At 69.8% G+C, this 226,552-nt stretch carries 210 protein-coding genes, 3 pseudogenes and 1 riboswitch (2 of these 214 only partly in view); of the genes and pseudogenes, 110 read left to right on the top strand and 103 right to left on the bottom strand.

Annotated features, from left to right (window positions below):
• From ACRSBM_RS23115 to ACRSBM_RS23145, 7 genes are all read right to left on the bottom strand, one after another.
• Positions 1-136, bottom strand: the 5' end (the start) of a protein-coding gene (locus tag ACRSBM_RS23115; RefSeq protein WP_434445892.1) for a hypothetical protein. Its footprint begins 176 nt before the window's first position; 136 of the gene's 312 nt are visible here — the first part of the coding sequence; the start codon lies at positions 134-136; its stop codon lies beyond the left edge, outside the window.
• 3 nt (positions 137-139) lie between these two features.
• On the bottom strand, positions 140-1,387 hold the full coding sequence (locus tag ACRSBM_RS23120; protein WP_434445894.1) for a choice-of-anchor P family protein: 1,248 nt from the start codon (positions 1,385-1,387) through the stop codon (positions 140-142).
• Positions 1,384-2,037: an ABC transporter ATP-binding protein gene (locus ACRSBM_RS23125; RefSeq protein ID WP_434445895.1), complete on the bottom strand. Its 654-nt coding sequence runs from the start codon at positions 2,035-2,037 to the stop codon at positions 1,384-1,386. The genes ACRSBM_RS23120 and ACRSBM_RS23125 overlap by 4 nt, the downstream gene beginning before the upstream one ends.
• Entirely contained in the window at positions 2,034-2,726 is a 693-nt protein-coding gene (locus ACRSBM_RS23130; protein WP_434445897.1) for an ABC transporter ATP-binding protein, read from the bottom strand. Before ACRSBM_RS23130 ends, ACRSBM_RS23125 begins: the two co-directional genes overlap by 4 nt.
• Positions 2,723-4,540, bottom strand: coding sequence for an ABC transporter permease (locus tag ACRSBM_RS23135; RefSeq protein ID WP_434445899.1), 1,818 nt, complete (start codon positions 4,538-4,540; stop codon positions 2,723-2,725). Before ACRSBM_RS23135 ends, ACRSBM_RS23130 begins: the two co-directional genes overlap by 4 nt.
• Before the next feature lie 130 nt (positions 4,541-4,670).
• Positions 4,671-6,068 (bottom strand): ABC transporter substrate-binding protein, encoded by a 1,398-nt coding sequence (locus ACRSBM_RS23140; RefSeq protein ID WP_434445901.1) that lies wholly within the window; start codon positions 6,066-6,068, stop codon positions 4,671-4,673.
• A gap of 175 nt (positions 6,069-6,243) precedes the next feature.
• On the bottom strand, positions 6,244-7,002 hold the full coding sequence (locus ACRSBM_RS23145) for an SGNH/GDSL hydrolase family protein (protein ID WP_434445903.1): 759 nt from the start codon (positions 7,000-7,002) through the stop codon (positions 6,244-6,246).
• 137 nt (positions 7,003-7,139) lie between these two features.
• Here ACRSBM_RS23145 and ACRSBM_RS23150 point away from each other — a divergent pair, with 137 nt between their 5' ends.
• The 6 genes from ACRSBM_RS23150 (at position 7,140) to ACRSBM_RS23175 (ending at position 15,268) form a co-directional block, all read left to right on the top strand.
• Positions 7,140-8,048 (top strand): DUF4142 domain-containing protein, encoded by a 909-nt coding sequence (locus ACRSBM_RS23150; protein ID WP_434445905.1) that lies wholly within the window; start codon positions 7,140-7,142, stop codon positions 8,046-8,048.
• 94 nt (positions 8,049-8,142) lie between these two features.
• Positions 8,143-9,618 (top strand): DUF1996 domain-containing protein, encoded by a 1,476-nt coding sequence (locus ACRSBM_RS23155; protein WP_434445907.1) that lies wholly within the window; start codon positions 8,143-8,145, stop codon positions 9,616-9,618.
• 154 nt (positions 9,619-9,772) lie between these two features.
• Complete coding sequence (locus tag ACRSBM_RS23160) at positions 9,773-10,945, top strand: alginate lyase family protein (RefSeq protein ID WP_434445909.1); 1,173 nt, start codon at positions 9,773-9,775, stop codon at positions 10,943-10,945.
• A gap of 19 nt (positions 10,946-10,964) precedes the next feature.
• Positions 10,965-12,653 carry a dihydroxy-acid dehydratase gene (gene ilvD, locus ACRSBM_RS23165; protein ID WP_434445911.1) on the top strand — a complete coding sequence of 563 codons (1,689 nt, stop codon included), beginning with the start codon at positions 10,965-10,967 and terminating at the stop codon, positions 12,651-12,653.
• 215 nt (positions 12,654-12,868) lie between these two features.
• Positions 12,869-14,275 (top strand): transposase, encoded by a 1,407-nt coding sequence (locus tag ACRSBM_RS23170; protein WP_434445913.1) that lies wholly within the window; start codon positions 12,869-12,871, stop codon positions 14,273-14,275.
• 231 nt (positions 14,276-14,506) lie between these two features.
• Entirely contained in the window at positions 14,507-15,268 is a 762-nt protein-coding gene (locus tag ACRSBM_RS23175) for a DUF2382 domain-containing protein (protein ID WP_434445915.1), read from the top strand.
• A 53-nt stretch (positions 15,269-15,321) separates the two neighbouring features.
• Here ACRSBM_RS23175 and ACRSBM_RS23180 read toward each other — a convergent pair whose 3' ends face one another.
• Complete coding sequence (locus ACRSBM_RS23180; RefSeq protein WP_434445916.1) at positions 15,322-16,920, bottom strand: AMP-dependent synthetase/ligase; 1,599 nt, start codon at positions 16,918-16,920, stop codon at positions 15,322-15,324.
• A 49-nt stretch (positions 16,921-16,969) separates the two neighbouring features.
• Between ACRSBM_RS23180 and ACRSBM_RS23185 the strand changes: the two genes are divergently transcribed.
• Together ACRSBM_RS23185 and ACRSBM_RS23190 are read left to right on the top strand one after the other, a co-directional pair.
• Positions 16,970-17,515, top strand: coding sequence for a TetR/AcrR family transcriptional regulator (locus ACRSBM_RS23185; RefSeq protein WP_434445918.1), 546 nt, complete (start codon positions 16,970-16,972; stop codon positions 17,513-17,515).
• Positions 17,516-17,541: 26 nt separating this feature from the next.
• Positions 17,542-18,153 carry an alpha-ketoglutarate-dependent dioxygenase AlkB gene (locus tag ACRSBM_RS23190; RefSeq protein WP_434445920.1) on the top strand — a complete coding sequence of 204 codons (612 nt, stop codon included), beginning with the start codon at positions 17,542-17,544 and terminating at the stop codon, positions 18,151-18,153.
• Here ACRSBM_RS23190 and ACRSBM_RS23195 read toward each other — a convergent pair.
• On the bottom strand, positions 18,119-18,700 hold the full coding sequence (locus ACRSBM_RS23195) for a hypothetical protein (RefSeq protein WP_434445921.1): 582 nt from the start codon (positions 18,698-18,700) through the stop codon (positions 18,119-18,121). The genes ACRSBM_RS23190 and ACRSBM_RS23195 overlap by 35 nt on opposite strands.
• Between ACRSBM_RS23195 and ACRSBM_RS23200 the strand changes: the two are divergent.
• Positions 18,700-19,500: pseudogene (locus ACRSBM_RS23200) on the top strand (helix-turn-helix transcriptional regulator); the annotation flags it as partial. The gene ACRSBM_RS23195 and the pseudogene ACRSBM_RS23200 overlap by 1 nt on opposite strands.
• Here ACRSBM_RS23200 and ACRSBM_RS23205 read toward each other — a convergent pair.
• Complete coding sequence (locus tag ACRSBM_RS23205) at positions 19,467-21,098, bottom strand: PHP domain-containing protein (RefSeq protein ID WP_434445923.1); 1,632 nt, start codon at positions 21,096-21,098, stop codon at positions 19,467-19,469. The pseudogene ACRSBM_RS23200 and the gene ACRSBM_RS23205 overlap by 34 nt on opposite strands.
• 86 nt (positions 21,099-21,184) lie before the next feature.
• Entirely contained in the window at positions 21,185-22,570 is a 1,386-nt protein-coding gene (locus tag ACRSBM_RS23210; protein WP_434445925.1) for a PP2C family protein-serine/threonine phosphatase, read from the bottom strand.
• 137 nt (positions 22,571-22,707) lie between these two features.
• Between ACRSBM_RS23210 and ACRSBM_RS23215 the strand changes: the two genes are divergently transcribed.
• Positions 22,708-26,853 (top strand): HAMP domain-containing protein, encoded by a 4,146-nt coding sequence (locus ACRSBM_RS23215; RefSeq protein WP_434445927.1) that lies wholly within the window; start codon positions 22,708-22,710, stop codon positions 26,851-26,853.
• A gap of 399 nt (positions 26,854-27,252) precedes the next feature.
• On the opposite strand, the gene ACRSBM_RS23220 is transcribed toward ACRSBM_RS23215, so the two are convergent.
• Positions 27,253-27,600, bottom strand: coding sequence for an STAS domain-containing protein (locus tag ACRSBM_RS23220; RefSeq protein WP_434445928.1), 348 nt, complete (start codon positions 27,598-27,600; stop codon positions 27,253-27,255).
• A gap of 134 nt (positions 27,601-27,734) precedes the next feature.
• On the opposite strand from ACRSBM_RS23220, the gene ACRSBM_RS23225 reads away from it, so the two are divergent.
• From ACRSBM_RS23225 to ACRSBM_RS23235, 3 genes are all read left to right on the top strand, one after another.
• Positions 27,735-28,121: an ATP-binding protein gene (locus ACRSBM_RS23225; protein WP_434445930.1), complete on the top strand. Its 387-nt coding sequence runs from the start codon at positions 27,735-27,737 to the stop codon at positions 28,119-28,121.
• A 21-nt stretch (positions 28,122-28,142) separates the two neighbouring features.
• On the top strand, positions 28,143-28,373 hold the full coding sequence (locus tag ACRSBM_RS23230; RefSeq protein ID WP_434445932.1) for a DUF6480 family protein: 231 nt from the start codon (positions 28,143-28,145) through the stop codon (positions 28,371-28,373).
• Between the two features lie 186 nt (positions 28,374-28,559).
• Positions 28,560-28,910: an STAS domain-containing protein gene (locus ACRSBM_RS23235; RefSeq protein WP_434445934.1), complete on the top strand. Its 351-nt coding sequence runs from the start codon at positions 28,560-28,562 to the stop codon at positions 28,908-28,910.
• Positions 28,911-28,926: 16 nt separating this feature from the next.
• Here the strand turns inward: ACRSBM_RS23235 and ACRSBM_RS23240 are convergent, their stop codons facing one another.
• Positions 28,927-29,808 carry a Ppx/GppA phosphatase family protein gene (locus tag ACRSBM_RS23240; protein ID WP_434445936.1) on the bottom strand — a complete coding sequence of 294 codons (882 nt, stop codon included), beginning with the start codon at positions 29,806-29,808 and terminating at the stop codon, positions 28,927-28,929.
• A 113-nt stretch (positions 29,809-29,921) separates the two neighbouring features.
• Here ACRSBM_RS23240 and ACRSBM_RS23245 point away from each other — a divergent pair, with 113 nt between their 5' ends.
• From ACRSBM_RS23245 to ACRSBM_RS23255, 3 genes are all read left to right on the top strand, one after another.
• On the top strand, positions 29,922-30,905 hold the full coding sequence (locus ACRSBM_RS23245) for an alkaline phosphatase family protein (RefSeq protein WP_434445938.1): 984 nt from the start codon (positions 29,922-29,924) through the stop codon (positions 30,903-30,905).
• 4 nt (positions 30,906-30,909) lie between these two features.
• Positions 30,910-31,896 carry a GNAT family N-acetyltransferase gene (locus tag ACRSBM_RS23250; protein WP_434445939.1) on the top strand — a complete coding sequence of 329 codons (987 nt, stop codon included), beginning with the start codon at positions 30,910-30,912 and terminating at the stop codon, positions 31,894-31,896.
• A gap of 208 nt (positions 31,897-32,104) precedes the next feature.
• Positions 32,105-33,310, top strand: a complete 1,206-nt coding sequence (locus ACRSBM_RS23255; protein WP_434445940.1) for a glycoside hydrolase family 88 protein — start codon at positions 32,105-32,107, stop codon at positions 33,308-33,310.
• Between the two features lie 80 nt (positions 33,311-33,390).
• On the opposite strand, the gene ACRSBM_RS23260 is transcribed toward ACRSBM_RS23255, so the two are convergent.
• Together ACRSBM_RS23260 and ACRSBM_RS23265 are read right to left on the bottom strand one after the other, a co-directional pair.
• Entirely contained in the window at positions 33,391-34,797 is a 1,407-nt protein-coding gene (locus ACRSBM_RS23260; protein WP_434445942.1) for a transposase, read from the bottom strand.
• 236 nt (positions 34,798-35,033) lie between these two features.
• The gene (locus ACRSBM_RS23265; protein WP_434445944.1) at positions 35,034-35,585 is read right to left on the bottom strand and encodes a hypothetical protein; all 552 of its coding nucleotides are present in this window, start codon (positions 35,583-35,585) and stop codon (positions 35,034-35,036) included.
• A gap of 25 nt (positions 35,586-35,610) precedes the next feature.
• Here ACRSBM_RS23265 and ACRSBM_RS23270 point away from each other — a divergent pair, with 25 nt between their 5' ends.
• The 3 genes from ACRSBM_RS23270 to ACRSBM_RS23280 all read left to right on the top strand — a co-directional run bounded on the left by ACRSBM_RS23270 (position 35,611) and on the right by ACRSBM_RS23280 (position 38,815).
• A complete protein-coding gene (locus tag ACRSBM_RS23270) occupies positions 35,611-36,276 on the top strand; it encodes a response regulator transcription factor (RefSeq protein WP_434445946.1) in 666 nt (221 codons plus the stop codon).
• Complete coding sequence (locus tag ACRSBM_RS23275; protein WP_434445948.1) at positions 36,273-37,553, top strand: ATP-binding protein; 1,281 nt, start codon at positions 36,273-36,275, stop codon at positions 37,551-37,553. Before ACRSBM_RS23270 ends, ACRSBM_RS23275 begins: the two co-directional genes overlap by 4 nt.
• A gap of 755 nt (positions 37,554-38,308) precedes the next feature.
• On the top strand, positions 38,309-38,815 hold the full coding sequence (locus ACRSBM_RS23280) for an ATP-binding protein (protein ID WP_434445950.1): 507 nt from the start codon (positions 38,309-38,311) through the stop codon (positions 38,813-38,815).
• A gap of 142 nt (positions 38,816-38,957) precedes the next feature.
• Here the strand turns inward: ACRSBM_RS23280 and ACRSBM_RS23285 are convergent, their stop codons facing one another.
• From ACRSBM_RS23285 to ACRSBM_RS23295, 3 genes are all read right to left on the bottom strand, one after another.
• Positions 38,958-39,782, bottom strand: coding sequence for an extensin family protein (locus ACRSBM_RS23285; RefSeq protein ID WP_434445952.1), 825 nt, complete (start codon positions 39,780-39,782; stop codon positions 38,958-38,960).
• Between the two features lie 129 nt (positions 39,783-39,911).
• Entirely contained in the window at positions 39,912-40,814 is a 903-nt protein-coding gene (locus ACRSBM_RS23290; protein WP_434445954.1) for an SRPBCC family protein, read from the bottom strand.
• Between the two features lie 35 nt (positions 40,815-40,849).
• Positions 40,850-42,112, bottom strand: a complete 1,263-nt coding sequence (locus ACRSBM_RS23295; RefSeq protein WP_434445956.1) for an NAD(P)/FAD-dependent oxidoreductase — start codon at positions 42,110-42,112, stop codon at positions 40,850-40,852.
• Positions 42,113-42,188: 76 nt separating this feature from the next.
• Between ACRSBM_RS23295 and ACRSBM_RS23300 the strand changes: the two genes are divergently transcribed.
• The gene (locus ACRSBM_RS23300; protein ID WP_434445958.1) at positions 42,189-43,661 is read left to right on the top strand and encodes an FAD-dependent oxidoreductase; all 1,473 of its coding nucleotides are present in this window, start codon (positions 42,189-42,191) and stop codon (positions 43,659-43,661) included.
• A 118-nt stretch (positions 43,662-43,779) separates the two neighbouring features.
• Here the strand turns inward: ACRSBM_RS23300 and paaZ are convergent, their stop codons facing one another.
• The gene (paaZ, locus tag ACRSBM_RS23305) at positions 43,780-45,801 is read right to left on the bottom strand and encodes a phenylacetic acid degradation bifunctional protein PaaZ (protein ID WP_434445960.1); all 2,022 of its coding nucleotides are present in this window, start codon (positions 45,799-45,801) and stop codon (positions 43,780-43,782) included.
• 426 nt (positions 45,802-46,227) lie between these two features.
• Between paaZ and ACRSBM_RS23310 the strand changes: the two genes are divergently transcribed.
• Both ACRSBM_RS23310 and ACRSBM_RS23315 read left to right on the top strand, forming a co-directional pair.
• Positions 46,228-46,902 (top strand): TetR/AcrR family transcriptional regulator, encoded by a 675-nt coding sequence (locus ACRSBM_RS23310; RefSeq protein ID WP_434445962.1) that lies wholly within the window; start codon positions 46,228-46,230, stop codon positions 46,900-46,902.
• Positions 46,903-47,138: 236 nt separating this feature from the next.
• Positions 47,139-48,143, top strand: coding sequence for an NADP-dependent oxidoreductase (locus ACRSBM_RS23315; protein WP_434445964.1), 1,005 nt, complete (start codon positions 47,139-47,141; stop codon positions 48,141-48,143).
• 147 nt (positions 48,144-48,290) lie between these two features.
• Here the strand turns inward: ACRSBM_RS23315 and ACRSBM_RS23320 are convergent, their stop codons facing one another.
• From ACRSBM_RS23320 to ACRSBM_RS23340, 5 genes are all read right to left on the bottom strand, one after another.
• Positions 48,291-48,761 carry a CAP domain-containing protein gene (locus ACRSBM_RS23320; RefSeq protein WP_434445965.1) on the bottom strand — a complete coding sequence of 157 codons (471 nt, stop codon included), beginning with the start codon at positions 48,759-48,761 and terminating at the stop codon, positions 48,291-48,293.
• 155 nt (positions 48,762-48,916) lie between these two features.
• Complete coding sequence (locus tag ACRSBM_RS23325) at positions 48,917-49,300, bottom strand: cysteine/serine endopeptidase inhibitor (protein ID WP_434445967.1); 384 nt, start codon at positions 49,298-49,300, stop codon at positions 48,917-48,919.
• A gap of 34 nt (positions 49,301-49,334) precedes the next feature.
• Positions 49,335-50,093, bottom strand: coding sequence for a thaumatin family protein (locus tag ACRSBM_RS23330; RefSeq protein WP_434445969.1), 759 nt, complete (start codon positions 50,091-50,093; stop codon positions 49,335-49,337).
• Between the two features lie 124 nt (positions 50,094-50,217).
• The gene (locus ACRSBM_RS23335; RefSeq protein ID WP_434445971.1) at positions 50,218-51,504 is read right to left on the bottom strand and encodes a response regulator transcription factor; all 1,287 of its coding nucleotides are present in this window, start codon (positions 51,502-51,504) and stop codon (positions 50,218-50,220) included.
• Positions 51,505-51,515: 11 nt separating this feature from the next.
• A complete protein-coding gene (locus ACRSBM_RS23340) occupies positions 51,516-52,790 on the bottom strand; it encodes a LuxR C-terminal-related transcriptional regulator (RefSeq protein WP_434445973.1) in 1,275 nt (424 codons plus the stop codon).
• A gap of 787 nt (positions 52,791-53,577) precedes the next feature.
• Here ACRSBM_RS23340 and ACRSBM_RS23345 point away from each other — a divergent pair.
• A complete protein-coding gene (locus ACRSBM_RS23345) occupies positions 53,578-53,931 on the top strand; it encodes a beta/gamma crystallin domain-containing protein (protein ID WP_434445975.1) in 354 nt (117 codons plus the stop codon).
• Positions 53,932-53,981: 50 nt separating this feature from the next.
• Here ACRSBM_RS23345 and ACRSBM_RS23350 read toward each other — a convergent pair whose 3' ends face one another.
• Positions 53,982-54,542 carry a TetR/AcrR family transcriptional regulator C-terminal ligand-binding domain-containing protein gene (locus ACRSBM_RS23350; RefSeq protein WP_434445977.1) on the bottom strand — a complete coding sequence of 187 codons (561 nt, stop codon included), beginning with the start codon at positions 54,540-54,542 and terminating at the stop codon, positions 53,982-53,984.
• Positions 54,543-54,731: 189 nt separating this feature from the next.
• On the opposite strand from ACRSBM_RS23350, the gene ACRSBM_RS23355 reads away from it, so the two are divergent.
• Entirely contained in the window at positions 54,732-55,214 is a 483-nt protein-coding gene (locus ACRSBM_RS23355) for a DUF3995 domain-containing protein (RefSeq protein WP_434445979.1), read from the top strand.
• A gap of 19 nt (positions 55,215-55,233) precedes the next feature.
• The gene (locus ACRSBM_RS23360; RefSeq protein ID WP_434445981.1) at positions 55,234-55,770 is read left to right on the top strand and encodes a hypothetical protein; all 537 of its coding nucleotides are present in this window, start codon (positions 55,234-55,236) and stop codon (positions 55,768-55,770) included.
• Positions 55,771-55,787: 17 nt separating this feature from the next.
• Here the strand turns inward: ACRSBM_RS23360 and ACRSBM_RS23365 are convergent, their stop codons facing one another.
• On the bottom strand, positions 55,788-56,693 hold the full coding sequence (locus tag ACRSBM_RS23365) for a LysR family transcriptional regulator (RefSeq protein WP_434445983.1): 906 nt from the start codon (positions 56,691-56,693) through the stop codon (positions 55,788-55,790).
• A gap of 70 nt (positions 56,694-56,763) precedes the next feature.
• Here ACRSBM_RS23365 and ACRSBM_RS23370 point away from each other — a divergent pair, with 70 nt between their 5' ends.
• Both ACRSBM_RS23370 and ACRSBM_RS23375 read left to right on the top strand, forming a co-directional pair.
• A complete protein-coding gene (locus ACRSBM_RS23370; protein ID WP_434445985.1) occupies positions 56,764-57,432 on the top strand; it encodes a nitroreductase family protein in 669 nt (222 codons plus the stop codon).
• Between the two features lie 29 nt (positions 57,433-57,461).
• A complete protein-coding gene (locus tag ACRSBM_RS23375) occupies positions 57,462-58,325 on the top strand; it encodes an AraC family transcriptional regulator N-terminal domain-containing protein (protein WP_434445987.1) in 864 nt (287 codons plus the stop codon).
• On the opposite strand, the gene ACRSBM_RS23380 is transcribed toward ACRSBM_RS23375, so the two are convergent.
• The 4 genes from ACRSBM_RS23380 to ACRSBM_RS23395 form a co-directional block, all read right to left on the bottom strand.
• On the bottom strand, positions 58,303-59,466 hold the full coding sequence (locus ACRSBM_RS23380; RefSeq protein WP_434445989.1) for a hypothetical protein: 1,164 nt from the start codon (positions 59,464-59,466) through the stop codon (positions 58,303-58,305). The genes ACRSBM_RS23375 and ACRSBM_RS23380 overlap by 23 nt on opposite strands.
• A gap of 15 nt (positions 59,467-59,481) precedes the next feature.
• Positions 59,482-60,297 carry an SDR family NAD(P)-dependent oxidoreductase gene (locus tag ACRSBM_RS23385; protein ID WP_434445991.1) on the bottom strand — a complete coding sequence of 272 codons (816 nt, stop codon included), beginning with the start codon at positions 60,295-60,297 and terminating at the stop codon, positions 59,482-59,484.
• A gap of 37 nt (positions 60,298-60,334) precedes the next feature.
• The gene (locus tag ACRSBM_RS23390; protein ID WP_434445992.1) at positions 60,335-61,990 is read right to left on the bottom strand and encodes an AMP-binding protein; all 1,656 of its coding nucleotides are present in this window, start codon (positions 61,988-61,990) and stop codon (positions 60,335-60,337) included.
• A gap of 451 nt (positions 61,991-62,441) precedes the next feature.
• Entirely contained in the window at positions 62,442-63,686 is a 1,245-nt protein-coding gene (locus tag ACRSBM_RS23395; RefSeq protein ID WP_434445994.1) for a LuxR C-terminal-related transcriptional regulator, read from the bottom strand.
• A gap of 139 nt (positions 63,687-63,825) precedes the next feature.
• On the opposite strand from ACRSBM_RS23395, the gene ACRSBM_RS23400 reads away from it, so the two are divergent.
• From ACRSBM_RS23400 to ACRSBM_RS23410, 3 genes are all read left to right on the top strand, one after another.
• Positions 63,826-64,731 carry an NADP-dependent oxidoreductase gene (locus ACRSBM_RS23400; RefSeq protein ID WP_434445996.1) on the top strand — a complete coding sequence of 302 codons (906 nt, stop codon included), beginning with the start codon at positions 63,826-63,828 and terminating at the stop codon, positions 64,729-64,731.
• A gap of 210 nt (positions 64,732-64,941) precedes the next feature.
• Positions 64,942-65,715: a helix-turn-helix transcriptional regulator gene (locus ACRSBM_RS23405; RefSeq protein WP_434445998.1), complete on the top strand. Its 774-nt coding sequence runs from the start codon at positions 64,942-64,944 to the stop codon at positions 65,713-65,715.
• Positions 65,716-66,138 (top strand): nitroreductase family deazaflavin-dependent oxidoreductase, encoded by a 423-nt coding sequence (locus tag ACRSBM_RS23410; RefSeq protein ID WP_434446000.1) that lies wholly within the window; start codon positions 65,716-65,718, stop codon positions 66,136-66,138. It begins immediately after the preceding gene.
• On the opposite strand, the gene ACRSBM_RS23415 is transcribed toward ACRSBM_RS23410, so the two are convergent.
• Complete coding sequence (locus ACRSBM_RS23415) at positions 66,094-66,657, bottom strand: hypothetical protein (protein WP_434446002.1); 564 nt, start codon at positions 66,655-66,657, stop codon at positions 66,094-66,096. The genes ACRSBM_RS23410 and ACRSBM_RS23415 overlap by 45 nt on opposite strands.
• Positions 66,654-67,217, bottom strand: a complete 564-nt coding sequence (locus ACRSBM_RS23420) for a TetR/AcrR family transcriptional regulator (protein ID WP_434446004.1) — start codon at positions 67,215-67,217, stop codon at positions 66,654-66,656. Before ACRSBM_RS23420 ends, ACRSBM_RS23415 begins: the two co-directional genes overlap by 4 nt.
• A gap of 278 nt (positions 67,218-67,495) precedes the next feature.
• Between ACRSBM_RS23420 and ACRSBM_RS23425 the strand changes: the two genes are divergently transcribed.
• Positions 67,496-68,716 carry a family 16 glycosylhydrolase gene (locus ACRSBM_RS23425; protein ID WP_434446007.1) on the top strand — a complete coding sequence of 407 codons (1,221 nt, stop codon included), beginning with the start codon at positions 67,496-67,498 and terminating at the stop codon, positions 68,714-68,716.
• A gap of 95 nt (positions 68,717-68,811) precedes the next feature.
• Here the strand turns inward: ACRSBM_RS23425 and ACRSBM_RS23430 are convergent, their stop codons facing one another.
• The 3 genes from ACRSBM_RS23430 to ACRSBM_RS23440 are packed head-to-tail and all read right to left on the bottom strand — an operon-like array spanning position 68,812 to position 70,781.
• Positions 68,812-69,669: an ornithine cyclodeaminase family protein gene (locus ACRSBM_RS23430; protein WP_434446009.1), complete on the bottom strand. Its 858-nt coding sequence runs from the start codon at positions 69,667-69,669 to the stop codon at positions 68,812-68,814.
• 21 nt (positions 69,670-69,690) lie between these two features.
• Positions 69,691-69,852: a DUF397 domain-containing protein gene (locus tag ACRSBM_RS23435; RefSeq protein ID WP_434446011.1), complete on the bottom strand. Its 162-nt coding sequence runs from the start codon at positions 69,850-69,852 to the stop codon at positions 69,691-69,693.
• An 11-nt stretch (positions 69,853-69,863) separates the two neighbouring features.
• Entirely contained in the window at positions 69,864-70,781 is a 918-nt protein-coding gene (locus ACRSBM_RS23440) for a DUF5753 domain-containing protein (RefSeq protein ID WP_434446012.1), read from the bottom strand.
• A gap of 16 nt (positions 70,782-70,797) precedes the next feature.
• Between ACRSBM_RS23440 and ACRSBM_RS23445 the strand changes: the two genes are divergently transcribed.
• Together ACRSBM_RS23445 and ACRSBM_RS23450 are read left to right on the top strand one after the other, a co-directional pair.
• Positions 70,798-71,010: a zinc finger protein gene (locus ACRSBM_RS23445; protein ID WP_434446014.1), complete on the top strand. Its 213-nt coding sequence runs from the start codon at positions 70,798-70,800 to the stop codon at positions 71,008-71,010.
• Complete coding sequence (locus ACRSBM_RS23450; RefSeq protein WP_434446016.1) at positions 70,992-71,240, top strand: hypothetical protein; 249 nt, start codon at positions 70,992-70,994, stop codon at positions 71,238-71,240. Before ACRSBM_RS23445 ends, ACRSBM_RS23450 begins: the two co-directional genes overlap by 19 nt.
• Here ACRSBM_RS23450 and ACRSBM_RS23455 read toward each other — a convergent pair.
• A complete protein-coding gene (locus ACRSBM_RS23455; RefSeq protein WP_434446017.1) occupies positions 71,212-72,087 on the bottom strand; it encodes a hypothetical protein in 876 nt (291 codons plus the stop codon). The two genes, ACRSBM_RS23450 and ACRSBM_RS23455, sit on opposite strands and share 29 nt — an antisense overlap.
• Positions 72,088-72,110: 23 nt before the next feature.
• Here ACRSBM_RS23455 and ACRSBM_RS23460 point away from each other — a divergent pair, with 23 nt between their 5' ends.
• Positions 72,111-75,224: a phosphodiester glycosidase family protein gene (locus tag ACRSBM_RS23460; protein WP_434446019.1), complete on the top strand. Its 3,114-nt coding sequence runs from the start codon at positions 72,111-72,113 to the stop codon at positions 75,222-75,224.
• 48 nt (positions 75,225-75,272) lie between these two features.
• Entirely contained in the window at positions 75,273-76,934 is a 1,662-nt protein-coding gene (locus tag ACRSBM_RS23465) for a DEAD/DEAH box helicase (protein ID WP_434446021.1), read from the top strand.
• Positions 76,935-77,056: 122 nt separating this feature from the next.
• Here the strand turns inward: ACRSBM_RS23465 and ACRSBM_RS23470 are convergent, their stop codons facing one another.
• The 5 genes from ACRSBM_RS23470 to ACRSBM_RS23490 form a co-directional block, all read right to left on the bottom strand.
• A complete protein-coding gene (locus ACRSBM_RS23470) occupies positions 77,057-77,827 on the bottom strand; it encodes a methyltransferase domain-containing protein (protein ID WP_434446023.1) in 771 nt (256 codons plus the stop codon).
• Positions 77,828-77,973: 146 nt separating this feature from the next.
• Positions 77,974-81,366, bottom strand: a complete 3,393-nt coding sequence (locus ACRSBM_RS23475; protein ID WP_434446025.1) for a S8 family serine peptidase — start codon at positions 81,364-81,366, stop codon at positions 77,974-77,976.
• 64 nt (positions 81,367-81,430) lie between these two features.
• Entirely contained in the window at positions 81,431-81,829 is a 399-nt protein-coding gene (locus ACRSBM_RS23480; RefSeq protein ID WP_434446026.1) for a VOC family protein, read from the bottom strand.
• On the bottom strand, positions 81,826-82,626 hold the full coding sequence (locus ACRSBM_RS23485) for a helix-turn-helix domain-containing protein (protein WP_434446028.1): 801 nt from the start codon (positions 82,624-82,626) through the stop codon (positions 81,826-81,828). Before ACRSBM_RS23485 ends, ACRSBM_RS23480 begins: the two co-directional genes overlap by 4 nt.
• Before the next feature lie 10 nt (positions 82,627-82,636).
• Positions 82,637-83,608: an ROK family protein gene (locus tag ACRSBM_RS23490; RefSeq protein ID WP_434446030.1), complete on the bottom strand. Its 972-nt coding sequence runs from the start codon at positions 83,606-83,608 to the stop codon at positions 82,637-82,639.
• Positions 83,609-83,646: 38 nt separating this feature from the next.
• Between ACRSBM_RS23490 and ACRSBM_RS23495 the strand changes: the two genes are divergently transcribed.
• The 9 genes and pseudogenes from ACRSBM_RS23495 to ACRSBM_RS23535 all read left to right on the top strand — a co-directional run bounded on the left by ACRSBM_RS23495 (position 83,647) and on the right by ACRSBM_RS23535 (position 94,184).
• The gene (locus ACRSBM_RS23495; protein WP_434446032.1) at positions 83,647-84,654 is read left to right on the top strand and encodes a Gfo/Idh/MocA family protein; all 1,008 of its coding nucleotides are present in this window, start codon (positions 83,647-83,649) and stop codon (positions 84,652-84,654) included.
• The gene (locus tag ACRSBM_RS23500; protein WP_434446034.1) at positions 84,651-85,124 is read left to right on the top strand and encodes a heme-degrading domain-containing protein; all 474 of its coding nucleotides are present in this window, start codon (positions 84,651-84,653) and stop codon (positions 85,122-85,124) included. The genes ACRSBM_RS23495 and ACRSBM_RS23500 overlap by 4 nt, the downstream gene beginning before the upstream one ends.
• A 502-nt stretch (positions 85,125-85,626) precedes the next feature.
• A complete protein-coding gene (locus ACRSBM_RS23505; protein WP_434446036.1) occupies positions 85,627-86,931 on the top strand; it encodes a family 2B encapsulin nanocompartment shell protein in 1,305 nt (434 codons plus the stop codon).
• Between the two features lie 4 nt (positions 86,932-86,935).
• A pseudogene (locus tag ACRSBM_RS23510) lies at positions 86,936-87,988 on the top strand (terpene synthase family protein); the annotation flags it as partial.
• Positions 87,989-88,019: 31 nt separating this feature from the next.
• Positions 88,020-89,042 carry a terpene synthase family protein gene (locus tag ACRSBM_RS23515; protein WP_434446038.1) on the top strand — a complete coding sequence of 341 codons (1,023 nt, stop codon included), beginning with the start codon at positions 88,020-88,022 and terminating at the stop codon, positions 89,040-89,042.
• 21 nt (positions 89,043-89,063) lie between these two features.
• The gene (locus ACRSBM_RS23520; protein ID WP_434446040.1) at positions 89,064-90,464 is read left to right on the top strand and encodes a family 2B encapsulin nanocompartment shell protein; all 1,401 of its coding nucleotides are present in this window, start codon (positions 89,064-89,066) and stop codon (positions 90,462-90,464) included.
• A gap of 4 nt (positions 90,465-90,468) precedes the next feature.
• Positions 90,469-91,527, top strand: a complete 1,059-nt coding sequence (locus tag ACRSBM_RS23525) for a family 2 encapsulin nanocompartment cargo protein polyprenyl transferase (protein ID WP_434446041.1) — start codon at positions 90,469-90,471, stop codon at positions 91,525-91,527.
• Positions 91,528-91,546: 19 nt separating this feature from the next.
• Positions 91,547-92,488 (top strand): 4-hydroxy-3-methylbut-2-enyl diphosphate reductase, encoded by a 942-nt coding sequence (locus ACRSBM_RS23530; RefSeq protein WP_434446043.1) that lies wholly within the window; start codon positions 91,547-91,549, stop codon positions 92,486-92,488.
• Entirely contained in the window at positions 92,478-94,184 is a 1,707-nt protein-coding gene (locus ACRSBM_RS23535) for a 1-deoxy-D-xylulose-5-phosphate synthase (RefSeq protein WP_434446045.1), read from the top strand. Before ACRSBM_RS23530 ends, ACRSBM_RS23535 begins: the two co-directional genes overlap by 11 nt.
• On the opposite strand, the gene ACRSBM_RS23540 is transcribed toward ACRSBM_RS23535, so the two are convergent.
• Both ACRSBM_RS23540 and ACRSBM_RS23545 read right to left on the bottom strand, forming a co-directional pair.
• Positions 94,147-95,244 (bottom strand): acyltransferase family protein, encoded by a 1,098-nt coding sequence (locus ACRSBM_RS23540; RefSeq protein WP_434446047.1) that lies wholly within the window; start codon positions 95,242-95,244, stop codon positions 94,147-94,149. The genes ACRSBM_RS23535 and ACRSBM_RS23540 overlap by 38 nt on opposite strands.
• A 592-nt stretch (positions 95,245-95,836) precedes the next feature.
• The gene (locus ACRSBM_RS23545) at positions 95,837-96,958 is read right to left on the bottom strand and encodes a citrate synthase (protein WP_434446049.1); all 1,122 of its coding nucleotides are present in this window, start codon (positions 96,956-96,958) and stop codon (positions 95,837-95,839) included.
• Positions 96,959-97,000: 42 nt separating this feature from the next.
• Here ACRSBM_RS23545 and ACRSBM_RS23550 point away from each other — a divergent pair, with 42 nt between their 5' ends.
• Entirely contained in the window at positions 97,001-98,128 is a 1,128-nt protein-coding gene (locus ACRSBM_RS23550) for a citrate/2-methylcitrate synthase (protein WP_434446051.1), read from the top strand.
• Here ACRSBM_RS23550 and ACRSBM_RS23555 read toward each other — a convergent pair.
• On the bottom strand, positions 98,121-98,270 hold the full coding sequence (locus tag ACRSBM_RS23555) for a hypothetical protein (protein WP_434446053.1): 150 nt from the start codon (positions 98,268-98,270) through the stop codon (positions 98,121-98,123). The two genes, ACRSBM_RS23550 and ACRSBM_RS23555, sit on opposite strands and share 8 nt — an antisense overlap.
• A gap of 71 nt (positions 98,271-98,341) precedes the next feature.
• On the opposite strand from ACRSBM_RS23555, the gene ACRSBM_RS23560 reads away from it, so the two are divergent.
• Positions 98,342-99,286 (top strand): GlxA family transcriptional regulator, encoded by a 945-nt coding sequence (locus tag ACRSBM_RS23560; RefSeq protein WP_434446055.1) that lies wholly within the window; start codon positions 98,342-98,344, stop codon positions 99,284-99,286.
• Here ACRSBM_RS23560 and ACRSBM_RS23565 read toward each other — a convergent pair.
• Complete coding sequence (locus ACRSBM_RS23565; RefSeq protein ID WP_434446057.1) at positions 99,191-99,724, bottom strand: MarR family winged helix-turn-helix transcriptional regulator; 534 nt, start codon at positions 99,722-99,724, stop codon at positions 99,191-99,193. The genes ACRSBM_RS23560 and ACRSBM_RS23565 overlap by 96 nt on opposite strands.
• 94 nt (positions 99,725-99,818) lie before the next feature.
• Here ACRSBM_RS23565 and ACRSBM_RS23570 point away from each other — a divergent pair, with 94 nt between their 5' ends.
• Complete coding sequence (locus ACRSBM_RS23570) at positions 99,819-100,376, top strand: YceI family protein (protein WP_434446059.1); 558 nt, start codon at positions 99,819-99,821, stop codon at positions 100,374-100,376.
• On the opposite strand, the gene ACRSBM_RS23575 is transcribed toward ACRSBM_RS23570, so the two are convergent.
• Positions 100,363-101,160, bottom strand: a complete 798-nt coding sequence (locus tag ACRSBM_RS23575; RefSeq protein WP_434446061.1) for a universal stress protein — start codon at positions 101,158-101,160, stop codon at positions 100,363-100,365. The two genes, ACRSBM_RS23570 and ACRSBM_RS23575, sit on opposite strands and share 14 nt — an antisense overlap.
• Positions 101,161-101,243: 83 nt before the next feature.
• Here ACRSBM_RS23575 and ACRSBM_RS23580 point away from each other — a divergent pair, with 83 nt between their 5' ends.
• Entirely contained in the window at positions 101,244-101,894 is a 651-nt protein-coding gene (locus ACRSBM_RS23580; protein ID WP_434446063.1) for a response regulator transcription factor, read from the top strand.
• On the opposite strand, the gene ACRSBM_RS23585 is transcribed toward ACRSBM_RS23580, so the two are convergent.
• Positions 101,891-103,462, bottom strand: coding sequence for a sensor histidine kinase (locus ACRSBM_RS23585; protein ID WP_434453185.1), 1,572 nt, complete (start codon positions 103,460-103,462; stop codon positions 101,891-101,893). The genes ACRSBM_RS23580 and ACRSBM_RS23585 overlap by 4 nt on opposite strands.
• A 158-nt stretch (positions 103,463-103,620) precedes the next feature.
• Between ACRSBM_RS23585 and ACRSBM_RS23590 the strand changes: the two genes are divergently transcribed.
• Entirely contained in the window at positions 103,621-104,271 is a 651-nt protein-coding gene (locus ACRSBM_RS23590; protein WP_434446065.1) for a hypothetical protein, read from the top strand.
• 86 nt (positions 104,272-104,357) lie between these two features.
• Here the strand turns inward: ACRSBM_RS23590 and ACRSBM_RS23595 are convergent, their stop codons facing one another.
• Positions 104,358-105,515 carry a hypothetical protein gene (locus ACRSBM_RS23595; protein WP_434446067.1) on the bottom strand — a complete coding sequence of 386 codons (1,158 nt, stop codon included), beginning with the start codon at positions 105,513-105,515 and terminating at the stop codon, positions 104,358-104,360.
• Between the two features lie 82 nt (positions 105,516-105,597).
• Positions 105,598-106,161, bottom strand: a complete 564-nt coding sequence (locus ACRSBM_RS23600) for a CGNR zinc finger domain-containing protein (protein WP_434446069.1) — start codon at positions 106,159-106,161, stop codon at positions 105,598-105,600.
• Positions 106,162-106,242: 81 nt separating this feature from the next.
• Here ACRSBM_RS23600 and ACRSBM_RS23605 point away from each other — a divergent pair, with 81 nt between their 5' ends.
• Complete coding sequence (locus ACRSBM_RS23605) at positions 106,243-106,677, top strand: nuclear transport factor 2 family protein (protein WP_434446070.1); 435 nt, start codon at positions 106,243-106,245, stop codon at positions 106,675-106,677.
• 5 nt (positions 106,678-106,682) lie between these two features.
• Positions 106,683-107,363, top strand: a complete 681-nt coding sequence (locus ACRSBM_RS23610) for an MOSC domain-containing protein (protein ID WP_434446072.1) — start codon at positions 106,683-106,685, stop codon at positions 107,361-107,363.
• A 63-nt stretch (positions 107,364-107,426) separates the two neighbouring features.
• On the opposite strand, the gene icmF is transcribed toward ACRSBM_RS23610, so the two are convergent.
• Both icmF and ACRSBM_RS23620 read right to left on the bottom strand, forming a co-directional pair.
• A complete protein-coding gene (gene icmF, locus ACRSBM_RS23615) occupies positions 107,427-110,645 on the bottom strand; it encodes a fused isobutyryl-CoA mutase/GTPase IcmF (RefSeq protein WP_434446074.1) in 3,219 nt (1,072 codons plus the stop codon).
• A gap of 256 nt (positions 110,646-110,901) precedes the next feature.
• Positions 110,902-111,870 (bottom strand): polyprenyl synthetase family protein, encoded by a 969-nt coding sequence (locus ACRSBM_RS23620; protein ID WP_434446076.1) that lies wholly within the window; start codon positions 111,868-111,870, stop codon positions 110,902-110,904.
• Between the two features lie 177 nt (positions 111,871-112,047).
• Between ACRSBM_RS23620 and ACRSBM_RS23625 the strand changes: the two genes are divergently transcribed.
• The 5 genes from ACRSBM_RS23625 (at position 112,048) to ACRSBM_RS23645 (ending at position 116,028) form a co-directional block, all read left to right on the top strand.
• Positions 112,048-113,013, top strand: a complete 966-nt coding sequence (locus ACRSBM_RS23625; protein WP_434446077.1) for an aldo/keto reductase — start codon at positions 112,048-112,050, stop codon at positions 113,011-113,013.
• Positions 113,014-113,092: 79 nt separating this feature from the next.
• Positions 113,093-113,491, top strand: coding sequence for a TOBE domain-containing protein (locus ACRSBM_RS23630; RefSeq protein ID WP_434446078.1), 399 nt, complete (start codon positions 113,093-113,095; stop codon positions 113,489-113,491).
• 1 nt (position 113,492) lies between these two features.
• Complete coding sequence (modA, locus tag ACRSBM_RS23635) at positions 113,493-114,224, top strand: molybdate ABC transporter substrate-binding protein (RefSeq protein WP_434446080.1); 732 nt, start codon at positions 113,493-113,495, stop codon at positions 114,222-114,224.
• A complete protein-coding gene (gene modB / locus ACRSBM_RS23640) occupies positions 114,221-115,000 on the top strand; it encodes a molybdate ABC transporter permease subunit (protein WP_434446082.1) in 780 nt (259 codons plus the stop codon). Before modA ends, modB begins: the two co-directional genes overlap by 4 nt.
• Positions 114,997-116,028, top strand: coding sequence for an ABC transporter ATP-binding protein (locus ACRSBM_RS23645; protein WP_434446084.1), 1,032 nt, complete (start codon positions 114,997-114,999; stop codon positions 116,026-116,028). The genes modB and ACRSBM_RS23645 overlap by 4 nt, the downstream gene beginning before the upstream one ends.
• Positions 116,029-116,045: 17 nt before the next feature.
• Here ACRSBM_RS23645 and ACRSBM_RS23650 read toward each other — a convergent pair whose 3' ends face one another.
• Positions 116,046-118,589 carry a BTAD domain-containing putative transcriptional regulator gene (locus tag ACRSBM_RS23650; RefSeq protein ID WP_434446086.1) on the bottom strand — a complete coding sequence of 848 codons (2,544 nt, stop codon included), beginning with the start codon at positions 118,587-118,589 and terminating at the stop codon, positions 116,046-116,048.
• A gap of 149 nt (positions 118,590-118,738) precedes the next feature.
• On the opposite strand from ACRSBM_RS23650, the gene ACRSBM_RS23655 reads away from it, so the two are divergent.
• Together ACRSBM_RS23655 and ACRSBM_RS23660 are read left to right on the top strand one after the other, a co-directional pair.
• Positions 118,739-119,203, top strand: coding sequence for a hypothetical protein (locus ACRSBM_RS23655; RefSeq protein WP_434446088.1), 465 nt, complete (start codon positions 118,739-118,741; stop codon positions 119,201-119,203).
• The gene (locus ACRSBM_RS23660; protein ID WP_434446090.1) at positions 119,200-119,934 is read left to right on the top strand and encodes an alpha/beta fold hydrolase; all 735 of its coding nucleotides are present in this window, start codon (positions 119,200-119,202) and stop codon (positions 119,932-119,934) included. Before ACRSBM_RS23655 ends, ACRSBM_RS23660 begins: the two co-directional genes overlap by 4 nt.
• Here the strand turns inward: ACRSBM_RS23660 and ACRSBM_RS23665 are convergent.
• A complete protein-coding gene (locus tag ACRSBM_RS23665; RefSeq protein WP_434446092.1) occupies positions 119,904-120,503 on the bottom strand; it encodes a TetR/AcrR family transcriptional regulator in 600 nt (199 codons plus the stop codon). The genes ACRSBM_RS23660 and ACRSBM_RS23665 overlap by 31 nt on opposite strands.
• Before the next feature lie 79 nt (positions 120,504-120,582).
• Here ACRSBM_RS23665 and ACRSBM_RS23670 point away from each other — a divergent pair, with 79 nt between their 5' ends.
• A complete protein-coding gene (locus ACRSBM_RS23670) occupies positions 120,583-121,527 on the top strand; it encodes a beta-ketoacyl-ACP synthase III (protein WP_434446094.1) in 945 nt (314 codons plus the stop codon).
• A gap of 117 nt (positions 121,528-121,644) precedes the next feature.
• Here ACRSBM_RS23670 and ACRSBM_RS23675 read toward each other — a convergent pair.
• Positions 121,645-122,043, bottom strand: a pseudogene (locus ACRSBM_RS23675) (transposase); the annotation flags it as partial.
• A 656-nt stretch (positions 122,044-122,699) separates the two neighbouring features.
• Here ACRSBM_RS23675 and ACRSBM_RS23680 point away from each other — a divergent pair.
• The 3 genes from ACRSBM_RS23680 to ACRSBM_RS23690 all read left to right on the top strand — a co-directional run bounded on the left by ACRSBM_RS23680 (position 122,700) and on the right by ACRSBM_RS23690 (position 125,733).
• A complete protein-coding gene (locus ACRSBM_RS23680) occupies positions 122,700-123,518 on the top strand; it encodes a metallophosphoesterase family protein (RefSeq protein ID WP_434446096.1) in 819 nt (272 codons plus the stop codon).
• A complete protein-coding gene (locus ACRSBM_RS23685; RefSeq protein ID WP_434446098.1) occupies positions 123,515-124,162 on the top strand; it encodes a 4'-phosphopantetheinyl transferase family protein in 648 nt (215 codons plus the stop codon). Before ACRSBM_RS23680 ends, ACRSBM_RS23685 begins: the two co-directional genes overlap by 4 nt.
• A 92-nt stretch (positions 124,163-124,254) precedes the next feature.
• The gene (locus ACRSBM_RS23690; protein ID WP_434446100.1) at positions 124,255-125,733 is read left to right on the top strand and encodes a glutamate--cysteine ligase; all 1,479 of its coding nucleotides are present in this window, start codon (positions 124,255-124,257) and stop codon (positions 125,731-125,733) included.
• 42 nt (positions 125,734-125,775) lie between these two features.
• On the opposite strand, the gene ACRSBM_RS23695 is transcribed toward ACRSBM_RS23690, so the two are convergent.
• Entirely contained in the window at positions 125,776-127,476 is a 1,701-nt protein-coding gene (locus ACRSBM_RS23695) for a cellulase family glycosylhydrolase (RefSeq protein WP_434446102.1), read from the bottom strand.
• A 156-nt stretch (positions 127,477-127,632) separates the two neighbouring features.
• Between ACRSBM_RS23695 and ACRSBM_RS23700 the strand changes: the two genes are divergently transcribed.
• The 4 genes from ACRSBM_RS23700 to ACRSBM_RS23715 are packed head-to-tail and all read left to right on the top strand — an operon-like array spanning position 127,633 to position 131,669.
• On the top strand, positions 127,633-128,694 hold the full coding sequence (locus ACRSBM_RS23700) for an AAA family ATPase (protein WP_434446103.1): 1,062 nt from the start codon (positions 127,633-127,635) through the stop codon (positions 128,692-128,694).
• Positions 128,691-130,304 carry a vWA domain-containing protein gene (locus ACRSBM_RS23705; protein WP_434446105.1) on the top strand — a complete coding sequence of 538 codons (1,614 nt, stop codon included), beginning with the start codon at positions 128,691-128,693 and terminating at the stop codon, positions 130,302-130,304. Before ACRSBM_RS23700 ends, ACRSBM_RS23705 begins: the two co-directional genes overlap by 4 nt.
• On the top strand, positions 130,304-130,978 hold the full coding sequence (locus ACRSBM_RS23710; RefSeq protein ID WP_434446107.1) for a DUF3800 domain-containing protein: 675 nt from the start codon (positions 130,304-130,306) through the stop codon (positions 130,976-130,978). Before ACRSBM_RS23705 ends, ACRSBM_RS23710 begins: the two co-directional genes overlap by 1 nt.
• Entirely contained in the window at positions 130,971-131,669 is a 699-nt protein-coding gene (locus tag ACRSBM_RS23715; RefSeq protein WP_434446109.1) for a class I SAM-dependent methyltransferase, read from the top strand. Before ACRSBM_RS23710 ends, ACRSBM_RS23715 begins: the two co-directional genes overlap by 8 nt.
• On the opposite strand, the gene ACRSBM_RS23720 is transcribed toward ACRSBM_RS23715, so the two are convergent.
• The 6 genes from ACRSBM_RS23720 to ACRSBM_RS23745 form a co-directional block, all read right to left on the bottom strand.
• Positions 131,662-132,000 (bottom strand): hypothetical protein, encoded by a 339-nt coding sequence (locus ACRSBM_RS23720; RefSeq protein WP_434446111.1) that lies wholly within the window; start codon positions 131,998-132,000, stop codon positions 131,662-131,664. The genes ACRSBM_RS23715 and ACRSBM_RS23720 overlap by 8 nt on opposite strands.
• A 16-nt stretch (positions 132,001-132,016) precedes the next feature.
• Positions 132,017-132,577 (bottom strand): TIGR03086 family metal-binding protein, encoded by a 561-nt coding sequence (locus tag ACRSBM_RS23725; protein ID WP_434446113.1) that lies wholly within the window; start codon positions 132,575-132,577, stop codon positions 132,017-132,019.
• The gene (locus ACRSBM_RS23730; RefSeq protein ID WP_434446115.1) at positions 132,577-132,987 is read right to left on the bottom strand and encodes a hypothetical protein; all 411 of its coding nucleotides are present in this window, start codon (positions 132,985-132,987) and stop codon (positions 132,577-132,579) included. The genes ACRSBM_RS23725 and ACRSBM_RS23730 overlap by 1 nt, the downstream gene beginning before the upstream one ends.
• A complete protein-coding gene (locus ACRSBM_RS23735; protein ID WP_434446117.1) occupies positions 132,912-133,619 on the bottom strand; it encodes a DUF998 domain-containing protein in 708 nt (235 codons plus the stop codon). The genes ACRSBM_RS23730 and ACRSBM_RS23735 overlap by 76 nt, the downstream gene beginning before the upstream one ends.
• Positions 133,620-133,699: 80 nt before the next feature.
• Positions 133,700-134,440, bottom strand: coding sequence for an SDR family NAD(P)-dependent oxidoreductase (locus ACRSBM_RS23740; protein WP_434446119.1), 741 nt, complete (start codon positions 134,438-134,440; stop codon positions 133,700-133,702).
• A gap of 28 nt (positions 134,441-134,468) precedes the next feature.
• A complete protein-coding gene (locus ACRSBM_RS23745) occupies positions 134,469-135,326 on the bottom strand; it encodes a LysR family transcriptional regulator ArgP (protein WP_434453188.1) in 858 nt (285 codons plus the stop codon).
• A 99-nt stretch (positions 135,327-135,425) separates the two neighbouring features.
• Here ACRSBM_RS23745 and ACRSBM_RS23750 point away from each other — a divergent pair, with 99 nt between their 5' ends.
• From ACRSBM_RS23750 to ACRSBM_RS23760, 3 genes are all read left to right on the top strand, one after another.
• On the top strand, positions 135,426-135,974 hold the full coding sequence (locus ACRSBM_RS23750; protein ID WP_434453190.1) for a LysE/ArgO family amino acid transporter: 549 nt from the start codon (positions 135,426-135,428) through the stop codon (positions 135,972-135,974).
• Between the two features lie 197 nt (positions 135,975-136,171).
• Positions 136,172-136,396, top strand: a riboswitch (cobalamin riboswitch).
• Positions 136,397-136,524: 128 nt separating this feature from the next.
• Positions 136,525-138,876 (top strand): ribonucleoside-diphosphate reductase subunit alpha, encoded by a 2,352-nt coding sequence (locus ACRSBM_RS23755; RefSeq protein WP_434453193.1) that lies wholly within the window; start codon positions 136,525-136,527, stop codon positions 138,874-138,876.
• A 53-nt stretch (positions 138,877-138,929) separates the two neighbouring features.
• A complete protein-coding gene (locus tag ACRSBM_RS23760; RefSeq protein ID WP_434453194.1) occupies positions 138,930-139,916 on the top strand; it encodes a ribonucleotide-diphosphate reductase subunit beta in 987 nt (328 codons plus the stop codon).
• On the opposite strand, the gene idi is transcribed toward ACRSBM_RS23760, so the two are convergent.
• Positions 139,902-140,489: an isopentenyl-diphosphate Delta-isomerase gene (gene idi, locus ACRSBM_RS23765; RefSeq protein WP_434453196.1), complete on the bottom strand. Its 588-nt coding sequence runs from the start codon at positions 140,487-140,489 to the stop codon at positions 139,902-139,904. The genes ACRSBM_RS23760 and idi overlap by 15 nt on opposite strands.
• A 112-nt stretch (positions 140,490-140,601) precedes the next feature.
• Between idi and ACRSBM_RS23770 the strand changes: the two genes are divergently transcribed.
• Positions 140,602-140,790 carry an MbtH family protein gene (locus ACRSBM_RS23770; protein ID WP_434446121.1) on the top strand — a complete coding sequence of 63 codons (189 nt, stop codon included), beginning with the start codon at positions 140,602-140,604 and terminating at the stop codon, positions 140,788-140,790.
• Between the two features lie 145 nt (positions 140,791-140,935).
• Here the strand turns inward: ACRSBM_RS23770 and ACRSBM_RS23775 are convergent, their stop codons facing one another.
• Together ACRSBM_RS23775 and ACRSBM_RS23780 are read right to left on the bottom strand one after the other, a co-directional pair.
• Positions 140,936-142,228, bottom strand: a complete 1,293-nt coding sequence (locus ACRSBM_RS23775; RefSeq protein ID WP_434446123.1) for a YncE family protein — start codon at positions 142,226-142,228, stop codon at positions 140,936-140,938.
• Positions 142,229-142,264: 36 nt separating this feature from the next.
• Positions 142,265-142,759, bottom strand: a complete 495-nt coding sequence (locus tag ACRSBM_RS23780; protein ID WP_434446125.1) for a GNAT family N-acetyltransferase — start codon at positions 142,757-142,759, stop codon at positions 142,265-142,267.
• Positions 142,760-142,838: 79 nt separating this feature from the next.
• Here ACRSBM_RS23780 and ACRSBM_RS23785 point away from each other — a divergent pair, with 79 nt between their 5' ends.
• Together ACRSBM_RS23785 and ACRSBM_RS23790 are read left to right on the top strand one after the other, a co-directional pair.
• Positions 142,839-143,330, top strand: a complete 492-nt coding sequence (locus ACRSBM_RS23785) for an RNA polymerase sigma factor (RefSeq protein ID WP_434453197.1) — start codon at positions 142,839-142,841, stop codon at positions 143,328-143,330.
• A complete protein-coding gene (locus ACRSBM_RS23790) occupies positions 143,323-144,189 on the top strand; it encodes a hypothetical protein (RefSeq protein ID WP_434446127.1) in 867 nt (288 codons plus the stop codon). The genes ACRSBM_RS23785 and ACRSBM_RS23790 overlap by 8 nt, the downstream gene beginning before the upstream one ends.
• Here the strand turns inward: ACRSBM_RS23790 and ACRSBM_RS23795 are convergent.
• Entirely contained in the window at positions 144,174-145,499 is a 1,326-nt protein-coding gene (locus ACRSBM_RS23795) for a serine/threonine-protein kinase (protein WP_434446129.1), read from the bottom strand. The genes ACRSBM_RS23790 and ACRSBM_RS23795 overlap by 16 nt on opposite strands.
• A gap of 69 nt (positions 145,500-145,568) precedes the next feature.
• Between ACRSBM_RS23795 and ACRSBM_RS23800 the strand changes: the two genes are divergently transcribed.
• Both ACRSBM_RS23800 and ACRSBM_RS23805 read left to right on the top strand, forming a co-directional pair.
• Positions 145,569-146,525, top strand: a complete 957-nt coding sequence (locus ACRSBM_RS23800; protein WP_434446130.1) for a magnesium transporter CorA family protein — start codon at positions 145,569-145,571, stop codon at positions 146,523-146,525.
• Between the two features lie 7 nt (positions 146,526-146,532).
• A complete protein-coding gene (locus ACRSBM_RS23805) occupies positions 146,533-147,300 on the top strand; it encodes an enoyl-CoA hydratase/isomerase family protein (protein ID WP_434446132.1) in 768 nt (255 codons plus the stop codon).
• Positions 147,301-147,527: 227 nt separating this feature from the next.
• Here the strand turns inward: ACRSBM_RS23805 and ACRSBM_RS23810 are convergent, their stop codons facing one another.
• The gene (locus tag ACRSBM_RS23810; RefSeq protein WP_434446134.1) at positions 147,528-147,755 is read right to left on the bottom strand and encodes a hypothetical protein; all 228 of its coding nucleotides are present in this window, start codon (positions 147,753-147,755) and stop codon (positions 147,528-147,530) included.
• Positions 147,756-147,765: 10 nt separating this feature from the next.
• Here ACRSBM_RS23810 and ACRSBM_RS23815 point away from each other — a divergent pair, with 10 nt between their 5' ends.
• A complete protein-coding gene (locus tag ACRSBM_RS23815) occupies positions 147,766-148,671 on the top strand; it encodes a hypothetical protein (protein ID WP_434446136.1) in 906 nt (301 codons plus the stop codon).
• Positions 148,672-148,765: 94 nt separating this feature from the next.
• Here ACRSBM_RS23815 and ACRSBM_RS23820 read toward each other — a convergent pair whose 3' ends face one another.
• Positions 148,766-149,221 carry an SLATT domain-containing protein gene (locus tag ACRSBM_RS23820; RefSeq protein ID WP_434446137.1) on the bottom strand — a complete coding sequence of 152 codons (456 nt, stop codon included), beginning with the start codon at positions 149,219-149,221 and terminating at the stop codon, positions 148,766-148,768.
• 35 nt (positions 149,222-149,256) lie between these two features.
• Between ACRSBM_RS23820 and ACRSBM_RS23825 the strand changes: the two genes are divergently transcribed.
• Entirely contained in the window at positions 149,257-149,982 is a 726-nt protein-coding gene (locus ACRSBM_RS23825; RefSeq protein WP_434446139.1) for a PIG-L deacetylase family protein, read from the top strand.
• Positions 149,983-150,015: 33 nt separating this feature from the next.
• Here the strand turns inward: ACRSBM_RS23825 and ACRSBM_RS23830 are convergent, their stop codons facing one another.
• Both ACRSBM_RS23830 and ACRSBM_RS23835 read right to left on the bottom strand, forming a co-directional pair.
• On the bottom strand, positions 150,016-151,311 hold the full coding sequence (locus ACRSBM_RS23830) for a UDP-glucose dehydrogenase family protein (RefSeq protein ID WP_434446140.1): 1,296 nt from the start codon (positions 151,309-151,311) through the stop codon (positions 150,016-150,018).
• Complete coding sequence (locus tag ACRSBM_RS23835) at positions 151,311-152,642, bottom strand: glycosyltransferase family 4 protein (RefSeq protein ID WP_434446142.1); 1,332 nt, start codon at positions 152,640-152,642, stop codon at positions 151,311-151,313. The genes ACRSBM_RS23830 and ACRSBM_RS23835 overlap by 1 nt, the downstream gene beginning before the upstream one ends.
• A 111-nt stretch (positions 152,643-152,753) precedes the next feature.
• Here ACRSBM_RS23835 and ACRSBM_RS23840 point away from each other — a divergent pair, with 111 nt between their 5' ends.
• A complete protein-coding gene (locus tag ACRSBM_RS23840; RefSeq protein WP_434446144.1) occupies positions 152,754-154,754 on the top strand; it encodes a glycosyltransferase in 2,001 nt (666 codons plus the stop codon).
• Positions 154,755-154,759: 5 nt separating this feature from the next.
• Positions 154,760-156,583 carry an asparagine synthase (glutamine-hydrolyzing) gene (gene asnB, locus ACRSBM_RS23845; protein WP_434446146.1) on the top strand — a complete coding sequence of 608 codons (1,824 nt, stop codon included), beginning with the start codon at positions 154,760-154,762 and terminating at the stop codon, positions 156,581-156,583.
• Between the two features lie 76 nt (positions 156,584-156,659).
• Here the strand turns inward: asnB and ACRSBM_RS23850 are convergent, their stop codons facing one another.
• Positions 156,660-158,066: a transposase gene (locus tag ACRSBM_RS23850; protein ID WP_434438575.1), complete on the bottom strand. Its 1,407-nt coding sequence runs from the start codon at positions 158,064-158,066 to the stop codon at positions 156,660-156,662.
• Positions 158,067-158,284: 218 nt separating this feature from the next.
• Between ACRSBM_RS23850 and ACRSBM_RS23855 the strand changes: the two genes are divergently transcribed.
• A complete protein-coding gene (locus ACRSBM_RS23855; protein ID WP_434446148.1) occupies positions 158,285-159,511 on the top strand; it encodes an MFS transporter in 1,227 nt (408 codons plus the stop codon).
• On the opposite strand, the gene ACRSBM_RS23860 is transcribed toward ACRSBM_RS23855, so the two are convergent.
• Positions 159,483-160,328, bottom strand: coding sequence for a glycosyltransferase (locus tag ACRSBM_RS23860; RefSeq protein ID WP_434446150.1), 846 nt, complete (start codon positions 160,326-160,328; stop codon positions 159,483-159,485). The two genes, ACRSBM_RS23855 and ACRSBM_RS23860, sit on opposite strands and share 29 nt — an antisense overlap.
• Positions 160,329-160,447: 119 nt before the next feature.
• Here ACRSBM_RS23860 and ACRSBM_RS23865 point away from each other — a divergent pair, with 119 nt between their 5' ends.
• Genes ACRSBM_RS23865 through ACRSBM_RS23875 form a run of 3 tightly spaced genes read left to right on the top strand, consistent with a single transcriptional unit; the run spans position 160,448 to position 164,096 of the window.
• Complete coding sequence (locus tag ACRSBM_RS23865) at positions 160,448-161,464, top strand: glycosyltransferase (protein WP_434446152.1); 1,017 nt, start codon at positions 160,448-160,450, stop codon at positions 161,462-161,464.
• Positions 161,461-162,906: a lipopolysaccharide biosynthesis protein gene (locus ACRSBM_RS23870; protein ID WP_434446154.1), complete on the top strand. Its 1,446-nt coding sequence runs from the start codon at positions 161,461-161,463 to the stop codon at positions 162,904-162,906. Before ACRSBM_RS23865 ends, ACRSBM_RS23870 begins: the two co-directional genes overlap by 4 nt.
• Complete coding sequence (locus ACRSBM_RS23875; protein WP_434446156.1) at positions 162,903-164,096, top strand: rhamnosyltransferase WsaF family glycosyltransferase; 1,194 nt, start codon at positions 162,903-162,905, stop codon at positions 164,094-164,096. Before ACRSBM_RS23870 ends, ACRSBM_RS23875 begins: the two co-directional genes overlap by 4 nt.
• Here the strand turns inward: ACRSBM_RS23875 and ACRSBM_RS23880 are convergent.
• Positions 164,089-165,054 (bottom strand): hypothetical protein, encoded by a 966-nt coding sequence (locus ACRSBM_RS23880; RefSeq protein ID WP_434446158.1) that lies wholly within the window; start codon positions 165,052-165,054, stop codon positions 164,089-164,091. The genes ACRSBM_RS23875 and ACRSBM_RS23880 overlap by 8 nt on opposite strands.
• A gap of 137 nt (positions 165,055-165,191) precedes the next feature.
• On the opposite strand from ACRSBM_RS23880, the gene ACRSBM_RS23885 reads away from it, so the two are divergent.
• Positions 165,192-166,031 carry a hypothetical protein gene (locus ACRSBM_RS23885; RefSeq protein WP_434446160.1) on the top strand — a complete coding sequence of 280 codons (840 nt, stop codon included), beginning with the start codon at positions 165,192-165,194 and terminating at the stop codon, positions 166,029-166,031.
• On the top strand, positions 166,010-167,338 hold the full coding sequence (locus ACRSBM_RS23890) for an O-antigen ligase family protein (RefSeq protein WP_434446162.1): 1,329 nt from the start codon (positions 166,010-166,012) through the stop codon (positions 167,336-167,338). The genes ACRSBM_RS23885 and ACRSBM_RS23890 overlap by 22 nt, the downstream gene beginning before the upstream one ends.
• Here the strand turns inward: ACRSBM_RS23890 and ACRSBM_RS23895 are convergent.
• The 12 genes from ACRSBM_RS23895 to ACRSBM_RS23950 all read right to left on the bottom strand — a co-directional run bounded on the left by ACRSBM_RS23895 (position 167,322) and on the right by ACRSBM_RS23950 (position 182,076).
• Positions 167,322-167,429 carry a DUF397 domain-containing protein gene (locus ACRSBM_RS23895; protein ID WP_434446164.1) on the bottom strand — a complete coding sequence of 36 codons (108 nt, stop codon included), beginning with the start codon at positions 167,427-167,429 and terminating at the stop codon, positions 167,322-167,324. The genes ACRSBM_RS23890 and ACRSBM_RS23895 overlap by 17 nt on opposite strands.
• 43 nt (positions 167,430-167,472) lie before the next feature.
• Positions 167,473-168,324 (bottom strand): helix-turn-helix domain-containing protein, encoded by an 852-nt coding sequence (locus ACRSBM_RS23900; RefSeq protein WP_434446165.1) that lies wholly within the window; start codon positions 168,322-168,324, stop codon positions 167,473-167,475.
• Between the two features lie 87 nt (positions 168,325-168,411).
• A complete protein-coding gene (locus ACRSBM_RS23905) occupies positions 168,412-169,293 on the bottom strand; it encodes a hypothetical protein (protein WP_434446167.1) in 882 nt (293 codons plus the stop codon).
• Between the two features lie 53 nt (positions 169,294-169,346).
• The gene (locus tag ACRSBM_RS23910) at positions 169,347-169,907 is read right to left on the bottom strand and encodes an acyltransferase (protein ID WP_434446169.1); all 561 of its coding nucleotides are present in this window, start codon (positions 169,905-169,907) and stop codon (positions 169,347-169,349) included.
• Positions 169,904-170,986, bottom strand: a complete 1,083-nt coding sequence (locus ACRSBM_RS23915; protein WP_434446171.1) for a DegT/DnrJ/EryC1/StrS family aminotransferase — start codon at positions 170,984-170,986, stop codon at positions 169,904-169,906. Before ACRSBM_RS23915 ends, ACRSBM_RS23910 begins: the two co-directional genes overlap by 4 nt.
• Positions 170,983-171,630, bottom strand: coding sequence for an acetyltransferase (locus ACRSBM_RS23920; protein WP_434446173.1), 648 nt, complete (start codon positions 171,628-171,630; stop codon positions 170,983-170,985). The genes ACRSBM_RS23915 and ACRSBM_RS23920 overlap by 4 nt, the downstream gene beginning before the upstream one ends.
• 7 nt (positions 171,631-171,637) lie before the next feature.
• Entirely contained in the window at positions 171,638-176,419 is a 4,782-nt protein-coding gene (locus tag ACRSBM_RS23925; protein ID WP_434446175.1) for a DUF4082 domain-containing protein, read from the bottom strand.
• 148 nt (positions 176,420-176,567) lie between these two features.
• Positions 176,568-177,698 carry a DegT/DnrJ/EryC1/StrS family aminotransferase gene (locus tag ACRSBM_RS23930; protein ID WP_434446177.1) on the bottom strand — a complete coding sequence of 377 codons (1,131 nt, stop codon included), beginning with the start codon at positions 177,696-177,698 and terminating at the stop codon, positions 176,568-176,570.
• A gap of 247 nt (positions 177,699-177,945) precedes the next feature.
• Positions 177,946-178,953: an NAD-dependent epimerase/dehydratase family protein gene (locus ACRSBM_RS23935; protein WP_434446179.1), complete on the bottom strand. Its 1,008-nt coding sequence runs from the start codon at positions 178,951-178,953 to the stop codon at positions 177,946-177,948.
• Positions 178,953-179,975: a Gfo/Idh/MocA family protein gene (locus ACRSBM_RS23940; RefSeq protein WP_434446181.1), complete on the bottom strand. Its 1,023-nt coding sequence runs from the start codon at positions 179,973-179,975 to the stop codon at positions 178,953-178,955. Before ACRSBM_RS23940 ends, ACRSBM_RS23935 begins: the two co-directional genes overlap by 1 nt.
• A 14-nt stretch (positions 179,976-179,989) precedes the next feature.
• Positions 179,990-181,483 carry a sugar transferase gene (locus ACRSBM_RS23945; protein ID WP_434446183.1) on the bottom strand — a complete coding sequence of 498 codons (1,494 nt, stop codon included), beginning with the start codon at positions 181,481-181,483 and terminating at the stop codon, positions 179,990-179,992.
• A gap of 377 nt (positions 181,484-181,860) precedes the next feature.
• Positions 181,861-182,076, bottom strand: a complete 216-nt coding sequence (locus tag ACRSBM_RS23950; RefSeq protein ID WP_434446185.1) for an RNA-binding S4 domain-containing protein — start codon at positions 182,074-182,076, stop codon at positions 181,861-181,863.
• A 90-nt stretch (positions 182,077-182,166) separates the two neighbouring features.
• Between ACRSBM_RS23950 and ACRSBM_RS23955 the strand changes: the two genes are divergently transcribed.
• Entirely contained in the window at positions 182,167-182,598 is a 432-nt protein-coding gene (locus ACRSBM_RS23955) for a DUF2306 domain-containing protein (protein ID WP_434446186.1), read from the top strand.
• A 166-nt stretch (positions 182,599-182,764) separates the two neighbouring features.
• Here ACRSBM_RS23955 and ACRSBM_RS23960 read toward each other — a convergent pair whose 3' ends face one another.
• The 5 genes from ACRSBM_RS23960 to ACRSBM_RS23980 form a co-directional block, all read right to left on the bottom strand.
• Positions 182,765-182,965, bottom strand: a complete 201-nt coding sequence (locus ACRSBM_RS23960; RefSeq protein ID WP_434446188.1) for a hypothetical protein — start codon at positions 182,963-182,965, stop codon at positions 182,765-182,767.
• A gap of 161 nt (positions 182,966-183,126) precedes the next feature.
• Complete coding sequence (locus ACRSBM_RS23965; protein WP_434446189.1) at positions 183,127-183,612, bottom strand: SLATT domain-containing protein; 486 nt, start codon at positions 183,610-183,612, stop codon at positions 183,127-183,129.
• On the bottom strand, positions 183,609-184,811 hold the full coding sequence (locus ACRSBM_RS23970) for a hypothetical protein (RefSeq protein ID WP_434446191.1): 1,203 nt from the start codon (positions 184,809-184,811) through the stop codon (positions 183,609-183,611). Before ACRSBM_RS23970 ends, ACRSBM_RS23965 begins: the two co-directional genes overlap by 4 nt.
• Before the next feature lie 43 nt (positions 184,812-184,854).
• A complete protein-coding gene (locus ACRSBM_RS23975) occupies positions 184,855-185,088 on the bottom strand; it encodes a hypothetical protein (protein WP_434446193.1) in 234 nt (77 codons plus the stop codon).
• A complete protein-coding gene (locus ACRSBM_RS23980) occupies positions 185,085-185,804 on the bottom strand; it encodes an HAD family hydrolase (RefSeq protein ID WP_434446195.1) in 720 nt (239 codons plus the stop codon). The genes ACRSBM_RS23975 and ACRSBM_RS23980 overlap by 4 nt, the downstream gene beginning before the upstream one ends.
• 36 nt (positions 185,805-185,840) lie before the next feature.
• On the opposite strand from ACRSBM_RS23980, the gene ACRSBM_RS23985 reads away from it, so the two are divergent.
• The 4 genes from ACRSBM_RS23985 to ACRSBM_RS24000 all read left to right on the top strand — a co-directional run bounded on the left by ACRSBM_RS23985 (position 185,841) and on the right by ACRSBM_RS24000 (position 191,933).
• Positions 185,841-187,226, top strand: coding sequence for an SDR family NAD(P)-dependent oxidoreductase (locus ACRSBM_RS23985; RefSeq protein ID WP_434446197.1), 1,386 nt, complete (start codon positions 185,841-185,843; stop codon positions 187,224-187,226).
• A gap of 115 nt (positions 187,227-187,341) precedes the next feature.
• Positions 187,342-188,004 (top strand): Ku protein, encoded by a 663-nt coding sequence (locus ACRSBM_RS23990; RefSeq protein WP_434446199.1) that lies wholly within the window; start codon positions 187,342-187,344, stop codon positions 188,002-188,004.
• A gap of 307 nt (positions 188,005-188,311) precedes the next feature.
• Complete coding sequence (locus ACRSBM_RS23995) at positions 188,312-191,179, top strand: DEAD/DEAH box helicase (protein ID WP_434446201.1); 2,868 nt, start codon at positions 188,312-188,314, stop codon at positions 191,177-191,179.
• 133 nt (positions 191,180-191,312) lie between these two features.
• Complete coding sequence (locus ACRSBM_RS24000; protein WP_434446203.1) at positions 191,313-191,933, top strand: LPXTG cell wall anchor domain-containing protein; 621 nt, start codon at positions 191,313-191,315, stop codon at positions 191,931-191,933.
• A 51-nt stretch (positions 191,934-191,984) separates the two neighbouring features.
• On the opposite strand, the gene ACRSBM_RS24005 is transcribed toward ACRSBM_RS24000, so the two are convergent.
• Entirely contained in the window at positions 191,985-192,731 is a 747-nt protein-coding gene (locus tag ACRSBM_RS24005) for a PIG-L family deacetylase (protein WP_434446206.1), read from the bottom strand.
• Between the two features lie 105 nt (positions 192,732-192,836).
• Entirely contained in the window at positions 192,837-194,624 is a 1,788-nt protein-coding gene (locus tag ACRSBM_RS24010) for a S8 family serine peptidase (protein ID WP_434446208.1), read from the bottom strand.
• Positions 194,625-194,807: 183 nt separating this feature from the next.
• On the opposite strand from ACRSBM_RS24010, the gene ACRSBM_RS24015 reads away from it, so the two are divergent.
• Positions 194,808-195,734 (top strand): LuxR C-terminal-related transcriptional regulator, encoded by a 927-nt coding sequence (locus ACRSBM_RS24015; protein ID WP_434446210.1) that lies wholly within the window; start codon positions 194,808-194,810, stop codon positions 195,732-195,734.
• A 66-nt stretch (positions 195,735-195,800) separates the two neighbouring features.
• Positions 195,801-196,376, top strand: coding sequence for a hypothetical protein (locus tag ACRSBM_RS24020; RefSeq protein WP_434446212.1), 576 nt, complete (start codon positions 195,801-195,803; stop codon positions 196,374-196,376).
• Between the two features lie 51 nt (positions 196,377-196,427).
• Here the strand turns inward: ACRSBM_RS24020 and ACRSBM_RS24025 are convergent, their stop codons facing one another.
• Positions 196,428-198,302 carry a S41 family peptidase gene (locus tag ACRSBM_RS24025; RefSeq protein ID WP_434446213.1) on the bottom strand — a complete coding sequence of 625 codons (1,875 nt, stop codon included), beginning with the start codon at positions 198,300-198,302 and terminating at the stop codon, positions 196,428-196,430.
• Between the two features lie 122 nt (positions 198,303-198,424).
• Here ACRSBM_RS24025 and ACRSBM_RS24030 point away from each other — a divergent pair, with 122 nt between their 5' ends.
• Positions 198,425-200,773, top strand: a complete 2,349-nt coding sequence (locus tag ACRSBM_RS24030) for a hypothetical protein (protein ID WP_434446215.1) — start codon at positions 198,425-198,427, stop codon at positions 200,771-200,773.
• Positions 200,774-200,834: 61 nt separating this feature from the next.
• A complete protein-coding gene (locus tag ACRSBM_RS24035) occupies positions 200,835-201,449 on the top strand; it encodes a superoxide dismutase family protein (RefSeq protein ID WP_434446217.1) in 615 nt (204 codons plus the stop codon).
• A 12-nt stretch (positions 201,450-201,461) separates the two neighbouring features.
• Here ACRSBM_RS24035 and ACRSBM_RS24040 read toward each other — a convergent pair whose 3' ends face one another.
• Positions 201,462-202,739: a helix-turn-helix domain-containing protein gene (locus ACRSBM_RS24040; protein ID WP_434446219.1), complete on the bottom strand. Its 1,278-nt coding sequence runs from the start codon at positions 202,737-202,739 to the stop codon at positions 201,462-201,464.
• Between the two features lie 144 nt (positions 202,740-202,883).
• On the opposite strand from ACRSBM_RS24040, the gene ACRSBM_RS24045 reads away from it, so the two are divergent.
• The 3 genes from ACRSBM_RS24045 to ACRSBM_RS24055 all read left to right on the top strand — a co-directional run bounded on the left by ACRSBM_RS24045 (position 202,884) and on the right by ACRSBM_RS24055 (position 208,623).
• On the top strand, positions 202,884-205,493 hold the full coding sequence (locus ACRSBM_RS24045) for a type 2 lanthipeptide synthetase LanM family protein (RefSeq protein ID WP_434446221.1): 2,610 nt from the start codon (positions 202,884-202,886) through the stop codon (positions 205,491-205,493).
• Positions 205,490-205,678 (top strand): hypothetical protein, encoded by a 189-nt coding sequence (locus ACRSBM_RS24050; RefSeq protein ID WP_434446222.1) that lies wholly within the window; start codon positions 205,490-205,492, stop codon positions 205,676-205,678. Before ACRSBM_RS24045 ends, ACRSBM_RS24050 begins: the two co-directional genes overlap by 4 nt.
• A gap of 68 nt (positions 205,679-205,746) precedes the next feature.
• Positions 205,747-208,623, top strand: coding sequence for an AAA family ATPase (locus ACRSBM_RS24055; protein WP_434446224.1), 2,877 nt, complete (start codon positions 205,747-205,749; stop codon positions 208,621-208,623).
• Here the strand turns inward: ACRSBM_RS24055 and ACRSBM_RS24060 are convergent.
• The gene (locus ACRSBM_RS24060; RefSeq protein ID WP_434453199.1) at positions 208,572-209,033 is read right to left on the bottom strand and encodes a hypothetical protein; all 462 of its coding nucleotides are present in this window, start codon (positions 209,031-209,033) and stop codon (positions 208,572-208,574) included. The two genes, ACRSBM_RS24055 and ACRSBM_RS24060, sit on opposite strands and share 52 nt — an antisense overlap.
• Before the next feature lie 29 nt (positions 209,034-209,062).
• On the opposite strand from ACRSBM_RS24060, the gene ACRSBM_RS24065 reads away from it, so the two are divergent.
• From ACRSBM_RS24065 to ACRSBM_RS24075, 3 genes are read left to right on the top strand one after another with little or no spacing between them, the layout of a single operon-like run.
• Positions 209,063-209,494 carry a DUF4383 domain-containing protein gene (locus ACRSBM_RS24065; RefSeq protein WP_434446227.1) on the top strand — a complete coding sequence of 144 codons (432 nt, stop codon included), beginning with the start codon at positions 209,063-209,065 and terminating at the stop codon, positions 209,492-209,494.
• Positions 209,469-210,455 (top strand): carboxylate-amine ligase, encoded by a 987-nt coding sequence (locus tag ACRSBM_RS24070; protein ID WP_434446229.1) that lies wholly within the window; start codon positions 209,469-209,471, stop codon positions 210,453-210,455. Before ACRSBM_RS24065 ends, ACRSBM_RS24070 begins: the two co-directional genes overlap by 26 nt.
• Positions 210,430-211,449 (top strand): iron-containing redox enzyme family protein, encoded by a 1,020-nt coding sequence (locus ACRSBM_RS24075; protein ID WP_434446231.1) that lies wholly within the window; start codon positions 210,430-210,432, stop codon positions 211,447-211,449. Before ACRSBM_RS24070 ends, ACRSBM_RS24075 begins: the two co-directional genes overlap by 26 nt.
• On the opposite strand, the gene ACRSBM_RS24080 is transcribed toward ACRSBM_RS24075, so the two are convergent.
• Positions 211,371-211,598, bottom strand: a complete 228-nt coding sequence (locus tag ACRSBM_RS24080; protein WP_434446233.1) for a CDGSH iron-sulfur domain-containing protein — start codon at positions 211,596-211,598, stop codon at positions 211,371-211,373. The genes ACRSBM_RS24075 and ACRSBM_RS24080 overlap by 79 nt on opposite strands.
• Positions 211,540-212,238 carry a HemK2/MTQ2 family protein methyltransferase gene (locus ACRSBM_RS24085; RefSeq protein WP_434453200.1) on the bottom strand — a complete coding sequence of 233 codons (699 nt, stop codon included), beginning with the start codon at positions 212,236-212,238 and terminating at the stop codon, positions 211,540-211,542. Before ACRSBM_RS24085 ends, ACRSBM_RS24080 begins: the two co-directional genes overlap by 59 nt.
• Positions 212,239-212,307: 69 nt before the next feature.
• On the opposite strand from ACRSBM_RS24085, the gene ACRSBM_RS24090 reads away from it, so the two are divergent.
• Positions 212,308-212,895, top strand: a complete 588-nt coding sequence (locus tag ACRSBM_RS24090; protein WP_434446235.1) for a hypothetical protein — start codon at positions 212,308-212,310, stop codon at positions 212,893-212,895.
• On the opposite strand, the gene ACRSBM_RS24095 is transcribed toward ACRSBM_RS24090, so the two are convergent.
• Both ACRSBM_RS24095 and ACRSBM_RS24100 read right to left on the bottom strand, forming a co-directional pair.
• Positions 212,890-213,366, bottom strand: a complete 477-nt coding sequence (locus ACRSBM_RS24095; RefSeq protein ID WP_434446237.1) for a DUF1360 domain-containing protein — start codon at positions 213,364-213,366, stop codon at positions 212,890-212,892. The two genes, ACRSBM_RS24090 and ACRSBM_RS24095, sit on opposite strands and share 6 nt — an antisense overlap.
• Before the next feature lie 91 nt (positions 213,367-213,457).
• Positions 213,458-214,252 (bottom strand): SDR family NAD(P)-dependent oxidoreductase, encoded by a 795-nt coding sequence (locus ACRSBM_RS24100; RefSeq protein ID WP_434446239.1) that lies wholly within the window; start codon positions 214,250-214,252, stop codon positions 213,458-213,460.
• A gap of 141 nt (positions 214,253-214,393) precedes the next feature.
• Here ACRSBM_RS24100 and ACRSBM_RS24105 point away from each other — a divergent pair, with 141 nt between their 5' ends.
• The 3 genes from ACRSBM_RS24105 to ACRSBM_RS24115 are packed head-to-tail and all read left to right on the top strand — an operon-like array spanning position 214,394 to position 217,403.
• Positions 214,394-215,380 carry an efflux RND transporter periplasmic adaptor subunit gene (locus ACRSBM_RS24105; protein WP_434446241.1) on the top strand — a complete coding sequence of 329 codons (987 nt, stop codon included), beginning with the start codon at positions 214,394-214,396 and terminating at the stop codon, positions 215,378-215,380.
• Positions 215,380-216,078 carry an ABC transporter ATP-binding protein gene (locus ACRSBM_RS24110; RefSeq protein ID WP_434446243.1) on the top strand — a complete coding sequence of 233 codons (699 nt, stop codon included), beginning with the start codon at positions 215,380-215,382 and terminating at the stop codon, positions 216,076-216,078. The genes ACRSBM_RS24105 and ACRSBM_RS24110 overlap by 1 nt, the downstream gene beginning before the upstream one ends.
• Positions 216,078-217,403 (top strand): ABC transporter permease, encoded by a 1,326-nt coding sequence (locus ACRSBM_RS24115; protein WP_434446245.1) that lies wholly within the window; start codon positions 216,078-216,080, stop codon positions 217,401-217,403. Before ACRSBM_RS24110 ends, ACRSBM_RS24115 begins: the two co-directional genes overlap by 1 nt.
• Before the next feature lie 133 nt (positions 217,404-217,536).
• On the opposite strand, the gene ACRSBM_RS24120 is transcribed toward ACRSBM_RS24115, so the two are convergent.
• Entirely contained in the window at positions 217,537-218,322 is a 786-nt protein-coding gene (locus ACRSBM_RS24120; protein WP_434453202.1) for an aldo/keto reductase, read from the bottom strand.
• 75 nt (positions 218,323-218,397) lie between these two features.
• Positions 218,398-219,162: an SDR family NAD(P)-dependent oxidoreductase gene (locus ACRSBM_RS24125; RefSeq protein ID WP_434446247.1), complete on the bottom strand. Its 765-nt coding sequence runs from the start codon at positions 219,160-219,162 to the stop codon at positions 218,398-218,400.
• Positions 219,163-219,245: 83 nt separating this feature from the next.
• Here ACRSBM_RS24125 and ACRSBM_RS24130 point away from each other — a divergent pair, with 83 nt between their 5' ends.
• From ACRSBM_RS24130 to ACRSBM_RS24150, 5 genes are all read left to right on the top strand, one after another.
• Complete coding sequence (locus ACRSBM_RS24130; protein ID WP_434446248.1) at positions 219,246-219,683, top strand: MarR family winged helix-turn-helix transcriptional regulator; 438 nt, start codon at positions 219,246-219,248, stop codon at positions 219,681-219,683.
• Positions 219,684-219,704: 21 nt separating this feature from the next.
• Positions 219,705-220,796, top strand: coding sequence for an acyl-CoA dehydrogenase family protein (locus tag ACRSBM_RS24135; RefSeq protein ID WP_434446249.1), 1,092 nt, complete (start codon positions 219,705-219,707; stop codon positions 220,794-220,796).
• Positions 220,797-221,006: 210 nt separating this feature from the next.
• Positions 221,007-221,246 (top strand): nitroreductase family protein, encoded by a 240-nt coding sequence (locus ACRSBM_RS24140; protein ID WP_434446251.1) that lies wholly within the window; start codon positions 221,007-221,009, stop codon positions 221,244-221,246.
• 9 nt (positions 221,247-221,255) lie between these two features.
• Positions 221,256-222,053, top strand: coding sequence for a thymidylate synthase (locus ACRSBM_RS24145; protein WP_434446253.1), 798 nt, complete (start codon positions 221,256-221,258; stop codon positions 222,051-222,053).
• Positions 222,050-222,505 (top strand): dihydrofolate reductase, encoded by a 456-nt coding sequence (locus ACRSBM_RS24150; protein WP_434446255.1) that lies wholly within the window; start codon positions 222,050-222,052, stop codon positions 222,503-222,505. Before ACRSBM_RS24145 ends, ACRSBM_RS24150 begins: the two co-directional genes overlap by 4 nt.
• On the opposite strand, the gene ACRSBM_RS24155 is transcribed toward ACRSBM_RS24150, so the two are convergent.
• Genes ACRSBM_RS24155 through ACRSBM_RS24165 form a run of 3 tightly spaced genes read right to left on the bottom strand, consistent with a single transcriptional unit; the run spans position 222,502 to position 224,276 of the window.
• Entirely contained in the window at positions 222,502-223,023 is a 522-nt protein-coding gene (locus tag ACRSBM_RS24155) for a YciI family protein (protein WP_434446257.1), read from the bottom strand. The two genes, ACRSBM_RS24150 and ACRSBM_RS24155, sit on opposite strands and share 4 nt — an antisense overlap.
• Complete coding sequence (locus ACRSBM_RS24160) at positions 223,020-223,379, bottom strand: MmcQ/YjbR family DNA-binding protein (RefSeq protein WP_434446259.1); 360 nt, start codon at positions 223,377-223,379, stop codon at positions 223,020-223,022. Before ACRSBM_RS24160 ends, ACRSBM_RS24155 begins: the two co-directional genes overlap by 4 nt.
• A gap of 9 nt (positions 223,380-223,388) precedes the next feature.
• Positions 223,389-224,276 (bottom strand): proteasome assembly chaperone family protein, encoded by an 888-nt coding sequence (locus tag ACRSBM_RS24165; RefSeq protein WP_434446262.1) that lies wholly within the window; start codon positions 224,274-224,276, stop codon positions 223,389-223,391.
• A 145-nt stretch (positions 224,277-224,421) separates the two neighbouring features.
• Between ACRSBM_RS24165 and ACRSBM_RS24170 the strand changes: the two genes are divergently transcribed.
• Together ACRSBM_RS24170 and ACRSBM_RS24175 are read left to right on the top strand one after the other, a co-directional pair.
• Positions 224,422-225,018: a DUF4230 domain-containing protein gene (locus ACRSBM_RS24170; RefSeq protein WP_434446264.1), complete on the top strand. Its 597-nt coding sequence runs from the start codon at positions 224,422-224,424 to the stop codon at positions 225,016-225,018.
• Between the two features lie 70 nt (positions 225,019-225,088).
• On the top strand, positions 225,089-226,552 hold the 5' portion of the coding sequence (locus ACRSBM_RS24175) for a serine/threonine-protein kinase (protein ID WP_434446266.1). It continues 144 nt past the right edge of the window; only the first 1,464 of its 1,608 coding nucleotides appear in the window; the start codon lies at positions 225,089-225,091; its stop codon lies beyond the right edge, outside the window.

Consider the following 226,552-nt stretch of genomic DNA (forward strand, 5'->3'; position numbering starts at 1 on the left):
GCTCGAACACGTACCCGGTGTGCGCGACACCCCACCAGCCGAAGAGGATCGCCGCGATGCCCGCGGTCATCAGCATCGTGCCGACGAGGCCGAGCCCGCTGCGCATCCGTGCGCGGCGCCGGTCCTGGATGGTCATGGCTCACCCGTTGCGCAGGTCGGGGACACCGGTCGGGTGTCCGGAGGGACAGGGGGCGCCGCCCAGCAGGAACGTGCCGAACGACTTCATGCCGAACGCTCCCGCGGCGGCGACGCCGAGGCCCGCGAGGACCAGGAGTGCCGGGACGCCGGGGAAGTCGAGCAGGGAACGGGGCTTCGCGCGGGCCGAGGCCACCGGGCTCACGGCCTTCGCCGGCGGGGAGACTCCCGCGACAGGAGGCGCGCCCAGCGCGGGCGGCGGCGCGTCGGCCACGGGCGGCAGGGGTGCGACGGGGGCCGGCACGTCCGGCGGGGACAGAGGTGCGGCGGTGGCGGCGTTGGCGGCCGCTTCGGTGGCGCCGACGATCACCACCATCTTGCGCAGCGGGTTGAGCAGCGGTGCGAGTTCCGCGGGCAGCAAGGGAGCGACGATGCCGTCCAGGATTCCGCCGAGACCGAACTTGGTCCGCAACGCCAGCACATCGATGGTCAGGGTGAGGCCACGGCTCGTGGAGGTCGCCGACGTCCCTTCGAGCGTCGTGGCGGCCGTGGGCCAGGTCAGCGTGATCCCCAGTGGCTCCAACGCCTTCAGCAGGCCGTCCGGCGGCGCGTCCGGTGCCGTCACCGGGAACTTCTGGCCCAGCACGGTGAACTCGGCGACCGAGAACGTGCTCGTGCCAGTGCCCTTGCTGCCGTCGCTCACGGCGACGGACTCGAACTTCACGCCTGACAGCACGACCAGCCCGGCCAGCACCGAGATCGTCTGCGCGGACGTCACCGCGGACGACCGCGCCTCGGTCCCGCTGACCGCGCTGACGCTGCTCGACGACATCCCGTCGGCGGTCAGCAGGAACGGCACCTCCTGCTCGGCGCCCGCGTGCGACTCCGCCCTGGAAGCACCCGCCGCGGCCCGCATCCCGGACTTCGACTCCTCCGCCGGGCCGCCGGGATGTGCCGCGTTGGTCTGCACCGGGTAGGCGAACCCGAGCAGCTGCGGCAGTCCGGTGCCCACGGCGGCGCCCGGCCACAGCGAGCTCGCGACCGAGCGGCCGATCGGGCCGGAACCCAGCTCGGTCTGCGTGTAGGACAGGTGCACCTCGCCCTGCGGTTCGGCGGGCACCGGGATCAGGTCGGTGTGCAGGAGCACGGACACGGGGGCGGCGCGGGCGGACAGCGTGAACCCGCCGATGCCGGCGGCCTGGGCGGGCGCCGGGGACAGCAGGAGGAGCAGCAACACGAGCGCGTACCTCATGACGTCCCTCCGAAGTAGACGGTGGCGAGGTCGTTGCCGGCGGAGATCTCGCCGTGCGTCATCACGACGACCTGGTCGGCGACGGCGGAGGCGGTCTCGGCGAACTGCTCGACGATCAGCATCGTGACGCCGGACCGCGCCAGCTCCCCCACCACCTCGTACAGCTCGGCGACGATCACCGGCGCGAGTCCCATCGACAGCTCGTCGATCACCAGCACCGCCGGGTCGGTGATCAACGCACGGGAGAACGCGAGCATCTGCTGCTCACCGCCGGACATCGAGCCGGCGAGCTGCCGATGCCGCGCCTTCAGCTTCGGGAACCGCCCGTAGACCACGTCGGCGTCGCCACGCATCAGCCGCAGGTTCTCTGCCACGGTGAGGTTCGGGAAGATCGCCCGGCCTTCCGGGATCGTGCACAGGCCCGCGCGGGCCAGCTCGTCGGGCGCGGCGTCGTTGACGTGCACACCGCCCAGGTGGACGTGCCCCGCCGTGGCGCGTAACTGTCCACTCAGGACTTTGACCAGGGTCGACTTGCCCGCGCCGTTGGGACCGAGCAACGCCGTCACGGTACCGCGCGGCACGCTCAGCGACACCCCGCGCAGCACCTCGATCCGGCCGTAGCCGGCGTGCACGTCCGTCAGGTCGATCATCCGAGATACGCCTCCCGGACACCCTCGTGCGCACGGACGACGTCCGGGGCGCCGGACACCAGCAGCCGCCCCAGGTTCAGCACGTGCACGGTGTCGCAGTACCCCATCACGAGGTCCATGTCGTGCTCGACCAGCACGACCGAGCGGCCCTCCGCGCTCAGCTCGCGCAGTAGCTCGCCGAACGCGTCGGTCTCGGCGCGGTCGAGTCCGGACGACGGCTCGTCGAGCAGCAGCAACACCGGATCGGTGGCGAGCGCGCGAGCCAGTTCCAGCAACCGCGCGGCCCCCGTCGGCACCGTGTCGGCCTGGGTGGAGGCGAACTCCGCGATCCCCACCCGTTCCAGCAGCTCGTCCGCGAGCCTCGCGGGCCGCCGCCGGCTTTCCAGCGCCACCACGACGTTCTCCCAGACCGTCAGCGACCCGAAGACCTCGAGGCGCTGGAACGTCCGCGCGACGCCCAGCCTGGACCGCTGGTGCGGCCCCCGTGAGGTGATGTCGTCCTCGTCCAGCAGCACCCGGCCGCCCGACGGCCTGCGCAGCCCGCTGATGACGTCGAACAACGTCGTCTTGCCCGCGCCGTTGGGCCCGATCAGCCCGGTGACGCCGGGCCTGACGACCAGTGACACGTCGTCGACCGCGGTCACCTCGCCGAAGCGGACCGTCACGCCCTCCACCCTCAACGTGCTCATGCGCGCCGCCAGGACCAGGCCCGGAAGCCCCAGCTGACCAGCCCGTTGGGGTCACGCGCGAGCCCGGCCGCCGCGACGCCGAGCAGCACCACCGCCACGCCCGCGAACGCCGGGAACCCGCTCTGCAGCACCGGGAGCAGCATCAGCAGCATCCCGCCGAGCAGGGCACCCGACACCGACGTGACGCCGGCGATCACCGCGAACAACAGCAGCGGCAGGTTGTTGAAGAGCTGGAAGTCGCTCGCCGCGACGGTTTCCCGCAGCTGCGCGAACAGCCCGCCCGCCAGTCCCGCGATCGCCGCCGACAGCGAGAACACCCAGACCCGGATCCAGCGCACGTTCAACCCGAGCGTCGCGCACGCCGCCGAGCTGTCCTTGACCGCGATCATCCGGCGCCCGAGCCGTCCGCGCCTGATCGCCAGCACACCGATGCCGACCAGCACGAACACCCCGGCGGCCAGCAGCAGCTGAGCGGTCGCGGACTCGACCAGCCGCGGCACCTGCAGGCTGCCCCGCACGCCGAACGCGATCGGTGACTGCAGCACGAGCTTGTCCATGAGCTGCGCGAACCCCAGCGTCGCCAGCGCCAGGTACAGGCCGCTCACCCTCAGCGCCGTCAACGCGATCAGCGCGCCGACCGCCGCCGCGACCGCCGCGCCGATGAGCAGGCTGAGAGGCGACGAGGAGCCGAGACGCGCCACCGTCACCGCGCCCACGCCGACGAACGCGAACTGCCCCAGCGACACCACCCCGCCGTACCCGGTGAGCAGCACCATCGACAGCAGCACGATCCCGAACACCAGCCCCAGCGCGAGCTGCCCGGCCACCACCGAGTCCACCAGCAGCGCCAGCACGACGACCACGCCCGCGAACAGTCCCGCGCCCACGCCGGTGGCCACCCCGGTCGGCACCGCCACCCCACGCGACCCCCGCACACCACCGATCCGCAACGGCGACTGCGGCATCGCGAGCAGCACGACGAACAGCAGCAGCGCCGGAATCGCCGCCCGGAACGAGATCCAGAACGGCGACGACGGCAGGTAGGCCACCGCGTAGGACTGCACCAGCCCGAGCCCGAGCGCGCCCGCGAACGTCCACGGCAGACTCCGCAACCGCCCGACCAGCGCCGCCGTGTACGCGGTGATCACCAACAACGTCATCGTCACGTAGTCCAGCTGCACCACGGGCGTCAGCAGGATCCCGCCCAGCGCGGCCAGCGCCGACCCGATCGCCCAGCTCAACGCCGACAGCCGGTGCGGCCGCGTCCCGTACAGCGCCGCCAGCTCCGGCGCGTCCACGCAGGCGCGCATCGCGAGCCCGGTCCGCGTCCGGTTGAGCAGCACGTAGAGCCCGCCCGCGACGAGCACGGCGCACGCCAGCGTCACCAGGTCGTGCCCGCTGACGAACGACTGTCCGATGTGGACGCCCAGGTGGTCGAGGAACGGCCGCACCGGCCGTGCCTGCGGCGGCCAGATCACCTGCGCCACCCCGATGAGCCCGACCAGCACACCGACCCCGGCCACGAGCGTGATGCCGACCGGCGCGCCCGCGAGCCGTCGCATGACGAACCGCTCGACCACCAGCCCGAACAGCGGCGCGCACACCCCGACCACGACCAGCAGCGCGAGCCACTGCGGCAGGCCGCGGTTCTCCGCGAGCTCCCAGTAGAGGAACGCCATGACCATGCCGATCGCGCCGTGGCCGACGTTGAACACCTTGGAGGTGCTGTAGGTCAGCACGAGCCCGCCGGCCACGACCGCGTACGCGCCGCCGGTGACCAGGCCGAAGATCGTGTAGGCGAGGAGGGCGGTCATGCGCCGCTCCGGGTGCCCTGGCCGGAAGTCGATGGAACCGGCGGCGCGGTCACGCACCGCTTCCGGGCACCGGAAGCCGATGAGGCGGCCCCGCCCCACTCCCCGAGATCCGGGCGGGCGAGCACCCCGCTCATCCGCCCACCCCCGTGTCGATCAACGACCCGCACGAGTACCCGGACGCCGGGGCGAGCCGCGACCACGCCCCACCCTTCAACCGCACCAGCGTCATGCACGCCGAAGTCCGTTTGCCACCGACGTCCTGAGGCGCGACCATCCCTTCGGCCGTGAAGTCGTGCACCTGCCGGACGGCGTCGAGCATCGCCTTGCGCGTGAGCTGCGGCCCCACCTTCGCCGCCGTCGTGACGAACAGACGTGCCGCCGCCCAGGCGAACATCCCGAAGTACGAGGGCGCCGCACCGGGAGCCACCCGGCCGAGCCACTGCTTGTACAGCGCCATCTGGGCGTTGGGCTCCTCGAACAGCGCGCCGTTCGTGTAGACGACGGTGCCGTCCACGGCGGCCCCGCCCTGCCGCACGTACTGCGGGTCGTAGGCGGACGGGTCCGTGATGAACGCTTCCGGCGTGTACCCCTGCTGCCGCATGGCCTGCTGCAGCCGCACCGCGTACTGCGCCGACCCGATCCAGTAGACGATCTTGGCGCCGGTCTCCTTGAGCTTCGCCACGTACGGCGCGTAGTTGACGTCCGCGATGTCGATGGCCTGCGAGTAGACGAACTTGATCCCGCGCGCCTCGGCCGCCTTCTGCATGCTGCGGGCGTTCTGCGCGCTCGCGTCGACGTTGAGGTAGAGGTACGCGGCACTGCCGATGGCGCCGGGGAAACTCGACTTCACCAGGTCGGGCCCGGCGGACGACACGAGGTTCACGACGTTCGACGCGGCGCCGAAGGTCACGGGTGTGCGCTGGCGTTGCGCGGTGACGGTGGAGGCCCTCAGGTCCGGGATGCCGCAGCCCGCGGCGGCCGGTCCACCGCCCTGGTCGAACGCCGACATCGAGCCGACCAGCGCGAAGGCCTGTTCGCAGGCCTGGGTGGTGGCCTGCTGGTCGCCGCCGCTGTCGGTGCGGGAGTCGAACGAGACGAGCTTGAGCTTGCGGCCGCAGACCGAGCCCTGGGTGGCGTTGAAGTACTCGACGAACGCCTTGGTCGCCTGCTGCGCCGACTGGAAGATGCCGGGCACCGGGCCGCTGATGTCGGAGATGTTGGCGATCGTGATCTCGCCCGCCGTGACGCCCTTGTCCGTGGCGCCGCCGGTGCCCTGACAGGCGCCCGCGATGCTGCCGGGAGGGTTCGGCTTCTTCTCCGGCTGCTGGGGATTGGTGGCTCCCGGATCGGCCGCGCTGCCATCGGGCACGGCGCCTTCCTCGACCGGCGCCGTGCCGTCCTGGGTTCCCGCTACTCCGCCGCCCTGGGGCACGGCGAGTGCCGCGCGTTGCTCGTCGGTGAGCCTGCTCCCGCAGCCCGCGATCAACGCGCAGATCATCAGTGCGATCAGCGCAGTCCTGCGACGCATGTGGACGGACGCTAGGGTTCTGCATCAATCCAGGCCGAGGCTCCGACCTGCGATTTCACCCGTCCGGACCACGCAGATTCTAGAACGCGTTCTATCTGCAAAGGATCGCGCGCAAAGCCGTCACCAAAGCGGAGTTGACTCGTTAGACGAGGCTGCGCCGAGGAACACGTTCTACCTATGACGGCGGCAGCAGCTCCGGACGACGAGGCCGGATCACGTCCCCGGAGGACTCCCCGCGCACCCGGCGCATCACCCACGGCACGACGTGCTCGCGAGCCCACTTCCAGTCCTCCGCGCGCCGGACGCGGCGGTCGGCCAGCGGGGCGACACCGAGCAGGGCCCGCTCCAGCGCGTGCGGGACACCGAGACCTTCCAGCACCGAGATGGCGACCTCGGTGTGCCCGAGCGAGTTGAGGTGCAGCCGGTCGGCGGACCACATGCGACGATCACGCAGCTGACGCATCCCCCACATGTCGACCAGCACGCACGAGTGGTCGGCGGCGATCGCGCGCACGTGCTCGTTGTAGATGGCCACGCGGCCGCGCATCTTGCGGAACACCGGGTCGTCGGCGCCGTCGACACCCGTGAAGAGGATGACGCGCGCGCCCGCGTTGTCCAGGCGTGCCACCGCCGCGCGGTACCGGCGCATCAACCCGTCGATGTCCACCTTCGGTCGCATGAGGTCGTTTCCGCCCGCGTAGAGCGAGACGAGGTCCGGCTTCATGGCGAGAGCGCGCTCCAGCTGCCCACCCAGTACCTGCGGCAGCAACCGGCCGCGCACGGCCAGGTTGGCGTAGGCGAACTCGGGATCCGCCGCCCCCAGCACGTCGGCGACGCGGTCCGCCCAGCCGCGCACCCCGTTCGGACGGCCGGCGTCGTCATCGCCCACTCCCTCGGTGAACGAGTCTCCCAACGCCACAAAACGCTTGCTCATGCTCACGACCTTATGTCGGGCATTTGACGCGGGTTCCCGCGGGGTTGCGGCCTCGTCGATAACGTTTCGATAACGCCGGGGTCTCGAACTGAGGCGGCTCCGCACCGCGAGCCGTATCCCCGTTCGTGCGACTCCCCATGGACTTGGCAAAGCCGACGCGACTGATGGTCGCGCTGGCCGGCTGTGCGCTGGCCATGCTGCTCACCACCGGGAGCGCGATCGGCCAGCCCGCGACCACCACACCGTCGACCCCCATCTCCACCCCTCCGCCCGGCAGCGGCGGGACGGGCGACGAGGTCGTGCAGACGCAGTGGGGGCCGCTCGGACCCGCCGACCGGGACTTCATGAACCGGGTCAAGCAGGCCGGGCTGTGGGAGAAGCCCGCGGGCGACATGGGCAAGGCCAAACGGCCGGACCAGCCCAAGATCCAGGAAGCCTGCAAGCACCTCATCGAGGGGCACACGCTGCTGGACAACGTGGTGAACCGGGCGGGCGTCCTGCTCGGCCACACGTTGCCCACGGAGGCCTCCGACGAGCAGAAGGGCTGGCTCGCCGAGATGGACGCGGCGACCGGCGACGAGTTCGACGCCGTCTTCGCCAACCGGCTCCGCGCGGCGCACGGCAAGGTCTACGCCTATTCCGCGCAGATCCGGGCGGGCACCAAGAACGAGCTCATCCGCATCCTCTCCACGCAAGCGATGATCACCGTGTTCGACCACATGAAGGTGCTCGAGGACACGGGTCGCGTCGACTTCGCCGGACTGGAGTCACCACAACCACTCGCCCCGCCGACCAACGCCGCCCCCAGCGCCGGAACACCGGACGTGACCGGCGACCAGCAGGCGGACGCGACGGCGAACCCGACCGACGGCGTCATCCCGACCGTGCCGGAGGGCACCAGGTTCACCCGCACCGCCGAGCAAGGCGTGTTCGGTGACAACAACGGTGTCTTCTTCGGCGCGATAGCGGTGCTCGCGCTCGCGCTGGTGGGGATGCGAATGATATCCCGATCGAAGAAAACACGGCGGAAATCTCGTTCGTACTAGGAAAAACCGCACACCCAGGTTCAACCCGAAGATAGCGGCCCATACCGCCGTCAGCTTCACCATGCCGTTTTATCGGACTACCACGAGGTGGCAAATGGCTATTCACCGGAGGAAATCCACGATCTGGCTCACCGCCGCCGCGGCGGCGATGGCCGTGGTCGCTGGCGGCGCCGCGGTGGTGGCCATCAGTTCTTCTGATGGCGCCGCGCTCGCCGACGGTGCGGACAAGAGCTTGTTCGTCGACATCACCAAGGTGAAGCCGAACGTCAGGAAACCAAGGGCCGAGAACGACGCGACCACGGGCACGTTCACCGTCGACTGCGGCCGCAACGAGAACGGGCACTTCAACCCGGACAACTTCATCGCGCAGCCCGGTGTCCGCAACGGTGCCCAGCACCTGCACGACTACGTCGGCAACCTGTCCACGAACGCGGACTCCAACAACAAGTCGCTGCAGCGGGCCGGAACGACCTGCAAGAACGGTGACAAGTCCGCCTACTTCTGGCCCGTCGTGCGCATCATCGACGAGGAGGAGGAAGGGGCGGAGGCCGGCGAGGGCCAGGAAGAGGCGCCGCCGAAGAAGGACGACAAGGCACAGCAGGAGAAGGACAAGGCCGACAAGGCCGCTGCCCGCCTCGAGTGCCCCGACGTCGCCTCCCTGCTCCCCGAGGACGTGCCGGAGGCCGCCCAGCCGGAGATCGACCGCGAGCTCGAGAACATCGAGAAGGTGACCGAGGAAGCCGAGAAGAAGGTCGACTCCACCAGGGCCCAGGACCGCGACAACATCATCGTCGGCCCGACGCGCGAGAAGCGCGCGGCCATCCTGAACCGGATGATGCTGGCGTTCAGCCGCCAGGGCAAGCAGGCTCCCGACCTGAACCCCGCCGCCGCCTGCGCGGTGAAGGACCAGGCGCAGGGCGAGCAGGGCCTCGACAACGGCGGCGAGAACAGCGACGCCGCCCAGGCCGAGGGCACCGAGAACAAGAAGAACCAGAACAACGCCGAGGAGAACGCGGAGAACGAGCTCGAGGGCAACGAGGGCGAGATCCAGCGCCCGGCCGTCGTCGACCTGACGTTCCGCGGCAGCCCGACCGGCAGGGTCGTGGCGATGCCGAAGTTCCTCCGCGTCCTGTACGGCGACGCCAAGGCCGGTCAGAACGGCCCGAAGAACGCCAAGGCCTCGTGGACCTGCACCGGCTTCGAGGACAAGGTCCTGATGGACAAGTACCCGATCTGCCCGCAGGGCTCGAAGGTCAAGCGCATCCACGACTTCCCGAGCTGCTGGGACGGCAAGAACATCGACTCCGCGAACCACCGCGACCACATCCTGTTCCCCGACCAGAACGGCAAGTGCAAGAGGGGCTTCAAGGCCGTTCCCCAGCTGCGCATCTCGCTGACCTACAACATCCCGCTGGACGTCCAGAAGGACGGCCGGTACCTGGTCGACTCCTTCCCGGAGGAGGAGCACAACCCGCTCACCGACCACGACGACTTCGCGAACGTGATGTCGCAGAAGATCATGAACCGCCTGGTCAACTGCGTGAACTCGGGCCGCAAGTGCCGCGAGTGACGCTGACGAGCATGCTGTTCAGATAGGCGAAATCCCCTGGTGCACCTCCCGCGCACCAGGGGATTCTCGTTGTGCGACAGCACATTTGTTCACCAGCGTGAACCTTGTACCGGAATGATTGACCACAAAGGTATAGACCACCAACACTGACCGCATGGTCACCCGTTCCTGCACGGTCCTGATCGCACTGCTGGCATCCCTGCTGGTACCGGTCGCCGGTCAGCCCGCCTCGGCGGCACCGGCGACGTTCGTCCACCCCGGAGTCGGGGTCTCCCGCCCACAGCTGGACTTCGTGCGCGCCAAGGTCCTGGCCGGCGCCCAGCCGTGGAAACTCGCCTACGACCGCATGATGGCGTCGAAGTACGCCGACCTGAACCGCACGCCGAAGCCGCGCGCCGTCGTGGAGTGCGGGTCCTACTCCAACCCGAACCACGGCTGCACCGACGAACGCGAAGACGCCATCGCCGCCTACACCCTCTCCCTCGCCTGGTACGTCACGCGCGACAACAGGTACGCGGCCAAGGCGATCGGGATCATGGACGCCTGGTCGGCCACGATCCGCGACCACACCAACTCCAACGCCCCGCTGCAGACGGCGTGGTCGGCCAGCAGCTGGCCGAAGGCGGCGGAGATCATCAAGCACGTGTACGGCAACTGGCCGAACAGCGCCAGGTTCGGCACCATGCTGCGGAACGTCTACCTGCCCGAGATCCAGAACGGCCGCGCGAACACGAACGGCAACTGGGAACTCAGCATGATGGAGGCGTCGCTCGGCATCGCGGTGTTCCTGGAGGACAGGGCCGCGTACGACAAGGCCGTCGGCATCTTCCGTACCCGCATCCAGGCGTTCATCTACCTGAAGACCGACGGCACGCTGCCGAGGACGCCGCCGGGCAGTGGCATCGACACCAGGGCCGAGATCATCTCCTACTGGCACAACCAGTCCACGTTCGTCGACGGCCTCACCCAGGAGACCTGCCGGGACTTCGCGCACACCGCCTACGGGCTCGCGGCCGCGGCGCACTTCGCCGAGACCGCGCGGCACCAGGGCCAGGACATCTGGGGCGAGATCCGGGAACGGATGCGCCACGCGTGGGGCCTGCACACGAAGTACCAGAACGGCGAACCGGTGCCGTCCTGGCTGTGCGGCGGTTCGTACTCCCGTGAGCTCGGGCCGACCTCCGAGGTCAGCTTCAACGCCCTGCACACCCGGCTGGGCATCGCGATGACGAACACCCAGCGCTACACCGAGAGCCAGCGTCCACAGGGGACCGACAACCTGTTCATCGCCTGGGAGACGCTCACCCACGCGGCCAACCCCGCCTGAGAGGTACTAGCGTGCCTTCATGACCGAGACACCGGACGTGAAGCCACGCAGCCGCGACGTGACCGACGGCCTGGAGCGCACCGCCGCGCGCGGCATGCTCCGGGCCGTCGGCATGGGTGACGAGGACTGGGAGAAGCCGCAGATCGGCGTCGCCTCGTCGTGGAACGAGATCACGCCGTGCAACCTGTCGCTGGACCGCCTCGCGAAGGCGTCGAAGGACGGCGTGCACGCGGCGGGCGGGTATCCGCTCGAGTTCGGCACGATCTCGGTGTCGGACGGCATCTCGATGGGCCACGAGGGCATGCACTTCTCGCTGGTCTCGCGCGAGGTGATCGCCGACAGCGTCGAGACGGTGATGCAGGCCGAGCGGCTGGACGGCTCGGTGCTGCTCGCCGGCTGCGACAAGTCGCTGCCGGGCATGCTGATGGCGGCGGCACGGCTCGACCTCGCCAGCGTGTTCCTCTACGCCGGGTCGATCCTGCCCGGCCGGGTCACGCTGACCGACGGCACCGAGAAGGAAGTCACGATCATCGACGCGTTCGAGGCCGTCGGGGCCTGCGCGCGCGGCCTGATGAGCCGCGAGGACGTCGACCTGATCGAGCGCGCGATCTGCCCCGGCGAGGGCGCGTGCGGTGGCATGTACACCGCGAACACCATGGCCAGCGCGGCCGAGGCGCTCGGCATGTCGCTGCCCGGCAGCGCCGCTCCCCCGGCGACCGACCGCCGCCGCGACGGGTTCGCGCGGCGCTCCGGCCAGGCCGTGGTCGAGATGCTCCGCAAGGGCATCACGGCGCGGCAGATCATGACGCGCGAGGCGTTCGAGAACGCGATCGCGGTCGTGATGGCGTTCGGCGGCTCCACGAACGCGGTGCTACACCTGCTCGCGATCGCGCACGAGGCCGGCGTCGACCTGACGCTGGACGACTTCAGCCGCATCGGCGCGCGCGTGCCGCACCTCGCGGACGTGAAGCCGTTCGGGCGGCACGTGATGACGGACGTCGACCGCATCGGCGGCGTGCCCGTGGTGATGAAGGCGCTGCTGGACGCCGGTCTGCTGCACGGCGACTGCCTCACCGTCACCGGCCGCACGGTCGCCGAGAACCTCGCCGACATCGCGCCGCCGGACCCGGACGGACTCGTCCTGCGGGCGCTCGACAAGCCCATCCACCACACCGGCGGCATCACGATCCTGCGCGGATCCCTGGCCCCCGACGGCGCCGTGGTCAAGTCGGCCGGCTTCGACTCGGACGTCTTCACCGGCACCGCGCGCGTCTTCGACCGCGAGCGCGCCGCGATGGACGCGCTGGAGGACGGCACGATCACCGCCGGCGACGTCGTGGTGATCCGCTACGAGGGTCCGAAGGGCGGGCCGGGCATGCGCGAGATGCTCGCCATCACCGCGGCGATCAAGGGCGCGGGCCTCGGCAAGGACGTCCTGCTGCTCACCGACGGCCGGTTCTCCGGCGGCACCACGGGACTGTGCGTCGGGCACGTGGCACCGGAGGCGGTCGACGGCGGGCCCATCGCGTTCGTGCGGGACGGCGACCGGATCACGCTGAACGTCGCCGCCGGCACGCTCGACGTGGACGCGGACCTGGACGGCCGCCGCGACGGCTGGGCGCCGCTGCCCCCGCGCTACCAACGCGGCGTGCTCGCCAAGTACGCCAAGCTCGTCGGTTCGGCGTCACGTGGGGCGGTCTGCGACTAGGCCGCTCACGCCTGATCCGGCCCGCGGTCCCGCGAGACAACGTTGATGAGGGGAGCTTTCATAAACCTGGTGTTTTAACCAGGAGGCTCCTGATCTTTGACATAGGCACGGCCACCGCTTGATCATCTTCGGGTTCCGTCCAAAGAACTCGATCATGACAAGTGGTGGCCGTGTCTCCTAGTGTGCCTGATCAAGGTCTGAGTGCCCAAGTCCGGGTGCTGCAACGGTTCCGGCGCGAGCTCTATGACTGTTTCGGCGCGTGGCGGGACACGTTGTTCGAGCTGGTGGACGCGTTGCTGGTGAGTCCGCAGCGGCCGTCGTCGGTGCCGTGGCTGACGTTGGAGACGCCGCTGCGACGCGGGCACGGCAGCGTCTACAAGGCGTTGAAGCATGGCCGGGTCGACACCCAGGGGCTCGCGCGGACGTTGACCCGGCTGGTGATCGGCTCCGCGGACGTGGCCGATCCGCTGGTGTTCGCGCTGGACTGTTCGCAGTGGCCCCGTCCAGGCGCGGTCACCAGCCCTGGCCGGACGCTGAACTACGACGCGGCCAAGGACCGGCGTGACCGGCGGGCACCGGTGACCGAGGGCTGGTGGTTTCAGTGGCTGGCCGCCACCAACAGCGAGCACTCGTCGTGGGCGCCGCCGGTCGACCTGGCCCGGATCGGCCCCGATGACAACCATCACGCGGTCGCGGTGACCCAGATCAGGTCCCTGCTCGACCGGTTGCCCGCCGACCGGCCGCACGTGCCGGTGGTGTGTCTGGACGGTGACTACAGTGCGTCCTGGATCGGCCGGCAGCTGGCCGGACTGCCGGTGCAGATGCTGATCCGGGTGCGGTCGGACTCGGTGATGCGCACCGACCCGCCCCCGCGCCGGGCCGGGGCTCGCGGCCGGCCGCCGGTGCACGGACCGGCGATGAAACTGCCGGAGATGGCCAGCTGGCCCGAGCCCGACGAGATCAGGATCGTGCCACCCCGGCCGGACCGGGGCCGCCGGCACGAGCTGTCGGTACTGGCCTGGCACGGCCTGCACCCGCGGCACTCCAAGAAACTCGACGAACCCGGCCGGACCCCGCACCCAGGCAAGGCACGGGAGATCGTGCGCGGCAGCGTGATCCGCATCCACTCCGCGGCACCGGACGAGAAACCGATCTGGCTTTTCTGGACCGGACCGGGCGGCTCGTTCGACCTGGACCGGCTCTGGCGGGCCTACCTGCGCCGCTTCCACATCGAGCACCTGTTCCGGTTCATCAAACAGCACCTCGGCTGGACCGCACCGAGGCTGCGCACCCCCGAACAGGCCGAACGATGGAGCTGGCTGATCGCCGCCTCCTACACCCACCTGCACGCCGCCCGCGACCTCGTCGCAGACCACCGCCTGCCCTGGGAACGCGCGGGCCTGATGTCCCCGCTACGGGTCAAACGCGGATTTCGGATACTTCAGCCCGAGCTGGACACCCCGGCCAAGTCCCGCAAACCCTCCCAGCCCGGCCCCGGCCGCCCACCCGGACGCACCTCCACACCCGCACCCCGCCACCCCGTGACCCGCAAACACCCCAGCTCACCCAAACCCAAGACACACAACAAGAAACGAGCCGCCGCTGACGCGACGGCCCGCTAAAGAGCTCACCTGAGGTTAAAACACCAGATAAACCTGAGGTTTATGAAAGCTCCCCTCATCAACCTCACAGCGGTCTCGCGGGGCGGTCTGTGACTGATCGCCTCGGGCGTCACCCGGTCGGCTGAACCGCGCAGAGCCACGGTCACCCGCTTGGAGGACACCCGCGAGTAACCCCGCAGCGGTGGGTACCTCGCGTTCGCAAGCGACAGCGACCGCGGGAGGGACAGTGCGATGATCGGTCAGACGCACGTTGAGGCCTTGTACGACTGCGACGTGATCGACAACCATGGTGAGAAGATCGGTTCGGTCAAGCAGGTGTGGCTCGAGGACGGCACCGGCGAGCCGATGTGGGCCGAGGTCCACACCGGACTGTTCGGGATGAGGCAGAGTTTCGTCCCGATCCAGCAGGGTCAGGTGGCGGGCGGCGCGATCACCGTCCCCGTCGCGAAGGAGCAGGTGAAGGACGCGCCGGAAGTACAGACCGTCGACGACCACATGTCGGACGCGGACCAGGAAGCGCTCTACCGGCACTACGGGATGATCCCGAAGGCCAAGACCGGTGAGCACGACCGGCTCGGCGGCAGGCGCACCACCGGGCAGCGCGGGCGCGCGAAGGACGACGCGGCCGAGGTGACGCTCTCGGAGGAGAAGCTCGAGGTCGGCACCCGCAACGTCGACGCCGGCCGGGTGCGGCTGGTCAAGCACACGGTCACCGAGCAGCGCAACGTCACCGTACCGGTGACGCACGAGGAGGTCCGGGTGGTCCGCGAGCCCGTGCGGGGCGACGCGGACCGGACGGGCAAGGCGTTCGCCGACGAGCAGGCGGAGGTCACGCTGCACCGCGAGGAACCGGTGGTGCAGAAGCGCACGGAAGCGGTGGAACGGGTCCGGCTGGAGAAGGACGCCGTCACCGAGCAGAGGGACGTCAAGGGCGAGGTCCGCAAGGAACGCGTCGACGTCGACCGCGACGACGACCCGCGCGGCCGCCGCTGAACCAACGCACGGCGCAACCGCCCACCAACCTTCCGCCGGTGGGCGGTTCCGCGTCAGTACAGGCCGTCCAGCACGTCGGAGTACCGCTTCTCGATCTCGCGGCGGCGCGGCTTGAGCGACGCGGTCAGCAACCCGTCCTCGACGCTGAAGTCGTGCTCCAGCACGGCGAAGCGTTTGATCGTCTCGTGCCGGGCGAGCTGCGCGTTGACGGTCTCGATCGCGTTGCCGACCTCTTCCTCCGCGTTCGCGAGACCCTTCGCCGTGTCCGGGTCGAGCGTCACGAGCGCGACGCAGTACTTGCGGCGGTCGCCGTGCACGATCACGTTGCTGATGTACGGCGACGCGGCGTTGATCATGCTCTCGATCCGCGTGGGCGCCACGTACTTGCCGCCCGAGGTCTTGATCAGCTCCTTCTTGCGGTCGGTGATCTTCAACCGGCCCGCGTCGTCGAGCTCGCCGATGTCGCCGGTGTGCAGCCAGCCGTCGGCCAGCGCCTCGGCCGTGGCGTCCGGCCGGTTGTGGTAGCCGCGCATGACGCCGGGCCCGGAGAGCAGCACCTCGCCGTCGTCGGCGATCTTGACCTCCATGCCGGGGATCGGCGGTCCGACGGTGCCGATCCGGATCATGTCCGGCCGGTTGAAGAACGTCGCCGCGGACGACTCGGTGAGCCCGTAGCCCTCCAGGATCGTGATGCCGGCGCGCTGGAAGAACTCCGCGATCTCGGGCGCGAGCGGCGCCGAGCCCGACACGAAGTACCGGATCCGCCCGCCGACCCGGTCGCGCAACTTGCGGTACACCAGGCGATCCGCGAGCCAGCGCGTCGCCGGTCCGTGCTCGCGGTCGGCCCAGCGGAAGATCTTCTCGGTGATCCCGCCCTTCTCCCGCGCCCCCGCGACGATCCGGCCGTGGATCTTCTCGAAGATGCGCGGCGCGGCGGCGACGATCGACGGCCTGAGCTCGCCGAGGTTGTCCACGATCCGGTCGACGCTGCCGTCGACGGCGGTCGGCACGCCCGCGGCGATCATCGCCATCGTGAGCACCTTGCCGAACGCGTGCGAGAGCGGCAGCCAGAGGAAGTGCAAGTCCGTCGGCTGGAGAATGCCCAGCGACGCGATGGCCTCCGCCGTCGTCAGCCAGTTGTCGTGCGTCAGCTCGACGCCCTTGGGCGTGCCGGTCGTGCCCGACGTGTAGATCAACGTCGCGAGGTCGCCGGCCCTGATCTCGTCGATCAGCGCGTCGTAGTCGCCGTCGGCCGCGGGAACCGCGCCGAACCGCAGCACCTCCACGCCGGCGGGCATGATGGCCGCGTGCTCGTCGGTCGCCACGACCACGATCCGGCTGCCGGAGTCGCCGACGATGTGCGCGACCTCGGCCCTGGTGCTGTTCGGGTAGATCGTGGTGGTGGCACCACCGGCGGCGAGCACGGCCAGGTCGGTGATGATCCACTCGATGCTGGTGGGACCCATCAAGGCCACGCGGTCGCCCTTGCGCAGCCCCCGCTCCCGCAGCCCGAACGCCTCGCGCGCCACACGTCGCTGCAGCTCGGCCCACGTGAGCGAGGCCCAGCCGCCGTCACCGCGGTACCGCATCGCCTCGGCGTCGGGCGTGCGTGCCACCCTGTCCCGCAGCAGACCGGGAATCGACAGCGCCATTGCTCTCCCCTTCTCTGGAGCGTCGCTCCAGAGCGCTACTCTAATCCGCATGGCCGACCGACGACAGCCCCTCCTCGACGCGGCACTGAAGCTCGTCGAGGAAGGCGGCCTGGACGCCGTGACGATCGCAGCACTGACCGAGCGATCCGGCATGTCGAACGGCAGCATCTACCACCACTTCGGCAGCCGCGCGGGCGTCTTCGCCCAGCTCTACGCCGACAGCTACGCCCGCTGCGTGGCGGCGATGCTGCCCGCCCTGGACGCACGGCCGGCCCGCGACGCCGTGCGAGCCCTGACGTTGAGCTACCTCGACTGGGTCATGGCGAACCCGAGCCGCGCCCGCTTCCTCTACGCCGCACCCGACCACGCCGACCCGGCGGCCAAGCAGGCGGAGTTCGCGCCGGTGCTGGCGTGGTTCGGAGCGCGCATGGCCTCCGGCGAACTGCGCGCGGTCCCGCCGTGGGCCCTGGAGCCCGTCGCGATGGGGCCGGCCCACGAGTCGGTCCGCCGGTTCCTGCTGGGCGTGTTCGACCTGGCCGAGGCGCGCGAGCTCGTCGCGGACGCCGTCTGGGCCGTGCTGCGGCCTTCACCTTAGAACACACGTTCGATTATGCTGCGGCCATGCGCCAGGGTTCACTGTTCGACCTGGAGACGGAGCCGGAGCTGGCCCCGCTCGCCCCGCGCCGCACCGAACTCGGCGACGGCGCCTGGATCGACGTCCAGCCGGGCTGGCTCGCCGGCGCCGACGCGCTGTTCGACCGGCTCGTCGACGAGGTGCCGTGGCGCGCCGAACGCCGCCAGATGTACGACAGCGTGGTCGACGTGCCGCGTCTGCTCTGCTTCTACGCGGGCGCGCTGCCGTTCGACGTCCTCACCACGGCCCGCGATACCCTCAGCGACCACTACCTGGCCGAGCTGCGGGAACCGTTCACGACCGCGGGGCTCTGCTACTACCGCGACGGCCGGGACAGCGTGGCGTGGCACGGCGACACGATCGGCCGCGGCCAGACCGAGGACACGATGGTCGCGATCCTCAGCGTCGGCACTCCCCGCGCCCTGCTGCTGCGGCCGCGCGGTGGTGGTGGCGAGACGCACAAGTACGCGCTGGGGCACGGCGACCTGCTGGTGATGGGCGGCTCCTGCCAGCGCACCTGGGAGCACGCCGTCCCGAAGACCTCGAAGGTCGTGGGCCCGAGGATCAGCGTCCAGTTCCGCCCGCGCGGAGTCCGGTAGCGACGAGCTCCTCCGGCACCTGCCACACCCGCTGGGCCTCGTCGGCGCCGCGCAGACGGCTGTAGTGGGCGTGCTCGGCGGGCGGGCCGCCCAGGTGGCCGATGCCGCTCGGACCGTAGAGCCTGCCCGGCTCCGTGTCCGGCGACGTCGCGGCGTACAGGGCCGGCAGCTGGGCGGACTCGACGGTGCCGACGACGATGCCCCGGCTGGACAGGGCCCTGATCACGCGCACGCCCACCGTGTCGGTGGCGCGACCGACCTCCGGCCGGGCGGCGAGCAGGTTGGTGGGAGCCACTCCGGGGTGGGCGAGGTTGCTCGTGATGCCCCAGCCGCCCGCCTCGCTGCGCCGGGCGAGCTCGAGCCCGAAGAGACCGAACGCGATCTTCGACTGGCTGTAGGCCTTGCCGCCGTTGTACGAGCGTTCCCAGTTCATCATCCGCGGCGAGTAGTGCGCGCCGCCCTCGGTGTCGCCGATCCGCAGCAACGGCCCGAGCCGCCGCCCCAGCGCCGTCGCGTAGCCCTCGGCGCGATGCAGTACGTCCGCCACCCGAGGACGTCGGTCCCCGGCGTGGACCGCGCCGCAGGACCGGTGGCCTGCGCCGCGAGGAGGTCGCCGCGCTGTGCACCATGTCCGCCGACTACTACGCGCGCCTGGAACAGGAACGCGGGCCGCATCCGTCCCCGCAGATGATCGCCGCGATCGCCCAGGGCCTGCACCTGTCGCTGGACGAGCGCGACCACCTGTTCCGGCTGGCCGGCCACGGCCCGCCGAGCCGCGGCTCGATCAGCGAGCACGTCAGCCCCGGCCTCGCGCGCATCTTCGACCGGCTGGAGGACACCCCTGCCGAGATCGTCACCGAGCTCGGCGAGACACTGCGCCAGACACCACTCGGCGTCGCGCTCACCGGTGACGCGACCCGGAACACCGGACCGGCCAGGAGCCTCGGCTACCGCTGGTTCACCGACCCGGCCTGCCGGGCGCTGTACGACCCCGCCGACCACGAGTTCCTGGGCCGGATGTTCGCCTCCGGCCTGCGCGAGGCCCTCACCCGGCGCGGCCCCGGCTCCCGCGCGGCGCAGCACGCCGACCTGCTCCTCGCCGAGAGCGAGGAGTTCCGGACCGTGTGGGAGGCCCACGAGGTCGGCATCCGCCCGAACGAGGTCAAGCGCTACGTCCACCCCGCCGTCGGCCGGCTGGAGCTGCGCTGCCAGACGCTGCTCGACCCCGTTCAGACCCACCTCCTGCTGGTCTACACCGCGACCCCGGGCAGCGAGAGCCACGAGAAGCTGCGGCTGCTGTCGGTCGTCGGCACTCAGATCACGTCGACGAACACCGGGTTGGCGTAGAACCAGAGGTCGGCCCACGGGTCGGAGTTCGCGATCTCGTCGATCACGGGGTCACCCGCGGACGTCAGCCGCCTGCCGTCGCTACCCCGCAGCCGCAGGTAGAACGACCGCTCGACGTTCTTGAACGTGTACGAGAACGCGATCTTCCCGCGACGCGGCGGCTCGAACGTCTTCACAACCGCGGTCCCCGGTGCCACGAACAGGTCCCGGTCGGCCGACGGACCGGTCACCGGACCGGAGATCAGGTCGACCTTCGCCAGCACGGGCACCGAACCCGACCAGTTGGGCTCCTCCGTCCGGTCGATCTCGATGGTGACCTCGACGTCGCCGCCGCGGCGCACGAACGTCCGCCCGCCCAGCGTCACGCCGCGCAGGTCGTCCCGCGAGCGCACGCGCAGCTCCAGGCCGTCGACCAACCGGCCGTGCACGGTCAGCACCTTGCCCGCCTGCAGCCCGCGCATCACGTCCACATAGGACCGCGACCGGGCACCCACGACGTTCGCGCCGTACTGGCCGGGGAAGAAGTCGCCGTACCCGTTCTGCCGGACGCCCGAGTCGATCGGAGCGCCCTTCGACCCCGTCGTGGCGTGGTCCTGCCTGCCGGGCGTCAGGGTGTCGCCGAAGACCTGGTGCACGTCCGAGTTCGCGGTGATCCACCACGGACGGCCCTCGGCGAGCATCGAGTCCCACAGGCCGCCGACCTGCGCGGTCATCCAGTCGAAGCCGCCGTGGGTGCGGTAGGACTCCGGCGGGTAGGCGGGGAACGACTCCGGCAGCGGGGCGGCCGTGTCGTAGTAGCCGCGCGCACGGCCGGGTCCGCCCGCGGACTTGGGGATGCCGGCGGCCTGGTGACCGGGCGCGCCCTCCATGCCGACCGCGACGCCGGGGGCCGCGTCCCGCCAGCCGCGCAGCTCGTGCGGGCTGTCGACGCCTCGTCGGGACGGGTGGTTCGCGAACATCAGGGCGATCTCGGTCCGTCCGGAAAGGACCTGCGCCTCCAGGTACCGCAACGCGGCCAGCGCGAGCGGCTCGGTGTTGCCGGCGATGCGGCCGTCGTAGGACAGCTCGAAGGCCTTGAGGATGTCGACGGTGTGCTTGCCGGGCGGCAGGAACACGGTGGCGTGCTCCGCGCCGGGGATGTTCCACTCCAGGCCCTGGTAGACCAGCACGTCACGGTGCGCACGACGGGCACGCTCGATGTCGGGCGTGACCTGGTCGATCGAGAACTTCTGGTGCGCGGGGCCGCCGTGGTCGGTGATCACGACCCAGTCGAGCCCGAACTCGCGGGCCTTTTCGACCTGCTGCGAGATCGTGTACTGGCCGTCGTCGGAGTACTGCGTGTGGATGTGGTGGTCGCCCGCGTACCAGCGGTCGCCGCCGCCCCACGGGTTGACGGGGACGTGCGCCTCGGCCTTGCCCGTACCGGCGGCGGCGACGCCGACGGCACCGGCCGCGATGCCCAGGCCCGCGAGGAACCTGCGGCGTTCGACCGACGACGGCCGGTCGTCCTCGGGGTCGAGCCAGCTGCCCTCGACCGGCTCTACCTCGTGGTGGTGGTGCGCGTGATCACCGTGTGGGTGATCGTATGAGTGCGACATGGGCATGATCCCAGCCCGTCAACCTGTCGTGGCAAACGAACGGACGATGAACCCTTGTACCGGGACGTTCATTCACAGCATCTGGGTCATTGGGCCTGAACGGCCAACAGCGCGAGGTCGTCGTGGTCGTCGCTGTCCAGCCACTTGAGCACGGCCTCCTCGCAGTGCCGCGCGATCTCCTCCGCCGACAGCCCTTTGCAGTCCTTGAGCACCGCCCGCAGCCGTTGTTCGCCGAACAGCTCCGTGCGATCGGTGTGCGCGCGAGCCTCGGTGAACCCGTCGGAGTACAGCACCAGCGTGTCCCCCGGTTCGAGCGTCACCTGCTCGCCGGAGAACCGGACGTCGGCCAGAATCCCGACGATCGCACCGGTGGTGCTCACCTCCTGCACGCTGCCGTCGGCGCGCAGGACCAGCGGTACGGGGTGCCCGCCGGAGGCGAGCGACAGCCGCGCTCCCCCGGCCGCCAGCGGCACCAGCTCACCCACGACGAGCGTGGTGAAGAGCTTCGAGCCGGTGGCGCGCAACGAGGTGTTCAGCAGGTGCAGCAGCCGCACCGGGTTCGTCTCGACCAGTGACAGGGCCTGCAGCGACTGCCGGACACGTCCACTGTGGACCGCGGCTTCCAGGCCGTGGCCGCAGACGTCGCCCAGCGCGAACGTCGCCGAGCCGTCCGTGCGCGGGTGCACGTCGTAGAAGTCGCCGCCGACCAGCGCGCGCTGGTGGGCCGGGATGAACACCGACGCCATCGTCACGCCCCGCACCTCGGGCAACGGCAGCGGCAGCAGCGCCGAGCGGAGGATGTCGATCGTCCGTTGCTGCTCGGTCAGCTTCGACGACGATTCCAGCGCCACGGCGGCGTGCTTGCCGAACAGCTTGACGCGCTCGATGTCGTTCGGCGCGAAGTCACCCCGCCGCAGCACGACCAGTGCGCCGCCGACGCCCAGCGGCACCGCCAGGGCGCAGCCGAAGTCATCCGGCACGCCCCAGTTGCCTTCACCCAATGAGGTGATCTTCGTCAAGGTCGACGTGCCGGTCAGGATCTCGGAGATCTCGGAGGCCCGGCGAGGCGTGCGCACCATCGTCGGTTCGCCGCCACCGCAGCGCCACCATTCGAGCCGGTCACGCGTGGCGGGCACCACGGCGACGCAGTGCTCGCCCAGCAGTTCCGCGGCGAGCTGCACGATCGTCCTCAGCGTGACTTCCCGCGACGTGCCGCCGGCGAGCCGCAGATGCGCGTGGTCGAGCGTGGAGTCCGTGAAGTACCAGGCACTCCAGCCGTCGCCGAGGTCGTGCTGACGGCCGGCGACGTGCACGTCGAAGTGCCCGCCGAGGCCCAGGCGGGGGAACCGGGCGGCGGCCGCGGCGTTGCGGACGCGCACCAGCCCGGCCGGGTCCACGACGAAGACGGCTTCGCGCAGCCCGTCCACCAGGCGCTGCCAGCCGTCGAGGTCGATGCCCACGGCGCTGCTCATCCGCTGTTGTCCTGCGCACTCGGCCGAATCATCACGGCCTCCTGCGGGTAGTTGGCGTGCATCGCGGCATCAAGTTACCTCGCTTCCAACCTAACGTGGCAGGCTTGGCTGCGACCACCGAGGCACGGAGGCTTGGAGTGACCACGGCCAACGAAGAGACGGACGCGACCCTCGAACGGGTTCTCTCCGCCATGAGAGACCTGCGTGACGGCAACTTCCGCCGCAGGTTGGTGGTGCCCGGGCACGGGCCCGTCTCCGCGCTCGCGGACGTGTTCAACGAGATCGCGGAGCGCAACCAGTGGCTGGCCGGTGAGCTGGGCCGCGTCCGGCAGGCCGTCGGCCAGGAGGGCCGGCTGACCGAACGGGTGGCGCCCGCGGGCACCGCCGGTGGCTGGTCGCTGATCGCCGACTCGGTGAACGGCCTGGTCGAGGACCTGATGCGGCCGACGAGCGAGCTGAGCCGCGTGCTCGCCGCCGTCGCCGAGGGCGACCTGACCAAGCGCATGTCGGACCAGACGCTGCGCGGTGAGTTCGCGACGCTCGGCTCGACGGTGAACGGCCTGGTGGACCAGCTGTCGAGCTTCGCCGACGAGGTCACCCGCGTCGCCCGCGAGGTCGGCACCGACGGCCGCCTGGGCGGTCAGGCGAAGGTCCCTGGCGTGGCGGGCACCTGGCGCGACCTGACCGACAACGTCAACTCGATGGCGAACAACCTGACCAACCAGGTCCGCAACATCGCCCAGGTCGCGACGGCGGTCGCGAACGGCGACCTGACCCAGAAGATCACGGTCGACGTCTCCGGCGAGATGCTGGAGCTCAAGAACACGCTGAACACGATGGTCGACCAGCTCAGCTCGTTCGCCGACGAGGTCACCCGCGTCGCCCGCGAGGTCGGCACGGACGGCAAGCTCGGCGGCCAGGCGAAGGTGCCCGGCGTCGCGGGCACCTGGCGCGACCTGACCGACAACGTGAACTTCATGGCGGACAACCTGACGACCCAGGTCCGCAACATCGCCCAGGTCACGACCGCCGTGGCGCTCGGCGACCTCACCCAGAAGATCACCGTCGACGCGCGCGGCGAGATCCTGGAGCTCAAGTCGACGATCAACACGATGGTGGACCAGCTCTCCTCGTTCGCCGACGAGGTCACCCGCGTCGCCCGCGAGGTCGGTTCGGACGGCCGCCTGGGCGGTCAGGCGCAGGTGCCCGGCGTCGCCGGTACCTGGCGCGACCTGACCGAGTCGGTGAACGTCATGGCGAACAACCTGACGACCCAGGTCCGCAACATCGCCTCGGTCACCACCGCCATCGCGCGGGGCGACCTGACCCAGAAGATCACCGCCGACGCCCGCGGAGAGATCCTGGAGCTCAAGACCACGATCAACACGATGGTCGACCAGCTCAGCTCGTTCGCCGACGAGGCCACCCGCGTCGCCCGCGAGGTCGGCACCGAGGGCAGGCTCGGCGGTCAGGCGCAGGTCCCCGGTGTCGCCGGCACCTGGCGCGACCTCACCGACAACGTCAACTTCATGGCGAACAACCTGACCAACCAGGTCCGCAACATCGCCCACGTCGCCACGGCCGTCGCGAACGGCGACCTCTCGCAGAAGATCACGGTCGACGCCCGCGGCGAGATCCTCGAACTGAAGTCGACCCTGAACACGATGGTCGACCAGCTCAGCTCGTTCGCCGAGGAGGTCACCCGCGTCGCCCGCGAGGTCGGCACCGACGGCCGGCTGGGCGGCCAGGCCCGCGTGCAGGGCGTCGCCGGCACGTGGAAGGACCTGACCGACAACGTCAACCTGATGGCGGACAACCTGACCAACCAGGTCCGCAACATCGCCGCCGTCGCCACCGCCGTCGCGAACGGTGACCTCTCGAAGAAGATCACCGTCGAGGCGAAGGGCGAGGTCGCGGCCCTCGCCGAGACCCTGAACGGCATGGTCGACACGCTGCGCGCGTTCGGCGACGAGGTCACCCGCGTCGCCCGCGAGGTCGGCACCGAGGGCATCCTGGGCGGCCAGGCGCGCGTGTCCGGCGTCGCCGGCACGTGGAAGGACCTCACCGACTCGGTGAACTTCATGGCGGACAACCTGACCAACCAGGTCCGCAACATCGCCCAGGTCACCACCGCCGTCGCGCAGGGCGACCTGACGAAGAAGATCGACGTCTCGGCCCGCGGCGAGATCCTCGAGCTCAAGACCACGATCAACACGATGGTCGACCAGCTCTCCTCGTTCGCCGACGAGGTCACCCGCGTCGCCCGCGAGGTCGGCACCGAGGGCAAGCTCGGCGGCCAGGCCGAGGTGGACGGCGTGGCGGGCACGTGGTCGAAGCTGACCGACAACGTCAACCAGCTCGCCTCGAACCTGACCACCCAGGTCCGCGCGATCGCCGCGGTCGCCACCGCCGTGACCGCGGGCGACCTGACCAGGCAGATCACCGTCGACGCGTCCGGAGAGCTCGCCGAGCTCAAGGACAACGTCAACCAGATGATCGCGAACCTGAAGGAAACGACCAGGGCCAACCGCGAGCAGTACTGGCTCAAGACGAACCTGGCCCGCCTGTCCGGCCTCATGCAGGGCCACCGCGACCTGCGCGCCCTGGCCTCGTTGATCATGAGCGAGCTGACGCCGCTGGTCAGCGCCCACCACGGCGCGTTCTTCCAGATCGAGGAAGACGACTCCAAGCAGACCCTGGAGCTCACCGCCACCTACGGCTTCCGCCTGGACGCCGCCCGTGCCACCCGAGTCGCCATGGGCGAGACGCTCGTCGGCCAGTCAGCCCTCGAGAAGAAGACCATCCTGGTCACCGACGTCCCCGGCGACTACCTGACCGTGTCCTCCGCCCTCGGCGAGTCGGCCCCGGTCAACCTGGTGATCCTCCCGATCCTGTTCCAGGGCGAGACCCTCGGCGTGATCGAACTGGCTTCGCTCAACGAGTTCACCGACGTCCACCTCGACCTCCTGGACCAGCTCAAGGAGGCCATCGGTGTCAACGTGAACACGATGCTCGCCAACTCCCGCACCGACGCCCTCCTGGTCGAGTCCCAGCGCCTCACCACGGAACTCAGGGCCGGTTCCGAGGAGCTGGAAGACCGCGCCCGCCAGCTCCAGACCGCCTCGAAGTACAAGTCCGAGTTCATGGCGAACATGTCCCACGAGCTCAGGACGCCTCTCAACTCGCTGCTGATCCTGGCCAAGCTGCTGGCCGACAACCTGGACGGCAACCTCAACCCCAAACAGGTCGAGTTCGCCCGCACGATCCACTCGTCCGGCTCCGACCTCCTGCAGCTCATCAACGACATCCTCGACCTCACCAAGGTCGAGGCGGGCCACATGACGGTCCACGAGGACCCGGTACACCTGGACGAACTGGTCCGCTACGTCGAAACCCTCTGCCTCCCGCTGACGGCGGAGAAGAACCTGGAGTTCTCCGTCCGAGTCGACCCCAACGTCCCGGACACCCTCCACACCGACGAGCACCGCCTCCAGCAGATCCTGCGCAACCTGCTCTCCAACGCGGTGAAGTTCACCCACGACGGCGGCATCCGCCTGCACGTACGCATGGACGACCCGTCCACAGTGGCGTTCGACGTGCACGACACCGGCATCGGCATCCCAGCCGAAAAACTCGCGGTCATCTTCGAGGCCTTCCAACAGGCGGACGGCACCACGTCCCGCAAGTACGGCGGCACCGGCCTCGGCCTCTCGATCAGCCGGGAACTGGCCCAACTCCTGAACGGCGTCCTCCGAGTCCGATCCGAGCCGAGCATCGGCTCGACCTTCACCCTCTGCCTCCCCCTGGGCAAGGTCGTCACGGACACGATCGTCCTCCCGGAACCAACCCCGATCGTCACCCCGGCCCCAGTACTGGCAGCCTCAGGCGCAATCCGCTTCCACGGCGAAAAGGTCCTGGTCGTCGACGACGACCTGCGAAACGTCTTCGCCCTGACAAGCGTCCTGGAACTGCACGGCCTGGAAGCCATTTACGCCGACAACGGAATAACGGGCGTACGGGCTCTGGAACAATACGACGACGTGGCCATCGTCCTGATGGACATCATGATGCCCGAACTGGACGGCAACGCGACCATCTCGGCAATCCGGGCAATGGAACGCTACGCCGACCTACCGGTGATCGCGGTAACCGCCAAGGCGATGAAGGGCGACCGCGAAAAGTCCCTGGCATCAGGCGCCACCGACTACGTCACGAAACCAGTGGACACGGAACACCTAATCCGCCTGATCGCCTACTACCTGGGCGTATCCGCCGAGGCCTAACCCAGGCAAAGGCGAAGCCGAGCCACCCATACAGCGCCAATGGCGAAGCCGAGGCGACCGCCAAGTCCCGCTGAGCGGCGGTAATGACGCAACCACCGCGCGATTGGGGCTTGACTTTGGGTGCGAGATGCTACCGTTGAAGGGAACGGCCGGTCTCCTTATTCCCGGCCTTTTTAGGCCGAGAAAGCATCTCGCAAGGGCCCCGAAGTCAAGCCCCAATCGCAATCGTCGCGAAGCGGCGATGAAATGACCCGGCCCGGTAAAGCAACATCAGGCGACCACCAAAGCAAGGCGATATCGCGCACGGCAGGCGACCCCTCCGCTGGAACAGGAACCCGCCCGCGAAAATCGACCCACCGGTGCCCAGCGCAGGCCAGTCCGAAGCCCCAATCAGGGCCATCACCCAGCCGTGTCCACCGACTCCTGGACAGCCAACCCCACCGACTCGTGCAAGCTCAGCACCTCAGCCACATCAGCCAACTCGAACAACCGCCGAACAGGCCCCTGAGCAGCAGCAACGCGCAACTGCCCCCCACCCTCCGCCAACCGCCGATGCCAATCCAGCACCAAAGCCAGCCCGGTCGAGTCCATGAACTGCAGCTCAGAAAGATCGAGCACAGCGTGAGCACCGGTGACGTCCGACTCGAGCCGTGCGGACAGCACGGGGACGGTATCGATGTCCAGCTCACCGGCGACGGCGACCACGCGCCACCCCCGCTGGACCTCGCTGCCGACGTTGAGCTCCATCGTCGCCGTTCCTTCCGCCACGCCCGACTCGTGCGACTCGTGCGACCCAAATCGTGCAGCACGACGTCCGACCATGCGACCACCGGGGGGCTGAAAGATCCGGACGGCGCGCCGGATGTGCGACGATGCGCTGTGTGTTGAACGACCCACTGGCTGAGGTGCGGGTGACCCTGACCGCCGAGGGCGGGTCCTGCGCTCGCGCACGTCAGCTGGTGCGCGACGCGGCTTCGTCGTGGGGGCTGCCGGAGGACCTCACCGACGACGCCCAGCTCGTGGTGACGGAGCTCGTGTCGAACGGCATCGATCACGGTGAGGGGCCGATCACACTCACCGTCAGCAGGAAGACCGGCGGCATGCTCGTCGAGGTGCACGACGAGTCGTCGCGGCTGCCTCAGGTCAGACCGGTGGACCCCAGTTCGGCACGCGGGCGCGGGATGCAACTCGTGCAGGCGCTGAGCGTGCGGTGGGGCACCACGCCGCAGAACGACGGCAAAGTGGTCTGGGCGCAACTAGAAGCCTGAAAACGGGGTACCTGACCCCGTATGACCGCCACACCTCCTGACCCCGACCCGCAACGCACGCCCGGCCTCGAGCCCGGTGGCGGGGTGCGGCCGGGAGACACGCCTCCTGAGTCCGGGCAGACCTCGGGCCTGTCCCACCACGAACCGAAGCCGCCCGGGCGGGCCACCACGGGCATCGTGATCGGGATCATCGTGGTGGTGGCGGTGCTCGTGGCGGCGATGTTCCTCGTGCAGGCGTTCCTCCTCGTCTAAGCCGCGGAAACGCCCGAACTGGCCCGCGACGTGGCGCTTTCGCAGCTGACCGGTCACAGCCACAGCGCTCCCCCTCTACCAGCGGTTTCTCCCGTCCAGCCCACGCCGCTCGTGGCCTGGCGGAAGCCGGCTCAGGTTGTGAACGCCGCCCGCAGGCGCGTACGGTCGGTTCGGACGGGAGCCCTCATGAACCCACTTCGACAGAGAACTACCTACGTCCAGTCCATCCCGATCGTCGCGCTCACCGGCGAGATCGACATGATGTCGTCCGCCCCGGTGACCAGCAGGCTCGCCGAACTGCTCGACCGCAAGCCGCCCGCCCTGGTCGTCGACCTGCGGCAGGTGCGCTTCTTCGGGTCCGAGGGGATCCGCGCTCTGGTGGAGACCCAGCGCCAGGCCGACGAGCTCGGCATCAAGTTCGGCGTCGTCAGCGACAACAGAGTCGTGTTGCGTCCCTTGGAAATGACGGCCGTCGACCAGCTTCTGCTGCTGTTCACCGACGTCGACGACGCGGTGACGGCTCTGAGCGGCTGTTAGTCCCAGTCGCGGCGCGTCAGGCGGCCGAGCGGCGGCCGCGCGCACTCTCGACCAGGTCGAGCAGCAGGCCTTCCTTGGTGGACCAGGGCGAGATGTCCACGACGTCGTGGCCCGAGACCTTCATCAACGCCTCCGCGACCACCGCGCCCGCCAGCGACTGCCGGGCCCGGTGCCGGGAGATGCCCGGCAGCGCCGCGCGTTGGCGGACCGACAGCTTCGACAGCCGCGGGATCCACTTCTCCAGGTCCTTGAGCCGCAACTGACGCGGCTCGTACGTACCGCTGCGCGCGCCGGCGAGGCGGGCGAGCTGCTCGAACACCTTCGAGCACCCGACCGCGCGAGCGGTTTCGTCCCACGGGAACGCGGTGGCGAGCCGGTCCTGGACCTCCGCCCGCATGTCCGCGACGGTCAGCCCGGCACGGGTCAACGTCCTCGCCCCCAGCGGCAGCGACACCGCGCGGTCGGGTTCGGCCTCGGACCCGGCCGCCAGTTCCACCGTGCCGCCGCCGACGTCCAGCACGACCATCGGGCCGGCGCTCCAGCCGAACCAGTGCCGGGCCGCGGTGTACGACAAGCGCGCTTCTTCCTTGCCCGACAACACCTTCAGCTTGACGCCCGTGCGTCTGGCGACCTTGCGCATGACCTCGTCGGCGTTGGAGCTGTCCCGCACGGAGGAGGTGGCGAAGGGCAGGAACTCGACGTCGCCCGCCTCCTCGCGGGCGGCCAGGACGGCCGCGCACAGCGACTCGATGCCGTCGCGGCTGATGGCCCCTTCGGGATCCAGTTCCCGGTCCAGCCGCAGCCGGACCTTGTGGGACACCAGCGGACGCATCAGGTCTCGTTCCACGACCACCAGGTGTGCGCTGAAGCACCCGACGTCCAGAACTCCGACCGACATCCGACACCTTCCTCACTACCGAGCGTCCTCTCTACCGCATCGGCGGCCGATGTGGGAAATCGAGGCCTCCGATCAGGCATTCCCGCCCGGATGAGATGCGTTACAGTCTGCCGATGTCACTGGCGGAGATCCCTTCCCGGCTCGAACACGCCCTCACGACGGCAGACCGCGGCGTGATCGTCCTGGCAGTGGACGGCCTGTCCTCGGACGTGGCCAAACAGGCGTGGTTGTCCGCCTCCGTCACCACGCTCTCCTCGACGGTGCCCTCGACGTCCGCGACGGCGCTGCTGACCGCACTGACCGGTGTTCCCGCCGACGTCCACCGCGTGCCGGGAACGGTGTACCGCAACGGATCCGGCCTCGTGCACGCCATCAACGGCGCTCCGGTGGTCCCGCACCTGCCGACGGTGCTGGAACGGCACGGCGCGACCGTCCTGGCGCGCGAGCTCGACCTCCTCGAAGGGACGTGGGCCCAGGCCCTCCTGCGAGGCTGCACCCGGATACCCTCGCCTCCGCGCCACAAACTCGCCGCACAGGCCGAGGATCCGCCCCTGCTCGTCGCGAACGTGGTGGCAGACCTGGACAAGGCGCTGCCGGACGCCAGGTTCCTCTGGACGTACGTCAACATCGACGACCACGTGCACCGCCACGGTTACGACGAGTCGGTGCACGAGGCCATGCTGCGCCTGGACGCGCACGCTTCCCGTTGGGCCGCACAGGGCTGGACCGTCGTGGCGCACTCCGACCACGGCCAGGTCGCCGTCGACCCCGATCCGGAGCTCGTCGAGGCCTGGGACGCGATCGTGCGCGAGGAGTGCGTGATCCCCTCCGGTGGCGCGGGCCGCACGAGGTGGCTCTACCCGAAGCCGGACCGCCTGGAAGCGGTTTTCGACCGGGTGGCAACGACTCTGGGCGACACAGCTACCGTGCACCACGCCACCGATCTCGGCCTGCCGCAACCGGAGGCGGGCCCGGTCGTCGCGATGGCGGCGTCACCGCGGTTCCCGATCGCCGACCCGTCCGCGAAGTTCGAGCACGGGGGCATGAGCCGCGACGAGATCGACGTGCCCTTCGCGGTCTGGCAGGCCGTACAGTGAGCGGGTGCGCGTCGAGTTCTCGAACTCCATAAGGGAAATCGATGCTGCCGATTGGGATTCGGTGGTCCGCGCGAGCGGGGCGCCGGTGTTCTATCGGCACGCGTACGTCAGCGCCTGCGAACAGGCTCCGCTGACGACCGTGGAGGCGTTCGCGTACTTCGTCGTGCGCGAGGGCGACAGGCCGATCGCGGTCATGCCCGCCTACCTCCAGGCGGCGGCGAACCCGTTGCGCCGCCTGTACGAGGTGTATCCGGAGGCGGCCGGACGACGTGCGCTGCTCAGCCACACCTGGCACTGCTACGACGCGCACGTCCCCGCCACCGCCGAGGTCCTGCCGAGGCTCCTGGACGCCATGATCCGCACCGCGTCGATCTACCGCGCGGACTGGTGCGGGTTCCTGAACGTCCAGCGCGGCAACGAGTTGTCCCAGGCGCTGCGGGCGGCCGGCCTGCCCGCGCGCCACCTCACCGACCGGTGGTCCACCGGTCTCACGAGCTACGAGCACTACCTCGCGGGGCTCGGCCGGCGTGCCAGAGCGAACCTGCGGCGCAACGAACGGCGATCGGCCGAAGCGGGCGTCACGGTCGAGGTGCTGACCGTCGACCACGCCTCGCTCGACGAGATCACGTTGCTGTGCGCGAAGACCGCGAGCCGCTTCGAGAACAACGGCTACTACCCCGGTTCGACCTTCATGAGGTTCGTGACGGCACTCGGCGACCTCGCGCAGGTGATCGAGGTGCGGCAGCACGGCAGGCTCGTCGCGGCCGGCATCTGCCTCGTCGACGCCACCCGCTTCCACACCTGGACGTGCGGGGTCGACTACGCCGTCGACGGCGGCTACAGCCCGTACGGCGTGCTGTTCGCCGAGTCGGTCAAGCTGGCGATCCGGCTCGGGAAGACCACGCTCGAAGGCGGCAGGGGCAACGCCGACTTCCAACGGCGGCACGGCCTGAGCCCACGCCCTCTCGACGCCGTTCTGATCCGCACCTGAACCACGATTCGTTCATCCTTGTGAACAATTCGGTTCACCACGCCGGAATCCAGCGGGTTCATGTATCTGATCAGTCCTTCGCGGCATCTGCGCTGGTCAAGCGCCTAGAAAATGCTCTACAACAAGTCCTGACGCACCTTTACAGACCTTGATCGGATCTGGCAGTGTGTCGCCGGGCGCAAGGACACGAAAGGGACTGGACGGTCTCGTGAATCTGTCTCGACGCACCCTTCTCACCTCTGCCGCGGCCACTCCCCTGCTCACCGGAGCGGGGATCGCCGCCGGCGCCGGAGAGGCTGCCGCCTCCCCGGCCAGACTGCGCGGCGCACTCGACTACGGGCTCGCCAAGCTGCAGGCGGTCGCACCGGGCATCACGTCGTTCCCGGAGATCACCCGGTTCGAGAAGTGGACCTACGTCGCCGACGGCGGCTGGATCGGCGGCTTCTGGCCGGGCACCCTGTGGCTCGCGCACCTCGACAGCGGTGACGCCCGGTTCCGCGCGCTCGCCGAGGCCGCGAACGACAGGCTGGCGCCGCGCCGGCTCGACCCCCGCGACCACGACCTGGGGTTCCTCTTCTCCCCGTCCTGGGTCACGGCGTACCGGCTCACCGGCGACACGAGGTGGCGCGACGGCGCGGTCGACGCGGCGAACACGCTGATCCAGCGCTGGAACGCGGCCGGGAAGTACATCCGCGCCTGGGGCCGCCTCGGCACCCCCGGCAACGCGGGCCGCGTCATCATCGACACGATGATGAACCTGGACCTGCTCGCGTTCGCCACCGAGCAGACCGGCGACCGGAAGTTCATCGACATCGCGATCGCCCACGCCAGGACGACCCGGACGCACTTCCTGCGCCCGGACGGCTCGACCCCGCACGTGTTCGACTTCGACCCGGACACCGGCGCGCCGATCGGCCAGAACACCGTGCAGGGCTACAGCCCGACGTCCTGCTGGTCACGTGGCCAGGCATGGGGCATCTACGGCTTCACGACGATGTACCGCCGCACGGGCCTGCGAGAGTTCCGCGACACCGCGCGCAGGATGGCGGACTACGCCCTGTCGGTGCTCACCCCGGACCACGTCCCGGTGTGGGACTACCGCTCCCCCTTGGGCGCCAACGACATCAAGGACTCGTCGGCCGGCGCCATCCTCGCCTGCGGCCTGCTCGACCTGGCCAGGGCCACCGGCAGCGACCGCTACCGCGACCGGGCGCTGAGGATCCTCGACGGCCTGGTCGGCACCTGCCTGACCACGAGGTCGGCCCGCGCCGAGGCGATCATGGCGCGCGGCACCCGCAACCGGCCGTCCGAGGACGGCGTGGAGGTCTCGCTGCCGTACGGCGACTACTACCTGTTCGAGGCGATCCTGCGCGTCCTCAAGCCCACCCAGATCGCCAAGGCCATCGGCCTCTAGTTCCCCGGCGACTCCCCCACCGCGAAACGTTGATGAGGGGAGCTTTCATCAACCTGGTGTTTTAACCTCAGGTGAGCTCTTTAGCGGGCCGTCGCGTCAGCGGCGGCTCGTTTCTTGTTGTGTGGCTTGGGTTTGGGTGAGCTGGGGTGTTTGCGGGTCACGGGGTGGCGGGGTGCGGGTGTGGAGGTGCGTCCGGGTGGGCGGCCGGGGCCGGGCTGGGAGGGTTTGCGGGACTTGGCCGGGGTGTCCAGCTCGGGCTGAAGTATCCGAAATCCGCGTTTGACCCGTAGCGGGGACATCAGGCCCGCGCGTTCCCAGGGCAGGCGGTGGTCTGCGACGAGGTCGCGGGCGGCGTGCAGGTGGGTGTAGGAGGCGGCGATCAGCCAGCTCCATCGTTCGGCCTGTTCGGGGGTGCGCAGCCTCGGTGCGGTCCAGCCGAGGTGCTGTTTGATGAACCGGAACAGGTGCTCGATGTGGAAGCGGCGCAGGTAGGCCCGCCAGAGCCGGTCCAGGTCGAACGAGCCGCCCGGTCCGGTCCAGAAAAGCCAGATCGGTTTCTCGTCCGGTGCCGCGGAGTGGATGCGGATCACGCTGCCGCGCACGATCTCCCGTGCCTTGCCTGGGTGCGGGGTCCGGCCGGGTTCGTCGAGTTTCTTGGAGTGCCGCGGGTGCAGGCCGTGCCAGGCCAGTACCGACAGCTCGTGCCGGCGGCCCCGGTCCGGCCGGGGTGGCACGATCCTGATCTCGTCGGGCTCGGGCCAGCTGGCCATCTCCGGCAGTTTCATCGCCGGTCCGTGCACCGGCGGCCGGCCGCGAGCCCCGGCCCGGCGCGGGGGCGGGTCGGTGCGCATCACCGAGTCCGACCGCACCCGGATCAGCATCTGCACCGGCAGTCCGGCCAGCTGCCGGCCGATCCAGGACGCACTGTAGTCACCGTCCAGACACACCACCGGCACGTGCGGCCGGTCGGCGGGCAACCGGTCGAGCAGGGACCTGATCTGGGTCACCGCGACCGCGTGATGGTTGTCATCGGGGCCGATCCGGGCCAGGTCGACCGGCGGCGCCCACGACGAGTGCTCGCTGTTGGTGGCGGCCAGCCACTGAAACCACCAGCCCTCGGTCACCGGTGCCCGCCGGTCACGCCGGTCCTTGGCCGCGTCGTAGTTCAGCGTCCGGCCAGGGCTGGTGACCGCGCCTGGACGGGGCCACTGCGAACAGTCCAGCGCGAACACCAGCGGATCGGCCACGTCCGCGGAGCCGATCACCAGCCGGGTCAACGTCCGCGCGAGCCCCTGGGTGTCGACCCGGCCATGCTTCAACGCCTTGTAGACGCTGCCGTGCCCGCGTCGCAGCGGCGTCTCCAACGTCAGCCACGGCACCGACGACGGCCGCTGCGGACTCACCAGCAACGCGTCCACCAGCTCGAACAACGTGTCCCGCCACGCGCCGAAACAGTCATAGAGCTCGCGCCGGAACCGTTGCAGCACCCGGACTTGGGCACTCAGACCTTGATCAGGCACACTAGGAGACACGGCCACCACTTGTCATGATCGAGTTCTTTGGACGGAACCCGAAGATGATCAAGCGGTGGCCGTGCCTATGTCAAAGATCAGGAGCCTCCTGGTTAAAACACCAGATCAACCTGAGGTTGATGAAAGCTCCCCTCATCAACCTCACTGCGGGACGGAGTGGCCCGCGGCGGACAGAGTCCTCGCAGGTGCCGTCACTGCTCGATCACCTTCGCGGTCGGCCCGCCGCTCCACGTCGCCTCCAGCCGCGACAGCCGCCCGGCGGCGTTGCGGAAGTTCACGACCAGCGGCCCGCCCGGCTGTTCCACCGACACCGACCAGCCGTCCGCGGGGGTGGCCGACAGCGCCTGCACCCCCGTCGGGCGGTACCGCACGACCACGTCCCCGCCCCTCAGGTGGAACGCGTGGACGTAGGAGCCGTCCGCCTGCCATTCCCCCTGCGGGAGTTGAGCCGGGGTGGTGCGCGCATCCGTACTACTGGGAGGAACCGGAACAGACGAACTGACCACAGGAGGCCTGGTGGACGAGGGCGGGACGGGCGACGAGCCGATCGAGGGGCCCGGTTCGGGTGCCGCGACGGTGATCGAGGTGATGGTCGGCATCGGCAGCACGGCCGAGCTCGTCGTGGGGTCCACGGCGGCGACCGGGGCGGGTTCCATCGCCGACCGGATGCCGAACCAGGACAGGCCGACGGCGACGGTGGTCACCAACGCCCAGGCGACCAGGTATCCGATCGACCGTCTCACTGCGGCAACCCTCCCGTAGCGGCTCATGGCATCAGTACTGCTGGTCGAGGACGACCCGGTGGTGCGGGCGGCGATCACGCGTGCCCTCACCGGCCAGGGCCACATCGTGCACGGTGTCGCGCTCGCGATCGAGGCTTTGCGCCAAGTCACCGCAACCGGCTACGACGTCGTGGTGCTCGACCTGGGGCTCCCCGACCTCGACGGCGGTGACGCGCTGCGGATGATCCGAGGCGTCACGAACACCCCGGTGGTCATCGCGACCGCCCGCGACGACGAGGCCGAGATCATCCGCCTGCTCAACGCCGGCGCGGACGACTACCTCGTCAAACCCTTCTCGAGCGAGCACCTCGAAGCCCGGCTGCAGGCGGTGCTCAGGAGGGCGCGCGACACCAGGCAGCTCGTCGTCGGCGGCCTCGAGATCGACGTCGACCAGCGCAAGGCCACTGTGGACGGTCAGGGGCTCTCCCTGACGCACAAGGAGTTCGAGCTGCTCTCCTACCTCGCGGCACGGCAGGGGGAAGTGGTGCCGCGGGCCGAGCTGCTCGCCAACCTGTGGCCGTCCAACCGTGACGACCAGACGCTCGACGTCCACCTGTCGTGGCTGCGCCGCAAGCTCGGCGAACGGGCCGCCCAGCCGCGTTACCTGCACACGGTGCGCGGGGTCGGCGTGCGACTGGTCGACCCGAGATGAGGCGTTCACTGGTGCTGGTCGCTCTCGCGGCGACCAGCATGGTGGCGCTGGCCTTCCTGATCCCGCTCGCGATCGTCGTGCGGGACGCCGCGTACGACCGCGCGCTCAGCGAGGCCGAGAAGCAGGCCAACGCGCTGACGCCGGCGTTGCTGATCACCCGCAAGCCCCAGGAGATCCGCCAGGCCATCAGGAGCACCCGATACGGCGGTCAGCAGCGGCTGGCCGTGCACCTCAGCTCCCCGGCCGGCACCTACGGCACGTCGCACATCACGGCGGCCGACCTGCGGGAGGCGCAGAAGCTCGCGACGGCGTCCACGGTCCGGCGGCCCGACGGGCTCGCCTACCTGCAACCGCTGGCCACCAGCGAGAACGGCATCGCGATCGTCGAGGCGTTCGTCCCGCACGAACAGCTCACCCACGGCGTCGTCGGCACGTGGTGGGTGCTGGCGGGCGTGGCCGTCGGGCTGGTCGCCGGGTCGGTGCTCGTCGCCGACCGGCTGGGCGCGCGAGCCGTCAGGGCCACCCGGGCACTGGCGGAAGGCGCGCGGAGGATGGGACAGGGGGACCTCTCCGCGCGCGTTCCGGTCAAGGGGCCGCCCGAGGTCGCGGAGGCCGGGAAGGCGTTCAACGCGATGGCCGAACGCGTCCGGCACCTGCTCGCCGCCGAACGGGAGGTGGTGGCCGATCTCTCGCACCGCCTCAGAACGCCTCTCACGGCCCTTCTCCTGGACGCGGACACCCTCGGGCAGGGTCAGGCGGCGGATCGCGTCCGAGAGGCCGTCCAGGGCCTCGAGAGGGAGGTCGACGAGATCATCAAGGCGGCCCGCTCCGGCCTGCGGCCCGACGACAGCGGCACCGACGCGGCCGGGGTCGTGCGCGACCGCCTGGTGTTCTGGTCCGCGCTCGCCGACGACCAGGAACGGCCGTGGACGGTCCGCGGCGCCGACCAGCCCGCGCACGTGCCCCTCGCCCGCACCGACCTCGCGGCCGCGCTGGACGCGTTGCTGGGCAACGTCTTCCGCTACACGCCGGAGGGCACGCGGTTCGCCGTGACGCTGGTCCACCAGGCCGACCTGGTGGCGCTCGTCGTCGAGGACGCCGGTCCCGGCATCGCGGACACCGAACGGGCGGTGCGCCGCGGCGCCAGCGGCGGGGGCTCCACCGGTCTGGGACTCGACATCGCCCGCCGTGCCGCGGAACGCACGGGAGGTTCTCTCCACGTCGACCGCGGGCCGCTGGGCGGTGCACGCGTGCAATTGAGGCTCCGGAGGCGGTAGGGGTCCGGCGAGGACGTGTCCCGTGAGTCCGTTCGACGAGAGTCACGGGACACGCCCGAGGACCGAAAAGCACCGCCGGCGGCGTGCGGACCGTGGGACGGGTCCGACGCCGCCGGCGGGCACCGGCCGGCCGCGCGGCACCGCTGCCGCACCACCGGGCTCCGAGCAGGAGGGTGGAACCCGATGAGCGGTGCGCGCTCGCCTTCCCACACCGGTGAAACGAGGTGGAACAGCCGGGACTCTCGGCGCCAGGTGTGGGGACCGGCGTATTCAGTGAGGTCTGCGCGATCGTTTCTTCGCGATCTGCCACGAAGTTAGCCGACGGCCCGTCGTCACCAATCCACCGTTCAGACGATTAATTCGATTTAAATATATTTATGGCAGCACCGCAGGCACGCCGCTCGAATCGAAAGGCCGGGCAGCCCCAGGCACGGGCTTCACCTTCAGGATCACCAAGCGGGTCCGCGAACGCGTCGAACCGACCGGCGTCCGCCGCGACGGACTCCACCGACTGCGGCACCACCGCCGCCAGTTCGCCCAGCAGCGACACTGAACCCGAAATGATCACCGCGAGCGCCTGGCGCTACACTCACAGTGAGCATCAGGCCGCTACTTCGTGACCCGCACGTGACTTTTGACGGGCGAGTCAACCAGGCCATTGCTTCCCGCGTATACCCATGTAGATTCCCGCTCACCGCGACGGCCATTCGGGTGACCGCCGCGGGATCGCGCGCCGCACGCGAAACGGAGGCAGCATGCAGGCGAACGCCCAGACCGCCCAGGTCGACGACCTGACACTCATCGCGCTGCCCACCGCGGTGAACTGCGCGGATCTGTTCGTGCGCTTCACCCTCGGTGAGTGGCGCCTGCGCAACATGACCGCGGAGTGCTCGGCCGTCGCCTGCGCGCTGGTCGAGGCAGCCGTCGAGTCCGCCGATCCCAAGACGTCGCGGCTGATCACGCTGCGACTGCGACTGACCGGCGAGTACCTCGTCGTCGAGCTGGAGGCCGCCAGGTTCGTCATGCCGCCGACCTCGCCCGACCTGCGCACCGGCGAGCTCCAGCTCGGTGGTGGCATCAAGCTGATCTGGTGCGAACTGGCGCTGCCCACCGGCGTGAACGCCAACGCCGTGCCGCTGCCCCGGCGGGAGAAGCGCCGCTCCCCCGCCGCCGAGGCGCTGGGCGACGAGCCGGACGTCGATCCCGAGCTCATCCAGCGCATCCTGTTCGGCCTCGGCGGCTCGATGGGCGGCCAGCGGTAGTCAGGTCCACACGCAGCACAAAGGCGCATCCATGAATGGATGCGCCTTTGTCATGTGCAGCGGTCAACGCTTCACGAACTGATTTTCGCGCACATTTCTTCGTACCGCGCCGAGCAATTTTTGCCCGATCGGCGGAACGACGTCAGATGTTCTGGTTCGCGAAGCCCTTGGTCGCGATCTTCGACAACATCCCCTGCCACACCGACGAGCTGGTGTGCGGGTCGCCGGTCACGCCGAGCGCCGACTTGAGGCCGTTGAACGCGCTCGTCGTGGCGGAGCCCCAGACGCCGTCGATCGCGAGGCCCGAGCCGCGGAAGTTGTTGCACACGGCCTGGACGAACTTGGTGTCGGACTCGGAGCTCTTGACCGCGCGAACCGGCATGCCACCGAAGTCGGCGTGGATGTGGTCGGCGTGGTCGGCGTTGTACCAGCCGTCGAGCACGTAGCGGAACCGGCGGCGGCACACGGCCTCCGTCGCGAGGTAGCGCTTGCGGATCGAGGCGGTGCCCGACGCGTGGTGCCGGTCGAGCGGCGAGATGGTGTTGCCGCCGGACCAGCGGACGTGGTCGAGGTCCATCGCGGTGCCGGCACCGTGCTGGCCGGGCTTGTTGACGTAGAAGCCGGCCGAGACGATGTAGCTGATGGAGCCGTAGCTCGACGAGAGCGAGCGCAGGTCCCGGATCCAGGCGACGAGCGCGTTGTAGAACGCGTCGGTGGCCTGCCAGTTGCGCGCGGTCGTGTTGCCGCGGTTGGAGCGCCAGTAGTAGACGGGCGTGCCGTCGATCTTCTGGAACGTCATCATCGCGAGCGCGCCTGCCTCGGGGGCGAACTCGGACTCGCGGTGCTGGTCGTTGGTCTCGGGGGCCGCACTGGCGAGGCCCGGAGCGATGGTGGACAGGCCGGCGAGACCGGCGACCGCCGCCGCGCCCGTGACGAAGCCGCGCCTGGTGACGTTGTTCTCGAACACCCCAGTACTCCCTCTGTGTCCAAGCCGGCGGGGACAGGGGGAGGGCCTGCCTCACCAACCGGCGCGAGGGAGTCTAGGGATCACGTCAGGAACAAGGAATCGTGCCTGACCTGCGGTTTTCCTTTGCCTTTACCGCACGGACCCGAGCACGCGGATCAGGCTCTTCTCGGTGTCGGCGCCGAGCTTCTCGAGTGCCAGCTTCGCCACCGGCGCGCCGAGCTTCGCGAGTCCGTTGAACTCCAGGTGGGCGTGGTAGGCGATCCTGGCCGTGCCGGGCGTGGCACCGGGGGTGATCGAGATGTCGTCGGTGGCCGTGGCGGTGTCGTTGCGGCCGACGAACCGCAGCCCGTCCGGGTCGTCGCGGGTCAGCTCGTAGACCAGCTCGGTCCTGCGGCCGAGGAACGTCGACACGTTGCGCCAGCGGGCGCCGACCTCGACCGGCCCCTCGCCCAGCCGCGTGCAGGACACCGTGCCCGGATCCCACTGCTCGGTGCGGGCGAAGTCGCGCAGGTACTCCACGACGCCCTCCGGCGAGGACGCGACGGTGAAGGTGCGCTCGACGTCCACACCGGACTGGGCCGGCGCGGTGAGCGCCTGCGGCGCGAGGCGCAGCCGGTGCTGCTCGACGAGCTCGGCCTGGCCCTCCGCGCGGCGCGACAACCGCTCCAGCCGGTCCTCGTCGAAGGACTTCAACTGGCGCAACGTCCGCCACATCGCGGACTTGCTCTCGATGCCGACGCGCAACGCCTCCAGTTCGAGGACGTCGCTCAGCGGTGAGCGGCCCAGCACCCTGCCGTTGTACTTGAGCCTGCCCGCCTTCTCGCTCAGCCAGCCGATCGCCGCCTTGTGCGGACGCGACTCGACGCCGGCCTCGCGCATGAAGTCCAGCAGCTCCTTGCGGTCGGAGTCGACGTCGTCGGCGAAGACGCGCAGTTCGGGGTGGGTGCGGCTGACGCGCCGGGCGAGCTCGGTGCCCGCGATCACCCCCGCCAGGTGGTCGTTGAGGTAGATGCTCAGCAGCTCCGTGTTCACGCCGGATGGTTACCCCTCGCGAAACCTCTGGACCGCTACTTCCGCTCGGTCGCCCGCATCGGTTCCAGGATGATCGGCTGGGCGCGGCGGCCGGTCAGGAGGTTCAACGCCCACTGCGCGAGGACCGCGGCCCGGTTGCGCCACCCGACCAGGAACGCGATGTGCACCGCTGCCCAGGCGACCTTGCCGATCACGCCCTTGAGCCGCAGCTTCCTGATGTCGGCGACGGCGTCACCGGGCGAGATCGTGGCCATCGTGCCGAGGTCGAGGTACTTGAACGGCCTGACCCTGCGCCCGTTCAGGCGCGCCTTGATGACGCGGGCGACGTGGTGGCCCTCCTGGATCGCGGGTTCGGCGATGCCCGGCAGGTCCTTGAGGTTGACCATGTCGCCGATCGCGAAGATGTCGTCGGTGACCGAGCAGTCCCTAGGGTTCACCAGGATCCGGCCCTTACGGTCGACCTCGGTCCCGGTCGCTTCGGCGAGCATGCGCGCCAGCGGAGAGGCCTGCACGCCCGCGGCCCAGATGATCGTCCGCGCCTCGACCCGGTCGCCGTCCTTGGTGGTGAGGCCCTCGGGGTCGATGGATGCGACCATCGCGTTCGTCATCACCGTCACGCCGAGCTGCTCCAGCTTCCTCCGCGCGTGCTCCCGCAACGGCGGGGAGAACGGCGGCAGCACGTGCGGCACGGCGTCCATCAGGGTGATCCGGATGTCACGCGGATCGATCTCCCGGAACTGGCCCTTCAACGCCCGCCGAGCCAGGTCGGCGAGCTGCCCGGCCAGCTCGACGCCGGTCGGTCCGGCACCCACGACCGCGAACGACAGCCACTGCTTCGGATCCTCGGCCGCCACCGCCGTCTCGAACGCCCGCAACAGCTTCGACCGCAGGTCCACTGCCTGTTCGAGGGTCTTCATCGGCGGCGCCGACTCGGCCCACTCGTCGTGGCCGAAATAGCTGTCCCGCGATCCCGCCGCCACGACCAGCGTGTCGTACTCGACGGTCGCCGACCGCTCGTCCGGCAGGTCGACGTGAACGCGCTTCGCCGCGGTGTCGAACCCGGTCACCTCGCCGAGCAGGACTCGCGCGTTGGGCTGCTTGCGCAGGATCGCCCGGAACGTCGGTGCGATGTCTCCCGCGGGCAGCAACGCGGTCGCCACCTGGTAGAGCAACGGCTGGAAGAGGTGGTGGTTCGTGCGGTCGATCAACGTGACCTCGACGTCCGCGCGCTTGAGTCCGCGCACGACGCCGAGCCCGCCGAACCCGCCTCCGACGACGACTACCCGATGCTTGCCCATGCGCGTCGCATACCCCCTCGGGACGTGAGGTATCCCGTTCTCGCGTAGACGCCGCCGGATCGGGTATCCGGCTGACATGACGACCACCGCTGACCAGTCGCTCTGGCTCGCCGCGCTCCCAGCGAACCCCCGTCCCCCGCTGACCGGCCGGCACACCTACGAAGTGGCCGTGGTCGGGGGCGGCATCACCGGACTCACCACCGCGTTGCTGCTCAAGCGCCGTGGGTTGAACGTCGTGGTCCTGGAGGCGGACCGGGTGGCCTCGGGCGTGTCCGGCAACAACACCGCCAAGGTCACCGCACTGCAGTCCACGGTGTACTCGCAGATCCGGAGCAAGCACGGCCTCGTCGCCGCCACCGACTACGCCACCGCCTCCCTCGCGGCCGTGGCCCAGGTCGCCGAGCTCGCGAAGGGCATCGACTGCGACCTGCGCCGCGCCCCGGCCGTCACCTACGCGCTCACGGAGCAGGAGGTCAGGGACGTCGACCACGAGCTGATCACCACCCGCCAGGTCGGCCTGCCGGTCCGCAGCACCAAGGACGTCGACCTGCCGTTCGAGGTGCACGCGGCGGTCCGGCTCGACGACCAGATCGCGCTGCACCCGGTGAAGTACCTGCAGGGCCTGGCCGACGCGATCGACGGTGACGGCAGCCGGGTCTGCGAGCACAGCAGGGTCCTCGACGTGAGCGGCAACCGCGTGTCCACGGCGGACGGCGACGTCGACGCCGGGAAGATCGTGATCGCCACGCACTACCCGACGCTGGACCGGGGCCTGTACTTCGCGCGCCTCGAACTCACCCGCGCCTACTGCATCGCGGCCCGCGTGAGCACTCCGCCGCAGGCGCTCGCGATCAGCACCGGCAGCCCGTCGTGGTCGATCTCGGCGCACGGGGACAAGCTGATCCTCGCCGGCCAGAGCCACCCCACCGGCAAGCCCGCCGTGGAGCCGTTCCGCAGGCTGGAGGACTTCGCGCGCGAGCACTGGCAGGTCGAGGAGATCACCCACCGCTGGTCGGCGCAGGACCCGACCGCCTACGACCACCTGCCGATGATCGGCGGCTACACGCCGGGCAACACCACGATCTTCACCGCCACCGGCTACATGAAGTGGGGCCTGACCAGCGGCACGTTCGCCGCCTCGCTGCTCGCCGACCTGGTGACGGACAAGCCGAACGAGTTCGCCGAGCGGTTCAGCCCGCACCGGTTGTCGCTCAAGTCGCTGCCCACGCTGGTGAAGAAGAACGCCGAGGTCGCGGCGGAGATGATCGGCGACCGGATCGTGCCGGCCGACGCCACCTCCAGCGAGAACCTGCCGCCCGGCCAGGCCCACGTCATCCGTGACGGCCTAGGCAAGACCGGCGTCTACCGCGACGACGAGGGCCGGCTGCACGCGGTGTCGATGCGCTGCACGCATCTCGGTTGCCTGGTGCGGTTCAACGCCGCCGAACACAGCTGGGACTGCCCCTGCCACGGCTCCCGGTTCGACGTCGACGGCGAGGTGCTGGAGGGTCCGGCCACCCGGCCCCTCCCCCAACGCGAACCCCGCTAGGCGGCTGCTGATCCCGATCCCGAGCCGCGCTGCCCGTCCCGGTACTGAGGTTGATGAGGGGAGCTTTCCTCAACCTGAGGTTGAGGAAAGCTCCCCTCATCAACGTTGTCTCGCGTGCTCAGCCCTTGGCCACCAGGGTGAGCACGTCGTAGCGCGCGACGGACTCACCCTTCTGGTTCGTCACGTCGGCGTCCCACCGCACCTCGCCGTACTCCTGGTCCTCGCGCGGCGTGATCTGCTTGACGGTCAGCGTCACCGTCAGCCGGTCGCCGGGGAACGTCGGCGTGACGAACCGCAGGTTCTCGAGCCCGTAGTTGGCGAGCACCGGCCCCGGCTCCGGTGAGACGAACAGGCCGGCCGCGAACGACACCACCAGGTAGCCGTGGGCGACCCTGCCACCGAAGAACGGGTTCGCCGCGGCGGCTTCCTGGTCCATGTGCGCGTAGAAAGTGTCGCCGGTGAACGAGGCGAAGTGCTCGATGTCCTCCAGCGTCACCTCGCGAGGCCCGGCCACGACTGTGTCGCCCAGACGCAGCTCGGCCAGCGTCTTGCGGAACGGGTGCACCTCGTCCTCGTTGCGAGGCGCGCCCGTCACCCAGCGGTTCGTGATGGCGGCCAACGCGCGCGGGCTGCCCTGCACGGCCGTGCGCTGCATGTGGTGCAGCACGCCGCGCATGCCGCCCATCTCCTCGCCACCGCCCGCCCGTCCGGGACCGCCGTGTACCAGCATCGGCAGCGGCGAGCCGTGCCCGGTCGACTCGCCGGCGTCCTCGCGGTCGAGCACCAGCAAGCGTCCGTGCCACGGTGCCACGCCGATCACGACGTCACGCACGAAGTCGGTGTCCGCGGAGACGATCGACCCGACCAGCGACCCGGAACCGCGTGCGGCCAGGGCGACGGCGTCGTCGGCCGAGTCGTACGGCATCAGTGTCGACACCGGCCCGAACGCTTCGACCTCGTGCGGCTGCACGGCGTCGGCGGCCGCGCGCAGCAGCATCGGCGACATGAACGCACCGCGTTCGGCATCGGCGTCCACGAGGGACAGCGCGCCGTCGCCGTAGACGACCGAAGCGCTCTCCCGCAACGCCTTCAGCGACCGCCGCACTTCCTCGCGCTGCTCCAGCCCGGCCAGCGCACCCATCTTCACCGACCTGTCGGCGGGGTTGCCGATCACGACCTCGGCCAGCCTCGCCGCGGTCGCCTCGGCCACCACGTCCATCAGCGGGGCGGGCACCAGCGCACGCCGGATCGCGGTGCACTTCTGCCCGGCCTTGGTCGTCATCTCCGTCACCAGCTGCCCGACGAACAGGTCGAACTCGGGTGTGCCGGCGACGGCGTCCGGCCCGAGGATCGAGCAGTTCAGCGAGTCGGCCTCGGAGTTGAACCGCACCGACGACCGGATCACGGCGTGGTGCGTGCGCAGGTGCTGGGCGGTCGACGCGGACCCGGTGAACCCGACGAGGTCCTGCGCGGTCAGGTGGTCCAGCAGGTCGCCGGCCGAACCGCAGACCAGCTGCAGCGAGCCCTCGGGCAGCAGGCCGGAGGCGAGCATCAGCTCGACCAGCTTCTCCGTCACGTACGCCGTCTGCGACGCGGGCTTGATCAGCGACGGCACTCCCGCGATGAACGCGGGCGCGAACTTCTCGAGCGGCCCCCACATGGGGAAGTTGAAGGCGTTGATCTGCACTGCGACACCGCGCAACGGCGTGCAGATGTGCTGACCGACGAACGTGCCACCACGCCCGAGCGGCTCGACGGGACCCTCGACGTAGACCTTGTCGTTCGGCAGCTCGCGCTTGGCCTTGGACGCGTACCCGAGCAGCACGCCGAAGCCACCGTCGACGTCGATCCACGAGTCGGACCTCGTCGCGCCCGTGCGCGCGGACAACGCGTACAGCTCGGCCTTGTGCTCCTTCAGGTAGAGCCCGAGGCCCTTGAGCAGCTGCGCCCGCTGGTGGAAGGTGAGCTCGCGCAACGCGGGCCCGCCGACCTCGCGCCCGTACCGCAGCGCCGCACCCATGTCGATGCCCGCGGACGAGATCCGCGCGATCTCCTCCCCCGTGACGGCGTCGTGCAACGGCGCGCCCTCCGCCGGCGGCGTGTGCCATCCACCGGACACGTAGCTGCGCAGCAAGCTCATCGAGCCACCCCTTCTCAGCCGACGCCGATGGATCGTCATCGACCCGTCAGGCGGGGAAAACCCCCGGTTCAGGGGAGGTTTTCGCCGTGCGCAGCACCGTATCAGCCGACGACGAGGCCCTCAATCGATCTTCATTCGGCAGCCGCGCTCCCGCCTGGAGCGGCCTCCAGGTGCGACATGATCCACGACGCAGAACGCTCCCGCCGGACAGCGCCTGAACACCAAAGGGGCCCATGGCCAGTGAAGTCCACTGTAGACGGCAGTTCCGGTCTACAGTGGACAGCTTGTCCAGCGGCCCGACGCCGCGCCGGCGACCGTCACGCACAGGCGCGAGCCCGCACGTCCACTGATGCCCGAACAGGAGTTCCGCAGCTCGCAGCGGACCGTTCAGGGCGGATCCGCCATCGCGATCGTTAGGCTGGCGCCGTGGCCAACACCGACCCAGCCGTGCCCGACCGGCCGCTGCGGCGTGACGCGCAGGAGAACCGGCAGCGCGTCGTCGAGGCCGCTCGCGACGTGTTCGCCCTGCGTGGGTTGTCCGCGACCTACGACGACGTGGCGCAGCGGGCCGGTGTCGGCGTCGGCACCGTCTACCGACGGTTCCCGACCAAGGAACTGTTGCTGCAGGCAGCCCTCGAGGAGCGCCTGGAACAGCACGCGACAGCGATCGAGGCTGCTCTGCACGCCCCGACCGGCTGGGACGGGTTCGTCCTTTTTCTGCACCGTGCCGCCGAGCTGCACGCCGAAGACCAGGCCGTGCGCGACGTCGAGCTCGGCGCCGACTTCGACGAGCGGTATCTCACCGGGATCCGCGACCGCATCATGCCCGTCGTCGGACAGCTGGTCGATCGCGCGAAGGCCGAGGGATCGCTGCGGCCGGACGTCACCACCGAGGACGTTCCCGTGCTCCTGACGATGATCAGCGAGGTCGCCCTGCACAGCCGCGGGACGAGCCCGGCAGCCTGGACCCGGTACCTGCGGATAGTGGTCGACGGCCTTCGGAACGCGCCGGGAACCGGCGATCTCGGCGCGCCGATGAGCGGCGCCGACGCCGACGCACTCCTGCGGCGCTGGCTTCCCGGCACGTCGCGACGCCGGTAGGCCGGCCGCGGTGCGGCCGGGGCCGGCCTCGTACCGCCGGCCGCGGGCTGCGTCTCGGACCAGGTGGTGGAAACGCTGCTGCGCGGTCCCGCCGGGCGGCCCGCTGCCGCCCTGATCCGGCCGGGCGGCCCACTCCAACCCCGGAGAGGGCCGCCGCCGACCGTGCCGCGCGCCGGGCTATAGTCGCTCGACATTAAGTGGAGGCTAATCCTCCACTTCTATCTCCCGGAGCCGGCATGCGCGCCTACGAACTCACTGCCTTCGGCGGGCCCGAGGTACTCCGCCTCGGCATCCGGAGCGACCCGCTCCCAGGCCCGCGCGAGGTGGTGGTGGACGTCCGCGCCGCCGGACTCAACCCCATCGACATCCTGCAGCGGTCCGGCACCTTCCGGTTCGCCAATCCGACGCGGTTCCCCGTCGTGCCGGGGAACGAGTTCTCCGGCGTGGTCTCGGAGGTCGGTGCGGGGGTGACCGCGCTGTCCGTCGGCGACACCGTCTTCGGGCGCACCGACAAGGCCCGGCTGGGCGCGCTCGCGGAACGGATCTCCATCGAGGAGAGGTTGCTGGCACGCATGCCCCGCGGCCTGGACTTCGTCACCGCCGCCGCCGTTCCGCTCGCCGGCACGACGGCACTGCAAGCGATCAGGGACGCGCTGGACGTCCGAGCGGGAGACCGGCTGCTCATCACCGGCGGTTCCGGCATGGTCGGCATGTTCGCCATCCAGCTCGCCGCGCGCGTCGGCGCACGGGTGACGACGACCGCCTCGGCCCCGAGCGAGGCGTTTCTGCGCGACCTGGGCGCCGACGAGGTCATCGACTACCACACACAGGCGATCGACACCGGTTCCCGCTCCTTCGACAAGGTCCTCGACCTCGTCGGAGAGCCGCTCCGGGACGTGGTCGCGCGAGGTGGCCGCCTGGTCACGGTCGCGGCGACTCCTACTCCGGGCTCGATCCGGCACGACTACCCGATGGCCGCGTGGCGAGCCGCGGCGCTGGACGCCGCTCTCCGGCTCGCCACTTTCACGCCGCGCCGCCGCGCCCGGAAGGGTGGCTACACCTACCGATTCCTTTCCATGCGCCCGAACGGTGACGACCTGCGCGAGCTCGGCTCGTTGATCGATGACGGCGCGGTGCGCGTGAAGGTCGACAGCACCTATGACTTCACCCGCGCGGCCGAAGCCCTCGCCCGCGTCGAGTCGCGGCGGGCGAAGGGCAAGGTCGTTCTCGTGCTGCCCTGACGGCGCCGGCAACGGCACCCCGTCCGCCGCGCTACCACACTCGGTGCAGAACTCGGAGGGGTCAATCCCCCCTGGGAGACCGGGCGGCACTGTCCGGCCGGTCACCCGGCTCACAGGGAGTGAACGGCATGGGATCAGGACCTCGCGTCAGCGCGTTCCGAAGTTCTGCGTCCAGTAGTGGCCGTAGGTGGTGCTCTGCCGGTACTGGTGGCCGACACCGATGTCACGCAGGTTGCAGTTGAGGATGTTGGCGCGGTGTCCCGCGCTGTTCATCCACGAGCGCACGACGTCGGCGGCGCTGCGCTGGCCGGCCGCGACGTTCTCGGCGGCCCTGGTCCAGCGGGTGTAGCCCGCCCGTTCGATCCGGGTGACGAAGTTGCTGCCGTCCGAACCGGTGTGGCTCATGAAGTTGTGTGCGGCCATGTCCTGCGAGTGGCGCTGGGCCGCGGTGCTCAGGGCCGCGTTCTGCCGCAGAGCGGGGCAACCCGCCTTGGCGCGTTCGGCGTTCGTGAGGGCGATGACGTCTTCCTGCACGGTGGCCGCCGTGGCAGGAGGTGTGAGCAGGGCCGCCATCGCGAGGGTCGCCGCGGCGAGCAGGGAAGTGCGTAACGCGAGCATGGTTGTTCTCCTGTGCGTTCGAGATAGCACGAGTTGCAGGGGCACGGTTCCGGACGATCGTCTTGCCAGGAAACGAAAGGAGAGCTGGGTGGCCCCAGCTCTCCTTCAGCGTCGGGAAGATCCGCCTGGGCGCTCTTCCCCGCGCTCCAGCGACGTCAGACGATCTCCCAGCTCACGGAGATGATGCCGAGCGAGGTGTTGGCCAGCCGGGAGAAGGCCGGCTGGCTGAGGTCGATCTTGTTGCTCGCGCAGCTGGGACACTTGTCCTTGATCGGCACGGTGATGGTGCGGCCGTTGTGGGTGACCCGGATCGACTTGCGGCACAACGGGTCGTTGTTCGGGTTGGGCGTCGTCCACAGCGCGGCGGGCGCCGCGACCAGCAGTTCGGTCGCCGCGTTGATCCGGGTGCCGCAGGCGCCGTAGCCGGCGTCGTTGTAGTAGCTGGCGGTTCCGTTGACAGCGGCCGCGGTGCCGGTGAAGGTGAACGAGATGACCGCGGCCGACGCGATGGCGCCGAGCACCTTGGCGATGGACTTCATGGTTTCCCTCCAGGGAGTGTGATCGCGCGCCGGCTCAGGACACGCGGTTGAAGGTGACCGTGAATCCGGTGCAGTTCGCGCACTGGTACATGGTCTGGTTGCCCGGCTCGGTGTCCTGTTTGGACCACGCGTAGGCCTTGGGGCAGCGGGACTTGATGGTGTTGCTGTAGTCGGTGGGCGCGTCGCGGTTGGGGTTGACGCAGTTGATGCGCTGACCGTTGGCGCCGTACTTGACGTACGCGGGGTTGCAGTAGGGCAACAGGTTCTCCGGGCAACCGGCGGTGCCACACGAGCGGGAACCGGGGTCCACGACAGCGTTGACCGGGGTGATGGTCACCGGTACGGAGAAGGCGTTGACGTAGCTGACGTTGTACCAGGGGGCGAGCCGGTCGCGGGAGTCGAAGTTGAACTCGGCGAGGCTGGCCGGCTGCTCACCGAGGGCACATCGGTCGGCGTAGATCCCGCAGTCGCCCACCGCACAACGGAAGTTCGCGCCGGAGGTCCCCGTGCAGCCCTGCCGGGCGAAGAACTTGCCGCGCCAGTGACCGGGTGCGGCCGTCTCGGGAATCCTGATGGTCGCGGACTGGCCGTTCTGCAGCGTGGGCATGTTCGTCAGTGCCCGGGAACCGTCCGCGTTGACGGCGCTGCCGACCCAGATCGTCTGACCTGTGTTGTTGACGAAGGTGACCGTGTGGTCGATCGCCGCGCTGGCCGTGGGCGCGGCGGCCCCGGTGACAGCCAGGGCGAGCGCGAGCAGTGCCATCACCCAGCGGCCGAGTGGTCGTGTGAGCATCTGAGGAGCTCCCTCCTGCGAAAACCGGCGCGGGCGCGCCGGATGTCGTCAGGGCTCCACGATCACCTGGGGCAGGCACCCGAAACTTCACGGTGAGTCCGCAAAGTTTCCGGGCGGACCCCGGTCACGGCCACGGGTCGGCAGAGGTCGCCGGCAGCCGGGCCCACCTGGTGACCTGCAACTCCCGCCGGCCCGACAGCCCGAGCTTGCGGTAGACCCTGGTCAGGTGCAGCTCGACGGTCCGCGTCGCCATCGCGAGCTTCGCCGCGATCTCCCTGTTGTTCAGGCCGGTGCGGACGAGCCGGGCGACCTCCGCCTCGACGGAGGTCAGCACCGGTTCGAGGTCAGGCGACGCGGCGACACCACCCATGGCCTCTTCGACCCGCCGCACGAGGACGGCGTGGCCGACGTCCAGGGCCGTGGCGCGCGCTCGCGCGTAGATCTCGCGTGCTGCCACCTGTTTGCCGTGTGCGGTGAGGCGATCTCCGTAGTCGCAGAACACTTCCGCGAGTTCCATCCTGGCGTGTGCCAGTTCCAGCAAGCGGATCGCACGCTCGTAGGTCAGAAGGTCCTCGCCGTTGGGAGGACTTGCTCCCGCGACCGCCGACAGGCTCCAGCCGAGGGTTCTGGGTTCGCCCCAGCGGGCCGCGGCGGTGTGCTCCTCGATCGCCAGGTGCACGGCCCTGCCGGTGTCGCCGCACGCCAGCGCGGCACGCGCGGCCTGGGAGCGCCAGGGCAGGACAGCGGGGTTGCCGACACCGGCCTCGGCGAGCGCCTGACCACACGCCAGATGATCCGACAGGGCGTCGTGCGGGCGGTCCACGGCCATCGCCACCGCTGCCCTGGCCGCGAGCAGCAGCGGACGGCCGGGGTGGCGGGCATCGATCATCGTGTCCGCCTCGTGGGCGAGCAGCGCCGCTTCGGCACCACACCGGTCCCCGCGGGCGACGAGCAGTTCCACCGTCCAGAGCAGTGCGACCGGGCGGATCTCGTCCACCTTGCCGTTGTCGCGCAACACGTCGAGCAGTGAGGAGAACCTCGCGAGGTCACCGGTGCGGCGAGCGACGCCGGCCCTGGCCAGCAGCACGTGCTCCGCCATCACGTGGTCACCGGGACTCTCTTCGAGCACGGCGAGGCTGTACTCGTCGGCGGCGACGAGCTCGCCCGCGCAGACGAGCGTTCCCAACGCGCGCGACATGCACAGCGCGCTCTCGCGGCAGACGGGACTCGCCAGCGCCTGCTCGGCCGTCTGGACGGCCTCTGTCCAGTTCTTCCCCGCGACGAGCAGACCGGCGGCGGTGGCCGCGGGGCACTCGTGGCCCGGATCAGCCGACCACCAGTAGCGCCGAGTTGAGACGGAAGTGGTTCGGTTCGCGTGACGGCGTGCCGAACCGGGTTCTGGAGCGTTCACGGGCAGCCCGCTCATGCCGTCGGGACGAACGCCCGGCGAAGCCCAGGCCTCCCCGCCACACCCATCTTGCGGTAGACGGCGGTGAGGTGGAACTCGACGGTGCGCAACGTCAGACTCAGCTCGGCGGCGATCTCGCGGTTCGACCTCCCGGCCCTGGCCAGCAAGGCGATCCGGCGTTCCTGTCTGCTCAGGGTCGATTCGCCGTCGTTGCGCAACAGCCGTGACGCCAGCACGTCCACCGCCTGAGTCCACTGTGCACAGGACGCGTCGGCCGCCGCCTCGCGCAGCAACCGGGTGTGCTTGCGGGCGCGCTCGATCTCACCGCGCGCGAGCAGGAGCTGCGCCAGGTCGTGGCGTGCGCGCAAGGCCTCGCCCGCGCTGGAGGCCCGCCCCAGATAGGTGATCGCTTCCTCGAGCAGGACGTCGTCACCGCCGGCGGCCAGGGCGCAGGCGTGCAGGCCGAGTCCGATGCCCCGTGGCCCGCCCCACCGTCTCGCCGCGACCAGGTCCTTGTCGGCGCAGATCCTCGCGAGCAGGAGATCTCCGCTGTCGGCGGCAGCCAGGGCCGCCGACGACCGCCAGGGCAGCACCGCCGGGTTGACGACACCCCACGTACCGAGCCGGCGCCCGCATTCGAGGAACTCGTCCAGTGCCGCGGCGGCCTGCCCCTCGGCCAGCAGGAGCCGGCCCCGCGCGAAGTACACCTCGGCACTGTCCGGATGCTCGGCCAGCGCGCCCGCCATGCGCTCGGCCTCCAGCACGGCGCGTGCCCTGTCGAGTTCGCCGCCCTCGACGAGCGCGGACACCAGCCACGCGACGGCGACGGCCCGCAGCCGCGGCCGGACGCCTCTGCCGAGCGCGCCGTCCAGCAACCGGACCGCCGCGCGAGGATCCCCGCGCCGCAACGTGATCCGGCCGCCGAGGAGGTCGTGGACGTCCCTGTCGCGGCCGGCCGGCCGCCACCGGCCACTACCCGCGGCGGCAGCCCAGTACCGGTATGCCGACGCGACCTCGTCGGCGTGCGTCAGGACCATCACCGCCTGCCAGAACGTGCCGGCGTCCAGCGGCTCCACCGATGTCAGCACGCGCTGCACGGTGTCGACGGCCCCGGCTCGACCGGTACCGCGGTTCGCCGCCTGCACGGCGCGGAACACGAGAGCCCGCGCGGCCGGCAGACCCTGTCCGGTGCCAGGTCGCTGACATGTCTTCGAGCCCCCTGGCAGGTAGGTCAGGGCACCCAGCTCCAGTCCGGAAACCGCGTGGCCCGCGCAGAGCACCCGAGCCACCGCGTCACCGGCGAGCCGGTCCGCCTCATTCCACCGTCCATTCCGGACCAATTTCATTCGCGTGCGGCGAACCTCGTCGAGCGGACCGTTGTTCGTCACTTCGACGGCGTCCTTTCCCTGCTCGGATCGTACTCCGGTTCTCAGCCGACCAATTGATACGCCGCGTCACTTTCGTTCAGCATTGTGTCCGTCCGGCGAACCGTTGACACAGCGGCGCTGAACAGCGAAAACGCTTGATCAAATCACCTGGCGGCCCTTCTTGGGACCGTCTTGAATAGACGGTCACCTGGTCTGGACCATACCGGCAAACACCCCTTGACTGAACCGCCACTTTTCTGTTCTTCGTCACTTGCCGAACCACAATTCGAGGAGTATTTGAAGACACAACGGCCTTCGAGAACCGCCTCCAGGCCGATGCGCCCAGGCCACCCTCGCGTCCGCACCACCGAGGGCAGGAGGCGATGTGGTCACCGACCGCCTGGGGCAGAGATATCAGCAGCCGATCTTGATCTGAGGTGATCCTTCCGGACCGGTGTCGTGGTTCTTGTCCGGCAGATCCGACAGCGGCCGGCTACGAGCGACCTTGCCGGCGGACACGGGCGCATCAGCCAGAACCGCTGCACCACCCGCGCCCTCAGTGGCCGAGATTCTGCCGCCGGCCGGCGACGACCGGCCACCACGTTCCGAATTGAGACTCGATCCGCCCCGGATTTGCCCGCAAGGAATGCCTTCCGTAGCTTCTCCAGCAATTCCCGTGGTGATGGAATCATTTGGAGGGCTGTCCAGAATGCGGAAGACGACCAGGATCGCGGTCTCCGGCGTGGCTGCGCTGGGACTTGTGCTGGGTACCGCCGCGCCTGCGTTCGCGGTCCACGAGATCAACCTCGCGGAGTGCAACTTCGAGTCGCGCCAGTACTTCACGATCTGGGACAACCAGGCCGGCCCGAAGATCAAGCGGTGTTTCGCGGACGCCGGCACGATGGAGGTCCGATCGTCGCACGTCGGCGGGTTCAGTTCGGGTAACAACGCGGGCTGGTTCGAGTACGAGCCCGGCGACGGCTGGCGTTACCGGCACTACTTCAAGAAGTGGGAGACCATCAACAAGAACTACAGCTGGATGGGCACCCTGCACATCGACTAGGTCGTGAAGACGGATCGACGAGCCGGGTTTGTGACCTGCGGCCGAGTCCGTCAGGGCCGCGGAGGGCTGCGATCGGCTGACAGCAGGGCGGCACAGGCGAAGCGCGCCAGCCGTTCGGGCAGGCCGCGCGGGTCGTGGCGGGAGATGAACAGCCAGGACAGGATGGCGCCGCCGAACACGGCGTGGAACAGGTCGACGTCCGGCGTCCTCGTCAGCTCACCGCGGCGTACCGCTCGCTCCAGCAGTTCGGCGTTGCCAGCCCGTTCCGGCTCCACGAAGGCCCGCGCGAACCGTTCGGCCGGCGCCGGATCGGCACCGATCTCGCCGAGCAGGCTGAGCAGTGCGGCGGAGGCGGCCGGGTTGCTCAGATGGCCGACGATCACCCGCGCCAGCGCGGTCAGATCGCCCTCCAGAGACCCGGTGTCGGGCGGGACGTCCAGCGTCGTGCCGTGAACGGCCGCGGCGAACACCATCTCCTGCTTCGTGGCGTACCGCCGGTAGATCGCCGCTTTCCCGACCGCGGCACGGGCGGCGACGGCGTCCATGGTCAGCCCGGCGTAACCGACCTCGGCCAGCAGTTCCCGGGCGGCCGTGGTGATGGCTTCGTCCACCCGGCTGTCGCGAGGCCGCCCGACTGATTGCCCAGATCGTTCCATTGTGTCAGGATACGGCACCGCTAGTTCCGAAACTGCTCGTATCGAAAGGGCGGTGCGGGGCCGACGGCAGTCAAACCAGTGGCACAGGGGGAAATTCGCGTGAGTACCGCAACTCGTCCAACGACGGCGAACGCCACTGAGGACTTGACGAGACAACGCCGCGGCCGGCGGGCGGCATACGTGGCGAGTGCCGGCGCGATCGGGTACGGCCTGCCGCACCTGTGGTGGGGCCTCGGCGTTTCGGCGATGTTCCCCGGTGACTTCGAGGCCGCGACCGCGACGGGCAACGCGGCCATCGGTTACTGGGGATTCGGCCTGTTCTCCATCATCGCCGCCGCCGGGCCGCTCGCCCTGGTTCAGGACTGGGGACGGATCTTCCCCCGCAGGCTGGTGCTCATCCCCAGCTGGCTGGTGTCGGTCGCCTTGACGGCCTGGGGCCTGGGGTACTTCTACCTGCGGTACTTCCTGGCGGTCGGGCGGGTGGAACCCGGCCCCCGTTTCGTGAGCCAGGACGCCCATCCACAGGCCGCGTGGGGCCTTCTCTGGTATGCCGATTTCCTGATCATCGGGGTCGCTCTCGCCATCGCCACCGTGCACTACCAGCGGCGCACGCGGACTCGGCCATGAGCGCATCGGGGTACGGCGCATGACCGCCACTGATCCCGCGGTCGCCCACGCCTCCTTCGCTGCGGTCGCGATCACCGAGGCACCCCGATGGGCACGGATGGCAGCTCACGTCACGGCACTGCTGGCCGTGCCGTCGGGCTTGTGGCGGGTCGGCCTGGCGCTCGGTTTCCCGTTGGGCCACACCGAACAGGGCCTGCGTGACCTCGTCGGCACGACCTGGTGGGGGCCGGCGTCCCTGGTCGCCCTCAGCGTGCTCTGCGAGGCCGCCGCCTTGCTGACGCTCGGCCTGGTGCGGCGCTGGGGCGTGATCACACCTCGGTGGATTCCGTTCGCCGGCGGGCGGATCATCCCGCGCAGAGCTGTTCTCGTGGCGGCGTGGACCGGCGTCGCGATCCTCACCGCCCTGTGGACGCCGTTCCTGTTCTGGTGGGCGATGCCGGGCGACGGCATGACCCCCACCGGGCAGTTGGTCATCGGATTCCTGTACCTGCCACTGGTGGCCTGGGCGCCACTGCTCGCCGCGGTCACTCTGTCCTACCAGCGTCGGCGCCGCTGATGCTGTCGCAGCACTGATCAGGAGCCGAACAGCGCGGTGCAGTGCCCGGCGAACGCGTGGGCGCGGCGCGTCAACGGCCCGCCGCCGGCCCAGCCCAGCACGACCGGCGTAGTCGGCACAGCGTCACGCAACTCCACCGCCACCACCTCCAATCCCTCGTACGAGAAGCTCACGACCGGCTGCTGAACGGTGATCGAGTAGCCGATCCCGCGCGCCACCAGCGACCGGGCGAGCTCGAAGCTGCGGGCCCGGTGCGCCACGACCATCTCGACGCCGGCGGCGGCGAACACCGAACGGAAGTAGCGCTCGCTCGGCGGGACGTCGAGCAGTACGAACGGATCGTCCGCGAGTTCGCGCAGCGAAACAGCGCGGCGGCGGCACAACCGGTGCCCTGCGGGCAGCAGGACCTTGGGCGGCTGGTCGTACAACGTCGTGGTCGCGATCCCGGGCAGCAGGTCCTGGTCGTAGAGGAACGCGATCTCGCAGCGTCCGGCGATCAGGTCAGCACCGATCTCCGGCAGGCTGCCCTCCACGAACCGGACGGACACCTCCGGGTGCGCCCGTTCGAACGTCGCGATCGCCGCGGGCAGGTGGAACGGTGCGATCGGCGCGTAGCAGCCGACGGTCAGCACGCCGCTGATCTGCCGGCTGAGCCCGCGCGCCTCGACACCGAGGTCGCCCATCGCACCGACCACGCGGCGGGCGTCCGCGAGGACCTGGGTGCCCGCCGCCGTCAACGCCGCACCACGGCGTGGTGACCGCACGACCAGATGGAGGTCCAGAGTTCGTTCCAGCTCACTCAATGCCAGCGAGATCGCGCCCTGGGAGACGTGACATCGGGCGGCAGCGGCCGTCACCGAACCGGTCTCGGCCACCGCTATCAGGTATTCGAGCTGCCGCACGGTCACGTTGGGCAGATTCATGAGCAAAGCTTATAGCTGGCTTGAGTAAGTTGACTGGTCAAAAGAGTCGGACCGGAGCACCGTCGGGACCGTGACCCGACCGCACCGCCACCCGTTCATCCCGTACACCCCGCCCCGGCTGCCGATCGAGGATGGACTCGACCGCGGCAGGGCGTTCCACCGGCTGCTCGACGCACGCCGGTCCGTACGCTGGTTCTCGCCCGATCCCGTTCCGGCGGAAGCGATCGAGCTGGCGGTCCGTGCCGCGAACACCGCCCCGAGCGGCGCGCACCAGCAGCCGTGGCGGTTCGCCGCCACCCGGGACACCGAGCTCAAACGGCGCATCCGCGAAGCAGCCGAGGACGAGGAGCGCCGCTTCTACCACGAGCGCGAGCTCCCGGAATGGCATGCGGCGCTGGCACGTCTGGAGACCGACGCCACCAAGGAGTTCCTGGAAGTCGCGCCGTGGCTGGTGGTCGCGTTCGCGCAGAAGCAGCAGGACGGCAGGAAGACCTACTACACCAACGAAAGCGTCGGCATCGCGTGCGGCTTCTTCATCGCGGCACTGCATTCGATGGGGCTCGCGACGCTGACGCATACGCCGAACCCCATGACGTTCCTGAGCGACCTGCTGGGGCGGCCCGGCGAACGGCCGTACATCCTGTTCCCGATCGGCTATCCCGCCGACGACTGCGAGGTGCCGGACCTGCGGCGCAAGCCCCTCGACGAGGCGCTCACCTTCGTCGGCGGACTTGCCTGATCGTCCCGGCGCGGAGGAGCATCGGCCGCGTGGACGAACTACGCGCGCTGATCACCAAGCACGCCACCCCGGACCTGACCACGGCCATCCCGGACGTCCTGGTCTCCCGGACCACCGTCGGCGGCCCGCCCGCCCCGTCGATGACCGGCACGATCCTCGCGTTCGTCGCCCAGGGCCGCAAGCGCATCGCGTTGGGTGAGCGCGTCTACGACTACCGGGCCGGCCAGTACCTGGTGGCCTCGATCGACATGCCGATCACCGGCAACTACGTCGGCATCAGCCCGTCGGCACCCGCTCTCGGCCTCGGCCTGGTCCTGCGCCCGGAGCAGGTGGCCGGACTGCTGCTGGCCGGTGACCTCCCGGCACCGGCCGGCACGCCGGAGGGGCTGGCCGTCAGCGACGCCGGTCCGGAGCTCGTCGACGCCGTGACCAGGCTCGCGCGGCTCCTCGACCGGCCGCGCGACGCGAAGGCGTTGGCACCGTTGGTCAAACAGGAGATCCTCTGGCGGGTGATGACCGGCGAGCAGGGCGCGGTCGTGCGCCAGCTCGGCGCCCAGGACAGCAGCCTCAGCCACATCGCCAGGGCGGTCAGGTGGATCCGCGAGAACTACGCCGAGTCGTTCAAGGTCGCGAACGTCGCGCGGATCGCGGGGATGAGCGAGTCGGCGTTCTACCGCAACTTCCAGGCCGTCACGGCGATGAGCCCGATCCAGTTCCAGAAGCAGATCCGCCTGCAGGAGGCCAGGTTGCTGCTCGCGACGAACCGGGACGTGACGAGCGTGAGCCACCAGGTCGGCTACGACAGCCCGTCGCAGTTCAGCCGCGAGTACCGGCGCCAGTTCGGCACACCGCCCAGCCAGGACGCGCGGCTCACCCTCCTGCCCGCTCTCTGAGGTCCAGGTAGACCGCGCGGACCTCCAGGGTCCGTTCGACCTTCTCCAGCACCGGCGCGAAGAACTGGCGCCGGTGCTCGGCGTCGCTCATCGAGATCACCGAGAAGTACATGCTGCCGAACGCGGCGAACAGCGTGGCGTTGCGCAACATCGCCGACGGCACCCCGAGCAACGAGAGAGCGGGCGGCGCCCCGATCCACTGCTCTGCGATCGCCGGCGTGACGACGATCAGGCCCAGCAGCACGAAGAACGCGAACAGCGCGAGCCCGACCACGGCGGCCTGCACGAGCTGGCGGATCGCGAGCATCACCAGCAGGTTGCGCAGCTGCCGGCCGTTCAACCGCCTCGGCGCCAACGGTTCGGTGATGTCCACACCGGACAGCGGCGTGCCCTTGCACGCCACCGTCAGGATCTCCGGCCGCAGGTCCTGCTCGACCCGGCCGATCTCGTCGCGCAACCGGGCGGCCGCGGCCAGCACGGTGATCGCGGCGAACAGCAGCACGACCAGGCTGACCCTCGGCCAGGGCAGCTGGTTCATCGCCTGCCACAGCTCACCGGTGAAGAACAGGAACAGCGTCACGAACAGCATCGGCGGCAGCGCGCGGCCGAGCAGGTGCACGCTGTTGCGCAGGTCCGCGATCACGTGCCGGATAGCGGCCCTGAGCAGCGCGCCCAGGCCGTAGGTGGTCGCCAGCATCGTCGCCACGAAGGCGAACCCGAAGACGACGACGAACCACACCAGGGCGGCCCACACCGAGTCGGGTTCCTCGTCCCCGTCCGGTGCGGTGAACCTGATGTCGATGGCGAACTGCACCACCGGCGTGATCACCGGTATCACCGCATAGGCGACCAGCACCAGCACCGTCGTGCGCGGCGAAAAGCTCGGCATCCGCCGCACGAACAACGAGAGCAGGACCCACGCCGACACCATCACCGCGACGATCAGGCCGAGCAGGACCCACCGCGACAGCCCGGACGACTGCTGCAGCACCAGCCACGCGAGGCTGCCGACGGCGACGAACGTCAGCGCGGGCAACATCCGCGGCAGCACGTGCGACCGGAAGCCGTAGCCCTCGATCATGGTCGGCGCGCCCTGCCGCACGAACCAGCGCTCGGTTCGCCGCACCAGCTCCGCAGTCACGGCGAGGATCATGCCTCACCGGTCGTACAGCCGCGCCATGACGCTGAAGTAGTGGGTCGGCGCGATGCGGGCGAGCGCGTCGAACACGTAGGCGTCCGGTCCGACCAGCACCCGCGACTTCCCGCGTTCGACACCGCGGTGGATGATCTCGGCCGCCTTGTCCGGCGTGGTCAGTGCCATCTTGTCGAAGTCGGCCGCCATCTGCTCCTGCGACCGGCCGCGCTCGTCGAGCTCGGTGTGGATCCGGGCGTTGCGGATGATGTTCGTCTTGATGCCGCCGGGGTGGACAGTGACCGCCGAGACGCCGGTGCCGCGCAGTTCCTGGCGCAGCGAGTCGGTGAAGCCGCGGACGGCGAACTTCGCGGCGCAGTAGGCACTCTGGTTCGGCATGCCGACGAGCCCGAATACGCTGGAGGTGTTCACGATGACGCCGTAGTTCCGCTCGACCAGCTGCGGCAGGAACGCGCGCGTGCCGTTCACGACACCCCAGTAGTTGATGTCGAACAGCCAGGAGTCGTCCTCTGCCACGGAGTTCAGCACCGAGGTGGAGTTGGCGACGCCCGCGTTGTTGAACACCGCCGCGAGCGGCAGGTCGAGCCAGTCCCGCACCTCCTCCGCGAACCGCCGCACGTCGCCGGCGTCGCGCACGTCGAGCACGCGGCTGAGCACCGGGCCGCTGAGCGAGGCCGCCGTCTTCTCCAGCTCGATCTCGTTGACGTCGGCGATGGCGACGGGACAACCGTGCCGGGACAACCGCTGCGCGAGGCTGCGGCCGATCCCGGAGGCCGCCCCGGTGATCACCGCCGGACGTCCTGAGATCGTGCGAACCATGTCTGCTCCAGTCGTCGACGACGGCGGAGCCCCCACGTTAGCGGCGCAGCTCGGGGAACTGGTCGTCGCGCCACTCCCCCGTCCCCTCGACGCCCTCTTCCTCCCGCGTGCGCAGGTCGACGCGGCGGATCTTGCCGGAGACGGTCTTGGGCAGCTCGAAGAACTCCAGCCGCCGGATCCGCTGGAACGGCGCCAGGTTCTCGCGCGCGTGCCGCAGGATCTGCAGCGCCGTCTCGCGGGTCGGCTCCCAGCCCGCGCTCAGCGCCACGTACGCCTTGGGCACCGCCAGCCGCAGCGGGTCGGGCGCGGGGACCACGGCGGCCTCGGTGACCGCCGGATGCTCGATCAGCACGCTCTCCAGCTCGAACGGCGAGATCTTGTAGTCCGACGCCTTGAACACGTCGTCCGTGCGCCCGATGTAGAAGAGATAGCCGTCCTCGTCGCGGCTCGCGATGTCGCCCGTGTGGTAGTAACCGCCGGCCATCGCCTCGGCGTTGCGTTCCTCGTCACCGTGGTAGCCGACCATCAGCGACATCGGCCGCCGGCCCAGGTCGACGCAGATCTCGCCCTCCTCGGCGCGCTCGCCGGTGATCGGGTCGACGAGCACCACCGGAACGCCCGGCAGCGGCCGTCCCATCGAACCGGGCTTCACCTCGGCGCCGGGCACGTTGCCGACCGACAGCGTGGTCTCGGTCTGGCCGAAGCCGTCGCGGATCGTGAGACCCCACTGCTTCTGAACCTGTTCGACCACCTCGGGGTTGAGCGGCTCCCCGGCGGCGACGACCTCCCGCAGCGTGCCGGGACCACCGCTGAGGTCGGCCTTGATCAGCATCCGCCAGACGGTCGGCGGCGCGCAGAACGTGCTGACCCCCTTGTCCCGGATCTGGCCGAGCAACGCGGCCGCGTCGAACCGGGCGTAGTTGTAGACGAAGATCGTCGCTTCGGCGATCCACGGCGCGAAGAAACAACTCCAGGCGTGCTTGGCCCAGCCGGGCGAGCTGATGTTGAGGTGCACGTCGCCGGGTTTCACACCGATCCAGCGCATGGTCGTGAGGTGCCCGACCGGGTACGAGACCTGGTTGTGCTCGACGAGCTTCGGGCGGCTGGTCGTACCGGAGGTGAAGTACAGCAGCAACCGGTCGTCCGCCGTGGTCTCCGGGTGCGGCAACGGGTCGTCCGGCGCCGCGGCCGTCTCCGCGTAGTCCAGCAGGCCCGGCGCCGCACCGCCGACCGAGATCAGCACGGGTCCGTCGTCGAACTTGTCCGCGTCCTGCGCCCGCGCGACGACGTGCCGGACGTTGCCGCGCTGGAGCCGGTCCGCGAGGTCGGCCGGTCCCAGCGCCGTGGTCGTCGGCATGATCACCGCGCCGAGCTTCATCACGGCGAGCATCGACTCCCAGAGCTCGACCTGGTTGCCGAGCATGATCATCACGCTGTCGCCCTTGCCGACACCGTGACCCGCGAGCCAGTGCGCGACGCGGTTCGACCGGCGGCGCATCTCGTCGAACGAGTAGGCGCGCTCGGAGCCGTCTTCCTCGACGATGTGCAACGCCGTGGCGTCGTTGCCGTCGGCGATGACGTCGAACCAGTCGTGCGCCCAGTTGAAGGTCGTGCCGAAGCTCGGCCAGGCGAACGACTCAGGGTCGCTGAGCATCAAGTCGCGGGCCGCGCGGTAGGTGTCGTGACTGGACATCGATGGCCTCCTTCGCCGGCCCTGGAAAGTTGTCACAGCAGGGTGGAGAGGAGCGTGGGCATCGGTATACCCCCGATCGGGGGTGCACCCCCTTTCGAGGGTGCCGTCGTCAGCGAAACCGCAGGATGTGCCGCCAGACTCGTTGACGAGCAACGGCACCGCGAACACGAGCCACGCGTACGTCAGTCCGCTGTGCCCGCGGCTGTGGCTGTGAGCAGCATCGACGCGCCCAGGATCGTGCGAACGCGAGGCGGGAAACCATCGACGGTGGTGGTTCCCCGCGACCGCGCCCCGATCAGGAGTTCGCTGGCACCAGGCCGGTCAGGCCGACCTCGTCCGCCTGCTCCCAGTTGACGTCGAACCGGTCGAGCCGCATGGTCTCCGCCTCCATGAACCTGGTGGCCTCGGCGAAGTCGATCCGGGTGTTCCGGCAGCGGGCAGGCGAGAGCGGCTAACGGGCGGCACCCCACTCGTGCGCCAGCGCGGCCGCCTCGCCGCGTGATCCGACGCCGAGCTTCTCCAGGATCTTCGCCACGTGGAACTTCACCGTGGACTCGCTGATGTGCAGTTCTCCGGCGATCTCGCGGTTGCGCCTGCCGCGGGCCACCTGAGCCAGCACCTCGAGCTCCCGTGCGCCCAGCACGGTCAGCGGGTCCTCGCGCGGCGTCTCCGGCGGGCCGAGCGGCACCTGGATCGTCACGGTCGCGCCCCAGCCCGGCACGGCGTCGACCTCGACCTCCCCGCCGAGCGGCCCGAGGCGCTCCGGCACCCGGCGCAGGTCCAGGCTGCCGCAGGACAGGGTGCCGGGACCGTCATCCCGCACGGTCGCCCGCAGGACGGCCCCGACGATCTTCCAGCCGATGTGGACCCGGCCGACCCCTCCCTGGTCGTCCAGCATCGCGTGCACGGTCGCCCTGACCACCGCGGCGGCCGTGGAGGAGATCTCGGTCGGCACGATCCGGTCCGCGCCCTCCTCCGCGCCGGGGGTGCCGAGGTCCAGGCGCACGTCCCGGCCGCGCAGCAACCGGCGCAACGACCCGGCGAGCCGTTCGAACGCCTCTCCCGCGCGCTCCTCGGTCTGCGCCCGGTCCAGGTCGGCACGCGACCGCAGCTCGACCAGCGCGGTGACGGCGAGGTCGACCGCCCGCGACCGCGCGGACGCGTCCTCGACGTCGTGGTCGCGCAGCACACCGAGCAACGCGGTGAGCGAGGCCCCGTACGCGTCGCCCAGGTCGGAGATGGCGACGGCCCGCGCCGCCGCGGCCGCCCGGGACACGGCGAGCGTCGCCGGCACGGCCTCGTTGCGGAGGCCTTCCATGTGCGCGGTGACGACGTCCCACAACGCGACCGCGGGCGCCAGGACTTCGTCGGGCACGGGGGTGTCGTCGTCGCGCAGGAGCACGAGCATCGCGCTCGGCACGGACACGTCGCTCACCAGCACGACCACCGGCACCTCGGACCGCCCCACCACCGCCCGCCCCTGCCAGGCTCCCCTGCCCGGCACCAGGGGGCGCAACGCGGCGATGTCGGTGATCGTGACCTGCCCCTCGCCGCGGAACTTGAACGGCGCGAACGAGCAGTTGGACAGTTCTGCCACGGCCCGGTGCGGAATGACGCCGGCGAACGCCGCGGACAACCTGTGCAGCGTCTCGCTCAGCGGTGCCCGGATCACGTCGACAGCGGCCAGCAGGTCCATGAGGACAGCGTAGAGCGCCCGGACGATCACTCGGCTGTTCTTTCGACCAGGTGGGACTAGCCGAAGTACCGGGGCGGGGCGGACACCACCGCGCCTAGGGTTGACACATCAACCAAATGACGAACACCTGGAGCCCACGATGAAGGCGATCACCTACACCACGTTCGGCGGTCCCGAAGTGCTGAGCCTCGGCGAGGTCGAGGAGCCGCACGCCGGTCCGGGACAGGTGCGGTTGAAAGTCGTGGCGGCGGCGGTCAACCCGCTCGACCACAAGATCCGCAACGGCTGGATGCCGCAGATGACGCCGCCGTTCCCGGTCACGCCAGGCTCGGAGGTGGCCGGGATCGTCGACGAGGTCGGCGAGGGGGTCACCGGCGTCACCGTCGGCGACTCGGTCCTCGGCTGGTCCGCCACCGGCGGGTACGCCGAGTACGCGCTGTCCGGCGACTTCGCGCTGAAGCCCGCCGACCTCGACTGGGACACCGCCGCCGCACTGCCCGTGGCCGTCGAGACCTCGGTCCGCGTGCTCGACGAGCTGAAGGCCGGCGAGGGCGACACGCTGCTGGTCCACGGCGCGGCGGGCGTCGTCGGCGCAGTCGGCGTCCAGCTCGCGGTGGCCCGCGGCGCCACGGTCGTCGGTACCGCCTCCCCCGCCAACCACGACTTCCTGCGCTCGCTCGGCGCCATCCCGGTCGCGTACGGCGAGGGGCTCGGCGACCGGGTCCGCGCCGCGGCACCGCAGGGCGTCGACGCCGTGTACGACGCGGCCGGACAGGGTGACCTGCCGCTGTCGATCGAGCTGCGCGGAGGCACCGACCGGATCGTCACCATCGCCGACCCGCAGGCCCGCGAACTCGGCGTCACGTTCTCCGGTGGCGGCGCGCCGTTCGGCTCCCGGCTCGGCGAGTACGCCCGGCTCGTGGTCGACGGCAAGCTCACCGTGCGCGTCGCGCGGAGCCTGCCGCTGGCCGACGCGGCCAGGGCGCAGGAGCTGGTCGCGACCGGGCACGCGGCGGGCAAGGTGGTGCTGCGCCCGTCGGAGTGACGGTTCCGCGGTGGCACCGGCGGCCGGCTCGCGCCCCAGAACACTGACGCCGTGGTGAAAGCGGCTCTGTAGTCTTGCCTCGATGAACTCGCCGAGCGGCAATGGCTGTCGCGCAAGCGCGTTGCGCGTCGCGCGTGGAGTCCGCTCGGACCGCTGGTCCTTCACCACGGGAAGGGGCACTCCGTTGGGCTCTCGACGTCGGGCACGCACGTGCTGACCGGGGAGTTCTCGCCCCGCTTCCAGGCGTTGCTCCCGCAGCGCCTGGACATGCTCCGCCGTGCCACCGGGCTGCCCGTCGTGTTCGGCGGAGCGGTCACACCCGGCCACGACCTGGTGCTCAGCAGCTTCTTCGGCACCCACGGCACGTCGCTGCGGGGCCTGCGCGTCGGCGCCGGCCGGGGCCTCGGCGGCACGGCGATCGCGATGGGCACCGCGGTCCGCGTCAACGACTACGCCACGACCCGCGCGATCACCCACGAGTTCGACCAGATGGTGGTCGTGGACGAACGCCTGACCTCGGTGTTCGCCTATCCGGTGACAGTGCGCGGCACCGTGCAAGGCGTCCTCTACGGGGCCGTGCGCGGGCAGGCGACCGTCGGCGACCGGGCGATCAGGGTGGCCGGCGCCATCGCGCAGAGCTTCGCACGGGACCTGGACATGCCTTCCCTGCACCTGCAGGCCGCCCTCCGCGAGCTCGCCGAGGTCACCAAGCTCGTCGGCGATCCCCTGCTGCGCGACCGACTTCGCAAGGTCCACCAGAACCTCGGCGGCGAGGCTCCCGTCAGCGTCCCCAGCGGACTGACGCCACGCGAGCTCGATACGCTCCGGCTGGTCGCGGTCGGTGCGTCGAACCGGGAGATCGCCGCCGAGCTCGGGCTGAGCACCGAGACCGTCAAGGCCTACCTCCGCGGCGCGATGCGCAAACTGGGGGTGCACAACAGGACCGCCGCGGTCCACGCGGCGCGGTCGACGGGAGCGCTCTGAATGTCGTTGCTCGAGAAGGCCGTGATCGGCACCGATCGCCTGTTGTACAAGCTGACCGGCGGCAAGTTCACCCTCGTCTCGTTCAGCGGGCAGACGGGCCTGACGCTGATCACCGTCGGCGCGAAGTCCGGTGAGCGGCGCGAGAACCAGGTCCAGTACGTGGCCGACGGGTCCTCGATGCTGGTCGTCGGGTCGAACTGGGGCAAGCCGAACCACCCGGCCTGGACCGCGAACGTCCTGAAGAACCCCGACATCCAGGTCAACGTGCGCGGTGACGTTCGTGACGTGCGGGCCACTTTGCTGGAAGGTGCCGAGCGCGAGGCCGCGTGGCGCCGGATGGTGGCGGCCTGGCCGTCGTTCCAGGACTACGTGGAGCGGTCAGGCGGCCGCGAGCTGCGGATCTTCCGCCTGACTACGCGCTGAGTCCCACGCGAGCCAGACGCAGCCCACAACCATGAGGACGCCGTGGGCGATCCGCGCCGCCGGCGGGGTGAAGAACTGCGGCAGGAACAACGCGAACCCGGCCGCGAACACGATCGCCGCCGTGGTGCGGAGCCTGAGGGCGACCATGACCGCCGCGACGCCCATCGTCACGAGCCCGACGCCGAAGGTCGTGACGGCGACCGGGTGGTAGCGCACCGACTCCGCCAGTTCGAGGACGTTGGGCTGCGCCGCGATCGCGTGCAGCCCGAAGTCCTCGGCACCGTAGTACGGCAGCGTGAGCCCGGCGCCGACCCAGAACGTGATCGCGGCCGCGCGGTGGACCTCGAGCAACGCGATCGGCACGAGGATGAAGCCGATCATGGCGAACAGGTGCGACAGGACCCACGCGGCCGACCCCATCGCGGCGGCGGCACCGGCGGCCGTCGTCTCGTCCTCCCACGGCCTCGTCACGGGATACAGCAGGAAGAGCACACCGGCCAGGGCGAGCGGGATTCTCATGATCGTCCCCTGAGATCGTCGAGGTACATCCGGACGAGCTGGTCGTAGGTGTCGTCGAGACCCTCCGGCAGGCCGAACCCGCCGCCGGACTCGATCGACGCGAAGCCGTGCACGATCACCCGCAGCCGTCGCGTGGCGTGGACGGCCTCGGAGCCCTCCAGGCCGTAGCCGCGCAGAGTGGCGAACATGACCTCCAGGAGCTTCGCGCCCGCCGCCTGCTGCAGTTCGTCGTGCAGCGGGTCCATCGGCGCGGCCGCGTAGCGGTTCGGGTGTTCCTGGACGTACGCGCGGTAGGCGTGCATGAGCGCCGTGACGGCATCGTCGCCCGCCCTGCCCAGAACCTTCTCGGTGAACCGGGCCGTCATGTCCTCGATCACCCGCACGCCGACGTGCCCGCGCAGTTCGCCGAGGCTGGCGACGTGCTTGTAGAGCGACGGTGTGGCGACACCGGTGCGGGCGGCGACGGCGGCGAGCGTCAGTCCTTCGACGCCGTGCTCGTCGACCAGCTCCAGCGCAGCGTCGACGACTTTCGCGGTGGTGAGTCGTGCTCGAACTGCCATAGCCGTAAAGCTAATTGCGTTAGCTTCCGCCGTCAAGACCCCTCTCTCCGGTGGGCCAGACAGCGTCTCCCGAACGATGGTCTGAACCTGTAGCACGCCACTTTCGGCCACAACTTAGTTTCTACGGCTCCAAACCCGCAGCTCACGCGCTAGATCAGTTGAGAGCGCTCTCATCTGACAAAATCATGAAAAGGTTTACACGTTGACCGACGGTCACGGCGCGACAACACTTCCGAACCACTGGGCGCAACAACTAAACACCCGGAAAGGTCGGTTCGATGCATCGACGCATCGGGACGGCCCTTGCCGCCGCCTTGATGGTGGCCGCAGGGATCACCGTCGCCACCACCAGCCAAGCTCCCCCTGCCAACGCGGCGGTGACCTGGGCCGACGAGTTCAACGCTCCCGCCGGCACCGGTGTCGACGGCAGCAAGTGGCAAATGGAAGTCGGCAACAACAACGGCAACAACAAGGAACACCAGTGGTACCAGGCGGGTACCTCGAACGCGGCGCACGACGGCCAGGGCAACCTGGTCATCACCGCCAAGCGTGAGAACCCCGGCAACTACAACTGCTGGTACGGACGGTGTCAGTACACCTCCGCCCGCATCAACACCGCGGGCAAGTTCACCCAGACCTACGGCCGCTTCGAAGCACGCATGAAGATGCCGCGGGGCAAGGGCATCTGGCCGGCGTTCTGGATGCTGGGTGCCGACATCAACAGCGGCAACCCGTGGCCGGGTTCCGGTGAGATCGACATCATGGAGTTCCTGGGACACCAGACGAACACCGTGTACGGCACGATCCACGGCCCCGGTTACTCCGGCGCGGGCGGCAAGTCCCACGCCTACAACGGCCCGAACTTCTCCGACGGCTTCCACAACTTCGCGGTTGACTGGAAGCCGGGCGAGATCACGTGGTCGGTGGACGGCAACGTCTACGCCCGCAACACCCCGACCGACGTCAACGGCAACCCGTGGGTGTTCGACAAGCCGTTCTTCATCATCATCAACCTCGCGGTCGGTGGTGAGTGGCCCGGCTACCCGGATGCCAGCACGACGTTCCCGCAGCAGCTCGTGGTCGACTGGGTTCGCGTCTCCAACGACAACGGACCCATCGGCGGCGGCTCGGAGATCCGCGGCATCGGCGGCAAGTGCGTCGACGTGGCGTGGGCGAACACCGCCAACGGCACGCCGGTCCAGATCGTCGGCTGCAACGGCAACAACGCCCAGAAGTGGAGCCGTCCCGGTGACGGCACCATCCGCGCGCTGGGCAAGTGCCTGGACGTGTCCGGCGGAGGTACCGCCAACGGCACGGCCGTACAACTCTGGGACTGCAACGGAACCGGCGCACAACAGTGGGTGGTCACCGGCGCCAGAGACATAGTGAACCCGCAAGCGAACAAGTGCCTGGACACCGTGGGAGGTTCCTCGGCGGACGGCACGAAGCTCCACATCTGGGACTGCCTCGGCGTCGCCAGCCAGAAGTGGCAGGTCTGAGGTTTCTCCCTGACAGGTTGCGCATGGCCTGACAAGGAGAATCGCAGCGCTGGACGTGAGCCCTCACGGCGGATGGGTTCACGTCCAGCGCTTTCTCATGCCAGCAGCCGTGCGACCGCCCAGTCCTGCACCGCCACGCCGACCGACTTGAACACCGTCCGGCCCTCGCGCAACGGCGGATTCCCCAGCGCCGCACCGAGTTCGACGAGCGACTCCAGCCGGAGTACTCCGCTCTGGACCGCCCTGATGACCTCACCGGCCTCGCTCAGCGCCGCCTCGACCTGGTCCACCACGACGACTCCCGCGGTGGCGAGCAGCTCCTGGGGCAGCTCCCGCATCACCGGCCGATACGAGCCGATCGCGTTGACGTGCACCCGTTCCTTGAGCGCGTCGCAACGGAACAACGGCACCGTCGACGCCGTCGCACAACACACGACGTCCGCGCTCTCCACGGCTTCCTCCGCGTTGGCGGCGACGTCCATCACCGTGTCCGGCAGCTCGTCCTTCATGCTCTCCAGCAACGCCTCCGCCTTCTTGGCATCACGGTTGAACACGACGAGCTTCTTCAACGGCCGCACCGCGTGCACGGCCCGCACCTGGTCCGCCGCCTGCGCCCCGGCACCCAGCAGCGCGAGGTGCGACGCGTCCTCGTCGGCGAGCAGATCCGTTGCCACACCGACGACAGCGCCGGTCCGCAGCGTCGTGAGCGGCACCGCGTCCGTGACGAACTGCCCGTCCGGATGCGAGTAGACGACCGTGCCCGTGATCACCGGATCCCGCTCGACCTCGATGCTGACGACCTTGACCGCCGTCGACCTCGTCGGCCGGTGGTGCACCGCCATCACGAGCGACCGGCTCTCGCTGAACGCGTGCCGCGGCGGCAGGTCGAACTCCTCCGCGGCGAGCCCGACGAACGCGGCGCGGACGGCTTCGATCGCAGCGGGCATGGTCATGGTTCGGATGGTAACGACCGGCTAGCGGCCGACCTTGACCGCGCTCAGGAACGCCGTCCACGCGTCCGCGTCCACCTCGACGTGGGCGGCAGGCGCCTTGCTGTCCCGGATCCCGACGCCGGTGGCGATCTCCACACACTCACTTGCGTTCGCGCTGTAGGTGCTCTTGCGCCACTCGGCCATCAGGTTTCTCCTCAACCGGCGATGTCGTTGATCAGACTCCTCGATTGTTCCTCGTCCAACGCCGTCCGACCGAGTGATTCGACCACCGCGTCATAGCTCTTGATGGGCAGTGGCGCCTCGATGATCAGGCTGGCGTTCTCGCTCTCCACGAACACGACCGGCTCGATCTTGTGGAACCTCATCAGGTTGAAACCGCCCGAGTGCCCGGCATGGGCGCCTATGGACGTGGGAACCACCCTGATCACGACGTTCGGCCGCATCGAGACCTTCGACAGGTGCCGCAACTGGGCGCGCATCACCTCCTCACCACCGACCGGCGTCCGCAACACCGATTCGTGGATGAAGAAGGTCGCCTTCAGCCCTGGCCTCAGCGCCTCCTTCCGCGCCACTCGCGCCGCGACGCGCTCCTCGATTTCGTCATCCGGCACGTTGGCGTTCGCCGCTATCACCGCGCGCGCATAGTCCGGAATCTGCAACGTGCCGTGCACCAACAACGGCAACCAGCTGATGAGTGTCTTGGCGATGGCCTCGTGGTGGACGAGGGTGCGGGGCTGGATCGGCTCGGCCGCCCCGTGTTCCTGCAGCCATCCCTTGACGTTCGTCGCCCGGAACAGGGTCATCAGGTGATCGCGTTCGGGCGCCGGCGTCCGGCAGGTGCCCAGCAACAGCGCCAGCTCGAGCTCGGTGGCGCCGCCCTTGCCGTTGACCAGGTCGGAGAGCTTGGCTTCCTGCCAGTCGACGAGATCGGCGACCGCGCGCGAGGTCATGCCCGTGGCAGCGATGGCCGCGCGGAGCCCGTCACCGAACTCCCGACCCCTTGCAGTGGAGAATCTTTTCGGCATGACGAGGACCGTAGTCGCATTCATCGCCATTCCAGAACGTTTGGTCGCAACACAACCCAAAAGGGCGTTAGCTTGGAGCCCCTCCAAACGCAACAATGATTCTGTGAGATTTCGTTGGACGCCCCACGAGGGGCTGCGGCACGCCATCCCCGACGAGCTGGCGAAGGGGCAGCTGGTCGAAACACTGTGCGGGAATCCCTTCGTACCACACCAGATCAGCCTGTGGAACGACAAGAACGTCTGGCCCACGTGCTGGGACTGCGACGGCATCTGGCGCGAGAGCGAGGGGATCCTGCCATGGCCGCGGAAATCCTGACCGAGGATCTGCTCCGCATATCTCTTCAACGCCTCTCGCGTGAGGTGGTGAAGACTTATCCACAGTTCGGTGAGTTGCTCGCACAAAACATGTTGCGCACATGTGGGCTCATTCCCGACCTCGAACGCGCGGAGCACTATCGCGAGTTGGGCACGCTGCTCGTCGACCTCGGCCGCCTGTACCTGGCCGAGGCCGACGAGCTCAGCACGGTGGAGATGCCTCCTGCTTGAAGGCCTCCGACACGACGACGGCGCGGCCGCTGGTGTCGAACTCGTGGGCGAGCGTCGTCAGGGCCTGGCCACCGGCGGCCCAGGCGGCCGTCCAGGTGAGGCACTCGGCGGCGCCGTTGCCTCCGCGCGCGACCAGGTCGGTGCCGATCTCGTCGAGCCACTCCCAGGCCGTGCCACCGATGCCGGCGAGGAACGACTCGTCCCAGGTGCGCACGAGTTCGCGGATGGTGCCCTCACGCCGTGCGCGCTCGTTGACGTCCTTGATCCACGCCTGGCGCTCCTCCTCCGTCAGCACCACGCCCGTCTCGGGCTCGCGGAAGCCCGGCAGGTCGTGCGCGAGCCCGCCCGAGCCGACGTAGAGCACGCGCCTGCCGGCGAAGAACTCCCCGACGTGGCGTCCCAGCGACGCCGCGCGGCGGAAGGTCGCGTGTGGCGGTGAGGCGCAGTTGACGAAGATCGGCAGCACGGGCTTGGCGTCGATCGCGCCCAGCAAGTCGCGAGCCGTGTGCCCGAACGCGTGGTCCAGCGAGGCCCCGAAGGCCGTGGCGATGTCGAACTCGTGCGCGACCAGGTCGGCCACCAGCGCACGCCCGAGGTCCGAGGGCACGTCGTAGGAGCCGGTCGGGCCGGCGACGTCGCCCTGGGCCGTCGCCGAGAGGACCACGGCGAAGGTGGGCACCACGGACCGGAAGGCGCGGCGGTGGTCGGTGCCGAAGAAGACGACCAGTTCGGGGTCGAAAGCCGCCACGGCGTCGCGAGCGGCGGCGATCGCCTCGCGGACCGGGCCGTGGGGTGCGCTCGGCAAGGTGATCAGGTGCGAGGCGCAGACCGTTAGGCGATTCTTCACCGGACCAGTCTAGGTTCCAGGGTGTGACGAGACGTGCACTTGCGGTAATCCTCACCGCTGCCCTCCTTGCGCCCGTTTCCCCTGTTCAGGCCGATGTCGTCAGACGTATCGAGACCGAGCGGACCGAGAGGCCCGTCGCTCCCGGCGTCACGCTGAGCTCCTTCGACTGGTACGCGCCGGACGGGTGGGTCCGCGGGGACGCGCTCGCCGTCGACCTCACGAAAGCGCAGGTCGGGTACGTCGACCCCGGCACCGTTGCGCAGGCCGTTCCCCTGTCGCAGCAGACGCCCCGAGCCGTCGCGGCGGTCAACGGCGACTTCTTCGACATCGACAACTCCAACGCGCCGGAGGGCATCGGCGTCCAGGACGGGCAGCTCAGGAAGTCCGGCCGGGGCAGAGCCGTCGGCATCGACGCGGCAGGCGTCGGCAGCGTCATGGAGACCTTCTTCGAAGGCACGCTCAACGGCACGCACAAGCTGACGCAGCTCAACAGCGCGCGGATCGACGTGGACGGCATCGGTGTCTTCAACCCGCTGTGGGGCACGTACAGCAGAGCGCGCGCTACCCAAGGTGCGACCAACACGGCCGAGGTCATCGTCCGGGACGACGTCGTCCAGACCGTGGGCAGCCCGAGCGCCGAGCCGGTCCAGGGCTATGCGCTGGTGGGCCGGGACAAGGGCGCGGACGTGCTCAAAACACTCAGGCCCGGCGACCGCGTGAGCGTGACCTACCAGAGCCGCACCAGCGACGGCAGCACCCCGAAGACGGCCATCGGCGGGCGGCAGTTGCTGGTCAGGGACGGCAGGAACGTCGCACCGGCAGCTCCGGTGCACCCGCGCACGGCGGTCGGGTTCTCGCAGGACGGCAAGAAGATGGTGCTGCTGACCGTCGACGGGCGGCAGAGCGCCTACCTGCAGGGGCTGGACCTGGCCGACCTCGCCGACGTCATGATCGAGCTCGGCGCGCACAACGCCCTCAACCTCGACGGCGGCGGTTCGTCGACCATGCTCGCCCGCGAACCCGGCACCACGGAGCTCAAGCTGGTCAACACGCCGTCGGACGGCGCCGAACGCCCAGTCCCGAACGGCCTCGCGCTCTACTCGCCGCCGGGAACCGGCAGGCTCACCGGGTTCGACGTCCAGGCCGCGAGCAAGCGCGTCTTCCCGGGCCTGACCCGCAGGATGACCGTCCGCGGCCACGACGAGACGTTCGGGCCGGCCGCCTACGACGAGCACGTCACACGCGCGACCGGTGGCTGGGCGCTGGGCGACGTCTTCCACGCCGCATCGACCCCGGGACCGGCGTCGTTCACCGCCTCCCGCGGTTCCGTGACCAAGACGGCGAACCTCACCGTGCTCGGCAGGCTGGCCCGGCTCGCGCCGGAGAGCCCCCGGATCAGCCTGCGCCAGGGCGAAAGCAAACCGTTGCGGATCAACGGTTTCGACGCCAGGAGCTTCAGCGCGCCGATCGAGCGCGCCGACCTCGACCTCCACTACGACCGCAAGATCATCGAGGTGACCCCGGACCTGCGCGTCAGGGCGCTGGGGACCGGCGCGACCACCGTCAGGGCGCGGGCCCAGGGCAAGGAGACGCTGGTGGCGGTCACCGTCGGTGTGCGGGACGAGCTGGTCGCCGGGTTCGACGACGCTCCACAGTGGACTTTCGGGTCGGCCCGCGCGACCGGGAAGGTCGAACCGGATCCCCGCGGCAGCACCGGTCAGGGCCTGAAGCTGACCTACGACTTCACCCAGTCGACCGGCACCCGCACCGCCTACGCCATCCCGCCGGAACCGTTGGAGATCACCGGACAGCCGCTCTCGCTGGCAGCCCAGGTGTACGGCAGCGGCAAGGGTGAGTGGACGGCGTTCACCGTCAGGGACTCGACGGGACAGTCGAGATCGCTCTACGGCCCGTACATCACCTGGACCGGCTGGCAGCGGATCGAGGTCGCGGTGCCGCCGGAACTCAGGTTCCCCGTCCAGGTCACGAGGTTCTACACCATCGAGACCAAGGCGGACCGCTCGTACCGGGGCGAGGTGGTCGTCGACGACATCGTGGCGAGGGTGCCACCGGCGGTCACCCTGCCGCCCGCACCGGACCTGCGTGAGGACGTGGTCGGCCAGGCGGAGGGCTGGAGGTTCGCCGTCGTGTCGGACGCCCAGTTCGTCGCGCGCGCCCCGGACAGCGACCTGGTCAGGTCCGCCCGCCGCACGCTGAGGGAGGTCAGGGCGTCCGGCGCCGAGTTCGTCGTGGTCAACGGTGACTTCGTCGACGAGGCGTCCCCGGAGGACCTCAGGTTCGCGCGCAGGGTCCTGACCGAGGAGCTCGGCGACTTCCCCTGGTACTACGTACCGGGCAACCACGAGATCATGGGGCCGGGCACGATCGACAACTTCCGCCGCGAGTTCGGCGCCACCCACCGCACGTTCGACCACAGGGGCACGCGGTTCGTGCTGCTCGACTCGTCGACCGAGACGATCAGAGGCGGCGGCTTCGAGCAGATGGAGATGCTGAAGAACGCTCTGGAGACCGCCGAGGGCACCGCCGTCGTGATGATGCACCACCCGCCGCGCGACCCGACGCCCGCGCGCACCAGCCAGCTCGACGACCGGCTGGAAGCCGCCTACCTCGAGCGGCTGCTGTCCGAACGCGACGAACCCACGGCGTTCATCGGCGGCCACGTCGGCGGGTTCTACGCGTCCACAGTGGACGGCGTCCCGTACGTGGTCAACGGCAACTCCGGCAAGGCACCGGCCGAGGCGGGCGGGTTCACCGGCTGGACGCTCGTCGGCGTCACACCCGACGGCGTCAAGGCCGAGATCCGGCCGCACGTGGACGCACTCCAGGTCCAGGCGCCGGCACACCTGCGGTTCGGCACGTCGGAAAAGGTTGTGGCCACGGTGAAACAGGGCACGCGGACGGTTCCGGTGGGATATCCGATATCCGCGGTGTGGGAAGGGTCACGCGGTCTGCACGTGGGCGCGGCGGACGGGATCAGGCCGTGGCACGTGGCTTGGCTCGAACCGGACACCGGTGTCCTCACCGGGATCAGGCCTGGTCAGGTCAAGATCTCGGTCACGGTCAACGGTGTGACGAGCGGCGCGGAAGTGCGCGTCGGCCTGCGGGAGGCCGCCTGAGCTGGTCTGAGTTAGTGCGATGTCGGGCGGTGGGGGAAGATACTCGTCATGACCACCGCCGACAACGGTTTCGCCGACCTGGGGCTGAGGCCCGACATCCTCAACGCGCTCACCACTCTGGGCTACGAGGAGCCGACGCCGATCCAGAGCGAAGCGATCCCGCCCCTGCTCGCGGGCAACGACCTGCTGGGCCAGGCGGCCACGGGCACGGGCAAGACGGCGGCGTTCGCGCTGCCGCTGCTCGAGCGCATCGCCGACCGGATCGGCAAGGGTGAGAAGCCGCTGGCCCTCGTCCTCGCCCCGACCCGTGAGCTGGCGGTGCAGGTCTCTGAGGCCGTGCACCGTTACGGCCGCCACATGGGCACGCGCGTGCTGCCGATCTACGGCGGCCAGCCGATCGGCCGCCAGCTGCGCGAGCTGTCCCGCGGCGTCGACGTGGTGGTCGCGACCCCTGGCCGCGCCATCGACCACCTGCAGCGCGGCACGTTGCAGCTGGGCGACCTGCAGGTCGTCGTGCTCGACGAGGCCGACGAGATGCTCGACATGGGCTTCGCCGAGGACATCGACGCGATCCTCAGCGAGACCCCGGCCGAACGGCAGACCGTCCTGTTCTCGGCCACGATGCCGCCGCGCATCAACCGCATGGCCAAGAGCCACCTGCGCGAGCCGGTGCTGATCCAGATCGAGCGCGAGAAGACGGAGCCGGGCGAGGCCCCGCGCGTCCGGCAGACCGCGTACCTGGTGCGCCGCGAGCACAAGCCCGCCGCTCTCGGCCGCATCCTCGACGTCGAGGCACCGGCCGCCGCCGTCGTCTTCTGCCGCACGCGCGACGAGGTCGACCAGCTCACCGAGACCCTCAACGGCCGCGGCTACCGCGCCGAGTCGCTGCACGGCGGCATCAGCCAGGAGCAGCGCGACCGCGTGATGGGCCGCCTGCGCGGCGGCACCGCCGACCTGCTGGTCGCCACCGACGTAGCCGCCCGCGGCCTGGACATCGAGCAGCTCACGCACGTCGTGAACTACAACGTGCCGTCCGCCCCCGAGGCGTACACGCACCGCATCGGCCGCGTGGGCCGCGCCGGCCGCGAGGGCGTCGCGATCACCCTGGTCGAGCCGCGCGAGAACTCGATGCTCAAGACGATCGAGCGCGTCTCCAAGACCAAGATCCCGATGGAGAAGGTCCCCACGGTCGCCGACCTGCGCGCCCGCCAGCTGGAGCTGACCCGCTCGTCGCTGCAGGAATCGCTCATGGAGGACGACCTCTCGCGGTTCCGCGTGGTAGTCGAGACGCTGGCCGACGAGTTCGACGTCATGGACATCGCCCTGGCGGCGGTGAAGCTGGCCCACGAGGCCTCCGGAGCCGCCGCGGACGAGGAGGAGATCCCGGAGGTCCGCCCCCGCGAGGACCGCCCACGCCGCGACGGCGCCCCCGCGGGCCCCCGCCGCGAACGCCGAGGCCCGTCCGAGGGCATGACCAGGCTGTTCCTGGGCGCCGGTCGCTCGTCGGGCATCCGGCCGCAGGACATCGTCGGCGCCATCACCGGCGAGACGAGCCTGAAGGGCCGCGACATCGGCGCGATCGAGATCGCCGACCGGTTCTCGCTGGTCGAGGTGCCGGGCACGGTGGCGAACGACGTGATCGAGCAGCTGCGTGACGCCACCATCAAGGGCAAGCGCGTCACGATCCGGCGCGAGCGCCAGCCCCGCTGACCCAACGCACAGCGGCCCTTTCCGGTTTCGCCGGAAGGGGCCGCTGTCGTAGTACGGCTTTCACCGCTGATCGGGAAAGACCGCCTTCGGCAGGACGACAGTGCCCGTGAAGGCAGGCGAGATCAAATCTGGTCAACAGCCACGGCAGCGGACCTGGGCTGAGCCTCGATCAAGAACCGCGTCGAGGTGCACACGAACTCCCCGTGCTCCTGGATGTGCGCGTGCATGTCCAGCAGCCGGTCCCGATACCCCTCCACGGTGAACCCCGGCACCGTCCACAGCACCTTCCGCAGGAAGTGCACCACCGCACCGACGTCGAGGAACGTGACCCGTAGCGCCACCTCCTCCAGCCTGGTGACCAGAAGCCCCGCAGCCTCCGCGTCAGCACGGGTCCGCGCGGTCGAGCGGTAGTCCCCGACCGGCTGCGGCCCCATGAAGAACTCCGTGAGCCCGTGGTTCGTCCCGGCACCGATCTGCTGCGAGAAGTACGTGCCGCCGGGCTTGAGCACCCGCGCCACCTCGCCCCACGGCGTGACCACCGGGTGCCGGCTGATCACTAGGTCGAACGCCCCGTCGTGGAACGGCAGCGGCCCCTCGTCCGGTGTGCGCACGATGACCGCGTCCGGCAGGTTCCGGCGCGCGACGAGAGCGTTCGGCGGCCACGACTCGGTCGCCGCCAGCAGCCGGGGCTTGGTCGGCGCGGACGCCGTCACCTCTCCCCCGCCGGTCTGCAGGTCCAGTGCGGACTCCACGGCGGCGAGCTTCGAGGCGATCATCCGCGCGTAACCCCACGGCGGGCGCTCCTCCGTGGCGCGGCCCTCGAACCAGGAGAAGTCCCAGCCCTCCAGCGGTACCGCGGCCCCCTCGGCCACCAGCTCCTCGAAAGTCCCCATGGGCAGAAATGCCACCACACAGGCGTGCACCGAGCCACCGGATAACCGACGGCACCTGCCCGCCGCGAGACGTCCGCGTCCTTCACCGTCTCGCGTACAACAAGGCAGGTGCCGCAGCGTGTTACAACGACCGAACGGCCGTGCGGTTACGCCCGAAGCCGGTACGCGCGCAGGACCGTTTGGTCCACCGTGTTGCCGTCGGTGTCCGTCGCCACCACCCGTAGCGACACAGCGCCGCCGGGTTTCCCGCCAGGGGGAACGATGGACTTCACGGGCACCCAGCTGACCCCGTCGTCGAACGACGCGAACGCGCGAAGCTCACGGATCGTGGCCGGCCCGGCCCCGGACTGCCGCGACGCGGTGAACTTCACCGGCATCGGCGCTCCGGCCTTCCAGCTGTTGCGCAGGTCGACCGGCAGCGCGTAGTCGACCTCCAACAACGGCAGCCTGCCGTCGGCGGCGCCCGCGAACTCCCAGGCCGTGTGGACCGAAGTGGACAGAGCCGACGTGTCGCGGGCCGCGTCCAGGGTCAGCTTGTACCTACCGGTGCGGTCGGGGGCGTGGATTGAGCCCTCGCGCACGTCCGAGTAGCCCACCACCACGTCGTTGTGCCGCAGTTCCACCAAGCCGTAGCCGCTGAGCTGCCAGTTCTCCACCCAGCTGGACCCGCCGAACGGCGAGATCCGCAGGGTGACCACGTCACCTGCCCGCTCGACGCCACCGCCCTGCGACCAGGTCACCAGGGACGGACGGCCGAACCGCGGTGAGCTGACCGCGCGGAGGTCCGAGCGCTCGTACTTCCTGCCCGGCGCGTACGTCACCGGCTTCAGGTCCGCCCACGACGTGGCAGTCGGGTTGTGGAAACCCTCCTGGTGCCAGCCGATACCGTTGCCCGCCGTGTAGAACTCGGTGCGCTGCACGGGAACCATGAGTCGTTCGTCCAACGCGCCCCCGCTCAGGTCGGCCGCGCCGTTCCGCACGGAGTAGTTCCGCTGCGTGACGTAGCCGTCGTCGCCCGACGAGTGGTAGCGCGCCTTGACCTCGGCCAGTTCGGAACGGCGGATGTGCTTCGTGCCGATCGGCAACGCGCCCTTGTCCTGCAGGTACAACGTGTAGGACACCGGAGAACCCGTGATGGCGCGCAACTTCAGCCGCGACGGCGTGGTGGCCACGTGGTGTTCGCCGACCGTGATCACCGGGATCGCCGTCCGTTCGTCGCCTCCGAACGGCACCGGGCCCGCCCACAGCACGGCGACCGCACCGGCCGCCTGCATCGTCCGCGCGGCCTCGTACACGTCCTCGCCCGCGGTGCGCACCAAAGCCAGCTTGCCGCGCACGTCGGCGCCGCGCTCGGCCACGTCGAGCTCGTGGTCACCCGCCGGCAGGTACGGACTGCTTTCGAAGTACTGCACCGGCAATCCGCCCACGACCGTGAGCAACGGCTGTCCGCCCTTGAGACCCGAGTCGTAGGTCAGTTCCGGCAGCGCGGGACCGAAGGACAGCCCGTACAACGGCACCCGGCCGTCGATGACGCTGGCGACACCGTTGACCCTGCCCGGCTTGAACGGCACGCGCAGGTCGGCCTGGCGGTACCAGACCACCGACTCCTGCTCGGGGAGCTTGACGTTGATCGCCTTGCCCTGCCGCGCGTCCAGCGTCACCGAGGTGTCCTTGGTGAGTGAGACGCGACCGGCCACCTCGGTCGCCGACACCGGGTTGAACCAGGCGTAGTTCGGCGTCTTCTCGTCGATCCGGCCGATCACCGCGTAGTCGCCCACGCCGATCCGCACCGAGCCGGCACCGTCGACGATGCTCAGCACCGAGGCTTCCCTCGTGGCCAGGTCGACCAGCACCACGAACTCGTCGGGCACCGGCTTGCCGTCGCGGCCGATCATCGACAACGACAACGTGCGGCGCTCCTCCTGCACGTACGCGCCGGCCGCGGTGGTCAGCGCGATGCCGTCGGCGGAAGCCTTGATGTGGCCGAAGAACGTGCCGATGCCCTTGCGGGGATCCAGCACCACGTCGACCGCCGCCGTGCCACCGGCCGGCACCGTCACCGACGCCGGCACCGCGAAATCGGCCCCGAGATCGTGCTGCAACGCCAGGGTCACCGGCGCCGTCCCGGCGTTCGAGTAGGTGATCGTCTTCGTGAACGTCTTGGTGTGCGGCCATTCCAGCAACCCGAACGACAGGCTGCCGACGTCCGCGCGTACCTGCTGCGACACCGCCCGGCCCACGTCGAGCAGGCCGGTGCCGACGTTCGACGGCGTGTCGGCGACGGGCTTCACCGTCCCCATGAGGTGCGCCTTGAGCTCGGCGGCGGTCCAGGACGGGTTGCGCTGAGCCAGGACCGCCGCCGCGCCGGCCACGTGCGGTGCCGCCATCGACGTCCCGGTCAGCCGGGCGTGCAGATCGTCGACGTAGTGCTCCCACAGCGTGTTCTCGGCCCGTGCGGCCACGATGTCCGTGCCTGGTGCCGCGATGTCCGGCTTGACCGCGAAGTCGTTGTGGCGAGGACCGCGTGACGACCACTCGTTCACCGTGCCGGACTTGGTCAGGTTCGCCACGGCCAGCGCAGCGTCGGCGGCCGCCGGTCCGGAGACCTTGCGGCGGTCGCCCATGTTGCCCGCCGCCGCGACGAACAGCGTGCCGGTCTCGGCGGTGAGCTGGTTCGCCCTGAGCGACAACGGGTCCGTGCCGTCGGACGACATGTCCGTGCCGAGGCTCATGTTGACGACCTTGGCCCGGACCTCGCGCGCGGCCCACTCCATGCCGGCCAGGATCGCGCTGTCCTCGCACCAGGTGGCCTCGCAGACGCGGCCGACCGCGAGCTTCGCGCCCTTCGCCACGCCGGAGTACCTGTCGCCGCGGCCCGCGATGGTCGCGGCGACGTGCGTGCCGTGACCGATGTTGTCCTGGATGCCAGCCGTGGTGAAGTCCTTGGCCACCGACACGACGCCGGCGAGCTCGGGGTGGTTCTGGTCGTAGCCGGTGTCGAGTACCGCGACCGTGACCCCGGTGCCGTCGAACCCGCTCTGCCACGCGGCGGGCGCCCCCACCATCGGCACGCTCTGGTCCAGCGAGATCTTCGCCTTGCCGTTCAGCCACAACTTCCCGGCGCTGCGAGCACGCGGGTTGTTCCAGCGCCCCGCCGCTTCTTTCTTCGGCACGGCAGCAGCCCGCAAACCGTTGTCCAGCACCGGAATCCGGCCGATCTTGTCGTCGGTGTAGCCGAACGAGTGCAGTGCCGTGACGTCGAAGAAGCGCTTGTCGACGCGATCCTGCTCCACCGCGGCGATCGCGTCCGCCGGCACCACGTACTGGTGGTCGTCCCGCACGTACTGGGCGAACTGCATGCCGGGCCGCCCCTCGACCCGGACGAGTCCCCCGCGCTCGTCCACGACGACCTTGTCACCGCTGATCAGCGTGATGGCCGAGGTGTGCTGTGCTCGCGCAGGTTCTGCCTGCGCCGTCGCCGCCGGACTGAGCAGTCCGGCGGCGAGAGCGGTGATCACCAAACAGCGCGCAAGGCGCACGTGTCCTCCCCAAGGTGTGAACCTCTCCACACCTGGAGACTCCGAAGTCCGGTGGGAGGTTGCCTCACGCTCCGCGATAGGTGCCGAAGCTCCAGCGGTTGCCCTCGGGGTCGGCCACCGTGAAGCCGCGTGACCCGTAGTCCTCGTCGCGCAGCCCGCGGATCTCGGTGGCCCCGTGCGCCAGGCTCCGCGCGTGGATCTCGTCCGGCCGGTCGGTCACCACGTAGATGGACCCGGCGCCGGCCCTGGTCGCCTCGACCTCGCCGACCGAGCGGACGACGGACCCCAGCATCACGCCGCCGCCCTCGGGCCAGACCATCTCGCAGTGCACGACCTCGCCGTCGGCCTCCCCCGGCACGACGAGATGTTCCTTGAACCCGAACGCCTCCACGAGGAAGCGGATCGCGGCAGGAGCGTCCTGGTAGGACAGACAGGGCCAACAGGTAGGTGTGAGTGTGCTCATGACGGCAACTCTGCGCCCTGACCGCGCTCGCTGCCTTGTACGAATGGAAGCTCCGCCGCGATCCACTCGGTCGGGGTCGCGCCGCACAACGCGCGCCAGTCCCGGTTGAAGTGCGCCTGGTCGGTGTAACCGCAGGCAGCGGCCACCTCGGTCAGTGTCGGCCGGCGCTCGCCGCGCAGCATCCGGTTCGCCCGCTCGAACCGCATCACCCGGCTCATGACCTTGGGCGTCAGCCCGTACTCCGCGGCGAACCGCGCGCTCAGGTGCTGCCGGCTCCACCCGACCTCGGCGGCGATCTCGGCCACGGGCGCCCCGGCCGCGAGCCGCTGCCACGCCCACGCCACCTCGACCTGCTGCTTCACCGGCCTCACCAGCCTGCCGAGCAGCGAGTCCAGCTGTGCGAACCGGTCCGTCCACGTCGGCGCGCCCCGCAACCGGTCGCGCAGTTCGGCGGCCGGAGCGTCGAGTGAGTCGAGCCCGACCGTCACGCCCGAGAGCTCACCGGCGGGCATACCGAAGAACGCCCGCATGCCCAGTGGCGTGAGGTCGCACTGGACGCCGTGCTGGAACCCGTCGTGCGAGATGAGCACCGCCTCGTCGTGCAGGCCGCCGCACAGCGTGGCGAACCGGCCCTGGTCCAGGTCGACGGTGCCGTCCAGCGTCACGATCAGCGTCAGCGAGCGCGACGGCAGCCCACGGTGGACGCCGGGCTCGGTCACCATCCGATACCCGGAGTACCGCGCGACGAACGGCCGCAGCCGGGGGTGCGGCAGGCCGACGACGTGCTCGACGTCCACGCCCCCGATGCTAGAACAACTCCCCCAGCACGAGCAGCCCAGCGCCGACGGGCACGAGGTCCGAGCCGTAGGACGTGACGCTCACGTCCACGTCCGGCATCGCCGCGAGATACGCCTCCGGCGCCTCCAGCACCGACCGTCCACTCAGGACGATCTGGTCGAGATCCAGCAGCTGCACCAGGTTCGCCACCGCCGCACCGAGCACCCGCGGCGCATCCGATCCGGCTCCGGCATGCACGGCCTCCACACACCCGCGCCGCCCGCACACACAGAGCGGTCCGTCGAGCTGGATCGTGGTGTGCCCGAACTCGCCGGCGCCGGACCGGGCGCCACGGTGCACCTCGCCGCCCAGCAACAGTCCCGCGCCCAGACCGGTACCCGCGAACACCACCGCGGCGTCCCGCATCGGCCGCTGCCACGCCTCGGCGAGCACCGCGGCGTTCGTGTCCTTGTCGACGGTGACGGGCAGGCCCAGCCGTTGTTCGACCAAGGCTCGCAACGGCACGCCCTTCCAGCCGGGCAGGCCGTTCGGATCGACCACGCCGCCGGCGAAGTCCAGCGGCCCGGCGATCCCGATGCCCAGCCCGAGCACCCGCTCCCCCGGTCCGACGAGCGGGAACAACGCCTCCAGCACGTCATCCGGGGTGAACATCACGGGCAGCGGCACGACCGACGACGACACCACCTCACCGGTCAGGTCGAGCCGCACCACGCGCAGCTCGTCACGGTCGATGTACGCGCCATAGGCCTGCGCTCCGCCCGCCCGCAACTGCAGCGACATCCGGGGCTTGCCGCGGCCACCGGCACGGACCGCGCCGGTCTCCTCCAGCAGGCCCTCCTCGATGAGCCGCGCCACGATCTTCGAGACCGCCTGCGGGGTCAGCCCGGCCTCGGCGGCGATGGAAGCCCTGCTCAGAGCCCCTGAACGCACCAGCCTGAGCACGGTCCGGTTGTTGTGCGAACGCAGCGAGGTGAGGTCCACGGTCGCAATTATTCAACAGCGTTGCTTTAATTGGAAGCATGACACGAGTCGGACTGCTGGGTTACGGCATAGCGGGGCGGGTCTTCCACGCCCCGCTCATCTCCTCGACCGGGGGCATGGACCTCGTCGCGATCGTGACGGCGAACCCGGAGCGGCGGGGGCAGGCCCGTGCCGCGTACCCGGACGCGGCGATCGTCACCGCCGACGAGCTGTTCGAGCTGGACCTCGACCTCATCGTCGTCGCCACCCCGAACCGGACGCACGCCGAGTACGCGCGGCGCGCGATCGACAAGGGCGTCGCGGTCGTCGTCGACAAGCCGTTCGCGCCGACCAGTGCCGAGGCCCGGGAGCTCATGACCTCGGCGCAGGCCCGGAACGTGCCCCTCACGGTCTTCCAGAACCGCCGCTGGGACAGCGACTTCCTCACCGTCCGCGGGGTCCTCGGCCAGCTGGGCGAGGTCCGGCGCTTCGAGTCCCGCTTCGAGCGCTGGGTGCCGGAGATCTGGGACAACTGGCGCGAGTTCGGCGCTCCCGAGGAGGCCGGCGGACTGCTGTACGACCTCGGCGCCCACCTCGTCGACCAGGCGCTGCAGCTGTTCGGGCCGGTCGAGAAGGTCTACGCGGAACTGGACCGGCGTCGTCCCGGCGCGCAGGTCGACGACGACGTGTTCGTGGCACTGACGCACGAGAACGGCGTCCGCTCCCACCTGTGGGCCAACGCCCACGCGGCGAACTACGGCCCGCGGTTCCGCGTGCTCGGCAGCGAGGGCGCGTTCGAGATCAGCGGCCTGGACGAGCAGGAGGACGCGCTCGCCGCCGGCCGCCGCCCGACCGACCCGGACTGGGGGCGCGAGGAGCGCACCGGCACGCTCGGCATCCTCGGCAAGACCATCGAGGTCGCCGTCGAACCCGGTGCGTACCAGAGCTTCTACGCCGAGCTGCGGGCCGGCCGGATCCCCGTCGACCCCGCCGGTGCCGTGGACGCGCTGCGGATCATCGAGGCCGCGTTCACGTCCGCGCGCGAGAACCGGGTGGTGGAGCTGTGAACCCCACCTGCGCGGAGCTCCTCGCCCAGGAGCGGCGCCTGCAGTTCACCCGCTTCGGCAACGACGTCGCGATCGAGCTCGGCCTGCACCTGCTCGACGCCGCCCGCGAACAGGGTCTGGCGATCGCGATCTCGGTGCAGCGCAACGGTCATCGGCTCTTCCACGCCGCACTGCCCGGCACCGCGCCGAACAACGACAGGTGGCTCGAGCGCAAGGCCCGCGTCGTCGACCTGTTCGGCCACAGCTCGTTCTACGTCGGCACGGAGTTCCGCGAGAAGGGCACGACGTTCGAGGCGGAGTCGCGCCTGGACCCGGACCTGTACGCGGCGCACGGCGGCGTCTTCCCGGTGATCCTGCGCGGCACCGGCCCGGTCGGCACCGTCGGTGTCTCCGGGCTGCCCCAGGCCGAGGACCACGAGTTCGTCGTCACGCAGCTGGAATCGTTCCTGAACTCCCGCGACACGCAATAGCACGAATAGTTGTCGGCACAAAATCCTAACGTCTGCCCTGACCCACACCCTGAGGTGAACGCCGTATTGCCACACACCACTTCGAGTGGATTGCATCCCACTCGGAGTGGTGTCTCATAGCAGTCGATCACCTCCCCACAATGCGCACGAAAGGGTGATCCTACTGAGCCAAACGAGTGTTTTATTCCTTACTTAGACGAATAGTCAGGTCTCACCCAACTGCCGATCCCAAGCAGTTGCGTAGTACAGCAGTTGCACTCTGCGTAGCACTATCAGGCGCAAACCACCCACCCGAATGTCGCCTTCTTGGCGCCTTCCCAGCCCTCATCCGCGCTGACTAACGTCCATTCAGGCTTATCGGATTGGTCCATTAGCGCATTGAGATAGGTGGGTGTGGGTTGTGACTGTGACGGATTTTGACCTCAATGAGGGCCGTCAGCAGCTGAGTTTGGGTACGGCCGCCGCTCGAAATCTGGCCACGACCACCAAGTCCGTCCCCCAGATGCAGGGAATCACGTCCCGCTGGCTGCTCAGGGTGCTGCCCTGGGTCCAGGCCTCGGGCGGTGCGTACCGCGTCAACCGCCGGCTCACCTACACGCTGGGCGACGGCCGGGTCTCGTTCACCAACACCGGCGCGGAGGTCCGCGTCGTCCCGATGGAGCTCACCGAGCTGTCGCTGCTGAAGGGCTTCGACGACGAGGCCGTGCTCACCGCGCTGGCCGCTCGCTTCACGCAGCACGAGTACGGCGTCGGTGACGTCATCGTCGAGAAGGGCCGGCCGAAGGACCAGGTCGTCCTGATCGCGCACGGCAAGGTCGACAAGGTCGGCACCGGCGAGTACGGCGGCCAGACCGTGCTCGGCAACCTGGCCGACGGCGAGTACTTCGGCGAGACCGTGCTGGCCGGGCCGCAGGGCGAGTGGGAGTACACCGCCAAGGCCGTCACCCCGGTCACCGTGCTCACGTTGTCGTGGCAGGACTTCGAGGCCCTCAACGGCGAAGCGGGCGGCCTGCGCGCCCACATCCAGCAGACGTTCAACTGCCGCAACAAGCCCCAGGACGAGCACGGCGAAGCAGAGATCGACATGGCGTCCGGCCACGACGGCGAGCCCGTCCTGCCCGGCACGTTCGTCGACTACGAGCTCACGCCGCGCGAGTACGAGCTGAGCGTCGCGCAGACCGTGCTGCAGGTCCACACCCGGGTCGCGGACCTCTACAACAACCCGATGGACCAGGTCGAGCAGCAGTTGCGGCTCACGATCGAGGCCCTGCGCGAACGCCAGGAGCACGAGATCGTCAACAACAGGTCGTTCGGCCTGCTGCACAACGCGGACCTCAAGCAGCGCATCCACACCCGTACCGGCCCGCCGACCCCGGACGACTTCGACGAGCTGCTGTCGATCGTGTGGAAGGACCCCGGCTACTTCCTCGCCCACCCGCGCACGATCGCCGCGTTCGGCCGCGAGCTGAACAAGCGCGGCATCTACCCGCAGCACATCGACTTCAACGGCCAGTCCGTCCCGGCCTGGCGCGGCATCCCGGTGCTGCCGTGCAACAAGATCCCGATCTCGGACACGCGCACGTCGTCGGTGATGCTGATCCGCACCGGCGAGCAGAACCAGGGCGTCATCGGCCTGCACCAGACCGGCATCCCGGACGAGTACCAGCCGGGCCTTTCCGTGCGGTTCATGGGCATCAACGACCAGGCGATCATCAACTACCTCGTCAGCGCCTACTACTCGGCCGCCATCATGGTGCCGGACGCGATCGGTGTGCTGGAGCACGTCGAGCTGGGTCGCGAGGGCTAAAGCGTTGGCGTCCTTCACCATGCCGGAGTTCTACGTGCCGCACCCGGCCCGGATGAACCCGCACCTCGAACGTGCCCGCGCCCACTCGACGCAGTGGGCGCGGGACATGGGGATGCTCGACACGGGGGTGTGGACAGAGGAAATCCTCGCGGGCGACGACTACGGGTACATGTGCGCGTGGACCCATCCGGACGCGCCCGCGGAGATCCTCGACCTCATCACGGACTGGTACGTCTGGGTCTTCTACTTCGACGACGAGTTCTTCGCGGAGTTCAAGCAGACCAAGGACGTGCCGGGGGCCAAGGCGTACCTCGACCGGCTGCCGGCGTTCATGCCGATCAACGGCACGGACCCGGCACCCGAGCCGCGGAACCCGACCGAACGCGGGCTCGTCGACCTGTGGCAGCGCACGATCGGGTTGATGTCGCAGGACTGGCGGCGCCGGTTCACCACGAGCACCCACAACCTGCTGCTCGAGTGCATGTGGGAGATCAAGAACATCGAGAGCGGCACGGTCGCCAACCCGATCGAGTACATCGAGATGCGCCGCAAGGTCGGCGGCGCGCCGTGGTCGGCGAACCTGGTGGAGGTCTCCGAAGCGGCCGAGGTGCCCGCGTCCATCGCGGGCACCCGCCCGTTGCGGGTCCTCTCCGACACGTTCTCCGACGCGATCCACCTGCGCAACGACATCTTCTCCTACGAGCGTGAAGTGCTGCGGGAGGGCGAGAACTCCAACGGGGTGCTCGTGTTCGAGAAGTTCTTCGGCCACGACACGCAGACCGCGGTCGAGGCCGTGAACAAGCTCCTCACCTCGCGCCTGCACCAGTTCGAGAACACCGTGTTCACCGAGCTGCCGCAGCTGTTCTCCGAGCACGGCACCGACCCGCTGGAGCAGGCACGCGTGCTCAGGTACGTCAAGGGCCTGCAGGACTGGCAGTCCGGCGGGCACGAGTGGCACCTGCACGCCGGCCGCTACACCAAAGCGGAGCAGTCCGGAGGTGCAGGCGCCGGGAACTCCGCGTTCCTCCGCACGATCCTGCGCGGGCCGACCGGGCTGGGCACGTCCGCGGCGTGGCCGGGGGTGTCCCGTGGTTGAGATCCCCTCGTTCGACATGCCTTTCGCCGCACGGCTTTCCCCGCACGTCGACCGCGTCCGGCAGCACACCAGGACGTGGGTGCGGGACATGGGGATGCTCAACGGCACACCGTGGACCGAGGCGTTCTACGACGCGGCGGACTACGGCGGCTTCGGGCCGCTGACCCACCCCACCGCGTCCCTGGACGACCTGAAGCACCTCAACGACTGGCACGCCTGGGGCTTCTACCTGCACGACGCGTTCCGGGAGGGGTTCCTCCGGCCGCGCAACGTGCCCGGCGGCAGGGCGTTCGTCGCCCGGCTCAAGGAGGTCCTGGGCGGCTCCCCGGTGCCGACGCGGCACCCGGCGGAGAAGGGGCTCGCCGACCTCGTCTCGCGGTCCTCCTTGGACTCCGACGAGCGCGCCAGGCTCGCCGCGCTGTTCGACGGGCTGCTGTGGGAGCTGCACAACTCCGCCCAGGGCCGCGTTCCCGACCCGATCGATCTCGTCGAGATGCGGCGCAGGACCAACGCCGTCGAGCTGTCGGCGGCACTCGCGAGGAAGTCGGTGAACGCCGAGCTCCCCGAGGAGCTGCTGCGGAACTCGACGATGCGCGCGCTGGTCGACTCGTTCGGCGACGTTCCCGGGCTGCGGCAGGAGATCCTCGGGTTCGGCCCGCTGTACGCCACGGGTGCCAGCACCACGAGCGCGGTGCTCGCGGTACAGCAGTTCTTCGAGTGCGAGCTGCAGCAGGCGGTCTCGGTGGTCGCCGACCTGGTGGCCGCCCGGCTGCGGCAGATCGGTTCGATCATCGCCGAGCTGCCGTCGATCGCGGACGAGTACGCCCTCGACGAGGCCGCGCGTGCCGGTCTGCACCGGTACGTCGAAGCCCTGAAGTCGTGGCTGGCCGGTGAGCTGCTCTGGTCGCGGAGATCCGGCAGGTTCACCTTCTCCCCCGACCCCACCCCCACCTCGCGGTCGTTCCACCGGCCGTCCGGACTCGGCACCGCCGCAGTTCTCGTTCCATCCCGATGAAACAGATTGGCAGGACCCGCAGTGACTGTTACCGATCCGGGCCTTGGGGTCGAGGACCAGCAGCTGAGCCTTTCCCGCGCGGCGGCGCGCAACCTCGCGACGACCACCAAGTCCGCACCGCAGATGCAGGGCATCTCGCCCCGCTGGTTGCTGCGCCTGCTGCCGTGGGTCGAGGCGAAGGGTGGCGCGTTCCGGGTCAACCGGCGCCTCACCTACGCGATCGGGGACGGCCGCGTCACGTTCACGAGCGTCGGCTCCGAGGTGCGGATCGTGCCGCAGGAGCTGGCGGAGTTCCGGCTGCTGCGCGGGTTCGAGGACGAAGCGGTGCTCACCGCCGTCGCGAACCGCTTCGAGCAGCGCGAGTTCGAGCCGGGTGAGGTGATCGCGCACCGCGGCGAGTCCGTCGACGAGATCATCGTCATCGCGCACGGCAAGGTCACCAAGACCGGCCGCGGCGAGTACGGCGACGACGTGGCGCTGGGCACGATCGCGGACGGCGAGTACCTCGGCGACGAGCCGGTCCTGTCCGGCGCGGAGAAGAACTGGAGCTTCACCGCGCGTGCGTTGACGCCGACGACGGCAGTCGTGCTGTCGCGGGCGGCGTTCAACCAGCTCAACGGGCAGGTCGAGCCGTTGCGCGAGCACATCCTGCAGCAGCTGGCGCACCCGGTGAACGCGTCGAACAAGCACGGCGAGGCGGAGATCGACATCGCGTCGGGCCACGACGGCGAGCCGATGCTGCCCGGCACGTTCGTCGACTACGAGCTGCGGCCCCGCGAATACGAGCTCTCGGTGGCGCAGACGATCGTGCGCGTCCACACGCGTGTCGCCGACCTCTACAGCCAGCCGATGGACCAGGTCGAGCACCAGTTGCGGCTGACGATCGAGGCGCTGCGCGAGCGGCAGGAGCACGAGCTGATCAACAACAGGGAGTTCGGCCTGCTCGCCAACGCCGACCTCAAGCAGCGGGTCAGCACGAACTCCGGCCCGGTGACGCCGGACGACATGGATGAGCTGATCTCCCGCCGCCGCAACACCAAGCTGATCCTGGCCCACCCCAAGGCGATCGCGGCGCTCGGCCGGCAGATGTCCTCCCGCGGCGTGTACGCGCCGACCGTGGACGTCGAGGGCCAGCAGCTGCAGTCGTGGCGCGGCATCCCGATCGCGCCGTGCGACAAGATCCCGGTCAACAAGAACGGCACCACGTCGATCATCGCGATGCGGCTCGGCGAGGAGAAGCAGGGCGTGATCGGCCTGCGCCAGACCGGCATCCCCGACGAGTACGAGCCCGGCCTGAACGTGCGGTTCATGGGCATCGACGAACACGCGATGCTCAAGTACCTGGTGTCGACGTACTACTCGGCCGCGGTGCTGGTGCCGGATGCCCTGGGCGTGCTCGAGAACGTGGAGATCGGTCTCTAAAGCCATGACAGCCGAGTTTTTCGGGAAGATGACCGAACCCCTGACCGCCGGCAGGCCGGCCGCCGAGGTGCTCGCGTGGAGCCGGAGCCTCGTGCTCCCGGCTCTGCGCAGGGCCGTCGACCAGCTGCCGCCGTCGATGCGCACGATCGCCGAGTACCACCACGGGTGGCGCGACGAGTACGGCAACCCGGTGCTGGAGAACGGCGGCAAGGCGATCCGTCCCGCGTTGGTGCTGCTGGCGGCCGAGGCCGTCGGCGGCACCGCCTCCGCCGCTGTCCCGGCGGCGGTCGCGGTGGAGCTGATCCACAACTTCTCGCTGCTGCACGACGACGTGATGGACCGCGACACCACCCGGCGCCACCGGGCCACGGCGTGGACCGTGTTCGGCGTCAACGCGGCGATCCTGGCGGGGGACGCGCTGCAGGCGCTGGCCGTCGACGTCCTCGCCGGGTCGGGGCACCGGCGCGCGCTGGAGGCGATCCGGACACTGGGTGACGCCACCGTGGCGTTGCTCGACGGGCAGGCGTACGACCTTGACTTCGAGACCCGGACGGACGTCGAGGTGTCCGAGGTGGAACGGATGGCGCGCGGCAAGACGGGCGCTCTTCTGGGCGCCTCGACGGCGTTGGGCGCGTTGTACGGCGACGGCACCGACGAGCAGGTCGAGGCGATGCGTGGCTACGGCACCGAGCTGGGCCTGGCGTTCCAGCACGTGGACGACCTGCTCGGCATCTGGGGCGACCCGGCGGTGACCGGCAAGGCCGCGCACTCGGACCTGGTGAACCGCAAGAAGTCCCTGCCGGTCGTGCGAGCCCTGACCGCCGGTGTGCCCGCGTCCGCCGAGCTGGCGTCGTTGTACTCCGGCTCGCAGGAGATGGACGCGGAAACGCTTGTGCGGGCGGCGTGTCTGGTGGATGCGGCCGGTGGCCGGGCGTGGAGCCAGACGCAGGCCGACGAGCTCCACACGCAGGCGCTGGTGCGTCTCGGCGAGGCGTCCCCGACCGCGCGTGCGGCCGTGGAGCTCGGCACGCTCGCCCAACTGGTCACCCACCGAGACCACTGAACCCTGTGAAAGGCACTCGATGACGGAACACCCGCCGCGTTCGGTGCTGCTCGCCTCACCCCGGTCGTTCTGTGCCGGGGTGGAGCGTGCCATCGAGATCGTGGAACGACTGCTCGACCAGCGTGGCGGCCCCGTCTACGTGCGCAAGCAGATCGTGCACAACGTCCACGTGGTCCGGTCGCTGGAGGCGCGGGGCGCCGTGTTCGTGGAGGAGCTGTCGGAGGTGCCTTTCGGTGCCACGGCGGTCTTCTCGGCGCACGGCGTCTCCCCCGCCGTGCGCGCCGAGGCCCGGGAGCGGTCCCTGGACGTGCTGGACGCGACCTGTCCATTGGTGACGAAGGTGCACTCCGAGGCCCGCCGGTTCGCCGAGCGCGGCGACACCATCGTGCTGATCGGGCACGCCGGCCACGAGGAGGTCGAAGGCACGCTCGGGGAGGCGCCGGAGAAGATGGTGCTGGTGGAGACCGTCGAGGACGTTCTCGCGCTGGACATCACCGGTCCTGTCTCGTACCTGACGCAGACGACGCTGGCCGTGGACGAGACGGCCGAGGTGGTCGCGGCGCTGAAGCGGAAGTTCCCCGGCCTGCGCGGTCCTGGGTCGGACGACATCTGTTACGCCACCACGAATCGCCAGATCGCGATCCGCGAGGTCGCCGAGCAGTCGGACCTGGTGCTGGTCGTGGGCTCGAAGAACTCGTCGAACTCGGTGCGGATGGTCGAACTGGCGGCTCGTACCGGCACTCCCGCGTACCTGATCGACGACGCGTCCGAGATCGACCCCGCCTGGTTGGCGGGTGTCTCGGCCGTCGGGCTGTCCGCCGGCGCCTCGGCGCCTCCCGAACTGGTGGACGAGGTCGTGCAAGCGTTGGCGGCATTGGGTTCGGTCTTCGTCTCGACGCACACGACAGCGACCGAGACGATCGCCTTCACGCTGCCGCTGGCGGTGCGCCGTGCTGGCTGAGATCGCCTCACCCGCGGACGTCCGGGCGCTCTCCTCCTCTTCGCTTGGCGCACTGGCGGCGGAGATCCGGTCGTTCCTGATCTCGAAGGTGCACCGGACCGGTGGCCACCTCGGCCCGAACCTGGGTGCCGTGGAACTGACGATCGCGGTGCACCGGGTGTTCACCTCGCCGGTCGACGTCGTGCTGTTCGACACCGGGCACCAGGCGTACGTGCACAAGATGCTGACCGGCCGTTGCTCCGACTTCGACTCGTTGCGGCAGGCCGGTGGTCTGTCCGGCTACCCGTCGGCGGCCGAGTCCGTGCACGACGTGATCGAGAACTCGCACGCGTCCACCGCACTGTCCTATGCGGACGGTCTGGCGAAGGCCTTCGAGCTGGGCGGTGCCGACCGCCGCGTCGTCGCCATCGTCGGTGACGGCGCGCTGACCGGCGGGATGTGCTGGGAGGCGTTGAACAACATCGGCGGCTCGTCCCGTCCGGTCGTGGTGGTGCTGAACGACAACGGGCGCTCGTACGACCCGACCGCCGGAGGTTTCGCGGCGTCGTTGCTGAACGGCTCGGCGCGCGGGCTCTTCGAGGCGCTGGGGCTCGCGTACATCGGCGAGGTCGACGGCCACGACGTGCACGCCGTCGAGAACGCGTTGTGGGAGGCGAAAACCCTCGGCCGCCCGGTCGTCGTGCACTGCAAGACCGTGAAGGGCAAGGGATACACCGCCGCGGAGACCGACGAGTCCGACCGCATGCACGCGGTCGGCGCGGCCGGTGCCGGTGGCGGGCGGACGTGGACCGACGCGTTCTCCGACGAGATCGTCGCCATCGGCGCGGACCGCCCGGACGTGGTCTGCCTGACCGCGGCGATGATGGAACCGGTGGGCCTGCGGCCCTTCTCCCGGCGCTTCCCGTCCCGCGTCTTCGACGTCGGGATCGCCGAGCAGCACGCCGTGACGTCCGCCGCCGGCATGGCCATGGGCGGGCTGCACCCGGTCGTCGCCGTCTACGCGACCTTCCTGTCGCGCGCCTTCGACCAGCTCCTGATGGACGTGGCGCTGCACCGGCTCCCGGTGACGTTCGTGCTCGACCGCGCGGGCGTGACGGGCCCGGACGGCGCCTCGCACCACGGCATGTGGGACGCCTCCGTGCTGCCCGTCGTGCCCGGTCTGCGCCTGGCCGCCCCGCGCGATCCGTCGTCCCTGGCCGCGTTGGTGCGCGAGGCCGTCGAGGTGTCCGACGGCCCCACCGTCGTCCGCTACCCGAAGGCCGCCGCCGGCCCGGACGTGCCGGCGTTGCGGCGAGTAGGCCGCTTCGACGTGCTGTACGAGGTCCCGGACGCCGAGGTGCTGCTGATCGCGGTCGGCCCGCTGGCCGGCCCTTGTCTGGCAGCCGCCGCGGACCTGGCGTCGCACGACGTCCGGGTCACCGTGGTCGACCCGCGCTGGACCGCTCCCCTGGACCCGCACCTCGTCCGGTACAGCGGCCGGCACCGCCTGGTCCTCGCCGTCGAGGACACGACGTCGACCGGCGCCCTCGGCTCCCGCCTGGGCCAGGCGCTGACCGGTTCGGCCACGTGCGTCGCCACGTTCGCCCTGCCGCCCCGCTTCCTGCCCCACGACTCACGCGCCCGCATCCTGCGCGCGCACGGCCTCGACGCCGCCGGCATCACGACGAGCGTGCTGAAGCACCTCGGCGTGAAGTGACGTACCAGCCGATCGCGAACGACAACGCGATCGCCCCCGCCCCCACCACCGGCGCCTTCACCTCGGCGGGCAGGTCCAGCGGACGCAGGCCGGTCGCGAGGGCGAGCAGAATCGGCCCCTGCACGACGAACGCGACGTAGGCGGACCGCGCCAGCCCCTCGGCGAACCGCCCCTGACCGGCCAGCCTGCGTTGCGCAAGCCCTATGAGCCACAGACTGCCCGCCACCACGAGAACGCCCTCGACAAGGGCGAGTACCGCGGCCTGCCACTTCCAGCCACCGAGGAACGGTTCCGCGCTCTTCGCCAGATCCAGCACACCGAGCATCGCCGCCGCCACGGGAAGGACCGCGATCGTGCCGATGACGACGTTGCGGCACATCCGGTAGATCTCGTCCGGCACCCGTTCCGCGAGCTTGCGACCACCGATCGCACCGAGCACGAACATGCCGAGACACTGCGGCCACCACCACAGGTGCAGGTCACCCACCTGCCCGCTGCGCGCAGGAAAGACCAACCGAGTCACGAACGTCGTGCCGGCCACGATCATCGCCATCCCCACCACGTGCCCGGTGGTGATCGCGCGCTCCCTGATGGGCGGCGCGAACGCGACGGCGATCGAGAAGACCAGCAACACGCCGACGAACCACAGCGACCCGCTGTCCAGCAACGGATCCCGGTGAGTGAACGCGTGCCACCACGTGACGTCCCGCCCGGCCCCGGTGTAGGCGATCCACACGAAGGTCGGCCAGACGACCAGCGCACTGACGACCCACGGCGTCCCGAGCCTGACCAGCCGCTCGGCGACGAACCTGCGGGCACCTTTGCGTTCGACCGAGCTCGGCGTGAAGATGCCGGCCATGAAGTAGAAGGTGCCCATGAAGAACAGCCCGGACGGCCCGACCACCGCCGCCAGCACCGTCTCGACGCCGGGGTGGAACGTGACCTCGTTGACCTCGTCGTACGGCCAGCCACCGATCGCGGCGTAGCCGAGCAGAGCGTGGCCCCCGATGACCCACGCCACCAGGATCACCTTCAAGTTGTCCACTGCGGACAATCTCATGGTTTTCATGGTCCGCTTCCTGGGCCCGGATTACCACCGCCAACGGAGCGGACGGCCCCCGTTCGCTCCGTTCGCGGTGGTGCCGGTCCTTGATCTTCAGCGGCTCGTGATCTCCGGCCCGCCGGATGGTCGCGTTCGTGCGGGGCCACAGCCTCCGAGCACGGGCAAGCCTGACGTCGCGTCCGCGCGCGGCCACAGCCCCCGAGCACCGGCAGCGCCTTGAGCCGCTCACGTTCCGGCCGTACCGGCTCGCTGCGCGAACCACCCACCATCCAGCCGCCGCGAGCCGCTCATCTTCCGGCGCGTACCGGCCCGCCGTACGAGCCCGCCCACCTGCCAGCCGCGCCGACTCGCCGTACGAACCACCCACCGCGTCAGCCGCGCCAACTCGCCGCGCAAGGCGCTCACCTTCCGGCCGCACCGGCCCGCCACGCGAGGTGCCCACCTTCCAGCCGCACCAGCGCACCGAGCGAACCGCCCGCCATCCGGCCGTACCGGTCCGCCGCGCGAGGCGCGCACCTTCCAGCAGCCAGCCCACCGCGCCAGCCGCCCACCGCGCCACCCCGCCACCCCGCCGGCTCGCCAGCGAGCCCTACGGGCGGTCGCCCGTGTAGACGCCCATCGTCCGGAACCGAAGCCCCGGCTCCCGGTACTCCTCCATCGCGTGCGCGATCCACCCCACGATCCGCGCGATCGCGAAGATCGCCTCGCCCGCGTCCGGCGGCATCTTGAACATCAGCGTGAACTGGGCGAGTGCCAGGTCGACGTTCGGGAACGTCTTCGTCTGGGTGGCGATCACCTTGTCCGCCACCAGGTCGCCGTGGCCGCGCAGCAGCGCCAGCAGGTGGTCTGCGCGTGGGTCGCGGGATCGGTAGACGCGGTGGCCGAAGCCCGGGATGGGCTGGCCGGAGCGCAGGTGCTCGGCGACGGCGCCCATCGGGTCGGATTCTGCCTGCAGCAGGAACCGGTACGCGATCGTGGTGGCCGCGCCGTGTTTCTGGCCCTCCATGGCGCCCATGCCCGCGGACACGACGGCGTACGGGTTGGCGTGGGCGGAGGCGGCCACCCTGGCGGCCATGGTCGAGACGGCCAGGTCGTGGTCGGCCAGCAGGATGAGGGCGGCGTTGAGGAGGTCCGGCTGGGGCGGCTCGGGAGAGAGGCGGGCCCAGAGGCGCTCGGCGATGTCGGTGCCCTGGGGTCTTCCCACCATCGGCAGGGACTCGACGACGTCGGCGATGAGGGCCTTGGCCGTGGTGACGGCTCGATCCAGGTCGTAGCGGAGGGGGTCGCCGACGCTGGCCAGGGCGATGGCCACGCGGACCCGGTCGGTCAGGGTGGCGCTGTCGGGCAGGGCCATCCAGATTTCCTGGCCCTCGGGGAACTGCAGGCCCGTCGAGTCGATCTCGGTCCACAGCCAGTGCGCCACGTCCTCGAAGCGCTTGGTGCTCGAGAGCTCGGGGACGGAGCGACCGCGGTAGTGGAGGCGGTCGTTCTCCAGCAGGGAGATGCGGGTGCGGATGCGATCCGTCACAGCGGCCACTGCTCCGCGCGCACCAGTGCGCTGCGCCAGGGCTTCCACCTCGGCGACGCCGAACATGCTGTGCCGGTTCACCTTCTTGCTGGTCAGGAGACCGCGGCTGACGTACGCGTAGACCGTCGCCGGTTTCACGCCCAGGCGGCGGGCAGCTTGATTCGTCGTCAACATTGATTCCATCAACGTTGACTGTACAGGACATGTTGACGGAGCCTGTGGTCCATGTTGATTGATGCACCCAAAGGGCTTAAAGACGTCGTCGTCACCACGACCCTGATCGGGGACGTGAACGGTGCCGCGGGCTACTACCACTACCGCGAGCACGACGCGATCGAACTGGCCAGGACGCGGTCGTTCGAGGACGTGTGGTTCCTCTTCGCCGAGGGCCGGCTGCCGGAACCCGGCGAGGCGGCGGCGTTCGCCGAGGAGACAGCGGCGCTGCGACAGCTGCCGGCGGCGATCAGCGAGGTGCTGCCCGCGATCGCGAGGTCGGGGTGCACGGCGCTGGCCGGGTTGCGAACCGCGTTGTCGATGCTGCCGTCGCAGCCGATGTGGGACGCGCCGATGAGCACCAGGAAGGCCGACGCGCTGAGGGTCAGCGCGGTGACGCCGACGATCCTCGCGGCACTGCACCGGCTCAAGCATGGACTTGATCCCGTCAACCCCAGGGTTGATTTGTCAACGTCGGCGAACTGGTTGTACATGTTGACTGGACTGGAGCCGTCAACATGGACGAGCCGTGCGGTCGAGCAGTACTTGATCGCCACGATCGACCACGGCTTCAACGCGTCGACGTTCACAGCGCGGGTGGTCGCGTCATCCGGCGCGGACGTCGTATCGGCGGTGACGGCGGCGATCGGGACGTTCTCCGGGCCGCTGCACGGTGGCGCGCCGGACCGGGCGCTGGAGGCGCTCGACCTCATCGGGACGCCCGGCAACATCGACGTGTGGGTGCGGGAGCGGATCGAGCGGGGCGACCGGATCATGGGCTTCGGTCACGCCGTCTACCGGACAGAGGACCCGCGGGCGCGCCTGCTCAGGGAGATCGCGCTCGAGCGCCCGACGGCACTGACCGAGTTCGCGGTCACCGTGGAGCGCAGGGTCACGGAGCTGCTGGCCGAGCTCAAGCCCGGCCGGCAGCTGTACGCGAACGTGGAGTTCTACGCCGGCGTGGTGATGGAGCTGTGCGGCATCCCGCGGGAGATGTTCACGCCGACGTTCGCGTGCAGCCGGGTGATCGGGTGGTGCGCCAACGCGCTCGAACAGTCCGAGGACACGAAGATCATCCGCCCGATCGCCCGCTACACGGGACCCGCACCGCACATCACACAGCCACAGATCGTCAGGTGAGGTACCGCAGTTCGTCGCGCACGCGGACGCGGTCGCGGTCGTTGACGTCGGTCGAGCCTGCCAGGCCGGCGTTGCGGTCGCGGTGCCGGTCGAGCCAGACGGAGATGCCTGCCACTACGAGGATGATCGCTGCAAGAGTCATGTCGCTAAGTTTGCGACCAGCAATATCCCGCCAACAGTGGCAGATCTGACATGGCGCGCTAAAATCCCGCCATGCTGCGATCGGTGGCGGTTCCCCTCATCGACGGCGTCGCGCCGTTCGAGTTCGGGCTGCTCTGCGAGGTGTTCGGCGTCGACCGGACCGAGGAGGGCGTGCCGCTGGTCGACTTCCGCGTGTGCGGTGAGCTTCCGAACGAGCCGGTGCCGACGAGCATCCGCGGCGTGAGCATCACCCCGGAGCACGGATTCGACGCGCTGCAGAGCGTCGACCTCGTCGCCCTGCCCGCCGCCCGCATCCGCGACCACTACCCGGAGAAGCTGGTCAAGGCACTGCAAGAGACCCAAGCGACGCTGCTCAGCGTGTGCAGCGGGGCGTTCATCCTCGGCACCGCCGGGTTGCTCGACGACCGGCGCTGCACCACGCACTGGCGTGAGGCGAGGCAGTTCCGCGAGCGGTTCCCGAAAGCCCACCTGGACCCGGACGTGCTGTTCGTGGACGACGGGAACATCATCACCAGCGCCGGCACGGCCGCCGGCATCGACGCCTGCCTGCACCTGGTCCGGCGGGAACTGGGCACCAAGATCGCCAACACCATCGCGCGCCGGATGGTCGTGGCACCGCAACGCGACGGCGGTCAGCGGCAGTTCGTGGAGCTACCGATCCCGGAGTGCAGCTCCGACAGCCTGGAGCCGGTGCTGGAACGGGTGCTCGACACGATCGCGGACAACCACACGGTGGCCACGATGGCGGAGCTCGCCGTCATGTCCGAACGGACGTTCGCGCGCAGGTTCGTCGCGGAGACCGGCACCACCCCGAACAAGTGGCTCTCACTCCAGCGAGTGCTGCACGCGCGCAGGTTGCTCGAAGAAACCGACCTGGACGTCGACGCCGTCGCGGCCAGGTCAGGCTTCGGGACAGCCGCCCTCCTCCGGCACCACTTCCACCGCGTCGTCGGCGTCGCACCGAGCGACTACCGCCGCACATTCTCCTGTCGTTAGGCGCGTGAAGATCTTCTCCGAGATCTCCCGCAGCGCCTCGACCTCGGCATCGGTGAGCAGGTCGAACACCAGCGAGTGCACCGTCTCGGCGTGCGCGGGCGCGGCGGCCTCGATCGCGGACCGGCCCTGGTCCGTCAGCACGACGAACGACCCGCGCCCGTCGCTGCCACAACTCTCCCGGCGCACCAGGCCGCGCTTCTCCATCCGTCCGACGTGATGCGAGATACGGCTCTTCTCCCAGTGCAACGCTCGTGCGAGCTCCAACACGCGCACGCGCTCGTCAGGCGTATCGGTGAGCTTCACCAGCACGGCGAAGTCGGCCATCGAGATCTCCGAGTCGACCGACATCTGCCTGCTCAGATGCGCATTCAGCTCCCCCTGCATGCGGACGTAGGCACGCCACGCCCGCTGCTGCTCAGGTCCCAACCATCGTGTCACCAACTCAGCATACGGGAATAGTTGACACATCACCCACGTTCGGGCAAGGTGGATGACACTTCAACCAAATCGAACTACCGAAGGACTGAACACCATGACCACCGCCACCAACCTCTCCGAACTGACCGGCGACTACGTCATCGACGCGTCGCACTCCCGCATCGGCTTCGTCGCTCGCCACGCGATGGTCACCAAGGTTCGCGGTGCGTTCAACGAGTTCGACGGCAAGATCTCGATCGACGGCGACAAGCCGGAGAACACCACCGCCGAGGTGACCCTGAAGGTCGCGAGCATCGACACGCGCAACGCGCAGCGCGACGGTCACCTGACCACCAACGACTTCCTCGCCGTCGAGGAGTACCCGGAGATCAAGTTCGTCTCGACCGCCGCGAAGCAGGTCGACGAGGACAACTTCGAGATCACCGGTGACCTCACCATCAAGGACGTCACCAAGAGCATCACCATCCCGTTCGCCTTCGAGGGCGTGGCCGTCGACCCGTTCGGCAACACCCGCGTGGGCTTCGAGGGCTCGCACACCATCAACCGCAAGGACTACGGCGTCACCTGGAACGCGGCGCTCGAGACCGGCGGCGTCCTGGTGAGCGAGAAGGTCGTCCTCGAGTTCGAGATCTCGGCGATCAAGCAGGCCTGACCACGGCCACCGGGCACGGGGCGTGGTGGATCAGGGCCTGCGAGGTAGACCCGAGCAGCATCCCGGCGAATCCGCCACGCCCCCGTGAACCCACCACGAGCAGCCCGGCCCGTTGCCCGACCTCCAGCAGCAACGGGATCGGCCGCTCCCCCACCACGACCTGCTCCACCGCGACGTCCGGGTACTTCTCCAGCCACCCGGACAGTCGCGTGTCCGGCAACGACTCGTCGGCGTCCGCCATCGCCGCCACCAGCGGTGACCCGGACGCCGCCGCCTCCTCGAACCCGAAGCCCAGCGCCGGGTCCGACTCGGGCGAGAGGTCGACACCGACCACCACAGGCCCGTCACGCCGAGTCCCCCGGACCACCACCACGGGACACTCACTGTGCTGTGACAGCGCCACGGCCGTCGAGCCCACTAATGCTCCGGTGAACCCACCCAGCCCGTGCGACCCCACCACCACCTCTCGTGCGCGTGCAGACTCCGCGAGCAACACGGGCGTGGGGTGTTCCATGCGCAGGTCGTGCTCCACGGGCACATCAGGCGCTTCCGCCCGTGCGACCGCAACGGCCTGTGAGAGCCACATCCGCCCCTGGTCGTACATAGCGGATCTCAGCTCACGCGCCGAGGAGATGACTTCGGGGTATCCGCGCGTCGGCAACGTGTAGGCGTGCACCAACCGCAACGGCGCGTCGTGGACCACGCACGCCCGCGCTGCCCACGCCACCGCGGCCAGCGCGGACGCGGAACCGTCGACTCCGGCGACAACGGGAAGACCGCTCATGATCCCAAAGTAGGCCCGATCGTCGTAGCGGGCCGCGTGCGTTGGTCCCCTCGTGGCAGGGTCTTTGGACTACCGTGACCTGCATGGCGACGCGTGTGTTCCTCGTCGACGACCACGAGATCGTCCGCCGCGGCATCGCGGACCTGCTCGGCGAGGAGTCCGACCTGGAGGTGGTCGGGGACGCCGCGTCGGTCGCGGAGGCCCTGGCCAAGGTGCCGGGTTCCCGGGCCGACGTGGCGGTGCTCGACATCAGGCTGCCCGACGGCAACGGCATCGAACTGTGCCGCGAGCTGCGCAGCCGGCTGCCCGGCCTGCAGTGCCTGATGCTGACGAGCTTCGCCGACGACGAGGCCCTGTTCGACGCGATCATGGCGGGTGCCTCCGGGTTCGTGCTCAAGCAGATCCTCGGCGCCGACCTGGTCAACGCGGTCCGCACCGTCGCGGCGGGGCAGTCGCTCCTCGACGCCCGCACGACCTCGGCGCTGCTCAACCGCATCCGCCGGGAGCGTGAGGAGGGCGACCCGCTGCGCGTGCTCAGCGAGCAGGAGCGCACGGTCCTCGACCTGATCGGCGAGGGCCTGACGAACCGGCAGATCGCCGAACGGATGTTCCTCGCCGAGAAGACGGTCAAGAACTACGTCTCGCACCTGCTCGCGAAGCTCGGCATGCAGCGCCGCACGCAGGCCGCCGTGTTCGCGTCGCAGTTCCGCAAGGACGGCGAGAAGCGCCGCTAACCCGGCGTCGACGGCACCCGCCACACCACGCGGGCGCCACCGCCCTCCGCCGCGCACACCTCCAGCGACCCGCCGAACTGCGCCGCACGATGGGCGAGGTTGCGCAGGCCGCTGCACGCGGCTTTCTCCGGAATACCGACCCCGTTGTCCTGCACGGTGATCACGACGTCCGCACCGGCGTCGACGAGCACGGTCAGCTCGGTCGCGGACGCGTGCCGGACGCAGTTCGTGACGGCCTCGCGCACGACGGCCTCGACGTGTTCGGCCAGTTCGGGCGGCACCGAGTTGTCGACGGTGCCGGACATGCGCACCGACGGCTTGAGGTGCGTCGACTCGGTCAGGCCCGCGACGAGGTCGAGCAGGCGGCGGCGCAGTGAGGTGTTGTCCGTCGAGTGCAGGTCGAAGATGGACGTGCGGATCTCCCGGACCGTCTCGTCGAGCTGTTCGACGGCGGTCCGCAGGCGGGCGGCGACCTCCGGTTCGCTGATGCGGCGCATGGTCGCCTGCAGGGTCAGGCCGGTGACGAAGAGGCGCTGGATCACGTGGTCGTGCAGGTCGCGGGCGATGCGGTCGCGGTCCTCCAGCACGTCGAGCAGACGCTGGGAGCGTTGCTGCTCGGCGAACTCCAGCGCGACCGCCGCCTGGTCCGCGAACGACGCCAGCATCGGCACCTGGTCGGGCAGGAACCGCGTCTCACCGCCGCGGCGCAGCACGACGAGCGCGCCCGTGACGCCCGAACCGGACCGCAGCGGCACCGCCAGCGCGGGACCGAAGGCCGAGCCCAGGTCGTTCACCAGCAGCGGGACGCCGGAGCGGACCACCTCGTCGACGGCGTAGTCGGAGGCGTCGAAGTCGTCGATCTGCACGCCCGCGTTCGCCGCCACGGACAACGGGGTCTGCCCGCCGTCGCCGAGCACGACGAGGGCGGCGTCGGCGCCGGCGAGCTCGACGGTGCGCTGGGTGATCAGGCGCAGGGCGTACTCGCCGGACGCGCCGCCCAGCAGTTCGGAGTTGACCTCGCCGATCGCCTCCAGCCACCGCTCACGCATGCGGGAGCGCTCGAACAGCCGGGCGTTCTCGATCGCGATGCCGGCGGCCGCGGCCAGCGCCAGCAGCACGGTCTCGTCGTCCGCGGTGAACTCGGCGGCGTCGATCTTCTCGGTCATGTAGAGGTTGCCGAACACCTCGTCGCGCACGCGCACGGGCACGCCGAGGAAGCTGTGCATCGGCGGGTGGTTCGGCGGGAACCCGACCGACATCTCGTGCCGGGACAGGTCCCGCAGCCGCAACGGCGTCGGATCCTTGATGAGCAGCCCGAGCAGGCCCTTGCCCTCGGGCAGATGGCCCATCGACGCGCGCGTCACCTCGTCCACGCCGACGTGGAGGAACCCTGCCAGGTCGTCACGGGTGCCGAGCACGCCGAGCGCGCCGTAGCGGGCGCCCACGAGGTCGGCGGCGGCCTGGACGATGCGCAGCAGCGTCGACTCGAGCTCCAGCCCGGACGCGACGGCGAGCACCGCGCCGAGGAGCTCCTGCATGTGGTCGCGGGTGGTCACGATCTCGTCCATGCGGTCCCGGACCTCTTCGAGCAGCTCGTCGAGGTCGCGGCGACCAGGCAGGTCAGGCACGAGGACAAGATTCGCACACTTTCCGGCCCCGCACGGCCCTGGCAAGTGGGGACCTTCGACCGTGGCTGTCCGGTCGCCGCGACCGGACAGTAACGACCATGACGATCGCCGTGCCCGGCTCACTCGGACTCGCGAGTGAGGACGTGCGCGGCATCCTCGCGCTCGCGATGGCCGAAGTCTCCGGTGTGCGGTTCCAGGTGCGCCCCGACCAGATCGAGCTGCACACCGGCACCCCGCACCGCCGGGAGTCGCGGCTGGCCTGCGGGGTCGCGCTGCTCAACGTCCGGCTGGCGCTGCAGGGCCACGGGATCCGTCCGCTGGTGACGCTGCTGCCCGGCCCGAGCGCCAACGACGCGGCCGCCGCCATCAGGCTCGGCGGGTATCAGGAGCCGAACCCGGACGTGCTGGCGTTGCTCCACGCGTTGCGCACGAACCGGCGCAGGTGGACGACTTTCCCCGAACCGGCCTCCTGGAGCGGGCTGCTGTCGCGGGCGGCCGAGGTCGAACGGGCGTGGCTGCACGTGCGGAGCGCGACCGAGCTCGTGCTGTGCACCTTCAACCAGGGAGCGGCGGCGGAAATCCGTGCCGGACAGGCGATGCAGCGCGTCGTGCTGGCCGCGGGCACGGCCGGTTTCGCCGTCGCTCCCGCTCCGGACCCGGTGAGCCTGTCCGCGTTGCGCGCGGACCTGCGCCCGTGCCTCGGCAACACGCTGGTGCCGCAGGTGGTCCTGCGGCTGGGCACGGGGTGACCGTGTCCGTCCCGCGCCGCGCGGGGGTCATCTGACTGGCGGCGCGGGACGGGCACGAGACACTTGTCCACAACGGACTCCGATGGTCAGCGGGAGAGCACCGCCTTCCACAGCAGCCGAGCCAGTTCCGGGTGGCAGATGTCGTTGTGCGCACCCGCGATCCCGTCGATGCGGCGGATCACCGAGGTGCAGTCGACGTTGTGCACCTGGCCGCGGACCAGCTCACCGGGAGATCCGATGGTGTGGCCGTGCGCGTAGGTGCCCTGCACGCCGTGGGCGCCGATGCCGCCGTACTTCGGGTAGGAGTCCAGGTCGACCTGGCGGCCCGACCGCGCGGCCAGCGGGTAGAAGCGGCCGATGGCGTAGTCGTTCGACGACGTGGTGACGATGATCGGGCCCGGCACTCGGCCGAGCACGCCGCGGAAGTAGCCGGAGCCGGGTTCGCCGGGCAACCGTTCCGCGAACGACCACAGCGACATCGCGCCCTGTACCAGGGTCAGCGTCGAGGCCGGGACGACGTTCGCCATCGCGGTCGCGGTGATGCAGCCGAAGCTGTGGCCCATCAGGTGGATGCGCGCGTCCGGGGCCGCCTGGGCGACCTCGCGGGCGATCCTGGCCGCGCCGCTCTCGCCGAACACCTTGGCGCGCCGCTTCATCTTCCAGAACGTCAGGATCCGCAACGGCGACAGGATCCCGCCGAGCGCCGGATCCTCCAGGCACGCCCGGTAGAGCTGCTCCGGGTCGAACGCCATCCCGTCCTCGCCCGGCAGGTCCGGCACCGAGCTCTCCAGGTAGTCGTACGCCTGCTTGACCGCGGGAGACATCCGGCACGGGTGTTGCCGCGCCGCCTGGACGATCGTGCGCACGGCGGCCGTGCGCCCGGCGCCTCCGCCGAGGCGCTGAGCCTGCGCCCTGATGAACTCGTCGGACCGCACGTCCTCGTCGCCCCAGGCCTTCGACGGCCAGTGCAGGCCGACGAGCAGGGACTTGAAGCCGCCGGGAAGCCGGTGCGCCGCTTCACGTTCGGCGCGGCAGCCGGCCATCGTCGCGACCCACTGCCCGTACTGCCGGCGGGCGGCCGGAACATCGCCGTTCCACCCGTGGATGAAGAAGAAGACGTCGGTGACGCCGCGGCGGGCGTCGTACAGGACGTCCGCGCTGTCGCGCCCCCGCTCGTTGCCGGTCTCGTCGAAACAGACGAGGTGATAGCTGATGTCGTGACCTGGCACGGATTCTCGGGACATCGTGGATCACCACCACACACAAACGCGCCCAACTGTTGTCCGTTTAATCGGAACCGGGGCGGCTCATGTGTAGGCCCTGCGATCAGGAAAACCCGTTCGGACCAGGGGATTCACCCCGATTGCGCCGGTAGTGTCTGGCGGCGCGCACCCTGTTGCCACACGACGGCGAGCACCATTCGCGGCGCGGGTGGTCCTTCACGAAGTACAGCACGCAGCCCGGCGCATAACAGGCGCGCAACAGGACCCGGTCCTCCCCGGTGAACAGCTCCACGGCCTCCGCGGCGATCGACGCGCGTTCGGTGTCCGCGAGCGATCCCTCGCTTTCGTTGTGCCGCAACAGTTCCCCGTCCCGCACGGTCAGCTGCGGCCACCGCCGCGCACTCCGCGCCGCACGGTTGACCTCTCCCACCGCACGCTCCAGGTCACGGTCCTGCGCGACCGCACGCGTGTCCTCGGTGAGCACACCGGCGAGGTCCCTGAGCGCCTGCCGCAGCGCGCGGAACGCCGTCAGGTCGGCCTGGCCGGCCGACACGCCCAGGAAGTCGCGCAGCCCACCGACAGTCGTCAGGTCGTCGTGCACCTGCGACCGGCTGGCCCAGATGGTGTTCATCAGCAGGACCGGACGGGGTTCGTCGGGCGTCAGCACGTCTAACGGTAACACGGGGTTGCATCCGTTAGACTCACGTTCTAACGTTTGCAGCGTCGCCCAACCGTTGGAAGGACCGCTGTGAAACTCGTGCCCCCGTTCGACGCCGAGACCGCCCGCCTGAAGGTGCAGGCCGCCCAGGACGCCTGGAACACCAGGGATCCACAGCGCGTCGCCGGCGCCTACACGCCGGATTCGGTCTGGCGCAACAGGTCCGAGTTCGTCCGCGGCACCGCCGAGATCGTCGCGTTCCTGACGAAGAAGTGGGAGCGCGAGCACGAGTACGTGCTGCGCAAGTCGCTGTGGGCCTTCGGAGACGACCGCATCGCGGTCCGCTTCCAGTACGAGTGGCACGACGACGACGGCCAGTGGTGGCGCAGCTACGGCAACGAGAACTGGGAGTTCGCCGAGTCCGGCCTGATGAGCAGGCGCGAGGCGAGCATCAACGACGTTCGGATCGCCGAGTCCGGCCGCCGCATCGACCCCGGCTCGACCTACGAGATCCCGACGGAGTGACCAACGTGCACGTCGAAGCTTTGTGGCGCTACCCGGTGAAGTCGCTGGGCGGCGAACCACTCCAGGAGGCGCACTTCACCGCCGACGGCGTCGAGGGTGACCGGCTGGTGCACGTACAGGGTCCGCGTGGCGTGCTGACCGGCCGCACCCGGTACGGCCTGCTCACCATCCCGGCGACCACCGGCCCGGACGGCCCGCTGGTGGACGGACACCCTTGGGACAGCTGGAAGGCGCACGAGCTGGTCCTCCCGTTCGGCGGCAGGCTCACCCGCTACACCGGGCCGGAGCGCTTCGACGTGCTCAACGTCCTGGTGGCCACGGACGGCCAGGTCGCGGCGGCCGGCGTCGACGTGCGGCGGCTGCGGCCCAACATCCTCATCGGCGGCGTCGAACCCGGCGAGGAGGACAGCTGGCCAGGGCACGCACTGGTGGTCGGTGACGTCGTGATCGGCATGTACCAGAAGCGCGCCCGGTGCGTCGTCACGACGATCGACCCCGACACCGGCGCGCAGGACCTCGACGTGCACCGGCGCATCCGCCACGAGTTCGGCGGCGTGCTGTGCCTCGACAGCTGGGTGATCCAGCCGGGGATGGTCAAGGTCGGTGACACCGTCGAGCTGGTGCCGACCGACGAGCTCCCCGGCCACGTGGGCGGGTGGATCGTCGGCCGGCCCTACGCCGTTTAGTGGCGCGGCTCGGAACGTTGGCCGGCTGATTCACGCCCGGCAACGGTCCGAGCCGCACCACCACTAGATGTTGCGCCGGTACTGACCACCGACCTCGAAGAACGCCTCGGTGATCTGACCGAGCGTGCAGACGCGGGCGGCGTCCATCAGCACCGCGAACACGTTCTCGTTCGTCTGCGCCACCTCGCGCAGCCGGGCGAGCGCCTTCTGGGCCTCGTCGCGGTGCGCGGCCTGGTAGGCGCGCGTGCGCTCGACCTGCGACTCCTTCTCCTCCTCGGTGGCGCGCGCGAGCTCGATCTTCACGACCTCGCGCTCACCGCCCTCCGGCAGGAAGGTGTTGACGCCGATCAACGGCAGCGACCCGTCGTGCTTGCGCTGTTCGTAGAGCATCGACTCGTCCTGGATCCGGCCGCGCTGGTAGCCGGTCTCCATCGCGCCGAGCACGCCGCCGCGTTCGGAGATGCGGTCGAACTCCATCAGCACGGCTTCCTCGACGAGGTCGGTCAGCTCGTCGATGACGAACGAGCCCTGCAGCGGGTTCTCGTTCGCGGACAGGCCCCACTCCTTGTTGATGATCATCTGGATGGCCATCGCGCGGCGGACGGACGACTCCGTGGGAGTGGTGATCGCCTCGTCGTAAGCATTGGTGTGCAAGGAGTTGCAGTTGTCGTACAGGGCGCACAACGCCTGGAGCGTGGTGCGGATGTCGTTGAAGTCCATCTCCTGCGCGTGCAGTGAACGGCCCGAGGTCTGCACGTGGTACTTGAACTTCTGCGAACGCTCCGAGGCGCCGTAGCGGTCGCGCATGGCCACGGCCCAGATCCGGCGCGCCACCCGGCCGATGACGCTGTACTCGGCGTCCATGCCGTTGGAGAAGAAGAAGCTGAGGTTCGGCGCGAAGTCGTCGATGTTCATGCCGCGCGCCAGGTACGACTCGACGTAGGTGAACCCGTTGGCGAGCGTGAAGGCGAGCTGGCTGATGGGGTTCGCCCCGGCCTCGGCGATGTGGTAGCCGGAGATCGACACGGAGTAGAAGTTGCGCACCTGCTGCTGAATGAACCACTCCTGGATGTCCGCCATCATGCGCAGCGAGAACTCCGTGGAGAAGATGCAGGTGTTCTGGCCCTGGTCCTCCTTGAGGATGTCGGCCTGCACGGTGCCGCGGACATTCGCCAGCGCGAACGCCCTCAGCTTCGCGTGTTCCTCCGCCGACGGCTCGCGGCCGTTGTCCGCCTTGAACCTCTCGACCTGCTGGTCGATCACCGTGTTCAGGAAGTAGGCGAGGATCGTCGGCGCCGGGCCGTTGATCGTCATCGACACGGACGTCGTCGGCGCGACGAGGTCGAAGCCGTCGTACAGCGCCTTCATGTCGTCGAGCGACGCGATGGAGACGCCGGACGTGCCGATCTTGCCGTAGACGTCCGGCGGGGTGTCGGGGTCGCGGCCGTAGAGCGTCACCGAGTCGAACGCCGTCGACAGGCGCGTGGCCGGGTTGCCCTGGGACAGGTACTTGAAGCGGCGGTTCGTGCGGAACGCGTCACCCTCGCCCGCGAACATGCGCGCAGGGTCCTCGCCCTCGCGCTTGAACGGGAAGACCCCCGCCGTGTACGGGAAGAAGCCCGGCAGGTTCTCCTTGCGCAGGAACCGCAGCAGCGAGCCCTCGTCGTCGTAGCGGGGCAGGCTCACCCGGCGGACCTGGTTGCCCGACAACGTCTCCCGCGTCAGCCTGGTGTGGATCTCCTTGTCGCGCACCTTGAACACGAGCTCGTCGCCGGAATACTCCTCACGGGTCTTCTCCCACCCGTCCAGGAGGTTCTTGGTGTCGCGGTCGACCTCGCGCTCGGCGTCGGTCACGAGCTCGGCGATGTCCGCGACGCCCTTACCCGCCGTTTCCAGGGCCTTCTGCGCGGCGGTGAGCTGGGTGTGCGTGCGCAGCGCCGCGACCTGCTCGTCGGTCTTGCGGTGGTAGTTCCTGACGGTGTCCGAGATGTCGCTGAGGTAGCGCGCGCGAGAGGCCGGCACAACCGTGGACGCGCTGGTCGACGTCTTGCCGCCGACCGGCGCGAGAGAGCCTTCCTCCACTTGCAGGCCGTGTTCCTTCAGGCCGTCACGGAGGAACTGGTAGAGCGCGGTCACGCCGTCGTCGTTGAATGTCGCGGCGGACGTGCCGTAGACCGGCATGTCCTCCCACTTGACGCCGAACGCCTCACGGTTGCGGACCATCTGCCGCGCCACGTCCCGGCGCGCGTCCTCGGCGCCACGGCGCTCGAACTTGTTGATCGCGACGGCGTCGGCGTAGTCGAGCATGTCGATCTTCTCGAGCTGCGACGCGGCACCGAACTCCGGCGTCATCACGTACAGCGAGAAGTCGACGAACGGCACGATGGCCGCGTCGCCCTGACCGATACCGGGCGTCTCGACGATGACCAAATCCGCGCCGGACGCCTTGCACGCCACGATGGCCTGCTCCAGCCCGTCCGGGATCTCGCTGCCCGCACGGCGCGTGGCCAGCGAACGGAAGAACACCCGGTCGCCTTCCAGGCAGTTCATCCGGATGCGGTCACCGAGCAGCGCGCCACCACCGCGGCGGCGCGTCGGGTCGACCGCGAGGACGGCGATGCGCAGCTTGTCCTGCTGGTCGAGCCGGAACCGGCGGACCAGCTCGTCGGTGAGCGACGACTTGCCGGAGCCACCGGTACCGGTGATGCCCAGGACAGGCACCTTGCGGGTGGTCTCCAGGGGCTCGGCGGTACCGGCCTCGATGTGCGTGATCGCGCGGGCCAGGGCGTCGTCCGCCCCCGTCAGCAGCGCGTCGTGGCTGAACGGCTCGGTGAGCGCGTGGTCGCACTCCTCGATCATCAGGTTGATCATCCGCGCCAGGCCGAGCGTCTGCCCGTCCTGCGGCGAGAAGATCCGCGCGACCCCGCGCGAGTGCAGCAGCTCGATCTCCTCGGGGACGATGACGCCGCCACCGCCGCCGTAGACCCGGATGTGCCCGGCTCCGCGTTCGTCGAGCAGCTCGACCAGGTACGAGAAGTACTCGACGTGCCCGCCCTGGTAGGCGCTGATGGCGATGCCCTGCGCGTCCTCCTGGATCGCCGCGGCGACGACCTCCGACACCGACCTGTTGTGGCCGAGGTGAATCACCTCCGCGCCCTGCGACTGCAGGATGCGTCGCATGATGTTGATGGCCGCGTCGTGGCCGTCGAAGAGGCTGGACGCGGTCACGAAGCGGACCGGGTTCACCGGTCGGTGCAGCGTGCCAGGAGACGACGTCGTCATGAGAATAGTTTGACTTCCTACTATTGGACGTGCAACCAGGGGTGGTCCAGGTCTCTGAATCGAGCAGGAAAGGACATGGTCCCGTCACCGGTTACAGGCTCACTCGCAGAGCGCTTCGCCCGAGGTCAGGAGCTTTTCGGGCGAGGTCTGGAGCACTCCGGGCAGGGTGCGTGGCCCCGAGGGCCTCTGGCAGCCGTGCGCCACATCACGACGGCACTCGTGCTCGGCATTCACACGCCGGCACGCCCGTAAGCGCTCAGGCGGGAGTCGGCTGGGCGGGCACGACGGGGGCGCACCTGCCGGTCGTGACGTCCCTGGCGAGCCCCGCGAGCTCGTCTCCCGCGCGCACAGACGGCTCCGCCCGCCGCAGGTGGTCGAGGGCGCGGGCGAGCAGCAGGCCGGCCTGCTGCTCGCACCACTTCCGCCCGCCCGCCCGTTCGACCAGCGCGGCCAGTTCGCGCGGTTCGGCGGCGACCGCGTAGACGTCGATGCCCGCGTCCATCGCCGCCGCGACCGGGAGGGTGCGGCGCCGGTGCGCGAGGTCGTCGTGCAGCGGACGGCCGCTGACCGCGACGCCGCCCCAGATGGCCAGCACGTCGTCCACGTGCTTGCGCGCCAGGCCGATGTCGTCGCCGAACTCCCTGAGGTGGCCGGCCCGGCTGCGGCCGGCACCCGCGGCGAGGGCGCCGAGCTCGCACGCCGCCGCCGTCAGCGCGCTGTGCTTCGCCGCCGCCACGCCGAGGTACTCGGTCAGGTCGACCTCGTCCCGCTCGTCCATCTCGATCTCCTGGACGTAACCGTCCACCACGGACAGCAAGGCCACGTTGAGGATCATCACCTCGGCCGCCGCGAGCCGCGTGAAGGCGAGGGAGAGCACCGCGTCGGCCGCCGAGACCGCTCTGTCGTCACCGAACTCCACCCACGCGCTCGGCTGGTGGCCCCGGCTCACCGCGCGGGTCATCAGGTCGGCGTGCAGTTGTTCATGCAAGTGCGCGAGTTCCACCGCGACGGCGACCCGGACCGCCTCGGCGGCGGCGCCGACCGCCTCGGCCGAGAGCAGTGCGAGCGCGGCCGTCGAGAAGTCCTGGCTGGCGAGCCCGTACTCGACGACCTCGCGCGTCTCCTCCGGGAGCGAGGCCAGTGCGGCGCGCAGCGGCGGCTCGACGGTGGCACGGGTCCGCTCCAGCACGGTCCTCGGCGGCGCGACCACGTCGATGCTCGTCATGCCCATTCCTCTCAGACGCCGGGAAACGACGCTAAACCCGCTGGTCAGGCGCGCGCACACGATTGCCACTGTCGTGTCGAATCCAGGCACGATCCGGGGAGCCGAGCTACGTTGATGTTGAACGGGTTGTCGTCACGATCACCCGACCGTGATCGTCGTTTTCCTGAGGGGCTGACCGTGCGCTACACCAAGCTCGCCGGCATGGACGTGTCCGAGATCTGCCTCGGCATGATGAGCTACGGAGATCCGTCGCTGGGCACTCATCCGTGGTCGTTGCAGGAAGAGGAGTCCCGGCCGTTCATCAAGGCCGCGATCGACGCCGGCATCAACTTCTTCGACACCGCGAACGTCTACTCCGCCGGGTCCTCGGAGGAGATCACCGGCCGCGCACTTCGTGACTTCGCGCGGCGGGAGGAGATCGTGCTCGCCACCAAGGTGCACGGTCGAATGCGCGACGGCGCGAACGGTGCGGGGCTGTCCCGCAAAGCGATCTTCGCCGAGATCGACGCCTCGTTGCGCCGGCTGGGCACCGACTACGTGGACCTGTACCAGATCCACCGCTTCGACAAGGCCGTTCCGCTCGAGGAGACCTTGGAGGCGCTGCACGACGTGGTGAAGTCCGGCAAGGCGCGTTACATCGGTGCGTCGTCCATGTACGCGTGGCAGTTCGCGAAGGCGTTGTTCACGCAACGCGCGAACGGCTGGACGCGGTTCGTGTCGATGCAGAACCACTACAACCTCCTCTACCGCGAGGAGGAGCGCGAGATGCTGCCGTTCTGCGCCGACCAGGGCATCGCCGTGATCCCGTGGAGCCCGCTCGCCCGCGGCCGCCTGACCCGCGACTGGGACGCCACCACCGCCCGCACGGAGACCGACGAGTTCGGGTCCACCCTGTACGTCGACTCCGACCGCGCGATCGTCGAGCAGGTGGCCGGCGTGGCCGCTGCCCGTGGCGTGTCCCGCGCCCAGGTCGCCCTCGCGTGGCTGCTGCGCAACCCCGTCGTGACGGCGCCGATCGTCGGCGTGACCAAGCCCGCGCAGCTCGACGACGCGGTGGCGGCGCTCGACTTCGAGCTGACCGAGGCCGAGGTGCGGTTGCTGGAGAGCTCCTACGAGCCGCACCGCATCGTCGGCCACGCCTGACCCGCGTCGTCGAGGGAAAACCGCAGAAACGCGTATAGACGGTTGGACACTCCGCAGATGCGGACATATACTCCCGGCTGTGCCGAATCTGCGGATCAGCGAGGCCGCCGCGTTGCTCGGGGTCAGTGACGACACCGTGCGCCGGTGGATAGAACAGGGGCGGCTGGCGAGCGTCGTTCTCGAGAACGGGCGCAAGGGCGTCAGCGGGACGGAGCTCGCCGAGTTCGCCCAGAAGATGACCGAGGTCGCCGAGCCGGGCACGACGGTCGCGGCTTCGGCGCGCAACCGGATGAAGGGCATCGTCACCCGCGTCGTGAAGGACGGGGTGATGGCCCAGGTCGACATGCAGGCCGGGCCGTTCCGCATCTCGTCGCTGATCAGCCGCGAGTCCGCCGACGAACTCGGGCTCGAGGTCGGCAGCGTCGCGGTCGCCTCCATCAAGTCGACCCACGTCGTCGTCGAGATTCCGGAGGCGTGAGGTGAAGCGCGTCCTCGTGCTGGCGCTCCTGCTGGCCGGCTGCGCGTCGCAGGCGAGCGACGGCGGTGAGATCACGGTGTTCGCGGCCGCGTCGCTGACGGAGTCGTTCACGAAGCTGGGCAAGGAGTTCGAGGCCGGTCACCCCGGTTCGAAGGTCAGGTTCAACTTCGCGGGCAGCTCGGCTCTCGCGCAGCAGATCAACCAGGGCGCGCCCGCCGACGTGTTCGCGTCGGCCGCGCCCGCGAACATGAAGCAGGTGACCGACACCGGGGCCGTCACGGCGTCGCCGGCGACGTTCGCGAAGAACTCGCTGCAGATCGCGGTACCCAAGGGCAATCCGGCCAGGATCAGCGGCCTGGACGACTTCGCCAAGGCCGGCCTGAAGATCGCGCTGTGCGCGGAGCAGGTGCCGTGCGGGACGGCGGCGCAGAAGGTCTTCGCGGCGGCGAAGATCACGGCCGCACCGGACACGCTGGAGCAGGACGTGAAGGCAGTGCTCACCAAGGTGGCGCTGGGCGAGGTCGACGCGGCACTCGTCTACCGCACCGACGTGAAGGCGAACGACAGGGTCGAGGGACTGGACTTCGCGGAGGCCGGCCAGGCCGTCAACGACTACCCGATCGCGCCGGCCGCCAAGGCTCCGAACGCCGCCACCGCCCAGGCTTTCGTCGACTTCGTGCTGTCGGACCAGGGCCGCGGGGTGCTCGCGGAAGCCGGTTTCGCGGCGCCGTGAGGTCGAGACTGCCGGTCGTCCTGGTCCTGCCCGCCGTGCTCGGGCTCGCGTTCCTGCTCGTGCCGCTGGCGGGCCTGCTCGTCGAGGCTCCCTGGTCGACGCTGCCGTCCCAGCTATTCAGCGCGGAGGTCGGCGAGGCGCTGAAGCTCTCGCTGGTCTGCGCGACGCTCGCGACGATCGTCTGCCTCGTGCTCGGGGTGCCGCTCGCATGGCTGCTGGCGCGCAGCGACCTGCCGGGCAGGGGCCTGCTCCGGGCGCTGGTCACCGTGCCGCTGGTCCTGCCGCCGGTGGTGGGCGGGGTGGCGTTGCTGCTGGTGCTCGGACGGCGCGGGCTGATCGGCCAGTACCTCGACCAGTGGTTCGGCGTCTCACTTCCGTTCACCACAACGGGAGTCGTGCTCGCCGAGGCGTTCGTCGCGATGCCGTTCCTGGTCATCTCGGTCGAGGGCGCGCTCAGGGCCGCCGATCCGCGTTACGAGGAGGCTGCCGCGACGCTCGGTGCGTCGCGCTGGCTGACGTTCCGGCGCGTGACGCTGCCCAGCGTCATGCCGGGGGTCGTCGCGGGGACCGTGCTGTGCTGGGCCCGCGCGCTCGGCGAGTTCGGCGCGACGATCACGTTCGCCGGCAACTTCCCCGGCCGGACGACCACCATGCCGCTGGCCGTCTACCTGGCGCTGGAGACGGATCCGGACGCCGCGATCGTGCTCAGCATCGTGCTGCTCCTCGTGTCCGTCGCCGTGCTGGCGGGCCTGCGCGACAAGTGGATCCGCGCATGACACTGCACGCCGAGCTCCGCGTCCGGCGCGACGCCTTCCGCCTCGAACTGGACCTCACCATCGAACCGGGCGAGGTCGTGGCGTTGCTCGGCCCCAACGGCGCGGGCAAGACCACCGCGCTCCGCGCCCTCGCCGGACTCACGCCGGGAAGCCGCGTCACCGGCAACGGGTCCACTTGGGACGATCTGCCGGCCGAGAGACGACCGATCGGCGTGGTGTTCCAGGACTATCTGCTGTTCGCGCACATGACGGCGCTCGACAACGTCGCGTTCGGTCTGCGCGCCCGCGGCGCCCGCAAGGCCGAGGCCAACGCCCGCGCCCTCGACGGCCTGAAGCAGGTCGGGCTCGAGGACTTCGCCAAAGCCAAGCCCCGCAGCCTTTCCGGGGGCCAAGCTCAGCGCGTCGCACTGGCCCGCGCGCTCGCCACCTCACCGGAACTGCTGCTGCTCGACGAACCTTTGGCCGCGTTGGACGCGAGCACCCGGTTGCGCGTGCGGGCCGAACTCGGCAAGCACCTGCGGAACTACCAGGGCCACACGCTCCTGGTCACCCACGATCCGTTGGACGCGATGGTGCTCGCCGATCGGATCGTCATCCTGGAGAACGGCCGTGTGGTCCAGGAGGGCACACCGCGCGAGGTCGTCCGGCAGCCCCGCACCGACTACGTCGCCCACCTCGTCGGCCTCAACTTCTACCGCGGTGTGGCACAAGGCACCGAGGTCCGGCTCGAAGACGACGGCGGCACGCTCACGATCGCGGAACCGGCGGACGGCCCGGTGCACGTGGTGTTCCCGCCGTCCGCGGTGAGCCTGTTCCCGTCCCAGCCCGCCGGCAGCCCGCGCAACACCTGGCAGGCAACGGTGTCCGGCATCGAACAGCACGCCCACACCACCCGCGTCGACCTCGACGGCTCCCCCTCTGTGCTCGCCGACATCACCACGGCGACAGTCGCCGAGCTGCGACTGCAACCCGGTGACGCGCTGTGGGCATCGCTGAAGGCCACGGAGATCCACACCTATCCCCGCTGAGCACTCCCGTTCCAGGCTCACCGCGCGGGCAACGCCGCCAGTTTCCGGGAAGCTTCGGACTCACCCCAGCGGAACCCGATCCGCCGCGACAGCTCGACGGCCTCCGCGTACGAGGCGCGTGCCTCGGCGGCTCGTCCCGCCAGCTCGTGCACGATGCCGCGGTCGAGCAGCACGCCCGCCTCGATCTGCCTGTCCCCCACCGAACGCGCGAGCCGCAACGCCTCCTCGGCCAGGTCCAGCGCCTGGTCCAGGGAGCCGAGCCGGCGGTGGGCGTCGGCCATGTTCGCCAGCGCGTGCAGCTCGCCGGACCTGTCGCCGCAGGCCCGCAGCGTCACCAGCGTCTCCTCGTAGCAGACCAGCGCGGCGGGCAGATCGCCCAGCGCCGCGTGCACCAGTCCCAGGTTCGTGCGCACGTAGGCCGCGCCCTGCGCGTCGTCCAGTTCCTCCCGCAACGCCAGTGAGGCTTCCAGCGAGGTCAACGCGGCGGGCAGGTCGCGGCGGCGCCAGTGCGCGATGCCGAGGTTGTTGAGCGTCACGGCTTCGAGCCGGCGGTCGTGCAGGTCTCGGGCCAGCGCCAGGGCCGCGGTCCAGTGCCGCAGCGCCTCGGCGAACCTGAACCCGCGCTCGCAGGCCGCGCCGAGTTCCTTCAACGCCAGCGCTTCCGCCCGGACGTCGCCGAGCGACCGCGCGGCCTCCAGGGCGAGGGTGTTGAGCGCGGCCCAGTCCGCGACCTCGGAGCGGCGGCGGAAGTACCAGGAGAGCCCGGCGGCGAACGCGATCGCGTCGGCGGGCGAGGCCTGGTGCGCGGCGGCGATCAGGTTGTCCCGCTCCTCGGCCAGCCAGAGGTCGGCCGGGTTGTCCGCCAGCGCTTCCAGGTAGTGCTTGTGCAGGCGCTCCAGTGCCAGCGACCGTTCCTCGGCCGACTCCGAGCCACGGCACCGCTCACGTGCGAAGAGGCGCAGCAGGTCGTGCAGCGCGAACCGGCCGGGCACCGGCTCCTCGACCAGGTGTGCGCCGGCCAGCTCCGCGAGGAGCTCCTCCACGTCCGGCACGTCGGTCAGCGCACGGGCCGCCGCGACCGCGAAGTCGGGGCCGTCCAGGAGCCCGAGCAGCCGGAAGACCCGTGCCACGGCGGGAGATCCGAGCTCGGCGTAGCTGACCTCGAACGCCGCGCGCGCCGCGACGTCACCGAGCTCGTCGAGGCGGCGCGTCTCGTCCGCCAGCCGCGCCGCCAGCAGCGGCGCCGTCCACTGTGGACGAGCGGCGAGCAGGGCACCCGCGATGTGCAACGCCAGCGGCAGTCCTCCGCACCACCGCACGAGTTCCGCCGCGTCCCCGACCTGACCGGCGACACCCTCCAGCAGCCCGCGCGCCTCTTCCAGTGGCAGCGCGCCGAGTTTCACGTAGGACGCGCCGTGCAGCGCGGCGAGCGGGCGGCGGGACGTGATCAGCACGGCCGAACCGGGTCCGGTCGGCAGCAGACGCTGGACCTGGGCGGCGGTGGCAACGTTGTCCAGTACCACCAGCAACCTGCGCGACGCGGTGACTGACCGGTAGCGCAGGGCCTCCTCGTCGCCGGGCCGTTCCCCGAGCGCGCGCAGGAACTGGCTCAGGATCCGGTCGGAGGCGCCGTCAGAGAGGTCCGCGTAGAGCTGGCCGTCCGGGAACCTCGCCGCGATCTCGTGCGCCGCCCGCACCGCGAGCGCCGACTTGCCGATGCCCGCCTGCCCGGTGATCACGCAGACCACGACCCGGTCCTGCCGGGTCCGCGCCGTGATCAGGCCCAGCTCCCGCGCACGCCCGGCGAACGTGACGACGTCCGGCGGCAGTTGCCGGGCCGCCTGTGCGCCAACGGGTTTCGCGCGCAGGATCTCGACCTGGAGCCTCCTCAGCGACTCCCCCGGCTCGACGCCGAGCTCGTCGGACAGCACCCGGCGGCACTCCTGGTAGGCGGCGAGCGCCTCCGCCGCCCGGCCCGCGCGGTGCAGCGCGACCATCTGCTGCTCGCGCAGGCGTTCGTGCAACGGGTGCTCCCGCACCCACTCGTTGAGGTCCGCCACGACCTCGACGTGCCGGCCCAGATCGAGCTCCGCCTCGGCGCACTCCACCCGCGCGGCCAGCCGCAGTTCCTCCAGCTGCGCGACGACCCCGCGCAGCAGTCCGGACGCGGCGAGATCGGCGAGAGCCGGCCCGCGCCACAACGCGAGCGCCTCCCGGTAGCGCTGCGGCGTGCGTTCCCGGCGGGCGACGTCGAGCAACTCGGTGAACCTGGTCAGGTCGAGCTCGGCCGGGTCGATCGACATGAGGTAGCCGGGCGCGCGCGACAGCAGCCGCGATCCCACGATCTTGCGCAGCTGGTAGACGTAGACCTGCAGGTTCTTCAACGCCGTCTTGGGCGGCGCGTCGTCCCACAGCACGCTGATCAGCCGGTCGACCGCCAACACCCGCCCCGGCTGCGCGAGCAGCAGCGCGAGCACGGCCCGTTGCTTGGGCGGCCCAAGGCTCAGACGCACGCCGTCGTCGGCGTAACACTCCACCGGCCCGAGCACCCGGAACTCCACAGCTCCCGATCGTAACTACCGAACGCACATGTCCGTCATGTCCGCCGCGTGCCCAGCCCGTCCCGGCTCCGGGGTTGTCTCGCGGTGGTGGGGTCCCATCATCGACACCTACTTGACATCCGCCGTCAAGTAGCTGCTACCTTGAGCCGGTGCCGACCACCTCGGAACACGTGGACCTGCGGGACGACCTGATCCGGCTCGTGACGAGCCGCCTGCTCGACCCGCTGGAGATCCTTCTGCCACAGGCCGATCTCGATGGCCTCCGGTCCTCCGTCGAGGCCGACGCCGAGATGTGGGCGGCCCAACTGCTGGGCCCCGACGACGCCCTGGCCAAGCAGGTCGCCATCCGCCTGATGGCCGTCCTGTATCCCGGCGACGCACCGTTCGACCCGCCGGAACGCTGGTGGGCGACGCCGCTGGGCCGCGTCACCGCGCGCAGGGCCGGCCACCCGAGCAGGGAGAACGTGTCGCTGGGGGTGGCCGGCGCGATGCTCGGCATCACGAGGCAGGGCGTGCACGACCTCGTGCACCGCAACAAGCTCCTGCGGCATCCGGACGGCGGCGTGACCGTCGACTCGATCCGCGCCCGGCTCGGCCTGAGGAGAGAACAGTGAAGCTCGCGGCCACCGACTTCGGCGGCGAAGGCCGGCCGTTCCTGCTCCTGCACGGCCTGGGCGGCGACAGGTCCGTCTGGGCACCGCTGGCGCCACACCTGGACGGGCGTGCCGTGGCGGTCGACCTGCGCGGGCACGGCGAGTCTCCCGACGGCCCCTGGGAGTGGGAGGCGGTGCTCGACGACCTCGACGCCACGACCCTCCACTTCGGACTCGGCAACCCCGTCGTCGTCGGGCACTCGCTGGGGGGCGTCCTCGCCAGCCGGTGGGCGCTGCGGCACCCGTCGTGCCCGGCGGCGGTGAGCCTGGACGGACATCGTTCCGCCACCACGCATCCGGCGAACTACGAGGGCCTTCCCGCCGGCGAGGTGACCGAGGGCCTGGCTCGCCTGAACGCCCTCTTCACCGCCCAGCTGGAGATGATCACCCGGCCGGGCCCCGAGATCACCGGCGTGCTCCGAACCGCGCCCGAGTTCCTGGACGCCCTGCCGACGTTCGCCGGGGTGACCAGCCCGTTCCTGCTGGTGCTGGCGGCTCGCACCCTGCCGGTGCCGCCCGACCTCCTGCCGCTGATGGACGCCCACCGCGAGGGACTGCGCCGCGACCTGCCGTCGGTCTGCCCGAACGTGCGCGTGCACGAGATCGACGCGACGCACGGCATGGTGTCCGAACGGCCGCAGGAGGTCGCCGCGATCGTCAATCACTTCGTGAAGAGCCGCCTCAGCGCCTGACGGGCCCGCCGCGGCGCCGCGGTGTCGTGTTCGAGCTGCAGGAAGTGGTTGAGCGCCAGCATGATCCCGAGCAACTCGTAGATCAGCTGGTCGACGTCCGTGTCCGCGGCGAGGTCCCCGTCGCTGATCGCGCGCCGGATGTGGATCCTCAGGTCCCGGCGCCACAACGCGTTCATCCCGGCCAGGGCGTCCCGCACGCGTCCGCTGCGGTCGTCGAACTCGGTCGTCGCCGCGGTGAAGAAACACCCACCGGGCAACACGTTGCGCTCGAGGTAGGAGACCCAGGCCTCGCAGACCTCCAGCAGCCGCACCAGTCCGGACGGCATCTGCTTGACCTTGCCGGGAACCTCCCGCTGGAACACCTCGGCCGCCTGGTCGACCACGGCGAGCTGCAGGGCCTCCTTGGTCCTGAAGTGCCCCAGCAACCCGGCCTTGCTCATCCCGAGCTCCGCCGCGAGCCGCCCGATCGTCAGCCCCTCCAGCCCTTCCGCCGAGGCGATGGCCAGGCTGTGGTCGAGGATGCGCTGCCGTGTCTCGCGGGTGTCGGCGACAGATCTGCGCGGGCTCATCCGAGTAGTTTACGTCTCTTTAGCTACCGACCGATCGGTTGCTATATTCGGGCCGTCGCCTGGCCCGAAGGAGCACACCTTGTCCGGATCCCGTCTCGTCGCGCTAGGCCACCACCAGCCAGAACGGGTGCTGACCAACGCAGACCTGGAACGAATGGTGGACACCAACGACGAGTGGATCCGCCAGCGCACCGGCATCGCCACCCGCCGCATCGCCGCGGAGACCGAGTCGGTGGCCGACATGGCCTCCGAGGCCGGCGCCAAGGCACTGGCCGCCTCGGGCCTGGCCCCGTCCGACATCGGCCAGGTCATCGTCGCCACCTGCTCGGCCATCGACCGCAGCCCCTCGACGGCGGCCCAGGTCGCCGGCCGGCTGGGCATCCCCTCCGCGGTCTGCTTCGACCTCAACAACGCCTGCGCGGGCTTCTGCACCGCCCTCGCCACGGCCGACCACACCCTCCGCGCCGGCGCGGCACGGCACGCCCTGGTGATCGGCGCCGAGAAGATGTCCGACCTGGTCGACTGGACCGACCGCTCGTCCTGCATCCTCCTCGGCGACGGCGCGGGCGCCGCCGTGGTCAGCTCCTCCCCCGACGCCCTGGTCGGTCCGGTCGTCTGGGGATCGGACCCGACGCGCGGCAACGCCGTCCGCCTCGTCGACGAGTGGCAACCCCGCTTCGCCCAGGAGGGTCAGGCCGTCTTCCGCTGGGCCACCAGCGAACTCCCGGCCGTGGCCGTCCAGGCCTGCGAACGCGCGGGCATCGCCGTCACCGACCTCGCCGCGGTGGTCACCCACCAGGCCAACCTGCGCATCATCGAGGCCATGACCCGCCGGCTCGGCCTGCGCGACGACGTGGTGATCGGCCGGGACGTGGTCGAGTCCGGCAACACGTCCGCCGCCTCGGTGCCGCTCGCTCTGTCCAAAATGGCCGAACGCGGCGAGCTTCCCTCCGGCCGGCCCGTCCTGCTCTTCGCTTTCGGCGGCGGGCTCTCGTGGGCGGGCCAGGTGATCACCGCTCCCTGAAGTCCCCAACGGGAACCCGTCCCGCAGGCGACCGGCGGAACAAACTCGCCGGAGCCACCCTTCCTCAGGGCGACTCCGGCGAAGTCCACAGGGACGAGCTCGGTCTCAGCCGGCGGCCTTGGCGGCCCGGCGGTCGGCCGCGTCCAGCACCGCCCGGATCCAGTCCAGTTCCTCGGTCCCGCAGGCGCCTTCGGCCGCGGCCCGCCGCAACCGGACCCACAACCCCAGGTCGGTCCACTCCTGGAACCGCCGGTGCACGGTCGGCACGGTCACCCCGAACGACGCGGGCAGATGCCGCCAGGCACACCCGGAGGACAGCACGAACACGATCGCGGTGAACACCGACCGGTTGCACACCCGCCCACGTCCGCCACCCTGCCGGCGCACCTTGGCCGGCGGGATCAACGGCTCGATGACGGCCCACAGGTTCGGCGAGACCAGCCGCGCCGAAAGCTGTTCGATGACGTCACCGCGACCGGTCTCCACACCGTGTTCGGACCACGCGGCGGTGCGCATCCAGGCTTCCTGGCGCGGCTCCAGGTCCTGCCGCGGCGCCACGTCGGCGGGCCGGGTGTCCTGGCGGGCGGACTCGGCGCGCTGACGGGAGCGGAGCAGGGTGGCCAGAGCGGTCTCCTCGGCCGGGGTGCGGCGCTGCGGGACGGCGTAGGCCTGGTGCTGCTGGGCATGGCGGATCTCGGCGCCGACGGTGCGGCGGAACGACGGGTTCGCCGCCAGGCGCGGGTCCACCGGCTGGCCGTACCGCGTCGGGACCGGGGCCTGGCGAGCCTGGGGTTGCGCGTGGCGCGGCGGCACGGGGCGCCCTGGCACCTGACGGGGCGGGACCTGGCGCGCGAGTCGCGGGTCCGGGGTACGAGCGAACTGTGAGTCGGTCATGGTGTGGTCCTCCGCCAGGACTTTTCCGTCAGGTGACAGCGCTCACAGTAAGAAGGCACCCCGAAAACGGGTAAGTACGTAGGCCATAAAAGGCGATGAACGGGCGTGCGGTGCCGATACGCGGCTGGCCCTGTTGAGACGAGTGGCGCACGGTCTGCGACGAACGGATAACCGGTCGTGTTTTAAACCCCACGACCGAGTGGAACTGACCGCTCACGGAGAGCAGCCCCTCTGACGGCGATGGAGCGATCGTTGACGCCAGAGATACCGTTCGAACCGTGAAGCTCTTGGCCACCAGCGACCTGCACGTCTCCTACCAGGACAACCGTGACGTGGTGGAGGCGATCGCCGCACCGGATCCGGGTGACTGGCTGATCATCGCCGGGGACATCGCGGAGAAGTTCGCCTCCGTCGAATGGACGCTGCGGACGCTCCGCCCGAAGTTCGCGAAGGTGATCTGGTCGCCGGGCAACCACGAGCTCTGGACCACGAAGGACGACCCGAACCAGGCACGCGGCGAGATGCGCTACAAGCAGCTCGTGGAGCTGTGCCGCAGCCTCGACGTGATCACGCCGGAGGACCCGTACGTCACGTTCGAGAGCGCGAATGGATCGGTAACTGTCTGTCCACTGTTCCTGGGCTACGACTACTCCTTTCGGCCGCCCGGCGCCACGGACGTGGAGTCGGCCCTCGCCATCGCGCACGAGGCGGGCGTGGTGTGCACGGACGAGTACTTCCTGCACCCCGACCCGTACCCGTCGCGCGAGGCGTGGTGCCAGGCACGCGTGAAGGAGACGGCGGAGCGGCTCGGGCAGATCACCGGCCCGACCGTGCTGATCAACCACTACCCGCTCGTCCGCGACCCCACGTTCGTGCTGCGCTACCCGGAGTTCGCGCTCTGGTGCGGCACGACGCTGACCGCCGACTGGCACAAGCGGTTCAACGCGGTCGAGATGGTCTACGGCCACCTGCACATCCCCCGCACGACGCACTACGACGGCGTGCGCTTCGACGAGGTCTCGCTCGGCTATCCGCGCGAGTGGAAACCACGCGGCACCACCAGGGTGAAGCTGCACGACGTGCTGCGGGAGTCGTGAAAGTGCTGGAACAACTTCTTCCCCCGCCCATCGCGGCAGTGGAGCGGTACGACGACGACCAGCCCGTCGAGCTCTTCCCCGAGGAGGAGGCGCTACTGGGCAACGCCGTGCCCAAGCGCCGGTTCGAGTTCGGCACGGCCCGCGCGTGCGCCCGCGAGGCCATGCGGCACCTCGGCGTCGAGCCGGCCGCGATCCTGCCGGGCCCGAAGCGCGAGCCGCAGTGGCCGGACGGCCTCGTCGGCAGCCTGACGCACTGCGCGGGCTACCGGGCCGCGGCGCTCGCGAGGAAGAGCGACTTCCAGACGATCGGCATCGACGCCGAACCGCACGCCCCGGCACCGGACGGCGTGCTGGGCGCGATCGCGATCCCGGCCGAGCTCGCCAGGATGCCCGGCCTGAAGCTCGACGACCCGAAGATCTGCTGGGACCGGCTGCTGTTCAGCGCCAAGGAGACCACCTACAAGGCCTGGTACCCGATCACCCGGCGGTGGCTCGGCTTCGAGGACGCGGACATCACCCTCGACGCCGGCGGCACCTTCCACTCCCGCATCCTGCTGCCCGACACCCCGGTCGCCGGGTTCCAGGGCCGCTGGCTGGTGCAGGGCGACATCCTCGTCACCGCCATCGCCGTGCCCGCCGGGTAGGGGTCATTTCCCGGAACAGGCCACACGGGTGTCGGATTGATCAACCATGGTGCACAGTGGTGGGGTGAACCCTCGACCGCCGGGAGGCCACCATGGGCGAGGACGTCGCGAAGCACGAGTTCACGCGCGAGGACCGCACGCGGTACCGCACGAAGGTGCGGCGGTGCCTCGACGTGTTCGCGCGGATGCTCCGTGAGGCGCGGTTCGACTTCGAAAGGCCGATGACCGGTCTCGAGATCGAGATCAACCTCATCGACGAGCACGGCGACCCGGCGATGAAGAACCACGAGGCCCTGAACGTCATCGACGACCCGGACTTCGTGACCGAGCTCGGCCAGTGGAACATCGAGATCAACGTGGCCCCGCGCCGGCTCGCGGGCGGCGGCATCACGGCGTTCGAGGAGACCGTGCGCCGCAGCCTCAACTCCGCCGAGGAGAAGGCCCGCGGCGTCGGCGCGCACATGGTCATCAACGGCATCCTGCCGACCCTGCGCTCCAAGCACATCTCGCCCGACCTGCTCTCCGGCAACCCGCGCTACGCGCTGCTCAACGAGCAGGTGCTGGCCGCCCGCGGCGAGGACCTGCAGATCTCCATCGACGGCGTCGAGCGGTTGCACCTCACGTCCAGCTCGATCGTCCCCGAGGCCGCCTGCACGAGCACGCAGCTGCACCTGCAGGTGAGCCCCGAGCAGTTCCCCGCCTACTGGAACGCCGCCCAGGCCATCGCGGGCGTGCAGGTCGCGGTGGGCGCGAACTCGCCGTTCTTCCTCGGCAAGGAGCTGTGGCGCGAGACCCGCATCGCGCTGTTCCAGCAGGCCACCGACACCCGCGGCGACGAGCTCAAGGCCCAGGGCGTGCGGCCGCGCGTGTGGTTCGGCGAGCGGTGGATCAACTCGATCTTCGACCTGTTCGAGGAGAACGTCCGCTACTTCCCGGCGTTGCTGCCGATCACCGACGACGAGGACCCGCTGGCCGTGCTCGACAAGGGCGACACGCCCTCGTTGAGCGAGCTGAAGCTGCACAACGGCACCATCTACCGGTGGAACCGGCCGGTGTACGACGTGGTGCGCGACCGCCCGCACCTGCGCGTCGAGAACCGCGTGCTGCCCGCCGGTCCGACGATCGTCGACACCCTGGCCAACGCCGCGCTGTACTTCGGCCTCGTGCGGGCGCTTGCGGAGGACGAGCGTCCACTGTGGTCACAGATGAGCTTCCAGGCGGCCGAGGAGAACTTCAACGCCGCCTCCCGCAACGGCATGGACGCCCAGATGTACTGGCCCGGCGTCGGCACGGTGCCGGTCGTCGAACTGGTGCTGCGCCGGTTGCTGCCGCTCGCCCACGAAGGACTGATCCGGTGGGGCGTCGAGTCGTCGGAGCGTGATCGTTTACTGGGCGTCATCGAGCAGCGGTGCCTGAGCGGCGTGAACGGCGCCACCTGGCAGGCGCGGGAGTTCCACCGGCACTACGACCACACGCACCTGGACCGGGCGGACGCGCTGCGCACGATGCTGCGGACCTACGTGGACCTGATGCACGCCAACGAACCCGTCCACACCTGGCCCCTGACGTAGAAGAACGGGTGTAGCCGCAAGCGGCTACACCCGTTCAACAGGTCAAGACACAGGGAAGTTATCCGATGTCCTGATGCGCTCACGCACCCAGACACCGGCCGGCTTCAACACGCCGGTCCCCGCGAACGTGGTGCCCGAGCAGGTGCCGGTCTTGAACACCGCACCCGTCAGACCGTCGTCGGAGAAGTTCCAGTTGGCCCACGAGATCTTCTTGCGCGCCATCAGGTCGATGTACTTCTGCGACATGGTGAAGTCGTTGCTGCCACCACCGGACGCGGCCTGCGTGCCGAACTCGGTCACGAACACCGGGACCTGGCTCGACACCCGGTCCAGGACGCTCAGGTACTCGTCCCGGTGGGCCTGGGCGTAGAAGTGGAACGAGTACATGAAGTTGGTCGCGTTGACCCGGTTGTTCAGCACCTCGGACGGGTCGTCGCCGTCGGAGTGGCCGAAGGTCGACCAGCCGTTCGTGCCCGAGACGATGAGGCTGTCCGAGTCGATGTTGCGGATGACCGGGATCATCTGCTCGGCGTAGGACTTGACCCGCGACCACGACGTGCCGTTGGGCTCGTTCGCGATGTCGTAGATGATGTTGGTCTTGTCCTTGTGCCGCTGGGCGATCTCGGTGAAGAACGTCTTGGCGCGGGACAGGTTGTAGTTCGGGTCACCGGGCGAGAGCTGGTGCCAGTCGACGAGGACGTAGATGCCGCGGCGCGTGGCTTCCTCGATGTAGCCGTGCATCATGTCGGTGAACTTGCGGGGGTTGGTCTCGTAACCGTCTTCCTGGATGTACATGGCGACGCGGATGAAGTCCGCCTTCCAGTCGTTCACCAGCGCGTCCCACCACTGGGACTTCGAGCACTGGTGGTACCACTGGATGCCGTGCGTGCTCATGCCGCGCAACTGGATCGGGTTGCCGTACTGGTTGCACAGCTGCACGCCGCACACGCGCAACAGGCCGTTGATGTCGTGTGGCCTGGTGCCGCCGGGCGTTCCCGGCTGCGTGCGCACCGTGACGGAGTTCGACGCGCCGGAGAGGTTGCCCGCCGCGTCACGTGCCTGCACGGTGAAGGTGTACGAGGTGTCCGGCGTCAGGCCGCTCACGGTGTGCGTGGTGCCGGTCGCGGTCTGCCCGTTGGACAGCACGTAGCCGGTCACGCCCACGTTGTCGGTGGACGCGTTCCACGCCAGTGACACCGAGGACGCGGTGGTGCCGGTCGAGCGCAGGCTGCCGGGCGCCGTCGGGGCGACGGTGTCCGGCGTGCCGGACTGGGCGTCGACGTCGACGCGGTCCAGGTTCGGGCCGCCGTTGGACGTCGTCGCGACGGTCCTGATCTTGTTCGAGCCCGCGTTCAGGTTCACGGTGGTGCTGCGGGTCGTCCAGGACGTCCACGCACCCGTGCTCGGGAACGAGAACGCGCCCGCCGCCAGCGCGCCATTCACCGAGATGTCCATCGGGCGGTTGGCCGTCTGGCCGTTGGCGAACCGGAAGGTGAGCGTCGCGGGGCCGGCGTTGGCAGCGGTCACGGTGAACTCGACCGAGCTGCCCACCTCGTTGTCGAAGTTGACGAAGCCGGAACCGGTGAAGCCGGAGTGGTTGGACTCGACGAGGCCGTTGGAGATCGACGCGCTTTCCGCCTGGTACTGGACGGGAGCGGCGACCGCGACGGCCGGAACGGCCAGCGCCAGGGCTGCTGGGACCACCAGGTACAGGGATCTGGCAACGTACAGGGATCTGGCCACAGGTGCCTCCTGTGCAAGGGGAACTACAGGGCGCGGCGGCGATTTAGTTAAGAAGGTTTCCTATCAGTGGTGGTGTGCATCACAGCACCAGACCACTGCCCGTGTCAACAAATTCGGGCGACCGGAACGCCTCGGTGCGGAATCCTCGATCACCTGATGCGATCCACAGTCACCGTGACGCCAGCACAGCTTCCGGAGGTGCTGCTGCACGTCGCCGTCGTCCGGCCGGTCTTCCTCTGGGGAGCACCGGGTATCGGCAAGTCCTCGCTCGTCCGCAAGTTCGCGGCCGAGCTGGGGCTCGAGTGCGTGACCCTGCTGGGCACGCAGCTCGCCCCGGAGGACCTGATCGGCGTCCCGGAACTGGTCGGTGGACGTTCCCGGTTCGCCCCGCCCGAGACGATCGCCCGCCAGGACCCGTACTGCCTGTTCCTCGACGAGCTCAACGCGAGCAGTCCCGAGGTGCAGAAGGCGTTCTACTCGCTGATCCTCGACCGGCGCATCGGCTCCTACGAGCTGCCCAAGGGCTCGATCGTGATCGGCGCCGGCAACCGGGCGGCCGACAACGCGCTGGCGCGCCCGATGGCGTCCGCACTCGTGAACCGCATGGTGCACGTGCACCTCACCGCGTCGGCTCGCGACTGGCTGGCGTGGGCGCGGGAGAGCGACATCCACCCGTGGGTGCTGGAGTACCTGACCCAGCGCCCGGACCACCTGTGGAGCGCGGCGCCGAAGGTCGAGGAGACCTTCTCCACGCCACGCGGCTGGCACATGCTCTCCGACGCGCTGCACTCGTTCGGCGAGGACATCTCCGACGACCTGCTCGGGGTGCTGGCGTTCGGCACGGTCACCGCGAACCACGCGTCGATGTTCAAGGCCTACGTGAAGACCGTGCGGCACGCGTACGGGCTGGAGGCCGTGCTGCGCGGGGACGCTCGCTGGCCGTCCGCGCCGGCCGACCGCGACCTGCTCTACTTCCTGGCCGAGGCGTTCCGCGCCCGGCTGGTGAAGGGGCTGCCGCACGACAAGGCGCACGCGCCGGCGGCGGGCAAGCAGCTCGCGCACCGCGGCAAGGCGTTGCTGCTCGAGCTGGCCGAGCTGTCGCTGGAGATCGCGCAGATGGTGATCGCGGCCGACGACGACGGCAACCCCGTGCTGCCCGCGTGGTTCCTCGTCGAGGTCACCCGTGACCTGCCGCGTCTGGTCGCCGCGCGCTCATGAACCGGCGCGCGAAGGCCCACGCGGACCCGGCCGCACTGGCGTTCGAGGCCGCCCGCACCCAGATCCGGCTGCACCCGCTGTTCGCGTCGTTGAGCAGCTATGAGAGCCGGAGTTCTGAGCACCCGTGGGCGGACATCTCGCTGGACGGGTCGATGCGGGCTCACCCGACGCGCCGGGCGAGCGAGGCCGAGTGGGTGTGGGTGTTCGCGCATTGCCTGCTCCACCTGGGTTTCGGCACCGGCTCGTGCGACGAGGTGCTCGACTTCCAGCCCGCGGTCCGGCTCGGCACCCGTCCTGCCTCCTGGGAGCCGGGCCGGTGCGTGCGCGGCGGACCGGCCAGGGAGCCGAAGAGGTGGGCCGACCGGTTCGCGGCCGGGCTGTCCAACGCCGCCGTGGCCGCGATCGACGTGGCGGGCGGCGCGCGGTCGTCGCTGACCGACCACCGGCCCGTCCGCAGCGAGTGGGACCTCGCGCTCGGCTGGTTCGTGTCGCACTATCCGCTGCTGGGCGCGCTGGCGTCGACGATGACGGTGGTGGCGGACGCGGACCTGGCGCGGGGCTGGGACATCTCGGTCGCGGCGGTCTCCACGGCGTCGGCCGAGATCTACGTGAACCCGTTGGCGGGCTTGAACAGGCAGGAGTGGCGGTTCGTGCTCGCGCACGAGATGCTGCACGCCGCGCTGCGCCACTGCGACCGCGTCGGCGGGCGGGACCCGTACCTGTGGAACGTCGCCGCCGACTTCGTGGTCAACGGCTGGCTGGTCGAGATGGGCGTCGGTACCGCGCCTTCCGGGGTGCTGCACGATCCTGACCTGTCCGGCCTGTCGGCGGAGTCGGTCTACGACCGGATCGCGGTGGACCTGCGGCGGTACCGGAAGCTGCTCACGTTGCGGGGCAACCACCAGGGCGATCTGCTCGGGGAACCGCTGCGCGGGCCCGCGGACGTGACCGGCCTGGACGAGTTCTACCGGCGTGCCCTGCTGACCGGGTTGAGCTCGCACACCTCCGCGCGCGGACTTCTGCCCGCCGGGCTGGTCGAGGAGATCCGTGCGCTGGAGCACCCGCCGCTGTCGTGGGACGCCCAGCTGGCGCGGTGGTTCGAGGAGTTCGTTCCGGCGGTGGAGAAGCGCCGCACCTACGCTCGTGCGTCGCGGCGGCAAGCGTCCACTCCGGACATTCCCCGGCCGAGCCGGGTGCGGCCGGAGACGCTGGAGGCGCGGCCGACGTTCGGCGTCGTGCTCGACACGTCCGGCTCGATGGACCCCAGGCTGCTGGGCAAGGCACTCGGCGCGATCGCCTCCTACGCCGCGGCACGTGACGTGCCCGCCGCGCGCGTGGTCTTCTGCGACGCGATGGCCTACGACGCCGGCTACGTGCCGGTGGAGGACATCGCGGGCCGGGTGGCGGTGCGCGGGCGCGGCGGCACGGTGCTGCAGCCCGGCATCGACCTGCTCGAACGCGCCCAGGACTTCCCTTCCGCCGGTCCGATCCTGGTGATCACCGACGGCGGGTGCGACGTGCTGCGGGTCCGGCGCGAGCACGCGTTCCTGATCCCCGCCGGCGCTCACCTGCCGTTCCGCGCGCGCGGACCCGTTTTCCGGATGTCCTGATGGCGGTGGAGATCGCGTGTGACGAGTCGGGGTCCGAGGGCGAGAAGCTCGTCGGCGGCGTCACCGCGGTCTTCGCGCACGCCGGTGTCCGGTTCTCGCACGAGGAGGCGTCGGCGTGCGTGGAGACGCTGCGCGAGATGATCAGATCGCCGGCGCAGGAGTACAAGGCGAACCACCTGCTGCGCCAGAAGAACCGGCGGGCGCTGCTGTGGTTCCTCGGGCCCGACGGTCCGCTGGCCGGTCGCGCCCGCGTGCAACTGGTGGACAAGCGGCGTTTCCTGGCCTCGCGGGTCCGTGCGGAGTTCGGCGCGGTGACCGGGCCTCTGGAGCTGTACAACGACCTGCTGCGCCTCCGGGGGCCACGCGGAACGCTGGATCCGTTGTTCCCGGCCATCCTGCGCGCTGTCGCCCAGTGGAACGGACCGGTGTCGATCGTGCACGACCAGCAGCGGTCGCTGACCGGCGCGCGGATCCGGCAGCTCAAGGAACTCGCGCCGCGGCTGGAGAACCTGACCCTCGCCGACTCGCAGTACGACGCCCGCGTGCAGGTCGCCGACTTCCTGGCCGGGATCGCGCGGCGGGTGGCGGAAGAGGAACTGAACGGACGACCGGACCGAGAGGTGATCGAGTTGCTGATGCCGTTCGTCGTCGGGCATAGGATGTGGAATGCCTGACGCAATCTTCGCCGACCCCCGGTTGGCCCGGATCTACGACGCTTTCGACGGACCACGTGCCGACCTGGACCTGTATCTCGGGATCGCGGCCGAGGTCAGCGCACGTTCGGTGCTCGACATCGGCTGTGGAACGGGGTGTTTCGCGACGTTGCTGGCCGACGCCGGGCTCACCGTCGTCGGGGTCGATCCGGCACTGGCGTCACTGGAGATCGCGCGGGCCAAGGATTTCCGGGTCACCTGGATTCACGGGGACGCGACGACGTTGCCCGCGCTCCAGATGGATCTCGCGACGATGACCGGGAACGTGGCGCAGGTGTTCCTGGGTGACGACTGGGAGGCCACGCTGCGAGGTGTGCACGGCGCGCTGCGGCCCGGCGGGCACTTCGTGTTCGAGACGAGACGGCCGGAGCGCCGGGCCTGGGAGGACTGGGCGCGGGCGAAGCCACGGGTGCTGGCCGGGGTCCGCGAGCAGTTCGAGCTGCTCGGGGTGAGCCTGCCGTTCGTGTCGTTCCGCCACACCTACCGGTTCACGGACGGCTCGGTGATCAACTCGGACTCGACCCTGCGGTTCCGCTCGCGTCCCGAGGTCGAGCAGAGCCTGGTGCGGTGCGGTTTCGAGGTCGTGGACGTACGTGACGCCCCCGACCGGCCGGGGCGGGAGCACGTGTTCGTGGCGCGCCGGGTCAGCTGACGAGCGCGGGTTGTTTCCAGGCCTGGACGAGCCACGGCAGGATCCGCGGCAGCCGGTCGGAGACGATGTCGTGCAGCACCAGCACCATCCGGCCGGAGCGCACCGGTCCGGCGTCGAGCCACACGACGTGCATCAGGACGCCGTTCTGCAGGTCGAGCCCCGCCTCCGCCTCCGCGAGGGCGGCGGGGGTGGCGGCGACGGGGTCCGCGACCTCGTGATGGCCGAAGCCGGAACGACACAGTTCAGGATGCAGTTCCACCAGGGACTCCATGGCGGCGGCGAGGCGTCCCACGCCCAGCCCTGCCCGAACCTGCACCGTAATCGCTCTCACATTAGGAGAGCCTAACCTAGCTCCAGCGTGGATCACGCCCACTGAGTCCCAGGACACGGTCGAGCAGAGGTGCGTTCGAGCCGACCTCCACCTCGGCTCCGAAGAGCGAGCCGTCGCGGTCGTCCGGGCCGATCGACGACACGAAGCTGTGGACGACCTGCAGCAGGTCCTCGTCGACCTCGAACAGCTGCCCGGTCGCACGGGCGAGGTCCCAGCCGTGCAGCACGATCTCGTCCAGCGCCACGGCGGCCGCCACCTCACCGGGCAGGTCGACACCGCCCGCCGCGGTCATGCCCTCCCAGGCCTCGGGAGCACGCCAGGCCGTCGCGAGCTCGTTCAGCCGCGCCGGGATCGACTCGCGGAAGTCGAGCGGCAGCCTGGTGGCGTCACCGGTGCCCGCGCCCTCCAGCGGGGTCTTCCTGGCCGCCATCGTGAACGCGACCGACAGGCCGTTGACGTGGTCGAGCAGGTCGCCGACCGTGTACTCCGGGCACGGGGTCGGCGCCTTCAGGTCGCCGTCCGTCACATTGCGCACCAAGCCTGCCAGCTGCTCGGCCGCGGGGGTCAAGTCGAACATCAGTAGCCGTCGCCTCCCCAGAACCGTTCCTCGAGCGTGTCCGCGGTACCGGCGAGCAACTGCAGCGGGTCCGTGAACTCGTGGATGTCGAGGTCCTTCAACGGCAGCGAGTGCCGCACCACGACATGCTCGCCCATGATCGCGAGGCCGCACGCCACCGTGGAGTTGCCGACCTCCTCCAGCACGTCATGGAGGTTCACCTGCGCGGCCAGCCCGCACGGGGAGGCGATCTGCACCCATTCGTGCAACTTGTCGAGCACTTCCCGGACGATGATCACGACCTGCGTGCGGTCGTCCTCGTCCTCCTCCACGTCCCCGAAGGTGAAGAGGATCCTCAGCTCCTCACCCTCGTCGTGGATGACGTCGTACTCGGCGCGGACGTAATCCGCGAGGTCTCCCCAACTCGCCATGGCGCAACCCTACTGGCCGCGATCGCCCACAGCCCGACGACGAGCACGGCGCCGACCTCGGCGATGAGCAAGATCCTCTCGATGTAGCCCAACGGGAACACGCGCCACCACCGAACGTCGGAGACCACGCCCATCGCAATGGCGTACAAGATCGGCATGAATGCGACAACGCTCACCACACCGGACAGCATGGTCCACCTGGCGTGTCGCCCCCACACGCTGTCCTTCAGCCACGGCCGCGCGAGCGCGATGATGGCGATCGGCAGGCTGACGAACGCGAGCATGCTGCCGAACCGGTGAATGCTGCCGCTGATCTCGTTGGTGCCCATCGCCCAGTTCGTCTTCGGGAACACCACCACCAGGAACAGGCCGGCCGACCACAGGACCAACGCGAGCGAACCGGCCGACCGCCACTTCGTCAGCCCCTTGTGGACGAGTGCGGTGAGGATCGCGAGCGAGCCGACGGCGAGCAGCACCACCGCGATGTCGAAGACGGGACGGTAGTCGCCCAGCGCGTACTCGCTGATCGTGCGGCGCAACGAGCCGACGGTCAGGTCGAGCATCCCGACCATGGCCACCGTCGCGGCGACGGCGAGTGAACCGCCGGTGGCGGCTAGACGAGGTATCAGCACACAACGGACAACGCCGGGGTGAAGGTTCCGGGTTCCTGGGTTCAGCAACCCGACAGGTTTCTCCCAGCTTGCCGACAGCTTCAGCTCACGACGCTGCCGCAGGTGATGTTGACCTGCGCTCCCGTGATCGTGCGACCCCAGTCCGAGGCCGCGAACACCGCCGCCCGCCCGACGTCCTGCAACGTCGCCGCCCGTCCGAGCAGCGTGTCACCGACGATGCCGGGTTCGACCTGGTCGCGGAACTCCTCCGGGATGGACTCGGGAATGCCACCGGTCTGCAGTGTCACCGCCCTGACGCCGTGCGGTCCCAGCTCGGCCGCGAGCTGGCGGCGCATCGCCTCGACCGCGTCGAACGCCGTGACCAGGCCGCCGAGGTGCCAGCGGCGGTGCACCGAGCCGTCGCCCGTGCCGCCGAAGAAGAGGATGACCCCGCTCTTCTGCCTGATCATGTGCCGGGCGGCGGCGCGGGCGGTGAGGAACTTCGAGCGGACGTTCGTGACGACCGGGCTGAGGTAGTCGTCGACGCTCATCTCGTGCAGCGGCGTGCCCTGGACGTCGTTGTCGGAGATGACGTTGACCGAGATGTCGATGCGGTCGAGCGTGGCCGCGTGCCGTTCGACGCTCTGCTCGTCGAGCGCGTCGACCACCGCGTACCGGGCTCCCAGCGCTTCGGCCTTCACCTTCAGCGCGGCCTCGGAGCGGGCGGCGAGGTGCACTTCGGCACCCGCCGCGACGAACGCCTCCGCGATGGCGCCGCCGATCGTGCCCGCGCCGTAGATGACCGCGGTCTTCTCGTTGAGGTTCATCGGTTCGCCGGTCATGGCCCCGAGGCTACTGTCGGGGAGGCGCTCAGCGCAGCGCGACGACAGCCTCGGCGGCCACCGCGTCCGCCACCGCGTTCAGCGCCGGTGAGTCGAGTTTCCACTGCTGCCAGTACAGCGGCACGGAGATGGTGCGGCCGGGCGCGAGGTCCACGAGGCCTTCCTGCACCTGCTGCGGCGGCACCATTCCCCAGCCGAGGCCCGCGACGATCGCCCGCACGTACACCTCCGACGACGGGACGTAGTGGCGGTGTTCCGCGGCACCGCGACCGCGGGTCAGGGTGCGGACGAACCGGTCCTGCAGGTCGTCGTTGCGGTCGAACACCACGACCGGCGCGTCCGGCAGCCACGACTTCAGCGGGCCGTCCACGAATCGGTCCATGAAGGACTGTGAAGCCATTGCGGCGTAACGGATATCGCCGAGCCGCCGCACCGAGCAGCCCGCCACGGGTTCGCGCGAGGACGTCACCGCCGCCATCACGAGACCCTGCCGCAGCAACGCCGTCGTGTGGTCCTGGTCCTCGCGGTGCAGGTCGAACGAGATCTTGAGCTCCAGCGAGACCCGTTGCAGGGCGGGCAGGAACCAGGTGGCGAGCGAGTCGGCGTTGACGGCGATCGGCACCCGCACCACCGCGTCCTCCCCGAGCGCCGCGTCCAGGTCCTGGTCGAGGGCCAGCAGTTGCCGACCGTAGCGGACGAGCACCTCTCCCGACGGCGTCAGCCGCACCGGACGCGCCCGGACCAGCAGCACGCGGCCCGTCCGTTGCTCCAAGGCCTTGATGCGTTGCGAGACAGCGGAAGGCGTGACGTGCAGCACTGTCGCCGCGGCATCGAACGTGCCCGCGTCGACGACCGCGAGCAACGTCCGCACCAGATCCAGATCCATCACGAGTGCTAATGGTACGTAAGAATCTGTAGCTGGTCTCATCAAAAGGGGGTCAATACCGTTGACGACGTGACTGACCTGCTGCTCGGCTTCGGCACCATGTTGACTTTGATCGTCGCGATCGGCGCGCAGAACGCTTTCGTGCTGCGCCAGGGACTTCGGCGACACGCGGTGGCGAAGGTCGTCGCCGTGTGCGCCATCTCGGACGCGATCCTCGTCGCGGTGGGCGTCGCCGGGTTCGGGGCGATCGTGCGGGCCTTCCCGCAGGCGATCACCGTCGCCGCCGTCGTGGGCGGGCTTTTCCTGCTGGGCTACGGGTTCCTGGCGGCGCGCCGGGCGTTCACCTCTTCGACACTGCAGGCGGGCTCGGAGATCACCAGCCGGCCCGTGCTGACCGCGCTCGCGCTCACGTGGCTCAACCCGCACGTCTACCTCGACACGCTGCTGCTGCTCGGCTCGATCGCGGCCGGCCGGTGGCTGTTCGGCGTCGGCGCGGTGACGGCGAGCGTGCTGTGGTTCGTCGCGCTCGGGTTCGGTGCCCGGCTGCTCAGCCCGCTGTTCGCGAAGCCCCGCGCGTGGCGGGTGCTCGACGGCCTGATCGCCGCCGTGATGATCACCCTCGGGGCGACCCTGATCGCCGGATGGTGATCATCACCAGCACCGCCGCGACGGCCAGGACACCGCTCGTCACGGGCGCCGCCGTCCCGGTGAAAAGGGACGCCGCAGCGAGGCCCGCGCTGACCAGAGCACCGATGACGACCCGAGGCCGAAGATCATCCACGTTCTCGACCCTAACCCACGACACGCGCATGTTGGGTGGTGATCCAGACCCCACCACCACATGTAGTATCTGCCGCGCCAGTGGTTCACCGACCCGACTCAACCGGGCCGGTGAGGCAAGAGGGAACCCGGTGGGAATCCGGGACTGCCCCGCAGCGGTGAGTGGGAACGAAAGCCGTCAACGAAGCACTGGGTCGCGAGACCTGGGAAGCGACGGCCGGTAGGCGCGAACCAGGAGGTTCGGCACGGCGCCCACGAGTCCGAAGACCTGCCATTGGTGTGCGCGCAAGCCTGCGCGCACGACACGGTGCCCCGAGGGAGGGCGGCTGTGTGCACCAGTGGTGTCGACCGCTGGCGCGCGCACGCGTTTCCTCGGGCAGATCTCGGAGGAGAGAGCGTGCCCGACCGCCCAACGTCCATGGATCGCCTGTCCGGGGTCGTCAACGAAGCTTGCGCCGACCTGCCCAACGCGTCGGCCGAGGCGGTTCTGGCCGAGACCAAGCGCAACCTCTACGACGGCATCACCGGCGCCGAGCTCGCGCTCGCGCCGATCATGGCCGCGCGCACGATGGTCGAGCAGGACCCGGACTACTCCTACGTCAGCGCCCGGTTGCTGCTGGACAAGCTGCGCACCGAGGCATGCGGAGTCCCGCTGTCGCACGCCGAGATGACCGAGCGCTACCCGTCGTACTTCGCCTCGTTCGTCCGCCACGGCATCGAGGCAGGCCAGCTCGACCCGCGCCTCGCGGACTTCGACCTGGTCCGGCTCGGTGCGGCGCTGGACGCCTCACGTGACCTGGACTTCCAGTTCCTGGGCATGCAGATCCTGTACGACCGCTACTTCCTGCACCTCGACGGCCGTCGCTACGAGCTGCCGCAGGCGTTCTTCATGCGTGTCGCCATGGGTCTCGCCCTGGAGGAGGACGACCGCGACGCCCGCGCGATCGAGTTCTACGAGCTGCTCTCGTCGTTCGACTTCATGTGCTCGACACCGACGCTGTTCAACTCGGGCACCACTCGCCCGCAGCTGTCGTCCTGCTTCCTCACCACCGTGGACGACGACCTCGCCGGCATCTTCCACGGCATCAGCAACAACGCGCTGCTCAGCAAGTTCGCGGGCGGTCTCGGCAACGACTGGACGCCGGTGCGCGGGATCGGCGCGCACATCAAGGGCACCAACGGCAAGTCGCAGGGCGTGGTGCCGTTCCTGAAGGTCGCCAACGATACCGCGGTCGCGGTCAACCAGGGCGGACGCCGCAAGGGCGCTGTCTGCGCCTACCTGGAGACCTGGCACATCGACGTCGAGGAGTTCCTCGACCTGCGCAAGAACACCGGCGACGAACGCCGCCGCACCCACGACATGAACACCGCGAACTGGGTGCCCGACGAGTTCCTGCGCCGGGTCCGCGCGAACGGCCAGTGGACGCTGTTCTCGCCCGACGAGGTGCCGGACCTGCACGACGCGTTCGGCAGCCGGTTCGCCGAGAAGTACCGCGCCTACGAGGAGATGGCCGACAACGGCGAGATCAAGGTCTTCCGCCGGCTGCGGGCCGTCGACCTGTGGCGGCGCATGCTGACCATGCTGTTCGAGACCGGCCACCCGTGGATCACGTTCAAGGACCCGTGCAACCTGCGTTCGCCGCAACAGCACAGCGGTGTCGTGCACTCGTCGAACCTGTGCACCGAGATCACGCTGAACACCACAGTGGACGAAGTCGCGGTCTGCAACCTGGGCAGCGTCAACCTAGCGCGGCACGTCAGCGAGAACGGCATCGACCACGCGCGGCTGGAGAAGACCGTGCGCACGGCGGTGCGCATGCTCGACAACGTGATCGACGTGAACTACTACACGATCCCGGAGGCCAGGAACTCGAACCTGCGGCACCGGCCGGTCGGGCTGGGCCTGATGGGCTTCCAGGACGCGCTGTTCGCGCTCGGTACCCCGATGGCGAGTAAGGAGGCCGTCGAGTTCGCCGACCGCAGCATGGAGGAGATCAGCTACTACGCGATCTCCGCGAGTGCCGAGCTGGCACGGGAACGCGGCGCCTACCCGTCGTTCGAGGGTTCGCTGTGGTCGCGGGGCATCCTGCCGATCGACTCGATCGAGATCCTGGCCCGCAGCCGCGGCGAGGATGATCTGGAGGTCGACCGCGAGTCCACGATGGACTGGCAGGAGGTCCGCGAGAAGGTCAAGCACGGTATGCGGAACTCGAACGTCATGGCCATCGCACCGACCGCGACCATCGCGAACATCACCGGCGTCAACCAGTCGATCGAGCCGCTCTACCGCAACCTGTACGTGAAGTCGAACATGTCCGGCGACTTCACCGTCATCAACCCCGACCTGGTGCGGGCGCTCAAGCAGCGCGGGTTGTGGGACGAGCGGATGATCTCGGATCTCAAGCTGCACGACGGCAGCCTCGGCGCGATCGACCGGGTGCCGCCGTACCTGAAGGCGTTGTACGCCACGGCGTTCGAGGTCGACAGCTCGTGGCTGGTCGAGGCCGGTTCACGCCGGCAGAAGTGGATCGACCAGGCGCAGTCGCTGAACCTGTACCTCTCCCAGCCGAGCGGCCGCAAGCTCGACGAGCTCTACCAGCTGGCGTGGCTGCGCGGGCTGAAGACCACGTACTACCTGCGCACGCAGAGCGCTACGCACGTGGAGAAGTCCACGCTGCGCGGCACCGACGGCAGGCTCAACGCCGTCTCCCCCGTGGCAGCCGACCCGAGCTGCTCCGTCACCGACCCGGACTGCGAGGCCTGCCAGTGACCGAGAACATCATCGACGCCGGGGCCGGACGCGTCAGCGTCGACGACAAGGCGATGATCAACTGCCGCGCCGACGTCAACCAGCTGCTGCCGCTCAAGTACCACTGGGCGTGGGAGAAGTACCTGGCGGGCTGCAACAACCACTGGATGCCGACCGAGGTCTCGATGCAGGCCGACATCGGCCTATGGAAGTCCGAGAACGGGCTGACCGACGACGAACGCCGCATGATCAAGCGGAACCTCGGCTTCTTCGCCACCAGCGAGTCGTTGGTGGCCAACAACATCGTGCTCGCGGTGTACCGGCACCTGACCAACCCCGAGTGCCGCCAGTACCTGCTGCGCCAGGCCTTCGAGGAGGCCGTGCACACCCACACGTTCCAGTACATCTGCACCTCACTCGGCCTCGACGACGGCGAGCTGTTCAACATGTACCGGGAGATCCCGTCCATCACGGACAAGGCCGCGTGGGCGCTGCAGTTCACCCAGCACCTCGAGGACCCGGAGTTCCGGACCGGCACGCCCGAGATGGACCAGGCGTTCCTCAAGGACCTCGTCGCCTTCTACGTGGTCTTCGAGGGCATGTGGTTCTACACCGGGTTCGCGCAGATCCTGTCGCTCGGCCGGCGCAACAAGATGGTCGGCGTCGCCGAGCAGTACCAGTACATCCTGCGCGACGAGTCGATCCACCTGAACTTCGGCATCGACGCGATCAACCAGATCAAGATCGAGAACCCGCACCTGTGGAGCGACGTGTTCCAGAAGGAGGTGCGGACCATGCTCGCCGAGGGCTGCGAACTGGAGATCGCCTACGGCCGCGACACCATGCCGAACGGGATCCTGGGCCTCAACGCCGAGCTGTGCGAGCAGTACATGCGGTTCATCACGAACCGCCGCTGCGCTCAGCTCGGCCTGGAACCGGTGTGGGCGACGACCGAGAACCCGTTCCCGTGGATGTCGGAGATGATGGATCTCAAGAAGGAGAAGAACTTCTTCGAGACCCGCGTCATCGAGTACCAGAACGGTGGCTCACTGGAGTGGTGACCCGAGCTTGACGGCCTGGGGCAGCCCGGCCCGGTCCGCGACCGGCCACGCCAGCGGATCGGGCCCCAGCTTCACCAGTTCGGCGACCTGGAGCCTCGACCACGGCGAGATCTCACGCGTGCCGTCGAGGACGTCGGCGGCGAACTGGGTCCACGCCACCCGTTCGGTGGAGTCGACCTCCTCCGGGTTCGGCACCGGCTCGTCGTCGCAGACCACCCGGAACACCGGGCACATCTCGTTCTCGACGACACCGTCCATCTCGGCGCGGTAGCGGAAGGCCGGGAGCAGCAGCTCGGGCTCGGAACACGTCAGGCCGAGCTCGTCACGCAGGCGCCGGAGCACGGCCCGCGCCATGTCCTCCTGCGGCAACGGGTGGCCGCAGCAGGTGTTCGTCCACAGACCGGGGAAAGTCTTCTTGTGCAACGCGCGGCGGGTGAGCACGGTGTTGCCCGCCGAGTCGAACACGTAGCTGGAAAACGCGAGGTGCAGCGGGGTGTCCGCGTGGTGCACCGCGGCCTTGTCCTCGACGCCGATGGCCGAACCGTCCTCGGCCAGGAGGACCACCTGTTCCACAGTCACGCCCCCACGTAACCACACGCGGACCAAGATCGGGAACTGGGGCGTCCGGGGTGAGCTCGAGCGCGGAGCTAGCCGGACCATAGGTGTCCCAGGTCACTCTGGGGGCATGACTTCCCCGTTCGCTCAGGCTCACACCATGTTCCTGGTGCTGGTCAGCCCGACGGGCCAGTACTCGATCTGGCCCGCGGTGCTGCAGGTGCCCGCCGGCTGGCAGGTCGTCCACGGAGTCGCCTGTCATCAGTCCTGCATGGACTTCATCGAGGCGCTCCGGGCCGACCTGCCGGCCGCCGCGTAACCAGGCCCTGTATCGAAGTCCATGGTCGCGATCGCCGGGCCTGAGGCGGCCCCGTGCGGCCCACATACAACCGGTATGCGGGCCGCGCCACCAGAAACCACCTCAGGCGCGACTCTCATCGAACGGGACCTCGATACAGGCCCGGTCAGAGCAGGCTGATGTATCCGTGCGACGAAGCTCCGCCGTGCTCGTCGTTGCCCGCGTACGAGGCCGTGTAGCCCTGCAGCAGGGTGGAGAGACCGACCAGCAACGACACGTTCGCGTCGCAGGTGGCCTTGCCGGACGAACCGGTCGTCGCGGTGCAGAGCGGGTTGCCCTTCACCGTGCGGAAGACGACCGTCTGACCGGCGATCGGCGCACCGGTGTGCTTCTCGGTCAGCGTCGCGTCGATCGAGCGGACCGCGAAGCCGAGCAGCCGCAGCTGCAGCTGGGCGGACCCGGCCACGAGGTTCGACGCGGCGGGCGGCACGAAGTTGATCGCGATGCCCACCGGGCGCTGGCCGACCGCGATGGTGCCGGTGACCGTGTCCGACGCCGTGTCGATGACCGACACCGTGTCGCTGTTGAAGTTCGTGACGTAGGCGCTCGCACCGTCCGGCGTGAGAGCCACGCCGATCGGGCGGTCGCCGACGGCGATCTTCCGCAGTTCCACCATGGCCGTCAGGTCGACGACGGACACCGAGTCGAAGTCGCTGTTCGTGACGTACGCGCGGGATCCGTTGGGCGACAACGCGATGCCGTGCGGCGTGAAGCCGACGGCCGCGGTGCCGACGACGGTGCGCGTGGCGACGTCGATGGCGGAGACGGTGTCCGACCCCTTGTTGACCACGTACACGCGCGTGCCGTCCGCGGACGCCGCGACCGCGGTCGGCGTGCTGCCGACGTTGATCGTGGCGACGACCGCGTTGGCCGTGGTGTCGATGACCGAGACCTTGCTGGGGCCGGCGGTGTCGTGCGTGACGTAGACGGCCGAGCCGTCCCTGGTGACGACCACGCCGTCCGCGTTCGGGCCGACGGCGATGGTCGCGGTGACCGTCAGCGTGGCCGTGTCGACCACGGACACCGTGCCGTCGGCGTAGTTGGTGACGTAGACGAAGCCGCCACCGGGGGCGACCGCGACGCCCGCCGGGTGGCTCCCGACGGGAATGGACCTGTCGACCGTGTTGGTCGGTGTGTCGATGACGGTCAGCGTGTTCTGCACGGTGTTCGTCACGTACCCGCGAGTCCCGTCGAACGCGACCGCTGCCATGTACGGCGAGTTGCCGCCGCTGTCGGAGATCGTCTCGGACACCGCGTTCGTGGCCGTGTCGATCACCGACACCCCGCCGCCGTTGTTGGCGACATAACCCAGAACCCGGCCGGCGGGAGCCGCCGAGGCCGGGCTCACCACCAGTGCCGCGGTGACGGCAGCAGCCGTCACCAGTGGACGCAACCGCATGTTCAATGCCTCCTGGCACGCGTCATCCCGACCTTCTCAGGTCATCGCGAGCGGAGGAGCGGACGTTAGCCTCTTCAGAGTCTTCTCAAACCAGTGATCGGCGTACTCGGCGTCGTTGTAGCGGTCGATTTCGGCGAAACCGTGCTTGGCGTACAGGCTTCGCGCCTCCACGAGGTCGTTGCGCGTGTCGAGCCGCAGCACCGTGACGCCGCGTCGCACGGCCTCAGCCTCCATCGCGACGAGCAACGCCGACGCGGCGCCCTGCCCGCGGAACGGCGCCCGCACGAACATCCGGGTCAGCTCACCCACACCGTCGCCGAGGAACCGCAGGCCGAGACACCCCGCGTCCTCGCCGTCGCGCGACACCACGAGGAACACGGGCACGTCGTGGTCCTGCTCGTCGCGTTCGTACGCGTCGATCTCGGCGTCGTTCGTGGGCCGCCCCCAGTAGCGGCTGATCATCTCCGCGTTGTACTCGCGGTTGAGCGGTGAACGCGCGGCATCGGCGACCGTCACGGTCCAGTTGGTCATGCGACCATCATCGAAAGCCCGTCTACTGTGATTCAGGTCACTGCAACACCGGTGCCGTGGGGAGCCAACTGGGGACGTGATGTTCGCGGAGCTGTTCGACGAGCACGCACACCCGCTGCACCGATATCTGGCGCGCCGGGTGGGCGTCGACGTGGCCGACGACCTCGTCAGCGAGACGTTCCTGGCCGCCATGCGCGGCGAGAAGAGCTACGACCCGGAGAGGGGCAGCGTGGTCGGCTGGCTCTACGGCATCGCGACGAACCTGTTGCGCGGCCACGCCAAACGCGAGACGCGCCTGTTGCGCACGGCCGAGCGCTACGGCGTCGATCTCGGTGTCGCCGAGTCGCTGGAGCACACGGTGGTCACCCGCGTCGACTCCCGCGCGCACCTGCGGCGGATCGCCCGTGAGCTGGCCAGGCTCTCCGACGTCGACCGCGACCTGCTGCTGCTCGTGTCGCTGGCCGGTCTGAGCGTGCAGGACGCGGCGGAGGCCCTCGACCTCAACCCCGCGACCGCCCGGTCCCGTCTGCACCGCCTGCGCGCGAAGCTGAAGGAAGTGGAACATGCGTGACGTGCTGGACGACGACCTCGCCGAGCTCTACCCGGTGCGGCCCGCCGACGACGTGCGGCTGGCCCGGCTGCGCGAGCAGCTGTTCGCCGAGGAACCCGAGCCCCGGTCCCGGCGGTGGATGGGCATCGCGGCGGCGGTCGTCGCGGTCGTGCTGATCACCGGGCTCGTGGCGACTCTCCGCCCCGCTGGCCGGGACGCGCCCGCCACCATGCCGGCGACGCCCGCCAGGTCGTTGGCGGAGGCCGCGACGCTGCTGGAGACGAGGGAGAAACCGGTCGCGAAGTACCAGCACATCACCTACCGCGTCTGGCAGGTGCTGTCGGGCGAGATGATGGGCAGCTCCGACTACGGCGTCACGTCGGTCGAGTTCGAGATCGACGCGTGGCTGCCCACCGCGCCGGGTGAGATGGTGGTGATCTACCGCAGGCTCACCGGCGAGCGCCGGGCGATCTCCGGCGTGCAGCCGCCGCCGGACATCGAGGTGGGCCCGCTCAACGTTCCCGCGCTGTGGGGCTCGTTCTGCGCGGCCACACCGTGCACGGAGGAAAGCCTCGCGCTGCCACTGTCCGCGGATCCGAAGCAGAAGCTGCGGGACGCGTCGCCGGCGCTGCTCTCGCCGTACACGACCGACGAGGAGAAGGCCGGGCTGTACCGCAGGCTCGCCGAGTCCCCCGGCGTCCGCTGGGACGGCGGGACGGTGTCGGTCGACGGCGGTCTCGTCCGGTTCACCGTCGACCCCGCCACCGGCCGCGTGACCGGAATGGAGGAACTCGGCCCCAAGGACGGCAGGCTGCCCCCGGACACGGTGCCGAGGTCGGTCACCGTCGCCTACGAGTGGACCGATCAGCGGCCGTCGTAGGAGCGGGGCAGGTACCAGGCGAGGGCGGCGCGCAGCTCGGCGACGTCACGCTCGCGCCGCCGTCTGGTCCGTTCGTGGGCGACCGGGAACACCCGCACACCACCGTGGTGCGCGCCGAAGAAGCGGCGCGGCGCCGGGTCCTTCAGCCAGACGACGACCCACGGCCGTTTCTTGTGCGGCACGACCCTCACCCGTGCCAGCTCGTACCACCAGTACTGGTGGAACTTGCCGTTGCGCGTGGTGGCGATGCCCTCACGGCTGATCTCGATGACGACCTTGCGGCGGGCGGCGGCGCTGAAGTACCGCACCGCGCGCACGATGAGCACGCAGAACGCGGCCAGGGCCAGCAGCTGCGTGGCACCGTTGGCCTTCGCGGCCGGGTCGGCGATCGCGGCGGCGAGCAGGGCGGCGGCGACGTTCAGCACGCCCCACGCCATCGGCACGAACCGCGACGTCGAGAACGTCGCCGCGGCGGGTGTCATCGGGGCGGGGAGCTTGCTGGTCGGCGGTTTCGGCGTGACGACCTGCGAGAGCAGGCGCGTCACCTCGGCCGGCTCCGGGCGCTTGGCCGGGTCGCGGTGCATGCACTTCTGCACCAGCGGCCGCAGCGCCTTGGGCACGCCGTCGATGTCCGGTTCGCCGTGCGCGGCCTTGTACAGCAGCGTGGCGGTCGGGCCCTCGCCGAACGGGCCCTTGCCCGTCGCCGCGTAGACCAGCACCGCGCCCAGGGCGAAGACGTCCGACGGAGCCGCGACGTCCTGGCCGGTGATCTGCTCGGGCGACAGGAACCCCGGCGTGCCGAAGACCATGCCGGTCTCGGTCAGCGCGGTGTGCTCCATCGCGCGCGAGATGCCGAAGTCGATGACGCGTGGCCCATCGGCGCCGAGGAGCACGTTCGACGGCTTGAGGTCGCGGTGGACCAGGCCCGCCCGGTGGATCGCGGTGAGCGCCTCGGCGAGACCTTCGGCGAGTCGTCTCAGATGGTGCTCGGGCAACGGGCCGTGCCGTTCGATCGCTTCCTGCAGCGTCGGGCCGGGTACGTACTCCGTCGCCATCCACGGGCGTGGCGCGCGCGTGTCGGCGTCCACGACCGCCGCCGTGCCGGCGCTGCCGACCGCACGGGCCATCTGCACCTCGCGGCGGAACCGCTCGCGGAAGCGCGGGTCGTCGGCCAGCTCGGCTCTGGCCACCTTGACGGCCACCTGGCGGCCGTCGCTGCCTTGTCCCAGGTAGACCGTTCCCATGGCACCACGACCGAGCCTGCCGAGGAGCAGGTAGTCGCCAATGCGCTGTGGTTGGTCCACCTTCACCGGATCGAGGGTAGCGGGAACTCGGGCCGAAACCTCACATCTGAGTAGATCTACGTATCGTTGTCACCCATGGGTCGGACCCGCTTGTACCGCAACGGCGAACTCGTCGACTCGAACTTCCCGGCCGCCGACGTCGCACGGCACCTGCAAGATCAGTCCGCGGTGGTGTGGTTCGACCTCTGCGCGCCGTCGCAGGACGAGATAGGTCTGCTGCGCGACGAACTGGGCCTGCACGAGCTGGCGATCGAGGACGCGTTCGCCGAGCGCCAGCGCCCGAAGGTCGACCGCTACCCCACGCATCTGTTCCTCAGCGTCTACGCGGTCCGGTACGAGGAGCACGAGATCAAGACGTGCGAGATCGATGTGTTCGTGGCGCGGAACGCGCTCGTGACCGTGCGCGAGAGTGAGGACTACGACCTCGCGGGCGTGGAGCGCCGGTGGGACGCGGCCGGGACGCTCGCCTCGTCCGGCATCGGGTTCCTGCTGCACGGCCTGCTCGACGACGTCGTGGACGGCCACTACGCCGCCGCCCAGCAGCTCGACGACGACATCGAGGCCCTGGAAGACCGGATCTACGACGAGAAACCGCACGTCGGCCGTAAGGCGCTGCAGCTGCGGCGCGCGCTGGTCGGGCTGCGGCGGGTCGCGTTGCCGATGCGCGAGGTGCTGGGGTCGCTGCTGCACCGCGAGCACGAGCTCGTGGACGAGGTGATGATGCCGTACTACCTCGACGTCAAGGACCACACGCTGTTCACCGCCGAGCTGACCGAGTCGATGCGCGAGCTGGTCACGAACCTGCGCGAGGCCGAGGTGGCGGTGCAGGGCAACCGGCTGAACTCGATCATGAAGAAGGTCACCAGCTGGGCCGCGATCATCGCGGTGCCGACGGCGATCTCGGGCTATTACGGCATGAACGTCCCGTACCCCGGCTTCGAGCAGCGGTGGGGCTTCTGGGTCGCCACGCTGGGCATCTTCGGCCTCTCCTACTTCCTGTACGTCATGTTCAAGCGCCGCGATTGGTTGTGAGACCGCTGTGAAGATCCACCTGACCCGCCGTGCCGAGCTCGCGATCATCACGATCGACGCGCCGCCACTCAACCTGTACTCCCTCGACCTCGACGCCGAGTTCCACGAGGCCCTGGACGAACTGGGCGACGCGCGGGCGTTGCTGGTCAACGCCACCGGCCGGGTCGTGTCGGGCGGGGTCGACGTGTCGCTGTTCGCCGCGCAGGAGTACCGCGAGGAGGCGCAGCAGCTGCTCGACCGCATGCTGTTGCTCCCCCAGCGCGTCGCCGCGTTGCCGATCCCGACGGTCTTCGCCGCGCACGCGCTGTGCCTGACCTGGACTTTCGAGCTGGCGGTGGCGTGCGACCTGATCCTCGCGGCGCAGAGCGCCCGGTTCGGCCTGGTGGAGAAGGTGGTGGGCCTGACGCCGACGATGGGCGGCACGCAACGCCTCGCCGCCCGCGCGGGCGTGGGTCGCGCGAAGGAGCTCGTGATGACCGGCGACCTCTACGACGCCGCGACCCTGGAGCGCTGGAACGTCGTCAACCGCGTGCTCCCGGACGAGGGCTTCGCGCTCGCCGCCGAACAGTTCGCGGCGACCCTCGCGACCGGTCCGACGCAGGCACATTTCGCGACCAAACAGGTGCTCGCGCATTTCGAGGACGGCGGCGTCCCGGAGGCCGACGCTCACGTCACCACGATCGCGTCGGCGTTGTTCGAGACCGAGGACCTGCCACGCGCTGTGCACAGCTTCCTCACGGACGGTCCCGGCCGCGCGACATTTAACGGTCGCTGATCTCACACATCAAAGAATCATATGGCACGGTGATAGAACCGTGATCTGCCTGCTCACACGGACGGAGCATTCCCACCTGACCGGAAGATGATGTTGCGGCACAACGAGTTCCGCTTGACTCCTCCCGTCGGCACGTGCAGTGTGCTGACCGTTCAACGGCCCCGTACGAACTCCGTCGCACGAGTTTTGTACACATTGCGCATCGGCCGACGACACAATTAGCGAGTTCACGGTCCCCCGTCGTGAACGCGCGTGGAGGTAGAACCAGCCGTGAAACTGAGATTGGCCGCACTGCTGACCGGTGGTGTCATCGTGCTGGCCGCCTGCTCCTCGACGAAGGCGGCCCAGCCGACACCCGTCGCGGAGAGCACCAGCGCCACCTCGACCAGCACCACCAGCAGTTCCTCGGCCGCCCCCAGCAGCTCGGCGACGCCCAGCACGACGAAGTCCGCCACCAACGGCCCCGTGAAGCCCCCGGCGAACCCCGGCACCCCCGCGCCGGGCGGCGCACCGGGCTGGCAGCTCACCCAGGCGAACACCGGTCTCGCGGCGGTCGGCCTCACCTGCGACTCCCTGCCCGCCTACACGGGCCCCGCCTCCCCCGCCGCGGGCACCGTGATCTCCGGCAAGCGCATCGAACAGCCCCTGGTCCTGTTCGCCGGCAACATCACCGTCGAGAAGTCCTGCATCCGCCCCGCCAAGCTCAACGAGGCCGCACCACTGGTCACCACGAACGGCCCGTGCGGCAGCAACTCCTGCCAGGTCACCGGCGCGCCGGTGACCATCCGCGACTCGAACATCGACGGCTCCCGGCTCTCCGCGTCGACCGTCGCGAAGTCCTGCGCCTTCCTGGGCATCGGCACCCTGCAGCGCAACTACATCACCGGCATGGGCTCCGGCATCTGCTACTACAACACCGGCAGCTCCCTGAGCGGCCTGGCGGAAGGCAACTACGTCCGTGGCCTGCGCACCGCCGGCGACGCGCACAACGACGGCGCCACCGTCCGCGACTTCCCGCTGGACCGCAACGCCGGCCGCACCCTCACCTTCCGCAACAACCGCATCGACTGCTCCACCGGCCAGGACACCGGCGCCCTGTTCATCCAGACCTACGGCGGCGACATCGACAACGTGACCGTCGAAGGCAACCTGCTGGAGGGCGGCGGCTACCAGCTGGGCCTCGAATCGAGCCACGGCAACCAGTACGGCCGCAACATGAAGTCCGTCAACAACCGCTTCACCGGCAGCGGCTGGGGCGCGGCGTACGTGACGGAGAACGGTGTCGGCTACAAGTGGGCCGTCTGGCAGGACAACCACCTGTTCGACCCCAACGCGCCGGACGCCAAGGGCAAGGTCGCGAGCGCTCCCTGACGCTCGCCGCTCACCCGCCGTCGCCTTCGCCGCCTCCGCTCCCGCCGGCGGCGAGGGCGATGCCGCGTGTCGGGCGCGGCCCAAGGCGCGCCGCCTACCCGTTGTCCCGGAACTTCAGCCACCGCGAACTCAACGAGTCCCAGATCTCCTGATACCGCTCGAACATCTCCCGAATCCGCTCCCCGTCCAGCTCGTCGGCCGGCGTGGACGCGAGGTAGTACGAGAGATCGTCCTCCAGCCGGTGAAACCGGTAGCTGGCCTCCTCCATCAGCACCCACAACGACCGCCAGGCGAAGAACGGCTCCAAAGCGGACACCACCGTCACCACGGCGACGAGCGCGAACGCCGTGCCGGTCCACGGATCCAGGTTCTGCAGCCCGAGAATGATCGTCGACACCGCCGAAAGCACCAAAGTGGTCAGTCGGACAGCTACGGACTTCCACCGGAATCGGTGCTTGCGGGAATGGGCGTACGCGTGCCCGCGCGAGATCTGTCCAAGAAGGTGGTTGGCGAGTTCCAGCGGCTTCAGGCCGGACGGCAAGTCGGTCACCGGCCAGACAATAGTTTCGAGGTACGTTCCCCCGCGTGCAGTTCGGACCGAGAACCTTGCTGGCCGTTCACGCCCACCCCGACGACGAGTCGCGGTCGACCGGCGGAGTTCTGGCCCTCTACGCCCGGCAGGGCGTGCGGACCGTGCTGGTCACCTGCACCGGTGGCGAGCTCGGGGACATGCCCGGTGGCGCGAGGCCCGGCGACCTGGAGCACCACCCCCAGGTGGTGGCGGCCAGGAGAAGATCCCAGCTCGCCGCGGCGTGCGACGTGCTCGGTGTCACAGACGTGGAACTGTTGGGGTATCACGACTCCGGCGAGACGGGTGAGGTCCCGCCTGGCGCGTTCTGCTCCATCCCGGTGGAGACGGCGGCGGGCCGGGTGGCCGCGCTGATCGAGCACTACCGGCCGCAGGTGGTCCTCACGCACGACCACCACAACCCGCACCAGCACCGCGATCACGTGCACGCCGCCCGGGTCGCGCAACGAGCGGTCAAGGACACCGGGATTCCGGCCAAGCTCTACCTCGAGGCCCACGACAGCCTCGCCACGACGACGGTCGACACGTCCGCGGTCGCCGACCTGAAGCGCAAGGCGTTGCACTGCTACGAAAGCCAGTCGCTGATCGGCAAGCTGACGGCGCAGCAGCGGTTCGCGACCGAGTCCTACATCCGCGCCATCGACACCACCGAAGCGCCGCTGCCGGAGACCGATCTCTTCGCCGGCATCACGCACCACGGACCGGACCTGCCACGCTGGTGACTTCCCAGGGTGGCAGGCCTCATCGAGATCGGCTCAGCGGCGGCCGAGCGACGTGCAGGTGAAGCCCGCACGGCGAATGACGTCCGGGTCCAGGATGTTGCGGGTGTCGACGACCACCGGCTGCCGCACGGTCTCGGCCAGGCGCGCCCAGTCCAGCGAACGGAAGTCCGGCCACTCGGTCAGCACGACCAGCCCGTCGACGTCCTTGGCGGCGTCGTACGGATCGCCCACCACGGACACCGGGCCGAGGTCCGTGCCGCCGGTCAGCGCCGGGTCGTACCCGACGAGCTCGGCGCCGGCCTGGCGCAGCATCGCCGCCACCGCGAGCGAGGGCGAGTCGCGCAGGTCGTCCGTGCCGGCCTTGAAGGTGAGGCCCAGCAGTCCGAGTCGCACGTGGGACAGCGAGCCGCCGCGCTTGCCGGTGACCGCCAGCCGGACCTTCTCCACCATCCGCTGGCGCTGCCGCTCGTTGGTGTCGATCGTGGCGCGCAGCAGGCGGAACTCGAAGTCGGCGGCGTCCGCGACCTGGAGCATCGCGTGCGTGTCCTTGGGCAGGCACGAGCCGCCCCAGCCGGGACCGGGGTTCAGGAAGGCCTGGCCGATGCGCTTGTCGTAGCCCATGCCCTCGGTGACGTCGGTGATGTTCGCGCCGAGCCGTTCGCACAGCTCCGCGACCGCGTTGACGTACGAGAGCTTCATCGCGAGGAAGCAGTTCGCCGCGTACTTGACCATCTCGGCCGAGGCCGCGTCGGTCAGGACCGTCGGCGCGCCCAGGCGTGCGTAGAGCGCCGCGACGCGCTCGGCGGCGTCCTGCTGGTCGCAGCCGACGACGATCCGGTCCGGGTTCAGGAAGTCGTGCACCGCCGAGCCTTCGCGGAGGAACTCGGGGTTCGACACCACGGCGACGTCGTCCCGGCGCAGCAATTCGGCCGTCCGCACAGCCGTGCCCACGGGAACCGTCGACTTGTTGACGATCACGCAGCCGGAGGGCAGCAGGTCGCGCGTCTCGTCCACAACGGACTCGACGGCCTGCAGGTCCGCGATGCCGCCGACGCCCATCGGCGTGGGCACGCAGAGGAAGACGACCTCGGCGTCGGTCACCGCGGCCGAGGCACCGAGCACGAACGACAGGCGTCCGGAGGCCAGCCCCTCGGCGACCAGCTCGGCCAGGCGCGGTTCGAGGATGTCGACCTCGCCGCGCGAGAGCCGCTCGATCTTGCGCGCGTCGACGTCCGCGCACACCACGCTGTGGCCGAGCGACGCGAGGCAGGCGCCGGTGGTCAGGCCGACGTAGCCGGTGCCGACGACGGCGATCCTTCTGACGAACATCATTCTCCCGTTCGGTTCACGGCGAACGCGCGGAGCACGGCGTCGTCGCTCACGTCGATCATCTTGTTGCCCCACTGGTCGGTGCCCGCACCGAGCTCGGGCCTGCCGTCGGGGAACGGGCCGCGCGAGACGAAGCCGGTGAGCCCGTCGAACACCGCCACGTAGTTCTCGGCCTGCGGGCGCCAGTCCAGCTCCGCCTCGCAGCGGCGCCTGCCCTCGAAGCCGAGGCGGCCACGGCGTTCCGCGTCGTCGAGCAGGTCGAGCAGTGACGTCGTGAACCCCTCGACGTCACCCGGCTCGACCAGGACGGCGCACTCGCCGGCGGACACCACGGTCTCCGTGAGCCGGTACGTGACGACCGGCAGCGCGTAGGCCATGTACTCCATGGTCTTGTTCATAGTGGACACGTCGTTCAAAGGCGACAACGGATCCGGGCCGAGACCGACGGCGGCCGTCGAGAGGTAACGGGTGATCTGTTCGGGCCCAACCCGTCCGGTGAACTCGACGTAGGGATCAAGCCCCCACGCTCCTGCCTGCTTCTTCAGGTCCTCCAGGCAGTCGCCGAAGCCCAGCAGCGCGAAGCGGACGTCGGTGCGGCCGCGGTCGAAAACGACCCTGCGGGCCACTTCCAGGACGCCGTCGACGCCGTCCTGCGGTCCCATGATTCCCAGATAGGCCACCAAGTGTTTGCCGCCGCGTCGAAGCTCGTCCACGCCTTCGACAGGCCGCATCACGGTGGTGTCCGGGCCGGAGCGCACCACGGTGGTGTGCTCGGGCGGCACGTTGCCCCGCGTCCACGCGATCTTCTGGTACGAGGTGTTGGTCGACGTCACCCGGTTCGCCGTGCGGAACGTCCGGCGCTCCAGCCACTTCAGGATCCGGTACTGCAGCCTGCCCGCGAGACCTTGGGGCTCACCGAAGCGCGACAGGAAGACCTCGGGGTTGAGGTCATGGTGGTCGAAGACGAACTTCACGCCACCGAGCCGCCACAGCAGTGCGAGCGCCCAGTAGGTGTCCGGCGGGTTGCAGGCCTGCATCACGTGGAACCGCCTGCGGGCACGGACCTTCACACTCAGCGACGCCGTGCGCACCCAGCAGTACAGGAACTCCCACGCGTACCCCAGCGCACCCTCGGCCTGGGGCGGCGGAGCGTACTTGTACAGGTGCACTCCGTCGAGCAGTTGGTAAGCGGGATCACCCGGCCCCTTGGGGCAGATCACCGAAACCTCGTACCCGGCGGCGGTCAGAGCGCGGCACTCCAGCCACACCCGGCGGTCCAGCGGCACGGGGAGGTTCTGCACGATGATCAACACGTGCGGCGATGACGTCACGTTCTGGTTCTCGTTTTAGAGGGCGAAACGGTTACACCTTCGCCGGTTCTCGTAACGGAGGTTCGGAAAGGCTCGATGTAGCGGGCACAAGCCCCAAAGCGAGGAGCGGTTGTGGAGCGGTCACCTGTCGCGGTGGTCATCGTCACGTACCAGAGCGAACAGGTCATCGCGGGATGCCTGGACTCGCTGCCCGATGACGTCAAGGTCATCGTCGTCGACAACGCTTCCACCGACGCGACTGTGGCGGCCGCCACTCGTCCCGGCGTGCAGATCGTGCGAAACCCCGTCAACGCGGGATTCGCGGCGGGCGTGAATCTGGGCATCAAAGCCGCCGAGGGCCACGACGTTCTCGTTCTCAACGCCGACATCCGGTTGCACCCCGGAGCCGTCGAGGCACTCCGCGCCACCGGAAAGCCGATCGCCGTGCCGCGGTTGGTGGACGAGAGCGGCGCGCTCGCCCGTTCGCTGCGCCGCAGGCCCCGCGTCGCCGGAGCGTTCACGGAGGCGCTCGCCGGCGGCGGCCGCGCCGGGCGGATCGGACTCGGCGAGACCGTCACCGACGCGAAGGCCTACCAGGGCGCGCACGCCGCCGACTGGGCCACGGGCTGCGCGTGGCTGATCAAGAGGGAAGTCATCGAGCGGCACGGCCTTTTGGACGAACGCTACTTCCTCTATTCGGAGGAAACCGACTACATGATGCGGGCCGGTGGCGTGTGGTTCGAGCCGCGCGCGACGGCCACGCACATCGGCGGCGAGGTCTCCACGAACGCCCGGCTGTGGTCGATGCTCACCGCGAACAAGGTCCGCCTGCACCGCGAACGGCACGGCCGGCTCGCCGCGTTCGGCATGTGGCTCGCCATGGTCGTGAACGAAGGGCTTCGCGCGCGGTCGCCGAAGCACCGCACCGCGTTGAAGGGGCTTTTCGGGATGCGCCGCTGGCCGGAGGAAGTCGCCTCCGAGGGACCGAGCTACCTGTGCTTCTCCGCGCAGGACTGGTGGTACCACAACCGGGCGCACTCGGACTTCCAGCTGCTGCGCCGGGTCGCCAAGCACCGCAAGGTGTTGCTGGTCAACAGCATCGGTCTGCGGATGCCGTCGCCGGGCAAGAGCACGCAGTTCCTGCGCCGGATCCTGCGCAAGGCCAAGAGCGTCGCGATGCTCGTGCGGCAGCCGATCCCCGAGACGCCGAACTTCTACGTGATGACGCCCGCTCCCCTGCCGTTCTACGGCAAGCCGTGGCTGCGCAAGCTGAACTCGGTGCTGGTGCGCGCTCAAGTCCGCATGGTGTGCCGGCTCCTGCGGATGGGCACACCGGTCGTGGTCGCCACGATCCCCACCGCGTGGGACGTCGTGAAGCCCATGCGCCACAAGGGCTTGGTCTTCAACCGCTCGGACCGGCACTCGGCGTTCCCCGAGGCCGACCAGGGCACCATCGCCGGGCTGGAGAACGAGCTGCTGTCCCATTCGGACACCGTGCTCTACGTCTCCCGTGCTCTCCAGGACGAGGAGTCCGCGCTGACCGGCGACCGGGCGCACTTCCTCGACCACGGCGTGGACGTCGACCACTTCACCCGCCGCACCGAGCTGCCCGCGGACATCGCGTCGATCCCGGGGCCGCGCATCGGGTTCTTCGGCAGCCTCGACGACTACCTGGTGGACTTCGACCTGATCGAGAAGGTCGCGCAGGAGTTCCCCGAAGCCTCGGTCGTGCTGATCGGTGACGCCACCTGCTCGATGGAGCGCTACGCGAAGTACCCCAACGTGCACTGGCTGGACTTCCGCTCGTACGACCAGATTCCCGGCTACGGCTCCGGTTTCGACGTGGCGCTGATGCCGTGGCTCGACAACGACTGGATCAAGCACGCGAACCCGATCAAGATGAAGGAGTACCTGGCCCTGGGCCTCGCCGTGGTGTCCACGGACTTCCCCGAGGTCGAGCGCTACTCCGACGTCATCCGGATCGCGTCCGGCGAGGCCGACTTCATCGACCAGATCCGGCGCACGCTCAAGGACGGCGGCCTGAAGACGCCTGCCGAACGGCGTGCGGCCGTGCTGACCGCGTCCTGGGACTCCCGTGCCCGTGAACTCATGCACCTCGCGGAAGGGCGCTGACCCCCATGTGCGGAATCGCAGGCGTCCGGCGGTTCGACGGCGCACCCGTCGCCCGTGAGCTGCTCGCCGAGATGGCGAAGCGGCTGCACCACCGCGGCCCCGACGACAGCGGGTTCTGGTCGGACGGCTCGATCGGCTTCGCCCACACCCGGCTGTCGATCATCGACCTGGCCGGCTCGCCGCAGCCGATGGCGGGTGCTTCCGGCACGACCCAGATCGCGTTCAACGGCGAGATCCTGAACTACCGGCAGCTGCGGACCGCGCTCGCGTACCCGTTCCGCACCAACGGCGACACCGAGGTCCTGCTGGCGCTGTACGAACAGCACGGACCGGCCGGTGTGTCGAAGCTGCGCGGCCAGTTCGCGTACGCGCTGCACGACGCCAAGACCGGCGAGACGCACCTGTTCCGCGACCGGCTCGGCATCCTGCCGCTGTACTACTACGCGGACTCGCGGATGTTCGCCTTCGCGTCCGAGATCAAGGCGCTGCTGCCGGCGATCGGGGCGGCCGAGGTCGACCGCGAGTCGCTGCACGACTACCTGGCGCACCGCTCGGTGCCCGCGCCGAACACGTTGGTGCGCGGCGTCCGCAAGGTCCCGCAGGGCCACCACCTGGTCGTTTCGGCTTCCGGTGACGTGCGGACCGAGCCCTACTGGGAGCTGCCGCGCGAGTCCGGGATCCGGCAGGTCACGCCAGAGGAGGCCGTCCGGCTGGTCGACGAGGCGCTGACCGCGTCGGTGCGGGACGCGCTGGTCGCGGACGTGCCGGTCGGCGCGTACCTGTCCGGTGGCGTGGACTCGTCACTGATCACCGCGCTCGTCGCCCGCGAACGGGGTGACGCGGAGCTGCACACGTTCTCCGCGGGCTTCGGCGACCCGCGCGTCGACGAGATCCACTGGGCCGAGAAGGTCGCGGGCATCGTCGGCAGCCGCCACCACAACGTGATCGTGACGGCCGAGGACTTCCGCGACAGCTGGGCGAAGCTGTCCTGGCACCGCGACGCGCCACTGTCCGAACCCGCCGACGTCGCCGTGTTCCGCCTCGCCGAACTGGCCCGCCGGGACGTGAAGGTCGTGCTGTCCGGCGAGGGCAGCGACGAGCTCTTCGGCGGCTACCCGAAGTACCGCTTCGCCCGGGCCACCCGCCTCGCCGGTGCGCTGCCGTCGTTCGCGCTGCGGCGCCTGGAGAAGGCCCTGCCGGCTTCGAAGGCACGGCTGGGCATCGCTCTGCGCGCCATCGCCGAGCCGTCCTACGCCGAACGCATGCGCGGCTGGTTCGCGCCGTTCACCGTGGCCGAGCGGGCCGAGCTGCTGGGCGGCCCGGCGACGCGGTCCGTGCTGGCGCCTTACCAGAACGGGCGCGGGGACGCGTTGCGGCGCATGCTCTACGCCGACTCGCACACCTGGCTCGCGGACAACCTCCTCGAACGCGGCGACCGCATGTCGATGGCCGCGTCGCTGGAGCTGCGCCCGCCGTTCCTCGACCACCGGGTCGCCGAGCTCGCGTTCTCGCTGCCGAGCAACGTCAAGGTGCGCGGCGGCACGACGAAGTGGGTCGTCAAGGAGGTGGCGCGCCAGCATCTGCCGGCCGACATCGTCGACCGGCCGAAGTCCGGCTTCAAGGTGCCGCTGGACGCCTGGTTCCGCGACGGCCTGCGGGACATGGCCTACGACCTGCTGACCGGGCCCACGTCGTTCGTGGGCAAGACCTTCGACCGGGTCGCGGTGCGATCGCTGCTCGACGACCACTCCTCGGGTGACCGCAACGAGCAGCCGCGCATCTGGACGCTGCTGTCGCTCGAGGTCTGGCACGAGACCCTGAGCTGGTGACCCCGTGCCGCACCGCGAGACGACGTTGATGAGGGGAGCTTTCATCAACCTGGTGTTTTAACCTCAGGTGAGCTCTTTAGCGGGCCGTCGCGTCAGCGGCGGCTCGTTTCTTGTTGTGTGTCTTGGGTTTGGGTGAGCTGGGGTGTTTGCGGGTCACGGGGTGGCGGGGTGCGGGTGTGGAGGTGCGTCCGGGTGGGCGGCCGGGGCCGGGCTGGGAGGGTTTGCGGGACTTGGCCGGGGTGTCCAGCTCGGGCTGAAGTATCCGAAATCCGCGTTTGACCCGTAGCGGGGACATCAGGCCCGCGCGTTCCCAGGGCAGGCGGTGGTCTGCGACGAGGTCGCGGGCGGCGTGCAGGTGGGTGTAGGAGGCGGCGATCAGCCAGCTCCATCGTTCGGCCTGTTCGGGGGTGCGCAGCCTCGGTGCGGTCCAGCCGAGGTGCTGTTTGATGAACCGGAACAGGTGCTCGATGTGGAAGCGGCGCAGGTAGGCCCGCCAGAGCCGGTCCAGGTCGAACGAGCCGCCCGGTCCGGTCCAGAAAAGCCAGATCGGTTTCTCGTCCGGTGCCGCGGAGTGGATGCGGATCACGCTGCCGCGCACGATCTCCCGTGCCTTGCCTGGGTGCGGGGTCCGGCCGGGTTCGTCGAGTTTCTTGGAGTGCCGCGGGTGCAGGCCGTGCCAGGCCAGTACCGACAGCTCGTGCCGGCGGCCCCGGTCCGGCCGGGGTGGCACGATCCTGATCTCGTCGGGCTCGGGCCAGCTGGCCACCTCCGGCAGTTTCATCGCCGGTCCGTGCACCGGCGGCCGGCCGCGAGCCCCGGCCCGGCGCGGGGGCGGGTCGGTGCGCATCACCGAGTCCGACCGCACCCGGATCAGCATCTGCACCGGCAGTCCGGCCAGCTGCCGGCCGATCCAGGACGCACTGTAGTCACCGTCCAGACACACCACCGGCACGTGCGGCCGGTCGGCGGGCAACCGGTCGAGCAGGGACCTGATCTGGGTCACCGCGACCGCGTGATGGTTGTCATCGGGGCCGATCCGGGCCAGGTCGACCGGCGGCGCCCACGACGAGTGCTCGCTGTTGGTGGCGGCCAGCCACTGAAACCACCAGCCCTCGGTCACCGGTGCCCGCCGGTCACGCCGGTCCTTGGCCGCGTCGTAGTTCAGCGTCCGGCCAGGGCTGGTGACCGCGCCTGGACGGGGCCACTGCGAACAGTCCAGCGCGAACACCAGCGGATCGGCCACGTCCGCGGAGCCGATCACCAGCCGGGTCAACGTCCGCGCGAGCCCCTGGGTGTCGACCCGGCCATGCTTCAACGCCTTGTAGACGCTGCCGTGCCCGCGTCGCAGCGGCGTCTCCAACGTCAGCCACGGCACCGACGACGGCCGCTGCGGACTCACCAGCAACGCGTCCACCAGCTCGAACAACGTGTCCCGCCACGCGCCGAAACAGTCATAGAGCTCGCGCCGGAACCGTTGCAGCACCCGGACTTGGGCACTCAGACCTTGATCAGGCACACTAGGAGACACGGCCACCAATTGTCATGATCGAGTTCTTTGGACGGAACCCGAAGATGATCAAGCGGTGGCCGTGCCTATGTCAAAGATCAGGAGCCTCCTGGTTAAAACACCAGATCAACCTGAGGTTTATGAAAGCTCCCCTCATCAACCTCACAGCCCCAGCGGGCAGCTGGTAGGTCACCATGTACGTCGCCTCCTCCCGCCCCGCCGGGACCGACTTCCGCAAACGGTTGCCGGGCACCGTGTTCGCGTTGGGCACGGTCAGCCTGCTGACCGACGTCTCAGCTGAGATGATCACCGCGTTCCTGCCCGTCTACCTGCTCATCACGTTGCAGCTCGGCTACGCGCAGTTCGGCCTGCTGGACGGCATCTACACCGGCGCCACGGCGGTGCTGCGGCTCGTCGGCGGCAGCGTCTCCGACAGGTTCCGCAGGCCCAAGGCCGTCGCGGTCGCGGGCTACGGGCTGTCGGCCGCCACCAAGGTGTTCTTCCCGCTGGTGGGCGCGTCCCCGTTCGGCATCGGCGCGCTGATGGCCGCCGACCGGGCAGGCAAGGGCATCCGGACGGCGCCGCGGGACGCGATGGTCTCGCTGGCGACGCCGGAGGACCGGCTGGGCGCGGCGTTCGGCGTGCACCGGAGCATGGACACGTTCGGCGCGTTGCTGGGGCCGCTGGTGACGTTCCTGCTGCTGACCCAGATCGGGATCGTGCCGGGACCGATCTTCGCGGTGTCCGCGGCGTTCGCGGTCATCGGGCTGATCGTGCTGATCTCGTTCGTGCGGGAGGCGCCGGCCAAGGAGAAGCCGAAGGGGCCGCGGCCGTCGTTCCGGGCCGGGCTGAACCTCCTGACCGACAAGCACTTCCGCCGCACCACCATCGCGGCCGGGCTGCTGGGCCTCGCGACGGTGTCGGACGCGTTCGTCTACGTGCTGGTGCAGAAGGCCACGAACATCTCGCTCGGCTTCCTGCCCCTGCTCCCGCTCGGCACGGCGGTCGTCTTCCTCGCGGCCGCCGCGCCGCTCGGGAAGCTCGCCGACCGGATGGGCCGCTGGCGGATGTTCCTGCTCGGCCACGGGCTGCTGCTCGGCGTGTACGCGCTGCTGTTCATCCCGGAGGGCGGGAAGGGCGTCGCGGCGGCGGCCTTGCTGCTGCACGGCCTGTTCTACGCGGCGACGGACGGCGTGCTGTCGGCCAAGGTGAGCGAGTCTGCGCCCGAGTCACTGCGCGCGTCCGGCCTCTCGGTCGTGCAGACCGGCCAGGCGCTGGGCCGTCTCGTCTCGTCCGTCACTTTTGGACTGCTCCTGCAGTACACCAGCTTCGGCACGGGCGTGACGGTGGCACTGTTCGCGCTCACCGTCACCCTCGTGATCGCCTACGGACTCAACCGCGAGCAGCCAGCTTCTGCTTGATCTTCTCGAAGCCGCCCTTGCCGAGCACCTTCATGGCCGCGTTCTTCGCCGCCACCCGCCCGGAGTCGCGCACGAACCGGATCGGCTGGTCCACCAGACGGTCCTGGGCCACCGCGCGCGCACCGGGCTCGGCGACATCGTCCAGCGACGACCCGAACGACGCCTTGTACGGCTCGGGCGAGACCAGCCGGCCGCGGGTGCGGTTGGACACGTTGCCGCCGTGCACGACCTGCAGCCAGCCCGGCGCGCCGCCCAGCTCCACGACGGGGAAGTGCAGGTGCATCTGGTTGTGCCAGTGCGCCCAGCACGTCACCGGCTCGTCCCAGGACTCGCGGACCGAGACGAACGCGTTGTGCCGGTCCACCCGGTGGTACAGCCCGCCCGGCGACTTGATCAGGCCGTTGACCAGGTAGTACGCCGCCGTCGTGGTGGGGCGGGGAGCCGCGAGGAGCCGTTCCGCGAAGTCGACCGCGAGACCGTCGTCGTTGTCGAGGTTCGTGGTGATCAGCTCGGAGGAGGTCCGCCCGTAAAGCGACCGGATGTCCGATCTGAGTTCTTCCCGCGACACTTCCGCGCGGTAGACGGGCGTGTACGCATCGCCGTGCGAGGCGATTCTGTCCTTGAGCCATTGCGGTGATTCGGGGTCGAAATAGATGAGCCACCGCGTCCGTTCGTCCGTCTGCGCGAGGACCGAAGGCAGGCAGTAGCGCTCGAACAGCGCAACGCGTTCGGTCAGCCATCCTTCCTTTGCCCGGACGTAACTCTCGGCGCCCTTCGAAGGCAGGTTGAAGCGCGTCAGGATGACGTGGTCGGCCATGACTCCCCTTACTCCGGTCATCGGCTACATCGCCCGACGGGCCCAAAACGTTGCCGGGCTAACGAATGCGAGCGCGGACCGATAACCAGGTTGTGCCAACGCTTCCCACAGCGGACGTCGTGATCCCCTGTTACAACTACGCCCACTTCCTGCCGGCCTGCGTCCGCAGCGTCCTGGACCAACCAGGCGTGGACGTGCGGGTGCTTGTGATCGACGACACGTCCTCGGACAACACCCCCGAGGTGATGGCCGAGCTGATGGCGGCCGACAAGCGCGTCGAGGGCTACCGGCACGAGGTGAACAAGGGGCACATCGCCACCTACAACGAGGGCCTGCTCGACTGGGCGGGCGCCGACTACACGGTCCTGCTGTCCGCGGACGACCTGCTGGCGCCCGGAGCGTTGCAGCGCGCGGCCGGGGTCTTCGAGCAGAACCCCGAAGTGGGCATGGTCTACGGACGCGTCGTGTACTACAGCGACCACAACGCCCTGCCGAAGGTCACCCAGCTGCCGACGACGACGAAGGTCTGGCGCGGCGAGGAGTGGATCGAGAACCGCTTCCGCAGCAGCCGCAACGTGATCTCCTCGCCGGAGGTCGTGGTGCGCACCAAGATCCAGCAGAAGGTGGGCGGCTACCGCTCCGACCTGCCGCACGCCGGCGACCTGGAGATGTGGCTGCGCATCGCGGCCGTGTCCGACATCGGGTACGTCAGCGGCAAGCCCGGCGCGTACTACCGGGTGCACGAGAACTCCATGATGCGCACGACGTTCAAGTCGGTGTTCGCCGACCTGGAGCAGCGCCGGGACGTGTTCGACCTGGTCCTGGAGGAGAACCCCAGCCTGCCCGCGCGGTTGAACACGTTGGCGCGCAAGGCCATCGCGGGTGACGCGCTGTGGCGGGCGGTCCGGTTGCACGACCGCGACCAGCTCGACGGCACCGAGAAGGAACTGCTCGACTTCGCCCGCGAGACCTACCCTGAACTCGAGGAGCTGCCGGAGTACCGGGCACTGCTGCGGCGCAAGAAGTTCAGCCCGTCACTGCTCAACCGCACCCAGCTCTTCCTCGCCCCGCACGCCTACAAGCGCGCGAAGCTGTGGATCGGCACGCAGCGCTGGAAGTGGCGGGGCGAGTGGTGACGACGCAGGACACCGGTCAGCTCGAAGGCAAGGTGTCCTCGGCGATCCGCTGGAGCGCGCTCAACTCGCTGCTGCAACGGCTCGCCGCGGTCGGCATCAGCATCCTGCTCGCCCGCCTGATCGCCCCCGAGCAGTTCGGCGTCTTCGCGGTCGCCCTGGTCGTGCTCAACATCGTGCTGAGCGTGTCCGAGCTCGGGGTGAGCGCGGCGCTGGTCCGCCACAACGGCCCGGTCGAGGAGATGGCGCCGACCGTCACGACGCTGTCGCTCGCGTCCGGCGCGTTGCTGGCGTTGATCTGCGTGCTCGGTGCGCCGTGGTTCTCGGGCGCCATGGACGCCCCGGAGGCCACCGGCGTCATCCAGCTCATGTCGATCGCCCTCGTCATCGCGGGCGGGACAGCGGTGCCGGGCGCGATGATGCAGCGCAACTTCCGGCAGGACCACAAGTTCTACGCCGACACCGCCGCGTTCGTCTGCGGCACGGCCGTGGCCGTCGTCCTGGCGGTCATGGGCTTCGGCGCGTGGAGCCTCGCGTGGCAGCGCATCGCGCAGAACCTGTCGGCAGCGGTCATCATGTTCTGGCTCACCAAGGACAGGTTCCGGCCGGGCTGGAACTCGGTCCAGGCCAGGGAACTGCTGGCGTTCGGCCTGCCGCTCGCCGGGTCGAGCCTGCTGATCTTCGGCGTGATGAACGTCGACTACATCGTCGTCGGCGCGATGCTCGGCACGATCCCGCTGGGCTTCTACCTGCTGGCGTTCAACCTCGCGAGCTGGCCGGTGGCGGCGTTCTCCGCGCCGGTCAGAAGCGTGTCGCTGGCGGCGTTCTCGAAGGTCCGCGAGGACCCCGAGCTGTTCCAGAAGGCGTTCGGCCGCGCGCTCGGCCTCCTCGCGCTCGTCACCGTTCCCGCGTGCGTGCTCCTGGCCGCACTGGCCGAGCCGCTGATCCGCGTCGTCTACGGCGAGCGCTGGGCCCCCGCGGCGGCCGCTCTGGCGATGCTAGTGCTGCTCGGCGCTGTCCGCGTCGCCCTGGAACTCGGCTACGACTTCCTCGCGTCCGCCGGCCGGTCACGGGCCATCCTGGTGATCCACCTGGTGTGGCTGGGCGCCCTGGTGCCGTTGCTGGCGCTGGGCGCGCACCTCGACGGCATCCGCGGGGTCGCGGTCGCGCACGTGATCGTCGCGGTCCTGGTCATCACACCCGCCTACCTGGTCACCTTCAAGCCCTACGGCATCCGCGCGAGAGCACTCGGCGCACGCCTGCTCAGGCCGTTCCTCGGCGGCGTGCTGATGGTCGCGGTGGTGCTCGCGGTCCGGAACGTGATCGACAGCGAGCTGGTGCAGATCCTCGCCGGCGGGGCGTTGTCCTGCCTCGCCTACGCGCTCGTGGTGTTCCCGATGAGACGCGAAGTCCTTGCCGTGCTGAAGAAGAGGGCCAACGCGTGAAGCGCCTGAGGCAGGTCACGAAGATCGTCCGCGAGCAGGGCGCGCGGCAGCTCGGCGTCCGCCTGCTCACCGCCGCGACCCGCCGGCTCGGCGTCGAGGGCGAGGATCTGCCCGTGCGGCTGGAGGACGTCCGCAGGGCAGACGTCGAGACGCGCAAACCCGTCGTGATCCCGCCGATTCCCCACGACGGCAAGCTGACCATCAACTGGGTGACCACTCCCCCGTCCAAGGGATCCGGTGGCCACACCACCATGTTCCGGCTCATCCGGCACCTGGAGTCGGCCGGCCACGAGTGCAGGCTGTACCTGTACGACACGTTCGGCAACACGGTCGCCGACCTCGAAGCCGGCATCAGGGACGCGTTCGGGTTCTTCAAGGGCTCGATCCACGACGTGACGGACGGGATGGCGGACGCGCACGCGGTGTTCGCGACGGCGTGGATCACCGCGTACCCGGCGTTCAACGACCCGTGTGCGGGCAAGAGGTTCTACCTCGTGCAGGACTACGAGCCGTGGTTCTACCCGCAGGGCGGCCTGTACACGCTGGCGGAGAACACCTACCGGATGGGCATGCACGGCTTCACCGCCGGGCGGTTCCTCGCCGACAAGGTCCTCGACGACCACGGCATGCCCGCCGACCACTTCGACTTCGGCTGCGACGCCGACAGGTACTCCCTCGGCGGCGAGAAACGCGACGGGATCGTCTTCTACGCCCGGCGCAAGGCACCGCGGCGGGCCTTCGAGCTCGGCCTGCTCGCGCTGGAGATCTTCGCCGAGAAGCACCCCGATCTGAAGATCCACGTCTACGGCGAGAAGATCGGGCAGCTGGGGCCGCAGTTCGTCGACCACGGCCTCGTCACGCCCGACGACCTGAACGCCATCTACAACCGTTGCTTCGCCGGGTTGTCACTGTCGATGACCAACGTGTCCCTGGTGCCGCACGAGATGCTGGCGGCCGGCTGCGTCCCCGTGGTGAACGACGCGCACTTCAACCGCGTAGTCCTGGACAACGACCACGTCCGGTACGCGGCACCCACCCCGCACTCACTGGCGCGTGCTCTGTCCGAAGTGGTCACATCGCCGGACTTCGACGAGGTCGCCCGTGCGGCCGCGTCCAGTGTGGAGGGACAATCTTGGGATGCGGCAGGACATGAGCTCGAGAAGGTGCTCCGCCGCGAACTCGCTACGTGACCGGGGAGGGCGACGTGGCGTCGGGGATGAGCACCCTCGCGGGCTGCGAGCCGTCCGCGGGAGCGACGTGAACCGCGGGCAGCTTGGCGTCCCTGGGCACCGCCGCGAACGCTACCTCGGTCTCGCTGAGCCAGGTCGTCTGGTCGTCGATGCCGGCCGTGCCGGGCAGCCGCTTCTCCGTGTTCGTCGCGAGGTCGAGCACCGCGAGGTCCCACGGTCCGAGACGGCCGATGCGCTTCTTGTACGCGACCTTCGTGCCGTCCGGCGAGAGCGACGGGCACTCCGCGTCCTTGCGCAGCGACGTCACGGACTTGGCCGCGAGATCGCCCTTGACCAGCCAGGTGAAACCGCCGCTGGCCAGCGTCGCGTAGAAGGTCCTGTCGTCGGAACCGACGGTGAGACCCCAGTAGTTGACGTCACTGGCGGTGAGCAAGGCACCCTCCACAGTGGCGGCGAAGTGTTCGAGCGACTCGGCCGTCTCACCGGTGCGCAGGTCGTGGAAACCCGTACGGGTGGAGAAGCCGCCGGGCACCGAGTACGAGTCGCCGGTGACGAAACTCGTCCACGACACGACGTTCCCGGAGTGCGAGACCTTCGCGCGGCTCGGGATGCCGGGCAGCGGGATCGTCCTGACCGGCTTGCCGCCGCGGCTCACCTCGGCGGAGTAGGACGGGCCGGGACCGGACAGCTTCAGGCACACGCTCGTGCCACCGGCGGCGTAGAACCGCTGGCAGGCGAGCTCCGTCGGGGTGCGGGCACCACCGTCGGCGAGCTTCTCGACCCGGTTCTGCCCACCGGCGAGGTCGACGAACAACAGGTCGCCGACCTTGGCCTGCGAGACCTGCACGGCCCCCGCCGGCTCGTTCGCGTCGGTGGCGGCCGTGACGACGTAAGCCGTTGTTCCACCGATGACCACGAGAATGGCCGCGATGGTCACGGTCAGTCGTCCTGCGCGCATGCTGCCTCCTGGATTCCCTTCTTCCATCGCTCGTCGGCTACGGCCTGTAACAGTTGGCAGCTCACCCCGATTTTCCAGGCAGCAGATACCCTACGGACATCGCGTTCGCAAGACCGAGCCGCGGATCGGGGATTTTGATGGACTTCTGGGGAACCGTACGAGTACTGCGGCGGCGGTGGTACATCGCCCTGCCCGCAGTGCTGCTCACGGGTGTCCTCGCGCTCTCCGTCTACATCACGGTGCCCACGCGGTACGAGTCGAGTGGCGTGCTGGTCCTCACCTCCCCCGCGGCGGGCGGCCGGTACTCGGAGAAGACCAAGCCCGAGGACGTGGTGAAGGTCAACCCGCTGCTGCAGTTCGACGGCAGCCTCACGACCACCGCGCAGATCCTCACCCAGGTCCTGGGCGACCCGAAGACCGCGGAGGAGCTGGCGGGCAAGGGTTCGACGGCGACCTACACCGCGAACACCGGCCCGGTCGGCGGCCCGCTGCTGTTCGTCTCGACCGAGGCCGACTCGGCGGAGTCGGCCGAGGGCCTGGTCGGCAAGGTGCTCGAGAAGACCGTGAACGAGCTCGCGGCGCAGCAGAAGGCGTTGAACGCGCCGGAGCAGACGTTCATCACGGCGCAGATCCTGGTGCAGCCGACGACGGCCTCGGCCAAGATCGGCGGCAAGGTCCGGTACGTCGGCGCGGCCACCGTCGTGTTGCTGCTGCTGACGATCGCCTCGACGTTCGCCGCCGACTCGATCATGCTGCGCGCCAAGCGCCGCAAGGACAAGGAAGCCAAGGAGTCCGACCCGGCTCTGTCCGAGAAGGACACCACACCACACCCCACTCCCCCGGTCCGGCCGCAGCCCCAGACCAACGGCGCCCCACCGCAGCGACCGGTTCCGCAGGGCATGCCGAACGCGCACCAGAAGACCGTCATCATCCCCGCGCCCAAGCCTGATCCGGCATGGCCGACGAAAGACGACTGACCCAGCAGCGTGCCGACGGCGCCACGCTGCTGATCTTCTACCTGCTGGCGCTGCTCGTCGTCCCCGCCAGGTTCACCATCGCGTTCGTCCCGATCACGCTGCCGCCGGCGTTGTTCGTGGCGCTGTGCCTCGCGGTGCTGTGGTTCGCCGCGCACCTCGTCGACCACCTGGGCCTCGCCAAGGGCCGCAACACGGTCCGCACGCTGCTCGGCCTCTACGTGGTGTTGCACCTGACGACGTACGCGCTGGCCACCCGCCGTTACCTGCCACCGGACGAGCTGTCGGTGTCCGACTCGGCGCTGATCCGGATCGTGGCGATGTCGGCGCTCGCGGTGTTCGTGGTCGACGCGGTCCGCACCGGCGAACGCCTGAGCCGCATGCTCAGGGTGATGGTCGGCTGCCTGACGTTCGGCGCGTTCATCGGCCTGATCCAGTTCGGCCTGGGCCTCGACCTCGCCTCGTACGTGACGCTGCCGGGCCTGCGCGTGCAGGACAACGGCTACTCGGCGCTGGAGTCGCGGTCGATCTTCTTCCGCCCGGCCGGCACGGTGAACCACCCCATCGAGTTCGGCCTGGTCTGCGTGCTGGGCGTGCCGTTCGCGGCGCACTTCGTGTTCCAGGCGAAGGACCGCGGCGAACCGGTGGGCCGCTGGTGGACCGCGCTCTCGCTACTGAGCCTGATGGCGATTCTGTCGCTGTCCCGCACGGCGATCCTCGGCCTGGTCGTCACGGGCATCGTGCTGGGCCTGCTGCTGCCCCGCAGACGCGGCCTGCCGCTGCTCGGCGTCGGCGCCGTGTTCCTCGGGGGCGCCTCGGCCGTGGTGCCGGGCCTGTTCGGCACGGTGACGTCGATGTTCTCCAACATCGAGGACGACCCGTCGTTCCAGGGCCGCACCAAGGACTACGACGGCGCCTGGCTGGAGATCGCCAAACACCCGTGGCTCGGCCGCGGCTTCGGCACGTTCCTGCCGTCGAAGTACACGATCCTCGACAACCAGTACCTGCTGACGATGATCGAGAACGGCTACCTGGGCCTGCTCGCCTACGTGCTGCTGTTCGTCGGCGGCATCTACGCGGCGCTGCGGGCCCGCGCGCTGACGAAGGACGAGAACATCCGCGGCATCGCGGTGTGCCTGGTGGGCGCGATGCTGACGTCCGCGCTGGGTGCCGCGACGTTCGACTCGCTCAGCTTCAGCGTGGCGACCGGGATGGCGTTCCTGCTGATCGGCGCGTCCGGCGCGTTGCTGCGCATCGCCAAACAACAGGCCGCCGCGGCGAGGGCCGCGGTGGTCAGCCCAGCCAGCTGATCAGGTCGCGCCAGGCGGGGGCCGAGAACGCGAGGACGTCGCCGCTCGCGTTCTTCGAGTCCCGGACCAGCGCGTTTTGGGCCAACGACACCTCGACACAGTCACTGTCGATGTCGTCAGCGCTGTAAGTGCTCTTACGCCAGGTCCGTTCGCGGGTCATGAGAGTCCTCTCGAAGTCCGCTGACGTACTCCGCCAGCCTGTTCTTCGATTGTTCCTCATCCAACGCGACCGCATCCAACCGCTCGAAGAGCTCCCTGCTCCACGCGATGGCCGGGGTGTCCTGTGTGAAGACCTTGGCCAGATCGGTTTCCGTGTACGCCACCGGAGATGCTTTGCCGAACTCGAACAGCGTGCACTTCGAGTGGAACTTCGTGCCCCTGACGTTCGCCGGTACGACTCGCAGGACGTGTGCGTTGAAGAGAAGACGCAGGTACTGGTCCTCCATGACCTTGGCGTCGCCGATCCGCATCTGCAGCGCTAGTTCATGCACGTAGAACATGCATTCTGGGCGGTACGGCCGCTGCCAGATGCACTGCCGCCCCATGCGGAGCTTGACGCCCTTCTCGATGTCTTCCGGCAGCACGTTGTCGGACTCCTCGAACAGAGCACGCACATAGGCCTCCGTCTGCAAGAGACCTGGCACCGACAAGATCTCGTAGGCGAAGATCTTCGTGGCCATCGACTCGACCATGGCAAGGGTCCGCAGGTTGGTCGGGGACTGAGCGAAGTACAGGTCGAAGGCGTGGCGGTACCGGTTCCCGAACTCCTGGAGGAAGTCGAGGTCCTTGCCGCAGGTCGCCAGGTACTGGGCGAGGTCGATATCGCTGGCACGGGCTTTGCCGGTCTCGATGTTCGAGACCTTGCTCGGATCCCAGCCGAGCTGGGCGGCCATCGCGCGGCCGCCGAAGCTCGTGCAGCTCTCCCGGAGCCTGCGCAGCTCGTCGCCCAGATCCCGGCTGTATGCGGTGGAGATGATCGCGGTCATGCTCTCGCACGCTAAGCGTTGAACTAACTCCAAAGAACTGCTCGTTCGGGTGAAAACGGATTTCCATCGGCGCCCAGCCGGTCGGCGCTAGCCGTGCTCGATCCCCACCGTGAAGAGCATGTCCTCGAAAGCGTCCGAGTAGTAGTTGGACATGACGATGCCGTTGTGGTGCCCGACGGTTTCGAGCTCACCTACGGGCATGGGCCGCCACCAGTACACCCTTGAGCTGAGCTGGTGCGCGCTGTTCGCGTAGCACTCGGCGGTGAGCCGCCCGATCTCGTCCAGGGCCGCCAGCACGCCCGCGGTGTCCCGGTCGCGGATGACGTGGAAGAGGAACTGGTCGCGGGCGGGCATCGCGACGAGTGCGCCGTGTGGCGCGTCGGCCACGCCGGTCACCGCCTCGATCACCCACGAGATGATCAGCACCAGGGAGCCGACGTAGTCCGAACCGTGCAGGTAGTAGACGCCGTCGGACTCGAAGTACTGGTCCGGCAGTTCCCTTGCCAGGTTCTCGACGCCGGCTTCGAAGAGCTGGTCGAAGCCGTGCCGCTGCACGTCCTCGTCCCTCATGACCACGATGGAGTCGGGCCGGTCGAAGGCGAGGACCCGGAGCAGGCCGGGGGTCATCTCGTCGGCATAGGACGCGATCTCCGACACACCGGTGTCCGAAGTGGCCAGGCGCAGGTACGTGTGCTGGAGCACGACGTCGGTCGGGCCTTCGATGTCGGAACTGTCCGCGGTCCCGAGGGCGATGATCCGCCGGAAGTGCTCGTCGACCGCGTCCGGCCAGTCCTCGGCCGGAGTGCCGGCCAGCGCGGCCGACAGCGACTCGAACCCGAGCTCGAGCGGCTCGGGATGGGTGACCTCGACATGGTCTTCGTGGACGACGATCCGCATCCCGATGAACGCCGGGCTGCGGCGGGCCAGGTGCCGCAACCGGTCCTGTTGGGAGGTGGTCAGTAGATGCACCGCCGGGACGTTACAAGGCGTCCCGGGGGCGCGTCCGGGTTTTGATCAATGCGCTAGACGGCTTTCAGGCCGTCCGGTGTCTCCTCGTGCCCGGTGCCGCACTCCGGGCACGACAGGTCGCCCGTCAGTCGTGCACCGCACGCGCAGACCCAGCCCTTCACGACGGCCGGGTTGCCCGCGACGAACGCGTGCGCGGGCACCGAGCGCGTGATGACCGCACCGGCCGCGGCGAACGCGTGCTCACCGATCTCCGTGCCGCACACGACGACCACGCCGGCACCGAGGGTCGCGCCCCGGCGAACCAGGGTCGTCTCCAGTGCGTCACCGGTCTTCTTGACGTGTGCGCGCGGGCGGAGGTCGTTGGTGAACAAGACGTTCGGGCCGAGGAACACGTCGTCCTCGCACGTCACGCCGTCGAAGACCAGCGTGCCGTTCTTGACCGTCACGTTGTTGCCCAGCACCGCGCGCGACTCGACGAACGCGCCGTCGCAGATGTTGCAGTCACGGCCGACGCGGGCGCCCGGCAGCACGTGCGCGAACGCCCAGATGCGCGTGCCGTCGCCGACGTCCTCGGACTCGCAGAGCCCGTGCGGGTGTACGCGGACGCCGGTCATCGCAGCGCCTCCGCCAGTGCCTCGACCACGCGGGTCTGCTGCGCCTCGGTGATCTCCGGGAACAGGGGCAGCGACAGCAGTTCCGCGGCCGACTTCTCCGCGACGGGGAACGAGCCGTCGAGGTGCGCGAAGGCACCGGTCTTGTGCAGCGGCGTCGGGTAGTGGATGCCCGCGCCGACTCCGGCGGCGTGCAGCGCGGACAGCACTCGGTCGCGGTCGGGCACGCGCACGACGTACAGGTGCCACACCGGCAGGTTGCCGTCCAGCACGACGGGAACCTGCACGCGCTCGACGAAGGCGAGCATGTCGGTGTAGCGCTGGGCGGCGGCGCGGCGGGCCTGGTTCCAGCCCTCCAGCCGGCGCAGCTTCGCGGACAGCACCACGGCCTGCAGCGTGTCGAGGCGGCTGTTGAACCCGAGCACCGGGTGCTCGTACTTGCGCGGGGACCCGTGCTCGCGCAGCAACCGGACCGACTCGGCGACCGCGTCCGACGTCGTCAGCACCGCGCCGCCGTCGCCGTACGCGCCGAGGTTCTTGCCGGGGTAGAACGAGGTCGCGGCGGCGGCACCGAGGCCACCGACGGCGACGCCCTTGCGGCGCGCGCCCTGCGCCTGTGCGGCGTCCTCGACGACCGGCAGGCCGAGAGGCAACAGCTCGACCGGCGCGGCCTGGCCGTAGAGATGCACGGGCACGACGGCCTTGGTGCGCGAAGTGATCACCGAGGACACTTGGGACACGTCGATGAGCAGCGTGTCGTCGACGCAGTCCACGAGCACCGGCGTCGCGCCGCAGCGGGCGACGGCCTCGGCCGTGGCGATGAAGGTGTTGGCGGGCAGCACGACCTCGTCGCCGTGGCCGACGCCCAGTGCACGCAACGCAAGTTCGATGGCGTCGGTGCCGTTGCCGACGCCGATGGCGTGCGGAACTTCCTGGTAGGCAGCGAATTCCGACTCGAAGCGGGCGACCTGGGGGCCGTTGATGAAGGCTGTCGTCTTGAGCACCTCTGCCCAGCCGTCGGCCACCTCGTCGGCCACCTGCTCGTGCTGGGCACGCAGGTCCACCAGCGGAATCTCGATCACGCGCTCTCCCCACGCAACGGGTGGGCCGGCACGCCGGCCCACGTCTCGCCTGCCGGAACGTCCTGCAGGACAACGGCTCCCATGCCCACCACGGCACCGGCGCCGATCTTGCACCCCTCGCGCACCGACGAGCCCTGGCCCAGGTACGCGCTTTCCCCGACGTGCACGGAACCCCCGAGTGACGCGCGGCCGGCGAACGTGACGCCGTCCGACACCTCGTCGTCGTGGGTGATCAGCACGTGCGGCATGGCCACGACGTGCCGGCCGATCTCGAGCGGGGTCGTGATCACGACACCCGCGAGCAGAACGGATCCGGCGCCGATGGCCGCGCCGGAGGTCACCGCCGCCGGGTGGACGATGGTCGCCCACCGCTCGTCCGGCAGGTCGAGCCTGCGCGCCAGAGCCAGCCGGGACAGCGGCCGTCGTGCGTTCGCGACGCACAGCACGACGGCCGCTTCCTGGTGATCGGCCAGGGTGGCGAGCCCGCCCAGCACGGGCACCCCGTCGAGCAGGGTGCCGTGCAGGGCGGTGGAGTCGTCCAGGGCCCCGAGGGGCTTCCAGACGTCCGGGAGGAGGCGGACCGCCGCGAGGGTCTCGCGGGCGAGTCCACCTGCTCCGACGAGCAGCAGTGGCCGGGGGCTCACCGGTGCATCACTGGAACACCACATCCACCCAGTAGTTGCCACCGTTGTAGGTCGAGGCCGGGAACCCGGACCCGGCGGTGAACACACCGGCCGACGCCGTGGCACCCAGCGGCGGCGAGGTCACCGTGCCGAAGTAGCCGGCGTTCACGGCGTAATGACCCGTGGTGGTCGTGTACGAGGCCACGTACGTGGTCCCTGCCGTGATCGACACCGGCGACGAGAACGTCAGCGTCTGCCAGCCCGACTCGGTCTCGTTCGAGAACGTGCCGGTCGCCAGGCGGGTGCCGTCCGCGGACCAGAGCGAACCGGTGTGGGTGCCGGTGTTGCCCGCGCCCTTGTAGAACTTGACGCCGGTGATCTGGCCGTCGGTGCTCGACGTGAACTTCACGCCCAGCTCGTAGGCGCCGTTGTCATCGGCCGACGTCACCGTGGGCACCGTCGCCGCGCTGAAGAGCGAGCACGGGCAGGTCTGCGTCGTCGCCGAGGTGAACGACCACGTCTGCGGGTTCGCCATCAGGTTGCCGAACGTGTCGGCGATCCTGACGCTCACCGAGTACGCGGTGTTCGCCGCGAACCTGGCGGCCGGGGTGAAGGTGACCATCCGCGAGTCCGGCGAGAGCGCCACCGTGCCGGCGATCTTCGCGCCACCGGGGTCGGTGACGGTGAACTGCGCGGAGCTCAGGTCGACCGCCTCGTCGAACGACGCGGTGACCGCCGAGTTCAGGTCCACTTCGGACGCTCCGGGCAGCGGCGTGCGGGCCTGCAGCACGGGGGCGTCGTTGTCGGCGTTGGGCTGGTAGACGACGTCGACCCAGTAGTTGCCGGAACCGTACGTCATCGTCGGGAACCCGGAGCCCGGCACGAACACGCCGTTCTGCTCCTGCGGTGCCGTCAGCGGACCGGAGGTGACCGCACCGGTCGAGAAGTACCCACCGTTGACGGCGTAGTGGCCGGTGGTGGTCGTGTACGACGCGGTGTAGGTCTGGCCGGAGCTGACGATCACCGGCTGCGCGAACGTGAGCGTCTGCCAGCCCGTCGCGGTCTCACCGGTGAACGTGCCGGTCGCGAGCCGCTGACCGGAGGCGCTCCACAGCGAACCCGTGTGGGTGCCGGTGTTGCCGGCGCCCTTGTAGAACTTCACTCCGGTGATCTGGCCGGACTGCGTCGGGCTGAACCGCACGCCCAGCTCGTAGGCGCCGGAGTCGTCGGCCGAGGTTTCCGCGGGCACCGTCGCCGTGCTGAACAGCGAGCACGGGCACGTCGGCGTCGTCGTGGTCGTGAAGTCCCACTCCGCGGCGTTCGGCATGGCGATGCCGTTGACGTCCGCGATGCCGATGTGCGCCTGGTACCGCGTGCCCGGCACGAGCTTGCCGGACGGCGTCCACGTGACCGTCTTCTGGTCACCGGACAGCGACACCGAGCCGGACAGCCTGCCGCCCTTCGGGTCGGTCAGCCAGATCTGCGCCGACGCGGGGTCGACCGGCTCGCTGAACGTCGCCGACACCGTGCTCTGCAGGCCCACGTTCGTCGCGTCGACGGCCGGCGTGCGGTTCGTCAGCGTCGGCGGCGTGGTGTCGCCGTTGAGGCCGTTGCGGTAGATGACGTCGACCCAGTAGTTCGTGGCGTTGTACGACGAGTTCGGGAACCCGCCGCCGCTGCCGTACCGGTAGACGCCGTTGCTGCCGTCGACACCGTTCTGCAGCGCGTGCAGCGACTGGTAGTCCGCCCCCTGGCCGTTGAAGAAGCCGGAGCTGACCGAGTACCGGCCGTTCGGGGCGTAGTACGAGACGACGTAGGTCGTGTTCGCCTGCACCTGGACCGGCTGGTTGAACATCAGCTTCTGCCAGCCGGACGTGGTCTCACCGGTGAACGTGCCGGTCGCGAGCAGCAGTCCGCTGGAGGTCCACAGCGAGCCGGTGTGCGTGCCGGTGTTGCCGGTGCCCTTGTAGAAGCGGACGCCGAGCACCTCACCCTTGCCGTCGAAGCGGACCTTCGTGCCGACCTCGACCTGGTTGGTGTCGCCCGCGTCGACCACCGCGGGTGCCGCGAAGTCGTCCCAGATCGTGCACGGGCAGGTCGCCGGTCTCGGTGAACCCGTCGTGAACGTCCAGTTCGACTGCGAGGACAGGTTGTTCGCCGCGTCCGCGGCCCTCATCATGACCGTGTAGGACGTGGCCGCCGCCAGCGGGGCCGACGGCGTGAACGTGATCGTGCGGGCGTCGTTCGAGATCGACTTCGTGCCGGTCACCGCGCCGGCCGGGCCGGTCACCGTGACCTGCGCCGAGCTCAGCGTGACGTTCTCGTCGAACGTGGCGGACACCGTGGTGTTCAGCGCCACCGAACCCGCGTTGGCCACCGGGGACGTCGCGGTCTGGATCGGCGCGCGGGTGTCGGGACCGGGATCGGTCGCCCACACCACGTCGACCCAGTAGTTGGTGTGGTCGAACGTGTTGTTCGGGAAGCCGGCGCCGAAGCGGAACACGCCGTTCGGTCCGTCCACACCGGACTTCAGGCCGGTCACCGGTTCCATGTACGCCTGCTGGTTGAAGAAACCACCGGTGTCGTACGCGAAGTGACCTGTCGGCGTGTAGTACGAGACGATGTAGGTCGTGTTCGCGTTCACCGCGATCGGCGACGGGAAGAGCAGCGTCTGCCAGCCCGTCGGGCTCTCGTTGGTGAACGTGCCGGTGGCGAGCAGGTCGCCGGTGGCGGACCACAGCGACCCGGTGTGCGTGCCGGTGTTGCCGGTGCCCTTGTAGAACTTCACGCCGCGGACGTAGCCGTCGCTCGCGGCGCGCCACTTCACGCCGAGCTCGAGCTGCGAGCTGTCGTCGGCGGAGGTGACCTTCGGGACCTCCTGGCCGGAGAACATGCCGCACGGGCAGGTGCGGGCGCTCACGGTGGGCGAGGCCTGCACGGGCGTGGACAGGTTCAGCGAGTCGTCGACCGCCCGGACCCGCAGCTGCGCGGCGCCGGACTGCGGCGGCGTGTAGGTGTAGCTCCAGGACGTCTGGCCCGCCTGCCAGTCGGCGTAGTGCCAGCGGGTGCCGCCGTCGGTCGAGACCTCGACGCCGGCCACCCGGCCGGAGGCGTCGATCACGGTGCCGCCGAAGGTGTAGGGCTGGCCGACCGTCGCCTGCGCGGGCAGGTTCGAGATCAGCACGGCGGGCGGCGCGTTGTCGTTGATGGCGCCGGAGATGACGAGCTCGTCGGGCCCCCACAGCTGGTAGGGCTGGACGCCCATGTCCGCGAGGAAGTTGACGGTCGCCTGCTTGATCCGCTTGTCCGACGTCGGTGTGTTGGTGAGGAACGCGTGTTCGTCGTCCACACCCCACGCCCACTGCACCGTGCCCGCGCCGAACACCAGCGCGCCGGAAGGCGCGCGGTAGTAGGTGATGGCGTGCGTCTCGGTGCTGGAGCCGTACTCGTCGCCGTAGTTCTTCAGCGCGTAGTAGCCGTCGAGCTGAACGGTCGTGCGCGACATCTGCGCGACGCCGGCAGGCTGGAAACCGTTGTCGTAGACGGTGTTCCACTCGTAGCCCAGCGTGCCGGGCTCGAACGTGTACGTGGAGCCGGACGCCAGGTTCACCAGGTCGGTGTTGCGCCAGAGCCGCATCTTGCCGTACGCGGCCGGCACCTGCAGTGAGTCGTCACGGCGGCCGTTGACGGTGAACATGTTGCCGAGCAACGCGTTCTCCGGCCTGCCGCCGTCCTGCGGCGGGCTGTAGCGCGGGTCGCGCCACGTGCCGGTCCAGTCGTTCAGGCCGTCGTTCTGGGTGCCCTTGGTCTCCTTGAAGCAGGCCATGGTGCGCCAGTCCGTCTGGGACGAGTCGATGCTCTTCTCCCAGCGGGTCTTCCAAAAGATCTCGTTGCCGGTCAGGAACGCCATGTGCACGCCCGCGTCACGGGCGGCCATCACGTTGTTCCACTGCTCGTTCGACCAGTACTCGTCGTGGCCGACGGCCATGAACACCTTGTGGTTCTTGATCAGGTGCCCGCGCCGCGCGGAGTCCACATCGGTCGTGTAGCTCAGGTCGTACCCGTTGCGCTCCAGGAACCTCAGCATCGGGTACTCGGCGTTGAAGATGAAGTTCTCGTCGCCGTCACCGCCGGTGTACGGACGGTTGTAGCTGACCTTGTAGGAGCTGCCGCCCTGGCCGGGGCCGTCACCGAAGTAGAGGCTGTTGCCGCCGTAGCGGTTGTAGGCGACCCAGGTGGCGTCGGAGGTCTGGAAGAAGACCTTCGAGGTCGAGGAGTCGTCCCGGACGACGAACGCCATCTCGTTCTCGGCGCCGGTGTCCAGGCGCGTCATGCGGGCGTAGTAGATGCCCGAGGTCGCGGTGGACGGGATGTTCCAGGTGAGCGACACGGCCCAGTTGCCGCAGTCGACGAGCGCCGTCGGTGCGTCCCGCAGGCATGGTGGCTGGTTCTGCGGTGTGTTGCGCTGCACCGTGCCCATGTACCGCGCGCCCTTGCCGGCGTACCAACCGAGCCGGTAGATGTCGAGCTTGTAGGACGACGCCGACGTCAGCATCTTGAAGCTGACGGTCTGGCCGACGTTGTAGCTGATGTCCGTGGTGTACCCGAGGATCGCGTCGTCGCGGTACTGGGCCTGCCAGTTGTCCGCGCCGGGCTGCGTGTTCTCGCAGGCGACCTTGTTGGTGACCGGGAAGTCACACGGAGCGGCGTTCGCCTTGGGAGGGTTGAAGACCCCGAGAACGAACATCGTGGAAGCGACTAACGCCGTGATCACGAGCACCCGCACGAGACGCGACTGCTGAGCCACCATCGGACTTCACCTCTCGGACGGAGTTACCGTGTGTGATCCGCGCACTACGCTGGACAGCACAGGGCTGCTACTCCGAACGTCGGCGATTTGGTCAAAGCTGTTACGTGTCAACACAAGAAAGTTCTGGTCAGTGCGGAATCTTTATGTTTCAACCACGCACGGTCAGACGGGATGCGTGGAGAGTCTCCGACAACGCCGACACCACCTGGTCCTGTTCGGACTCCGTCATGTCGTGGAACAGCGGGAGGATCAGCGTCCGGGCCGTGAACGCCTCGGTGACGGGCAGCGGCACGCTCGGGTGCCCCTCGTAGGCGGGTTCGAGGTGTGACGCCATGATTCCGCGCCGTGCACTGACTCCGCGTTCGGCAAGGCCCGCGAGGATGTCCTGGCGGTCCGGTGCGCCGTCGGGCAACCAGACCCAGAAGGACTGGTAGTTCGTCGTTCCGTGCTCAGGGTCACGAACCGCCGTGACACCGGAGTCGTCCAGCAACTCGTGGTAGCGCGCGGCCAGCTCACGGCGACGGGCGATGATCGCGTCCAGTTTGGACAGCTGCACCAGGCCGACGGCGGCCTGGATGTCGGTCATCCGGTAGTTGAACGCCGTCTCGAGGTACTGCTCGATGACGGCCGAGCCGCCGTTGTGGCGGTCCGCGGCGGACACGCTCATGCCGTGTTCCCGCAGGCGCTTGAGCCGAACGGCCCAGTCGGGGTCGTCGGTGGTGACCATGCCGCCCTCACCGGTGGTGAGGAGCTTGCGCGGGTGGAACGACCAGGCGGCGAGCAGCGCGTCCGTGCCGACCGGCTCGCCCTTGTACGTGGAGCCCGCCGCGCACGCCGCGTCCTCGATCACCATGATGCCGCGCGGTTCGCACAACGCCTTGAGCGCGTCGACGTCCGCGGGCACGCCGGCCTGGTGCACAACCATGACGGCGCGGGTGCGATCGGTGAGCACTGGTTCCACTGTGGACGCGCTGAGGTTGCCGGTCTCCGCCTCGACGTCGGCGAACACCGGGGTCGCGCCGGTGTAGCGCACGGCGTTCGCGGTCGCGATGAACGACAGCGACGGCACGACGACCTCGTCGCCGGGGCCGATGCCGAGCAGGTGCACGGCGAGGTGCAGGCCCGTGGTGCAGGAGGAGACCGCGACACCGTGCCGGGCGCCGACGGACGCGGCGAACGCCTCCTCGAACGCGCGGACCCGCGGGCCCTGCGCCACCCACCCGGACCGGACGGCCTCGGCGGCGGCGAGAGCCTCTTCTTCACCGAGCAACGGCCGCATAACCGGAATCACAGCTCTACTGCCTTTCCTTGGCGTGTGTGGGCGCACGCGGATGGCGCCTGCGAACGTTCGTGCGGTGGGTGCGGCCGCGGGGCCGCCGGCCTGGGGGTGCCGGCGGCGCCGCGACCGCGGTCTGGAGGGTTAGGGCCGGTATCGAAGTCCCGTTCGATGAGAGTCGCGCCTGAGGTGGTTTCTGGTGGTGCGGCCTCAGGCCCGGCTATCGCGAACATGGACTTCGATACCGGCCCTAGGCGCCGGCCCGCTCGGCGGCGGCCTTCTCGGCCCGCCACCACGCGACCAGGTCGCGCAGGCCGCCGTCCATCTCGATCTCGGGCTTCCACCCGAGTTCCGCGGCCGCGAGGCTGATGTCGGCGAGCCGGCGCGTCACGCCGTTCACCTTGCGCTCGGGGCCGTGCTCCAGCGGCAGGTCGGAGTCCATCGCGGCAAGCAACGCGAGGGCGAGCTGCTTGAGCGAGGTCTCCTTGGAGGACGCGATGTTGTACACCGTGTCCGTAACCGGCGCCTTGGCGGCGAGGATGTTCGCGCGGGCGATGTCGTGCACGTGCACGAAGTCCATCGTCTGAGCGCCGTCGCCGAAGATGAGCGGCGACTTGCCGTCGACGATGCGTTCCATCCAGCGGATGAGCACTTCGGTGTACAGGCCGTGGACGTCCATCCGCGGTCCGTACACGTTGAAGTAGCGCAGCGCCACGTAGTCGAGGTCGTACATCGCCTTGAAGCTGCGCAACATGCCTTCGTTGAACGCCTTCGCGGCGCCGTAGAAGGTGTCGTTGTTGTACGGGTGGTGCCGCTCGTCGGTGGGGAACGACTCCGCGAGCCCGTAGATCGACGCCGACGACGACGCGATGACCTTCTTCACCCCGGCGGCCGCGGCGGCCTCCAGAACGGTGAACGTGCCGTCGACCAGGCACTCCAGCGCCAGGCGCGGTTCCTCGGCGCACTGGGTGATGCGGATGGCGGCGAGGTGGAAGACGAGGTCCATGCCCTCGGTCAGCTCGCGGACCAGTGCCCTGTCGTTGATGTCGCCTTCGACGACGCGGACGACACCGGACTCGAGGGCGGCGGTCAAGTTCTCCCGGCGGCCGCGCACGAAGTTGTCCAGCACGACGACCTCGGCGGCACCGGCCTCGACGAGCTGGTCCACCACCGACGAGCCGATGGTGCCCGCGCCGCCCGTGACGAGCGCGCGCTGCCCGGTGATCGGCTGGGCCAGATCCTTCTGGGGGGCCGACATCAAGAAACCCTGCTTTCGACTTGTTGAACTGAAACGAACTGCCCGTCGGAGCGCAGCGACTCCGACGCCGCCTCCAGCACCGCCAGCACGCGCAGACCCGCGCGGCCGTCGGTGAGCGGCGGGCGCTGCTCCGTGATGGACGCGGCGAACTCGGCCATCATCGTGCGCAGCGCCTCGCGCTCCAGCAACGCCGGCGCGACCATGTCGCCGGTGCGGTAGGAGATCGTGCGCTGCTCCTTGGAGTGCTCGACGCCACGGTCGTAAATGGACAGTCGCTGCGCCGGATTGTTGTCGTCCCACACCACCGTGCGCTGCGAACCGCCGATGACCATCGTGCGAATCTTCGTCGGCGACAACCAGTTCACGTGCACGTGCGTGATCGCCCCGTTGGACAGCCGGACCGTCAGGTGGCCGACGCACGCGACGCCCGCGCCGATCGGGTCCGAGCCGTGCGCCGCGACCTCCACCGGGGTGACGTCGTCGGGCAGGATCGCCTCGAAGATCGAGAGGTCGTGCGGGGCGAGGTCCCACAACACGTCCACGTCCGGCTGCACCAGACCGAGGTTGATGCGGACCGAGTCGATGTACTGGATCTCACCGATCTCGCCACCGCGGATGATCTTGCGCAGGTGCTGCACCGACGACGTGTACGCGAAGGTGTGGTCGAGCATGAGCGTCAGGCCGCGCTGTTCGGCGGTCTCGACGAGCTTGCGGCCGTCCTCGAAGCTGGCCGCGAGCGGCTTCTCCACCAGCACGTGCTTGCCTGCCTCCAGTGCGGCGAGCGCGACGGGCAGGTGCGTGGCCGCGGGGGTCGCGATGGCGACCGCGTGCACCTCGGGGTCGCCGAGCACCTCGTCCAGCGACGCGGTGGCGCGGACGGTCGAGTACTCCCCCAGCACCCGCCGGGCCTTCTCGACGTCGAGGTCGCACAGGTATCTCAGCCGCAGCGCGGGCGTGGCCTGGGCGTTGCGAACGAGGTTCGGCCCCCAGTACCCGGCGCCGATGACAGCAAGGCCAATCACGTCTTGGTTCCCCATCAGTAAGCCCCCTGACCGCCGAAGACGGCGCGGAAGGTCTTCCACATGATCACGAGGTCGAGTGCGAGCGACCAGTCCTCGACGTAGCGCAGGTCGAGCCGGATCGACTCCTCCCACGACAGGTCGCTCCGTCCGCTCACCTGCCACAAGCCGGTCAGACCGGGCTTCACGAGCAGCCGGCGCCGCACGTCCGAGGAGTACTTCGCGGTCTCCTCCGGCAGCGGCGGGCGGGGACCGACGAGCGACATGCTGCCCGCGAGGACGTTGAACAGCTGCGGTAGCTCGTCGATCGAGTAGCGGCGCAGGAAGGTGCCGGCCTTCGTGATGCGCGGGTCCTTCTTCATCTTGAACAGCAGGCCGTGGCCCTCGTTGGCGCTCGCGAGCCGGGCGCGCAACGCGTCCGCGTTGGTCACCATGGTGCGGAACTTGATGATCGTGAACGGCCGCCCGCCCTTGCCGACCCGCTTCTGGCGGTAGAAGACGGGACCGCGGCTGTCGATCATCACGAACGCGGCGACGGCGAGCATGAGGGGTGCCAGCGCGACCAGGAGGAGGAACGCGCCGACGCGGTCGACGACGTCCTTGACCAGACGGCGGAACCCGCTCAGTGCCGGTTCACTCACCCTCAGCAGCGGCATCCCGAGCACGGCGCTCATGTGCAGCCGCGGGCCGGCGACCTCCATCAGGCCGGGCGAGACGACCATCTCGGCACCGGAGCCTTCGAGGGCCCACGCGAGCTGCTGGAGACGGCGAGGCGTCCAGTAGGCGTCGGGCGTGACGGCGACGATGCGGTAGCCGCCGCGGCGGACGTGCTCGGCGAGCTCGCGCAGCTGGCCCACGACGGGCACGCCGTCGACGTCGGTGCCGCAGCGGCCGCGGCCGTCGATGGTGCAGATCGCGTCCACGCGCCAGCCGAGGTGGGCGACGCGCTTGGTGCGGTGGATGAGGTCCTCGACGGTGTCGAGGTTGCCGGCGGCGAGGACCGAGAGCAGGAAGCGTCCTTCACTGCGGCCGCGGTGCAGGGGGCGGCGCAGGAGGTAGCGCATGGGGAACGCGACCAGGGCGATCGCGGGGACTACGACGAAAATCCACAGGCGGGCGCCGGGGATGTCGACGGCGAGCGCTCCGAGGCCGAGCGCCACGACGGCACCGAACAAACCCCGGCCGAGTCTTCGGAACTCCTCGGCCCCCTGGCCGAGCACCGCCGGCTGCCACACGCGGTTGATCGCGAGCGAGCCGACTACGAGAACTACTGTGAGTATGTCCAGCAGAGCAAGGGAAAGCGGGCCGAAGGCAGCGTGGCGGATGCTCATGACGGCACCGACGGCGATGACGACCAGGACGACGGTCAGCACATCGGCGGTGATCACGGCATAGCGGTAGCGGCTTTCCCAGCGGGCGACGGGTGGGTGCGTCTGTCTGTGTTCCGACAGAGGATTGAGCGTGGAGCGCGACCCGTCGACATCACGGGCAGCGCGGACCTGCTCACTCATCGTTCTGATCTCCCCGGCTCAACGGCGATTCCGGACGTGCATGTACGCAGGTCACCCCGAGGACCTTGATTCTCAGATCTGGCGCGATCTCCGGCCGTGCCACATCCGGGCTCGGCTACCGAAGCTCGCAACCGGTGATTCGTACGTTCTGGCATCGGCGTTACAAGTGCTGGAAAAAAGTTTCCCCGACTCCGAATACCGGACGTGACGCAGGTCTCACCGTCTGAAAAACCCTGGCCCCGCAAGACGAATCCGCATGTCCAAAAGGGACATCACAGACGTCCGGGTCGCGACCAAAATCGTCGAGGACAGGTCTTCGGACCCTAGTCCGATCGACTGCGATCGTGCATGTACTTACCGCTGAACGGAGTAATTCATTACGGCCGAACGGAAATGCGCACTTCGTCACCTTCGACCACGACGACGTCGCCATGGCGCAGCTGTGCACCCCGCCGCAGCTCCACAGAGCCGTTGACGTGGACTTCTCCGTCCTCGATGAGCTCCTTGGCGTGGCCGCCGTCCTCGGCCAGCGCAGCCAGCTTGAGGAACTGCCCTAGCCTGATCGGCTCTTCGGAGATCTCCACCGTCCGCATGAACCCCATCATCCCAGTAGGGCGTACCTCACCGCTCAGTCGGGGGCGCACCCCAGCGCGTTCGAGTGAAGGCGTTGACAGCCTGGGAGCATGAAGGCTTCTTGGCGGTACGTCGCCTGGTCGGCGGTGTCCGGAGTGGTCATCGTGGCGATAACGGTCTTCGCCGCGAGCGCGTACGTGACGCTGGACGTGAGCCAGTCGCGGCCGGATCTGCACGGGTCGGTGCACGGGTTGCTCGTCGCGCACATCGTCACCGGAACGGTCGCGGTCCTCGCGGGCGTCTCGCAGTTCTGGCCGGGCCTGCGCGCACGGCACCCGCGGGCGCACCGGGTGATGGGCCGCGTCTACTTCGCCGGCGTGCTGCCGTCGTCGGTGCTCGGCATCGTGTGCGCTCAGTTGTCACTGAACGGACTGGCCGCATCGGCGCCGCTGACGGTGCTGTTCGTGCTGTGGTTCGTGAGCGCGGTGTACGGCCTGAACCGTCACGGCGGCGCCAGTTCGGCGAACACCGCATCTGGTTGATCCGCGGTTTCGCTCTCACTGGCGCCGCCGTGACGGGCCGGCCGTGGGGCCTGCTGCTCGGCTCACTGATGCCCGACGGGAACGGGCTCGCCGTCTTCGCCACCGCGAACTGGCTGTCGCTGGTGGTGAAACTGCCGGTGGCCGAGTGGTGGATCCAGTCGCGGGGTTACACCCGCGCCTTGCCCTCCGCAGCGCTGAGGCCCAGCATCTCGAGCAGGTCAGCGCAGTCGAGCGCGTCCGTGGCGTGACAGGCCACGGTACGGGCCGCCTTGCTGTTCTGAACCGTGCTGTGCTCCTTTTCCAGAGCCTTGGCCTCGGCGAAGGTGCCGGTTTCCGGCTCGGCGATCGCGGGACGCGCCCAAGTCATGTCGTGCCTGCTTCCGCATCGGGGGATGTGGCCATCATGACAACAGGACCACCGAAACACCAGAACCTGTGCTTACCGTAATCGATCACCCACGCAGAGTGTAAACGGTGGGAGCGATTTCCCGGAAACCGAATCCGAACGATTGTTGTCAGGATTCAGCTTTATCGGCCGTACCGCAGCACTGACTCCACTTCGGTCACAAATGCGACCAGCCGTTCGTCGTCCACATCGTCCGGCGTGGGACCGTCCACCGCAAGCCGTTGCAGCGCAACGGAAGTGGTGGCGCTCTCCCGCGCCAGGCGACGGAACCCGAACGTGGCCTCGTACAACGACACGGCGGTGGCCAGAGCGGCCAAAGTCGTTGCGGCGAAACCCCACATGGCCCGGCGCGGCCCGTCCGCCATGCCCACGGCCGCGGCAGCCGCCGCCGCGATGAAGAAGGTGGCGGCGAGCGCGACCGTCCACGTGCGAGCGGCCGAGTACCGCTTGCGGCCGCGTTCGAAGTGGTCGAGCCGGTCGGAGAAGCGGTGGCGCAGATAGGCTTCCACGAACTGGGCCTGGCGCTGCCGGACGGTCACCCCCGCCTTCGGGGCGGCCGGCTCGTCGGCGACCGCGTTCTCGCGCTTCTGGTCAGTCGGCACAGTCATGTCCGCACCACCTCGTGCTTGCGGTCGCTGACCGCGGCTTCCAGGTCCGCCACCTTGTCCTGGCGTTCTTCCTCCGTCGCGGGCGCCACGGCCGCGAGATGCGCGAAGTACAAGGCGCGCAGGCGTTCTGCCCGCGATCGCGCGGTGAGGTACTTGTCGAGCGACTCCCGCTTGCGCGCCACGATCGTGATGGCCGCGGCGAACGCACCGCCCGCCACGACGAGCACGCCGGGCCACGGCGTGTCCTTGAGCCACGTCTGCAGCGCGCCGAACACCGTCGTGGCCAGTCCGCCCGAGATCGCCAGCACAGTCGTGAGGCGGTAGCGGTTCTGCTCGACGCCGGCCTGCGCGTCGAGCTCCTGGAACGCCGGTGCGACGACCTTGTTGGCGTCGTGGATGGCGTCGGCGAGCGCCGGGTACGCGACGACGAAGCCGGGGTCGACGAGCGGCCGCGGTTCCGGCGCCCGGTACCGGACCTTGGGCCAGATCCTCGGCGGCTTGAGGGGCTTCTCCTTGCCCAGCAGCCTTTCCAGCGCGGTGACGGCTTTCCCGGCACCCTCGTCGACGTGAATGATGAAGATCTTGCCGCTGCGCACGAGCACCGCGAGGTCGCCGGTGAGGTCGCCGGTCGCGATGCGGTCCGCGAGGCCGCCTGTGCCGGCGAGCACCAGCAACGGGTTGTCACCGCTGAGGTGGTCGACGACCTCCTTCTCGTTCTCACCTCCGACGACGAGGGCGACGACGGGTTTCTTGTGCCGGACGGCGTCGATCGTGCGGAACAGCACCGGTGTCGCGTCCGTCCACTCCGAACCGGGAACGATGACGGCGACGCTGTGGTTGGGCTCCAGCGCGACCTGGCCGTGCGTGGACGGCTCGGTCAGGTCGTGGACCTTGCTGCTCGGCGCGACCCCGATCACGACCGGCCAGCGCTGCTCGCACGCCTGCAAAGCCATGCCCAGCAAGTGGACAACGCCTCTGTCGGTGCCTTCGGTGACGAACACGGCGCCGTTGCGCGCCGCGGTCACGACCACGGATCTGAGCACCGGCAACAACTTCGCGGCGAGATCCGTCTCGATGTCTTGGGTGGAGCCGAAGACCGAGATCACCGCACGGCCCCGGGGCAAGCCGAGGGCCTTGGGTTTGATGTCGGCGTCCGGCTGGGACAGCCGTTTGACTGTCGGGCCGCCTGCTGTGGGCATGCCGCGCACCATAACGCCGTGATCGATCGAGGACCAGAGCCCGTTAGACCTCATCCTCGTCGTCCACGGGCACTTCCTGGCGCTGCTCGTGGGCGTCGGCCTCGTTCGCCTCCAGCGGCGTCTCGGCCGTCTCCACCGGCTCGTGCGGAACGACCTCGCGCTGCTGCTCGTGGGCGTCGGCCTCGCTCGCCTCGAGCGGCGGTTCGGCCGGCTGCTGCCGCGCGACGACCTCGCGCCGCTGCTCCTGGACGTCCGCGTCGGGTGCTTCGGGGTTCATGCCGTGCGGTTTCCCTGGCTCGCCCGCTTCCACACCTGCCTGACCAGCTCGTCGAGGTCACTCAGATCGGGCATGACCTCGTGCGCACCGGCGGCGCGGAGGTCCTCGGCCGTGCTGCGGCCGGTCGCCACCGCCACGAGCCCCACGCCCGCCTTCGTCGCCGCGTAGACGTCGTGCGGGGTGTCCCCGATGAGCACGACCTCGTCGTGCGCGAACGGCCGGAGGTGCCGCGCGCGGTCACGGGCGAACGTCACCAGCTCGGCGCGGTCCGCGTGGTCGTCACCGAACGCGCTCACCTCCCAGTCGACGAGGTGCGCGAGCCCGAACTCCTCCAGCTTGACCTTCGCGACGCTCCGGAGGTTCGCGGTCAGCACGCCCTGGTGCACGCGCGGGTCGTCCGCGAAGTGCCGCAGGGCCGTCAGCGCGCCGGGCAGCACCTCGCCGTGGCCGGGCAGCTCACGCCGCCTCGTCTCGAACGAGGTGGCCAGCGCGTCGGCCAGCAGCCGGGACGACTCGTCGGTGTGCTCGATGTCGTGCAGCCGGAGCGTCTCCTCGATGATGTCCAGCTCAGTGCGTCCGCCGAGGTCGACTGGACCGCTGAGCTCCCTGCCGAACGCGGTCCGGAACGCCTCGCGGTACATCAGCCCGCCGAAGCCGCGCGCCGAGATCAGCGTGTTGTCGATGTCCCACAGCACCAGCAGTTCGGGCCCGGCCACCGGACCACCACCCCTCAACCCGTAAAATGCCTGCTCATGACCTCGATCGACCCCGCGGAGCTAGAAGTCTGCCTGCGCGTGCTTGCCCAGGTCGAGGACCTGCCGGCGGAGCACGAGGACGCCGTGCGCGTCCGCCGGGCCACCGCCAAGATCTTCAAGGCCGCGAAGAAGTTCCGGAAGTCCGAGCGCAAGGCCGCCATCGTGGCCAACGACCGCGCCGTCACCGCGCTGACCGCCACCGGGTCGCCGGACCGCATCGACGACGAGACGCAGGGCCTCCCCCTCGTGTCGAACGCCGCCGGCGCGTCCGCCGGCACGCTGCTGCGCGCGCGGTCCTGCTACACGTGCCGCAAGCGGTTCGTCGAGGTGGACGCGTTCTACCACAACCTCTGCCCGGACTGTGCCGCGTTCAACCACAGCAAGCGCGACGCCCGCACGGACCTGACCGGCCGCAACGCGCTGCTGACGGGTGGCCGCGCGAAGATCGGCATGTACATCGCGCTGCGGCTGCTGCGTGACGGCGCGCACACCACGATCACCACCCGGTTCCCCAAGGACGCGGCGCGCCGGTTCGCCTCGATGCCCGACGCCGCCGACTGGATCGACCGGCTCAAGATCGTCGGCATCGACCTGCGCGACCCCGCCCAGGTGCTGGCCCTGGCCGACGAGGTGGCCGCGCACGGCCCGCTGGACGTCCTGATCAACAACGCCGCGCAGACCGTCCGCCGGTCCGCCGGTGCCTACACGCCGCTGGCGAACGCCGAGCACGAGGCGCTGACCGGGGACGCTCGCCGGCCCGAGCTGATCTCGTTCGGCGGCCACGGCCAGCTCGCGCTGCCCGGCACCGCCGTTCCCGAGGCGCACTCGGTGACGACGCTCGCGTTGATGGCGGGGTCCAAGGACATCGATGCCGGCGGCCTGGTGCCGGACACCGCGCCGGTGAACTCCTGGATCCAGAACGTCGACGAGGTCGACCCCGTGGAGCTGCTGGAGGTGCAGCTCTGCAACTCGACGGCGCCGTTCCTGCTGATCTCGCGGCTGCGCGCGTCGATGGCGAAGTCCTCCTACCGCCGCAAGTACGTGGTGAACGTGTCGGCGATGGAGGGCCAGTTCTCCCGCGCCTACAAGGGTTCGGGGCATCCGCACACGAACATGGCCAAGGCCGCGCTGAACATGTTGACGCGCACCAGCGCCGAGGAGATGCTGCAGGCCGACGGCATCCTGATGACGGCCGTCGACACGGGCTGGATCACCGACGAGCGCCCGCACCCGATGAAGATGCGGCTCGCCGAGGAGGGCTTCCACGCCCCGTTGGACCTGGTCGACGGCGCGGCGCGGGTGTACGACCCGATCGTGCGCGGCGAGGCCGGCGAGGACCTGTACGGCTGCTTCCTGAAGGACTACGCGCCCTCAGCCTGGTGACAGCACTGGGAATAGGACAGATACACGCGTCCGAGGTACCCGTCGGACGCATCCGAACGAGCTCTTTCGTCACGTGGCAGGTCTATTTGAACACGTGTTCGAGTACTCATTTGTCATGAGAACTGTGTGGCGGGGAGCACTTCGGTTCGGGATGACCACGATGACGGTGCGGCTGGTGTCGGCCGCCACCGAACATCGCAGCAAGGTGCATCTGGTGCACCGTGAGGACAGCGGCCGCGTGCGCCACCAGCAGGTGTGCGGCGAGTGCTCGTTGCGGCTGACGCCGGACGACATCGGCCGCGGCTACGAGCTCGACGACGGCCGCATCGTGCAGATCGACCCGGGCGACCTGCCGGCGCCCGAGGACGGCCTGATCGACGTGCAGCAGTTCGCGCCGCAGGTGGACCTCGACCCGGTCGCGTTGCACCGCAGCTACTACGTCGAGCCGGACGACCTGGCCGTGCGGTCGTACGTGCTGCTGCGCGAGACGCTGGAGCGCACCAAGGTGGCGGCGATCGTGAAGTTCGCCTTGCGGGGCAAGGAAACGCTGGCGGCCATCCGGCCTCAGCACGGCGTACTCGTGCTGCACACGTTGCTGTGGCCGGACGAGGTGCGGGAGCCGCACTTCGCGTTCCTGCACCGGGACACCGAGGTGCGGACCGGGGAGCTGGCCGCGGCGGCGGCGCTGGTGCGGGCGCAGACGCGCCCGTTCAAGCCGCACGACTACCCGAACACGCACCACGAGGCCTTGCTGCACCTGGTGGAGGCGAACGTCTAGGTCCGGCTCCTTGGTGTCCAGTCCAGGGCCGGCTCCTTGATGTCCAGGTCCGGCGCCTGGTGGTGCGGGCGCGCGACCCGCGTCCCGGGGATGAACGCGGGTCGCGCGCCCGTGCCGCCAGGAGGGCCTAGTGCCGTGACCGGCAGCCTTTGCCCCGTATTTCGACGTTCAGACGGGTGCGTCGTGGTGCCGGCCCCGCGTCCTCATCCTGGATGGCTGTGGGCGTGGGGCCGGTGCCGCGAGGCGCCCTGCTGGGCGCCGGAAGACGAGGTGAAGGTTGCCGGTCACGGCACTAGCATCACTGTCCATGCTCGCCAGCCCGTCCGACCTCGTCGACCTGCTCGAATGCGAGCACCGCAGCCACCTGGCGCGTGACGAACGGCGTGGCGACCCCGCTGAGCTGCACCGACAGGCCGCTCGGACGGCCGCGGAGATGCGTGCGGGCGTCGACCTGGTCGAGGACGCCGTGTTCTTCGACGGCGTGTTCCACTGCTCGGCCCAGACCCTCGTGCGCACGGCCGACGGGTACGAGCCGTGCGACGAGGTCTCCGAGGCCACTCCGCTGGCCGTGCTGTCGCTGACCGCCGCGGCCCAGGCGGTGGGGGCTGCTCGTGCGCATCTGATCATCAACGGCAGGCGGACGTCGTTCCGGGTCGCGGACTTCACTCCCCTGCTGGGCCGCCTCCAGACGCGGCTCGCGAAGCCCTCACCTGCGCCGAAGCGGTCGTGGGGCGATGTGCGGGCCGCGTGCAACGGCTGTCGCTTCGCCCGTCACTGTGCGTCTGGCCGTGAGGAGGCGCGTGACCTCTCGCTCGTGGCCGGGCTACGCGCTGACCAGCGACGGAAGCTGGTTTCGGTCGGCATTGACACTATCGACGCGCTTGCCGCCACCGAGGAGCGGCCGGCGACGCTCTCGCCGGCGAGCTTCACCGCGCTGACCGCGCAGGCCCGGCTCCAGGTGCAGCAGGAACGCACCGGTGTCGCCACCTACGAGGTCGTGGCGCCCGAAGCGCTGGCGAACCTGCCCGAGCCGGCCGAGGACGACGTGTTCCTGGAGGTCGACGGCGACACGTTCCGCACGCCGGGCTGGGAGGGCACGTTCGCTGAGTTCGTCGACCGGACGCCTACCGGCACCGTCTACCACTTCACGCCGCACGACCTCGCCGGGCGGGCCGCGCGGACAGCGACCAAGGAGTCCGAAGTGGACGAGCTGGTGCGCCGGTGCGTCGACCTCGGTGCGCTGACCCGGCGGGTGCTGCGGGTGTCCACTCGGGAGTACACGCTGCAGGCGTTGAAACCGTTGCTGGAGGACGAGATTCCCACGAGGGGCGTCCGCGACCTGCTTCAGCGGATCAAGGTCGAGCACGAGATCGAGACGGCGCCGCCGCAGGAGCAGGACGAGGCCGCGCGCGAGAAGGCGGCCGAGCGGGCACGCCGGATGGCTGCGCTGACGGAGCCGTTGCTCGCCGAAGGACACGCGCTGTTCGCGGCGACGGTCGGGTACCACCGGCGGGAGGCGAGTCCCGCGTGGGGTGACTTCTTCCGGCAGGCCACCGCACCGATCTCCGACCTGGAGACCGACTCCAACTGCGCGGTGCCGATCACGCTCCGGACGGACGACTGGGTGCCGCCCGCCGGACGGGTCCGGACGCACAAGCGGCAGGTGCACGCGCGGATCGACCCCGAGCGCCCGCACCCGTTCGGCTCCGGTGAACAGGTCCGGCTGTTGTACCCCGGCAACGTCACGCGCAACGCCGTGGTGGCGGACGACAACCCGTACGAGCTGGTGCTGACCGAGAGCAACGCGCAGGAGCACGCCGAGATGCCGATCGCGGTGCTGCCGGGCAGTCCGGTGCCCGCGTCGCCGAAGGACGAGGCCGTCGCCGAACTGGCCGAGCAGGCCGTCGGGCTGCTGCCGCTGCTCCCCCGCAGCCCCGGCATCGACCTGCTGCTGCGCACGCCGCCCGCACAGCCGTTGCCGCAGCACGACGACGTGGTGCAGGCCGTGATCAAGGCCGTCGACCAGCTCGACGGCGGCACGCTCGCGGTACAGGGACCTCCCGGCGCCGGCAAGACGTACCTCGCGACCAAGCTCGTGCGGCACCTGATCGACCAGGGCAAGACCGTCGCGGTCACCTCGACGTCGCACAAGGCCGTGGAGAACGTGCTGTCGTCGGCCGATCCGGACATCCCGATGGCCAAGCGCCCCAAGGGAAAGCCCGAGGAAGGCCTGCCGTGGGACCAGCCCAAGGACAACGGCGCGCTGGCCCGGTGGCGTGAGGAGCACCCGCGGGGACACCTGGTCGGCGGCACCGCTTGGACGTTCTCCAACGCCGTGATCAAGGCGCAGCCGTTCGACGTGATGATCATCGACGAGGCCGGCCAGTTCGCGCTGGCCGACGCGGTGGCGGTGGCCACGGCGGCACGCAACCTCGTGCTGCTGGGCGATCCGCAGCAGTTGCCGCAGGTCGTGCAGGGTGTGCACCCGCCTGGCTCGGACGCCTCCGCCCTGGGCCACCTGCTCGGCGACGCGGACGTGATCCCGCCGCACCTCGGGTACTTCCTGGCTGAGACGCGCCGGATGCACCCGGCGGTGTGCAAGCCGGTCTCGGAGCTGTCCTATGCCGGACTGCTCCACTCGCACGAGTCCGCGGCCCAGCGCGGGATCTCCGGCATCGAACCCGGCATCTACCTGCGCGAAGTCGACCACCGGCACAACATCACGTCGTCGGCCGAGGAAGCGGACGCCGTCGTCGACACCGTCCGCGCCATCGTCGGTCGCACCTGGACGGACAACGGCAAAACGCGCGAACTGACCGATGCCGACATCCTCGTGGTGGCGCCGTACAACCTGCAGGTGCGCGTGATCCGCCGGAGGCTGGCGGAGGCGGGGTTCGACGAAGCCCGGGTGGGCACAGTGGACCGCTTCCAGGGCCAGGAAGCGCCCGCGGTCATCATGTCGATGACGTCGTCGTCCACCGTGGACCTCCCGCGTGGCCTGGACTTTCTTTTGTCACGCAACAGGTTGAACGTGGCACTGTCGCGCGCCCAGGCACTGGCCGTGATGATCTGCTCGCCCCGGCTGCTCGACGCCGACGTGCGCGGTGTGGAACAGATGCGGCTGGTCGCGGGCACGATCGGCCTGACGGAAGGCATGAAGAGCTACCCGTGGTGACACCTTAGTGTTGCCATACAGTGACCTTCCGAACGCTCTCGGTTGCTAGCGTGACGCGGTTCACCCGGTCGGGTGATTCAGATCATGAAATGTGCTCGATCCGCCACGCATCAAGCAGAGCAGGAGAGATTCGTTGGCAAGGAGAGTTCTCGGCGCGTTCGCGGTGACCGCCACCGCTGCCATGGCCACGCTGGCGCTGACCGGCACGGCTCAGGCGCACACCCCCGTGTCGTCAGCGGAGTGCGTCAAGGACAAGGCCGTGCTGAAGGTCAAGCTGACCCAGTACGCGGGCGGCAACAAGAACACCGTGCTGATCACGGACGGTGACAAGGTCCTGGCCGACGAGAAGTTCGGTCAGAGCTGGGGCGAGAAGGTCGGCGACAAGCTGGAGCCGAAGACGTTCGAGGCGGACGGCACCGTCGCGCACACCTTCACCATCAAGGTGACGGCGTCGGACGGCACGAAGTACGACTACAACAAGACGTACACGCTTAACCCGTGCGTCAAGCCGACCGAGCCGACGAAGCCGACGGAGACGACGCCCAGCGAGCCGACCACCTCGGCTCCGGAGGTGCCCTCGTCCTCCGCCGCGCCGTCGTCGACCCCGGCCGCTCCGGCTCCCGGTGGCAGCACGCCGGAACCGCCGCTCGCGGCGACCGGTGCGTCCCCGGCGTGGCTGCTGCTCTCGGGTCTGGGCCTCGTGGGCGCCGGTGCCGGCACCCTGCTGTTCCTGCGCCGCCGCCGCAGCGCGTGAACTAGCTGAACGAGAGACGGGGGCGGTCACCTGACCGCCCCCGTTCTCCTTCTACAGGTCCAGCGCGGTCGCCGGTCCGTGGCCCTCCCGGATGAACCACTCGGTGCCGAACGCCAGGGCGAACGTCTCCTCGTCGAACGACAGGAAGAACGACTCCTCGGGGATCTGCGACGCGTGCGCGCGCATCGCCTTGCGCTTCACCGCGAGGTACGGCGTGACGTCGACGCCGACGTTGATCTCCGACTCCGGCACCGCGCCTTCCCCGAGCTGCGGCTCCTCGATTCCGGCACGCTTGAACGCCTCCCGGAACTCCGACTCGCGCACCATCGCCTGGTAGACGGCCGGCGTGCCCGCGATCTCGGCGGCGCGCAGGCCGACGCGGTGCACCTGGATGTGGTCCGGGTGGCCGTAGCCGCCGAAGCTGTCGTACGTCGTGAGCACCTTCGCGTCCTCGTCCTTGAGGATCTCCGCCAGTTTGCGGGCGGCTTCCTCGACGTCCGCGGTCCAAAACGAGCCCGGCCGGTCGTTGACCTCGTCGCCCATCATTCCGGAGTCCCGGTACCCCAGGAACTCCACGCGCGCGACGCCCAGCAGGTCCGCCGCCGCGTGCGTCTCCACGACGCGCCGCTGCCAGAGTTCCTCGTTCTCCTCCAGGAAGTCCGGCACCTCGCCGGCCTCGCCGCGGGTCGCGACGACGAGTACGACCCGGTGGCCCTCTTCGAACGCCTTGCGCATGACGCCACCCGTCAGGATGCACTCGTCGTCGGGATGGGCGTGGAACGTCACCAGTGTTGCCATGGGCTCGACGTTACCGGTGACCGGGAACTCGCCGGGACGTGAAAGGGCGGCGCCTCCCCCAGGGTTCCGGGATGGAAGGCGCCGCCCCTCGGCGAACTCGTGGAGCTATCGCAGGGTCAGGTTCCAGGCGTTGATGTACCCGGTGTCACCGGAGTACACGTCCTGGACCCGCAGCTTCCACGTGCCCGCCGCGATCTCGGACGAGGCGTTGACCGTGTAGGTCGCCACCACGTTGTCGGCACTGTCCGAAGAGGACGAGTTCTTCAGCCGGTAGGCGGTGCCGTCCGGCGCGATCAGGTCGATCACCAGGTCACCGCGGTAGGTGTGGACGATGTCCACGCCGACCTTGGTGGTCGAGGACGCGTTGCCCGTCACCGTGGAGCTGATCGAGGACGTGACGGTGCCGCGGTCGACGATCGCCACGTCCGTCGTGTTCTCCAGGCCGCCCGGGGCCGGGGTGGTGTCCACGGCGTTCACGGTCTTCGTGGCGTCGGCGAGGCCCGCGCCGCAGCCGCCCGAGCAGGTGCCGGGCAAGGTGCGGGCGTTGGTCTTGATCAGGTCCTTGACCTGGGCCGGCGTCAGCGACGGCTTCTTGGCGACCAGCAGTGCCGCGAGGCCCGCGACGTGCGGGGCGGCCATCGACGTGCCCTGGTAGGGCTTGTAGTTCTCCGCGCCGGGGACGGTGGCGCCGGCGTTGAGCGTCGACCAGATGCCGTTCTGCGGCGTGGTGATGGTGCCGGGGGTGTCGGTGCCGCGACGGGTTTCTCCGCCGGGCGCCGCGATGTCGATCCGGCTGCCGTAGTTCGAGTAGAACGCCTTGTTGCCCTCACGCGAGGAGGCCGCGACGGTGATGACACCGTTGCAGTTGGCCGGGGTGAAGTTCGCGACGTTCATGTTCGAGTTGCCGGCCGCGACGACGACCGTGCTGCCGCGGTTGATGGCACCGTTGATGGCGTTCTGGTAGGTCGTCGAGCAGGAGGACTGGCCGCCCAGCGACATGTTGATGACCTTGGCGGGCGTCTGGTTCGCGGGGACACCGAACACCGTGCCGCCGGACGCCCAGGTGATCGCGTCGGCGATGTCCGAGGTGGCGCCACCGCACTTCGCGAGGACGCGCAGGGGCTGGATCTTGGCGTCGTAGGCGATGCCGGCGATGCCCTTGCTGTTGTTCGTGGCCGCGGCGATGGTGCCGGCCACGTGCGTGCCGTGCCAGGACGAGCTCTGGTCGGCGGGCGGAACCGGCTGGCCGTTGATGTCGGTGCCGCACTCACCGCGCGCGACCCAGTCGCCCTCGTCGGCCGGGTTCGAGTCACGGCCGTTGTTGTCGCGGGCGCGCGCCGAGTCCGAGACGAAGTCGTACCCCGCGACGACCTTGCTGGACAGGTCGCTGTGTGCGACGTAGCCGGTGTCGATGACCGCGACGGTCACGCCCGCGCCGGTGGTGCTGGACCACGCGCCGGGCACGTTCATGCCCGCGGTGGCCTCGAACAGGTCCCACTGCCGGGAGTACTCGGTGTCGTTCGGGTCGGCGAACGGCTGCATCAGCAGGTCCGGCTCGACGTAGGCGACCTTCGGGTCGTTCTTGAAGGCCTGGATCGCCGAATCGGCGTTCGTGGTCTTCGAGCCGAGGTCGACGACGACCGCGCCACTCGCCGTGCGGCGGTGGAGGGTCTTGCCCTTCTTGCGGGCGTCGTCCGAGGCAGCGGTGTCGGACGAGGCTTCGGCGGTGCCGGGCTTGTAGCCGACGATCAGCCGCTCGAACGGGCGGTTCACCTGGGTCGAGTCCGGCTGGGACTGGATCTGTGATGGAGCGGCGTTGACTGGCGAGACAACGCTGAGCACGGCGGCGGAAACTGCCGCGGCGCACACACTCGTGCGTCGCAATCCGTTCACGTGAGGTCCTTCCACGCAGGGCCTCCGCGTGCCGTTGAGGGCGTCAGGGTTCTGAACCGGCTGCGGAGGTGACGAGGACCGTAAGTCGGGTCACACCTGCGAAAACAGGTCTAGCGGAGTCCGAATGGCGACACTGGCGTGTTCACGACAGGGGCACTGCTCTGAATGGCGCACAATATGGCCGTGTTCGAACACTTGGGCGTCTCCCCGGAGCTGTCGGCCGTCTACGAGCTCCTGGTGACGGGAGGCAGCCGCACCACCGAGGAGATCGGCGTCGCGGCCCCGGTGCTGGCACGGATGCGGGAGCTCGGCCTGGTCCGGCACCTGCCGGGAGACGTGTGGCAGGCGGTCGCGCCGGACCTCGCGGTGGAGGCGCTGATCGCCGCGCGGGAGGAGGCGAACCGCCGGGCCCGCGCGGACATCGCCCCGTTGATGGAGCTCTACCTGCGCAACCGCGACGAGGAGCTGGCCGACAACGCGTTCGTCGAGGTGATCTCCGGTGGGGGCGCGGTCCGCGAGCTGTGGCACACCCTGCTGCGCGGCGCCCGCGACGAGGTCTGCGTGCTCGACCAGCCGCCGTACATCACGCCGCTGGGCCAGCACGTCGCGCTGGAGGACGAGACCCGCGAACGGGACGTGCAGTGGCGGGTCGTCTACGACCGGTCCGCTGTGGACCTTCCCGGCCGGGTCACGGAGATCATCGAACTGGTCGCCGCCGGGGAACGTGCCCGCGTCACGCCGACGCTGCCGTTCAAGCTCGCGGTGATCGACACGCACGCGGCGGTGCTGCCCGTCGTGAACGGTGGCGTGGTCGACAAGGTCCTGCTGATCCGGCCGTCGGCGTTGCTGGACGTGCTGCGCTCGACGTTCGAGCTGTACTGGGACAAGGGGATCCCGTTCAGCCCCGGCGGGATCTACGCGGCGGCGGCCGACGTGGACCCGAGCCTGCTGGGACTGCTCGCGGCGGGGCTGACCGACGAGTCGATCGCGCGGCAGCTGGGGCTCGCGCCGCGGACCGTGCAGCGGCGGGTGCGGCAGCTGATGGACCGGTGCGGCGCGCAGACCCGGTTCCAGGCCGGGGTGCAGGCCATGCGGCGAGGATGGTTGTAGCGACGCAACCTTGGTGATCTTGCCGCGTCTCACTCTGTGCAAGCAGGTACTCACCAGGGGGAAAGAATGCGCATGCGCAAGGTGATGGCGGCTGCCCTGACGGGCCTCGCGCTCGTCGGTCTCGCGGGCACGGCTTCCGCGTCGGCGTCCACGGACCTCACGTGGCCGCCGAAGGACATCACGCCGGTCCACAAGACCAAGGCGGAGCTGCAGGAACAGGCGGACGGGTTCTCCGCACGCCAGGAGCGGACGTTCCCGCGGATCTTCCGCGGCGCGCAGAACGTCGAGCCGGGTGCCTGGGGCGGCGAGGCCGAGGGCGTGTTCGACGGCATGCAGTACATGGGCAACCTGACCAGGCTGACCTACCAGGGTCAGGACGTGTCGGTGTACACGCAGGTGAACGCGCCCGGCCACTACACGGAGTCGCCGAAGCAGCTCTGCGAGCGGGACAAGTGCACCGGCACGGTCAGCGACCGCCGGGGCGGCGTGATCGTCTTCACGGAGCTGGAGCAGTTCGGCATCAGGGCGGCGACGAACTTCCGCCCGAACGGTGAGGTGGTCTGGGCGCAGAGCTGGACGCCCGACACCGAGGCGCAGCTGGCTGTCGTGGCCGCCGACCGCGCCTACACGTTCACCAGGTAGTACCGGGAGCGGGCGCTTCCGGTCATGGAGTCACCGGAAGCGCCCGCTCGATCAACTGGCGACCTTGCGCGCGGCCACCAGCTGCCCGTCCGCGAAGCCCTCGACGCGCACCTCCCGCCCGGTCGCGGTCAACGTCGCGGTGTGCGCGCCGTCGGTCACGTCCAGCGAGGTGGCGGGGCGGCCGTCCACGTAGACGTCCACCCGGTCGAGGTTCACGGTGTCCAGCGAGACGGTCGTGCCGGCGACCGCCACTCCCAGCCTGCGCACGGGCTGCTCCTTCAGGAGCTCTCCCGCTCGCGCGAGCAGGTCCACGTTGCCCTGCAACAGGTCCGCGCGCGTCAGCTTGTGCTGGTGCGTCGGACGCACGCCCAGGTCCTCCACCGGCGTGCCGGCGAGCTTGCCGACGCGCAACGTGCGGCGGATCGACACGCGCATGTTCGCCTTGTTGGGCAATGCCTTGTACGGCGACTCGGTGTCGCCCGGCGCCGGGATCTTGAGCAGCGTCATCAAAAGTCCGTGCGTCCACACGTTCGCGCCGCCCGCACCGGTGTTGTCGTCCACGCCGAGGATCGGGCCCAGGTCGTGGTCGGCCCAGCCCGCGGCGAAGATGTCGGTGGCCGAGTAGCAGCGCGCGTCGGTGATCAGCACGACCGGGCCGTGGTAGGTCTGGCCCACGGCGTTCGCGCCCTCGACCGGCGTGATGGTGTGGGAGCAGGAGAACGCCTGGCCGGTCTCCGTCGAGGAGTCGAGCGACGGGAACCACGGGCCGAGGTCGATCTGGCCGGTCGGGTCCTCCGCGTGCCGGCGGCAGATCCGCAAATTCAGCGGCGTGCTCAGGAACTGCACGGGTTCCGGGTCGATGCGCCGGGGCGTCATCGTCTGCAACAGGAACTCCGAGGCGAAGATGTGGCCGCCGCCGTTGTCCCGCACGTCGACGATGAGTCCGTTCTGCGGCAACAGGTTCGCCAGCCGGACGAACTCGGCGAGGAACGCGTCCGGGTCGTCGACGCTGAACGTGAAGATCCGCAGGTGCCCGAACGTGCCGGACGGCGTGGTCACCGGACGCGCGCGGAACACGCCGGGCATCGTCGTCGCGACGTCCTGCTCGGCCATGGCGATCGCGCCGCCGACGGCTTCGGCCTGCACGACTTTGGGGGCGTGCAACAACTTCTTGGCGCGGGCCTTCTCGTCGGAGTCCAGGTCGACGCCCTGCGCGGCCGCGGCGGGTGAGAGCGAGTCGACGTCGGTCATCGGCGGCAGGTTCTCCGTCACCTGCCAGTCGACGCGGAGGTCCTGCGGACCCGCGGCACCGCGATACGTGACGACCACCCAGTCCTCGTCGGGCGGGAGCTGGATCACCAAGGGGCGCAACGTGAGCGACTCGAGGCCGCGGGAGAGGTTCGCGGCGGTGTTGCTGCCGGCGAAGACCGCGCCGTTCAACGCGACCGCGCGGGCGATCGGCGTGCCGTTCCAGTGCGTCACCTCCGCGCCGACCTCGATGCCGTCGAAACCGGTGACGGTGCGGGCGACGAGGTACTGCTCGGTGCCGTCCGCGGCGAAGCAGCGCTCCAGCTGGAACGGCAGGAACGCGATCTTGCCCGCGAACGGCGCGGGCAGCAGGTAGTTCGTGTGCAGGTCGCGCACCGAGTGGAAGGTGCTCGACAGTTCGCGGTGGAACTGCCACTCGGGCTCGGCCGTGGCGTCGGTCTGCCGTTCGAGTCTGGCCCTGAGGACCCTGAGTCTTTGCACGGGGTTCACCGCGTGCATGGCGACTTTCAGAGGCAGATGCGCGTAGTTCTGTTCCAGCAGGATGAGCGCCTGGTCGACGATGAGCTTGCGCTGCGCCAAGGTGAGCGTGCCCGCGGTGGCCAGGAACTCGGCGAGTCCAACGGAGTTTGCGACGTTCGGGTGAGCGGTTGCGGTCATGGTGGTGCCTCCTTGCCAAGTAGAGGCTCTCCAGGGCGCCTGGATACACCTTTTTCACCCGTTCGGCCGCTAACTGGAGCAGTTCTCGGGACGACAACTGGAGTAAAAGGGGGAGGCAGACGATGAGTCAACGCGTCCTGGAGCTGCGCATCCACGGGGTGAACAACACACCCCCGAGCGCGATGCTGGCGCTTCCCGAGCACGCCGTCGAGCAGTTCCGCGGTGACCGGTTCGGCAGCTTCTGGCGGCCGAAGCCGGACAAACTCGCCGACCTGCCACCGGATCACCCCGGAGAGGTGCCCGCGACCGTGCGGCGCGAGGCGTACTCGTGGGGTGGCATGGCGCGCAGCAGCCCCGGCGTGCCGGGCAGCGGGGTGCCATCGGTGCTCGCGAACGTGCTGGGGCGCATCGGATGGGCGTTGCTGCTGCCGTTCGGGCTGGCGAACGTCGCCTACTGGTCCCGCAAACTGCCGGACGACTCGGTTCCGACGACGAAGCGCATGGTGTGGTGGAACGCCGGGCGCGGCGCCGCCTCCACCCGGTTGTTCGGGCTCGGGCTGACGGTGTTGCTGGTGCTCGCGGTGTGCGAGGTGGCGATCGGCCTCTACGCGATCCAGTGTTCGCTGCCCGGCACCACGTGCAGGCGGCTGCCGGACTTCCTGGACGTGCTGGGCGATCCGCCGCGGCACGTCCGGGTGCTCGCCGCGTCCGCCGTGCCGGTGTTGCTGCTGCTCGGGTTGATGGCGCTGACGTCGTTGTCCCGCAGCAGGTACGAGATGACGTCGATGCGCCGTGAGCCCGTCCGGCGGCCCGGTGTGCTGCTCAGCCGGTCGTCGATGTGGGAGGGCAGCCCGCGGATCCGCCGGCTCACCCGGCTGCACCTCGCCGCCGGGTGTTGCGTCGTCGTGCTCGCGACGAGCACACAGCAGTTGCAGCACGCGTTCTTCCTGGTACTCACCGTGCTCGCCGGCGCCGTTCTGGCGGTCGTGACGGGCAGGGTGGTCGTGACGGCGACGGACTGCCCCGACGTGCCGTCGACCGAGAAGGGCGGCCTGTGGTCGTGGCTGCTGATGATCTCGGCCGTGCTCGTGCTGGTAGCGCACGGGTTCGGGCTGTACGCGCTCGAACCGGACTTCACCGGGCCGCTGGCGCTGACGACGTGGGGGCCGCCGGTCGTCACGGTGGCGTTGCTCGGGTCCGTGCTGGCCGCGTGGTCGTGGCGGCGCAACGACGCCAAGGGGCCACTGGTCCTGCTCGTGCTGTTCGTCGCGTTCATGGCGGCCACGTACTGGTTCTCGCTCGCCTGGATCGGTGCCGCGGTCGTCGGCGGGGTGCTCGCGTGGCGGGCCCGGCCGCGCGCCGGTGACCAGTGGCAGGCCTGGCGCGGCGCCGGACCCGGTGTGCTGCTGGGGTTGTCGCTGACCACGTCGGTGATGTTGTCCTCCGTGCTGGTGCTGACGTTCCGCGGCTGGGTCGGCACGGGGTTGCGGGCGCCGTCGTTCTACTCGTGGTTCAGCGCCGCCTTCGCCGTCGCACTGGCTCCGTTGGTGTTGCTGCTGATCACGCAGGCTCTCGTGTTGTTGTCGCGGCTGGCCAGACCCGCGGTGCTCGACGACGAGGCCGCGGTGCTCGTCGTGCGGATGCGGCACGTGGTGGCCGTGACGCACCGGGCCGAGAACGTGGCCGGAGTGCTGTCGACGTCGGGCGTGCTCGCCCTGTTGCTGACCTGCTACCTGACGTTCGACACGCCGTCGTGGTCGCGGTGGTCCGGTGTCGCGTCGGTGGTGGGCAAGGGCGACTGGGTCACCGGGCTCGCCGGCATCGCGGTGATCGGGTCGTTCGTCGGCGCCGGGATGCTGACCAACCGCCGGCCGCTCGGGCTGCTGTGGGACCTCATGTGCTTCCTGCCGCGCACAGCGCACCCGTTCGCGCCGCCGTGCTACGCCGAGCGCGCGGTCCCGGAGATCGCCGACAGGACCCGTGAGTTCCTGGACGCCTCACCGCAGAACCGCGTCGTGCTGTCCGCGCACAGCCTGGGCGCCGTGCTGGCGGTGGCGGCGCTGTACGCGTTGCCGGACGGGTATCTCAAGCGCGTGCAGCTGCTGACGTACGGGGTGCAGCTACGGCCGTACTTCGGGCGGATCTTCCCCGAACTGCTCGGCCCGGCCGTGCTCGGAACGCCGGAGGTCCAGGCGGGCGCGATGTTCTCGTGCGACCCGTGGCGGCGAGCCCCCGGAACCGTGCCGGATCGCGGGCTCGTCCCGCTCATGGGGAATAACTGGATCAACCTGTGGCGCCGGACCGACTACCTCGGTTTTCCCGTGCACGGCTGGGCACCGAACCCGCTCGACCGTCGTGCCGGTGAGACGAACGGGTCGCCGGACAAGGTGGAGACGCACAGCGACTACCACCTGTGCGCGGCCTACCGCGAGGCGTTCACCGACCTCGTCTCGCGTGATCTGAGCCAGTAGTCACCCGATCGTGGACAAGGAGGGGGTGGGAACCTGGGACGCAGTCGACTCAAGGAGAGACATGCGCACGACTGTGGCGACCCTCGTGGGTGCCGTCCTGCTCGCCGGAGGCGCGACCGCCTGCTCGAACGAGGCACCGACCTCCTCGACCTCCTCCCAGACGTCCTCCGCGGCGCCGACCACCCCAGCCGTCACCCTTCTGGCGGAGAGCGGCGTGGCGGCACCCGCGGCCTCCGGTGAGCAGCCGAAGGGCATCACCTACGACGTCCAGCGGATCCCGGTGGGCGCGAAGCTCTCCACCGGCACCTCCGTCGCGAATGGACAGACGACGGTGGAGCTGAAGGTGTCCGGCCTGCTGCCGGACACGAAGTACGGCTCGCACGTGCACACGAAACCGTGCGGCGCAAAGCCCGCCGACTCGGGCCCGCACTACCAGAACTCCAAGGACCCGGTGTCACCGAGCGTCGACCCGGCGTACGCCAACGCGGAGAACGAGATCTGGCTCGACTTCACCACCGACGCCCAGGGCGCCGCGACCGCCACGGCGACGGTGAAGTGGGAGTTCCGTGACGGCGAGGCGAACTCGGTCGTCGTGCACGCCTCGCACACCAGCACCGAGCACGGCAAGGCGGGCACGGCCGGTGACCGCCTCGCGTGCCTCACGGCGCAGTTCTGATTCGGTGCGGTTCTAGACGGGCCAGGTCAGGGCCACACCTCCGGCGAGGTGTGGCCCCGGCACCGGTTCCAGCACCGCCGCGCGGACCAGGTTGAGCACCTCGTGGCGGGGCCCGGCGCGGCGGACCAGCCCGCGCACGCTCAACTCGCGCAGGAGCCGGTCCTGCCCGCCGTCGTCCCCCTCGGCCAACCGGACCAGCGGCGCACGCCCGCCGTCGCCCCGCCCGGCCACCCGCACCCGCAGCCCGCGCCCGCCGTCGCCACCCTCGGCCATTCGCGTCCGCAGCCCGCAGCCCGCGTCGTTCCCCTCGGCCATCCGCGCCAGCGGTGCACGCCTGCCGTCATCACCCCCGGCCATCCGCGCCCGCAGCCCGCGCCCGCCATCGTCACCCCCGGCCATCCGCACCAGCAGCGCGCGCCCATCCTCGTCCAATGTGGACAGCGAGCGGCGCAGCGAGTCGCGCAGGTGCGCCGACGTCGGGTCGAGCGGGTTGCTCCGCAGCCGTTCCAGCAGGTGTTGCGGCGAGTAGACCATGAACCACCCGGCGGCGAACTCCAGCGCCGACGGAAGGCCGTCCAGTTCGTGCACGAGGCCCACCAGCGCGGCCTGGTTCGCGGGTTCGGCACGGAAGGCGGGGCGCACCCGGTGCACGTGCGTGAGGAGCAACCGCACGGCGGCGTCGTCCGCCAGCGCGCCGAGCGGGAACAGGTGCTCGCCGGGCAGTCCCGCCGGCGCCAGGGCCGTGACGACGATCCGCAGGCGCGGGTGGCGTTCCAGCAGGCCGGGGTCTGGCCGGCGGTCGGTGACGAGGACGGTGTCCTGGTCGTCGTCGATCGACGGGCTCGGCGCGGGGTGCCACAGTACCGACCAGCCGTGCCGGAAGTGCAGCTCTCCTGCCACCTCCAGGGCGAGGCGGGTCTTGCCGGCCCCGCTGACGCCCGTGACCGTGACCAGCCGCCGGTCGGTCCGCTCCAGCAGCAGCCCGGTCAGCGCCGCGGCCTCCGCCGCACGTCCCACGATCACCCCGGCGGGTCCGCTCGGCGCTGGTGGCGCCAGCGCCGGCCGCCCTCCGGTGCGCCCGCCGGCCTGCCGCAGGTCCGCGCGGCTGCCCTCGTCCAGGCGTAGCCCGTCCGCGAGCAGCCGCACCGTCTCCGCGCGCGGCGACCGCGTCCGGCCGCACTCCAGGTCGCGGATGGCCCGCACGCTCACCATCGCGAAGTCGGCCAGCTGCTGCTGCGTGAGTCCCGCGCCGATGCGGTGCGTGCGCAGTAGTTCTCCGAACTCCCTCATGTTCGTTCCCCTCCTCGGGCCTCTGAGTCTCGGTCCGATCGAGCGGCGAAACATGGGTGGCGCTCCCCCATATTCACGTCCCGGCGCAAATCTGGGGGGTTGGTCCCCATGTGCTCCGTGCCCGCGCGTGCGAGGTTGACCGGCGTGACCTCAGCGGCCGGGACCAGCACCGGCGAGAGCTGGACAGCGGCCTTCGCCCACGCGTTGCGCCCGCTGATCGACGCCTCCCGCACGGAGGTGGTGCCGCCGTTCGACGCGCCGTTCGCCGAGCAGCTCGGCCGGCGGCTGGTCGGCATCGCGGCGCGCACGCTCGTGATGGAGCTGCACGCCGTGCGCGGCACGCTGACCGGCGCGACCAGCGCCGAGCGGTTCGTCGAGTTCACCCGCACGCTGAACCTCTCCAGCCTCTTCCAGCGCTACCCGGTGCTCGCGCGGCTGCTCGCGCAGGCCTGTGAACAGGCCGTCTCCACGCACCACGAGCTGTCGTCGCGGTTCACGCGCGACCGCGGGACGATCGTCCGGACGATCTTCGAGGGCGTGGATCCGGGTGCGCTGGTCTCGATCGACATGGGGCAGGGGGACGCGCACCAGCAGGGGCGGACGGTGGCCGTCCTGACCTTCGAGTCCGGGGCGAGGCTCGTCTACCGGCCGCGACCGGTCGGGTTGCACGTGCGGTTCACCGACCAGCTGCACTGGCTTTCCGCGCGCACCGGAATCGGCTTCCGGGCACCGAGGCTGCTCCCCCGCGACGGTTACGGGTGGCTCGAACACATCAGCCACGTGCCGTGCGCGGACGTGGCCGGGGTCGCCGAGTTCTACCGGCGGCTCGGGGCGCTGCTGGCGCTGCTCTACGCGGTCGACGGCACGGACATGCACTACGAGAACCTGATCGCGTGCGGCGACCAGCCGGTGCTCGTGGACGTCGAGACGCTCTTCCACCCGACGCCGGCCCTGGACACCGACCCGGCCGCGCTGGCCCTCGTGCGCTCGGTGCACCGCACGGCCCTGCTCCCCCACGTGCTGCTGGGCGACAACGGGGTCGCGGACGTGTCGGGCGTCGGAGGCGATCACGGCGTGCTGTCGCCGCTGGACGTCGTCGACTGGGCCGACGCCGGCACCGACCGGATGCGGCTCGTCCGGCGTCCACACGCGTCGTCCGGGGCGCTCAACAGGCCGTTGCTGGGCGGGGCTCCGGCCGAGCCCGCCGACTACCAGGACTCGTTGCTCGCGGGTTTCCGCGCGGGGTACGACGCGATCGTGGCGCATCGGGACGAACTGCTGCGGCTCGTCCGGGCGTGCGCCGGCGAAGAGGTGCGGTTCGTGGCGCGCGCGACGCGTCAGTACGCGCGGTTGCTCGACGAGACGACCCATCCGTCCGTGCTGGCCGACGCGCTGGACCGCGATCTGGCGTTCGGCGTGCTGGTGGCCGACGACCCGCTGCTCGACCGGCTGGTGCCGTTCGAGGTCTCCGACCTGTGGCGCGGTGACGTGCCGCTGTTCACGTGCCGGCCGGGATCGACCGACCTGTGGACCGCGTCCGGGCTCCGGCTGCCGGGGATGCTGCCGGAGCCCGGACTGCACGCGGTGACGCGCAAGATCACCGCGATGAACGAGGTCGACCGGCACGACCAGCAGTGGGTGATCGAGGCCCTGCTGGCGTCGCGGCCGCGGCCGGTGTCGCACCACAGCGGCGACCCGGTGCCGGGCCACGTCGCCCCGGTCGACCCCGACCCGGCCCGGTTGCTGGTCGCCGCGTGCGGGATCGCGGACCAGATCCTCGCGCACGCGGTGACCGGGAAGGACCGCGTCAACTGGCTCGGGCTCGAACTGGTCGACGACCGGCACTGGACGGTCCAGCCGCTCGGTGCCGGTCTGTCCAACGGCTACACGGGTGTGGCGCTGTTCCTCGCGGAACTGGGGGCGCTGACCGGTGCGGCGCGGTACGTCGACTTCGCCCGCGACGCCCTGCGGCCGTTGCCGTCGTTGCTGGAGATGTTCGCCGCGGAACCGGAGCTCGTCGAGGCGGTCGGCGGCGGAGTCCACGGTCTCGGCGGCATCTGCTACGGGCTGGCGCGACTCACTCCGCTGCTCGGTCTGGACAGTGCGCTGCTCTCCCAGGCCGTGTCACTGATGCCGCGCGAGGAACGTTCGCTCACCGTCGCGGACGGCGTCGCCGGGTCGCTGGCCGCGATGCTCGCCGTGAACACGCCTGATTCACTCGCGCTGGCCGACCACTACGCAGCTCTGCTACGTGGCGCGATTTGCCGGGCGAATGGGTTCGCCCGCGGCCATTCGGGAATCGGATGGGCGCTCCGGCGTTACGCGGCAACGGCTCGCGACGAGTTATCGGATGTGGCCGCACGAACGTTCCTGGAGAACGACGCCATCGACCCGGCCGACACCGGCTGGTGCTCGGGTCTGGCCGGTGCCGCGCTCGCCCGTGACGACGAGCGCCTCGCCGGTGTGCTGGCGACCAGAGAACCGTTGCGGGACATGAGTCTCTGCCACGGCGAGCTGGGCGTCGTCGAAGCGCTGGCCGCTCACCACCCCAGCGCCGCGGCCCGTCGCACGGCATTGTTGCTCGGAGCACTGGACGAACACGGCGCGCGTTGCGCCACGCCGGGCGGAGTTCCGTCACCCGGCCTGTTCACGGGCCTGGCCGGCATCGGTCACGGCCTGCTGCGCCAAGGGTTCCCGGTGCCGTCAGTCCTGCTGCTGCAACCTTCGCCCGACACAGAGGAGTGCACTCGATGAACGAGTCCCTGCACCGCACGACCGCCCAGCCCGAGCCCGCCGAGGACGCCATCGGGGAGATGGAGCTCGCGCCGAAGACCTTCGCGGGTGCGCGCGCACGGGCGTTGATGGGCTTGACACTCGCGACGAGCGCCTTCGTGGCGATCACACCGACTCTGGCGAGCACCACTGTCAGCGTCAAGTAGGAACTTCCACGCCGAATACGCCTGGGCAGCCGATACGGAGACCCGCACGGGAACGTTAGGGTCCAGACATGCGAACCCGAGCACCCCACGTGGTCGGCCGCGATCGCGAGGTCGCGGCCATCACGGGGGCACTCGCCAGGACGCGTGACTCCCGCGGTGGGGCCGTCTTCCTGACCGGTGAGGCGGGGATCGGCAAGTCGAGGCTCGCCCGGTACGCGGCGGGCCAGGCGTACGACGAGGGCATGCGAGTGCTCAAGGGTCGCGGCACGACGATCGGGCCGATGGTGCCGTTCCGCCCGCTCGCGGAGGCACTTCTGGGGCTGTTCCGCGGCGATCCGCCGGACGACTCGGCGCTCGGGCCCTACAAACCCGTGCTGGGCACGCTGATCCCGGAGTGGCACGACCACCGGTCCACGACGGAGTCGGTCGTCGTGCTGGCGGAGGCGGTGCTCAGGCTGCTCGCGTCCGTCGCGCGCAAGACGCCGTGCCTGCTGGTCCTCGACGACCTGCACGAGGCCGACGCCGAGACGCTCGCGGTCATCGAGTACCTCGCGGACAACCTGGAGGACCAACCGGTTCTGCTGGTCGCCACGATCCGCACCGAGCCCGGCAACGCCCTGGAGCTGGTGCACCGGATCGTGCAGCGCGGATCCGCCGGTCTGCTGGAGCTGCACCGCCTGTCACACGACGAGGTCGGGCAGATGACGGCCTCCTGCCTGGAGAGCGCGCTGGTCCCGGCCGAACTGGTCGATCGCTTGTGGACGGACAGCGCCGGAAATCCGTTCGTCGTCGAGGAACTGTTGCACGGCATGGTGAGCAGCGGTCTGCTCGTGGCCGGAGCGTTCGGCTGGCAGGTGGTGGGCGAGCTGAAGCTGCCGGTGCCGGCGGCGTTCGTGCGCAGCGTCGCGCACCGCACGGACAGGCTGGGGCCGCAGGGCCGTGAGGTGCTGTCCATCGCGGCGGTGCTGGGCCACCGGTTCCCGCTCTCGGTGGTGCAGAAGGTGACCGGCACCGACGACCGCCGGCTGCTCAGCCACCTGCACGCGGGCGTGGCCGCGCAGCTCGTGACACCGGACGAGCCCGCGCCGGACTGGTACGCGTTCCGCCACCCGCTGACCGCGGACGCGTTGCTGGCCCAGCTGACCCCGGCCGAACGCGCGGACCTGTCGCAGCGCACGGCCGACGCGGTCGAGGCCCTGCATCCGGGTCTGCCCGGCGACTGGTGCCCGCTGGTCGCGAAGCTGCGGTTCGACGCCGGCTGCCCCACGCAGGCAGGTCTCCTGTTCGCCGAGGCGGGCAAACGGGCGCTGTCGAGCGGTGCGGCGGGATCGGCCGTCACGTTGCTCGACCGCGCGCAACAGCTGCTCTCCACCGAAGTCACCGCGCGGGCGGACGTCCTGGACACGCTCCTGCCCGCGCTGGCGGAGACGGGCGACTTCGACCGCGCCTTCGCCCTGGACGTCGCCGATCTCCCCGGCCTGGACGGCCCGCGGCGCGCGAAGCTCCACACGCGACTGTCGCGCGTCGCCTACCTCGCCGGGTGGTTCACCGAAGGCGTGGAACAGGTGCGCATCGCCCGGACGTTGCTCGGGCCGGACGCGCCCGACGAGCTGACCGCCCCGCTGGACGTGAACTCGGCCTACCTCACGCTGAACATCCCGAGCGCGGACCGGATCTCGTCGGCGGCGGACCTCGCCAGGCAGGCCGCTCTGGCCGCGGACCGCGCGCGGCTGCCGACGGTGGCGTGCGAGGCGTGGCAGCTGCTCGGGATCATCGCGCGGGAGCAGGACATCGACGAGGCCAACACGTGCTTCGGCAAGGCCCTCGCGCTCGCGGACACGCACCGGATGCCGATCCAGCACATCTACGCGCTGGTTCGGCTGGCGGGCAACGACTGGCTGGAGCACGGCAGCACCGCCGCCCTGGACCGCACGCACGCCGAGGCCTGCCGGGCGGGCGCGATCACGGTGGCGCACAACGTGGACGCGATCCTGGCGTTGCAGTCGGTGCTCACCGGCGACTACGCGGTGGCGGCCGAGCGGATCGACAGGTGCCTGGAGACGACCGCGCGGCTGCGGTTCCACGCGCTGACCCGCTACCTGTTGATGGCGAAGGCGACCCTCGCCGCGCACCGCGGTCAGCGCGCCGAGACCGACGACGCCGTCGAGAGGTTCGAGTCGGTCGCGAAGAGCGGCGCGCAGGAGTACCCGCTGTGCATCGGGCTCGCCCGCGCGTTCTGCGCGCTGCTCGAGGAGGACCACGCGCTGGCGGAGTCGGAGCTCGACCGCGCGCTCGCGCTGGAGTCGCAGAACCCCACGACGTTCCACCTCTCCGGCACGCACGGCCTGCGCGTGCTGCTCGGCGTGCTCGACGGCCGCTTCGGCTGGCCCGACTTCCACGCGCAGACCACGCCCTCGGCCGCCGCGATGCGATGGAACCGGCAGTTCGCCTCGCTGGCGCACGCCGTCCTCCTCGGCCGCGACGGCCGTCACGCCGAGGCCGCGGAGGCCTTCCACCGCGCGCAGGAGGCCGCGGCGCTGTACCCGCTGGCCCGCCACCTGGGTCTGCGGCTGGTCGCGCCACAGGCCGCCGGGTGGGGCGATCCGGTGTCCTGGCTGCGGTCGGCCGAGGAGTACTTCCACCAGGCCGGGATCCCGGCGGTGGCCTCGGCGTGCCGCGGCCTGCTCAGGCAGGCCGGGGCGCCCGTGCAGCAACGCCGCAGCGGCACGGACCAGGTGCCGCGGCAGTTGCGCGGGCACGGCGTCACGGTCCGGGAGTTCGAGGTGTTCGTGCTGCTGGCGGACCGGATGGGCAACAAGGCCATCGGCACCCGCCTGCACATCTCGCCGCGCACGGTGGAGAAGCACGTCGCCTCGCTCATCGCCAAGACGGGTCAGCCCGACCGGGAGTCCCTCTCCGCGTACGCCGCCGCGCTCAGCCGCTGACGCTCACGCTTCATCCGCGCCTCCAGCTGATGCCGCCTGCCGCCGGCCAAAGCCTCCCGAGCGGCGCGCTCCACCTCCCGGAACACCTCGTAGTAGGTGTCGTCGTACAGCTCGACGATCTCGAAGGTCCACTTCCCCGGCAGCACGTTCCTGCCGAGCACGTCCCGTTGCACCCGGTCGGCGTGCTCGTGGTGGCCCGCCTCGCGCAGTCCCGAGATCACCTCGTCGAGCATGAAGTCCGCGTGGCCGGTGAGCTGGTGGAACGAGTAAAGATGGCCGCGGGCCCGTTCGATGGTCTCCAGCGCCTCGCTGAGCTTGCCGAGGGCCTGGATCGTCTGGTCGTCCATGCCGGAACGAATACCCCGCACGCGTTTGCGCATGCCTCCGCCGGGTAGCCGCAGTCCGACCATGTTCACGACCAAACCTCGAGGTGAGTTCGATGGTCGATACCGCTACCCGCACGAAGGTCCAACAGGCCGCGTTAGCCGTCGCGGCGGTGTTCACGCTGGTCGGCGTGCTCGGTTTCATCCCGGGCGTCACCACCGACTACGACCGGATGACTTTCGCCGGGCACGAGTCCGGTGCCATGCTGCTCGGCATCTTCATGGTCTCGATCCTGCACAACATCGTGCACCTGCTGTTCGGTGTCGCCGGTTTCCTGATGGCGCGCACGGCGGCGGGCGCGCGGGCGTACCTGATCGGCGGCGGCGCGATCTACCTCGTGCTGTGGCTGTACGGGCTGGTGATCGACAAGACGAGCGGCGCGAACTTCGTGCCGCTCAACACCGCTGACGACTGGCTGCACTTCGTGCTCGGTCTCGGCATGATCGGACTGGGAGTCGCGCTTGGCAAGCGGGCCGCAGTGCGCTGACACCGTTGGCGTAGAAGAAGAGTTCCTGCTCGTCGACACGGCGTCCGGCCGCACCGCGGTGCGGGCGGACGCCGTGCTGGCGCGCGTCCAGGACACGGAGCTGACCAAGTTCCACGCCGAGCTCGCGGGCACGCAGGTCGAGGCGGCCACGGGTCCGTGCACCTCGGTCTCCGATCTGGGTGACGCCCTGCGGCAGGCCAGGACGACGCTCGCGAAGGCGGCGGACGAGGTGCGGCTCGGGCTGCTGTCGCGCGGTACTCCGCCGAAACCGTCGAAGCAGCCGATCGTCAGCCACGACAACCCCCGGTTCCGGCGCGTCCTCGACACCTACGCCGGAGTCGTCGAGCACTACGAGGCCTGCGGCTGCCACGTCCACGTGGGGGTGCCGGACCGCGAGACGGGTGTCCGCGTGCTGAACCACGTGCGGCCCTGGCTGCCGACGCTGCTCGCCCTGTCCGCGAACTCGCCGGACAACGGTTACGCGAGCTGGCGGATGGTGCAGCAGTCCCGCTTCCCCGGCTCCGGGGTGCCACCGGTGCTCGCGAACGCGGCGGACTACGACGCCCGCGTCGCGCGGATGGTCTCGTGCGGGACGCTCGTGGACCGCGCCCAGTCGTTCTGGCTGGCCCGGCTGTCGCCGAAGCTCCCCACGGTGGAGTTCCGGGTCGCCGACGCGGCGGCCACCGTCGAGGACGCGGTGCTGCAGGCGGCCCTGTCGCGCGCTCTCGTCCACACGGCGTGCCTGGGCGCTGAGACACGCCCGGTGCGTGACGACGTGTGCGCGGCGGCCGTCTGGGCGGCTTCCCGGTACGGACTGGACGGTGCCGGGGTCGATCCGTGGCGGGAGTGCCGGGTTCCCGCGACGGCGTTGCTCGACGCGCTGCTGGAGCACGTGACGCCGGCGCTGGAGGCGCGCGGCGAGCTCACACTCGTGCATGACCTGGTCGAACGGCGGGTATGACACCGTGGTGAAGCTTCCCTCGCCCCGCGGGCCACTGTCCGAGGCCGTTGCCGACGCCCTGAGCGGCGAGCCCGGCCGGCCGATCCCGTTCGCCAGCGCCGACGCGTTCGGCGAGGACCTGACCATCGCCCTGCACATCATGTACGAGCTGCACTACGGCGGTTTCGACGGCGTGGACCCGGCCTGGGAGTGGGATCCGGACCTGCTCCGGCTCCGCGCCCAGGCCGAGGCGGCGTTCCTCGGCCGCCTTCGGTCCGAAGTGAAGGGCGGGGACGATCTCGACGGCGAGCTGGACGCGTTGCTGGTCGAGCACGTCCCCGGCAGCGGCGTCTCGCACCACCTGCGGGACGACGGGACCTGGGACGAGATGCGCGAGTACTTCGCGCACAGGTCGGTGTACCACCACAAGGAAGCGGACCCGCACGCGTGGGTGATCCCGAGGCTGCGCGGCCGGGCGAAGGCCGCGCTGGTCGCGGTGGAGTTCGACGAGTTCGGTGGCGGCAGGGCCGACCGGATGCACTCGCGCCTCTACGCCGATCTGCTCGACGGCGCCGGGATGTCCTCGGACTACCTGGCCTACCTGGACGACGTGCCCGCGCCGGCCATCGCGATCGTGAACATGATGTCGCTGTTCGGCCTGCACCGGTCGTTGCGCGGCGCGCTGGTCGGGCACTTCGCCGCCGCCGAGATCACCACCGCGCCGAGCGCACAACGCATGGCGCAGGCGTTGCAGCGCCTGGAAGCCGATCCGCGCTGCGTCGAGTTCTTCACCGAGCACGTCGAAGCCGATGCCGTGCACGAGCAGATCATGCGTCGTGACGTCATCGGCTCATTGATGGAGCAGGAACCCGAGCTCAGGGCGGACGTGGTGTTCGGCATCCAGGCCACCGAACTGCTGGAGCGGCGGCTGGCGGATCACCTGCTTTCTTCCTGGCGGTCCGGGGAGACGTCGCTGCGCACGCGCCTGCGGTGGCTGGTGTCGCAGAACGGATAGCGCTTGCTGCGGCGGCAGGCGCACACCGCGACCACGAACCGGTCGCTGGTGTGCGTCTCGCCGTCCTCGGTGACCAGGTCGACCGGTCCCTCAACCAGCACCGGCCCGTTCGGTACCACCGTCACCCTGCGGGCGTTCTGGCCGGTCACCCCGGATCACCACCAGTTCCTCGTGTCGCTGGCCCGCGTCGATCAGGCCGTGCTGTTCCAGAAACCCGATCCTGCCGCGCATGACCGGTCCGAACGGGACCGACCGGCGTTGCACGACCGCCGCCTTCAGGCCGCAGTCCCGCAGCTGCTTCAGCGTCGTGGCCACACCGCACAGTGCCGAGTGGACCATCAGCAGCACACCGCCCGGCACCAGGAGATCGAACACCTTGGCGCACAACGGGTCCAGTAGCTGGCGGCCGTCGAGGCCCGCGTCCCACGCCCTGGCCGGTCCCGTGGCGGCGCAAACGCTCGCCGCGGGCACATAGGGCGGGTTCGAGAGCACCAGGTCGAAGCTCTCGTCCGCGACGACGTCCAGCGCGTTGCCGAGCCTGACGCGCAACGGCATCCGGCGCAGGGCGGCGTTGACGCGCGCGGTCCACACCGCACGCCGGGAAACATCCACACCGGTCACCTCGGCGGCGCCCGCCCGGATCGCCGCGATGGCGAGTGCTCCGGTACCGGTGCCGATGTCGAGCACGCGGCCACCCGGTGGGATCGCCGCCGCGTGCAGCGCTTCGACCAGAAGCGCAGTGTCGTCCTGAGGCGTGTACACGCCTGGTGCTCTGAGCAGCCTCACCATCGTGGAATCCCCCACCGGAAGACCTTGAAACACCGTGTTTTCGAGGGGGTTTCGCGGGTACACCGGGGTGTGCTGACCACTGTCTTCCGCCTGCTCGCCCGTGCGCGGCACGCTCGCGCGTTCCATCCGCGCGGGGTGGAGGCGACCGGCGAGCTGAGCGGTCTCGCCGCGCCGTTCCCCCGCGAGGCCACCGTGGCCGTTCGCCTGTCCAGGGGTGCGGGCACCAGGCCCGGCCTGCCGGACGTGCTCGGGCTCGCGCTGCGCGTGCCCACCGAGTCGGGGGACTGGGACCTGTTGCTGTCCAGCACCGGCACGACCGCGTACACGCGTCTGCTGCCGAAGTTCGTGCGCTATTGGCGTGATGCCCGGCTGGGCACGCTGACGCCGTACCGGTACCGCGGCGAGCTGGTGTGGTACATGGCCGTCCCGGATGACCGGGAGACGCCGACGCGGTTCGTGATCCACGCGTCGGGCGGCAGCGCGAACTGGCGCCGGGTCGCCGAGCTGACGCTGCGCCCTCAGGACAGCGCGGCCACACCCGTCGCGTTCGACCCCGTGCTCACGTTGCCGCCGGAGCTGGAACTGGCGCCGCGCTGGCTCGCCTCCTTGCGGGCGAAGGCCTACGAGGGCAGCAGGCGCGGCCGCCAGGAGTCATGACTTCAGCTTGTCGTACAAGATGTTCAACGCGTCCGCCGCCGCCACCGCCGTGAGCGCGGTCGACACCAGGCGGGTGAGCCGCGGCGCGAACACCAGCCCGGCGGTGAGCCCGCTCGCGATCCACACGCCCGCGCAGAACGGGCACGTGAGCAGCTCACCGATCGCGTGCTGTGCCGGGTGGTCCTTACGAGGGGACTCCTTGATCTCCGCCTGCCCCGCAGGTTCCTCGTAGCGGGTGAACGGCGCCCTGAGCGGACTGGTCACCGCCTCCTTGGTAAGCAACCGGCTCGCCTTGTGCGTCGCCACCGAGACGAGCGCTGTGTCGCCGAACGAGAACCGTTCCGGCAGCCGCACACCGGTGAGACGCCCGGCCACCGAGACGGCGCCGGCGAGCGCCGCGTAGCTGCCGATGGCGAGCAGGTAGCCGGGGAGCGGCCTGCTCTCGCCGTAGGCCTTCCAAATCCGCTTCACGCGTCCGAACCTCCGAACTGAGGACGTCAGTGCCGTCGTGGCAGGCGCCACTGTGACGGGATCCGGCTGGATCACGAGGCGCGAGTACCCGTCATTCGCCCGCTGAACCCGGTTCCGTCATCGCGCGCATCATCTTCGCCTTCACCGGGTCGGGGGCGACCTTGCCGGCGATGGCCTGGACCTTGTTCTTGAGCGAGCCCGCGACCACGTGGTCGTCGCCCTTCATCAACGCCTCGAAGCCCTGTTGCGCGACCTGCGCGGGATCGTCCTTGTCCCCCGTGGCGACCCTGGTGTCCTGCATGCCGGCCCGGTCGAAGAACTCGGTGTCGGTCGGTCCTGGCATCAACGTCGTCACGCTGACACCGGTGTCGCGCAGCTCCTCCCGCAGACCCTGCGCGAACGACGCCAGGAACGCCTTGGAGGCCGCGTAGACGGAGTGGAACGGACCGGGCGCGGTGGCGGCGATCGAGGACGTGAAGAGCACCTTGCCCTCCTTGCGGTCCACCATGTCGCCGATCAGCCGGTGCGCGAGGTGCACGGACGAGCGGACGTTCAGGTCCACGATCTCCAGGTTGTCGCCGAGCGAGGTGTCGCGCACGAAGTCGCCGCCTACGCCGACGCCCGCGTTCACCGCGAGGACATCGACCGGACGGCCCAGCGCGCGGACCTTCGCCACCAGCGCCTCGACGTCCTCGTAGGCGCGCAGATCGGCCCGCACCGGTTCGACGTGCACGCCACCGCTGCGCATCCTCAGTTGTGCGGCCGCGTCGTCGATCCTCTCGTCCTCGGCCACCACGACGACGTCGAAGGCGTTGTCGGCGAGAACTTTCGCGAGTTCGTACCCTATTCCACTGGACGCACCGGTTACCACGGCAAGCGCATTCACGGGTGTTCTCCTTCCGGTCGACACACCCGGATACCCGTGGCCACCAGGTCGATGCGACATCGGCCGAAAGTCTGATGCAACCTCCCCCACCCATCGGGTGTCCTTATCGATAGGTTGGTCGAAACGACATGGGGGACGTTCGTGCGCAAAATTGTTCTCGCGCCGCTGTGCGCGCTGGTCACGATCGCGGTGACGGCGTGCAGTCCGTCAGGTCCGGATCAGACCAATCCGGAGCTGGCACCGCGCGGCACCACGATGACGAAGGTCAAGCCGACCAGGCAGGACCTGACGACGAAGCTCAGCATCGCTGGCAAGGTCGAGATGAACCCGACGTTCGGGCTCGTCGCGCCGGTCGCGGGTCAGGTGCGGTACTTCGACGTCCCGGCGCCCAACGGCACGCCGACCAAGCCGATCAGGGTCGCGACGGTGTGGAAGAACGGGGCGCCGAACTACGTGGAGGCGCCGGCGGGGTCCACGTTCAGCGGCAGGCTGGTCGACGACAAGGCGACGGTGACGGCGGGGATGCCGATCGCGTCGGCCAAGCACGTCGGCTACGCGATCGTCGGCGACATCGACGGCCAGCAGGCGTACAAGATCAGCGGCGCGCTCACCGACGTGACGGTGCAGATCAAGAACGGTCCCGGCCCGTTCCCGTGCACCGTGCTCGGGACGATCGCCGCGCTGCCGCAGGGCACCATCCCGGAGAAGCCGCCGGTCACGCCGGAGAACAAGGACGAGAAGGACCAGCCGCAGCAGCCCCAGCAGCCGCAGCAACAGCCCCAGCAGCCGAGCACGTCGACGGGCCTGCGCATCGTGTGCACCGCGCCCGCGGACGTGCAGATGATCAACGGCGCCACCGCGTCGATCGAGGTCACCACCGGCAAGTCGACGCAGGCGCTGGTCGTCCCCGTCGAGGCCGTCGCGGGTCAGCAGGGCAAGGGCAAGGTCGACGTCATCCAGCCGGACGGCTCGCGCCGCACCACGGACGTGACGCTGGGTCTCACCGACGGCAAGGTCATCGAGGTGAAGTCGGGCCTCACCGGTGACGAGGAGCTCGCCGTGCCCGGCCCGAACCTGCCCGAGGCGCAGCAGCAGGGCGGCAACCAGAGCAAGCCGACGGGACCGTGATGGCCCAGCCCGCAGTCACCGTCGCGGCACCGCTGCTGCAGCTCAACGGAATCACGAAAGTGCTGAAGGGCCAAGAGGAACCGCGCACCATCCTGTCCGGCGTGGACCTCACCGTCCACCCAGGACAGAGCGTGGCGATCCTCGGCCGGTCCGGCTCGGGCAAGTCGACGCTGCTGAGCCTCATCGGACTCTTCGACCGCGCCGACGAGGGCCAGTACCTCCTGCACGGCGACGACATCACGAAGCTCCCCGAGCGCAGGGCCGCGGCGTTGCGCAGCGCGGAGTTCGGGTTCGTGTTCCAGCGCTTCTTCCTGCTCAAGCACCTCACCGCGGCGCAGAACGTGGCGATGGCGCTGGTGAACGGCCAGGGCTGGTCGGCGCGGCGCAAGCGCAGGCAGCAGGTGATGGACGCGCTGGAGCAGGTCGGCATCGCGCACCTCGCGAAGTCCAAGCCCTCCAGGCTTTCCGGCGGCGAGCAGCAGCGCGTGGCGATCGCCCGCGCGCTCGTCCGGCAGCCGCGCATCATCCTCGCCGACGAGCCCACGGGCGCGCTCGACACCGAGACCGGCAACCTCGTCGTCGAGGTGCTGCTCAACACGACCAGGCAGGGCTGTGGCCTCGTGCTGGTGACGCACGACCACGACCACGCGCGCAAGATGGGCCGCGTGCTGGAGCTGCGCGACGGGCGGTTCAACTGATGTTCTCCGGCAAGCTGCGGTCCGCCCTCGTCATCGGCGGACAGGGCATCCGCGCCCGAAAGCTGCGCACGTTCCTGTCGATGGTCTCGCTGTTCCTGGGTGTGCTCGCGGTCGTGGCCGTGCAGGCGGGCGCCGAGATCGCCGAACGCGCGATGCTCACCGACGTCGAGCTGCAGTCCGGCAAGGACGGCACGCTGAGGGGCTACATCCCCGGCGAGAAGGGCGCGCCTGGCATCGTCGAGGCCACGCTGAAGGGCCGTTCGGACGCGGTCGCGATGATCAGCTCGCAGGCGGTCATCGGCGAGCCGGGCGTGCGGCCGATCAACGAGGGCGGCATGCCGTTCCAGTACGCGAACCAGGGCGGCGGCTACTACGGCCCCCAGATGATCTGCGACGCCGGCGGCGTGTGCCACGAGCAGAAGCCGCCGGAGAAGAAGCCGGACGGCCAGGCGATCGAGGTCAGCATGGTCGCGCTGACCGGTGACATCCGGCAGTTCAAGCCGTTCCGCGCGGTCTCGGGCAGCTGGCTCGACTTCGGCACCGCGCCGTCGCTCGCGCCCAGGATCGTGCTGAACGCGGAGGCCGCCAAGGGCCTCGAGCAGTACCGGGTCCCCGGCGAGATGATGATCGAGGGCGCGACCCACCACGTGTCGCCGCAGATCGTCGGCGTGGTGGAGGACGGCAACTCGGAGCCGCGCGTCTACATGCGTCTCGACGAGCTGCGCACGTGGATGCCGTCGGCCACCGAGACCAGCGGCGCCAACAGGTTCCGCGGCGGCACGAACCTCGAGGTCTTCCTGCAGCCGGGCTCGGACGACCTGCAGCAGCTGCTGAAGGCCAAGCTCGTGGGCGCGGGTCTGCAGCCGGACCAGATGCACTTCCAGACGGTGAACTCCAAGGAGCGCATGGAGTCCGAGCTGAGGATCATGCGGCTGATCTTCCTCGGCATGGCGTTCCTGGTGCTGCTGATCGGCGTCGCGGGCATCCTGAACGTCGGCCTCGCCACGGTCGGCGAACGCGTCGAGGAGTTCGCGCTGCGCCGCGCGGTCGGCATGTCCCGGATGCTGCTCGCCGGCATCGTCCTCGCGGAGACGCTGCTGACCGGCCTGCTGACCGCCGGCCTGGCGATCGGCGCGGGCGCGGCGGGCCTGCAGGTCGCGCTGATGCTGTTCGGCAGCCGCTTCCCGTCGTTGCAGGGCACCGCCTTCCCGTGGGAGGCGGGTGTCGCGGGCGTGATCGCGGGCCTCATCGCCGGTGTGCTGGGTGGTCTCATCCCGGCGATCCGGGCGGCGCGGATCCCGATCGCCACAGTCATGCGGGCCTAGTCCTTCCGGCCCGTCGCCGGCGAAGCCCCGGACCGCGACCAAGCGGTTCGGGGCTTCGTGCGTTGGTCCCGTTTCAGGCGGCGGAGGGCAGGGTGCCGGCGACCGGGAGGCACGACCCCGTGCGAGATCGAGATCAGTTGAGCGTGTCCGGGTTCGGGCCGATGCGCCCACCACGGTCCAGAGTGGACACTGCGGCGATCTCCTCCTCCGACAGCTCGAAGTCGAACACCGCGATGTTCTCCCGGATGCGGGACGGCGTGACGGACTTCGGGATCACGACGTTGCCGATCTGCAGGTGCCAGCGCAGCACGACCTGGGCGGCCGACCGGTTGTGCCTGGCGGCGATCTCGGCGATCACCGGGTCGTTCAGCAGCTCGCCGCCCTGGCCGAGGGGCGACCAGGCCTCGGTCCGGATGCCGTGCTCGGCGTTGAAGGCGCGCAGCTCGCTCTGCTGGAAGTACGGGTGCAGCTCGATCTGGTTGACCGCGGGCGCGACGCCGGTCTCGTCGATCAGCTTCCGCACGTGCGCGGGCTGGAAGTTGGAGACGCCGATCGCGCGGACGCGGCCCTCCTTCCGCAACCGCACGAACGCCTTCCAGGTGTCGACGTAGAGCTCGCGGGCGGGCGTCGGCCAGTGGATCAGGTAGAGGTCGAGGACGTCGAGCCCGAGCTTCTTCATCGACGTGTCGAACGCGCGCAGCGTCGCGTCGTAGCCCTGGTCGTCGTTCCACAGCTTGGTGGTGACGAAGATGTCGTCACGGTCCACACCGGACTGCGCGATGGCCTCGCCGGTGCCGGCCTCGTTGCCGTAGGCGGCGGCCGTGTCGATGCTGCGGTAGCCGGCCTTCAGCGCCTCCGCGACGGCCGGGGTGGCCTCCGCGTCCGGCACCTGCCAGACGCCGAAACCGAGCTGGGGCATGGTGATGCCGTTGTCGAGCTTCACGGTGTTCAAGAGAAATCCTTAACCGGTAGTACTAATTGCGGACTGTGTCTGCTACGGGATCAGCGTCGGCGCGGTGCCGCCGTCGACGCGCAACGCGGCTCCGGTCGTCGCGGACGACAGGTCCGACGCGACGTAGGTGATGAGGTTCGCGACCTCGTGCGGGCGGATCAGGCGGCCCAGCAGCAGCGTGGGGCGCTCGGTACGGACGAACTCCGCCTCGCCGCCCTCGCCGACGCGGTCGCGGATGAACTCCTCCACACCCGGCGTGAGCGTCGGGCCGGGCAGCACCGAGTTGACGGTGACGCCGGTGCCCTTGACGGCCTGGGCCATGCCGCGTGAGATCGCGAGCTGCGCGGTCTTGGTCATGCCGTAATGGACCATCTCGGTGGGCGTGAAGACGGACGACTCGCTGCTCACGAAGATCACCCGGCCCCAGCCGCGTTCCACCATGCGGGGCGTGTAGTGCCGTGCGAGGCGCACACCGGACATGACGTTGGTGTCGAAGTACCGCTGCCACTCGGCGTCGTCGATCTCGAACACCGGCTTCGCGCCGTAGATGCCCATGTTGTTGACGAGCACGTCCACGTCGGGCAGCTGGGCGATCAGCTCGGACGCGCCCTCCGCCGTCGCGAGGTCGGCCGCGATGCCGCGCACGTTCCCGTTGCCACTGAGCTTGCCGACCGCCTCGGCGACGCGCTCCTCGCTCCGGCCGCTGACGACCACGGTCGCACCTGCCCTGAGCAGGGCTTCCGCCGTGGCGAAGCCGATGCCGGCGGTGGAACCGGTCACGAGTGCCGTGCGTCCCGACAGATCCATGTCTCTCCCCGGTAGACTTGCTGAAGACGATTACGAGCGTACGCAATAGTTGCACACGCTGTCTATTCGAGAAGGGTTGACCTATGTCACTGGACGACGACGCCGTCCAGGCGCGCGCACAGGGCTGGCGCACGCTCGCGGCGTTGCACGCGCGCATCGAGGACCGTCTCGAAAGAGCGCTGCAGAAGGCCCACGAGCTTTCGGTCAGCGAGTACACCGTCCTGGACGTCCTCAACCGCCAGGACGGCTTCCACCTTCGGATGAACCAGCTCTCCAACGCCGTGGTGCTCAGCCAGTCCGCCACGACGCGGCTGGTCACCCGCCTCGAGGACCGCGGCCTGCTCGCGCGCTACCTCTGCCCCACCGACCGGCGCGGCATCTACACCGAGGTCACCGGCAAGGGCCACGAGCTGCTGGCGCTCGCCCGTCCCACGCACGACGAGGTCCTCTCCGCGTCGCTCTCGGAAGCCGGGGACGTTCCCGAGCTGAAGCCACTCGTTGAGGCGCTCGCCAAGCTGTAGCTCGCTGGGCAGGATCGCGGCATGGATCTCCACGACCTGATCCGCGCCGAAGCGCCCGTGGCCGAGCGGCAAGGCGCCCTCACCGAACCGGTGCTGACCGCGCTCGTCGACCACGGCGTGCACCGCCGGATCGCCCCGAAGCGCTACGGCGGCGCCGAGCTCGGCCTGCCCGAGTGGAACCGGGAGGTCCAGGAGCTGTCGCGGGCCGACGCCTCGACCGGCTGGACCGCGATGACGACCACGATCTCGTCGTCGCTGGCCTGGTACCTGCCCGTCGAGGCCGCCGACGAGGTCTTCGGCGACCCCCGCGCGTTGATCGCGGGTACCGCGGCGCCGCTGGGGAAGGCCGTGGAGGCCGACGGCGGTTATCGCGTGACCGGCCGTTGGGGCTGGGGCAGCGCGGTCTCGTACTCCTCGTGGGTCATCGGCGGCACCCTCACGCCCGTAGGCCCGCGTCTGGCCGTATATCCACGTGCGGACGTCACGATCCACGACACCTGGCACGCCGCCGGCCTGCGCGCCACCAGTTCACACGAGTTCTCTCTCGAGAACGCCTTCCTGCCGTTGCGCCGCGCGGTGTGGCCGATCGGCGTCACGCCCGGCATCGAGGGCCCGATCACGGTGTTCCCCTACTTCAGCTTCCTGGCCGTGGGCGTCGCGTCCGTGTGCCTGGGCGTGGCCCGCCGCGCGATCGACGAGATCGAGGCGCTGGCCGTCGAGAAGACCCCGCAGTACGCGAGGGCCCGCCTCGCCGAGCAGACCGGCGTCCAGCTCGAGGTCGCGCTGATGGAGGCCAGGCTGTCGGCGGCGGCCGCGTTCCTGCACGAGGCGCTGAGCACGGCCTGGGAGCACGCCGTCAACTCCGAGCAGGCGCCCGAACCGGTGCGGGCACGGCTGCGGCTGGCCTGCTCGTTCGCCGCCGGCGAGGCCACGGACGTGGCGCAGAAGGCGTTCGCGGCGGGTGGCGGCACGTCGGTGTTCGAGGAGTCGGCGTTGCAACGGTGCCTGCGCGACGTGCACGTGGCGGCCCAGCACGCGGTGGTGTCGCGTCGGCTGTTGGAGACGTACTCGATGCTCAAGCTGGGCCTCAGCCCGGACATGACGAGGTTCTGACGGACGCGCGCGCTGAGTTGGGAAAGTCGTACCGCAGCGGGTTCACCCGCTACACCGGGGCGGCACCCGAGCGCCGCGCGGACGCGGTGACCCAGCGCATCGGCCAGTCCGCGAACCACCTCGCCGACACCCTCGCGTCGGTGCCGGTGATCGTGTTCTTCCTCATGCCCCGCCTGGAGTCGCTGGTGGAGGGGCATCGACATCGGACCCGTGCACGCCTCGGTCCACCCGGCCGTGCGGAACTTCTGCCTGGCGGCGCGAGCCGTGGGCCTCGGCACCACGCTGACCACGGTGATCAGGGTCCGCCACGCCGAGGCGCTGGAGCTGCTCGGCGTCCCTGCGGAGTGGGAGATCGCCGCGATGGTGCCACTCGGCCACCCCGCCGAGAGGTTCGCCGTGGCCGTCCGCCGGGACGTGGCGGACCTGACGTCGTTCAACCGCTGGAGTTAGGGTGCGTGCATGCCCGACACGCAGTACGAAGACCTGCTCCGCCACGTCCTGAAGGAGGGCGTGCGCAAGGAGGACCGCACCGGCACCGGCACGCGGTCGATCTTCGGCCACCAGCTGCGCTACCCGCTCGCCGCGGGCTTCCCGCTGATCACGACCAAGCGGGTGCACTTCAAGTCGATCGCGTACGAGCTGTTGTGGTTCCTGCGCGGCGACAGCAACGTGCGCTGGCTCCAGGAGCACGGCGTGTCCATCTGGGACGAGTGGGCGTCGCCGGAAGGCGAGCTCGGCCCGGTCTACGGCGTGCAGTGGCGCTCGTGGCCGACCCCGGACGGCGGGCACGTCGACCAGATCGCCGAGGTCCTGCGGACGTTGCGGGAGAACCCGGACTCGCGCCGGATCATCGTCTCCGCCTGGAACGTCGGCGAGATCGCGCAGATGGCGCTGCCGCCGTGCCACGCGTTCTTCCAGTTCTACGTCGCCGACGGCAAGCTCTCCTGCCAGCTCTACCAGCGCAGCGCGGACCTGTTCCTCGGTGTGCCGTTCAACATCGCCTCCTACGCGCTGCTGACGCACATGATCGCCGCGCAGACCGGTCTCGGCGTCGGCGACTTCATCTGGACCGGCGGCGACTGCCACATCTACGACAACCACGTCGAGCAGGTCGAACTGCAGCTCAGCCGCGAGGCACGCGCGTTCCCCACGCTGAAGATGGCCTCCGCTCCGTCGCTGTTCGACTACTCCTACGAAGACTTCGAGATCGTCGGTTACGACCCGCACCCCGGCATCAAGGCCCCGGTGGCGGTGTGATCGGCCTGATCTGGGCGCAGGCCCCCAACGGCGTGATCGGCCGCGACGGCACGATGCCGTGGCACATCCCCGAGGACATGAAGCACTTCCGGGAGATCACCGCGGGCGCGGCCGTCCTGATGGGACGCCGCACCTGGGAGTCGCTGCCCGCGCGCTTCCGCCCGCTGCCGGGCCGCCGCAACCTGGTGCTCTCGCGCACCCCGCAGGAAGGCGCGGAGACGTTCTCCTCGCTGGAGAAGGCCCTGGCGGACGTCACGGGCGACGTGTGGGTGATGGGTGGCTCGGCCGTGTACGCGGCGACGCTGCCGTTCGCGGACCGCGTCGAGGTGACCGAGATCCGCGAGGAGTTCGAGGGCGACACGTACGCACCACCGCTCGATCGCTCGCCGGTCAGCGTGGGTGACTGGCTGGAGTCGAGCAGCGGCCTGCACTACCGGTTCGTCAGCTACTAGCGACGGCCGCCGAACTCCCATTCGTGCACCTCGACGGCGTCGTACCGGTCGACGCTCAGCACCGTCGCCGGGTCGGCGGCCCGGACCAGCGCCGCCGTGCCGAGCCAGGCGGTGCCGTTGTCGGACAGCAACGGACCGCAAGCGATCAGCTCGTCGGGCCGCTCCGGGGTGAGGTCCACCGGTTCGCCTGAGCCGAACCCGAGCACCAGGTGCCCACCTCCCCAGCCGGCCGGGACGTCCCACATCGTCCGGCCGAGCACGTTGCGCCACCTGCGCACCAGCACGTCCCGATAGCCACCGGCCTGGTGGATCGGCTCGTCGAACGCGAACGCCCGCGCGGCCGCCGCGTCTTCCACGTTCACGACGTGCACGCTGCCGGTGACCACCTCGCCGTCGAACGTGGGGCCGCGGGCGATCAGCTCGAACCGGTCCATGTAGGACCAGTGCTCCTCGGCCAGCCGCTCGCGCAACGGCAGCGAGCCGGGCCGGTCCCGGTGGTAGCAGAAGAACTCCGTCACCGGCGTCGCGCCCGTGCGTGCCAGGCCTCCACGATCAGCTCCTCCAGCTCCCCCACCTCGATGTGCTCCAGCCGCACGAGGATCGCCGGATACCCGTGGAAGTGCGGTGTGGTGAAGTACACCGACCGGTCCGCGGCCAGCAGAGCCTCCTTGGCCCCCAGGTCAGGCACCCTGGCAGCCAGGATGGGCCCGGACGGCGCCGCCGCCCCCAGGGCCGACAGGTCGGTTCCCCGCAGCGGCCGCTCCCAGACGAAGAGCTTCTCCCTGACCCTCCAGTCGACGACGCCCTCCCGCACCCGCTCCGTCACGTCGGGCATGGAGGTGGCGATCCTGCGCACGTCGTCCCAGGTGGCCATCACTCGCTCCTACAGGTGGTCCGGCGGACGCTGCTGCTCGGCCAGGAACCGTTCGAACTCGGCCCCCAGTTCGTCCGCGCTGGGGAGATCGGTGTTGCCGACAGTCTGGATGAAGGCGTCGTACTGCCGCTCGAGCGCTTCCACCACCTGGGCGACCTCTTCTGACTCCGCGACCTGGCGGTGGATCTCGGCGTCGGCGGCCTGGGCCGCGTCGATCAGCGAACCGAGGGGCAGCGCGAGACCGGTGGCGCGGGCCAGGGCGTCCAGCAGCGTCACGGCGGCGGTCGGGTACGAGGACTGCGCCAGGTAGTGCGGCACCTGGGCGGCGAAGCCCATCGCGTCGTGGCCCGCCTGGCCGAGGCGGAACTCGAGCAGGCCGGACACGTTGCCCGGCACCTGCACGCGGTTGAAGAACGGCTGGTACTCCGACACGAGCTCGGGGCGCGTGGCGTGGCCGATGACGGTCAACGGGCGGGTGTGCGGCACGCCCATCGGGATGCCGTGGAAGCCGACGGTCAGGCGCACGCCCCAGCGGTCGACCAGCGAGCGCACGGCGACGATGAACGCCTCCCAGCAGCGGTCCGGTTCGGGGCCGGTGAGCAGCAGGAACGGGTGCCCGGCGCTGTCCCACAGCAGGTGCACGACCAGTTCCGGGGCGGCGTAGTCCTCCCAGTGGTCGGTCGCGTAGGTCATCAGCGGGCGGCGCGACCGGTAGTCGATCAGGCCGTCGACGTCGAAGCGCGCGACGACGCGGTTCTCGAGGGTCTCCAGCAGGTGCTCGGTGAGCAGGCGGCCCGCGGCACCGGCGTCCATGAAGCCCTCGAAGTGGTGCAGCAGCACCGCACCCGTCAGGTCCGGCACCTCCGAGTCCACCTCGTACAGGTTCTCCGGGTCCACCGCAACGCCTCCTGAACAATCGCTTTCGTCTCGTCCAAAGCCAACCACGTGGACACGGAACTGATTCCGCTCGGGTCGATTAGCCCATACGGACTGTGTGCCCGCATCACCTCACGGGTACCCCGAAGCGGTGTACAGGCGCTGGATGACGCATGGAGCTTTGGTCGCGGCCGTTCTCATCGTCCTCGGCGCGGCAGTGTACGTCTTCGGGCAGTTCAAGCCCTTCGGTGACGAGTCGGTCGACCGCAGCCAGCCCGCGTTGCTCGAGTCGGTGCGCGACCTGAGCCAGTACCACGCCGCGGCGGGCGAGTTCCAGGTCGTGCTGGACATCGAGAACGACGTGAAGTGGGTGCCGGCGGCGCTGGCCGGTGAACGGACGTTGTTCGTCGCCGCCGGGTCCGTCAACGCCTACGTCGACTTCTCGACGCTGAAGGACGACGGACTGCTGGTGTCCCCGGACGGCAAGACCGTCGAGCTGCGCCTGCCGAAGCCGCGGCTGGACAAACCGAACATGCACCACGACAGGTCCTACATCTTCAGCCAGGAACGCGGCCTGATCAACGACCTGCAGGCGCTCGCGGGACCTCCCGACCAGCAACGGTTCTACGTCGCCGCCGAGGCCAAGCTCGCGGAGGCCGCGCAGCGGTCGGAGCTGCTCGGCCGCGCCGAGGACAACACCCGCGCGATGCTGACGGGAATGCTGCAGTCCCTGGGATTCCAGGTGAAGGTGATCGGCGACTGAGTCGAACCACCAGGGGCGATCCCGCCGAACGTCCGGCGATGACCGCATCGCACCGGGATAGGATCCGTTGGTGGAAGACGATCTGATGGCCTGGGCGCCCGCGCAGGGCGCCGCGCAGGCGCCCGAGATCGCGCTGGCCGGCTACAGCGGATTCCGCGTGATCGCGCAGGGCGGCGAGGGCACGATCTACCGGGCCCGCCAGGACGGGCTGGGCCGCGACGTCGCGGTCAAGGTGCTCCAGGTGACCGACCCGGCGACGGTGACCCGCTTCCGCCGCGAGCTCGCGATCACCGTCGAGCTCGGCCGCCAGCACCCGCACATCGTCACGGTGCTGGACACGGGCACGCTCCCGGACGGCCGCCCGTGCATCGTCATGGAGTTCTACGAGCGCGGCTCGCTGCACGACCGCCTGCGCGCCATGGGCCCGTTGCCCGTGCAGGACGTGGTGGCGGCGGGCATCGCGGTGGCGGACGCGCTGGCGTTCGCGCACGGCCAGGGCATCCTGCACCGCGACGTGAAGCCGCAGAACGTCCTGGTGCTGCCCACTTCCTACGTGCTGGCCGACTTCGGCATCGCCCGCGGCGCCGACGCCGGCCACTCGGCGTCGCTGCAGATGGTCAGCTACCGGCACGCGGCGCCGCAGATGATCGAGGGCGCCACCCCGTCGTTCGCCGACGACGTCTGGTCGCTCGGCTCGACGCTGTTCACGTTGCTGGAGGGCAAACCGCCGTTCGCCTCGGACAACCCGGACGAGGACACGCTGCTGTCCTACGTCGGCCGCGTCAGCACCGCCGATCCTCGCGCGCTGACCCGGTTCGACGTGCCGGCGTCACTCGTCGCCGTGCTCGGCCGCTGCCTGCGCAAGGACCGCGCGGACCGGTTCGCCTCGGCGCTGGAGCTGCGGGACGCGCTGGTGGCGGTGGCCTCGGGAACGGCGCTCTCGCCGTCCATTGTGGACCCCGACTCGACGGCGATGCTGGGCGAACGCCCCGTCTTCATCCCGGACGGCCCGACCGAGGCGCCCGGTTTCGGCCCTCGCGGTTTCGTTCCGGAACCCGAACCGGAGCCGGAACCGGAGCAGGAACGCGACGACTCGTGGCGCGGCCAGCTCGAAGATCTGACCTACCGCCACCAGGATTTCGTCCCGCCGCCACCTCCACGTCCGCAGCCGGTCGCCGTGCTGCCCACCGTCGACCTGCCACCGGCCGAACCGATGACCGGGCCGGTCCGCAAGAGCAGGCGCGGCGGCGTGCTCGCGCTGCTGGCCGTGGTCGCGGTGACCGGCGGCGTCGTCGCGGGCATGCTCCTCAACCGCACGGACAACGACCAGCAGGCACAACCGCCGGTCACGACCACTCTGCCGGTGCCCACCTCGGAGTCCGTCGACGCCGGACCGCCCCCGAACGCCGACCCGAAGTTCATCCCGGTGCTCAAGCGCGCCGAGTACCAGGGCAAGGCGATCGAGCTGGAGTGGAGCGACCCGAGCGGCGGGCAGGCCGAGTTCGTCGTGATCGACGTCACCGGCGCCAAACCG

This window comes from Lentzea xerophila (assembly GCF_051094245.1).
In the GTDB taxonomy this organism is placed as follows: domain Bacteria; phylum Actinomycetota; class Actinomycetes; order Mycobacteriales; family Pseudonocardiaceae; genus Lentzea; species Lentzea xerophila.

What these genes read in the sequence shown, in the direction of transcription:
- ACRSBM_RS23295 (WP_434445956.1), bottom strand. Translation starts at nt 42,112, where the DNA reads ATGGGCAAGCATCGGGTAGTCGTCGTCGGAGGCGGGTTCGGCGGGCTC.
- ACRSBM_RS23315 (WP_434445964.1), top strand. Translation starts at nt 47,139, where the DNA reads ATGCGCGCCTACGAACTCACTGCCTTCGGCGGGCCCGAGGTACTCCGC.
- ACRSBM_RS23465 (WP_434446021.1), top strand. Translation starts at nt 75,273, where the DNA reads ATGACCACCGCCGACAACGGTTTCGCCGACCTGGGGCTGAGGCCCGAC.
- ACRSBM_RS24030 (WP_434446215.1), top strand. Translation starts at nt 198,425, where the DNA reads ATGAGTCAACGCGTCCTGGAGCTGCGCATCCACGGGGTGAACAACACA.
- ACRSBM_RS23730 (WP_434446115.1), bottom strand. Translation starts at nt 132,987, where the DNA reads ATGGCGAGTTGGGGAGACCTCGCGGATTACGTCCGCGCCGAGTACGAC.
- ACRSBM_RS23320 (WP_434445965.1), bottom strand. Translation starts at nt 48,761, where the DNA reads ATGCTCGCGTTACGCACTTCCCTGCTCGCCGCGGCGACCCTCGCGATG.
- ACRSBM_RS23190 (WP_434445920.1), top strand. Translation starts at nt 17,542, where the DNA reads ATGCGCCAGGGTTCACTGTTCGACCTGGAGACGGAGCCGGAGCTGGCC.
- ACRSBM_RS23760 (WP_434453194.1), top strand. Translation starts at nt 138,930, where the DNA reads ATGATCAACTGCCGCGCCGACGTCAACCAGCTGCTGCCGCTCAAGTAC.
- ACRSBM_RS23545 (WP_434446049.1), bottom strand. Translation starts at nt 96,958, where the DNA reads ATGGAATCAATGTTGACGACGAATCAAGCTGCCCGCCGCCTGGGCGTG.
- ACRSBM_RS23410 (WP_434446000.1), top strand. Translation starts at nt 65,716, where the DNA reads ATGTCGTTGCTCGAGAAGGCCGTGATCGGCACCGATCGCCTGTTGTAC.
- paaZ (WP_434445960.1), bottom strand. Translation starts at nt 45,801, where the DNA reads ATGAGCTTGCTGCGCAGCTACGTGTCCGGTGGATGGCACACGCCGCCG.
- ACRSBM_RS23745 (WP_434453188.1), bottom strand. Translation starts at nt 135,326, where the DNA reads ATGGATCTGGATCTGGTGCGGACGTTGCTCGCGGTCGTCGACGCGGGC.
- ACRSBM_RS23400 (WP_434445996.1), top strand. Translation starts at nt 63,826, where the DNA reads ATGAAGGCGATCACCTACACCACGTTCGGCGGTCCCGAAGTGCTGAGC.
- ACRSBM_RS24055 (WP_434446224.1), top strand. Translation starts at nt 205,747, where the DNA reads ATGCGAACCCGAGCACCCCACGTGGTCGGCCGCGATCGCGAGGTCGCG.
- ACRSBM_RS23690 (WP_434446100.1), top strand. Translation starts at nt 124,255, where the DNA reads ATGGGCGAGGACGTCGCGAAGCACGAGTTCACGCGCGAGGACCGCACG.
- ACRSBM_RS23900 (WP_434446165.1), bottom strand. Translation starts at nt 168,324, where the DNA reads ATGACCGCGATCATCTCCACCGCATACAGCCGGGATCTGGGCGACGAG.
- ACRSBM_RS23240 (WP_434445936.1), bottom strand. Translation starts at nt 29,808, where the DNA reads ATGTCGGTCGGAGTTCTGGACGTCGGGTGCTTCAGCGCACACCTGGTG.
- ACRSBM_RS24040 (WP_434446219.1), bottom strand. Translation starts at nt 202,739, where the DNA reads ATGAGGGAGTTCGGAGAACTACTGCGCACGCACCGCATCGGCGCGGGA.
- ACRSBM_RS23135 (WP_434445899.1), bottom strand. Translation starts at nt 4,540, where the DNA reads ATGACCGCCCTCCTCGCCTACACGATCTTCGGCCTGGTCACCGGCGGC.
- ACRSBM_RS23700 (WP_434446103.1), top strand. Translation starts at nt 127,633, where the DNA reads ATGCGATCCACAGTCACCGTGACGCCAGCACAGCTTCCGGAGGTGCTG.
- ACRSBM_RS23960 (WP_434446188.1), bottom strand. Translation starts at nt 182,965, where the DNA reads ATGACTTGGGCGCGTCCCGCGATCGCCGAGCCGGAAACCGGCACCTTC.
- ACRSBM_RS24020 (WP_434446212.1), top strand. Translation starts at nt 195,801, where the DNA reads ATGCGCATGCGCAAGGTGATGGCGGCTGCCCTGACGGGCCTCGCGCTC.
- ilvD (WP_434445911.1), top strand. Translation starts at nt 10,965, where the DNA reads ATGACCGAGACACCGGACGTGAAGCCACGCAGCCGCGACGTGACCGAC.
- ACRSBM_RS24065 (WP_434446227.1), top strand. Translation starts at nt 209,063, where the DNA reads ATGGTCGATACCGCTACCCGCACGAAGGTCCAACAGGCCGCGTTAGCC.
- ACRSBM_RS23855 (WP_434446148.1), top strand. Translation starts at nt 158,285, where the DNA reads ATGTACGTCGCCTCCTCCCGCCCCGCCGGGACCGACTTCCGCAAACGG.
- ACRSBM_RS23180 (WP_434445916.1), bottom strand. Translation starts at nt 16,920, where the DNA reads ATGGCGCTGTCGATTCCCGGTCTGCTGCGGGACAGGGTGGCACGCACG.
- ACRSBM_RS23525 (WP_434446041.1), top strand. Translation starts at nt 90,469, where the DNA reads ATGACAGCCGAGTTTTTCGGGAAGATGACCGAACCCCTGACCGCCGGC.
- ACRSBM_RS23725 (WP_434446113.1), bottom strand. Translation starts at nt 132,577, where the DNA reads ATGTTCGACTTGACCCCCGCGGCCGAGCAGCTGGCAGGCTTGGTGCGC.
- ACRSBM_RS23705 (WP_434446105.1), top strand. Translation starts at nt 128,691, where the DNA reads ATGAACCGGCGCGCGAAGGCCCACGCGGACCCGGCCGCACTGGCGTTC.
- ACRSBM_RS23970 (WP_434446191.1), bottom strand. Translation starts at nt 184,811, where the DNA reads ATGCCCACAGCAGGCGGCCCGACAGTCAAACGGCTGTCCCAGCCGGAC.
- ACRSBM_RS23275 (WP_434445948.1), top strand. Translation starts at nt 36,273, where the DNA reads ATGAGGCGTTCACTGGTGCTGGTCGCTCTCGCGGCGACCAGCATGGTG.
- ACRSBM_RS23470 (WP_434446023.1), bottom strand. Translation starts at nt 77,827, where the DNA reads ATGGGGACTTTCGAGGAGCTGGTGGCCGAGGGGGCCGCGGTACCGCTG.
- ACRSBM_RS23130 (WP_434445897.1), bottom strand. Translation starts at nt 2,726, where the DNA reads ATGAGCACGTTGAGGGTGGAGGGCGTGACGGTCCGCTTCGGCGAGGTG.
- ACRSBM_RS23645 (WP_434446084.1), top strand. Translation starts at nt 114,997, where the DNA reads ATGACACTGCACGCCGAGCTCCGCGTCCGGCGCGACGCCTTCCGCCTC.
- ACRSBM_RS23860 (WP_434446150.1), bottom strand. Translation starts at nt 160,328, where the DNA reads ATGGCCGACCACGTCATCCTGACGCGCTTCAACCTGCCTTCGAAGGGC.
- ACRSBM_RS23145 (WP_434445903.1), bottom strand. Translation starts at nt 7,002, where the DNA reads ATGAGCAAGCGTTTTGTGGCGTTGGGAGACTCGTTCACCGAGGGAGTG.
- ACRSBM_RS24035 (WP_434446217.1), top strand. Translation starts at nt 200,835, where the DNA reads ATGCGCACGACTGTGGCGACCCTCGTGGGTGCCGTCCTGCTCGCCGGA.
- ACRSBM_RS23775 (WP_434446123.1), bottom strand. Translation starts at nt 142,228, where the DNA reads ATGCGGTTGCGTCCACTGGTGACGGCTGCTGCCGTCACCGCGGCACTG.
- ACRSBM_RS23160 (WP_434445909.1), top strand. Translation starts at nt 9,773, where the DNA reads ATGGTCACCCGTTCCTGCACGGTCCTGATCGCACTGCTGGCATCCCTG.
- ACRSBM_RS24130 (WP_434446248.1), top strand. Translation starts at nt 219,246, where the DNA reads ATGTCACTGGACGACGACGCCGTCCAGGCGCGCGCACAGGGCTGGCGC.
- ACRSBM_RS23270 (WP_434445946.1), top strand. Translation starts at nt 35,611, where the DNA reads ATGGCATCAGTACTGCTGGTCGAGGACGACCCGGTGGTGCGGGCGGCG.
- ACRSBM_RS23715 (WP_434446109.1), top strand. Translation starts at nt 130,971, where the DNA reads ATGCCTGACGCAATCTTCGCCGACCCCCGGTTGGCCCGGATCTACGAC.
- ACRSBM_RS23950 (WP_434446185.1), bottom strand. Translation starts at nt 182,076, where the DNA reads ATGCGGACGGTGGAGATCTCCGAAGAGCCGATCAGGCTAGGGCAGTTC.
- ACRSBM_RS23155 (WP_434445907.1), top strand. Translation starts at nt 8,143, where the DNA reads ATGGCTATTCACCGGAGGAAATCCACGATCTGGCTCACCGCCGCCGCG.
- ACRSBM_RS23935 (WP_434446179.1), bottom strand. Translation starts at nt 178,953, where the DNA reads ATGTCGGCCCCCCAGAAGGATCTGGCCCAGCCGATCACCGGGCAGCGC.
- ACRSBM_RS23770 (WP_434446121.1), top strand. Translation starts at nt 140,602, where the DNA reads ATGACTTCCCCGTTCGCTCAGGCTCACACCATGTTCCTGGTGCTGGTC.
- ACRSBM_RS23780 (WP_434446125.1), bottom strand. Translation starts at nt 142,759, where the DNA reads ATGACCAACTGGACCGTGACGGTCGCCGATGCCGCGCGTTCACCGCTC.
- ACRSBM_RS23150 (WP_434445905.1), top strand. Translation starts at nt 7,140, where the DNA reads ATGGACTTGGCAAAGCCGACGCGACTGATGGTCGCGCTGGCCGGCTGT.
- ACRSBM_RS23235 (WP_434445934.1), top strand. Translation starts at nt 28,560, where the DNA reads ATGAACCCACTTCGACAGAGAACTACCTACGTCCAGTCCATCCCGATC.
- ACRSBM_RS23910 (WP_434446169.1), bottom strand. Translation starts at nt 169,907, where the DNA reads ATGACCGGCGTCCGCGTACACCCGCACGGGCTCTGCGAGTCCGAGGAC.
- ACRSBM_RS23120 (WP_434445894.1), bottom strand. Translation starts at nt 1,387, where the DNA reads ATGAGGTACGCGCTCGTGTTGCTGCTCCTCCTGCTGTCCCCGGCGCCC.
- ACRSBM_RS23785 (WP_434453197.1), top strand. Translation starts at nt 142,839, where the DNA reads ATGTTCGCGGAGCTGTTCGACGAGCACGCACACCCGCTGCACCGATAT.
- ACRSBM_RS23790 (WP_434446127.1), top strand. Translation starts at nt 143,323, where the DNA reads ATGCGTGACGTGCTGGACGACGACCTCGCCGAGCTCTACCCGGTGCGG.
- ACRSBM_RS23245 (WP_434445938.1), top strand. Translation starts at nt 29,922, where the DNA reads ATGTCACTGGCGGAGATCCCTTCCCGGCTCGAACACGCCCTCACGACG.
- ACRSBM_RS23530 (WP_434446043.1), top strand. Translation starts at nt 91,547, where the DNA reads ATGACGGAACACCCGCCGCGTTCGGTGCTGCTCGCCTCACCCCGGTCG.
- ACRSBM_RS24120 (WP_434453202.1), bottom strand. Translation starts at nt 218,322, where the DNA reads ATGCCCCAGCTCGGTTTCGGCGTCTGGCAGGTGCCGGACGCGGAGGCC.
- ACRSBM_RS23750 (WP_434453190.1), top strand. Translation starts at nt 135,426, where the DNA reads ATGTTGACTTTGATCGTCGCGATCGGCGCGCAGAACGCTTTCGTGCTG.
- ACRSBM_RS23425 (WP_434446007.1), top strand. Translation starts at nt 67,496, where the DNA reads ATGCATCGACGCATCGGGACGGCCCTTGCCGCCGCCTTGATGGTGGCC.
- ACRSBM_RS23620 (WP_434446076.1), bottom strand. Translation starts at nt 111,870, where the DNA reads ATGACGAGCATCGACGTGGTCGCGCCGCCGAGGACCGTGCTGGAGCGG.
- ACRSBM_RS23985 (WP_434446197.1), top strand. Translation starts at nt 185,841, where the DNA reads ATGACCTCGATCGACCCCGCGGAGCTAGAAGTCTGCCTGCGCGTGCTT.
- ACRSBM_RS24050 (WP_434446222.1), top strand. Translation starts at nt 205,490, where the DNA reads ATGAACGAGTCCCTGCACCGCACGACCGCCCAGCCCGAGCCCGCCGAG.
- ACRSBM_RS23415 (WP_434446002.1), bottom strand. Translation starts at nt 66,657, where the DNA reads ATGAGAATCCCGCTCGCCCTGGCCGGTGTGCTCTTCCTGCTGTATCCC.
- ACRSBM_RS23975 (WP_434446193.1), bottom strand. Translation starts at nt 185,088, where the DNA reads ATGAACCCCGAAGCACCCGACGCGGACGTCCAGGAGCAGCGGCGCGAG.
- ACRSBM_RS23570 (WP_434446059.1), top strand. Translation starts at nt 99,819, where the DNA reads ATGACCACCGCCACCAACCTCTCCGAACTGACCGGCGACTACGTCATC.
- ACRSBM_RS23280 (WP_434445950.1), top strand. Translation starts at nt 38,309, where the DNA reads ATGCAGGCGAACGCCCAGACCGCCCAGGTCGACGACCTGACACTCATC.
- ACRSBM_RS24125 (WP_434446247.1), bottom strand. Translation starts at nt 219,162, where the DNA reads ATGGATCTGTCGGGACGCACGGCACTCGTGACCGGTTCCACCGCCGGC.
- asnB (WP_434446146.1), top strand. Translation starts at nt 154,760, where the DNA reads ATGTGCGGAATCGCAGGCGTCCGGCGGTTCGACGGCGCACCCGTCGCC.
- ACRSBM_RS23925 (WP_434446175.1), bottom strand. Translation starts at nt 176,419, where the DNA reads ATGGTGGCTCAGCAGTCGCGTCTCGTGCGGGTGCTCGTGATCACGGCG.
- ACRSBM_RS23450 (WP_434446016.1), top strand. Translation starts at nt 70,992, where the DNA reads ATGGCCGCGGAAATCCTGACCGAGGATCTGCTCCGCATATCTCTTCAA.
- ACRSBM_RS23550 (WP_434446051.1), top strand. Translation starts at nt 97,001, where the DNA reads ATGTTGATTGATGCACCCAAAGGGCTTAAAGACGTCGTCGTCACCACG.
- ACRSBM_RS24060 (WP_434453199.1), bottom strand. Translation starts at nt 209,033, where the DNA reads ATGGTCGGACTGCGGCTACCCGGCGGAGGCATGCGCAAACGCGTGCGG.
- ACRSBM_RS23325 (WP_434445967.1), bottom strand. Translation starts at nt 49,300, where the DNA reads ATGAAGTCCATCGCCAAGGTGCTCGGCGCCATCGCGTCGGCCGCGGTC.
- ACRSBM_RS23990 (WP_434446199.1), top strand. Translation starts at nt 187,342, where the DNA reads ATGAGAACTGTGTGGCGGGGAGCACTTCGGTTCGGGATGACCACGATG.
- ACRSBM_RS23890 (WP_434446162.1), top strand. Translation starts at nt 166,010, where the DNA reads ATGGCCGACGAAAGACGACTGACCCAGCAGCGTGCCGACGGCGCCACG.
- ACRSBM_RS23955 (WP_434446186.1), top strand. Translation starts at nt 182,167, where the DNA reads ATGAAGGCTTCTTGGCGGTACGTCGCCTGGTCGGCGGTGTCCGGAGTG.
- ACRSBM_RS23945 (WP_434446183.1), bottom strand. Translation starts at nt 181,483, where the DNA reads ATGAGTGAGCAGGTCCGCGCTGCCCGTGATGTCGACGGGTCGCGCTCC.
- ACRSBM_RS23390 (WP_434445992.1), bottom strand. Translation starts at nt 61,990, where the DNA reads ATGTCCAGTCACGACACCTACCGCGCGGCCCGCGACTTGATGCTCAGC.
- ACRSBM_RS23710 (WP_434446107.1), top strand. Translation starts at nt 130,304, where the DNA reads ATGGCGGTGGAGATCGCGTGTGACGAGTCGGGGTCCGAGGGCGAGAAG.
- ACRSBM_RS23555 (WP_434446053.1), bottom strand. Translation starts at nt 98,270, where the DNA reads ATGACTCTTGCAGCGATCATCCTCGTAGTGGCAGGCATCTCCGTCTGG.
- ACRSBM_RS23995 (WP_434446201.1), top strand. Translation starts at nt 188,312, where the DNA reads ATGCTCGCCAGCCCGTCCGACCTCGTCGACCTGCTCGAATGCGAGCAC.
- ACRSBM_RS24075 (WP_434446231.1), top strand. Translation starts at nt 210,430, where the DNA reads ATGACCTGGTCGAACGGCGGGTATGACACCGTGGTGAAGCTTCCCTCG.
- ACRSBM_RS23885 (WP_434446160.1), top strand. Translation starts at nt 165,192, where the DNA reads ATGGACTTCTGGGGAACCGTACGAGTACTGCGGCGGCGGTGGTACATC.
- ACRSBM_RS23330 (WP_434445969.1), bottom strand. Translation starts at nt 50,093, where the DNA reads ATGCTCACACGACCACTCGGCCGCTGGGTGATGGCACTGCTCGCGCTC.
- ACRSBM_RS24170 (WP_434446264.1), top strand. Translation starts at nt 224,422, where the DNA reads ATGACGCATGGAGCTTTGGTCGCGGCCGTTCTCATCGTCCTCGGCGCG.
- ACRSBM_RS23505 (WP_434446036.1), top strand. Translation starts at nt 85,627, where the DNA reads ATGCAGGGAATCACGTCCCGCTGGCTGCTCAGGGTGCTGCCCTGGGTC.
- ACRSBM_RS23175 (WP_434445915.1), top strand. Translation starts at nt 14,507, where the DNA reads ATGATCGGTCAGACGCACGTTGAGGCCTTGTACGACTGCGACGTGATC.
- ACRSBM_RS23230 (WP_434445932.1), top strand. Translation starts at nt 28,143, where the DNA reads ATGACCGCCACACCTCCTGACCCCGACCCGCAACGCACGCCCGGCCTC.
- ACRSBM_RS24005 (WP_434446206.1), bottom strand. Translation starts at nt 192,731, where the DNA reads ATGGCAACACTGGTGACGTTCCACGCCCATCCCGACGACGAGTGCATC.
- ACRSBM_RS23755 (WP_434453193.1), top strand. Translation starts at nt 136,525, where the DNA reads ATGGATCGCCTGTCCGGGGTCGTCAACGAAGCTTGCGCCGACCTGCCC.
- ACRSBM_RS23665 (WP_434446092.1), bottom strand. Translation starts at nt 120,503, where the DNA reads ATGAGCCCGCGCAGATCTGTCGCCGACACCCGCGAGACACGGCAGCGC.
- ACRSBM_RS23430 (WP_434446009.1), bottom strand. Translation starts at nt 69,669, where the DNA reads ATGACCATGCCCGCTGCGATCGAAGCCGTCCGCGCCGCGTTCGTCGGG.
- ACRSBM_RS24115 (WP_434446245.1), top strand. Translation starts at nt 216,078, where the DNA reads ATGTTCTCCGGCAAGCTGCGGTCCGCCCTCGTCATCGGCGGACAGGGC.
- icmF (WP_434446074.1), bottom strand. Translation starts at nt 110,645, where the DNA reads ATGACGACGTCGTCTCCTGGCACGCTGCACCGACCGGTGAACCCGGTC.
- ACRSBM_RS23220 (WP_434445928.1), bottom strand. Translation starts at nt 27,600, where the DNA reads ATGGAGCTCAACGTCGGCAGCGAGGTCCAGCGGGGGTGGCGCGTGGTC.
- ACRSBM_RS23595 (WP_434446067.1), bottom strand. Translation starts at nt 105,515, where the DNA reads ATGTCCCGAGAATCCGTGCCAGGTCACGACATCAGCTATCACCTCGTC.
- ACRSBM_RS23210 (WP_434445925.1), bottom strand. Translation starts at nt 22,570, where the DNA reads ATGAGCAGCGCCGTGGGCATCGACCTCGACGGCTGGCAGCGCCTGGTG.
- ACRSBM_RS23800 (WP_434446130.1), top strand. Translation starts at nt 145,569, where the DNA reads ATGGGTCGGACCCGCTTGTACCGCAACGGCGAACTCGTCGACTCGAAC.
- ACRSBM_RS23365 (WP_434445983.1), bottom strand. Translation starts at nt 56,693, where the DNA reads ATGAATCTGCCCAACGTGACCGTGCGGCAGCTCGAATACCTGATAGCG.
- ACRSBM_RS23930 (WP_434446177.1), bottom strand. Translation starts at nt 177,698, where the DNA reads ATGCGGCCGTTGCTCGGTGAAGAAGAGGCTCTCGCCGCCGCCGAGGCC.
- ACRSBM_RS23140 (WP_434445901.1), bottom strand. Translation starts at nt 6,068, where the DNA reads ATGCGTCGCAGGACTGCGCTGATCGCACTGATGATCTGCGCGTTGATC.
- ACRSBM_RS23360 (WP_434445981.1), top strand. Translation starts at nt 55,234, where the DNA reads ATGACCGCCACTGATCCCGCGGTCGCCCACGCCTCCTTCGCTGCGGTC.
- ACRSBM_RS23205 (WP_434445923.1), bottom strand. Translation starts at nt 21,098, where the DNA reads ATGTCGCACTCATACGATCACCCACACGGTGATCACGCGCACCACCAC.
- ACRSBM_RS24110 (WP_434446243.1), top strand. Translation starts at nt 215,380, where the DNA reads ATGGCCCAGCCCGCAGTCACCGTCGCGGCACCGCTGCTGCAGCTCAAC.
- ACRSBM_RS23300 (WP_434445958.1), top strand. Translation starts at nt 42,189, where the DNA reads ATGACGACCACCGCTGACCAGTCGCTCTGGCTCGCCGCGCTCCCAGCG.
- ACRSBM_RS23580 (WP_434446063.1), top strand. Translation starts at nt 101,244, where the DNA reads ATGGCGACGCGTGTGTTCCTCGTCGACGACCACGAGATCGTCCGCCGC.
- ACRSBM_RS23965 (WP_434446189.1), bottom strand. Translation starts at nt 183,612, where the DNA reads ATGACTGTGCCGACTGACCAGAAGCGCGAGAACGCGGTCGCCGACGAG.
- ACRSBM_RS23495 (WP_434446032.1), top strand. Translation starts at nt 83,647, where the DNA reads ATGACACGAGTCGGACTGCTGGGTTACGGCATAGCGGGGCGGGTCTTC.
- ACRSBM_RS24160 (WP_434446259.1), bottom strand. Translation starts at nt 223,379, where the DNA reads ATGGCCACCTGGGACGACGTGCGCAGGATCGCCACCTCCATGCCCGAC.
- ACRSBM_RS23880 (WP_434446158.1), bottom strand. Translation starts at nt 165,054, where the DNA reads ATGCGCGCAGGACGACTGACCGTGACCATCGCGGCCATTCTCGTGGTC.
- ACRSBM_RS24025 (WP_434446213.1), bottom strand. Translation starts at nt 198,302, where the DNA reads ATGACCGCAACCGCTCACCCGAACGTCGCAAACTCCGTTGGACTCGCC.
- ACRSBM_RS23345 (WP_434445975.1), top strand. Translation starts at nt 53,578, where the DNA reads ATGCGGAAGACGACCAGGATCGCGGTCTCCGGCGTGGCTGCGCTGGGA.
- ACRSBM_RS23585 (WP_434453185.1), bottom strand. Translation starts at nt 103,462, where the DNA reads ATGGACGAGATCGTGACCACCCGCGACCACATGCAGGAGCTCCTCGGC.
- ACRSBM_RS23590 (WP_434446065.1), top strand. Translation starts at nt 103,621, where the DNA reads ATGACGATCGCCGTGCCCGGCTCACTCGGACTCGCGAGTGAGGACGTG.
- ACRSBM_RS23395 (WP_434445994.1), bottom strand. Translation starts at nt 63,686, where the DNA reads ATGGACCTGCTGGCCGCTGTCGACGTGATCCGGGCACCGCTGAGCGAG.
- ACRSBM_RS23540 (WP_434446047.1), bottom strand. Translation starts at nt 95,244, where the DNA reads ATGAGATTGTCCGCAGTGGACAACTTGAAGGTGATCCTGGTGGCGTGG.
- ACRSBM_RS24085 (WP_434453200.1), bottom strand. Translation starts at nt 212,238, where the DNA reads ATGGTGAGGCTGCTCAGAGCACCAGGCGTGTACACGCCTCAGGACGAC.
- ACRSBM_RS23560 (WP_434446055.1), top strand. Translation starts at nt 98,342, where the DNA reads ATGCTGCGATCGGTGGCGGTTCCCCTCATCGACGGCGTCGCGCCGTTC.
- ACRSBM_RS23420 (WP_434446004.1), bottom strand. Translation starts at nt 67,217, where the DNA reads ATGGCAGTTCGAGCACGACTCACCACCGCGAAAGTCGTCGACGCTGCG.
- ACRSBM_RS23435 (WP_434446011.1), bottom strand. Translation starts at nt 69,852, where the DNA reads ATGGCCGAGTGGCGCAAGAGCACCTACAGCGCGAACGCAAGTGAGTGT.
- ACRSBM_RS23830 (WP_434446140.1), bottom strand. Translation starts at nt 151,311, where the DNA reads ATGTTCGTCAGAAGGATCGCCGTCGTCGGCACCGGCTACGTCGGCCTG.
- ACRSBM_RS24145 (WP_434446253.1), top strand. Translation starts at nt 221,256, where the DNA reads ATGCCCGACACGCAGTACGAAGACCTGCTCCGCCACGTCCTGAAGGAG.
- ACRSBM_RS23575 (WP_434446061.1), bottom strand. Translation starts at nt 101,160, where the DNA reads ATGAGCGGTCTTCCCGTTGTCGCCGGAGTCGACGGTTCCGCGTCCGCG.
- ACRSBM_RS23385 (WP_434445991.1), bottom strand. Translation starts at nt 60,297, where the DNA reads ATGGTTCGCACGATCTCAGGACGTCCGGCGGTGATCACCGGGGCGGCC.
- ACRSBM_RS23480 (WP_434446026.1), bottom strand. Translation starts at nt 81,829, where the DNA reads ATGAGCACACTCACACCTACCTGTTGGCCCTGTCTGTCCTACCAGGAC.
- ACRSBM_RS23125 (WP_434445895.1), bottom strand. Translation starts at nt 2,037, where the DNA reads ATGATCGACCTGACGGACGTGCACGCCGGCTACGGCCGGATCGAGGTG.
- ACRSBM_RS23185 (WP_434445918.1), top strand. Translation starts at nt 16,970, where the DNA reads ATGGCCGACCGACGACAGCCCCTCCTCGACGCGGCACTGAAGCTCGTC.
- ACRSBM_RS23740 (WP_434446119.1), bottom strand. Translation starts at nt 134,440, where the DNA reads ATGACCGGCGAACCGATGAACCTCAACGAGAAGACCGCGGTCATCTAC.
- ACRSBM_RS24135 (WP_434446249.1), top strand. Translation starts at nt 219,705, where the DNA reads ATGGATCTCCACGACCTGATCCGCGCCGAAGCGCCCGTGGCCGAGCGG.